At 67.3% G+C, this 228,592-nt stretch carries 215 protein-coding genes and 2 pseudogenes (2 of these 217 only partly in view); 120 read left to right on the top strand and 97 right to left on the bottom strand.

All coding sequences use genetic code 11. The features are described from left to right. A protein-coding gene (locus ABZ789_RS09030; protein WP_358422078.1) for a class II fumarate hydratase crosses the window boundary here: on the bottom strand, positions 1 to 1,103 show its 5' portion. Its footprint begins 313 nt before the window's first position; the window shows 1,103 of its 1,416 coding nt (coding positions 1–1,103); it begins with the start codon at positions 1,101 to 1,103; the stop codon falls past the left edge of the window. Positions 1,104 to 1,190: 87 nt separating this feature from the next. After that, positions 1,191 to 2,225 carry a class II fructose-bisphosphatase gene (gene glpX / locus ABZ789_RS09025; RefSeq protein ID WP_358422075.1) on the bottom strand — a complete coding sequence of 345 codons (1,035 nt, stop codon included), beginning with the start codon at positions 2,223 to 2,225 and terminating at the stop codon, positions 1,191 to 1,193. Between the two features lie 180 nt (positions 2,226 to 2,405). Between glpX and ABZ789_RS09020 the strand changes: the two genes are divergently transcribed. After that, positions 2,406 to 2,975: a DUF4245 domain-containing protein gene (locus ABZ789_RS09020; protein ID WP_358422072.1), complete on the top strand. Its 570-nt coding sequence runs from the start codon at positions 2,406 to 2,408 to the stop codon at positions 2,973 to 2,975. 27 nt (positions 2,976 to 3,002) lie between these two features. On the opposite strand, the gene ABZ789_RS09015 is transcribed toward ABZ789_RS09020, so the two are convergent. From ABZ789_RS09015 to ABZ789_RS09005, 3 genes are read right to left on the bottom strand one after another with little or no spacing between them, the layout of a single operon-like run. Further along, on the bottom strand, positions 3,003 to 3,254 hold the full coding sequence (locus ABZ789_RS09015; protein WP_358422069.1) for an exodeoxyribonuclease VII small subunit: 252 nt from the start codon (positions 3,252 to 3,254) through the stop codon (positions 3,003 to 3,005). 12 nt (positions 3,255 to 3,266) lie between these two features. Continuing rightward, positions 3,267 to 4,514 (bottom strand): exodeoxyribonuclease VII large subunit, encoded by a 1,248-nt coding sequence (xseA, locus tag ABZ789_RS09010; RefSeq protein WP_358422066.1) that lies wholly within the window; start codon positions 4,512 to 4,514, stop codon positions 3,267 to 3,269. After that, positions 4,511 to 5,143, bottom strand: coding sequence for a lipid droplet-associated protein (locus ABZ789_RS09005; protein ID WP_358422063.1), 633 nt, complete (start codon positions 5,141 to 5,143; stop codon positions 4,511 to 4,513). Before ABZ789_RS09005 ends, xseA begins: the two co-directional genes overlap by 4 nt. A gap of 99 nt (positions 5,144 to 5,242) precedes the next feature. On the opposite strand from ABZ789_RS09005, the gene ABZ789_RS09000 reads away from it, so the two are divergent. Beyond that, on the top strand, positions 5,243 to 6,244 hold the full coding sequence (locus ABZ789_RS09000; protein WP_358422060.1) for a 4-hydroxy-3-methylbut-2-enyl diphosphate reductase: 1,002 nt from the start codon (positions 5,243 to 5,245) through the stop codon (positions 6,242 to 6,244). A 39-nt stretch (positions 6,245 to 6,283) separates the two neighbouring features. Here ABZ789_RS09000 and ABZ789_RS08995 read toward each other — a convergent pair whose 3' ends face one another. Next, positions 6,284 to 7,153 carry a DUF6542 domain-containing protein gene (locus ABZ789_RS08995; RefSeq protein WP_358422057.1) on the bottom strand — a complete coding sequence of 290 codons (870 nt, stop codon included), beginning with the start codon at positions 7,151 to 7,153 and terminating at the stop codon, positions 6,284 to 6,286. A gap of 24 nt (positions 7,154 to 7,177) precedes the next feature. After that, positions 7,178 to 8,341 carry a DNA recombination protein RmuC gene (locus tag ABZ789_RS08990; RefSeq protein WP_358422054.1) on the bottom strand — a complete coding sequence of 388 codons (1,164 nt, stop codon included), beginning with the start codon at positions 8,339 to 8,341 and terminating at the stop codon, positions 7,178 to 7,180. A 77-nt stretch (positions 8,342 to 8,418) separates the two neighbouring features. On the opposite strand from ABZ789_RS08990, the gene ABZ789_RS08985 reads away from it, so the two are divergent. Both ABZ789_RS08985 and ABZ789_RS08980 read left to right on the top strand, forming a co-directional pair. Beyond that, a complete protein-coding gene (locus tag ABZ789_RS08985; RefSeq protein ID WP_358422051.1) occupies positions 8,419 to 9,603 on the top strand; it encodes an exonuclease SbcCD subunit D in 1,185 nt (394 codons plus the stop codon). After that, on the top strand, positions 9,600 to 12,578 hold the full coding sequence (locus tag ABZ789_RS08980) for an SMC family ATPase (protein WP_358422048.1): 2,979 nt from the start codon (positions 9,600 to 9,602) through the stop codon (positions 12,576 to 12,578). Before ABZ789_RS08985 ends, ABZ789_RS08980 begins: the two co-directional genes overlap by 4 nt. Before the next feature lie 7 nt (positions 12,579 to 12,585). On the opposite strand, the gene ABZ789_RS08975 is transcribed toward ABZ789_RS08980, so the two are convergent. Then, positions 12,586 to 13,830 (bottom strand): AI-2E family transporter, encoded by a 1,245-nt coding sequence (locus tag ABZ789_RS08975; protein ID WP_358422045.1) that lies wholly within the window; start codon positions 13,828 to 13,830, stop codon positions 12,586 to 12,588. A gap of 147 nt (positions 13,831 to 13,977) precedes the next feature. Here ABZ789_RS08975 and ABZ789_RS08970 point away from each other — a divergent pair, with 147 nt between their 5' ends. The 6 genes and pseudogenes from ABZ789_RS08970 to ABZ789_RS08945 all read left to right on the top strand — a co-directional run bounded on the left by ABZ789_RS08970 (position 13,978) and on the right by ABZ789_RS08945 (position 18,282). Next, positions 13,978 to 14,421 carry a hypothetical protein gene (locus tag ABZ789_RS08970; RefSeq protein WP_358422176.1) on the top strand — a complete coding sequence of 148 codons (444 nt, stop codon included), beginning with the start codon at positions 13,978 to 13,980 and terminating at the stop codon, positions 14,419 to 14,421. Between the two features lie 36 nt (positions 14,422 to 14,457). Beyond that, positions 14,458 to 15,537 (top strand): redox-regulated ATPase YchF, encoded by a 1,080-nt coding sequence (gene ychF / locus ABZ789_RS08965; RefSeq protein ID WP_358422042.1) that lies wholly within the window; start codon positions 14,458 to 14,460, stop codon positions 15,535 to 15,537. 161 nt (positions 15,538 to 15,698) lie between these two features. Next, a pseudogene (locus tag ABZ789_RS08960) lies at positions 15,699 to 16,087 on the top strand (hypothetical protein); the annotation flags it as partial. 168 nt (positions 16,088 to 16,255) lie between these two features. After that, positions 16,256 to 16,735 carry a hypothetical protein gene (locus tag ABZ789_RS08955; RefSeq protein WP_358422039.1) on the top strand — a complete coding sequence of 160 codons (480 nt, stop codon included), beginning with the start codon at positions 16,256 to 16,258 and terminating at the stop codon, positions 16,733 to 16,735. Positions 16,736 to 16,918: 183 nt separating this feature from the next. Beyond that, a pseudogene (locus tag ABZ789_RS08950) lies at positions 16,919 to 17,291 on the top strand (excalibur calcium-binding domain-containing protein). Between the two features lie 637 nt (positions 17,292 to 17,928). After that, a complete protein-coding gene (locus ABZ789_RS08945) occupies positions 17,929 to 18,282 on the top strand; it encodes a DUF1801 domain-containing protein (protein ID WP_358422036.1) in 354 nt (117 codons plus the stop codon). A gap of 392 nt (positions 18,283 to 18,674) precedes the next feature. Here ABZ789_RS08945 and ABZ789_RS08940 read toward each other — a convergent pair whose 3' ends face one another. Together ABZ789_RS08940 and ABZ789_RS08935 are read right to left on the bottom strand one after the other, a co-directional pair. After that, positions 18,675 to 19,064, bottom strand: a complete 390-nt coding sequence (locus ABZ789_RS08940) for a hypothetical protein (protein ID WP_358422033.1) — start codon at positions 19,062 to 19,064, stop codon at positions 18,675 to 18,677. Positions 19,065 to 19,112: 48 nt separating this feature from the next. After that, positions 19,113 to 19,670: a helix-turn-helix domain-containing protein gene (locus tag ABZ789_RS08935; RefSeq protein ID WP_358422030.1), complete on the bottom strand. Its 558-nt coding sequence runs from the start codon at positions 19,668 to 19,670 to the stop codon at positions 19,113 to 19,115. A gap of 134 nt (positions 19,671 to 19,804) precedes the next feature. On the opposite strand from ABZ789_RS08935, the gene ABZ789_RS08930 reads away from it, so the two are divergent. Further along, positions 19,805 to 20,833, top strand: coding sequence for an ABC transporter permease (locus ABZ789_RS08930; RefSeq protein ID WP_358422027.1), 1,029 nt, complete (start codon positions 19,805 to 19,807; stop codon positions 20,831 to 20,833). Positions 20,834 to 20,884: 51 nt separating this feature from the next. Here ABZ789_RS08930 and ABZ789_RS08925 read toward each other — a convergent pair whose 3' ends face one another. Both ABZ789_RS08925 and ABZ789_RS08920 read right to left on the bottom strand, forming a co-directional pair. Further along, a complete protein-coding gene (locus ABZ789_RS08925; RefSeq protein ID WP_358422024.1) occupies positions 20,885 to 21,673 on the bottom strand; it encodes a hypothetical protein in 789 nt (262 codons plus the stop codon). A gap of 84 nt (positions 21,674 to 21,757) precedes the next feature. Next, positions 21,758 to 22,732 (bottom strand): pseudouridine synthase, encoded by a 975-nt coding sequence (locus tag ABZ789_RS08920; RefSeq protein WP_358422173.1) that lies wholly within the window; start codon positions 22,730 to 22,732, stop codon positions 21,758 to 21,760. A 64-nt stretch (positions 22,733 to 22,796) separates the two neighbouring features. On the opposite strand from ABZ789_RS08920, the gene ABZ789_RS08915 reads away from it, so the two are divergent. Further along, entirely contained in the window at positions 22,797 to 24,059 is a 1,263-nt protein-coding gene (locus ABZ789_RS08915; RefSeq protein WP_358422021.1) for an MFS transporter, read from the top strand. A 4-nt stretch (positions 24,060 to 24,063) separates the two neighbouring features. Here the strand turns inward: ABZ789_RS08915 and ABZ789_RS08910 are convergent, their stop codons facing one another. Next, positions 24,064 to 24,945, bottom strand: a complete 882-nt coding sequence (locus ABZ789_RS08910) for a hypothetical protein (RefSeq protein ID WP_358422018.1) — start codon at positions 24,943 to 24,945, stop codon at positions 24,064 to 24,066. Between the two features lie 81 nt (positions 24,946 to 25,026). Then, a complete protein-coding gene (locus ABZ789_RS08905) occupies positions 25,027 to 25,293 on the bottom strand; it encodes a helix-turn-helix transcriptional regulator (protein ID WP_358422015.1) in 267 nt (88 codons plus the stop codon). Positions 25,294 to 25,387: 94 nt separating this feature from the next. Here ABZ789_RS08905 and map point away from each other — a divergent pair, with 94 nt between their 5' ends. The 4 genes from map to ABZ789_RS08885 all read left to right on the top strand — a co-directional run bounded on the left by map (position 25,388) and on the right by ABZ789_RS08885 (position 28,378). Then, positions 25,388 to 26,167, top strand: a complete 780-nt coding sequence (gene map, locus ABZ789_RS08900) for a type I methionyl aminopeptidase (RefSeq protein ID WP_358422012.1) — start codon at positions 25,388 to 25,390, stop codon at positions 26,165 to 26,167. Between the two features lie 59 nt (positions 26,168 to 26,226). Beyond that, positions 26,227 to 26,523 (top strand): zinc ribbon domain-containing protein, encoded by a 297-nt coding sequence (locus ABZ789_RS08895; protein WP_358422009.1) that lies wholly within the window; start codon positions 26,227 to 26,229, stop codon positions 26,521 to 26,523. A 23-nt stretch (positions 26,524 to 26,546) separates the two neighbouring features. After that, positions 26,547 to 27,800, top strand: coding sequence for a formamidase (gene fmdA, locus ABZ789_RS08890; RefSeq protein ID WP_358422006.1), 1,254 nt, complete (start codon positions 26,547 to 26,549; stop codon positions 27,798 to 27,800). A gap of 89 nt (positions 27,801 to 27,889) precedes the next feature. Further along, positions 27,890 to 28,378: an FBP domain-containing protein gene (locus ABZ789_RS08885; protein ID WP_358422003.1), complete on the top strand. Its 489-nt coding sequence runs from the start codon at positions 27,890 to 27,892 to the stop codon at positions 28,376 to 28,378. A gap of 15 nt (positions 28,379 to 28,393) precedes the next feature. Here the strand turns inward: ABZ789_RS08885 and ABZ789_RS08880 are convergent, their stop codons facing one another. Further along, entirely contained in the window at positions 28,394 to 28,978 is a 585-nt protein-coding gene (locus ABZ789_RS08880) for a helix-turn-helix transcriptional regulator (RefSeq protein WP_358422000.1), read from the bottom strand. A 48-nt stretch (positions 28,979 to 29,026) separates the two neighbouring features. Between ABZ789_RS08880 and ABZ789_RS08875 the strand changes: the two genes are divergently transcribed. After that, complete coding sequence (locus ABZ789_RS08875; protein ID WP_358421997.1) at positions 29,027 to 29,872, top strand: class I SAM-dependent methyltransferase; 846 nt, start codon at positions 29,027 to 29,029, stop codon at positions 29,870 to 29,872. Between the two features lie 73 nt (positions 29,873 to 29,945). Continuing rightward, positions 29,946 to 30,188: a hypothetical protein gene (locus tag ABZ789_RS08870; protein ID WP_358421995.1), complete on the top strand. Its 243-nt coding sequence runs from the start codon at positions 29,946 to 29,948 to the stop codon at positions 30,186 to 30,188. A gap of 44 nt (positions 30,189 to 30,232) precedes the next feature. On the opposite strand, the gene ABZ789_RS08865 is transcribed toward ABZ789_RS08870, so the two are convergent. Beyond that, positions 30,233 to 31,690 carry a benzaldehyde dehydrogenase gene (locus tag ABZ789_RS08865; RefSeq protein ID WP_358421992.1) on the bottom strand — a complete coding sequence of 486 codons (1,458 nt, stop codon included), beginning with the start codon at positions 31,688 to 31,690 and terminating at the stop codon, positions 30,233 to 30,235. A 248-nt stretch (positions 31,691 to 31,938) separates the two neighbouring features. On the opposite strand from ABZ789_RS08865, the gene ABZ789_RS08860 reads away from it, so the two are divergent. Continuing rightward, positions 31,939 to 32,781, top strand: a complete 843-nt coding sequence (locus ABZ789_RS08860; RefSeq protein WP_358421990.1) for an alpha/beta hydrolase — start codon at positions 31,939 to 31,941, stop codon at positions 32,779 to 32,781. Between the two features lie 34 nt (positions 32,782 to 32,815). Here the strand turns inward: ABZ789_RS08860 and ABZ789_RS08855 are convergent, their stop codons facing one another. Together ABZ789_RS08855 and ABZ789_RS08850 are read right to left on the bottom strand one after the other, a co-directional pair. Then, entirely contained in the window at positions 32,816 to 33,529 is a 714-nt protein-coding gene (locus ABZ789_RS08855; RefSeq protein ID WP_358421987.1) for a type 1 glutamine amidotransferase domain-containing protein, read from the bottom strand. Between the two features lie 141 nt (positions 33,530 to 33,670). Then, the gene (locus tag ABZ789_RS08850) at positions 33,671 to 34,630 is read right to left on the bottom strand and encodes a ferritin-like domain-containing protein (protein ID WP_358421984.1); all 960 of its coding nucleotides are present in this window, start codon (positions 34,628 to 34,630) and stop codon (positions 33,671 to 33,673) included. 337 nt (positions 34,631 to 34,967) lie between these two features. On the opposite strand from ABZ789_RS08850, the gene ABZ789_RS08845 reads away from it, so the two are divergent. From ABZ789_RS08845 to ABZ789_RS08820, 6 genes are all read left to right on the top strand, one after another. Further along, positions 34,968 to 35,255: a hypothetical protein gene (locus ABZ789_RS08845; RefSeq protein WP_358421981.1), complete on the top strand. Its 288-nt coding sequence runs from the start codon at positions 34,968 to 34,970 to the stop codon at positions 35,253 to 35,255. 98 nt (positions 35,256 to 35,353) lie between these two features. Further along, entirely contained in the window at positions 35,354 to 35,551 is a 198-nt protein-coding gene (locus ABZ789_RS08840) for a hypothetical protein (RefSeq protein WP_358421978.1), read from the top strand. Between the two features lie 134 nt (positions 35,552 to 35,685). Then, positions 35,686 to 38,979 (top strand): exodeoxyribonuclease V subunit gamma, encoded by a 3,294-nt coding sequence (recC, locus tag ABZ789_RS08835; RefSeq protein ID WP_358421975.1) that lies wholly within the window; start codon positions 35,686 to 35,688, stop codon positions 38,977 to 38,979. 14 nt (positions 38,980 to 38,993) lie between these two features. Next, the gene (locus ABZ789_RS08830) at positions 38,994 to 42,326 is read left to right on the top strand and encodes a UvrD-helicase domain-containing protein (RefSeq protein WP_358421972.1); all 3,333 of its coding nucleotides are present in this window, start codon (positions 38,994 to 38,996) and stop codon (positions 42,324 to 42,326) included. Further along, positions 42,323 to 44,212 (top strand): exodeoxyribonuclease V subunit alpha, encoded by a 1,890-nt coding sequence (gene recD / locus ABZ789_RS08825; protein ID WP_358421969.1) that lies wholly within the window; start codon positions 42,323 to 42,325, stop codon positions 44,210 to 44,212. The genes ABZ789_RS08830 and recD overlap by 4 nt, the downstream gene beginning before the upstream one ends. Before the next feature lie 81 nt (positions 44,213 to 44,293). Further along, entirely contained in the window at positions 44,294 to 45,721 is a 1,428-nt protein-coding gene (locus ABZ789_RS08820) for a lipase maturation factor family protein (protein WP_358421966.1), read from the top strand. Positions 45,722 to 45,740: 19 nt separating this feature from the next. On the opposite strand, the gene ABZ789_RS08815 is transcribed toward ABZ789_RS08820, so the two are convergent. The 7 genes from ABZ789_RS08815 to ABZ789_RS08785 are packed head-to-tail and all read right to left on the bottom strand — an operon-like array spanning position 45,741 to position 52,340. After that, on the bottom strand, positions 45,741 to 46,325 hold the full coding sequence (locus tag ABZ789_RS08815; protein WP_358421963.1) for a hypothetical protein: 585 nt from the start codon (positions 46,323 to 46,325) through the stop codon (positions 45,741 to 45,743). A gap of 47 nt (positions 46,326 to 46,372) precedes the next feature. Then, positions 46,373 to 46,927 (bottom strand): sugar O-acetyltransferase, encoded by a 555-nt coding sequence (locus tag ABZ789_RS08810; RefSeq protein WP_358421961.1) that lies wholly within the window; start codon positions 46,925 to 46,927, stop codon positions 46,373 to 46,375. Positions 46,928 to 46,953: 26 nt separating this feature from the next. Further along, on the bottom strand, positions 46,954 to 48,033 hold the full coding sequence (locus tag ABZ789_RS08805; RefSeq protein WP_358421958.1) for an ABC transporter ATP-binding protein: 1,080 nt from the start codon (positions 48,031 to 48,033) through the stop codon (positions 46,954 to 46,956). Positions 48,034 to 48,080: 47 nt separating this feature from the next. After that, the gene (locus ABZ789_RS08800) at positions 48,081 to 48,971 is read right to left on the bottom strand and encodes a carbohydrate ABC transporter permease (protein WP_358421955.1); all 891 of its coding nucleotides are present in this window, start codon (positions 48,969 to 48,971) and stop codon (positions 48,081 to 48,083) included. Next, positions 48,968 to 49,930: a sugar ABC transporter permease gene (locus ABZ789_RS08795; protein ID WP_358421952.1), complete on the bottom strand. Its 963-nt coding sequence runs from the start codon at positions 49,928 to 49,930 to the stop codon at positions 48,968 to 48,970. The genes ABZ789_RS08800 and ABZ789_RS08795 overlap by 4 nt, the downstream gene beginning before the upstream one ends. Further along, complete coding sequence (locus tag ABZ789_RS08790; RefSeq protein ID WP_358422170.1) at positions 49,927 to 51,237, bottom strand: sugar ABC transporter substrate-binding protein; 1,311 nt, start codon at positions 51,235 to 51,237, stop codon at positions 49,927 to 49,929. Before ABZ789_RS08790 ends, ABZ789_RS08795 begins: the two co-directional genes overlap by 4 nt. Before the next feature lie 56 nt (positions 51,238 to 51,293). Beyond that, a complete protein-coding gene (locus ABZ789_RS08785) occupies positions 51,294 to 52,340 on the bottom strand; it encodes a sugar-binding domain-containing protein (protein ID WP_358421949.1) in 1,047 nt (348 codons plus the stop codon). A 132-nt stretch (positions 52,341 to 52,472) separates the two neighbouring features. Between ABZ789_RS08785 and ABZ789_RS08780 the strand changes: the two genes are divergently transcribed. From ABZ789_RS08780 to ABZ789_RS08760, 5 genes are all read left to right on the top strand, one after another. Then, positions 52,473 to 53,492 (top strand): NAD(P)-dependent alcohol dehydrogenase, encoded by a 1,020-nt coding sequence (locus ABZ789_RS08780; protein ID WP_358422168.1) that lies wholly within the window; start codon positions 52,473 to 52,475, stop codon positions 53,490 to 53,492. A 4-nt stretch (positions 53,493 to 53,496) separates the two neighbouring features. Continuing rightward, positions 53,497 to 54,969, top strand: coding sequence for a mannitol dehydrogenase family protein (locus ABZ789_RS08775; RefSeq protein WP_358421946.1), 1,473 nt, complete (start codon positions 53,497 to 53,499; stop codon positions 54,967 to 54,969). Then, complete coding sequence (locus ABZ789_RS08770) at positions 54,966 to 55,898, top strand: carbohydrate kinase (protein WP_358421943.1); 933 nt, start codon at positions 54,966 to 54,968, stop codon at positions 55,896 to 55,898. Before ABZ789_RS08775 ends, ABZ789_RS08770 begins: the two co-directional genes overlap by 4 nt. After that, a complete protein-coding gene (locus tag ABZ789_RS08765) occupies positions 55,895 to 57,322 on the top strand; it encodes an FGGY-family carbohydrate kinase (RefSeq protein ID WP_358421940.1) in 1,428 nt (475 codons plus the stop codon). The genes ABZ789_RS08770 and ABZ789_RS08765 overlap by 4 nt, the downstream gene beginning before the upstream one ends. Before the next feature lie 132 nt (positions 57,323 to 57,454). Further along, positions 57,455 to 58,318, top strand: a complete 864-nt coding sequence (locus ABZ789_RS08760; protein ID WP_358421937.1) for an MFS transporter — start codon at positions 57,455 to 57,457, stop codon at positions 58,316 to 58,318. 88 nt (positions 58,319 to 58,406) lie between these two features. Here ABZ789_RS08760 and ABZ789_RS08755 read toward each other — a convergent pair whose 3' ends face one another. From ABZ789_RS08755 to ABZ789_RS08745, 3 genes are all read right to left on the bottom strand, one after another. After that, the gene (locus tag ABZ789_RS08755) at positions 58,407 to 59,075 is read right to left on the bottom strand and encodes a pentapeptide repeat-containing protein (RefSeq protein ID WP_358421934.1); all 669 of its coding nucleotides are present in this window, start codon (positions 59,073 to 59,075) and stop codon (positions 58,407 to 58,409) included. A 105-nt stretch (positions 59,076 to 59,180) separates the two neighbouring features. Next, entirely contained in the window at positions 59,181 to 59,756 is a 576-nt protein-coding gene (locus ABZ789_RS08750; protein WP_358421931.1) for a CGNR zinc finger domain-containing protein, read from the bottom strand. Positions 59,757 to 60,031: 275 nt separating this feature from the next. Continuing rightward, a complete protein-coding gene (locus ABZ789_RS08745; RefSeq protein WP_358421928.1) occupies positions 60,032 to 60,559 on the bottom strand; it encodes a polynucleotide kinase in 528 nt (175 codons plus the stop codon). A gap of 89 nt (positions 60,560 to 60,648) precedes the next feature. On the opposite strand from ABZ789_RS08745, the gene ABZ789_RS08740 reads away from it, so the two are divergent. Together ABZ789_RS08740 and ABZ789_RS08735 are read left to right on the top strand one after the other, a co-directional pair. After that, a complete protein-coding gene (locus tag ABZ789_RS08740; RefSeq protein ID WP_358421925.1) occupies positions 60,649 to 61,122 on the top strand; it encodes a VOC family protein in 474 nt (157 codons plus the stop codon). Between the two features lie 34 nt (positions 61,123 to 61,156). Continuing rightward, positions 61,157 to 62,497, top strand: a complete 1,341-nt coding sequence (locus ABZ789_RS08735; protein ID WP_358421922.1) for an MFS transporter — start codon at positions 61,157 to 61,159, stop codon at positions 62,495 to 62,497. A 26-nt stretch (positions 62,498 to 62,523) separates the two neighbouring features. Here ABZ789_RS08735 and ABZ789_RS08730 read toward each other — a convergent pair whose 3' ends face one another. Continuing rightward, positions 62,524 to 64,050 (bottom strand): acyl--CoA ligase family protein, encoded by a 1,527-nt coding sequence (locus ABZ789_RS08730; protein WP_358421919.1) that lies wholly within the window; start codon positions 64,048 to 64,050, stop codon positions 62,524 to 62,526. Positions 64,051 to 64,727: 677 nt separating this feature from the next. On the opposite strand from ABZ789_RS08730, the gene ABZ789_RS08725 reads away from it, so the two are divergent. From ABZ789_RS08725 to ABZ789_RS08715, 3 genes are all read left to right on the top strand, one after another. Continuing rightward, positions 64,728 to 64,991, top strand: a complete 264-nt coding sequence (locus ABZ789_RS08725; RefSeq protein WP_358421916.1) for a hypothetical protein — start codon at positions 64,728 to 64,730, stop codon at positions 64,989 to 64,991. Positions 64,992 to 65,069: 78 nt separating this feature from the next. Next, on the top strand, positions 65,070 to 65,681 hold the full coding sequence (locus tag ABZ789_RS08720; RefSeq protein WP_358421913.1) for an ATP-dependent Clp protease proteolytic subunit: 612 nt from the start codon (positions 65,070 to 65,072) through the stop codon (positions 65,679 to 65,681). After that, a complete protein-coding gene (locus tag ABZ789_RS08715; protein WP_358421910.1) occupies positions 65,678 to 66,271 on the top strand; it encodes an ATP-dependent Clp protease proteolytic subunit in 594 nt (197 codons plus the stop codon). Before ABZ789_RS08720 ends, ABZ789_RS08715 begins: the two co-directional genes overlap by 4 nt. A gap of 6 nt (positions 66,272 to 66,277) precedes the next feature. On the opposite strand, the gene ABZ789_RS08710 is transcribed toward ABZ789_RS08715, so the two are convergent. Then, positions 66,278 to 66,652, bottom strand: coding sequence for a helix-turn-helix transcriptional regulator (locus ABZ789_RS08710; RefSeq protein ID WP_358421907.1), 375 nt, complete (start codon positions 66,650 to 66,652; stop codon positions 66,278 to 66,280). A 166-nt stretch (positions 66,653 to 66,818) separates the two neighbouring features. On the opposite strand from ABZ789_RS08710, the gene ABZ789_RS08705 reads away from it, so the two are divergent. The 6 genes from ABZ789_RS08705 to ABZ789_RS08680 all read left to right on the top strand — a co-directional run bounded on the left by ABZ789_RS08705 (position 66,819) and on the right by ABZ789_RS08680 (position 73,689). Then, the gene (locus ABZ789_RS08705) at positions 66,819 to 68,087 is read left to right on the top strand and encodes an aldolase (RefSeq protein WP_358421904.1); all 1,269 of its coding nucleotides are present in this window, start codon (positions 66,819 to 66,821) and stop codon (positions 68,085 to 68,087) included. Continuing rightward, a complete protein-coding gene (gene allB / locus ABZ789_RS08700) occupies positions 68,084 to 69,439 on the top strand; it encodes an allantoinase AllB (protein ID WP_358421901.1) in 1,356 nt (451 codons plus the stop codon). The genes ABZ789_RS08705 and allB overlap by 4 nt, the downstream gene beginning before the upstream one ends. Beyond that, a complete protein-coding gene (alc, locus tag ABZ789_RS08695; protein WP_358421898.1) occupies positions 69,436 to 70,404 on the top strand; it encodes an allantoicase in 969 nt (322 codons plus the stop codon). The genes allB and alc overlap by 4 nt, the downstream gene beginning before the upstream one ends. Before the next feature lie 126 nt (positions 70,405 to 70,530). Beyond that, positions 70,531 to 71,925, top strand: a complete 1,395-nt coding sequence (locus ABZ789_RS08690) for a nucleobase:cation symporter-2 family protein (RefSeq protein WP_358421895.1) — start codon at positions 70,531 to 70,533, stop codon at positions 71,923 to 71,925. After that, complete coding sequence (locus ABZ789_RS08685) at positions 71,906 to 72,961, top strand: 2-oxoglutarate and iron-dependent oxygenase domain-containing protein (RefSeq protein WP_358421892.1); 1,056 nt, start codon at positions 71,906 to 71,908, stop codon at positions 72,959 to 72,961. The genes ABZ789_RS08690 and ABZ789_RS08685 overlap by 20 nt, the downstream gene beginning before the upstream one ends. Next, a complete protein-coding gene (locus ABZ789_RS08680; RefSeq protein ID WP_358421889.1) occupies positions 72,958 to 73,689 on the top strand; it encodes an alpha/beta fold hydrolase in 732 nt (243 codons plus the stop codon). Before ABZ789_RS08685 ends, ABZ789_RS08680 begins: the two co-directional genes overlap by 4 nt. Here ABZ789_RS08680 and ABZ789_RS08675 read toward each other — a convergent pair. Beyond that, positions 73,682 to 74,296: a TetR/AcrR family transcriptional regulator gene (locus ABZ789_RS08675; protein WP_358421886.1), complete on the bottom strand. Its 615-nt coding sequence runs from the start codon at positions 74,294 to 74,296 to the stop codon at positions 73,682 to 73,684. The genes ABZ789_RS08680 and ABZ789_RS08675 overlap by 8 nt on opposite strands. A 134-nt stretch (positions 74,297 to 74,430) precedes the next feature. Here ABZ789_RS08675 and ABZ789_RS08670 point away from each other — a divergent pair, with 134 nt between their 5' ends. Continuing rightward, positions 74,431 to 75,120 (top strand): SGNH/GDSL hydrolase family protein, encoded by a 690-nt coding sequence (locus ABZ789_RS08670; RefSeq protein WP_358421883.1) that lies wholly within the window; start codon positions 74,431 to 74,433, stop codon positions 75,118 to 75,120. A gap of 87 nt (positions 75,121 to 75,207) precedes the next feature. On the opposite strand, the gene ABZ789_RS08665 is transcribed toward ABZ789_RS08670, so the two are convergent. The 4 genes from ABZ789_RS08665 to ABZ789_RS08650 are packed head-to-tail and all read right to left on the bottom strand — an operon-like array spanning position 75,208 to position 79,905. Beyond that, the gene (locus ABZ789_RS08665; RefSeq protein WP_358421880.1) at positions 75,208 to 76,230 is read right to left on the bottom strand and encodes a BMP family protein; all 1,023 of its coding nucleotides are present in this window, start codon (positions 76,228 to 76,230) and stop codon (positions 75,208 to 75,210) included. 59 nt (positions 76,231 to 76,289) lie between these two features. Next, complete coding sequence (locus ABZ789_RS08660) at positions 76,290 to 77,252, bottom strand: ABC transporter permease (RefSeq protein ID WP_358421877.1); 963 nt, start codon at positions 77,250 to 77,252, stop codon at positions 76,290 to 76,292. Continuing rightward, positions 77,249 to 78,322 (bottom strand): ABC transporter permease, encoded by a 1,074-nt coding sequence (locus ABZ789_RS08655; RefSeq protein ID WP_358421874.1) that lies wholly within the window; start codon positions 78,320 to 78,322, stop codon positions 77,249 to 77,251. Before ABZ789_RS08655 ends, ABZ789_RS08660 begins: the two co-directional genes overlap by 4 nt. Beyond that, entirely contained in the window at positions 78,319 to 79,905 is a 1,587-nt protein-coding gene (locus tag ABZ789_RS08650) for an ABC transporter ATP-binding protein (RefSeq protein WP_358421871.1), read from the bottom strand. The genes ABZ789_RS08655 and ABZ789_RS08650 overlap by 4 nt, the downstream gene beginning before the upstream one ends. A gap of 129 nt (positions 79,906 to 80,034) precedes the next feature. On the opposite strand from ABZ789_RS08650, the gene ABZ789_RS08645 reads away from it, so the two are divergent. Then, positions 80,035 to 80,616 carry a helix-turn-helix domain-containing protein gene (locus tag ABZ789_RS08645; protein WP_358421868.1) on the top strand — a complete coding sequence of 194 codons (582 nt, stop codon included), beginning with the start codon at positions 80,035 to 80,037 and terminating at the stop codon, positions 80,614 to 80,616. A gap of 88 nt (positions 80,617 to 80,704) precedes the next feature. Further along, positions 80,705 to 81,697, top strand: coding sequence for a 2-oxoglutarate and iron-dependent oxygenase domain-containing protein (locus ABZ789_RS08640; RefSeq protein WP_358421865.1), 993 nt, complete (start codon positions 80,705 to 80,707; stop codon positions 81,695 to 81,697). Here the strand turns inward: ABZ789_RS08640 and ABZ789_RS08635 are convergent. From ABZ789_RS08635 to ABZ789_RS08585, 11 genes are all read right to left on the bottom strand, one after another. After that, positions 81,661 to 83,151, bottom strand: coding sequence for an aldehyde dehydrogenase family protein (locus ABZ789_RS08635; protein WP_358421862.1), 1,491 nt, complete (start codon positions 83,149 to 83,151; stop codon positions 81,661 to 81,663). The genes ABZ789_RS08640 and ABZ789_RS08635 overlap by 37 nt on opposite strands. Beyond that, positions 83,151 to 84,038, bottom strand: coding sequence for an aromatic ring-hydroxylating dioxygenase subunit alpha (locus ABZ789_RS08630; RefSeq protein WP_358421859.1), 888 nt, complete (start codon positions 84,036 to 84,038; stop codon positions 83,151 to 83,153). The genes ABZ789_RS08635 and ABZ789_RS08630 overlap by 1 nt, the downstream gene beginning before the upstream one ends. Continuing rightward, a complete protein-coding gene (locus ABZ789_RS08625; protein WP_358421856.1) occupies positions 84,035 to 85,585 on the bottom strand; it encodes an FAD-dependent oxidoreductase in 1,551 nt (516 codons plus the stop codon). Before ABZ789_RS08625 ends, ABZ789_RS08630 begins: the two co-directional genes overlap by 4 nt. Further along, positions 85,572 to 86,195 carry a thiamine pyrophosphate-dependent enzyme gene (locus ABZ789_RS08620; protein WP_358421853.1) on the bottom strand — a complete coding sequence of 208 codons (624 nt, stop codon included), beginning with the start codon at positions 86,193 to 86,195 and terminating at the stop codon, positions 85,572 to 85,574. Before ABZ789_RS08620 ends, ABZ789_RS08625 begins: the two co-directional genes overlap by 14 nt. Then, a complete protein-coding gene (locus ABZ789_RS08615) occupies positions 86,192 to 86,692 on the bottom strand; it encodes a thiamine pyrophosphate-binding protein (protein ID WP_358421850.1) in 501 nt (166 codons plus the stop codon). The genes ABZ789_RS08620 and ABZ789_RS08615 overlap by 4 nt, the downstream gene beginning before the upstream one ends. A 35-nt stretch (positions 86,693 to 86,727) precedes the next feature. Then, entirely contained in the window at positions 86,728 to 87,315 is a 588-nt protein-coding gene (locus tag ABZ789_RS08610) for a glutathione S-transferase family protein (RefSeq protein ID WP_358421847.1), read from the bottom strand. Further along, a complete protein-coding gene (locus ABZ789_RS08605; protein ID WP_358421844.1) occupies positions 87,312 to 87,953 on the bottom strand; it encodes a Rieske (2Fe-2S) protein in 642 nt (213 codons plus the stop codon). Before ABZ789_RS08605 ends, ABZ789_RS08610 begins: the two co-directional genes overlap by 4 nt. After that, complete coding sequence (locus tag ABZ789_RS08600; RefSeq protein ID WP_358421842.1) at positions 87,950 to 88,204, bottom strand: hypothetical protein; 255 nt, start codon at positions 88,202 to 88,204, stop codon at positions 87,950 to 87,952. Before ABZ789_RS08600 ends, ABZ789_RS08605 begins: the two co-directional genes overlap by 4 nt. Before the next feature lie 348 nt (positions 88,205 to 88,552). Further along, a complete protein-coding gene (locus tag ABZ789_RS08595; RefSeq protein WP_358421839.1) occupies positions 88,553 to 91,249 on the bottom strand; it encodes a molybdopterin cofactor-binding domain-containing protein in 2,697 nt (898 codons plus the stop codon). Beyond that, positions 91,246 to 92,073, bottom strand: a complete 828-nt coding sequence (locus ABZ789_RS08590; RefSeq protein ID WP_358421836.1) for an FAD binding domain-containing protein — start codon at positions 92,071 to 92,073, stop codon at positions 91,246 to 91,248. The genes ABZ789_RS08595 and ABZ789_RS08590 overlap by 4 nt, the downstream gene beginning before the upstream one ends. Positions 92,074 to 92,077: 4 nt before the next feature. Next, a complete protein-coding gene (locus ABZ789_RS08585) occupies positions 92,078 to 93,451 on the bottom strand; it encodes an 8-oxoguanine deaminase (RefSeq protein WP_358421833.1) in 1,374 nt (457 codons plus the stop codon). 141 nt (positions 93,452 to 93,592) lie between these two features. Here ABZ789_RS08585 and ABZ789_RS08580 point away from each other — a divergent pair, with 141 nt between their 5' ends. Beyond that, positions 93,593 to 95,059 (top strand): helix-turn-helix domain-containing protein, encoded by a 1,467-nt coding sequence (locus ABZ789_RS08580; RefSeq protein ID WP_358421830.1) that lies wholly within the window; start codon positions 93,593 to 93,595, stop codon positions 95,057 to 95,059. Between the two features lie 28 nt (positions 95,060 to 95,087). Here ABZ789_RS08580 and pucL read toward each other — a convergent pair whose 3' ends face one another. The 3 genes from pucL to uraD are packed head-to-tail and all read right to left on the bottom strand — an operon-like array spanning position 95,088 to position 96,839. Beyond that, the gene (gene pucL, locus ABZ789_RS08575) at positions 95,088 to 96,008 is read right to left on the bottom strand and encodes a factor-independent urate hydroxylase (RefSeq protein ID WP_358421827.1); all 921 of its coding nucleotides are present in this window, start codon (positions 96,006 to 96,008) and stop codon (positions 95,088 to 95,090) included. Between the two features lie 4 nt (positions 96,009 to 96,012). Next, the gene (gene uraH / locus ABZ789_RS08570; RefSeq protein ID WP_358421824.1) at positions 96,013 to 96,336 is read right to left on the bottom strand and encodes a hydroxyisourate hydrolase; all 324 of its coding nucleotides are present in this window, start codon (positions 96,334 to 96,336) and stop codon (positions 96,013 to 96,015) included. Next, positions 96,333 to 96,839 carry a 2-oxo-4-hydroxy-4-carboxy-5-ureidoimidazoline decarboxylase gene (uraD, locus tag ABZ789_RS08565; RefSeq protein WP_358421821.1) on the bottom strand — a complete coding sequence of 169 codons (507 nt, stop codon included), beginning with the start codon at positions 96,837 to 96,839 and terminating at the stop codon, positions 96,333 to 96,335. The genes uraH and uraD overlap by 4 nt, the downstream gene beginning before the upstream one ends. A gap of 227 nt (positions 96,840 to 97,066) precedes the next feature. Between uraD and ABZ789_RS08560 the strand changes: the two genes are divergently transcribed. Beyond that, positions 97,067 to 97,459, top strand: a complete 393-nt coding sequence (locus ABZ789_RS08560) for a hypothetical protein (protein ID WP_358421818.1) — start codon at positions 97,067 to 97,069, stop codon at positions 97,457 to 97,459. Positions 97,460 to 97,522: 63 nt separating this feature from the next. Here the strand turns inward: ABZ789_RS08560 and ABZ789_RS08555 are convergent, their stop codons facing one another. After that, the gene (locus tag ABZ789_RS08555) at positions 97,523 to 99,220 is read right to left on the bottom strand and encodes a fumarate hydratase (RefSeq protein ID WP_358421815.1); all 1,698 of its coding nucleotides are present in this window, start codon (positions 99,218 to 99,220) and stop codon (positions 97,523 to 97,525) included. 302 nt (positions 99,221 to 99,522) lie between these two features. On the opposite strand from ABZ789_RS08555, the gene ABZ789_RS08550 reads away from it, so the two are divergent. Together ABZ789_RS08550 and ABZ789_RS08545 are read left to right on the top strand one after the other, a co-directional pair. Further along, positions 99,523 to 100,248, top strand: a complete 726-nt coding sequence (locus ABZ789_RS08550; protein WP_358422165.1) for a CPBP family intramembrane glutamic endopeptidase — start codon at positions 99,523 to 99,525, stop codon at positions 100,246 to 100,248. Beyond that, complete coding sequence (locus ABZ789_RS08545) at positions 100,248 to 100,772, top strand: 2'-5' RNA ligase family protein (protein WP_358421812.1); 525 nt, start codon at positions 100,248 to 100,250, stop codon at positions 100,770 to 100,772. Before ABZ789_RS08550 ends, ABZ789_RS08545 begins: the two co-directional genes overlap by 1 nt. Before the next feature lie 16 nt (positions 100,773 to 100,788). Here ABZ789_RS08545 and ABZ789_RS08540 read toward each other — a convergent pair whose 3' ends face one another. Further along, positions 100,789 to 101,004 carry a maltose regulon activator MalT gene (locus ABZ789_RS08540; protein WP_358421809.1) on the bottom strand — a complete coding sequence of 72 codons (216 nt, stop codon included), beginning with the start codon at positions 101,002 to 101,004 and terminating at the stop codon, positions 100,789 to 100,791. Positions 101,005 to 101,049: 45 nt separating this feature from the next. After that, on the bottom strand, positions 101,050 to 101,868 hold the full coding sequence (locus tag ABZ789_RS08535; RefSeq protein WP_358421806.1) for a helix-turn-helix domain-containing protein: 819 nt from the start codon (positions 101,866 to 101,868) through the stop codon (positions 101,050 to 101,052). 85 nt (positions 101,869 to 101,953) lie between these two features. Between ABZ789_RS08535 and ABZ789_RS08530 the strand changes: the two genes are divergently transcribed. Next, complete coding sequence (locus tag ABZ789_RS08530) at positions 101,954 to 102,295, top strand: DUF1330 domain-containing protein (RefSeq protein ID WP_358421803.1); 342 nt, start codon at positions 101,954 to 101,956, stop codon at positions 102,293 to 102,295. A gap of 8 nt (positions 102,296 to 102,303) precedes the next feature. On the opposite strand, the gene mug is transcribed toward ABZ789_RS08530, so the two are convergent. Continuing rightward, complete coding sequence (gene mug / locus ABZ789_RS08525; RefSeq protein WP_358421800.1) at positions 102,304 to 102,870, bottom strand: G/U mismatch-specific DNA glycosylase; 567 nt, start codon at positions 102,868 to 102,870, stop codon at positions 102,304 to 102,306. A gap of 25 nt (positions 102,871 to 102,895) precedes the next feature. Continuing rightward, positions 102,896 to 104,281 carry a carotenoid oxygenase family protein gene (locus ABZ789_RS08520; RefSeq protein ID WP_358421797.1) on the bottom strand — a complete coding sequence of 462 codons (1,386 nt, stop codon included), beginning with the start codon at positions 104,279 to 104,281 and terminating at the stop codon, positions 102,896 to 102,898. Between the two features lie 189 nt (positions 104,282 to 104,470). Between ABZ789_RS08520 and ABZ789_RS08515 the strand changes: the two genes are divergently transcribed. Beyond that, positions 104,471 to 105,400 (top strand): winged helix-turn-helix domain-containing protein, encoded by a 930-nt coding sequence (locus ABZ789_RS08515; protein WP_358421794.1) that lies wholly within the window; start codon positions 104,471 to 104,473, stop codon positions 105,398 to 105,400. Between the two features lie 112 nt (positions 105,401 to 105,512). Next, a complete protein-coding gene (locus tag ABZ789_RS08510; protein ID WP_358421791.1) occupies positions 105,513 to 106,235 on the top strand; it encodes a DUF1906 domain-containing protein in 723 nt (240 codons plus the stop codon). Here ABZ789_RS08510 and ABZ789_RS08505 read toward each other — a convergent pair. The 3 genes from ABZ789_RS08505 to ABZ789_RS08495 all read right to left on the bottom strand — a co-directional run bounded on the left by ABZ789_RS08505 (position 106,232) and on the right by ABZ789_RS08495 (position 109,086). Beyond that, positions 106,232 to 107,662 (bottom strand): MFS transporter, encoded by a 1,431-nt coding sequence (locus ABZ789_RS08505; protein WP_358421788.1) that lies wholly within the window; start codon positions 107,660 to 107,662, stop codon positions 106,232 to 106,234. The two genes, ABZ789_RS08510 and ABZ789_RS08505, sit on opposite strands and share 4 nt — an antisense overlap. 155 nt (positions 107,663 to 107,817) lie before the next feature. Further along, entirely contained in the window at positions 107,818 to 108,150 is a 333-nt protein-coding gene (locus tag ABZ789_RS08500; protein ID WP_358421785.1) for a hypothetical protein, read from the bottom strand. A gap of 102 nt (positions 108,151 to 108,252) precedes the next feature. Further along, positions 108,253 to 109,086, bottom strand: coding sequence for a hypothetical protein (locus ABZ789_RS08495; RefSeq protein ID WP_358422162.1), 834 nt, complete (start codon positions 109,084 to 109,086; stop codon positions 108,253 to 108,255). Positions 109,087 to 109,464: 378 nt separating this feature from the next. Between ABZ789_RS08495 and ABZ789_RS08490 the strand changes: the two genes are divergently transcribed. Further along, complete coding sequence (locus ABZ789_RS08490; protein ID WP_358422159.1) at positions 109,465 to 110,712, top strand: mannosyltransferase; 1,248 nt, start codon at positions 109,465 to 109,467, stop codon at positions 110,710 to 110,712. Here ABZ789_RS08490 and ABZ789_RS08485 read toward each other — a convergent pair. Continuing rightward, on the bottom strand, positions 110,648 to 110,944 hold the full coding sequence (locus ABZ789_RS08485; RefSeq protein WP_358421783.1) for a 4a-hydroxytetrahydrobiopterin dehydratase: 297 nt from the start codon (positions 110,942 to 110,944) through the stop codon (positions 110,648 to 110,650). The two genes, ABZ789_RS08490 and ABZ789_RS08485, sit on opposite strands and share 65 nt — an antisense overlap. A 25-nt stretch (positions 110,945 to 110,969) precedes the next feature. Between ABZ789_RS08485 and ABZ789_RS08480 the strand changes: the two genes are divergently transcribed. Continuing rightward, positions 110,970 to 111,392, top strand: coding sequence for a (deoxy)nucleoside triphosphate pyrophosphohydrolase (locus ABZ789_RS08480; protein ID WP_358421780.1), 423 nt, complete (start codon positions 110,970 to 110,972; stop codon positions 111,390 to 111,392). 10 nt (positions 111,393 to 111,402) lie between these two features. On the opposite strand, the gene ABZ789_RS08475 is transcribed toward ABZ789_RS08480, so the two are convergent. Beyond that, positions 111,403 to 111,579, bottom strand: coding sequence for a hypothetical protein (locus ABZ789_RS08475; protein ID WP_006550584.1), 177 nt, complete (start codon positions 111,577 to 111,579; stop codon positions 111,403 to 111,405). Positions 111,580 to 111,939: 360 nt separating this feature from the next. On the opposite strand from ABZ789_RS08475, the gene typA reads away from it, so the two are divergent. The 5 genes from typA (at position 111,940) to ABZ789_RS08450 (ending at position 117,510) form a co-directional block, all read left to right on the top strand. Next, positions 111,940 to 113,826 (top strand): translational GTPase TypA, encoded by a 1,887-nt coding sequence (typA, locus tag ABZ789_RS08470; protein WP_358421776.1) that lies wholly within the window; start codon positions 111,940 to 111,942, stop codon positions 113,824 to 113,826. 79 nt (positions 113,827 to 113,905) lie between these two features. Then, positions 113,906 to 115,876, top strand: a complete 1,971-nt coding sequence (locus ABZ789_RS08465) for an ABC transporter family substrate-binding protein (protein WP_358421773.1) — start codon at positions 113,906 to 113,908, stop codon at positions 115,874 to 115,876. Beyond that, positions 115,855 to 116,778: an N-acetyl-1-D-myo-inositol-2-amino-2-deoxy-alpha-D-glucopyranoside deacetylase gene (gene mshB, locus ABZ789_RS08460; protein WP_358421770.1), complete on the top strand. Its 924-nt coding sequence runs from the start codon at positions 115,855 to 115,857 to the stop codon at positions 116,776 to 116,778. The genes ABZ789_RS08465 and mshB overlap by 22 nt, the downstream gene beginning before the upstream one ends. A gap of 55 nt (positions 116,779 to 116,833) precedes the next feature. Then, positions 116,834 to 116,992: a hypothetical protein gene (locus ABZ789_RS08455; protein WP_016933234.1), complete on the top strand. Its 159-nt coding sequence runs from the start codon at positions 116,834 to 116,836 to the stop codon at positions 116,990 to 116,992. A 77-nt stretch (positions 116,993 to 117,069) separates the two neighbouring features. Beyond that, positions 117,070 to 117,510 carry a hypothetical protein gene (locus ABZ789_RS08450; RefSeq protein WP_358421766.1) on the top strand — a complete coding sequence of 147 codons (441 nt, stop codon included), beginning with the start codon at positions 117,070 to 117,072 and terminating at the stop codon, positions 117,508 to 117,510. Here the strand turns inward: ABZ789_RS08450 and ABZ789_RS08445 are convergent. The 3 genes from ABZ789_RS08445 to ABZ789_RS08435 are packed head-to-tail and all read right to left on the bottom strand — an operon-like array spanning position 117,467 to position 120,203. Further along, complete coding sequence (locus ABZ789_RS08445; RefSeq protein WP_358421763.1) at positions 117,467 to 118,234, bottom strand: uracil-DNA glycosylase; 768 nt, start codon at positions 118,232 to 118,234, stop codon at positions 117,467 to 117,469. The two genes, ABZ789_RS08450 and ABZ789_RS08445, sit on opposite strands and share 44 nt — an antisense overlap. After that, positions 118,219 to 119,730, bottom strand: coding sequence for a PH domain-containing protein (locus ABZ789_RS08440; RefSeq protein WP_358421760.1), 1,512 nt, complete (start codon positions 119,728 to 119,730; stop codon positions 118,219 to 118,221). Before ABZ789_RS08440 ends, ABZ789_RS08445 begins: the two co-directional genes overlap by 16 nt. Beyond that, a complete protein-coding gene (locus ABZ789_RS08435; RefSeq protein ID WP_358422156.1) occupies positions 119,727 to 120,203 on the bottom strand; it encodes a PH domain-containing protein in 477 nt (158 codons plus the stop codon). The genes ABZ789_RS08440 and ABZ789_RS08435 overlap by 4 nt, the downstream gene beginning before the upstream one ends. A 161-nt stretch (positions 120,204 to 120,364) precedes the next feature. On the opposite strand from ABZ789_RS08435, the gene ABZ789_RS08430 reads away from it, so the two are divergent. From ABZ789_RS08430 to ABZ789_RS08395, 8 genes are all read left to right on the top strand, one after another. Beyond that, entirely contained in the window at positions 120,365 to 120,562 is a 198-nt protein-coding gene (locus tag ABZ789_RS08430; protein WP_358421757.1) for a hypothetical protein, read from the top strand. Between the two features lie 45 nt (positions 120,563 to 120,607). Then, entirely contained in the window at positions 120,608 to 123,208 is a 2,601-nt protein-coding gene (locus ABZ789_RS08425) for a bifunctional FO biosynthesis protein CofGH (RefSeq protein ID WP_358421754.1), read from the top strand. A gap of 153 nt (positions 123,209 to 123,361) precedes the next feature. Continuing rightward, on the top strand, positions 123,362 to 123,685 hold the full coding sequence (gene fdxA / locus ABZ789_RS08420) for a ferredoxin (RefSeq protein ID WP_006550573.1): 324 nt from the start codon (positions 123,362 to 123,364) through the stop codon (positions 123,683 to 123,685). Between the two features lie 32 nt (positions 123,686 to 123,717). Then, a complete protein-coding gene (gene dapC, locus ABZ789_RS08415; protein WP_358421749.1) occupies positions 123,718 to 124,827 on the top strand; it encodes a succinyldiaminopimelate transaminase in 1,110 nt (369 codons plus the stop codon). A 68-nt stretch (positions 124,828 to 124,895) separates the two neighbouring features. After that, a complete protein-coding gene (locus tag ABZ789_RS08410; protein ID WP_358421746.1) occupies positions 124,896 to 125,600 on the top strand; it encodes a rhomboid family intramembrane serine protease in 705 nt (234 codons plus the stop codon). Between the two features lie 44 nt (positions 125,601 to 125,644). Further along, on the top strand, positions 125,645 to 127,075 hold the full coding sequence (locus ABZ789_RS08405) for an acyl-CoA synthetase (RefSeq protein WP_358421743.1): 1,431 nt from the start codon (positions 125,645 to 125,647) through the stop codon (positions 127,073 to 127,075). A gap of 212 nt (positions 127,076 to 127,287) precedes the next feature. Then, positions 127,288 to 128,499, top strand: coding sequence for a helix-turn-helix domain-containing protein (locus ABZ789_RS08400; RefSeq protein WP_358422154.1), 1,212 nt, complete (start codon positions 127,288 to 127,290; stop codon positions 128,497 to 128,499). Between the two features lie 99 nt (positions 128,500 to 128,598). Continuing rightward, the gene (locus ABZ789_RS08395) at positions 128,599 to 130,242 is read left to right on the top strand and encodes a substrate-binding and VWA domain-containing protein (protein WP_358421740.1); all 1,644 of its coding nucleotides are present in this window, start codon (positions 128,599 to 128,601) and stop codon (positions 130,240 to 130,242) included. Here ABZ789_RS08395 and ABZ789_RS08390 read toward each other — a convergent pair. Next, complete coding sequence (locus tag ABZ789_RS08390) at positions 130,211 to 131,542, bottom strand: amino acid permease (RefSeq protein ID WP_358422152.1); 1,332 nt, start codon at positions 131,540 to 131,542, stop codon at positions 130,211 to 130,213. The two genes, ABZ789_RS08395 and ABZ789_RS08390, sit on opposite strands and share 32 nt — an antisense overlap. Positions 131,543 to 131,637: 95 nt before the next feature. After that, positions 131,638 to 132,591, bottom strand: a complete 954-nt coding sequence (dapD, locus tag ABZ789_RS08385) for a 2,3,4,5-tetrahydropyridine-2,6-dicarboxylate N-succinyltransferase (protein WP_358421737.1) — start codon at positions 132,589 to 132,591, stop codon at positions 131,638 to 131,640. Positions 132,592 to 132,689: 98 nt separating this feature from the next. Between dapD and dapE the strand changes: the two genes are divergently transcribed. The 10 genes from dapE to ABZ789_RS08335 all read left to right on the top strand — a co-directional run bounded on the left by dapE (position 132,690) and on the right by ABZ789_RS08335 (position 141,265). Continuing rightward, on the top strand, positions 132,690 to 133,766 hold the full coding sequence (gene dapE, locus ABZ789_RS08380; RefSeq protein ID WP_358421734.1) for a succinyl-diaminopimelate desuccinylase: 1,077 nt from the start codon (positions 132,690 to 132,692) through the stop codon (positions 133,764 to 133,766). A 10-nt stretch (positions 133,767 to 133,776) separates the two neighbouring features. Beyond that, on the top strand, positions 133,777 to 134,577 hold the full coding sequence (locus ABZ789_RS08375; RefSeq protein WP_358421731.1) for a TIGR00730 family Rossman fold protein: 801 nt from the start codon (positions 133,777 to 133,779) through the stop codon (positions 134,575 to 134,577). Next, positions 134,571 to 135,131, top strand: coding sequence for a TIGR00730 family Rossman fold protein (locus tag ABZ789_RS08370; RefSeq protein ID WP_358421728.1), 561 nt, complete (start codon positions 134,571 to 134,573; stop codon positions 135,129 to 135,131). Before ABZ789_RS08375 ends, ABZ789_RS08370 begins: the two co-directional genes overlap by 7 nt. Before the next feature lie 146 nt (positions 135,132 to 135,277). Then, positions 135,278 to 137,029: a long-chain-acyl-CoA synthetase gene (locus ABZ789_RS08365; protein WP_358422149.1), complete on the top strand. Its 1,752-nt coding sequence runs from the start codon at positions 135,278 to 135,280 to the stop codon at positions 137,027 to 137,029. Positions 137,030 to 137,047: 18 nt separating this feature from the next. Then, positions 137,048 to 137,968: a dihydropteroate synthase gene (gene folP / locus ABZ789_RS08360; protein ID WP_358421725.1), complete on the top strand. Its 921-nt coding sequence runs from the start codon at positions 137,048 to 137,050 to the stop codon at positions 137,966 to 137,968. Beyond that, a complete protein-coding gene (locus tag ABZ789_RS08355) occupies positions 137,965 to 138,882 on the top strand; it encodes a glucosyl-3-phosphoglycerate synthase (protein WP_358421722.1) in 918 nt (305 codons plus the stop codon). Before folP ends, ABZ789_RS08355 begins: the two co-directional genes overlap by 4 nt. A 94-nt stretch (positions 138,883 to 138,976) precedes the next feature. Next, the gene (locus ABZ789_RS08350) at positions 138,977 to 139,384 is read left to right on the top strand and encodes a DivIVA domain-containing protein (RefSeq protein ID WP_358421719.1); all 408 of its coding nucleotides are present in this window, start codon (positions 138,977 to 138,979) and stop codon (positions 139,382 to 139,384) included. Then, positions 139,381 to 139,995 (top strand): DNA-3-methyladenine glycosylase I, encoded by a 615-nt coding sequence (locus ABZ789_RS08345; RefSeq protein ID WP_358421717.1) that lies wholly within the window; start codon positions 139,381 to 139,383, stop codon positions 139,993 to 139,995. The genes ABZ789_RS08350 and ABZ789_RS08345 overlap by 4 nt, the downstream gene beginning before the upstream one ends. Before the next feature lie 106 nt (positions 139,996 to 140,101). Continuing rightward, entirely contained in the window at positions 140,102 to 140,269 is a 168-nt protein-coding gene (locus tag ABZ789_RS08340; protein ID WP_006554284.1) for a DUF3117 domain-containing protein, read from the top strand. 129 nt (positions 140,270 to 140,398) lie between these two features. Next, positions 140,399 to 141,265, top strand: a complete 867-nt coding sequence (locus ABZ789_RS08335) for a putative RNA methyltransferase (protein ID WP_358421711.1) — start codon at positions 140,399 to 140,401, stop codon at positions 141,263 to 141,265. On the opposite strand, the gene glgA is transcribed toward ABZ789_RS08335, so the two are convergent. Beyond that, complete coding sequence (glgA, locus tag ABZ789_RS08330; RefSeq protein WP_358421708.1) at positions 141,252 to 142,424, bottom strand: glycogen synthase; 1,173 nt, start codon at positions 142,422 to 142,424, stop codon at positions 141,252 to 141,254. The genes ABZ789_RS08335 and glgA overlap by 14 nt on opposite strands. A gap of 113 nt (positions 142,425 to 142,537) precedes the next feature. Here glgA and glgC point away from each other — a divergent pair, with 113 nt between their 5' ends. After that, positions 142,538 to 143,752: a glucose-1-phosphate adenylyltransferase gene (glgC, locus tag ABZ789_RS08325; protein ID WP_358421705.1), complete on the top strand. Its 1,215-nt coding sequence runs from the start codon at positions 142,538 to 142,540 to the stop codon at positions 143,750 to 143,752. A 27-nt stretch (positions 143,753 to 143,779) separates the two neighbouring features. Here glgC and ABZ789_RS08320 read toward each other — a convergent pair whose 3' ends face one another. Then, a complete protein-coding gene (locus ABZ789_RS08320) occupies positions 143,780 to 144,415 on the bottom strand; it encodes an O-methyltransferase (protein ID WP_358421702.1) in 636 nt (211 codons plus the stop codon). Positions 144,416 to 144,732: 317 nt separating this feature from the next. Between ABZ789_RS08320 and sigE the strand changes: the two genes are divergently transcribed. From sigE to tatB, 4 genes are all read left to right on the top strand, one after another. Beyond that, positions 144,733 to 145,368: an RNA polymerase sigma factor SigE gene (gene sigE, locus ABZ789_RS08315; RefSeq protein WP_358422146.1), complete on the top strand. Its 636-nt coding sequence runs from the start codon at positions 144,733 to 144,735 to the stop codon at positions 145,366 to 145,368. A gap of 16 nt (positions 145,369 to 145,384) precedes the next feature. After that, positions 145,385 to 145,717: a zf-HC2 domain-containing protein gene (locus ABZ789_RS08310; protein WP_358421699.1), complete on the top strand. Its 333-nt coding sequence runs from the start codon at positions 145,385 to 145,387 to the stop codon at positions 145,715 to 145,717. A gap of 189 nt (positions 145,718 to 145,906) precedes the next feature. Continuing rightward, positions 145,907 to 147,361 carry a trypsin-like peptidase domain-containing protein gene (locus ABZ789_RS08305; protein ID WP_358422143.1) on the top strand — a complete coding sequence of 485 codons (1,455 nt, stop codon included), beginning with the start codon at positions 145,907 to 145,909 and terminating at the stop codon, positions 147,359 to 147,361. Positions 147,362 to 147,475: 114 nt separating this feature from the next. Further along, complete coding sequence (gene tatB, locus ABZ789_RS08300) at positions 147,476 to 147,880, top strand: Sec-independent protein translocase protein TatB (protein WP_358421695.1); 405 nt, start codon at positions 147,476 to 147,478, stop codon at positions 147,878 to 147,880. Positions 147,881 to 147,958: 78 nt separating this feature from the next. Here the strand turns inward: tatB and ABZ789_RS08295 are convergent, their stop codons facing one another. The 5 genes from ABZ789_RS08295 to ABZ789_RS08275 all read right to left on the bottom strand — a co-directional run bounded on the left by ABZ789_RS08295 (position 147,959) and on the right by ABZ789_RS08275 (position 153,079). Next, positions 147,959 to 149,092 carry an Mrp/NBP35 family ATP-binding protein gene (locus ABZ789_RS08295; protein WP_358421692.1) on the bottom strand — a complete coding sequence of 378 codons (1,134 nt, stop codon included), beginning with the start codon at positions 149,090 to 149,092 and terminating at the stop codon, positions 147,959 to 147,961. A 72-nt stretch (positions 149,093 to 149,164) separates the two neighbouring features. Continuing rightward, complete coding sequence (locus tag ABZ789_RS08290) at positions 149,165 to 150,031, bottom strand: lytic murein transglycosylase (protein ID WP_358421690.1); 867 nt, start codon at positions 150,029 to 150,031, stop codon at positions 149,165 to 149,167. 223 nt (positions 150,032 to 150,254) lie between these two features. Continuing rightward, positions 150,255 to 151,184 carry a hypothetical protein gene (locus tag ABZ789_RS08285; RefSeq protein ID WP_358421687.1) on the bottom strand — a complete coding sequence of 310 codons (930 nt, stop codon included), beginning with the start codon at positions 151,182 to 151,184 and terminating at the stop codon, positions 150,255 to 150,257. Positions 151,185 to 151,290: 106 nt separating this feature from the next. Beyond that, positions 151,291 to 151,812 carry a DUF1003 domain-containing protein gene (locus tag ABZ789_RS08280; protein ID WP_358421684.1) on the bottom strand — a complete coding sequence of 174 codons (522 nt, stop codon included), beginning with the start codon at positions 151,810 to 151,812 and terminating at the stop codon, positions 151,291 to 151,293. Beyond that, positions 151,805 to 153,079, bottom strand: coding sequence for a CBS domain-containing protein (locus ABZ789_RS08275; protein ID WP_358421681.1), 1,275 nt, complete (start codon positions 153,077 to 153,079; stop codon positions 151,805 to 151,807). Before ABZ789_RS08275 ends, ABZ789_RS08280 begins: the two co-directional genes overlap by 8 nt. Before the next feature lie 58 nt (positions 153,080 to 153,137). Here ABZ789_RS08275 and ABZ789_RS08270 point away from each other — a divergent pair, with 58 nt between their 5' ends. The 3 genes from ABZ789_RS08270 to ABZ789_RS08260 all read left to right on the top strand — a co-directional run bounded on the left by ABZ789_RS08270 (position 153,138) and on the right by ABZ789_RS08260 (position 155,626). Further along, positions 153,138 to 154,097, top strand: coding sequence for a CoA ester lyase (locus ABZ789_RS08270; RefSeq protein WP_358421678.1), 960 nt, complete (start codon positions 153,138 to 153,140; stop codon positions 154,095 to 154,097). Positions 154,098 to 154,216: 119 nt separating this feature from the next. Then, complete coding sequence (locus ABZ789_RS08265; RefSeq protein WP_241385214.1) at positions 154,217 to 154,702, top strand: general stress protein; 486 nt, start codon at positions 154,217 to 154,219, stop codon at positions 154,700 to 154,702. Between the two features lie 72 nt (positions 154,703 to 154,774). Beyond that, positions 154,775 to 155,626 carry a hypothetical protein gene (locus ABZ789_RS08260; RefSeq protein WP_358421674.1) on the top strand — a complete coding sequence of 284 codons (852 nt, stop codon included), beginning with the start codon at positions 154,775 to 154,777 and terminating at the stop codon, positions 155,624 to 155,626. 4 nt (positions 155,627 to 155,630) lie between these two features. Here the strand turns inward: ABZ789_RS08260 and ABZ789_RS08255 are convergent, their stop codons facing one another. Then, positions 155,631 to 156,062 carry a protein-tyrosine phosphatase family protein gene (locus ABZ789_RS08255; RefSeq protein ID WP_358421671.1) on the bottom strand — a complete coding sequence of 144 codons (432 nt, stop codon included), beginning with the start codon at positions 156,060 to 156,062 and terminating at the stop codon, positions 155,631 to 155,633. An 88-nt stretch (positions 156,063 to 156,150) separates the two neighbouring features. On the opposite strand from ABZ789_RS08255, the gene ABZ789_RS08250 reads away from it, so the two are divergent. The 5 genes from ABZ789_RS08250 (at position 156,151) to ugpC (ending at position 161,773) form a co-directional block, all read left to right on the top strand. After that, a complete protein-coding gene (locus ABZ789_RS08250) occupies positions 156,151 to 157,380 on the top strand; it encodes a GNAT family N-acetyltransferase (RefSeq protein WP_358421668.1) in 1,230 nt (409 codons plus the stop codon). Between the two features lie 100 nt (positions 157,381 to 157,480). Continuing rightward, on the top strand, positions 157,481 to 158,824 hold the full coding sequence (locus ABZ789_RS08245; protein WP_358421665.1) for an ABC transporter substrate-binding protein: 1,344 nt from the start codon (positions 157,481 to 157,483) through the stop codon (positions 158,822 to 158,824). 65 nt (positions 158,825 to 158,889) lie between these two features. Next, positions 158,890 to 159,771 (top strand): sugar ABC transporter permease, encoded by an 882-nt coding sequence (locus tag ABZ789_RS08240; protein ID WP_358422140.1) that lies wholly within the window; start codon positions 158,890 to 158,892, stop codon positions 159,769 to 159,771. Next, positions 159,771 to 160,601, top strand: a complete 831-nt coding sequence (locus tag ABZ789_RS08235) for a carbohydrate ABC transporter permease (RefSeq protein ID WP_358421663.1) — start codon at positions 159,771 to 159,773, stop codon at positions 160,599 to 160,601. Before ABZ789_RS08240 ends, ABZ789_RS08235 begins: the two co-directional genes overlap by 1 nt. 5 nt (positions 160,602 to 160,606) lie before the next feature. Further along, a complete protein-coding gene (ugpC, locus tag ABZ789_RS08230; protein ID WP_358421660.1) occupies positions 160,607 to 161,773 on the top strand; it encodes a sn-glycerol-3-phosphate ABC transporter ATP-binding protein UgpC in 1,167 nt (388 codons plus the stop codon). 18 nt (positions 161,774 to 161,791) lie between these two features. Here ugpC and ABZ789_RS08225 read toward each other — a convergent pair whose 3' ends face one another. Beyond that, positions 161,792 to 162,637, bottom strand: a complete 846-nt coding sequence (locus tag ABZ789_RS08225; protein WP_358421657.1) for a chromosome partitioning protein ParB — start codon at positions 162,635 to 162,637, stop codon at positions 161,792 to 161,794. Positions 162,638 to 162,710: 73 nt separating this feature from the next. On the opposite strand from ABZ789_RS08225, the gene ABZ789_RS08220 reads away from it, so the two are divergent. Then, the gene (locus tag ABZ789_RS08220; RefSeq protein WP_358421654.1) at positions 162,711 to 163,301 is read left to right on the top strand and encodes a suppressor of fused domain protein; all 591 of its coding nucleotides are present in this window, start codon (positions 162,711 to 162,713) and stop codon (positions 163,299 to 163,301) included. Positions 163,302 to 163,321: 20 nt separating this feature from the next. Here the strand turns inward: ABZ789_RS08220 and ABZ789_RS08215 are convergent, their stop codons facing one another. Further along, positions 163,322 to 165,130: a hypothetical protein gene (locus ABZ789_RS08215; RefSeq protein ID WP_358421652.1), complete on the bottom strand. Its 1,809-nt coding sequence runs from the start codon at positions 165,128 to 165,130 to the stop codon at positions 163,322 to 163,324. Next, entirely contained in the window at positions 165,127 to 166,194 is a 1,068-nt protein-coding gene (locus ABZ789_RS08210) for a magnesium and cobalt transport protein CorA (protein ID WP_358421649.1), read from the bottom strand. The genes ABZ789_RS08215 and ABZ789_RS08210 overlap by 4 nt, the downstream gene beginning before the upstream one ends. Positions 166,195 to 166,297: 103 nt before the next feature. On the opposite strand from ABZ789_RS08210, the gene ABZ789_RS08205 reads away from it, so the two are divergent. From ABZ789_RS08205 to ABZ789_RS08190, 4 genes are all read left to right on the top strand, one after another. Continuing rightward, positions 166,298 to 167,152, top strand: coding sequence for a PHP domain-containing protein (locus ABZ789_RS08205; protein ID WP_358421646.1), 855 nt, complete (start codon positions 166,298 to 166,300; stop codon positions 167,150 to 167,152). Continuing rightward, positions 167,149 to 167,574, top strand: a complete 426-nt coding sequence (locus tag ABZ789_RS08200) for a hypothetical protein (protein ID WP_358421643.1) — start codon at positions 167,149 to 167,151, stop codon at positions 167,572 to 167,574. Before ABZ789_RS08205 ends, ABZ789_RS08200 begins: the two co-directional genes overlap by 4 nt. Positions 167,575 to 168,043: 469 nt before the next feature. Continuing rightward, on the top strand, positions 168,044 to 169,237 hold the full coding sequence (locus ABZ789_RS08195; protein WP_358421640.1) for a malic enzyme-like NAD(P)-binding protein: 1,194 nt from the start codon (positions 168,044 to 168,046) through the stop codon (positions 169,235 to 169,237). Between the two features lie 120 nt (positions 169,238 to 169,357). Beyond that, on the top strand, positions 169,358 to 170,308 hold the full coding sequence (locus ABZ789_RS08190) for a glycine betaine ABC transporter substrate-binding protein (RefSeq protein WP_358421637.1): 951 nt from the start codon (positions 169,358 to 169,360) through the stop codon (positions 170,306 to 170,308). Positions 170,309 to 170,318: 10 nt separating this feature from the next. Here ABZ789_RS08190 and ABZ789_RS08185 read toward each other — a convergent pair whose 3' ends face one another. The 3 genes from ABZ789_RS08185 to ABZ789_RS08175 are packed head-to-tail and all read right to left on the bottom strand — an operon-like array spanning position 170,319 to position 173,625. After that, positions 170,319 to 171,230 carry an alpha/beta hydrolase gene (locus tag ABZ789_RS08185; RefSeq protein WP_358421634.1) on the bottom strand — a complete coding sequence of 304 codons (912 nt, stop codon included), beginning with the start codon at positions 171,228 to 171,230 and terminating at the stop codon, positions 170,319 to 170,321. 8 nt (positions 171,231 to 171,238) lie between these two features. Further along, entirely contained in the window at positions 171,239 to 172,066 is an 828-nt protein-coding gene (locus ABZ789_RS08180) for an SDR family NAD(P)-dependent oxidoreductase (protein ID WP_358421631.1), read from the bottom strand. Then, complete coding sequence (locus ABZ789_RS08175) at positions 172,063 to 173,625, bottom strand: NAD(P)/FAD-dependent oxidoreductase (protein WP_358421628.1); 1,563 nt, start codon at positions 173,623 to 173,625, stop codon at positions 172,063 to 172,065. Before ABZ789_RS08175 ends, ABZ789_RS08180 begins: the two co-directional genes overlap by 4 nt. Before the next feature lie 70 nt (positions 173,626 to 173,695). Between ABZ789_RS08175 and ABZ789_RS08170 the strand changes: the two genes are divergently transcribed. Then, positions 173,696 to 174,334 carry a TetR/AcrR family transcriptional regulator gene (locus ABZ789_RS08170; protein WP_358421625.1) on the top strand — a complete coding sequence of 213 codons (639 nt, stop codon included), beginning with the start codon at positions 173,696 to 173,698 and terminating at the stop codon, positions 174,332 to 174,334. A gap of 69 nt (positions 174,335 to 174,403) precedes the next feature. Here ABZ789_RS08170 and ABZ789_RS08165 read toward each other — a convergent pair whose 3' ends face one another. From ABZ789_RS08165 to ABZ789_RS08135, 7 genes are all read right to left on the bottom strand, one after another. Further along, on the bottom strand, positions 174,404 to 176,197 hold the full coding sequence (locus ABZ789_RS08165; protein ID WP_358421622.1) for a thiamine pyrophosphate-requiring protein: 1,794 nt from the start codon (positions 176,195 to 176,197) through the stop codon (positions 174,404 to 174,406). Between the two features lie 178 nt (positions 176,198 to 176,375). Beyond that, on the bottom strand, positions 176,376 to 180,140 hold the full coding sequence (locus tag ABZ789_RS08160) for a multifunctional oxoglutarate decarboxylase/oxoglutarate dehydrogenase thiamine pyrophosphate-binding subunit/dihydrolipoyllysine-residue succinyltransferase subunit (RefSeq protein WP_358421619.1): 3,765 nt from the start codon (positions 180,138 to 180,140) through the stop codon (positions 176,376 to 176,378). Positions 180,141 to 180,343: 203 nt separating this feature from the next. Next, positions 180,344 to 184,165, bottom strand: coding sequence for an ABC transporter ATP-binding protein (locus ABZ789_RS08155; protein ID WP_358421616.1), 3,822 nt, complete (start codon positions 184,163 to 184,165; stop codon positions 180,344 to 180,346). A gap of 54 nt (positions 184,166 to 184,219) precedes the next feature. Further along, positions 184,220 to 184,999 carry an ABC transporter permease gene (locus ABZ789_RS08150; RefSeq protein ID WP_358421613.1) on the bottom strand — a complete coding sequence of 260 codons (780 nt, stop codon included), beginning with the start codon at positions 184,997 to 184,999 and terminating at the stop codon, positions 184,220 to 184,222. Continuing rightward, positions 184,996 to 186,054, bottom strand: coding sequence for an ATP-binding cassette domain-containing protein (locus ABZ789_RS08145; protein WP_358422137.1), 1,059 nt, complete (start codon positions 186,052 to 186,054; stop codon positions 184,996 to 184,998). Before ABZ789_RS08145 ends, ABZ789_RS08150 begins: the two co-directional genes overlap by 4 nt. Before the next feature lie 150 nt (positions 186,055 to 186,204). After that, positions 186,205 to 187,011, bottom strand: coding sequence for an alpha/beta hydrolase (locus ABZ789_RS08140; RefSeq protein ID WP_358421610.1), 807 nt, complete (start codon positions 187,009 to 187,011; stop codon positions 186,205 to 186,207). Positions 187,012 to 187,013: 2 nt separating this feature from the next. Then, positions 187,014 to 187,748, bottom strand: a complete 735-nt coding sequence (locus tag ABZ789_RS08135) for a hypothetical protein (RefSeq protein ID WP_358421607.1) — start codon at positions 187,746 to 187,748, stop codon at positions 187,014 to 187,016. 57 nt (positions 187,749 to 187,805) lie between these two features. Here ABZ789_RS08135 and ABZ789_RS08130 point away from each other — a divergent pair, with 57 nt between their 5' ends. Together ABZ789_RS08130 and ABZ789_RS08125 are read left to right on the top strand one after the other, a co-directional pair. Continuing rightward, a complete protein-coding gene (locus ABZ789_RS08130; RefSeq protein ID WP_358421604.1) occupies positions 187,806 to 188,636 on the top strand; it encodes a helix-turn-helix domain-containing protein in 831 nt (276 codons plus the stop codon). A 25-nt stretch (positions 188,637 to 188,661) separates the two neighbouring features. Continuing rightward, a complete protein-coding gene (locus ABZ789_RS08125; protein WP_358421601.1) occupies positions 188,662 to 189,126 on the top strand; it encodes a VOC family protein in 465 nt (154 codons plus the stop codon). 3 nt (positions 189,127 to 189,129) lie between these two features. Here ABZ789_RS08125 and ABZ789_RS08120 read toward each other — a convergent pair whose 3' ends face one another. Together ABZ789_RS08120 and ABZ789_RS08115 are read right to left on the bottom strand one after the other, a co-directional pair. Further along, complete coding sequence (locus ABZ789_RS08120; RefSeq protein ID WP_358421598.1) at positions 189,130 to 190,155, bottom strand: glutathione S-transferase family protein; 1,026 nt, start codon at positions 190,153 to 190,155, stop codon at positions 189,130 to 189,132. Positions 190,156 to 190,177: 22 nt separating this feature from the next. Continuing rightward, positions 190,178 to 190,873 (bottom strand): GNAT family N-acetyltransferase, encoded by a 696-nt coding sequence (locus ABZ789_RS08115; protein ID WP_358421595.1) that lies wholly within the window; start codon positions 190,871 to 190,873, stop codon positions 190,178 to 190,180. Positions 190,874 to 190,967: 94 nt separating this feature from the next. Between ABZ789_RS08115 and ABZ789_RS08110 the strand changes: the two genes are divergently transcribed. The 4 genes from ABZ789_RS08110 (at position 190,968) to ABZ789_RS08095 (ending at position 195,420) form a co-directional block, all read left to right on the top strand. Next, entirely contained in the window at positions 190,968 to 192,434 is a 1,467-nt protein-coding gene (locus ABZ789_RS08110) for a DHA2 family efflux MFS transporter permease subunit (RefSeq protein ID WP_358422134.1), read from the top strand. A 118-nt stretch (positions 192,435 to 192,552) separates the two neighbouring features. Then, positions 192,553 to 193,596, top strand: a complete 1,044-nt coding sequence (locus ABZ789_RS08105) for an AMP-binding protein (protein ID WP_358422131.1) — start codon at positions 192,553 to 192,555, stop codon at positions 193,594 to 193,596. A 74-nt stretch (positions 193,597 to 193,670) separates the two neighbouring features. Next, the gene (locus ABZ789_RS08100) at positions 193,671 to 194,432 is read left to right on the top strand and encodes a crotonase/enoyl-CoA hydratase family protein (RefSeq protein WP_358421592.1); all 762 of its coding nucleotides are present in this window, start codon (positions 193,671 to 193,673) and stop codon (positions 194,430 to 194,432) included. Between the two features lie 55 nt (positions 194,433 to 194,487). After that, on the top strand, positions 194,488 to 195,420 hold the full coding sequence (locus ABZ789_RS08095; protein WP_358421589.1) for an adenosine deaminase: 933 nt from the start codon (positions 194,488 to 194,490) through the stop codon (positions 195,418 to 195,420). A 12-nt stretch (positions 195,421 to 195,432) separates the two neighbouring features. On the opposite strand, the gene ABZ789_RS08090 is transcribed toward ABZ789_RS08095, so the two are convergent. Beyond that, positions 195,433 to 196,740 (bottom strand): D-arabinono-1,4-lactone oxidase, encoded by a 1,308-nt coding sequence (locus ABZ789_RS08090; protein ID WP_358421586.1) that lies wholly within the window; start codon positions 196,738 to 196,740, stop codon positions 195,433 to 195,435. A gap of 75 nt (positions 196,741 to 196,815) precedes the next feature. Between ABZ789_RS08090 and ABZ789_RS08085 the strand changes: the two genes are divergently transcribed. The 3 genes from ABZ789_RS08085 to ABZ789_RS08075 are packed head-to-tail and all read left to right on the top strand — an operon-like array spanning position 196,816 to position 199,346. Then, positions 196,816 to 197,460: a TetR/AcrR family transcriptional regulator gene (locus ABZ789_RS08085; protein WP_358421583.1), complete on the top strand. Its 645-nt coding sequence runs from the start codon at positions 196,816 to 196,818 to the stop codon at positions 197,458 to 197,460. Between the two features lie 11 nt (positions 197,461 to 197,471). Further along, the gene (locus tag ABZ789_RS08080; protein WP_358421580.1) at positions 197,472 to 198,680 is read left to right on the top strand and encodes an amino acid deaminase/aldolase; all 1,209 of its coding nucleotides are present in this window, start codon (positions 197,472 to 197,474) and stop codon (positions 198,678 to 198,680) included. A 27-nt stretch (positions 198,681 to 198,707) separates the two neighbouring features. After that, positions 198,708 to 199,346: an alpha/beta fold hydrolase gene (locus ABZ789_RS08075; RefSeq protein ID WP_358421577.1), complete on the top strand. Its 639-nt coding sequence runs from the start codon at positions 198,708 to 198,710 to the stop codon at positions 199,344 to 199,346. A 78-nt stretch (positions 199,347 to 199,424) separates the two neighbouring features. Here ABZ789_RS08075 and ABZ789_RS08070 read toward each other — a convergent pair whose 3' ends face one another. From ABZ789_RS08070 to ABZ789_RS08060, 3 genes are all read right to left on the bottom strand, one after another. Next, a complete protein-coding gene (locus ABZ789_RS08070; RefSeq protein WP_358421574.1) occupies positions 199,425 to 201,227 on the bottom strand; it encodes a long-chain fatty acid--CoA ligase in 1,803 nt (600 codons plus the stop codon). Between the two features lie 176 nt (positions 201,228 to 201,403). Continuing rightward, on the bottom strand, positions 201,404 to 202,087 hold the full coding sequence (locus tag ABZ789_RS08065; protein ID WP_358421571.1) for a phosphoribosyltransferase family protein: 684 nt from the start codon (positions 202,085 to 202,087) through the stop codon (positions 201,404 to 201,406). 66 nt (positions 202,088 to 202,153) lie between these two features. Then, on the bottom strand, positions 202,154 to 203,470 hold the full coding sequence (locus ABZ789_RS08060; RefSeq protein ID WP_358421568.1) for a TrpB-like pyridoxal phosphate-dependent enzyme: 1,317 nt from the start codon (positions 203,468 to 203,470) through the stop codon (positions 202,154 to 202,156). A 157-nt stretch (positions 203,471 to 203,627) separates the two neighbouring features. Between ABZ789_RS08060 and ABZ789_RS08055 the strand changes: the two genes are divergently transcribed. Continuing rightward, a complete protein-coding gene (locus ABZ789_RS08055; protein WP_358421565.1) occupies positions 203,628 to 205,496 on the top strand; it encodes a DEAD/DEAH box helicase in 1,869 nt (622 codons plus the stop codon). Between the two features lie 6 nt (positions 205,497 to 205,502). Here ABZ789_RS08055 and ABZ789_RS08050 read toward each other — a convergent pair whose 3' ends face one another. The 3 genes from ABZ789_RS08050 to ABZ789_RS08040 all read right to left on the bottom strand — a co-directional run bounded on the left by ABZ789_RS08050 (position 205,503) and on the right by ABZ789_RS08040 (position 208,615). Beyond that, positions 205,503 to 206,018 carry a DUF664 domain-containing protein gene (locus ABZ789_RS08050; RefSeq protein WP_358421563.1) on the bottom strand — a complete coding sequence of 172 codons (516 nt, stop codon included), beginning with the start codon at positions 206,016 to 206,018 and terminating at the stop codon, positions 205,503 to 205,505. Beyond that, positions 206,015 to 207,916, bottom strand: coding sequence for an ABC transporter ATP-binding protein (locus ABZ789_RS08045; RefSeq protein ID WP_358421560.1), 1,902 nt, complete (start codon positions 207,914 to 207,916; stop codon positions 206,015 to 206,017). Before ABZ789_RS08045 ends, ABZ789_RS08050 begins: the two co-directional genes overlap by 4 nt. A gap of 111 nt (positions 207,917 to 208,027) precedes the next feature. Then, positions 208,028 to 208,615, bottom strand: coding sequence for a hypothetical protein (locus tag ABZ789_RS08040; protein WP_358421557.1), 588 nt, complete (start codon positions 208,613 to 208,615; stop codon positions 208,028 to 208,030). A 121-nt stretch (positions 208,616 to 208,736) separates the two neighbouring features. Between ABZ789_RS08040 and ABZ789_RS08035 the strand changes: the two genes are divergently transcribed. From ABZ789_RS08035 to ABZ789_RS08025, 3 genes are read left to right on the top strand one after another with little or no spacing between them, the layout of a single operon-like run. Beyond that, positions 208,737 to 209,474: an ABC transporter ATP-binding protein gene (locus tag ABZ789_RS08035; RefSeq protein WP_358421554.1), complete on the top strand. Its 738-nt coding sequence runs from the start codon at positions 208,737 to 208,739 to the stop codon at positions 209,472 to 209,474. Continuing rightward, the gene (locus ABZ789_RS08030) at positions 209,471 to 210,226 is read left to right on the top strand and encodes an ABC transporter permease (RefSeq protein WP_358421551.1); all 756 of its coding nucleotides are present in this window, start codon (positions 209,471 to 209,473) and stop codon (positions 210,224 to 210,226) included. Before ABZ789_RS08035 ends, ABZ789_RS08030 begins: the two co-directional genes overlap by 4 nt. Then, positions 210,223 to 210,834, top strand: a complete 612-nt coding sequence (locus ABZ789_RS08025) for a TetR family transcriptional regulator (RefSeq protein WP_358421548.1) — start codon at positions 210,223 to 210,225, stop codon at positions 210,832 to 210,834. Before ABZ789_RS08030 ends, ABZ789_RS08025 begins: the two co-directional genes overlap by 4 nt. 46 nt (positions 210,835 to 210,880) lie before the next feature. Here the strand turns inward: ABZ789_RS08025 and ABZ789_RS08020 are convergent, their stop codons facing one another. Further along, positions 210,881 to 211,651 (bottom strand): deoxyribonuclease IV, encoded by a 771-nt coding sequence (locus ABZ789_RS08020; protein ID WP_358421545.1) that lies wholly within the window; start codon positions 211,649 to 211,651, stop codon positions 210,881 to 210,883. A 119-nt stretch (positions 211,652 to 211,770) separates the two neighbouring features. Between ABZ789_RS08020 and ABZ789_RS08015 the strand changes: the two genes are divergently transcribed. From ABZ789_RS08015 to ABZ789_RS07990, 6 genes are all read left to right on the top strand, one after another. Then, a complete protein-coding gene (locus ABZ789_RS08015; RefSeq protein WP_358421542.1) occupies positions 211,771 to 212,532 on the top strand; it encodes an SDR family oxidoreductase in 762 nt (253 codons plus the stop codon). A gap of 90 nt (positions 212,533 to 212,622) precedes the next feature. Then, positions 212,623 to 213,384, top strand: coding sequence for an ABC transporter ATP-binding protein (locus ABZ789_RS08010; RefSeq protein ID WP_358421539.1), 762 nt, complete (start codon positions 212,623 to 212,625; stop codon positions 213,382 to 213,384). 11 nt (positions 213,385 to 213,395) lie between these two features. Then, positions 213,396 to 215,915 carry an FtsX-like permease family protein gene (locus tag ABZ789_RS08005; protein WP_358421536.1) on the top strand — a complete coding sequence of 840 codons (2,520 nt, stop codon included), beginning with the start codon at positions 213,396 to 213,398 and terminating at the stop codon, positions 215,913 to 215,915. Between the two features lie 113 nt (positions 215,916 to 216,028). Next, positions 216,029 to 217,624 (top strand): alpha/beta hydrolase, encoded by a 1,596-nt coding sequence (locus ABZ789_RS08000; RefSeq protein ID WP_358421533.1) that lies wholly within the window; start codon positions 216,029 to 216,031, stop codon positions 217,622 to 217,624. After that, complete coding sequence (locus tag ABZ789_RS07995; RefSeq protein WP_358421530.1) at positions 217,621 to 218,115, top strand: LppA family lipoprotein; 495 nt, start codon at positions 217,621 to 217,623, stop codon at positions 218,113 to 218,115. The genes ABZ789_RS08000 and ABZ789_RS07995 overlap by 4 nt, the downstream gene beginning before the upstream one ends. Before the next feature lie 67 nt (positions 218,116 to 218,182). Next, positions 218,183 to 219,205: a hypothetical protein gene (locus ABZ789_RS07990; protein ID WP_358421527.1), complete on the top strand. Its 1,023-nt coding sequence runs from the start codon at positions 218,183 to 218,185 to the stop codon at positions 219,203 to 219,205. A 54-nt stretch (positions 219,206 to 219,259) separates the two neighbouring features. On the opposite strand, the gene ABZ789_RS07985 is transcribed toward ABZ789_RS07990, so the two are convergent. Together ABZ789_RS07985 and ABZ789_RS07980 are read right to left on the bottom strand one after the other, a co-directional pair. Beyond that, positions 219,260 to 220,219, bottom strand: coding sequence for a glycerate kinase (locus ABZ789_RS07985; protein ID WP_358421524.1), 960 nt, complete (start codon positions 220,217 to 220,219; stop codon positions 219,260 to 219,262). Further along, complete coding sequence (locus ABZ789_RS07980) at positions 220,216 to 221,121, bottom strand: hydroxymethylglutaryl-CoA lyase (RefSeq protein ID WP_358422128.1); 906 nt, start codon at positions 221,119 to 221,121, stop codon at positions 220,216 to 220,218. The genes ABZ789_RS07985 and ABZ789_RS07980 overlap by 4 nt, the downstream gene beginning before the upstream one ends. A 229-nt stretch (positions 221,122 to 221,350) precedes the next feature. Here ABZ789_RS07980 and ABZ789_RS07975 point away from each other — a divergent pair, with 229 nt between their 5' ends. The 6 genes from ABZ789_RS07975 to ABZ789_RS07950 form a co-directional block, all read left to right on the top strand. Next, positions 221,351 to 221,548: a hypothetical protein gene (locus ABZ789_RS07975; protein ID WP_358421521.1), complete on the top strand. Its 198-nt coding sequence runs from the start codon at positions 221,351 to 221,353 to the stop codon at positions 221,546 to 221,548. Positions 221,549 to 221,694: 146 nt separating this feature from the next. Continuing rightward, entirely contained in the window at positions 221,695 to 223,770 is a 2,076-nt protein-coding gene (locus ABZ789_RS07970; protein ID WP_358421518.1) for a hypothetical protein, read from the top strand. Positions 223,771 to 223,828: 58 nt separating this feature from the next. Next, positions 223,829 to 224,722 carry a hypothetical protein gene (locus ABZ789_RS07965; RefSeq protein WP_358421515.1) on the top strand — a complete coding sequence of 298 codons (894 nt, stop codon included), beginning with the start codon at positions 223,829 to 223,831 and terminating at the stop codon, positions 224,720 to 224,722. Positions 224,723 to 224,726: 4 nt separating this feature from the next. Continuing rightward, positions 224,727 to 225,659: a LysR family transcriptional regulator gene (locus ABZ789_RS07960; RefSeq protein ID WP_358421512.1), complete on the top strand. Its 933-nt coding sequence runs from the start codon at positions 224,727 to 224,729 to the stop codon at positions 225,657 to 225,659. 152 nt (positions 225,660 to 225,811) lie between these two features. Next, positions 225,812 to 227,152 (top strand): MFS transporter, encoded by a 1,341-nt coding sequence (locus ABZ789_RS07955; RefSeq protein ID WP_358421509.1) that lies wholly within the window; start codon positions 225,812 to 225,814, stop codon positions 227,150 to 227,152. Positions 227,153 to 227,154: 2 nt separating this feature from the next. Further along, positions 227,155 to 228,592 carry the 5' portion of an FAD-dependent monooxygenase gene (locus ABZ789_RS07950; RefSeq protein WP_358421506.1) on the top strand. The gene runs 461 nt beyond the window's last position, so the window shows 1,438 of its 1,899 coding nt (coding positions 1–1,438); the start codon lies at positions 227,155 to 227,157; its stop codon lies beyond the right edge, outside the window.

Genomic DNA, 228,592 nt, shown 5'->3' with positions numbered 1-228,592 from the left:
CGTGCCATCACCGGGATGTAGACGTTGAGCTCGAAGGCTCCGGCCGCACCACTCCACGCCACCGTCGCATCGTTGCCCACGACCTGCGCGGCGACCTGTGTAACAGCTTCCGGGAGAACGGGATTGACCTTGCCCGGCATGATGGAGCTGCCGGGTTGCAGATCCGGGAGCTGGATCTCGGCCAGGCCGGTGAGCGGACCGGACCCCATCCAGCGGATGTCGTTGGCGATCTTCGTCAACGACACGGCGACGGTGCGCAGCGCACCGGAGACCTCGACGAGGGCGTCACGTGCGGCCTGCGCCTCGAAGCTGTCGCGGGCCCGTTGCAGATCCTCGAGTCCTGTGGTCTCGACGAGGACGGCCACCACGCGCGGACCGAAATCCGCAGGCGCGTTGAGTCCCGTGCCGACCGCCGTACCACCGATCGGGAGCTCACCCAGCCGGGGGAGTGTCGCGCGGAGACGCTCGATTCCGGCCTCGATCTGGCGCGCATAGCCACCGAACTCCTGACCGAGGGTCACCGGAACGGCGTCCATCAGGTGCGTGCGACCGGACTTGACGACGGTGCGCCATTCCCGCGCTTTCGCGGCGAGTGCCTCGTGCAGATGTTCGAGGGCGGGAATCAGGTCCTTGACCGTGGCTTCGGTCGCAGCGACATGGGTCGCGGTGGGAAAAGTGTCGTTCGACGATTGCGACATGTTCACATCGTCGTTGGGGTGGACCGTGACGCCGGCCTTCGTGGCGAGCGAGGCGATGACCTCGTTGGTGTTCATATTCGAGCTCGTTCCCGAACCGGTCTGGAAGACGTCGATCGGGAACTGGTCGTCGTATTCGCCTGCGGCAATGGCATCTGCGGCAGCGATGATCGCGTCGGCCTTGCCGGGGTCGAGCAGGCCGAGATCCTTGTTCACCCGTGCGCAGGCGCTCTTGAGCAGACCGAGCGCGCGGATCTGCGCGCGTTCGAGTCCTCGGCCCGAGATCGGGAAGTTCTCGACCGCGCGTTGCGTCTGGGCGCGCCACAAAGCGTCGACCGGAACCCGGACCTCGCCCATCGTGTCGCGTTCGATACGGAACTGCTGAGAAGACTGTTCGGTGTCGGTCATGCCCTCCACGTTATGCCGGAAGAGCGCCGACGCGGGGCGTCGCCACGAGAACTCGTGACAGCGCCCCGCGTCGGGACTGCGACGAGATCAGGGCATGGGAGGGTGCGCGCCCGCGACACCGTGGAAGTCGATCGACGAGAACTCGCTCAGCTTCTGCAGGCGGTGGAATGCCTCGACCATGCGGACGGTTCCCGACTTGCTGCGCATCACGATCGACTGCGTCTCGGCGCCACCGGCCGAGTACCGCACACCGCGCAGCAGTTCACCGTCGGTGACCCCGGTGGCACAGAAGAAGATGTTCTCGCCCGTGACGAGATCGGTCGTGGTGAGCACCCGGTCGAGATCGTGTCCGGCGTCGATGGCCTTCTGACGCTCCGCGTCGTCGGTGGGGGCGAGGCGGCCCTGGAGCGCACCGCCCATGCAGCGCATCGCGGCCGCGGCGATGATGCCTTCGGGGGTGCCGCCGATGCCGAGCAGCATGTCGACACCCGAACCCGGCCGCGCCGCGGCGATCGCACCGGCGACGTCGCCGTCGGAGATCAGGCGGATGCGGGCACCGGCCTCACGCACGTCCTTGATGATCTGCTCGTGGCGGGCACGGTCGAGGATCGTCACGGTCAGGTCGGAGATCGCGACGTTCTTCGCCTTTGCGACCCGACGGATGTTCTCCGCGATCGGTGCCGTGATGTCGATGACGTCTGCGGCCTCGGGACCCACCGCGATCTTCTCCATGTAGAACACGGCGGACGGATCGAACATCGCTCCTCGCTCGGCCACCGCGAGCACCGCGATCGCACCCGGAGCGCCCTTCGACATGAGCGTCGTACCGTCGATCGGGTCGACCGCGACGTCGCAGAGCGGGCCGTCGCCGTTGCCGACCTCCTCGCCGTTGTACAGCATCGGCGCCTCGTCCTTCTCGCCTTCGCCGATCACGACGACACCCCGCATCGACACGGAGCTGACCATGTGCCGCATCGCGTCGACCGCGGCGCCGTCGCCCCCCTCCTTGTCGCCGCGCCCGACCCACCGGCCGGCCGCCATCGCCGCGGCTTCGGTGACGCGGACCAGTTCGAGTGCGAGGTTGCGGTCCGGAGCTTCGCGGCGTGGGGTGCTGGCCGTCATGGGCTACTGCCTCCTGAAGATTTTCGGTCGGCGCGGCTGCGCCGGCAGAGGAGCGGTCGCCGACGGCGCCCGCACGATCCGTGTGTGTCGCCTGGCTATTGTGTCATCACGGCCGACCACGTGGGCTGCCGGACCCGCCCGGCCTGAACCCGCTCGGTCCGTAGCTGTCAAACTGGACGTGTGGCATCCAAGAAACCTCGCATCCTGCAGGACTCTCGCGATATGGCGTGGTCGCTGATCCCGCTCGTCGTGCTGTGCCTGTTCATCGCTGCGATCGCCAGCCAGTGCGAGTTCAAGCCCGGTGGACCCACTGCGGGACCGGTGCCGAGCTTCGACATCGATGCCGGTCTGAAATACGACGCCTCCGAACTGGGATTCCCCATCCGCCACCCCGAGGTACCCGAGGACTGGCAGCCCAACTCCGGGAGTCGAGGCGTCGTGTCCGGGAACCAGGGCGGCGATTCGAGCACCGTGGGTTTCATCACTCCGGCGGGCCGCTATGTGCGCTTCACCCAGTCGGATGCCGGTGAGGACGAACTGGTGCGATTCGTCGCCGGTGGAGCTCGCACAGCCACCGACGTCCGGTCGATCGACGGCCGCGACTGGGTGGTCTACGGCGGTGAAGGGGTCGAACCGCTCTGGGTGTCCGATTTCGGTGACGTGCGCATCCTGATCGGCGGTTCCGGCGACGAGGCGGAGTTCATCACCCTGGCGACCGCCGCGGACGAAGCGGAGCCGATCGAGCCCTGACCGGCTCCGGTCGAGCCCCGGCCGCGGTCAGTCCTCGAACTCGTCCTCGTCGTCTTCCGCGTACGAGAGCGCTTGCTCGACACGCTCGCGTGCACCGGCCAGATGTTCCTCGCACCGTTTCGCGAGTGCTTCGCCGCGTTCCCACAGCTGCAGGGAATCGTCGAGGTCGAGTCCGCCCTGTTCGAGCATCTTCACCACGTTGACGAGTTCGTCCCGGGCTCGCTCGTAGCCGAACTCCCGCACATCGGCGTTGGGGTCGTCGGTTCCCGCGTTCGTCACAGTTCTGTCTTCCTATCGTTCGTGTCCCATGACGGCCGCGCGAGCTGCGCCGTCCGCCACCCGCACCCGCAACTGGGTGCCGATGGGCATCTCGTCGAGTGCGCGCACCACTTCCGGATCGCTGCCCGGCACGACCCGTTGCACCACGGCGTAACCACGCGCCAGGGTCGCCGCCGGGCCGAGGGTCGCCAGTCGCGCACGCAGATGCTCGAGCGTCGACGTCTCCGCCGCGATCAGTCGTGTGACGTCACGCCGTGCTGCCTGCTGCAGTCGTTCGACCTCCTCGTATCGCCGGTCGAGATCACGGAACGGATCGGCAAGGACGGGACGGTCGCGCAACTGGGCGATGACATGTTGCTCCCGGCGTACCCAATTACGCAGGGCAGCCGCCGACCGTGCCCGAAGTTCCTCGACCAGATCGAGTTCGGCGACCGCATCCGGCACGACATGCTTCGCGGCGTCGGTGGGGGTAGCAGCCCGCAGGTCGGCGACGTGGTCGCACAGGGGACTGTCGGGTTCGTGGCCGATTGCGCTGACCACGGGCGTCGTGCATGTGGCGATCGCACGGCACAGCGCTTCGTCGGAGAACGGGAGCAGGTCCTCGACGCTACCGCCGCCGCGGGCGAGGACGATCACATCGACGTCGGGGTCGCTGTCGAGCGCTTCGAGGGCCTCGATGAGCTGCGTCACCGCGGTAGGTCCCTGCACTGTCGCGTGGCGGACGTCGAACCGCACGGCCGGCCACCGCCGCTTAGCTACCGAGAGCACGTCGCGTTCGGCGGCGCTACCGCGGCTGGTGACCAGGCCGATGCGGCGCGGAAGGAAAGGCAGGGGACGTTTCAATCGTGGATCGAACAGTCCCTCGGCCGCGAGCAATGCGCGCAGGCGCTCGAGGCGCGCCAGCAGTTCCCCGATTCCGACGGCCCGGATCTCGGTGACCCGAAGTGCGAGGCTGCCGCGTCCGGGCCAGAAGGTCATCTTCCCGAACATGATCACGTGGCTGCCTTCGGTGAGCGGCACCGCGGCCTGCTGCAGTAGCTGCGGCGAACAGGTCACCTGCAGGGACATGTCCACCGACGGGTCGCGCAGCGTCAGAAACGCCGTTCGTGTCCCGGGACGGGCATTGATCTGCGTGATCTGCCCTTCGACCCAGATGGTGCCGAGCTTGTCGATCCAGCCCGCCACCTTCTGCGCCACGGTGCGGACGGGCCAGGGATGATCCGCGGAGTTCGGCCGTCCCGCGTTCTGTCCGGCCGTCACTTGCTACGCGCGCTCGTGATCCGGTTCGACAGCATCGTCACGAACGGTGTGCGGGCAGCGTGAGCGTTCTCGTAGTCCAGCAGTGCGGTCAGTTCGTCCACCGAGAGCGCGCGCAGACGGGCACGCAACTGGGCGAGGGTCAGCGAGTCGTAGTCCAGATACTCGACTATCGCGGACCGGTCGCCGCCGCTGTCGGCGACCTTCACGGCCGCGAACTCTGCCTCGGCGGACGTCTCTTCACTCGGAGCGGTGGGCGCCTGGCCCTCCGCGCTCGCGGTCGGGTCGCCCTCGGTCGCCGGAGGGATCGAGTACAGGGCGAAACGGCCGGGAGCACCTGCCGAGTCGGTTTCCGGCGACGCGCCGGCACCGTTCGGCGGTGGTGCATCGTCTTCGTCGAAGGTCGCCCACTGCGCAGTTTCCTGGGTCTCCGTACCGAAGACCTCGAAGAGCTGGTCGCCCTTGATAGCCAGCGAGGTCATCACCTGCTGCACCCGCATGGTCGTCTGCAGAATCTGGCTCACCGTCGTCATCGGCAACGAAACAGCCGTGCTCGGCAGCTTGAGGGTCTCTTCGTACGCGGTGACAGCAACGCCGGCAGCCACCCGTGCCAGGAACGGTGGACGGATCATGCCCCAAGCCTGCCCGATGACCGGCGTGATTGGTAGCCGATAGGCGCGTCTCGTGCGCGCTGGAAGACCCCTCGGCGCCGCGCCCCGTAGTCTGGAGGCATGTCTGCGCCTGTTCCTCTCGAAGTCGGGATCGCACGATCCGCCGGTCCCTCCAACTCCGGAAAGCGCGTTCTCCTCGCCGAGCCCCGCGGTTACTGCGCCGGCGTCGACCGGGCGGTCGAGACGGTCGAGAAGGCGCTCGACAAGTACGGTGCGCCGATCTATGTCCGCAAGGAGATCGTGCACAACCGCCACGTGGTCGACACTCTCGCCGAACGCGGCGTGGTATTCGTCGACGAGACCGACGAGGTGCCCGAAGGCGCCGTTCTCGTGTTCTCCGCGCACGGGGTGTCGCCCGCGGTCCACCAGTCCGCAGCCGAAAGGCAATTGCGCACCATCGACGCGACCTGTCCGCTGGTGACGAAGGTCCACCAGGAAGCGAAGCGATTCGCACGCGACGACTACGACATCCTGCTCATCGGTCACGAAGGACATGAGGAGGTCGAGGGAACCGCTGGGGAGGCCCCCGACCACGTGCAGCTCGTCGACGGTCCCGACGCCGTCGACTCGGTGACCGTGCGCGATCCCTCGAAGGTGATCTGGTTGTCCCAGACCACCCTCAGCGTCGACGAGACGATGCAGACGGTGCAGCGGCTCCGCCAGAAGTTCCCGCAACTGCAGGATCCGCCGAGCGACGACATCTGCTACGCGACGCAGAACCGTCAGGTCGCGGTGAAGGCGATGGCACCGGAGTGCGACCTGGTGATCGTCGTGGGTTCGCGGAACTCGTCGAACTCCGTGCGGCTCGTCGAGGTGGCCCTCGGGGCGGGCGCCAAGGCAGCACACCTCGTGGACTTCGCCCGAGAGATCGACCCGGCCTGGCTCGAGGGTGTCGAGACCGTTGGCATCACCTCGGGCGCGTCGGTCCCCGAGATCCTCGTACAGGGCGTCGTGCAGTTCCTCGCCGAACACGGCTTCCACGATGTCCGGCCGGTGACGACCGCCAACGAGACGCTGGTGTTCGCACTGCCGCGCGAACTGCGCGGGTCGCGTCGTTCCTGAGCCCGGCCACGCAGCCCGGACTCCGGCCGTGACGCCGCGTCAGTCCTCGTAGCGATCGCGGTACCGCACGCGCGGTGCCTCGTACGCCTGCGTCGGCACCGATGTCGGTGCGGCGGCGGGTCGGCCCGGATCTGCCGCCGGTGGCGCCGGACGGCGGCGCGGCTCGCGGTCCTCGACCCGCGGAGGCTCCGGGGTACGAGGAGCCCGCGCACGTCGGGGAACAGGCTGCTCGGTGTCCGGTCGTGCGGCGCGGGCACGGCGGCGCGGACGGGTGTCCTCGACCTCTCGAACCGAGGCCTTCGCGCTCGGTGTCCTCCGGCCCGCGGTGGTGCCGCCGCGAGCAGCATCGGAGGTCGCCGCCGTCGACGGTCGCCCCCGGGTCGGACGCCGCGTCGGGCGGCCGGAGGCGGCAGTGCGGGTCGCCGCTTCACGCGGCTTCGTCCGCTCGCGCGGTGCCCGGGCGCGTACGCCCGTGTTCTGGCGGGTCACGTAGATCCGGAAGCCACCGATCGCCAACGCCAGTACCGTCGCCACCAGCATCGCGGGGAATCGGTTCACCAGCGGATAAGCGACGTTGAGTGCGAGATCCTTCAGTCCGTCCGTGCTCGTGGCGGATACGAACTCCTGACCGATCGGCACTGCGGCGAGCAACAGCAGAGGCGGTTGGGCCATGGCGGCGAACAGTCCGCGATAGCGCACTGCTACTGCGGCCACCACACAGCCGAGCACGTAGAACACGGTGAACGCAGAAGTCAGTTCGTTCCCTCGTGCGCTGTCGAGCAGCACCCCGAGAATCGTTGCCCCCGCTGCGATCGCCACAGCGGCCCATGAGGGCACACCGGGCACCGTAGGAACCAACGACCGCATGTCGAGCGGTACCGCCGAGCGTGCACGTTGGGTTGCAGACACACTGTAGACATTAGCGTGACGACGTCAGCCGGCCTCGTCGACAGGACCGTCGGCGACCACTCTTTCTGCCAGAGTGCTCCGCCGCGGCCAGACGTCGACAGGCTGTATTTCGGGTAGCTCACCGTCGAAGATCTCCAGGTCGTGGAGCTTGCGGGCCGTCACGCCCACCCGGCTGTCCATCGACGAGACGGTGAGATTGAACGAATCGACGGCCTTGCCGAGCTGGCTGCCGAGCCGGTCGAGATGCGAACCGACCACGCCGAGCCGCTGGTACAGCTCACGGCCGAGCCGATGGATGGTCGCCGCGTCGCGTGAGAGCGCTTCCTGACGCCAGGTGTGGGCGATCGTGCGCAAGAGAGCGACGAGCGTGGTCGGGGTGGCGAGGATGACGTTCCGGGCGAAGGCGTGCTCGAGCAGATCGGGGTCGGCGCCCAGAGCCGCGTCGAGGAACGGATCTCCCGGCACGAACAACACGACGAACTCGGGTGTCGGGTCGAAGGACTCCCAGTAGGCCTTCGCAGACAGCTGGTCGATGTGGGTACGAAGCTGCCGCGCGTGGCGCGTCAGATGCCGCCCGCGTTCGTCGGGGTCCTCGGCCTCGGCGGCGTCCAGATAGGCGGCGAAGGGTACTTTCGCGTCGACGACGATCTGTTTTCCGCCGGCGAGATAGACCAGCAGGTCGGGTCGCGTGCCATCCTTGCTCACCTGGGTGTCGAAATCGCAGTGCCGCACCATGCCGGCGAGCTCGACGACCCGCTCGAGCTGGATCTCGCCCCAGCGTCCGCGGACCTGCGGCGCTCGCAGGGCCGTGACCAGCTGCTGTGTGCGGTCGGAGAGCAGCCGGGATGCGCGGTGCATGCCCTCGACCTGTTCGCTCAGTCCGGCGTAGGCGTGCACGCGACTGCGTTCGACGTCCTCGACCTGCCGTGCGAGGGCCCCCACCGCCTCGTTCAACGGGCCGACGAGCCGCGACACCTGGTCGCCGATGGCACCGGACTGCCGTCTGGCGGCATCCTCGCTCACGGCTGCGAGCGACTGGCGCAGTTGCTCCTCGCTGTCGCGCAGGGCCGCCAGCCGGGCCTCGGCACCGGCTGCGCGCTCACCGTCGCGGGAGGCTCGCAGCAGCCATCCGAGCACCACTCCGAGACCGAGCGCGACGAGCAGGCCGAGTGCCGTGAGTGCTGTCATGTGGCGGATGATGCCTCATCCCGACGACATCCACCCGCGATCCGGAGGTGTCGGCCCTCTCCTCTACCGTCTGTCACATGCGGATACTGCACACATCCGACTGGCACATCGGTCGCACCTTCCACGGGGTCGACCTGCTCGCCGACCAGACGCGTGCGCTGCGCGCGATCGCGGAACTGGTGGCTGAACGCAGCATCGACGTGGTGGTGGTGCCGGGCGATGTGTACGACCGGTCCATTCCGAGTTCGGAGGCGGTCGCCGTGTGCAATGCCGGTCTCGAGGCCATCCGCGAGGCCGGTGCGGTCATCGTCGCCACCTCCGGAAACCACGATTCTCCGGTTCGCCTGGGTGCGGGCGCAGCCTTCGCCGCCCACGGCGGTCTGCATCTGATCACCCGCGTGTCGCAGATCGACAGCCCGGTCGTCCTGCACGACGATCACGGACCGGTCTGCTTCTACGGCATCCCCTATCTCGAACCCGAGATCACGCGAGCCGAACTCGGCGTCCCCGAAGCCCGGTCGCATCAGCAGATCGTCGACGCCGCGATGGACCGGGTGCGCGCCGACGCCGCATCTCGCGACGGCCGCACCGTTGTCCTCGCCCACGCCTTCGTCGTCGGAGGAGAGGCCAGCGACTCCGAGCGGTCCATCTCCGTCGGGGGAGTCGAGACGGTGGCCGCGTCGTCCTTCGACGGTGCCGACTATGTCGCGCTCGGCCATCTGCACTCCCCGCAGACGGTGAGCGAGACGGTCCGCTACTCGGGGTCGCCGTTGCCGTATTCGTTCGGTGAGCGCACCCACCGCAAGGCGGTCTTCGTCGTCGATCTCGACGGCTCCGGCGCAGCCTCCGTCGAGCGCGTCGATCTCCCCGTGATCCGCGAACTCACCCGCCTCGAAGGTGAACTCGAGGAACTGCTGGCCGATCCGGCGTACACCGCCGTCGAGGAGCATTACGTCTCCGCCGTGCTGACCGACACAACTCGCCCGCTCGACGCCATGCGTCGCCTGCAGGAGCGTTTCCGCTTCGCCGTGCACGTCGAGTGGCAGCGACCCGCCGGGACGACGGAGGGCAGCTATCGCGACAAGGTGCGCGGGCGCAGCGACCGCGACATCGCCTCGGCGTTCCTCACCGACGTGCGTTCCGAACCAACCGAGCGTGAACGTCGCTGGATCGACGAAGCCCTGCGAGAGGTCGACCGTCGCCGGGGGATCGGGGAGGCACCGGAGGCCGACGCGCCGTGGCGAACGGACGTGCCGGCATGAGATTGCACCACCTCGAGATCACCGCCTTCGGTCCGTTCGCCGACACCGTCGAGATCGACTTCGACGAACTCGGGGCCGACGGGCTGTTCCTGCTGCACGGACAGACGGGAGCGGGCAAGACCTCGATCCTCGACGCGGTCGCATTCGCGCTCTACGGCACCGTGCCCGGTGCACGCGCCGACGGTCGCCGGTTGCTGTCCGACCACGCGCCGGCGGGTGCGGTGCCGAAGGTCCGGCTCGAGGCGACCATCGCGGGTCGCCGGTTGCGCATCGAACGCAGCCCCGAATTCGAGCGAGCGAAATTGCGTGGCACGGGCACCGTCAAGCAACAGGCCAAAGCCAATCTCACGTGGCTCGACGGGTCGGGGGAGAATCTGTCGCGCATCCCGGACATCGGCGATGTCGTCAAGTCGCTGCTCGGGATGAGTGCCGAACAGTTCTTCCAGGTGGTTCTTCTTCCGCAAGGCGATTTCGCCCGGTTCCTGCGGGCCGGCAGCGACGAGCGCGGCAAACTGCTCGAGCGGCTGTTCGACACCACCCGCTTCGGCGACGTCGAGCAGTGGTTCCGGGATCGCCGTGGAGCCGGCACCAAACTTCTTGCCGAGCAACAGAAGAAGGTCGAGGTACTCGCAGCGAAGGTCGCCGCGTCCGCCGGGATCGAGGCCGGTGCCGACGCCGACCCCGTGGAGTGGGCACATCGACTGCTCGCCGATGCCGCGGAGAACCGCGACGTCGCCGCCACGGCACTGCGACGCGCCCGCGCGGCCGACGAAGCCAACCGGCGCGCGTTCGACGAGACACTCGCTCTCGCCGACCGACTTCGCAGGCGCCACGACGCACAGCGTGTCCTGGCCGAACTCGAGCAGACGCAACCACAGCGTGTCGCGATGATCGCCGAACGCGATGCCGCACATCGAGCCGTGAGCGTCGCCGTCCTCGACAAGGAGGCCGAGCGACTCGCGCACGACGCCGAAACTGCCCTCGCACGCGCCGCTGCAGCCGCGGCTCCGCTCGAGGACGACGACGAGGGGCGCAGGCTGCTCGCCGACATCGGTCCGACGCCGGCCATAACCGATCGCGACATCATTCGCCCTCGATGCGAGGAATGGTCTTCGGAGGCAGCGCGTCTCGACGTCCTGCTCGACCGGCGACGCCGGCTGGGCGAGATCGAGGCCGAACAAGAGAAGCTCGCTGCGCGCGGCAGTGCTCTCGCCGACGAGCGACAACAGGTGATCGACGAACGCGCCGCACTACCCGAACGGTCGGCCGCCGCAGCCGCTGCGGTCGCCGAAGCCGAACGAGCGGCAGCGATGCTCCCCGGATTGTCGGCCGCGCGCGATCGTGCCGCCGACGCGCTCGATGCCGCGGCCGAACTCGATTCGCGCCGAACCGAACTCGAACGCCTCGAAACCCGGGTGCTGAAGCTCCATTCCGAGTTCAACGACGCTCGCGCCACACACCTCGACATCCGGCAACGGCGGATCGACGGAATGGCCGCCGAACTTGCGGCGCGTCTGGCCGACGGAGATCCCTGTGCGGTGTGCGGATCCACCGAGCACCCCGCACCTGCCCGCCCTGCCCCCGACACCGCGACCAAGGCCGACGAAGAACGCGCGCACCTCGCCGAACAACGCGCCGCCACCGCGTTGTCCGAGGCGCGCGAGGCCGTCACCGAGTTGTCCGGTACCGTCGCCGTTCTCCGGCAGCGTTGCGGCAACGCCGAACTCGCCGAACTCACTGCGGCCCATGACGAGGCGATCCGGGTCCACGGCGAGACCGCGACCACTGCCGGACGCCTCGACCACCTGCGCGCGGAGGTGGAGGATCTCCGCAAGCTCGATGCCGTGCTGGCGGAGCAGGAGAAGCGGCTCGACGTCGAACTGTCCGAACTCGCACGCGAAGAGGCAGTGCGAACGGCCGAGAGTGCTGAGATCCGGGAGCGAATCGTCGAAGCCGTCGGCGACCTCGACCTGCTGGAACCGCGCCGCGCTCGGGTCGCCGGGCTCTCCTCTGCCGCAACCGCACTGCTCGACGCCCGCTCGTCCGCCCTTCACGCTCGAGCGGTCGCCGAGAAGCGTGCCGCCGACGCTCGTGCCGAGGCTGTGGAGGCGGGCTTCGCCGACCTCGACAGTGCGCGCGCCGCAATCCGCTCGTCCGAGCGACTCGCCGAGATCGACCGCGTGCTGCGCGCGGCCGACGACGAACGCGCCGTGGCCACCTCCGCGCTGAACGATCCGGCGATCGCGGCCCTCACCGGCCACGAGGTCGCCGACCTGCCGGCGGCCCGCGCCGTGGTGGACGAGGGTGCCGTCGCAGTCGAGGCTGCGCTGGGTGCGGCAACCGAGGCCGAACGTCGGCACCTCGATATCGAGACCTACACGAAGCGACTCGAGCGTGCCTGCGCCGAACTCGCTCCGCTCCTCGACGAGCACGCCGAGTTGTCCGCGCTCGCCGACATCGTGGCCGGGATGGGCGCGAACGCCAAGAAGATGACGCTCCGCTCGTACGTGCTCGCGGCGCGACTCGAGGAAGTCGCCGACGCTGCGTCCGAACGGCTCCGCAGGATGTCGGGTGGCCGTTACGAGTTCGTGCACTCCGATGCCGTGGAGACGAGGGGGCGCCGCGGCGGACTCGGACTCGACATCCACGACGAGTACACAGGCGCCGTGCGTTCGACGAAAACCCTCTCGGGAGGGGAGTCCTTCCAGGCATCCCTCGCGCTCGCTCTCGGACTGGCCGACGTCGTTGCCGCCGAGGCCGGTGGTCTCGTGCTCGACACGATGTTCATCGACGAGGGATTCGGCAGTCTCGACGCCGATTCGCTCGAGGCCGTCATGGGCGTGCTCGACGAACTGCGCGCCGGTGGCCGCGTGGTCGGCGTGGTCAGTCACGTCGACGAGATGCGGCAGCGAATCCCGAGCAGGCTGCACGTGATCCGTGGCCGCTCGGGATCCACCGTTCGCATGGCGAGCTGAGCCACACTCACTCCTCCGGGGTAGAAGCCTCCGGCGAGGAGGGCTGCGGCGAGGAGGTCTTCGGGTCGGGGACCGAGGTGTCGCCCGGGGCAGGTAGCGCCTTCGTCTCCTCCTGTCCCTCGTCGGCGCGCTCGTCGATCTGCTCGCCGATGTAGCGGATGACCACCGCGGCCACCGCCGCGACGGGCACGGCCAGGAACGCACCGACGATGCCGAACAACGACGACCCCGCGGTGACGGCGAGCAGCACGACCGCCGCATGCAGGTTCATCGACCGCGACTGCAGCACGGGCTGCAGCACATTCCCCTCGATCTGCTGAACCGCGATGATGAGGACCAGCACGATGAGGGCGGTGGTGAAGCCGTTGGCGACCAGCGCCACGAGGACGGCCAACGCGCCCGCGACGAACGCGCCGACGATGGGAATGAATCCGCCGATGAAGGTGAGGATCGCCAGCACGGGCGCGAGCGGGACCCCGAGGATCAGCAGGCCGATACCGATGAAGAGGGCGTCGATGAAGCTCACCAGGGCCTGCGTGCGGATGAACCCGCCCAGCGTGTCCCACATGCGGCCGAGCACCTCTTCGAGGTGACGTCCGGCGCGGCCACCGCCGACACGGTGCAGCCACGGAAGGAATCGCGGGCCGTCCTTGATGAAGAAGAACGTCAGCACGAGCACCAGACCGAGTGTCACGAGCAGCGAACCTGCGGTGCTCACGCCGGTGAAGACACCTCCGGCGATGGTCGCGGCACTGCCCTGCACCCGTTCGACGACAGCGTTGACCGCGTTGTCGAGTTGCTCGTCGCGCAGATTGATGGGCGGCCCCTTCACCCAGTCCTGCACGGTGTTGATGCCCTGGGTCGCCTTGTTGGCCAGATCGGGTACCTGATCGATCACCGACGGCACGATTCCGGCGATGATGCCACCGACGACGGCGAAGAACATGACCAGGGTGAGTCCGGCTGCGGCTGCCGGCGGCACCCCGCGTTTGGTCATGCCTCGGGTCGGCGGCCACAGGATGGTCGAGACCACGATCGCGAGGGCCACCGGGAGGACGATCACCCACATTTTCGCGATGATCCAGCCGAGCACCACGGCGCCGGCGGCGATGACGACGAGGCAGGCCGACCACTTGGCGAGCCATATCCCGCCGGCTCCGAGCAGGCTCGCCCGATCGGGTTTCACCGGCTTGCCACTGCTGCTCTCACCGGGCGCGGTCTTCGATTCGGTCAACGACGGTCCTTCCGACATGTATCGAGCTCGATACCGATCGACAGTCGCCAATCTACGGTGACCGAGCGCCGCGCGGGCTCCGGACGCGCACCGGAAACGGCGGTGAAGAGTCCCCTGTCGTGGCATTCTCGAAACGTGACGAATCGAACGAGTGCGACGCGGTGGATGCGTTTTCCTGTGGCGGTGACGGCGATGGTCGCAGTATTCGCGCTCAGCGCGTGTAGCTCCGAGGACACCCCCGGCGAAGAAGACGTGCGTTCGTCGGCGAGCGTCGCTGTCACGAGCGTGCAGGACCAGGCAGAGGGAGCGATCTCGTCGGTTCAGAGCGTCGCGTCGAGTGCTGCGGACCGGGCGGGGGACATCTTCGACGAGGCGAAGCTCGACGTCTTCGTCGCGGCCTTCCGTGCGGGCTTCCCGGCACTCTCGGCCGACCGGGAGACGCAGTCGATCGAGTCCATCGTCACAGAGGCATGTCCGTTGATCGACGCGGGCGCTAGCGACCAGGAAGTCAACGCGAAGGTCGGTGAACTGGCGACGAACGGATCGACCGTGCCCGACGAGGATCAGGCGGCGCGCATCGCGCAACTGGTGCGCGTGGCGTGCGGGTGAAGTAGGCCGAGAGCGGCCGCGTAGAATACCGATTCCGTGAGCCTTACCCTCGGAATCGTCGGTCTTCCCAATGTCGGCAAGTCGACGCTGTTCAATGCGCTGACCAAGAACGACGTGCTGGCAGCGAACTACCCGTTCGCCACCATCGAGCCCAACGTCGGCGTCGTCGAACTGCCCGATCCGCGGTTGAACCGGCTTGCCGAGATCTTCGGCTCCGAACGCATTCTCCCGGCTACCGTGTCGTTCGTCGACATCGCCGGCATCGTGAAGGGCGCGTCCGCCGGTGAGGGCATGGGCAACAAGTTCCTCGCCAACATCCGTGAGGCCGACGCCATCTGTCAGGTGGTGCGGGTGTTCGACGATCCGGACGTCGTCCACGTCGAGGGCAAGGTCGACCCGATGGCCGACATCGAGGTCATCGCCACCGAGCTGATCCTCGCCGATCTGGAGACGATCGAGCGGGCCCTGCCGCGACTCGAGAAGGAGTCCCGGAAGAACAAGGAACTCGTCGCGCAGCTCGACGAGACGAAGAAGGCGCAGGCGATCCTCGAAGACGGCCGCACCATCTTCTCCGCCCAGACCGAGGTCAAGACCGAACTGCTGCGTGATCTGCACCTGCTCACCGCCAAGCCGTTCCTCTACGTGTTCAACGCCGACGAGGCGGTGCTCACGAACGAGGAGCGCAAGGAGGAACTGCGTCAGGCCGTCGCACCGGCGGACGCCGTCTTCCTCGACGCCAAGGTCGAATCCGAGCTCCTCGAACTCGACGAGGACGAGGCGATGGAACTCCTCGAATCCATCGGCCAGACCGAAGCCGGTCTGAAGCAGCTTGCGCGTGCCGGCTTCCACACCCTCGGACTGCAGACCTACCTGACGGCGGGGCCGAAGGAATCGCGTGCCTGGACGATCCGCAAGGGCGACACCGCTCCCAAGGCCGCCGGCGTGATCCACACCGATTTCGAGCGGGGCTTCATCAAGGCCGAGATCGTCTCGTTCGCAGACCTCGACGCGGCCGGTTCGATGGCCGAGGCGAAGGCCAAGGGCAAGGTCCGCATGGAAGGCAAGGACTACGTCATGGCCGACGGCGATGTCGTGGAGTTCCGCTTCAACGTGTAGTCGGGCTGCGTCGCCCCAGGTGGACGGCAATGTACTCCGAAGTAACCGCAGGTGAGACCACCTTCTGAGCAGCAGTGGTGGCGCACCTGCGGATCGGTGGCTGATCACCCCGCGCTGGGGCTGAGACGGGGCTGGGTAGAGCACGTTCTCCGACCCTGGACATGCGCAACTTGCAGTTCGAGTACGGCGCCGAAAGCGGCTGCGCCATCGTCAATTTCGACGGTCCGATCGTGTTCTTCGTGGTATCTCGCTGTCGCCTTCAGCTGCGGTGTCGACAAGCGCACCGCCGCTGATGTCCGTCTCGTCGAACTCGAGGCGCGGTTCGCGGCGGCGGAAGACGGCGAGAAGTCCGGCCTCGGTGTGGAACTCGCAGCGTTGCGCATCGCAGTGCGTTCCGAGAAGCTGGGCGAGATCGCTGCCGAGTTCGGGGCCATCCACAACATCCAGCGCTCAGCGCGTCGGCTCGGTGCACCGGATCGTTCCCGCAGCCCAACTGCGGCCCCGGATCATCGCGGCGATGCAGCGCGGGATGGCCAGGTCGCTCGCGTAGTCCTCGTCTCGTGTGACCCCGGACACAATGTGGCGCAGGGCACAGATATGTTGCAGTGCAACCGATCCGAGCCGAAGGCTCGCGGAACCCTCAATCATTTCTCAGGAATGTTTCATCTCCGGCTCCTACCTTGGGTATTGCGGACCAGGAAGGAAAGGGGTGCGGACAATGCGCATCGACAAGCGATGGCTCATCGCAGGTGTCGCGGCAGCGGCCGTGGCGGCCGGATCGGTGGGGGTCGCAACCGCAGTGGCCACCGACGAGCCCACAGGTCCGGGTGAGGTGGTCGCGCAGACGCAGGAAGACACACAGCAAGCAGACGACGGCCGGAAGACCGACGACTTCAGCGAGCGCAGGCACGACCGTCCCGACTCGGCAACGGCACCGGACGTTCAGCGCGACGGCGACCGCGGACCGGTTGACCGTGGCGGCGACACGGAGCAACCGCGTGGACCGCGAGCGGACGGTGATACCGACGAAGGTGACCGTCCGGCCCGGCCCGAACGCGGACCCCGCGACGAGGCCCGTGACAACCAGACCCGTGACGAACGCGGACCCGGCGCGCATCATCGTGACCACGACGGAGACCACCACGCTCCGCAGGACGCCGATGAGGATGCCGAGCAACAGGACGGAGCCGGCATCTAGTCCGCTGCCTCTCTCCGGCAAGGGCCTCTCCCGCACCGCGGGAGGGGCCCTTCGGCGTGCGAGGACCTTTACGACGGTTGCCTCACGACAAGCTCACCGGGCCGTGTAACGGGGGCGGACGCTGTGCCGACACCCAAGCGAGTCCGGACATTTCGGGCGATCGGATCGACTCGAAAGGCAACCATGAAGATGAAGCGTCTCGCTGCCGCTGCACTGAGCTGTGCGGCATTGACCGTGGCGGCTCCGGCTACGGCCAGCGCATTCACTCTGACCGAGCTGCTCCCGGTGGGGATCGCGGATCTCGTCCCGAGCGGTTCCTGGAACCCGCTGGCGCCTCCCGCCCAGCCTGCACCGGCGCCCGCACCTGCACCTGCACCCCCGCAGTCGGCACCCGCGCCGGCGCCGCGTCCCGGTCCCGCACCGAGCGGAGGGTTCAAGAACTGCACAGAGGCGTGGAACGCCGGGGCCGCACCCGTGTACCGGGACGACCCGGGCTACGCGCCGCGACTGGACAGCGACAAACGACGGGATCGGCTGCGAGAAGGATCCGCGCTAGTCCCCGAAACGACGAGAGGGCCTTCCATCGACGATGGAAGGCCCTCTCGTCGTTCGATGTCAGAGCCAGCCGGAATCGTATTCGAGCGAGTCATTCACGAACTGGGTTTCGTCGCCCAAAGTTGCGTGTCCCGGATGATTCCGAGGAGGCCGACCGTGTCGGTGCGGTGATGAACTTCGCCGGTGTCGGGCTCCCAATGGATATATATAGGGCTGACCGGCTTCGAACGGGCGTGACACCGATGAATCGTCGTGAAGGCAGCTTGTGAAATCAGTGCTGTGTCCCACTGAAACTGGCACCTGTGGAATCGGATTCGCTACTCGGCGGAAAGCAATTCTGTGAAGTGATGTGCCTGCTGGTACGCGGGGAGTATGCAGTACTGCGTTGTTCCGTGCCGGAAGCCGGGTCGGGTTCTGGTCGACCGTGAGGCGGAATCCGTCGTATCGGGGGGTATTCGTCTGCATGACCGCTATCCTGATCCCGGTGGGATGTTCCACCGATTGCGCTTCCACGTGACGACCACGTGAATCATCGCGGAGAGGCCTGAGCAGTCAGGACATGTCCGGATGGAGTGCGGCGTATCGATACGCCAACTTCATACGCCGACACTCGGCGTCGGCTGACGAAAGGATGTGCCATGTCGTCGAAGGACGAGAAGAACCTGGCGCAGGTGCTCGACAAGATCTCGAAGATGGAAGAACCGCGGCGGGCGGTCATGCAGCGTGTGCACGACATCATCGTGGCCACGGCGCCCACCCTGAAGCCGCGGATCTGGTACGGAATGCCTGCCTACGCGAAAACGGCCGGCACCCCCGCGCTCGTGACGTTGCGCAATGACGAACGCTTGAACCTCGCGATCACCGAGAAGGCTGCGTTTCGGCCTGCAGGCGGGGTGGACGGGGCGCTGATGCCCGCCGCGTGGTACTTCGAGACCGTCGACGAGGACACCGAGAAGCGCATCGCCGAGATCGTTCGTTCGGTGGTCGAGTGATCTGGGGCGTGAAAACTGCTTCCCGAATGCTGCTGGATGACAAGGCTTCACACGGCTGTTCGGCATTCGAGATGCGGTGAGGTTTCCACTTCGACCTGTAGTGGGGTGCGTCGGATCGGCCCCGCTACAGGTCGACACCCAGTTGCGGTTGCAGGTAGATCGAGCGCTGCCTCGTGTAGGTGGTAATAGCCCGCTGGGAGGATAGAAGATTGGAAAGGTGCGTCCGAAGAGAGTCGGCGCGCTGGGATCCCATCCCGGTGCCTGGGCCGAGACCATCGCAGCACGTAAGGTCGAGTGGGGGACGCTTCCGCCTACATGGACGATCACCGCTCGGTGTGATGGCAGCGGAAGATGCTGTTTCGTGTGCCCGACGATCGCGCTGGCGTTCCGCTTCAACGTCTGGTGCGATCCTGTCGAGGATGCGACCGGCCCAGCCCGTACCGGGCACTCGTGGCCAGTGCGAGAGACCAAGCACTCCAAACCTTTTCGGGTCGTGATGGAGAGAGCGCATTGGTTGCCGTCCCGATCAGGCCGATCACGACACAGCCGCGACGGAGTACGCCTTTCACCTTCGGTCGGGTGCGAGGTGAGGCGAGCGTGACTGCGCCGGCGGCATAGACGAACGACGCGACCCCACTCGCGACACGCAACCCGACGGGAAGCGTGCCGCTGTGCTTGCCTCCGTACGAAGCGCGTCCCCACGGCGCCCCGGCGGCCAGGGCTGCCTGGAACGCCGACATCGTCACAAGCAGGACCTGGGTAAGGCGCACGCTGCTGTTCACGCGCCGATTCGAACACTTCCCGGGTGTGTGCGCAAGATCGTGTTCGACTCAGGCAGGTCGCATACCCGCCAGGAGGATCGACACCAAACGTGGGACCAGGTTCGGAGTGGCCGCGCAAATCGCGTCGGGCAAGGGACGAGTGATCAATCCGATCGCCAGGACCAGTTCCAGCGCATCCAGATCGCTGCGCACGAGTCCGGCGGGCCGGACCGCGTCGAGCAACGCTTCGACTCCGGCGAGCGTCTCGGCCTGAGCCTGTCTCACCGTTCCGGAAATCTGGTCCGTCACGAACTCGGCGAGTGTGGCGGAGAGAGCGCCCAGGTCGAGTTCGATCAGGCGCTGCACGTAAGCCGTCCACGCCGACTCGGGGGACGAGCCGACCGACTTCAGGGCATCGGCGCCGGCGGCTCGCATGTCGCCGAGGATGGCCAGCGCGACCTCATCTGCCAGTGCGGCCCGAGACTCGAAGTTCCGGTAGAGGGTGGCGATTCCCACTCCGGCGGCGTCGGCGATCGCTTCGAGTGCGACGTCACTCCCGTGAGCTGCGAAAAGCCGGCGTGCTTCCTGCACGATCAGCCGACGGCGCTTCGCGGCATCGGAACGCAACGGCTCCCTCTCTTCTTCCGTCTGCGGGGCTGTGAGGAACTTCGCTTGACACCTCGATGCTAGCCGGAGGATTATTCTCCGGTACAAGTGGAGGAATATTCTCCACTTTCTCTCCATCGGACAGGAAAGCATCAATGGCAGGCGCCGACACGACAGCTCCCGAGGCGGGTACACCCGCCCCACGCAAGCCTCACCCGGCGCTCTCGCTGGTGGGCATGACGTGCGGGCTGGGGGTGATCCTCCTTCTGTTGCTGCTGGTCTTCATCATGCCGTCGCTGAAGAGCGGGCCGCAGGGCCTGCCGGTGGGAATCGTCGGAACGAACTCCGGCGCAGACGATTTCGCGAATTCCCTCGCGATCTCCGAGGCGGACGCCTATGCGCCGCAACGGTTCGATTCGGAGCAGGAACTGCGGGAGGCGATCCTCGACCGTAGCGTCGTGGGTGGTTTCGTCGTCGACCATTCCGGCGTTCGCGCATTGGTTGCAGGAGCGGGTTCGACCGCGATCTCCGGCGCGCTCACCGGGACTGCCGAGGCGCTCGGTGCGTTGGGTGAGGCAGAGGTATCCGTCGAGGACGTCGTTCCGCTCCCCGATTCCGACCCCACGGGCGTCGGTATCGGAGGACTGGCCTTCCCGCTGGTCTTCGGCGGCATCGTCCCCGTCGTTGCGTTCCGGAAGATCCTCCCGCGCAGCAACGGTTGGTACCTGACGGGATTGCTCGGCTTCGCGGTGGTCGGTGGCATCGTGGTCGCCTCCGTTCTCATGTTCGCCTTCGGAAGTATCGAATCGGCGTTCTGGCCGGTGGCTGCATCGATGGCGATCGGTATCGCGGCGCTGGCTCTTCCTCTCGCCGGTCTCCAGGCAGCCTTCGGCGCCAAGGGGTTCACCATCGGCGCGATGGTCATGATGTTCCTGGGGAATCCGCTTGCGGGCATCGCCACGACCTCGGCGTGGCTCCCCTCCGGCCTCGGCGTGTTCGGTCAGGTGCTGCCTCCGGGCGCGACCGGAACCCTGGTGCGTTCGGCTGCGTACTTCGACGGTGCCGGCGGACTGGTCGCACTCCTGACTCTCGTCACGTGGATCGTCGTGGGGTCCCTGCTGTTCGCGGTGGGTACGCGCCGCGCAACGGTGAAGGAAGATGCCGAGCTTCCCTCGGCACCATAGCGCCAGGGAACACCGAGTGCCGACAGTCACGGCACCACCGGATCGGCGCGCTCACGTCGGCATCCTCTCGGTCTTCGGTGAGAGTCTGCCGATCACCGCACTTCCGATGATGCCGAGGATGATCATCGCGACTCCCAGGGCGTCGGGTAGCGAATCGGTGACCCATCCGAAGATCCCCGCGACCAGCACGAACGTCGGCAACCAGTCGACGAGCTCCAGAAGCGGCGGGGCCGGTTCGGGAGCGCCCCGTGCTGCCGCATCCTTCGCGCCGGCATAGTCGGGGTAGAACTCGGTGAAAGCGATTGCGAAGAAGATCGCCGCCAGCTGGAGTGCCCATCCGGTCCAGAAGTTGCCGGGGTCGTCCATCACTGCATCGCCGATGCCCCCGACGATTGCCGAGAAGATGAACGCACCGGCCCAGACCGCCGAGATCACGTAATTGATCTTCAAGAAGAGTGGTGACGTCCAGTACTCCTGCGGCACTTCCTCTTTCGCATAGGGCAAGGTGAACGGTCTGCGCGCGATCAGGGTGGTGACCACGAACACCGCGAGCGCGAGATTGGTGATTTCACCTGCCCAGATCTCCATCCAGTCGATGACACCCTCCGATGCCACCAGACCCACCACTGCGAACACGGCGAAGAACGAGGCGCCGAACACGTCCAGGGCATAGATCTTGATGCCGCGCCGCGACCCCACCCACATCGTCAGCAGGACGAGACCGAGGGCGAAACACACCGCTTCCTCGAACCGCCCGGGCGACGACAGGACCGACATCACTATCCACGGCACGATCCCCGACAGCGGTGATCGGAGGTAGCCGTCGACGGCCTTGGTCATATCCACCAGCGTATTTCGTGGATCCGGCCGTGTCGGAAGTTTCGGAGGATCACCCGAGCAGAAGTCCGAGGGAGGACGACACGCTCACCCTCTGGGATTCGGCGCTTCGTCCAAAATGCGACGGGTGACGAACCGGCGCGGCAGCCCCGAGAGCGGATCGACGAACTCCAGTTCCCGCGCGAGCAACTGGAGTGGGAGGCGGTGGTCGTCTGGTGTCTCGGGCAGCAACTCGGGGTACCAACGGTCACCGAGGATGCCGATGCCCAGCGCCGCCAGATGCACGCGCAGCTGGTGCATCCGGCCGGTGTGGGGACGCAGGAGCGTGTGCAGCACGCTGCGCCCGGACCTGCTCACGCCCGTCCCGAGCATCTCGATCAGGGTCTCGGAATTGGGTTCGCAGGTGTCGTCGACGACCACACGCAGTTCGCCGCGCCGTGCCTCGATGTGGTTGCGGTAGAGCACGGGAAGAGCACGGCCGGCGAGTGCCGGCGTCGCCGGATCCCACTCTGCCGGTCGTGCCGACACCGCCTCGTACACCTTGGTGACCTGCCGTTTCTCGAATAAAGACTGGTATGCGCCGCGCGTCGCGGGACGGGCCGAGAACATCACCAGGCCGGCGGTTGCCCGGTCGAGGCGGTGGATCGGTGTGAGATCGGGGTTGTCGAGGCGGGTCCGCAACCGGACGAGCGCGGATTCCCGCAGGTACCGGCCGCCGGGAGTCGTCGGGAGGAAGTGGGGCTTGTCGATGACGACGAGATCGTCGTCGACGTGCAGGATCTCCTCCTGGAACGGCACCGGCTCCTCGGCGGGTAGATCTCGGTAGTACCAGACGAACGTGTGCTCCCCGAGGGCTGCGCCACGTCCGACCGGCCGGCCGTCGATGCCCACGATCTCTCCGATGTCGAATCGACGGTAGAGGTCGTCGGCATCCATATGGTCGAACCGCTCGACGACATACTCGGCGACCGTCGCCCACGGCCCGGAGGTCGGAACCCGCAGTCGCGTGGGACCGACCCCGTTCTTGACGGGCAACGGTGAGGGCATCGGCACGCGCACCATCATCCCATCGGTCCAGGAGAGCGCTCGCCGGGGCGGCGGGGAACCCTTCTGCGACCATGTCCGCATGACCTCACCGGCCCGGCTGGGCATACCGACCGGCACATTTGCCCTGCTGGCGGCTCTGTACTTCGCGCAGGGTCTGCCCTACGGATTCTTCACCCAGGCACTTCCGGTGGTGCTCCGTGAGTCGGGTTTCTCGCTGATTGCGATCAGCGCGACAGGTGTGCTGTTCGCGCCGTGGGCGCTGAAGTTCCTGTGGGCGCCGTACGTCGACCATTACGGGACGCGGCGGCAATGGCTCCTCTCGCTCCAACTCGCGGCCTCGGCGGTGTCGTTGGTCCTGGCGTGTCTGGATCTGTCCTCCACATTGCGGTGGTTGCTCGTCGGAATCGCGGTGGTCAACGCAGTGTCGGCCACACAGGACGTCGCGACCGACGGCCTGGCCGTGCAACTCCTCGGCCCGACACAACGTGGGCTGGGCAACGGCATCCAGGTCGGCGCGTACCGCATCGGGATGATCGTCGGAGGGGGAGCGCTGCTGTGGGTGTTCTCCCTTGCCGGCTGGCGCAGCCTGTTCCTCGCGATGGCGCTGCTGCTGGTGCTGACGACCATTCCCGTGTGGCGACTGCCTCGAACGGAGCAACGTGAGGAACCGGCGCCGCGGAGCGCGCGACGAATGACGGTGGCATGGTGGGCCCGGTTGCGCCGCCCCGGCATGCTCGCGTTCATCCTTCTCATCGGAGGGTTCAAGTTCGGCGATTCGATGGGCTCGGCGATGGTGGGCCCCTTCATGTCCGATTCGGGCTTGACCCTGGGGCAGATCGCGCTGGTCAAGGGTGTTCTGTCGTCGGCGGGTGCACTCGGGGGAGCGGCGCTCGGTGGATGGTTGTGCTTCCGGCGCGGCCGGCGGCAGGCGCTGCTGATCGGCGGTGTCACCCAGACCGCGAGCCTCGTGCTGTATGTGATCGCAGCACTCGGATACGGCGGATTCGGGCTCATCGTCTCGGCGAGTCTTGCCGAACACGTCCTCGGCGGGGCCGCGACGGTCGCGGTGTTCACACTCATGATGGATGCGGCGGACAGGGACCACGCCGGCAGCGACTACACGCTGCTCGCGTGCGCGATCGTCGTCGTACAGGGCATAGCGGGCTTCACCGCGGGTGCGGTCGGTGACCTGTTCGGTTATCCCGCCCTGTTCGGTACGAGCGTTGTCCTGTCGGGAATCGGATGCGTCGTCCTGCTGATCTCGGTCGACCGGGGAGTCGGACCGAGCGGGCTCCACAGTGCGTGGAAGATCAGCGCGCGGCAACCGGTCGTTCGCCCCTAGGGAATCACCGCGACCAGTACTGCAGCATGGGTTCCTCGGCGAGGATCGTCGAGCCTTCCGAGATGACGAGCGAACGCGGCGAAATGCTGTATTGCACGCCGGCGTTCGTCACGGTGAACCCGTCTCCCGAAGGCACGGGGTCGTCGATTTCGATTGCCGATCCGTCGTCCGTACGCACACCCTTGTAGTAGAAGCGTCCCGTCCCGGTCTCGCACACCACGACGAGCGACTCGCTCGTCTGCCCGATGGCGACCGCGGGATTCGTGTGGTTGCAGCGCGCCCCGGGTGCGCCGACGAAACCTTGCCCATCGGTGTTGCCGAAGGCAGGCGCGGGAGATGTAGGACGCACAGGTGGTGCCGGCGCCGGTGCGGGAGCACCGGTCGCCGTCAACTCGAGATCCTCGATCCGCAACGCCGCATCGGACGGGAGGACCGTGACGTAGCTGTTGCCCTGCACGATGCTGTTGGCCGTGACGCACGCGAAGTCACCCGTCAGGCATGACAGCCGCTCCCAGTAACCACCGAGCGCGTTCGTCGGACGTATCGCGTATTCGCCGGGCTCGATGTCCACACCGACCTTCAGGGTGCCGTTGGTCGGGAAGCTGCTCGGGGCTGCGGGCGGGTTCGTCTGCGGTTGCGGTGCAGCCGAGGCGGACGGCGACAGGCTGACGGTCACGGTGGGTACGGATGCGCTCGCGCCGGCATCCCCGGGTTCCGGATCGGACGAGCGGGTCAGGGTGAGGATGAGCGCGGCGACGGCGGCGCCGACCGCCACGAGCAGTGCGCCTCCCATCAGCCACGGCCACTTCGGCTGTCGAGGCGGAGGGTCGGTGGGCCACGGGGGAGGGGGAGCGCCGTATCCGTCCGGCGGAGGCTGCATCGACATCCGGGTCCCTTCGCTGTCGCGGCATCTCGACTCGTGATATCGCTGCAGGTGCCGGTCGCTGTTACGGCCCGTGGTTCGCGGCTACCCGGTCCGTTGCAGGTCTGTGCGGGAGAGGGACAGTTCGGCGAGCTCGTCGAGAGAAACTGGCAGAACACGTGCGAGTGCTGCGATCGTGGTGAACGCGGGCGTCGCCAGTCGTCCGGTCTCGATCTTCCGGAGAGTTTCCGGTGAGATCTCAGCAGCCCGGGCCACTTCGGCGAGCGTCCTGCTGCCCCGGGCATCTCGCAGCCGCCCGCCCAGACGTTTGCCGGCAGCCAATTGTTCCTGGGTCAGAGGGAGTCGCACCATGGCAGGCAGTCTAGCCAGTATCGGTATGAAAATACCGATCACCGCGTAAGGTCGGTACTCGAATGTCGTTCGACGGGCTCGAAGGAGCAGGCCGGTGCTGGAACTGAAGACATCCCCCGAGATCGCGGCGATGGACGTGACCGGCTCGTTCATCGCCGAGTTGCTCGACGACCTGACCGACCGCGCCAGGCCCGGGGTCAACCTGCTCGATCTCGAGCAGCGCGCGCGGGATCTGATCGACGAGCGCGGTGCGGTGTCGTGCTACTGGGACTACGCTCCCTCGTTCGGCCGCGGGCCGTTCCGGAACGTCATCTGCCTCTCGGTCAACGACGCCGTCCTGCACGGACTCCCGCACGATTACGTGCTTCGCGACGGCGACCTGCTGAGCATGGACATCGCCGTCTCGATCGACGGATGGGTCGCCGATTCGGCGCGTAGCCTCATCGTCGGTGCAGAACGACCAGAGGACAGGCGCCTCGTCGAAGCGACCGAAGTGGCGCTGGCCGAGGGCATCGCCGCCGCCCTACCCGGTAATCACCTGGGTGATATCTCCGCGGCGATCGGTGCGGTGGCGGCCGAGTACGGCTATCCCGTCAATACCGCGTTCGGCGGGCACGGCCTCGGCCGCACCATGCACGAGGATCCGCACGTGTCGAACACCGGGCGTCCGGGTCGTGGGCTCGTGCTGCGTCCCGGTCTGACGCTCGCGCTCGAGCCGTGGTTCGCAGCCGGAACGGACAAGATCGTCTACGACCCGGACGGTTGGACGATCCGCTCGGCGGACGGCTCGCGCACCGCACACAGTGAGCACACGATCGCGATCACCGAGGACGCACCGCTCGTGCTGACGAGACGCGAGCGCGTCACCGAGTAAGTCACCCCGCGGATCGGCGGATCTTCGGTTACCGTCATGGGACCGACGTGCGAGAGGCGATGCCGATGCCGCTGTACGAGTTCCGATGTGCGGAGTGCGGTCCGTTCGACCTCTCCGTTCCCATGAGTGAGGTCTCCGCGTCGACCAGGTGCCCGCAGTGCGGCGGGCACGCTCGTCGATTGCTCACCCCGCCCCGTCTCGGTCGCGGCGGGTCGACGGCGATGCGATTGCACGACGCGACCGCACGCACCGCCTCCGAACCCGACGTCGTCTCGGGTGCCCTGCCCGGCACATCGCGACGTCCGTCTCGGTCGGTTACGACCGATCCCCGACACCGATCGTTACCCCGACCCTGATCCACTGTTTCCCAGGAGGTCTCGTGCCCGACGTCGTCTTCCCTCTCGATTCGACCCGCCGGTTCACCGATCAGGAGAAGATCGGTCACAACCGCTGGCATCCGGACATCCCTCCCGTCGCGACAGTGAAACCGGGTGACTCGTTCCGGGTGCACTGTCGCGAATGGTTCGACGGTGAGATCCACAACGACGATTCTGCCGACGACATCCGCAATGCCCCGCTGCACATCGTGCACGCGTTGTCGGGACCGTTCGCCGTGGAAGGCGCCAAGCCCGGCGACCTGCTGATCGTCGACATCCTCGACATCGGGCCGATTCCGCAGGAGGATTCCGGCCCGCTCGCGGGGCAGGGATGGGGATACACCGGCATCTTCGCGAAGACGAACGGCGGGGGATTCCTCACCGATCAGTTCCCCGACGCCTACAAGGCGATCTGGGATTTCACCGGGCAGAAGGCGACGAGCCGGCATGTTCCGCATGTGTCGTTCACCGGCATCGTGCATCCCGGTCTCATGGGGACGGCCCCGTCGCACGACTTGCTGTCGACGTGGAACACCCGGGAAGCCGCCCTGATCGCAACGGATCCCGACCGGGAGCCGGCCCTCGCGCTGCCGCCCGAACCGAACGGAGCCATTCTCGGCAGCCTGTCGGGCGCCGACTTCGATCGGGTCGCGGCCGAAGGTGCCCGGACTGCGCCGCCTCGCGAGAACGGCGGTAATCAGGACATCAAGAACCTCACCAAGGGCAGCCGGATCTTCTACCCGGTCTTCGTCGACGGGGCGAACCTGTCGGTGGGCGACCTGCACTTCTCACAGGGTGACGGTGAGATCACCTTCTGCGGTGCCATCGAGATGGGCGGGTTCATCGACCTGCGTGTCGATTTGATCCCGGGCGGCATGGAGACCTACGGCGTCAGCGAGAACGCGATCTTCATGCCGGGCAACACCGACCCGCAGTACTCGGAATGGCTCGCCTTCTCCGGTACCTCCGTGACGCTCGACGGTGAACAGCGTTATCTCGATTCGCAACTGGCGTATCAGCGGGCGTGCCTGCATGCCATCGACTACCTGACCAAGTTCGGGTACAGCCCGGAGCAGGCGTACCTACTGCTCGGCGCCGCGCCGATCGAGGGGCGGTTGTCGGGCGTCGTGGACATCCCGAATTCCTGTGCCACGGTGTATCTTCCGACGGCGATCTTCGACTTCCCGGTCGGTCCTTCGGCCTCGGGCCCGGTGCAGATCGACCCCGGTTCGGGGGCGCCGCGCTCACCGGCGTGAGCGCCGGTGAAATTCGATTGTCCGGTGCAGCACCTTGTGGGTACCGTTCACGGGTCTGTACGTATGCGAACGAAAAAGGTTGCCCGGACATGGACCCGCTCACCGAGCGAGATATCAGAGCATCATTCGTCAACTGTTCCAAGGGGGAGGCAAAGCGGTTACCGGCTCCGCGTGACCTCGAAGGCCGGCCGTGGGAAGATCTCGATTTCCTGGGCTGGACCGATCCGTCGTTTCCAGGTCGCGGTTACATCGTCGTCCCGCGCGACGACGAGGTCGTGGGTGTCGCCATGCGGTTCGAACAGCAGGGTTCCGGGAAGACGCAGATGTGCACGATCTGCCTCACCACGCACACCAGGGGTGGCGTCGCGCTGATGACGGCGAGCAAGGTCGGCGACTCCGGGCGAGCGGGTAACGCCGTCGGGACGTACATGTGCATCGACCTGGCGTGTTCGTTGTATGCGCGCGGCAAGAAGAAGCCCGCACTGGGAAGCCGATATCGCGAGGATCTCGACGCGGACGAGAAGGCCGAGCGCGTTCGCGACAATCTCCGCGCGTTCGTGGACCGGCTGTACGTCTGAGCGGAACTCGCCGAGTCAGCGCCCACCTGTGTTACGCAGGTGGGCGCGTTCCCCGTTGTGATCGAAGATCGTGAGAATCTCCAGCGGTCCGTCATGCGCGCTGACCGCGTGCGGTGTCATCGTCGAGAACTCGGCGGCATTGCCCTCGTGTATGAGGATCTTCCGCTCACCGAGTTGGAGGCGCGCCGTTCCGGAGAGGACGGTGAACCACTCGTGTCCAGGATGGACGGGAAGTGCGTCCGACGGCATCGGTTCCTGTCGGGTGATCCGCATCTTGGCGACGGTGACGCCGCCCATCGAGCGCTCCCGTGACAACAGCCAGGTCGTATAGCCAGGGGTGTCGCACGGTTGGGGTCTGATCACGACGTCCTGATCGTCACCGGACTCGACGAGTTGATCGATCGTGGTGTCGAGTGCCCGGGCGATCGGGACCAGTTGGTCGAGAGCGATTCTGCGGCGGCCGGTCTCGATCCGGCTCAGATTGGACGGGCTGATGTGGCACCGGGCTGCGAGGGCCTCGAGCGTCCAGCCCTGCGCGAGTCGCAGACTGCGGATGCGCTGCCGGATCAGCTGGTCCAGATCGGGCGGTTCTTGCTCCATAGGCAAGAGTGTATGCCGAAATCGAATGAGCCGCTCTAACGTGGAGACATGCACGACCACACGCACCACCACCCACCACACGGCCACCGGCATGACGATTCGATGGCAGATCTGCTCGACCTCGACGCGGAGATCCATCGGACCTACTTCGAGGAGTTGCTGGACCGGGTTGCCGGTGGGCTCACACGCCGACCAGGCACCGTCGTCGATATCGGGGCCGGAACGGGTGCGGGCACACTCGCTTTGGCACGCCGATTTCCCGACGCGCAACTCGTCGCGCTCGACCTGTCCACCGACATGCTGGGTCGTCTTCGGCGGGCCGCCGACCACAACGGCTTCGCCGACCGCGTACGAACCGTCGAGGTCGACCTCGACGCTGGGTTGCCGGACGTCGGTTCGGTCGACCTGGCCTGGGCAGCACTGTCCTTGCACCACATCGAGGATCCCGACACGCTGCTGCGGCAGTTGTTCGAGGCGATGGAACCAGGCGGAACGGTGGTGGTGACCGAAATGGAGTCGCAGCCGCGATTCCTGCCGGACGACATCGGAATCGGCACGCCCGGCCTCGAGGCGAGATGTCACGAGGCTGCCGCTTCACGAGGGTGGAACACCTACCCGGACTGGAGTGACAACCTTCACCGGGCCGGTTTCGAGGTGATGGAGAAGCGACACGACGAACTCGGAGTCGAAGTCGACGAGACGGCCCGGCGATACGCCCACGCGATGCTGAGCCGGACCCGGAGCGGGCTCGCAGACGTCTTGGCCACGGAAGACCTCGACACCCTCGACCGGCTGGTCGCGCACGGCCCCGAATCGGTGCTGCACCGAACGGATCTGTCGGTCCGTGGATCTCGAACCGTGTGGATCGCAAGGGCGGCGAAGGAGGACTCCTGACGAGCGCGAAGAGACAGCCGCAGCGGTGACGGAACGAGCCGCCCGTGAGGGTGTGCGGCTCTAGCATCGGTACATGGTCCCCTCACGCTCGGCGCCCGCCGATCTGCCTGCGTCCATCGGCCGACCCGCGATGCGAGCCCTGCTCGCCGAAGGGATCGAGAACCTCGACCACCTCGCTCGTCGAACAGAACGGGAGGTGGCGGCGTTGCACGGTGTCGGACCGAAGGCGATACGCATCCTGGGGGAGGCGCTCGCCGGACGCGGACTCACCTTCGCTGAACAGGCCCGCGGGGAAGCACCCAAAACGGTCGGGTGAGCGCGAGAACGCGCTCACCCGACCGTTCGTCGTCGAGGTGCGTGTCAGAAGGGGTAGCGCGCGATCTCGGGACGCACCGTGATCCACTGGGTCTCGGTGAACGCCTCGATGTTCGCGGCCGGACCGCCGAAGCGAGAACCGGTGCCGGAGGCTCCGACACCACCGAAGGGAGCGTTGGCCTCGTCCGCGACCGTCATCTCGTTGATGTGGACCTTGCCGGAGTTGATGCGGTCGGCGATCTTCATGGCCGTACCGACCTCGCCCACGATGCTCACCGACAGGCCGTACTCGGACGCGTTCGCCAGTTCGACGGCCTCGTCGAGGTCGGAGAACTTCAGAACCGGTGCGACGGGACCGAAGATCTCCTGATTCCAGGCGGGCATATCGACGGTCAAATCGCTCAGCACGGTGGGCCGGTAGAACAGGCCCTCGTGTGTGCCGCCGGCCGCGAGAGTTGCCCCTGCCGCGACGGTGTCCTGCACGATCGTGTCGATGTTCGTGAGTTGCCGCTCGTCGATGATCGGCCCGAGATGTACGGGACCGGCCGCGGGATCACCGACGACGAGCCCGTCCGCCTTCGCGGCGAGAGCACGCACGTAATCGTCGAAGACGGATTCGTGCACCAGATGGCGACCGGTCGTCATGCAGATCTGACCTTGATGGAAGAACGAACCCATCGCCCCCACACCGGCGGCGAGATCGACGTCTGCGCCCGGGAGAACGATCATCGCGTTGTTGCCACCGAGTTCGAGGTGCGTGCGCTTGAGGTGCTCGGCTCCGGCCTTGCCGACGTGACGTCCGGCGGCGGTCGACCCGGTGAACGAGACCACCCGGACCTCGGGAGCGTCGACGGTGGCAGCGCCGACGTCACCGCCACCGGGCAGCATCTGCAGCAGACCGGTGGGAAGCCCGGCTTCCTCGAAGATCCGGGCCACCACGACGCCGCCGATGACACTCGTACGCGGGTCCGGTTTGAGCAGCACTGCGTTGCCGAGCGCCAGGGCCGGAGCGACCGAGCGCATCGCGAGCAGCAGCGGGAAGTTGAACGGTGCGATGACCGATACGACGCCGGCGGGCAGACGGCGAGCGATCGACCAGTGACCGTTGTCCGACGGCAGATATTCGCCGTGCGGATGAGTGGGCAGGGCGGCGGCCTCGAAGCACTCGGTAGCGGAACCGAACACCTCCATCGCGGCCTTGTCCGGGATGGAACCCGCTTCACGAATGCCCCAGCCGATCAATTCGTCGGCGTGCTCGCGAAACTTCTCACCGGCGCGGCGCAGGACGGCCGCGCGTTCGGACGGGGGAGTGGCGGCCCAGGACTTCTGCGCGGCAGCGGCAGCGCGGGCGGCGGTATGGACGTCGTCAGGGTCGGCCAGCCCGATCTCTGCGATCTGTTCCCCGGTCGAGGGACTGGTGACCTTGGTGGTACCGCCACTGCCGCGGCGCCAACCGTCGAGGTGGATCATTCCCGTCCACACGGATTCGGGGAGCAGAGCCATGTTTTCTCCTCAGCGCGTTCGTCTCCGTCCCCGCCTGCGCGGGTGCGTGACGCCGATGTGTCCCACGAGTGTGGGAGCGATTGCACAAGGCGGGACAATCGTTCTCATTCAACGATAAAAGTCCGCGACGACCGGCAGGTCGCTACGGACAGAGCACCCGCATTCGGATGTTCCGCATGTAGAGCTCGGGGCATATACATTCGAAAAGTCCCGGCTCCGAGACACCGTCCGAAGGAAAAGGTGCTGCGATGCCCACCGTCGACCTCACTGCCGGACCGATCCATTACGTCGACCGCGGCGAAGGTCCGCCTGTCGTGCTCCTGCACGGATTGTTGATGAATCACTCCGTCTGGGACCGGGTGCTCGAACGGCTGCCGGACGGATTCCGCTACGTGCTGCCCGATCTCCCGCTCGGTGCGCATTCCGACCCGATGCGGCCCGACGCGGATCTGAGCCTGCACGGTCTCAACCTCCTGGTGGCGGAGTTCCTCGCCGCGCTCGATCTGCACGAGGTGACCCTCGTACACAGCGACTGGGGAGGAGCCCTGTTCCTCACGGCCTACGGGCTCGACGACCGGGTCGGGCGATTGATCCTGTTGCCGTGTGAGGCATTCGACAACTTCCCACCGGGGTTGCCGGGCAAGTCCGTTTCGCTCACCGCGCGCATACCGGGCGGAGTGGCCCTCGCGCTACGGCTGCTGCGCATCCGCTGGTTGCGGAACACACCGATGTTCGTCGGCTGGATGGCGCGAAAACCGATACCGGACAATCTGGTTCGATCCTGGACCGAAGCAGGCCTGCAGAACGGCGGCGTGCGCCGAGATCTTCGCAAGTATGCGACGTCGAAATTCGTGAAGAGCGACCTCGTCGCCGACACCGAGGCCCTGAGGAATTTCACCGGACCGGCGGCGGTGCTGTGGTCTTCGGACGGCAAGGTCATGCCCCGCGAGCACGGGCGTCGACTCGCCGAATTGTTGCCGGACGCAGTCCTGACGGAGATCGACGACGCGTACGTGCTGTCGATGCTCGACCGGCCGGATGCGGTGGCCGACGAGATGTCGAATTTCCTGCTCGACGCCCGTCAGCGGTGACGACCGGAGTCGTACGAGTGTCGGATCTCGCGTGTCACGATGCAGCGCGGGCCGGTACCTCGGCGACCACACGCTCGGCCAGTGGCCGGGAGGAGGCGGGGTTCTGGCCCGTGTACAGGACGCGGTCGACCACCACGTGCGGCTCCCAGGCGTCGGCGGACGAGAAGATCGCGCCGGCCTCCTGGAGACGATCCTGCAGTAGCCAGGGTGCCTTGTCGGCGAGGCCCGCCTGCACCTCCTCGACGTTCGTGAACGACGTCAACCGGTAACCCTCGAACAGCCAGCGGCCACCGGATCCGAAGGCCGGAAGCAGAGCTGCCGGTGCGTGGCACACCATCGCGACCACCTTGTCGGCCTCGACGAAATGCCGTACGAGTTCGCCGAACCGCTCGTCGACGGCAAGGTCTTCCATCGGACCGTGACCGCCGGGAGCGAACAGCAGGTCGAAATCCTCGGCACGCTGATCCTCGAGAATCGCGGCGTCGGCCAGAACCGGCTGCAACTTCTCGAGTGACGCCTTCAGGGCAGTCACGCGGTCTTCGCCGCCCGCGGCACCGGGTTCGAGGCTGGCTTCGTCCACCACGGGAGTGCCACCCCCGGGAGTGGCGACGGTAATGTCGTATCCGGCCTGCTCGAAAACTGTGTAGGGCTCGACGAGTTCCTCCGCCCAGAATCCGGTGGGGTGGCGGGTGCCATCCTGCAACGTCCAGTGATCGGCAGCACTGACGGCGAACAGGACACGAGTCATGTTGTCTCCTTCGAAAGAACGTACGGTTCGCGTACCCGCTTCGAGTGGGATCGACACGGGGGGTCACGGCACGACGATCGCCGGGCCCGTGCGGACCCGGCGATCGTGTTACGGACTACTTACCGGTGAGAGCGTGGGGGATCAGACGCCGACCACGTCCTGTGCGATGGAGGCCAATCGGGTCTGAGCTGCGGAGACGACGCCGTGTCGCGCCTTGTGGGCTTCCTCGTACGCGACGATCGCGCGGATGTCTGCCGGCTCTGTCAGTTCCTTGACCGCCGCCACGGCCTTCGGGACTGTGAGGTCGTCGTAATTCCGGATCGGCAGCTCCTCCTCCGTGAGAACACCGGAGGCACTGCGGGCCCTGTGCAGAACGTCGGCGGCGCTGTCGGCGCCTTCCCTGCGGCTCACGCGTTCCGCCGTCTCGAGGGCGGCATCGCGACTCGCGCCGATCGTCTTGGCTGCGACGTCACCGGCATGAGCACCGCGGGAGAGCAGCGATCCGATGCGCGGCCGCGTGGAGCGGGCGACGTCGATCGCACGATCGATTCCGCGCGCCGACCAGGTGACAGGCGTGTTGACCAGACGCACCGCAGCACCGGCCGCAGCCTGCAACGGTGTACGGCGCAGAGCAGCGGGGCCACCGAGGGCCTCCTCTGCGATGACAGTGGTCAACCATTCGACCGTGGCCGAGTGAGCGGTGATCAGACGGTCCGCCAGGGACACGACCGACTTGTGACCGCCCGCGGTGGCCAGCGCCTTCACGTAGCGAGCACGATCGAGGAGCTGATGCTCGAGGGCGAGATCGGACAGCAGTGCTTCGTCGAACGGCTGAGCCTGTTCGGTGAGAGTCTTCACCATGATTGCGGCGCGACCGAGGAACGGACCCACCACATCGGGCAGACCACCCAGATCACGAATAGCTTCTTCGATGGCTACCGCACGGATACGGCAGTTTTCGGCATTTTCGGTCAGTTCCTTGCGTACCGCTTCGGTACGTGCCTGAGCCACGCGGGTTTCCGCCACCTGCGTTTCCGCATGAGTCAGTTCGTGGAGTGTGCGCAACTGGGTGAGCAACGCCGGAGTTCGGTTCTCGGTCATTGTGCGTTCGCCTCCTTCGCACTGGAGAGTCGGTGATCTACCGACAAATTCACATCGATCAGGAAATGACGTGACAACTGTTGGCTACCCGACACCCATAACTGCTAACGTCTATGTGATCCATAACACACCCATCGGTCGAGTTCGGTGCCTTAGTGACCACTCGACACACGTGAGGCGAATTGGCCGGTTTGGGCCGATCGCTCGCGGGGAAACATTCGGAGCACGCCTTGACGTGAGATATCGCGGCCGAATCGGCACGCGGCCCTGCCGGGCACCCCGGCGGGCCGCCACCGTGAAACGGCACAATCAGCAAAGGGAAAGCGGGGACGACACGATGACCACGGCAGTACCTGTCATGGCCCCGGAAGTGATCACCGCGCCGACGACGGCCGCTCCATCCCGGCCGGTCGACGCTCCGTCGGAGGGTGTGGACGCAAGTCCCCCGGCGGTGACCGAAATGCCCACTCTCCTAGAACATCCGATCGCCGGCTCCCTGATGTTCGTCATCCTGGCCGTGTGCGGCTGTGCGGCCGCAGTGGCAATTGCGGGGTCCTTCGCCGGCGGGCTCGCTCTGGCCGGTGTGGTTGGAGGAGCGGCAGCGCTTCTCGTCGCGGTTCTCTAGGGACCGGAGAGTGCGGGCAGGCAGTTCTCGATGAATTCGCAGGCGACACACCGAGGTGGGTCGTTGCAGCGGAGTGTGGCCCAGCGCACCATCGGACCATGTCGATGCCGTGGTACGAGGACGGCGGCTTCGCGTGGGAGCGCCGCGAAGCCGGTTATACCTGGGAGCAGATCGGCAACGAACTCGGTTGTCCTGCACACGTCGCGCAGAATCTGGGGGAGCGTTACCACGCCGACGTGAGTGCCGAGATCGCGAGGAATCAGCTCTCACTGTTCGATATCTCGACGGAAACGTGACAGTCGGCATGTCTCGACGGTGACGTAGTCGTCTACATCTCCGTCAGCACGCGCGACCTGCGGCGCAGTCGTCTGTCCGAGCGGTGTGATAAGCCGTACCGGACGGAACGAGCGACGACGAGGGAGATCGACGCGTGCTGACCCTGCACCGTGCCGAGCGCACCGGCATCCTGGCGGACGCGCTTGCCGCAGTGCTTGCCGAACCCCTTGCCGATCCGTTCGCGCGCGAGGTCGTCGCGGTGCCCGCGCGCGGTGTCGAAAGATGGCTCACCCAGCGGTTGTCGGGAATGCTCGGTTCCTCCGGTGGCGACGGGGTGGCAGCGAACATCGACTTTCCGTCCCCGGCCCGCCTCGTGGACGAAGCCCTCGCCGCGGCATCCGGGATCTCCGCCGCCGACGATCCCTGGCATCCGTCCCGCATGTTGTGGACGTTGCTCGGCGTGATCGACGAATCCGTCGGGGAACCCTGGTGCGCCACCCTGGCGCGACATCTCGGACACGGAGCCGACGACCACCGCATCGGACGGAGATATGCCACTGCTGCCCATCTCGCCGAACTGTTTCGCAGCTACGGGCTCCAGCGACCGGGGATGATCGCTCAGTGGGCGTCGGGCCACGACACCGACGGCACGGGTGCTCCGCTCGACGATCATCTGCGCTGGCAGGCCGAGTTGTGGCGGCGCTTGCGAGCTCGTATCGGGGTCGACAGCCCGTCGCAACGACTCGACGAACTGTGCGCCCGGTTACGGAACGATCCCGACGTCGTCGATCTGCCCGAACGGTTCTCGGTCTTCGGCCCCACCCGGCTCGACACCGTTCTCCTGGAGGTGCTGTCCGCGCTCGGGCATCACCGCGACGTACACGTCTGGCTTCCGCACCCGAGTCCGGCGATGTGGGACGGACTGACCGCACGCCCGCCGTCCATGCGCCGCGTCGACGACCACAGCGCCCTCGGTGTGCAGCACCCCTTGTCGGCGGCACTGGGCCGCGATGTCCGCGAACTCCAGATCCGGCTCTCCGGCCTCGACTGTGCGGACGTCCTCCATCCGTCCCCACCCACACCTACGACTCTCCTCGGTCGGCTGCAGAGCGATATCCGGGACGATCGGATCCCCGAAACCGGATCGGCAGAACCCGACGGGACCGTGATGATCCACGCATGCCACGGCCCCACCCGGCAGGTCGAGGTGCTCCGCGAGTGCCTGCTGCATCTGTTTCGCGACGATCCGGCTCTCGAGCCGCGCGATGTCATCGTCCTGTGCCCGGACGTCGAGACGTACGCTCCGCTCGTCCACGCCGCCTTCGGTGCGGGAGTGGGGGAGCATCCCGGCCACACCCTGCGGGTCCGCCTCGCCGACCGCGGACTGCGTCGCACCGACCCGGTGTTGTCGGTGGTGTCGGAGCTGCTCGCGCTGGCCGACGGCCGGGTCACCGCCAGCGAGGTTCTCGACCTCGCCGCTTCCGCACCGGTGCGCCGGAAGTTCGGATTCGACGACGACGAACTCGAGCGCCTGCAGGAATGGACTACCGAGACCGGTGCGCGCTGGGGCCTCGGTCCGTGGCAGCGGAAGAACTTCGGCCTCGGCGATTTCATGCAGAACACCTTCGGCGCGGCGCTCGACCGGATCCTGCTCGGTGTGGTCGCCGACGGATCGGACGGGGAGTGGTTGTCGCTGTCCCTGCCTCTCGACGACGTCGACAGCAACGACATCGATCTCGCGGGCAGGTTCGCCGAATACATCGACCGCTTGACGGTCGTACTGCTCAGACTGCGCGGGCCACTGCCCGCGGCACGATGGTCCGACGAACTCGCCTACGGAATCGACCTGCTCACCGACGTCCCCCGAGCCGATGCCTGGCAACTCGCCCGCGCACGTCGCGTGATCGGTGAGGCCGTGGAGCATGCCGGCGACATACAGTTGTCCCTGAGCGATGTGAGATCCATGCTCGGCTCCCGGCTGGACGGGCACCCGACGCGTTCGAACTTCCGGACGGGCGAGCTGACGGTGTGCACCATGGTTCCGATGCGTTCGGTGCCGCACCGCGTGGTGGTGCTCCTCGGATTGGACGACGACATCTTCCCGCGCTCGGCACATGCCGACGGCGACGACGTCCTGACCCAGAATCCTTGTGTGGGAGAACGTGATCCGCGCAGTGAGGACCGCCAGCTGCTCCTCGACGCGCTGATGGCGGCCGAGGAGCGGCTGCTGTTGTTCTATACCGGCGCCGATGCCGTCACCGGAGCGGTACGTCCGCCGGCGATCCCGCTCACGGAAGTGCGCGATGTGGTGGCGACGATGACCGGAGTCGAAGTGGACGACGAGCGGATCGTGCGGCGGCATCCGCTGCAACCCTTCGATCCCCGCAACTTCCGAGCGGAGGACCCGTTCGGTTTCGGGGTCACCGCACTTGCGGCGGCCCGTGCCGGACAAGGGAGTTCGCCTGCTCGAGCACGATCGGGATCGCTGCTCGTCGATGATCTTCCGGCACCGGTACGTACGGATGTGGATCTCGACGAACTCGTCACCTTCCTGACACACCCGACACAGGGATTCCTCAGGCAGCGACTCGGATTGCGCATCCCCGACACCGACGAGGGCATCGCCGACGCACTCGACATCGAACTCGACGGCCTCGCCCAATGGCAGCTGGGCGATCGCATGCTCGAAGCACGTCTGGCCGGGATGTCCGCGGGCGCGTTCAAGGATGCGGAGTGGCGTCGCGGCACGCTGCCCCCCTTCGCCCTCGGCAGGAAGACGCTCGACGCCGTGAGCGACAATGTCGAACGCCTCGTGCGTGCCTGTGCCGGTGTGCACTCCGGACCGGCTCGCACCGTCGACATCCGCGTGGACCTCGGAGACGGGCGGCGGCTGACCGGCACCGTGGGCGGGGTGCACGGGGAGGTGCTGGCCCGCAGCACGTACTCGAAGCTGTCCCCGAAGCACCGGCTCGAAGCGTGGATCCGACTGCTCGCCGTCGTCGCGTCGGGACATCCGGGACAATGGCGCGCCGTGACGACCGGGCGCAGCCGTTCGCGGTCGTATCCCGCCTGGCGCTCGACCCTGCAGGCGCCGGCCGACCCGGTCGCGGTCCTCGCCGCACTCGTCGATCTGCGCGACCGCGGGCTGTGCCGTCCGTTGCCGGTGGTGACGGGCGCCTCGGCCGAATACGCCGAGCGGCGGCACCGTGGCGACTCCGTCGAGATGGCGCTGTCGGCCGCCGGAAAAGCATTCGGTGGCACGTTCGGCGACGGAAAGGATCGGCACGTGGCGTATCTGTACGGGCCGGACGTCACGCTCGCGCGGCTCACCGCCGATTCTCCGGAGGGCGCCGAAGCCGCGTGGTTCGACGATCCGAGTCGTTTCGGCGTGCTCGCCCGACGGTTGTGGGAACCCCTGCTCGCTTCCGAGAACCAGGGACGACCATGAGGAAAGGACACAGCGTGCCCGACGCCGCGACCACCGATCCGCGGGCCGTCGGCGGCCCCCCGCCGGCAGGTTTCGATCTGCTCGGGCCGCTTCCGAGCGGCACGACCGTTCTCGAAGCCAGCGCGGGCACGGGGAAGACGTACGCGATCGTCGGGCTCGCCACCCGGTTCGTCGCCGAAGGGCATGCCCGCCTGTCGGATCTGTTGCTCGTTACGTTCAGCCGGGCCGCCACGCAGGAACTCCGCGAACGCACCAGGAACCGGTTCGCGCAGGTCGCCGCGGCTCTCGCCGATCCCGCAAGCGCACGGCTGAGCAGCGACACTCTGATCCGCCATCTCGCGAGCGACGACGTCGACGCGCGGCGGGCACGACTGCGACAAGCACTGTCGGACTTCGATTCCGGGACCATCTCCACCACGCACGGCTTCTGCCGTCGCATGCTCGACGAACTCGGCATCGCCGGCGAACGAGAACCGGACGTGACCGTCGTGGAGGACGTCGACGACCTGCGCGACGAGGTGGTCGACGATCTCTACCTGCGGCGGTACGGCAGGAGCGAGGCCCCCATCACGTACGCCGAGGCGGCCGTTGCGGCCAAGGAAGCGATCTTCGATCCGCAGGCCGAACTTGCACCGACCGACGCCGACGGCACCGCGGCCGGCGAGCGCGTCGAGTTCGCGCGGGCGGTCAGAGCCGAGGTCGAACGACGCAAACGGAGGCTCGGCCTGCGCGATTTCGACGATCAGCTATCGCTGCTGCACGCTGTGCTCAGCGATCAGGAGCACGGTGACGACGCGTGCCGGCGGATGCGTGCGCGTTTCTCAGTCGTTCTCGTCGACGAGTTCCAGGACACCGACCCGAAGCAGTGGGAGATCCTGCGCCGGGCATTCCACGGGCACAGCACGCTCGTGCTCGTCGGCGATCCGAAGCAGGCCATCTACGCGTTCCGGGGCGCGGAGGTGCTCAGTTACCTCGATGCCGTCTCCGAATCCGACACCTACTGCGAACTGACCACCAACTGGCGCAGCGACGGCGACCTGGTCCGGGCGCTCGAACACGTCTATCTCGGCGCCGCTCTCGGTGATCCGCGCATCGTCGTGAACCCGGTGACGGCGGCCGCAGCCGACTCCCGGCTCTCGGGCATCGCGCCGCTGCGGGTGCGTCATCTGCCGCGCGCCGGAGCCGGACCCCTCAACGACTGGGGTTTCCCGCAGAACCTCGACGGTCTGCGTGCCCGGGTTGCACGCGACGTCGCCGCCGACGTCGTGCGCATGCTCGAAGACGAGAACGTGACGGTCGATCTCGGGGCCGGCCCCGAACGCGTACGACCCGGACACATCGCCGTACTCGTCCGCAAGCACAAGCAGGTGGCGCTCGTCCACGATGCGCTGACGAGGGCGAACGTGCCGTGCGTGGTCGCCGGCGGCACGAGTGTGTTCGCAACGCCGTCCGCGCAGCACTGGCTCTGGGTGCTCTACGCGCTCGAACAACCTCATCGCGCCGACCGCGTCCGGCTCGCAGCGCTCACCCCGCTGCTCGGCCGCACGACGGCCGATATCGACGCGGAAGGCGAAACGCTCGTCGTGGAGATCGGAGGATTGCTTCGTGAGCTGAACGACGTCTACGCGCGTACGGGTTTCGCTGCCGTTTTCGAACGGCTCGCCTCGTACGGCTCGGTCGAAGCCAGGCTCCTCGACGAACCGTCCGGTGAGCGCACCCTGACCGACATCCGGCACGTCGCGCAGTTGCTCGAGGACGCTGCATCGGCGCAGTCGCTCGGCCTGACCGCGCTCACGCGTTGGCTCGAAGATCACATCAACGACCCCGACCGCGGTGGGGCCGAACGGATCCGACGACTCGACAGCGACGCCGCAGCGGTTCAGATCCTCACCGTGCACGGCAGCAAGGGGCTGGAGTTCCCCGTCGTACACGTCCCGTACGGATGGGACGCCGCGAAGAATCCCGAACCGGACAAACTGTTGTTGCACGAGGACGGCCGACGGATCCTCGATGTGGGGGGCAAGAGCGGACCGGGTTACGTCGCGAGAAGGCGCCGGCACGAGCTCGAGGAAGCCGGGGAGGAACTGCGCCTGCTGTACGTGGCGGTGACGCGCGCACAGTGCGCACTCGCCCTCTGGTGGGCACCATCCACCCCCACCTCGCGTTCGCCGCTGCACCGGTTGCTGTTCGCCCGGGAGCCCGGATCGGCGGACGTCGCAGCGGAAGGACGGATCGGACACGACGAGGCCATGGCCGAAGAGTTCGAACGATGGGCTACGCGCGCCGGCGGCATCATCGCTGTCGAAGCCGTCGGGCCGCACCCCGTTCCGGTACGTCGCTGGGATCGCCCCCGGGTGGGGTCCGGTCCGCTCGCAGCCGCGCAATTCGATCGAATCGTCGACGAAAGCTGGCGCAGGACATCCTATTCCGCTCTGACCGCGTCGGTTCACGAAACGCCGGGGGTCGGGAACGAGGTGGAGGACCCCGTGAAGACCGACGAGCCGGACGAACCACCGCTCATCACACCGGATCCGGTGCGCGCCGGCGTGCCGTCACCGATGAACGGACTGCCCGGTGGCGCGGTTTTCGGCACGCTGGTGCATGCCGTCCTCGAAGTCGTGGACACCTCGGCGTCCGATCTCGAGGCCGAACTGCTCGACTGCTGCCGCGAGGTGGTGCGGCGGCAGCTGTCGCCGATCGACCCCGCGCAACTGGCCGCTGCTCTGCTGCCGGTGCTACACACTCGGCTCGGACCGCTCGGCCGGAGCCTTGCCGACTTCGCTCCGTCCGACAGGCTTTCCGAGCTCGATTTCGAATTGCCGCTGACAGGCGGCGACAATCCGGTGCCCGTCACGGTCACCCTCGATGCGGTCGGGGCGCTGCTCCGCCGGCACCTGCCTGCCGACGACCTGATGGCGCCCTATGCCGATCTGGTCCGCACCCTCGAGCCGGTGCCCCTGCGGGGTTACCTCACCGGCAGCATCGATGCCGTGCTGCGCACCGAGGAGCCGAGATTCGTCGTCGTCGACTACAAGACCAATCGGCTCGCCCCCGGCGACGAGCTGACCACGGCCCACTACACGCGGGAGGCGATGGCAGCCGAGATGCTCCGGGCTCACTATCCGATGCAGGCACTGCTCTATTCGGTTGCGCTGCACCGCTATCTGCGGTGGCGAATGCGCGGCTACGACCCGCACATCCATCTCGGCGGCGTGCAGTACCTGTTCGTCCGCGGGATGGCCGGACCGGACAGCCCGCCCGGTAGCGGCGTGTTCGACTGGCACCCTCCGGCGGATCTCGTCACCGACCTGTCCGACCTTCTCGCCGGAAAGGCCGTGGTCTCGTGATCGAGTCGAGAACGGACGTCCGAATCGCCCAGCGCGGCAAGGGAGCGCTCCGTGAGTTCAACGAAGTCGGAGCACTGACCGCGGCCGACGTGCACGTCGCGTTGCGGCTCGCCGCACTCGGCGGTGAGGACGACCCCCACGTGCATCTGGCCACCGCACTCGCGGTGCGTGCCGTGCGGTCCGGATCGGTGTGTCTCGACCTCACGCGGCTTCGCGAGATCACCGTCGAAGAGGACGAGGACGGGCATCCCGTCGTCGATCCTGGGGATCTTCCCTGGCCGCGCGACGAGGATGTGCTCGCGGCCTTGCGGCGCAGCCCTCTCGTGATCGGCGGCGACCGCGGACCGTTGCGTCCGCTGCGTCTCGTCGACACCGAGGAAGGTCCGCTGCTGTATCTGGACCGATACTTCCGGCAGGAGCAGACGATCCGCCGAGTGCTGGCCGAGCGGACGGCGACTTTCCCCGGGCTCGACGAGCAGCTGCTCGCAACCACCCTCGACGAGCTGTTCCCGCATCCGGAAGATCCGTCACGACCCTCCCCGGCACCCGACCGTCAGCGGGTGGCGGCAGCGCTCGCGGTCACCCGGCCCACCACGGTGATCGCAGGCGGACCGGGCACCGGCAAGACCCACACGGTCGCACGAATCATCGCGTTGCTCACCCGCTTGTACGGTCACGACCTGCGCATCGGTCTGGCTGCACCCACCGGCAAGGCCGCTGCGCGCCTGCAGGAGTCCGTGCGCGAGCAGGAAGCCGCGCTCGGACTGCCGGCGAACCTCGTCGCCATGACGCTGCACCGGATGCTCGGCTGGCAACGGGGACGCACCCGCTTCCGGTACCACGGCGGCAACCACCTGCCCTACGACGTGATCGTCGTCGACGAGACCTCGATGGTGTCGCTGACGATGATGTGTCGTCTGCTCGAGGCGCTCCGGCCCGACACTCGACTGGTGCTCGTGGGTGATCCCGATCAGCTCGCGTCCGTCGACGCGGGTGCGGTACTGGCAGACCTGGTCGGCCGGCCGGTGACCGGCGCCGTCGACCCCGTTCTCGAGCGGGTCGTCGCCCGCGATCTCGCGCCTGCCGGCGACCCCGCCGACGCGGCGTTCAGCGACGCCGAACGGGCCCGTCTGGGCGGTGGTGTCGTCCGGCTCAGCCGCGGTCGACGTTTCGGCGGTGCCATCGCAGATCTGGCGGTGGCGGTTCGTAAGGGCGACGGTGACGCGGTGCTCGACATCCTGCGCAGCGACGACCCGCACGTCTCGTTCGTGAGGCCGACCGAACTCGACGCGTTGCGCGACGAGGTCGTCCGCTCCGCGGAGGAGGTCACCAAGGCTGCGGAGGCGGGTGAGGTCGAGGTCGCACTGAAGCGGTTCGAGGAACACAGGTTGCTGTGCGCGCACCGTGACGGCCCGGCCGGGGTGCAGTGGTGGGCGCGGCAGGCCGCCGAATGGATCGGTGAGGCCGCAGGGCAGCGTCTCGACCCCGAGCGGTGGTATCCGGGCCGGCCGCTGATGGTGACGGCGAACGACCACGACATGCAGATCTACAACGGCGACACCGGAGTGGTCGTGCGCCGCGGAGACGAACTCGTCGCCGCGTTCGCGCGTGGCGAGACGCCGTTCGAGCTGCGCCCGAGCCAGCTACCCGCAGTGAGCACCGTGTACGCGATGACGATCCACCGCAGCCAGGGCAGTCAGTACAACACCGTGTCCGTGGTGCTTCCCGATGCGGGGTCAGCACTGCTCACCCGAGAGTTGCTGTACACCGCGATCACCCGCGCGAGGTCGCATGTGCGCATCATCGGCACCGAGGACGCGGTGCGCGCGGGCGTGGCACGGCAGGTGCTCCGAGCGAGCGGCCTGCGGCGGAACATCCGATCCTGACCGAACCGGCGGACCTGTCGGGTCCCGACGTGTCATGCTCGAGTCCGGGACGAAGGGACCACGGAACCGGTCGGCGGTGGCATGAGCTGGTGGGACGCGGACGGATACACGATCGGGCGACTGCTCGTCACCCGAGGGCTCGCCGCGCTGTACCTCGTCGCCTTTCTCGCTGCCCTGCTGCAGTTCCGGGCGCTGATCGGTGAGCGCGGGATCCTGCCCGCCCCCCGGTTCCTCGCACGAACCTCGTTCAGGCAGTCGCCGAGCCTGTTCCACCGGCGTTACTCCGACCGCCTGTTCGCGATCGTCGCTGTTGTGGGCGTGGCACTGTCGGTACTGACCCTTGCCGGTATCACCGAACAGTTGCCACTCGTGGCCTGCATGTTCGTCTGGTTTCTGATGTGGGGGCTGTACCTGTCGATCGTCAATGTGGGACAGGTCTGGTACTCCTTCGGCTGGGAGTCGCTGCTGCTCGAGGCCGGTGTGCTCGCGATCTTCCTGGGCAACGAAGACACCGCTCCGCCGCTGCTCGTGTTGATACTGCTGCGCTGGTTGCTGTTCCGGCTCGAGTTCGGGGCCGGGCTGATCAAGATGCGCGGTGACCGGTGCTGGCGCGACCTGACGTGCCTGTACTACCACCACGAGACCCAGCCGATGCCCGGACCGCTCAGCCGGTACTTCCATCTGCTACCGAGGCCGCTTCACCGAGTGGAGGTCGCAGGTAATCACTTCACCCAGCTCGTCGTACCGTTCGGGTTGTTCCTTCCACAACCGGTCGCGGGCATCGCCGCACTGATCATGATCGTGACGCAGCTGTGGCTCGTGATCAGCGGCAACTTCGCGTGGCTCAACTGGATCACCATCGTCATCGCGGTGTCGGTGGTGCCCGACAGTTTCTACGGTCCGTCGATCGACCCGGCAGCAGCCTACGGGCCGACACCGGTCGCGTTCTCCGTCGCGGTTGTGGCGCTGACCGTGCTCGTCGCGGTGCTCAGCTATTGGCCGGTGGCGAACATGATGTCGCATCGGCAGGCCATGAACGCCTCGTTCAACAAGTGGCATTTCGTGAACACCTACGGCGCGTTCGGCTCCGTCACCCGCACACGACGGGAAGTGATCGTCGAAGGCACCACCGACTCGGTCGCGACACCGGCGACGGTGTGGTGCGAGTACGAGTTCAAGGGCAAACCGGGTGATGTGCGCCGGCGTCCACGCCAGTACGCGCCGTATCACCTGCGCCTGGACTGGTTGATGTGGTTCGCGGGCATCTCCCGCGACTACGCGGCGGGGTGGTTTCCCCGTTTCGTGGGAAAGCTGCTCGAGAACGACCCGGCCACCGTGAACCTGCTCCGGCACAACCCTTTTCCGGACGAACCACCTCGGCTGGTGCGGGCGCGGCTGTTCCGCTACCGCTTCGCGACCCGCGCACAACGTCGCGAGACGGGACAGTGGTGGGTGCGGGAGGAGATCGGCGACTACATGATGCCGATGTCCCGAGCCGATCTACCCTGACGGCGGACGCCGAGTGTGCTCACCAGACCTCGCCGCCGGTGTCCGAGACGGTGAATCCGTGGCCGCCCGCTTCGCAGGTGATCCCCGTCTTCTCGTCGACGGCGCAGGTGAACGGATCGACCGTGAGGCTGCGGCCAGGGGGCAACGGCTTCGGAGCTCCACCGAAATCCATGAACGAGATGTCGCCGATGCTGACCCACTCGCCGGGGCCGTCCGCCTCGAGCATCAGGGCGTTCGCAGGAACCAGCACGTCCGGCCCACCGTTGCCGGGGACCTGCGGGGCGTTCGCCGGCATGGTCCCCTGACACCCCGCGAGCGGCTCGGTGTGCACGAGGATCGCGCATCCGAACTCTCCGCCGGCCGATGCGAAGTAGTACACACCCTCCGTATTGGCGGCATAGTCGTCGGGGTCGACGGGGGATGGTGCGGCAGTGGTGGTGGTCGTCGTGCTGGGCGTGGTCGTCTGCGCCGTGGAGGACACCGAAGTTGCCGGGGCCTCGGATGCGGTGGCCTCACCTTCCACCGTGCTGGAGCACCCGGCGGTGAACAGGGCTGCACATGTGGCGACGACGAAGGGGGCGAGAGGTGCCCGACGACTGCTCATGCCGGGCAGCATAGCGACCATCAAGATCGACGCAAGCTCCGCTCGGCTCAGAGCCGGCGCGTCACGCGCGCGGGGACGCCCACCGCCACGACGTTCGACGGCAGGTCGCGGGTGACCACCGCCCCGGCACCGACGACGGTGTTCTCACCGATCGTCACCCCGGGCCCGACGATCACGCCGCCACCGAGCCAGACGTTGTCGCCGATGATGATCGGCACTGCCGACTCCCACTTTGCGCGTCGCAGCTCGGGATCGAGGGGGTGGGTGGGTGTCAGGAGCTGGACGTTCGGACCCATCTGCACGTCGGCGCCGATCGTGACCGGTGCGACGTCGAGCATCACCGCGCCGAAGTTCACGAACGTCCCCGCGCCCACGGTGATCCGGTAACCGTAGTCCACCTGCAGCGGCGGCCGGATCTCCACGTCGGCGCCGACCGCACCGAGCAACTCGTGCAGGATCGCCCGCCGGGTCCCGGGATCGGCCGCGGTGGACGTGTTGTACCGCTCCGTCAGCAATGCAGCCCTGAGTGCGTCGGCGGCGATTTCGGGATCGTCGGCGATGTAGAGCTCACCGGCCAGCATCCGTTCCTTCTGCTCACCCACGCAGGTCCCTTCCCTCGTCCGATCGGTCAGTCGCCCACCCGCTCGCCGGTTTCGGTGTCGAACAGGTGCACCGTACCGTCGCGCTTGCGCAGGTGCACGGTGTCGGCGAGGCGTGCAGGTGTGCGCACCAGCGCTCGCGCGACCACCTGAGCAGCGGCGCCCGGGACACGTGTGTACAGATACGATTCGCTGCCGAGCTCCTCGACGAGTTCGACGACCGCCTCGACACCCTCGTCGGCCACTTCGAAATCCTCCGGCCGGATCCCCGCAGTGACCTCCTCGATGCCGGCAGAGTGCAGGCGCGTTATCCGTTCTCGTTCGACGGGAACGACGGTGTCGCCGACGACCACACCGTCGTCGACGACTCGCGCCCTCAGCAGGTTCATGGAGGGGGAACCGATGAACCCTGCGACGAATGCGTTGGCGGGACGGTCGTAGAGTTCGGTGGGACTCGAGAACTGCTGCAGCACTCCGTTCTTCAGCACTGCGACACGATCGCCCATGGTCATCGCCTCGACCTGGTCGTGGGTGACGTAGACCGTGGTGGTGCCGAGCCGTCGTTGCAGCGCCGCAATCTCGGTACGGGTCTGCACGCGCAGTTTCGCGTCGAGATTCGACAACGGCTCGTCCATGCAGAACACCTGTGGTTCACGCACGATCGCACGGCCCATCGCGACCCGTTGGCGCTGGCCACCGGAGAGCTTGGCAGGTTTACGGTCGAGATAGTCGGTGAGATCGAGGATTCTCGCTGCCTCCTCGACCTTGCGGCGACGCTCGTCCGCGCTCACACCGCGCATCTTCAGGGCGAAGCCCATGTTCTCGGCGACGGTCTTGTTCGGATACAGGGCGTAATTCTGGAAGACCATCGCGATGTCGCGGTCCTTCGACGGAACTCCGGTCATGTCCTTACCGCCGATCGAGATCGAACCCTCGTCGATGTCTTCGAGTCCGGCGAGCATGCGCAACGCGGTGCTCTTGCCGGAGCCGGACGGTCCGACGAGCACCACGAACTCGCCGTCCTCGATGTCGAGGTTCAACGAGTCGACGGCGAAGGTGTCGGAGTTCTCGTAGATACACGAGGCGTTGCTGTAGGTGATGTCGGCCATGGGGAAGTCCTTGCTGGTGAAGGTGATCCGGTAACGGAGACGGGGAGCTACTTGATCGCGCCGAACGACAGTCCGCGCACGAGCTTGTTCTGGGCGAGCCAGCCTGCGAGGACGACGGGCAGCGCCGCCATCGTCGCTGCCGCCGACAAGCGGGCCCAGTACAACCCCTCGCCGGTGATGAAGCCGACCAGGAACACGGGGATGGTCTGCGCCTGTACAGCAGTGAGATTGACAGCGAAGAAGAACTCGTTCCACGAGAAGATGACGCAGATGAGAGCGGTGGCGGCGATACCCGGGGAAACCAGCGGAAGGATCAGCTCCCGCACCGTCGTCCACAGGCTCGCTCCGTCCATGCTTGCCGCCTCGAGCAGCTCACCCGGAACCTCGAGGAAGAACGAACGCATCATCCACACCGCGATCGGCAGATTCATCGCGGTGTACAGGATGACGAGCGCCCAGATGTTGTCGAGCAGACCGATATCGGCCACGATCACATACAGCGGGATGATCGCAGCGACGACGGGCAGCATCTTGGTGCTGATGAAGAAGAACAACACGTCCTTGGTCTTGCGTACCGGTCGCAGCGACAGGGCGAAGGCCGCGGGCACACCGAGGAGTAGCACCAGGACGGTCGAGACGATCGTGGCGAACGCGGAGTTGAGCAGACTCGTACCGACGCCGGTCTCGAAGACCGCACGGAACTGGTCGAGAGTGGGGGAGAAGAAGAACTTCGGCGGATCGGAATAGGCATCGGCCTCCTGCTTGAACGCGGTGAGCACCATCCAGAAGACCGGGAAGAAGAAGCCGATGGCCGCGATCCATGCCACCACCCCCCACGGATTCGTTCTGCGGTTCTTCCGTTTCCGGGCCGTGCGCACGACCCGATCGGCCGGTGCCGTCGGGTCCGAAGCCTGCGGCTTCGTGGCCGTGGTGCTCATGCCGCCTCCTCCTTGCCGGTGAACGATGTGAAGATCAGGCGCAGTGCGAAGGTGGCGACGACGATCGTGCCGATCACGACCACGACCCCCATCGCCGCGGCCTGACCGATGTCGAAGCCGAGGAATGCCCGCTGGTAGATGTAGAACGGCAGATTGGCGCTGGCCGTACCGGGACCTCCTTGGGTCATCATGTAGATCGTGTCGAAGGTGTTCACCAGATAGATCGCACCGAGAACCGTGCCGAGTTCGATGAACCGGCGTAGATGCGGCAGCGTGAGTTCGCGGAACAGGGCCAGTGCGCCGGCGCCGTCGACCCGACCGGCCTCGAGGATGTCGCGAGGCATCGACTGCAGGCCCGCGAGGATCAACAGCATCATGAACGGCGTCCACTGCCACACGAGCGCGACCATCACCGCCGGGAGCGGAAACCGGCTCACCCAGTCCATCTCTCCCAGTCCGAAGGGGGAAAGTACGAAATTGACGATGCCGAAGACCGGATCGAGCATCGACGTCTTCCAGATCAGGGCGCTCGCGACCGGCGTGACGAGGAACGGCGTGATCAGCAGGGTTCGCGCGATACCCCTGCCGAGGAACGCCCGGTCGAGCAGGAGTGCGAGCAGTAGTCCGAGGACCACCGAGATCAGCACCGTGCCGACGATGAGGATGACAGTGTTGAGCGCGACCTGCCAGAACTGGCTGTCCTGGAAGACGTCGACATAGTTCTGGAGTCCGACGAACCGGCGGGATCCGGGGCTGACGAGGTTCCACGATTGGGTCGAGTAGTACAGCGTGAACACGAACGGGATCTGGGTGACCACGATCGTGAAGATCAGGGCCGGCAGCAGGGGTCCGCGCCGACGCCATCCCTCGGCGCGGGAGACTCCTTCCTCCTTCTGCCGTACGGCGCGGACTCGTTCGGCGATGTCCGGTGCGGGACGTCGCGTTGCAGGTGCGGTCATGACGTCTTCTCCCGATAGGTCGCGCCGACGGCTTCGGCGTACTTCTGTGCCTGATCGAGTGCTTCCTCGACGGTCTGCCGTCCGGCGATGGCGGCGCTGATCTGCTGGCTGACCCGGGTGCCGAGATCCTGGAACTCGGGGATCGCCAGGAACTGGATGCCCGTGTAGGGGACCGGGTCGACCGTGGGATTCGACTGGTCGGCTCGTTCGATGGACGCGAGGGTGATCGGACCGTAGGCCGCGGCGGCCTCGGCGTACTCGGGGATCTCGTAGGTCGACGACCGACTGCCCGGCGGCACCCGTTCCCAGCCGAGTTGCTCGCCGACCGTGCGCAGATACTGCTGATCGGTCATCCACGCGATGAACTTCCAAGCGTCCTCGGTGTGGTCGCTGCCGGCAGGAATGCCCAACGACCACGTGTAGAGCCAGCCGGACGGGTCCTTGTCCGCGACCGGTGCAGCCGCGTAACCGATCTTCCCGACGACGTTGCTCGACGCGGGATCCTCGAGTGTCGAGACGGCCGAGGTCGAGTCGTACCACATGGCGACGCGGCCCTGCGCGAGTTGTGTCGCACATTCGCTGAATCCGCTCGTAGCGGCACCGGGCTGGCCGTATTTGCGGACGAGATCGACGTAGAACTGCACAGCTTCGCGAACCTCGGGACTGTTCAGCTGCGCGTTCCAGTTCTCGTCGAACCAACGTCCGCCGAAAGTGTTGATGACGGTGTCGAGCGGTGCGAGCAGTTCGCCCCAGCCCGGCTTACCGCGCAAGCAGATTCCGTTCACGTCCGGGCCGTCGAGTTGTGCTGCAGCGTCGGCGACCTCGCGCCAGGTCGGTGGATCGGACAGCGTGATTCCGGCCTGCTCGAACATATCCTTGCGGTACATCAGAAACGACGACTCACCGTAGAAGGGCACCGAGTACATATCTCCCTCGTACGAGAGCGCTTCCCGGAGAGAAGGAATGATGTCGTCGGCCTCGTAACCCTCGGTCTGCTCGATGTACGGAGACAGATTCGTCAACCACCCGTACTCCGCCCACTGGGGTGTCTCGTAGTTGCTGATCATCACGACATCGAATTCGCCACCGCCCATCGCCGTGGAGGCGGTGATCTTCGCACGCGCCTGATTTTCGGAGAGGGTGACGAATTTCAGGTCGATATCGGGATTCTCGTCCTCGAACTGTGACGCGAGCTGTTGGGCGTCCTGCATCTGAGAGTTCGACACCATCGCGATGGTGACGGTCCGGCCGGAGGTACCGATCGATCCTGCGCCAGCACAACCGGTCGATGCGAGGCAGAGGGCTATAGCTCCTGTTGCGATCGCGCGGATGGATCTTGTTGCTGTAGGCACTGTGGTCTACCTCATTTCGGTGCTGCCTCGTCCTCGGGGTCGTGATCAGGGTGGTCGAGCAGGTAACGAGCGCAGGAGATGTCGCACACGAGCATCTTGGCGAGGCCGCCTCGCAGAACGCCGAGTGCAGCGCGATGCTTCGACTGCCCTCCGGTGATGAGGAGCGTCCCGGGGCAGCTGCGGACGTCGTCGAGGGGTACCGACATCGTGCGCGATTCGAGATCGCTGTGGACAGAGGTGCCGTCGGAATGGAAGAACCGGCCGCCGATCTCGCCGACCGCGCCGAGGCGCTCGAGTTCGTGAAGCATTGTCGTGTCGAGGAAACTGCCCTCGAACAAGGTGGTCGACGTCGATACCGCACCGACACCGAAGATCATCAGGTCTGCGCGGCGACCGGCTTCCAGTGTCCGGGAGATGAGTGAGTCCGCACGCATGGACGCGACCGTGGACGGATCGGCATACAGTGGTGTGGGAAGTCGAAGAGGCTGCGCACGAAGCTGTTCCGCACACCTGCCGAGGACGAACTCGGTGCCGGTCTGGTAGGTGCTCGTGGAGACCGAGCCGTCGAGCTGCACGATCGTCGCGCACGTCGCGACACCGGGCGGGAGGGCCTGCGCCACGGCAACGGTCTCCGGTCCCCAGGTGAATCCGAGAATGTCGGAGGGGCGGAGACGGCGGACGAGCAGGCCGGCCGCGGCACGCCCGAGCGCCGCGAAACTCGTTGATTCCTCGACCGGTCCGGCGTCGTCGACGCGGCGTCCCACCACGACGGCCTCCAAGAGTCCGTAGCGCTCCTCGAGGGCTCGTTCGGTCTCGGCGTGGACGTGGTCGCGCAGAGCCGGCGGCACGGCGACCTCGATGCGTACCAGTCCCTGGGCTCGAGCGCGTGCCAGTAGTCGACCCGCGGTGGGGCGTGAGACCCCGAGGCGCTGCGCGACTTCCGCCTGGGTGAGGCCGTCGAGGTAATAGAGCGTCGCGGCCCGCACGGCGAGGCGTAGATCCTCGGTGGACGCCGAGGTTCCCGCGTCCGTGGCGTGGATCGGGCCGGGCGCGGTCACGTGCTCTCCTTGCTGCGAAGTGAGCCTCGACGGGCGACCCGTGAGCATCTGCTCGAGGGTGCCTTCATATGCTCAGTACGTTAACATCGCAGTGTGACCCACACAACAGTCCGGGCGATGCTCCCGGACACGATGCGTGCGGCCGTGCTTCTCGAACCGGGCCGCGTCGAGATGCGGGACAGGCCTGTCCCGACCCCCGCGCCCGGCGATGTCCTGGTACGCGTTACCACCGTGGGAGTGTGCGGATCGGACGCCCATTACTACCGCGAGGGACGAATCGGAGAGTTCGTCGTGACCGATCCGATCGTGCTCGGCCACGAGGCAGCGGGGGTCGTGGCTGGAGTGGGGGACGGCGTCCCCGAAGTCCGGATCGGCGAGCGGGTCTCGATCGAACCGCAACGGCCGGACCCGCTCACCGAGGAGACACGCCGCGGCGATTACAACCTGTGTCCGCACATGCGGTTCTACGCCACGCCGCCCGTCGACGGCGCGCTGTGCGACTACGTCACCATCGGTGCGGCCTTCGCGCACACCGTTCCGGCGCGCGTATCCGACGACGCCGCCGCCCTGTGCGAACCGTTGTCGGTCGGCATCGCCGCCGTGCGCAAGGCCCGGGTCGCGGCCGGATCGCGCGTCCTGATCACCGGGGCCGGCCCGATCGGCATCGTCATCGCCCAGGTCGCCCGAGCATTCGGCGCGGTGGAAGTCGTCGTCACCGATCTCGATGAACGACGTCGTGAAGCAGCCCTGTCGTTCGGGGCATCCGATGCGCTCGACCCGCGCGTCGACGACCCGACGGCGCTGCGCGTGGACAGCTACATCGATGCCTCCGGTGCACCTGCTGCTGTCGATTCCGGAATCCGGGCAGTCCGCCCCGGTGGCACCGTGGTGCTCGTCGGCGCCGGCGCGGACACGATGACCCTGCCGGTGCACATCATCCGGAATCGCGAATTGAATCTGACCGGTGTGTTCCGCTACGCGAACACCTGGCCGACCGCGCTCGCTCTCGTCGAATCCGGACGGATCGATCTGGATTCGATGGTCACCGCGCGCTTCCCGCTCGACGAGACGGCCGAAGCGCTCGAATCCGACCGTATACCGGGAAGTATCAAGGCAGTCGTCGACGTGACCGAGCCGGCCCGAAAGGGGTAGACCCATGCGCGTGAGTGAGCAGGCACTTCCGGACATGAGAGTGCCCGTCCCGACCTACCGCCGCAGCGACGTCACCGTCGGTATCGTGCATTTCGGTGTGGGTGGATTCCACCGCGCACATCAGGCGATGTACGTCGACCGACTCCTCGAACAGGGATCGGCGAAGGAATGGGGTATCTGCGGGGTAGGCGTGCTGCCCGGCGACCGTCGCATGCAGGAGGCGCTCGCCGCTCAGGACCACCTGTACACCCTCGTACTCATGCACCCCGACGGCACCTGGGAGCCGCGGGTGATCGGGTCCATCGTCGATTATCACTACGCCCCCGACGATCCCGAGGCAGTCATCGAACTCCTCGCCGCTCCGGCCACGCGGATCATCTCGCTGACGGTCACCGAGGGCGGGTACAACATCCGCCACGACACGGGTGAGTTCGATGTCGACGACCCGGCCGTCCGGCACGATCTGCATTCCGGCGAACCACCTGCCACCGTCTTCGGTCTCGTCACCGAGGCTCTCGCGAGACGCCGAGCGCGGGGGCTTCGCGCCCCGACCGTGATGTCGTGCGACAACATCGAAGGCAACGGGACGGTCGCCCGTCGTGCCTTCACAGCGTACGCAAGTCTCGTCGACAGTGAACTCGCGCAGTGGATCTCCGAACATGTCCGCTTCCCGAACTCGATGGTCGACCGGATCACACCCGCCACCACCGACGAGGTCGTCGCGGCACTGTCCGAACGCTTCGACGTGCAGGATCGCTGGCCGGTCGTCGCCGAACCCTTCACCACCTGGGTGCTCGAGGAGTCCTTCGCCGACGGCAGGCCCGCCTTCGAGGACGCAGGAGTGCAGATCGTCGACGACGTCGCCCCCTACGAACTGATGAAGCTGCGTCTGCTCAACGCGAGCCACCAGGGACTCTGTTATTTCGCGTATCTGATGGGCTATCGCCTCGTCCACGAGGCTGCACAGGATCCGCTCCTCGCCGGGTTTCTGCGCGCCTATATGGACACCGAAGCGACTCCCACTTTGCGGCCGGTGCCCGGCATCGACCTCGACGACTACAAGAGCACCCTCGTCGACCGCTTCGCCAACCCCGAGATCCGCGACACCATCGCAAGATTGTGCGCCGAATCATCGGATCGCATACCGAAATGGCTTCTACCGGTGATCCGGGAGAATCTCGACACCGGCGGGCATGTGCGCCTGTCCGCGGCGATCGTCGCGTCGTGGGCGCGCTATGCGGAAGGCGCCGATGAGGACGGGCGACCGATCGAAGTGGTCGACCGACTCGCCGACACACTCGTCCCACTCGCGCGACGGCAACTCGCTCATCCCACCGCCTTCATCGAGAACGTCGACGTCTTCGGCGATCTCGCGCGGCATTCCCGCTTCGTCGATGCCTACACGTGGGCACTGAACGCCCTGCACAGCGACGGCGCGCGCGCCACCCTGAAAGAGCTTCCGGGAGAGCCGGAATGAACGGTCACGCACTCGTCGTCGGGGAAGCACTCGTCGACATCGTCCGCCGGGCGGGTTCGGAGCCTGTCGAACATGTGGGCGGCAGTCCGCTCAACGTCGCGCTGGGGCTCGGCCGGCTGGGCCGTGCCGTGCAATTCGTGACGCGGGTCGGTGCCGACGAGCGCGGCACTCGCATCGTCGAGCACCTCACCGCTGCCGGGGTCGCCTTGACGCCCGGGAGTACATCCGCGGATCGCACGGCGACCGCGCAGGCCGAACTCGACGAGAAAGGCTCCGCGAGATACGAGTTCGACATCACCTGGGATCCGGTCGAGCCGCCGATGACGGCGGACGTTGTGCTCGTGCACACAGGTTCCATCGCCACTGTGCTGGAGCCCGGCTGCGACGTCGTCGCCGAACTCGTTGCACTGCAGTCGAGGACATCCACCGTGAGCTTCGACCCGAACATCAGGCCGGCATTGATCGCAGACCCCGCGCGTGGACGGGCACGGATCGAACGGCTCGTCACGCTCGCCGACGTGGTCAAGGCCAGTGACGAGGACCTGGAGTGGTTCGCACCTGGGCGTGATCCCCTCGACACCGCACGCGAGTGGCTTTCGCGCGGGCCTGCGGTCGTCGCCGTGACGAGGGGAGGTGCAGGTGCGGTGGCAGTATGTGCTGCCGGGACCGTCGAGGTGCCCGCCGTGCAGGTCGAGGTGGTCGACACGGTCGGGGCCGGGGATGCGTTCACGGCCGGTCTGCTGGACGGATTGTGGAGTTTCGGATTCGTCGGGATCGAGCGGCAGGAACGTTTGCGGGACATCGGCACAGCCGAACTGCGGGCGGCGCTGGAAACGGCTGCGTGGACGTCCGCACTGACAGTCGCGCGCGCCGGCGCCGACCTGCCCACCCTTGCCGAACGCGTGGCAGCCCGGAAGGTGACGCGGTGACGCTCGTTGCCGGGATCGACTCCTCCACCCAGTCGTGCAAGATAGTCGTGTGCGACGCCACTACCGGCCGCATCGTTCGCGAAGGTCGTGCCCTTCACCCGTCCGGTACCGAAGTCGCGCCGGCCGCCTGGCGTGCTGCCTACGAATCGGCGTACTCCGAGGCCGGGGGACTCGACGACGTCGCGGCGATCTCGGTGGGCGCTCAGCAGCACGGCATGGTGTGCCTGGACGATCGCGGCGAGGTCGTCCGCGACGCGCTGTTGTGGAACGACACGAGATCTGCGGCGGCGGCTGTCGATCTGGTCGCCGAGGCGGGCGGTCCGGCTGTATGGTCCGACGCCGTCGGCGTGGTCCCACTCGCGGCGATCACGGTCGCGAAGGCCAGGTGGCTCGCCGACCACGAACCCCGCAACGCCGAACGCACCGCAGCGCTGTGCCTCCCGCACGACTGGCTGACGTGGACGATGCGGAGCGACCGTGATCTCGGCAGCCTCGCAACCGACCGCAGCGACGCGAGCGGCACCGGCTATTTCGATGCATGCACGAATGCCTATCGGCAGGACCTGCTCGAACTGGCCCTGCGCCGACCGAGTCCGATTCTTCCTCGGGTGGCCGGGCCGGCCGACTGTATCGGCGAGACCGTCTCCGGTGCTCTCCTCGGGCCCGGTGCCGGGGACAACGCCGCAGGCGCCCTCGCCCTCGAGGTGGGCGAGGGAGACGTGATCGTCTCGATCGGCACTTCCGGCGTGGTGTGTGCGGTGTCCTCCACTCCTGCTCGCGACGCGGCCGGTTACGTTGCGGGATTCGCGGACGCGACCGGCCGGCATCTGCCGCTGGTGTGCACGCTCAACGGGGCTCGCGTGCTGGACGCCACCGCGAGGATGCTCGGTGTCGACCACACCGAGCTCGCCAGGCTCGCTCTCACAGCACCACCGGGAAGCGACGGACTCGTCCTGATCCCGTATCTCGAGGGTGAGCGCACCCCGAACCGCCCCGGTGCGACCGGAGCCCTGCACGGACTCCGGCTCACAACCGCGACCCCCGCGCATCTGGCGCGCGCGGCGTTCGAAGGTCTGCTGTGCTCACTCGCCGACGGCGTCGATCACATCGAAGCGCAGGGCACCGAGGTACGCCGGGTTCTGCTCGTCGGCGGAGGAGCGCGCTCGAGTGCGCTGTGCGAGCTGGCGCCGACCGTGCTCGGAATGCCCGTCGACGTTCCGGAACCGGGGGAGTACGTCGCGCGCGGCGCGGCCCGGCAGGCGGCCTGGGTCCTGCGCGGCGGCGCCGAGCCCCCGCAGTGGGAGCCCGGAGCAACACGTCACTACGAGGCCGACCCGACCCCGCACGTGAGGGAGCGTTATGCGGAGGTGCGGGACCTGACGGACGGTTCGGAGATCGTCGGGGAATCACTTTCGGCAGGGTGAGAACGCTCCGCTCGGTACCAGCGTGATGCGCATTCGAGGGTGGCGCCCGACGGGAGTCAGGTGTGCTTTCTCGGTCAGTTGGTCAGCATGAATTCCGTGTGATGAGACCCTCCAGCAGACTCGGGGCGCAACATGCTGGTGCCTTTCGCGGCGACCCTCGCCCGCGACGACGAACGCGGGCGTGTGATCGGCAACGTGATGACCGGACTGTTGCTGGGCATCCTGTTGTCCCGCGTGGTGGCAGGACTGATCGCCGAGGTGGCGGGTTGGCGAGCGGTGTTCGTCTGTGCGGCGGCGCTGATGCTGCTCACCGTGCTGTTGATTCGCACCTTGCCGGAGTCGGCCCCCACCACCGATGCCGGGTACCGTGCGGTGCTGGCTTCGGTGATCCGACTGATGTCCACCGAACCCGTTCTGCGGCAAAGGATCATGTACGGTGCACTGACGTATGCATCATTCGGGGTGTTCTGGACGAGTGTGGGATTCCTCCTCGCCGGCCCGGGATACGGATGGTCCGATGCGCGCATCGGGATCTTCACTCTCTTCGGTGTGGCGGGTGCGTTGGCTGCTCGTGTGGCGGGTGTTCTCGCCGACCGGGGATATGCGCGTCGCCAAACCGGTTTCTTCGTCGCCGTCACCGCGGTGAGCTTCGCCCTGCTCGCCGTGGGGGAGAGGCACGTCGTCGCGCTGGCGATCGGGGTCGCACTGCTGGATCTGGGAATCCAGGGAACGCACATCAGTAATCAGAGCCTGATCTACCCACTTCGGTCCGATGCTCGTAGCCGGCTCAACACCGCTTACATGACTTGCTACTTCCTTGCAGGGTCGCTCGGGAGCGTGCTGTCCACCATCGCGTACTTCGCTGGGGGCTGGCAGGCGGTGTGCGTGCTGGGGGCCGTCTTCCCCGCATGCGGCGTCGGACTCTGGATCCGCGAGATGCGAGGCGTGATGCGTGCGCGGAAACGCCGTGCCGTCGAGCAGTCGGAGAACGCCTGAAATGCTTTTTTACCAAGAGATTCCGGCTTCGCGATCGAGGTGACCGTGGCTGGCGATATGACGTTTCAACCCGATACGGCAGAGCTCGTCATGCCGGGTCCTCGATGCGGAGACCGAGATGGGCGGCGAACTGCCCTGCCAATTCGACGGCCTGGTGGGCGCTGATCGTCGCACCCTTCATCCCGCCTGGTTTGCGGATCGTGCCGATCCGCAAACCACGGAGATCGACCTGGTCGAGGGACGCGCGGTCGACGTCGAGGACACCGACGGAACAGTCTTCGAAGGCGACGCGGGTGAACGTGCCGCCGCCCATATCCAATTCGTCGATGATGCAGCCGCGGAAGAGCACGTCGCGTCCCGTGGCGGCCCGCAGATTGACCAGTCCGAGCTTGGAATCCGTGACGGAGACGCTGCGCAGGTCCGCGTCGAAGAGGTCCATCGCACCGATCCGGCTGTCCTGGATGCGGACACGGTGCAGGCTGCTGCGCGGTGCGAACAGGTTCGGTGCCTGCATTCGCTCGAACAGAGTGTCGCGCAGCCGTGCGCTCGTGAGGTCGCTGCCGGCGACGATCGGCGCGGAGAGGGCGCATTGGGACAGGATGATCCCCGTCAGATCCCGTTGCGACAGTTCGATGTTCGTGTACCGGTTGTTCTCGAAGGTTTCGTGCGCGAGCAATTCGTCACCGTCGGCGTCGATGAGGACACCGAGGTCCGGAGCGTCGATTCTCGGTGGGCGGGTGGTGGGACGAGGGGCCATGAGTGTCGAAGCCTCCGGAGCGGTCGGGTGTCTGCGGTCGAGCTTCCCCGATCCGGCCGGATCGTGGAGAGGCGGGGACGGGGCACCCGCGCGCGGCGTGATGTGCTAATCGGCCGAGTGTGTCGACGGATGTGCGGGTCGGCGGCCCGGCGCCACCCTCGCTCGGTGTCGGCGTACCGCGGCGCGATTCGCGCATCGCACGGAGCAGTACTGCTGGCGACCGTTGCGGGTGACATCGACGACCACGGCCGTGCACGGGTTCCTCGGTATCTCCGCTGCGGCACACCGGTGGAGGCGGTGCATTCCGCGAGTGGTGAGGTGCAGTGCCGTGCCGACGCTGATCACCGCGCGTAGTACGTCGGGGAGCGGCTGGACCTCGTCGCGGTAGTGCAGGTGCCATCCCTCACCGTCGTGATCGGTCAGTCGGGGATAGGCCGCCGCGGCGGCCATCTGCGCGTTGAGCAGTCGAGCACGTTCCCGGGGGTCGGACGCGTCGACGATGGCCAGCCAGTCGTCGATGACCATGCGGGTGCGCCGGTGGTCGTCGGTCGCGGTCGGAAAGTCCATGGTCATCCCGACCTCGCGCGTGCGGGCCACGATGCCGGATCGGTCGTCGGGCCAGTCGTCGGCCAGCGACGCCGCGAGAAGAACCGCATACTCTCCGTAAGGGTTGAGATGCATAAGGGCATTACATCATGGTGGTGGACATGACAGCCATCGAAGCGCGGAACCCTCGCGAGTGCCCCGTTCGGGCGTCCACCCACGAACATGCATGGAGTGTGGAATCGAGCCATGCCACCTCGATCGGACAGGTGCATTACGTGCGCTGCGTCGGATGCGGGACGCGGCGTGTGGACATCGGAGTGGCGCCGTTCGTTCCCCCGACGGCGCTGAGTTCCGAAGTACACCTGGATAATTGATCCGCATTCGGATCAGTCCGGGTGCGCGGAGGGCGATCAGAAATCGCCCTCGGCGACCTGGAAGCACACCAGCCCCATCTGCCGCCACATGCGCACCACCTGATCGCGATCGTCGAGCACCGCGATGATGCGGTAGCGGTGCCGGACGTGACGGTCGAACAATTCGGCCTTGACGATCGAATCCTTGCGGTTGTCGCCGGCCGCCCGCATGTAGAGCTCGTCGTACGGGATCGCGTGCCGGGCGAGCCACTCCTCGGTTTCCGGCCGGCAGACGCCGTCGCGGCCCGAGAGCAGAACGATCGCAGCCCGGTCAGGTGCAGCGGCGAACGCTCGCACCGCGGCCTCGACCGCAGGGGAGACGGTGTCCTCACCCACGCGATGCCAGTGGTAGGGACTCCGGTCGCTCATGTGCGCGAGCGTGCCGTCGATGTCGACGAGCCATGCCGGAGGAAGTGTCGGATCCTCGACGTACGGCGTCGGTGGTGCGGGCGCACTGCTGGGCGGCCGGTGCCGCTGTTTCGGACGTCCGTTGCGATCGCGTGCCTTCTTCGTCACGGAGGTCATATACCCGAGGCGCGGTGTCGCGATGAGTGTTCCGCCCGATCGGGGTCTGTATGTACGACCGTGGCTACGCGACAGAAGGAGAACGACCGATGCCCGAGATCACCCCGTCCCTGTGGTTCGACATGAACGCGCAGGATGCAGCGGAGTTCTATACGAAGACATTCCCGAACTCGAAGATCCTCGACACCACCTACTATCCCGAGGGCGCGCCGGTGCCGGCAGGGACGGTGCTGACCGTCGAATTCGAACTCGACGGGCGCCGTTTCTCCGCCCTCAACGGCGGGCCCCACTTCACGTTCACCGAAGCGGTGTCGTTCGTGATCGACTGCGCCGATCAGAACGAGGTGGACTACTACTGGGCGGCACTTCTCGCCGACGGTGGGGAAGAGTCCCAGTGCGGCTGGCTGAAGGACCGGTTCGGCCTGTCGTGGCAGGTCGTGCCGCGAAGGCTCTACGAACTGCTCGAAGACCCCGATCGCGAGGCTGCGAGCCGGGTGAGCGATGCGCTGATGACCATGCGGAAGATCGACACGGCTGCACTCGAGGCTGCCGCACGCGGCTGATCGGCGCCCGAGAGCTGCGGGTACGTTTCGGTGCATGACCACTCGCACCCAGCGGCTCGACGACCTGCCGTTCACCGGCAGACACCGCCGCCTGCTGACCGGCTCCGGTGTGGGCTGGGCCCTCGACGCCATGGACGTCGGGTTGATCTCGTTCGTCATGGCGGCGCTGGCCGTGCAATGGGATCTGTCGTCCACGCAGTTGTCGTGGATCGGATCGATCGGCTTCGTCGGTATGGCGATCGGTGCGTCGCTCGGTGGTCTGCTCGCCGACCGCATCGGGCGTCGGCAGGTGTTCGCCGCGACGCTGCTCGTCTACGGGCTCGCGACCGGCGCCGCCGCGCTGTCCACCTCGGTCGCAGTGCTCATCGTTCTGCGATTCGTCGTCGGGCTCGGACTGGGCGCCGAACTGCCGGTCGCGTCGACACTGGTCAGTGAGTTCGCACCGCGAAAGGTGCGCGGGCGAGTGGTCGTCGCGCTCGAAGCGTTCTGGGCGGTGGGCTGGCTGCTCGCCGCCCTGATCGGCTATTTCGTCGTGTCGACGAGCGACGACGGCTGGCGGTGGGCGCTCGCCGTCGGACTCGTTCCCGCGGCCTACGCCCTCGTGGTGCGGTTCGGCCTGCCCGAATCGGTGCGCTACCTCGAGAGCCGCGGACGGTACGCGGAAGCGGAAGCGATCGTGCGCGACTACGAGCGATCGGCGAATGTCGCCTATGTGCCGGGCCGCGACGACGGCCCCGAGACCGGCGAGGACGACGGCACCGTAGCCGAAGCCGAACCTGCACCCCGAAGATCGGTGTGGGCGCCGCACCTGCGCCGGCGCACCGCCGCGCTGTGGATCGTATGGTTCGGCATCAACTTCTCGTACTACGGGGCGTTCATCTGGTTGCCGAGCCTGCTCGTCGCCCAGGGCTTCGACCTGGTGACCTCGTTCGGATACACCCTGGTCATCACGCTTGCTCAGCTGCCGGGTTACGGCGTCGCGGCGTGGTTGATCGAGGTGTGGGGACGCCGCCTGACCCTGGGCGTATTCCTCGCCGGCTCGGCGGTCTCGGCGGGCTTGTTCGGTCTTGCCGACACGCCGGGAACGATCGTCGCCGCTGGTATGGCCCTGTCGTTCTTCAACCTCGGGGCCTGGGGAGCCCTGTACGCGATCGGCCCCGAGCTGTATCCCACGCCGGTCCGCGGTGCCGGCACCGGTTCGGCGGCAGCCTTCGGCCGACTGGCGTCCATCATCGCGCCGCTGCTGGTGCCGGTTCTCCTCGACGGTGGCGGCAACGGCCTCGTCTTCGGCGCGTTCTCGGCGGCGTTCGTGGTCGCCGCGCTCGCAGCATTCACACTCCCCGAGCGGGCCGGGACGGTTCTCGACGAGAAGTAGAGGTCGGGAACCGTCCCGGCGAGCACTCAGAGACGCTCGCGCAGCTCGACCTTGCGGATCTTGCCGGAGGCCGTCTTCGGCAGTGCGCCGAAGACGATGCTGTCGGGGACCTTGAAGCCTGCGAGTTGCGAACGTACGTGCGCGCGCAGTTCTGCCTCGTCGGCACTCGCACCGTTGCGCAGTGTCACGTAGGCGACGGGGCGTTCGCCCCACTTCTCGCTCGGCGCCGCGACGACGGCTGCCTCGAGGACGGCCGGGTGGCTGATCAACACTGCCTCGACCTCGACGGACGAGATGTTCTCGCCGCCGGAGATGATGACGTCCTTCGCGCGGTCGCGGATCTCGATGTAGCCGTCCGGGTGCATGACGCCGATGTCGCCCGTGCGGAACCAGCCGTCGGGCACCGCGCGTGCGGTCGCGTCCGGGTTGTTGTAGTAGCCGAGCATCACGTTGTTGCCGCGCAGGGCGATCTCGCCGGTCGTCTCACCGTCGGCCGGAACGTCGGATCCCAGGGCATCGACGATGCGGAGTTCCCCGGCCACGACGTTCCCCACGCCCTGCCGGGAGCGCAGTCGTGCCTTTTCGTCGTCGGCGAGGGCATCCCATTCGGAACGCCACTCGCAGATCGCGGCGGGACCGTACGTCTCCGTCAGTCCGTACAGGTGGGTGATGTCGAGTCCGAGCGCGGTGCACCGCTCGATCAGGGCGGGCGCCGGCGGTGCGCCGCCGATCGCGGCGACGACACGGTGGTCGATGCCGCCCGCGTTGGGGGCGTCGACCAGGGATGCGAGTACGGTCGGTGCGCCACACAAGTGTGTGACGTTCTCGGTACGCACCAGATCCCAGATCCGTTCGGGGTCGACCTTCGGAAGGCACACGTGGGTTCCACCGGCGGCGGTGACCGCCCAGGTGAACGTCCAGCCGTTGCAATGGAACATCGGCAGTGTCCACAGATAGGTGGACCCGCTGTCCAGCCCGAAGTGCGCGACCATCGCCAGTGCCTGCAGGTAGGCGCCCCGCGCGTGGTACATCACGCCCTTCGGATCACCTGTGGTGCCCGAGGTGTAGTTCAGGGCGATCATGCTGCGCTCGTCGGCGAGCGGAACGTAGCGGTGGCGGGCGGCCGCAAGCTTGTCCTCGTAGTCGTCGCCCACGACGGTGATCGAAGGCAGGTCGGCCGTCGCCTCACGGGCCAGGTCTGCCAGCGACTCCTCGACGAGCAGGACCCGGCTGCCCGAGTGCTCGAGGATGAACCGCAGCTCCGGCGCGGTGAGGCGGGTGTTGAGCGAGACGAGAACGGCTCCCGCATAGAGCACGCCGTAGTGCGCCTCGAGCATCAACGAGGTGTTCGGCGAGAGCACCGCGACACGGTCGCCGGGTTCGATGCCGAGAGCGTGCAGCATGCCGGACTGTCGCAGGCACCGGTCACGCAGTTCGGCGTAGGTGCGCCGGACATCTCCGTCCACCACTGCGAGGTCGTTGCTGAAGACCCGAGCCGAACGATCGAGAAATGCGGTAGGCGTAAGTGTTTCGTAACTGAATTGCTCGGTCACGGTTGTCGGTGCTCCTTCGGATTACGGCGCGCGCGCACTCCAGAACGCAAACGATGAAGCGCACACCGCCCAGCGTGCTGCGACGGCGACTACCATTCTTTCAAGGGCAATTGCCGATCTTGAACAGGGTCCACCCTCGCAGTGAAGTCGGGGCCGGACCATCGACGTTGACCTCGGGCGTAATCCGGCGTTGACTGAGGGACATCCTGCCCCGTCCACGAGAGAAGGCGAGCGGCATGAGTGCTTCGCAGAACGGCACCCGCCGAACCGCTCGCCCGGTGAGGCGCTCAACAGCTACGGGGACGAGGGCGCAAACCTCCGCCGAACCTTCGCGTACACGCCGTCGGCGACCTGTGGAGGCGGAGGCCGCACCCCGACGTGCGCGGAGTCGGTCCACCGCGCGGAGTGGGTCCACAACGCGGAGTCGGTCCACCGCCCGGACATCGAGTCGGGCGGACGCGACGCCCCGCAGGGATGCGAGGGCTGCGCCGCAGAAGGGCACACGTCGACCCCGGCCTGCGAACGAACCCCGGGACGAGAGACCGGCCGGCCCGCCACGTGAGCAGTCGCAGTCTCTCCTCGATGCCGTCGAGGATTTGCTGAAAGCGTGCGTTCGCCGCGGCCTCGACGCTCTCGACGGTCCAGGAGAGAAGCTGACTCGTCGGATCAGGGGCTGGGTGGACTCGCTCCTCGGCGAAGTCACCGGAGGTGGGGCGGGACCGCAAGCGGTACTCGCCGGCATCCGAGCCGCGGTGGCGGGCCGGAATCCCGCACTGGCCGCACTCGGCGGTCTGATCTCCGGCCTGAGCACGAAGGCCAAGATCGGCTTCACCGTGCTGATCGCGCTGGTGCTTCTGCTCGGACCGGTCCTGCTCGTGGTCGTGGTGTTGTCACTCCTGGTCGCTGCGGTGGTCAGCGCCATCCGATCTGCCGGCGACTGACCCTTCGCGACGACGCGGTCCGTCTGCCGTGAGCGGACGGACCGCTGTTCGGTGTCCGGTCGGAGGCAGGCTTGACCCATGACGACCACAGAATCTCCTCTCTCGTTTCGAGACCAATTGGCCGACAGGCTGTTTCGCCAACGTATTCTGCGACTGACCGGTGAAGTGGACGACGAGATGGCCGAGCGCGTCTGCTCGGAACTCGTCCTTCTCGCCTCGGCAGACGACCGACGCGACATCGTCCTGCACATCAACTCGCCCGGAGGTTCGGTGCTCGCCGGCCTCGCGATCTACGACACGATGCAACTCGTTCCGAACGACATCGCAACCGTGGCATTCGGATTCGCTGCGAGCATGGGTCAGGTTCTGCTCGCGGCAGGAACCAAGGGCAAGCGGACGAGTCTTCCGCACAGCCGGATCATGATGCATCAACCGTCGGCCGGCTTCGCCGGAACGGCGGTCGACATCGCTATCCAGGCCGAGAATCTCGAGTACATGAAGCGCCAGTCGCAGCAGATCCTCTCGGACGCCACCGGGCATTCGGTCGAGGAGATCGAACGCGACAGCGACCGCGACCGCTGGTTCACCCCCGAGCAAGCCCTGGAATACGGCATCGTCGATGCCGTGGTGGGGTCGCTGGCCGAGGTGGCGCCGTTCGCCTCGGGACGACAGATGGGATTGGGACGTTGACGAGCACCTATACGATCCCGAACGTTATCGAGCGCACACCCGCGGGGGAGCGGTCGTTCGACATCTTCAGCCGGTTGCTGAACGAACGCATCATCTTTCTCGGAACCGAGATCGACGACGGGGTGGCCAACGTCGTGATGGCCCAGATGTTGCACCTCGAGGCCGAATCCCCCGATCGAGAGATCGGTCTCTACATCAACTCGCCCGGTGGATCGGCCACCGCGATGCTCGCGGTCTACGACACCATGCAGTTTCTGCGCTCGAAGGTAGCCACCTACTGCATGGGGCAGGCGGCCTCGGCGGCCGCCGTACTACTCGCAGGCGGGGCACCCGGTCGCCGGCACGTACTCGCGCATTCGCGGGTGTTGCTGCACCAGCCGTCGGCGCAGGGCCAGGGGACTATCTCCGATCTGGCGTTGCAGGCGGCGGAAGTGATGAGGCTGCGTGCGCAGACCGAGGAAATCCTCTCGGCGCACACCGGACGCGACATCGAGCAACTGCGCCGCGATACCGACCGGGACAGGATCTTCTCGCCCGCCGAAGCCGTGTCCTACGGCCTCGCCGACCAGGTCATCGTCGACCGGGACTGACGACCGTTACGCCGCGCACAACTCGATGCCGACGTCGGAACGGGTGCGGAGTGCGCGGTGCGCGGTCATCCGGCGGATCCCACGAGCCAGTAGGCGCTCCATCGGAAGGTCCAGCGCATCGCACACGGACCGCAGCATCTCGGACGACGCTTCCTTGCGTCCACGTTCGACCTCGGACAGATACTGCTTCGACATCCCGACCGTGCGGGCGACGTCCCCGAGACTGCGATCCTGATCGAGACGCTCGTCGCGCAGGATCTCCCCGTAGATCTGACGGAGCAAGCGGGGCTCGTCCCGCTCGGCCCGGCGGGACGAGGCCCGCGCCGCTGCGACTGCGGCGAGATCGACCACGCGGCCGTGCTTCGGCTCCATACCGGTCATTGTGCCTTCGCCTCGACGGAGCCGGGCCGAGTTCAGCTCAGGACGAACACCACCCCGCGCATGTGTAACGGGGTCGTAACCGCAGTTAACCGAGCGCATGACCTGGCGCCGATAACGTCGGCGCAGCCACGCCGTATACAGCCGTGGATACAGAACAGGAGTACGAGTGCCGACAGGACCGCTTGCGGCTGCGCTCGATGCGCGGCTCGCAGACATCGACGCTGCCTACGCCGCGACCTATCCCGGGAACGACGGTGCTCGGCAACCGGTGCACACCGTGTACGTTGCGGCAGACCGGTACGACGCCGACACCGTGTCGAACTGGGGAGTTCAGGCACTCGACGTCTTCGATACCCACATCGACGGCCCCGCCGATCTGGCCGCGGTCACCGGCATCGAACCCGAACTGGCCGAAGCAGTCATGCCGCTCGTGTACGACAAACTGCGACGGGAGCCCATCGAGGATCTCCGCATCGACTTCGAGGACGGATTCACCCGTCCCGGCATTGCGCAGCACGATCGTGACGCCGACGAGGACGCTCACGTCGCGCGCGCTGCTGCCGCTCTCGCCGCCGACCCGGCTGCGACGCCCTTCGTCGGTATCCGGTTCAAGTCGTTCGAGGCCGCGACCCGGCGACGTGGTCTGCGCACACTCGACGCCTTCGTCGCGGCTCTCACCGAAAACTGTTCTCTTCCCGACGGATTCGTGGTCACCCTGCCGAAGGTGACCGCACCCGAGCAGGTCGCCGCCATGGTTTCCGTCTGTGAATATCTCGAATCGACCTATCGCCTGGAAGCCCCCTTGCGGTTCGAGATCCAGGTCGAGACGCCGCAGGCGATCTGCGGGCCCGACGGCACCGCTGCCGTGGCCACCATGATCCGGGCAGCGCACGGGCGCTGCACGGGATTGCACTACGGCACCTACGACTATTCGGCCGCGTGCGACATCGCCGCGGAATATCAGGCCATGGATCACCCTGTCGCCGATCACGCCAAGGCCACGATGCAGGTGGCTGCGGCCGGTACCGGGGTTCGGCTGTCCGACGGATCCACCAATCGCCTGCCGGTCGGGTCGCCCAGCGAGATACGCGAGGCCTGGGGCCTGCACGCGCGTCTGGTCGACCGGTCGTTGCGCCGGGGCTTCTACCAGGGCTGGGATCTGCATCCCGCCCAGTTGCCCACTCGCTATGCCGCGACCTTCGCCTTCTACCGACGTTCGCTGCCCACTGCCGCGGCGCGGGTCGCGGCCTACATCGACCCTGCCCTGTCCTCCGGATATCTCGACGAGCCCGCCACCGCCCGCGCTCTCGCCGCATTCCTCCTGAGGGGAACGAGCTGCGGAGCCGTCACCGAGAGGGAAGTATGCGACCGCACCGGCACGAACCTCGAGCACCTGGCCCGGCTCGCCGGTCGTCCGACGGTGGTGAACCGATGAGTACCGTGATCCGGGCGCGCCGCGCGGTGGTCGGCGACGAGGAGCGCAGCTGCGCGGTCCGGGTGCGCGACGGCCGCATCGTGGCAGTCGACGACTTCGGCAGTCCGGCTCCCGCCGGTGCACGCGAGATCGTCCTCACCGACGACGAGGTGCTGCTTCCCGGCCTCGTGGACACACACGTCCACGTGAACGAGCCCGGCCGCACCGCGTGGGAGGGCTTTGCGACCGCCACGCGCGCTGCCGCTGCCGGGGGAGTCACCACGATCGTCGACATGCCGCTGAACTCCATCCCGTCCACCGTCGACGTCGCAGCGCTGGACGTCAAACGGAAGGTCGCGGCCGAGCAGGTCACCGTCGACGTCGGATTCTGGGGCGGAGCGATCCCCGGAAACCTCGCCGACCTGGAACCGCTCTGGGACGCAGGGGTGTACGGCTTCAAGTGTTTCCTCGCGTATTCGGGCCTCGACGAGTATCCGCCGCTGGACCGCGAACAGATGATCGAGGCGATGCGTGTGATCGCCGGATTCGGCGGCCTCCTGATCGTGCACGCCGAGGACGGGCCGACCCTCGATACGCAGGATCCTCCGGCGGGCCCGCGATACGACGACTTCCTGTACTCGCGACCGCCTGTGGCCGAATCTCGCGCCGTCGCCCAGGTGATCGACGGTGCGCGGCAGACCGGATGCCGCGTGCACATCCTGCACCTGTCGGACGCGGGAAGCCTTCCGCTCGTCGCTGCCGCCAAGGCCGAGGGCCTGCCTGTCACCGCGGAGACCTGCCCGCACTATCTGTCGTTGTTCAGCGAGGAGATCCTCGACGGCTCCACCCATTTCAAGTGCTGTCCACCGATCCGCGAGGCCCGTAACAGGGAAGCCCTGTGGCGTGGACTCGCCGACGGAGTTCTCGACTGCGTCGTCTCCGACCACTCACCGTGCCTGCCGGAGCTGAAGAAGTTCACCACCGGTGACTTCGGCGAGGCATGGGGTGGCATCTCGTCGCTGCAACTCGGACTGCCCATCGTGTGGTCGGAGGCCCGCAAACGCGGTCACACTCTCGTCGATGTGGTGCGCTGGATGGCCGGTCGCACAGCCGAACTGGTGGGGTTGACGGATCGCGGTGCGATCGCCGTGGGCAGTAGCGCCGATCTGTGTGTCTTCGCTCCCGACGACGCCTTCGTCGTCTTCCCCGACCGGTTGCATCACCGTAACGCCGTGACGCCCTATGCCGAACGCGCACTGGCCGGTGTCGTTCGGCAGACCTGGCTCGCGGGTGAACCACTCACCCTCACACTCGATGCCGCCGGCGATCCTGCGCCGCGAGGTGTCCTGCTCTCCCGAAAGGAAAACTCTTGAGCGAAGCCGATTTCCTGCAGTTACCCGACCTCGCGGCGCGATCGCTGGGCGGGTCCGTCGTATACGCGAACGACGAATTCTTCGCGAGCCGGGAGAACCTGATCTCGCCCGGTGCGCCCGCCTTCGATCCAGCGGAGTTCGGGCACAAGGGGAAGGTCTACGACGGGTGGGAGACCCGGCGTCGCCGTGAGTCCGGACACGACTTCGCGGTGGTCCGCTTGGGAGTTCCCGGCGTCGTCGAAGGGGTCGTGATCGACACAGCCTGGTTCACCGGCAATTTCCCGCCGTTCGCTTCCGTCGACGGAGTGAACATCGAGGGCTATCCGTCGGAGCAGGATCTCCTGGATGCGCCGTGGGAAACGGTCCTGGACCGGGTTGCGCTGAAAGGCGACACCGCGAACGTCTTCACCGTGGACGACGACAGGCGCTGGACACACCTGCGCCTGAACATCTTTCCGGATGGGGGTGTGGCCCGGTTCCGTGTGCATGGGCACGCACGACCGGACCCGGCTTTTCTCACCGGCACGATCGATCTCGCGGCCCTCGAGAACGGCGGCGACGTCGTCGCGTGTTCGAACAGATTCTATTCGTCGCCTCGCAACATCATCGGTCTCGGCCGTTCACGGCACATGGGTGAGGGGTGGGAGAACGCTCGCCGACGCGACGACGGCAACGACTACGTCGTGATCCGCCTGGCAGGGCAGGGTTGCGTCGACCATGTCGAGATCGACACCTCCTACTTCGTCGGCAACGCGCCGGGATCGGCGCGGCTGAGCGGAATAGCCACCGAGGAGGATCTTTCCGACGAATCGAAGTGGATCGAGCTCGTGCCGCGCACAGGTCTTCTCCCGGACTGCCGGCACCGCTTCCGCGTCGATTCGCCGACACCGGTGGAGTTGGTGCGGCTCGATGTCTACCCCGACGGGGGTATCGCCCGCCTACGGGTACACGGACAGCTGAGCTAGCGTCGCCGCGGGTGCGGTGAGTTGTTCCTTACGCGTTGGAAACCTGATGACTCGAGTCCGAAAACTTCGGACCCCAAGCTGTATCCAGCACCGTATACAGCCTGTATCCGAATTGGGAGAGCTCATATGACCTCACCGCACCCCGTCGACACGCGACTGCCGTTCGTCCGGCAGTTCGCTTTCGGCCTCCAGCACGTCCTCATCATGTACACCGGGTGCATCACCGTGCCCCTGGTGTTCGGGGCGGCAGTTGGGCTCGACCGCGATACCATCGCGATGCTGATCAGCGCCGACCTGCTGATCGCCGGCCTGATCACCATCATTCAGAGCCTCGGGGTCGGCAAACTCGCGGGTGTGCGCCTGCCCATCGTCTGCGGTGCGACCTTCGCCGGCCTCACCCCGATGATCCTCATCGCGAAGGAATACGGGCTGCAGGCCGTCTACGGGTCCATGCTGGTGGGCGGCATCATCGGCCTCGCACTGGCCTGGCCGTTCGCCAAGATCATCCGATTCTTCCCGCCGCTCGTCACGGGTGCCGTGCTCACCGTCGTCGGCATCTCCCTCATCGGGGTGGCCGGAGGACTGATCGTCGGCACCGACCCGTCGTCGCCCTCGTTCGCTTCACCCACCAACATCGCACTCGCAGTGCTGGTGATCGCTGTTGCGATCGGGTTCCTGTGCCTCGGCCGTGGCATCTGGGCGCAGCTGGGTGTGCTGCTCGCCCTCGTCGTCGGTACGGTCGTCGCGATTCCGCTGGGCCTGATCGACCTCGGTGGCGTGGCCGGCTCCTCGTGGGTGGGTCTGCCCACACCGTTCCACTTCGGTGCACCCGAATTTCCGATCACCGCAGTCGTCGCCATGAGCATCGTCATGGCGGTGGTCTTCGCCGAATCCACCGCGAGCATGCTCGCCGTCTCCGAGATCACCGGCAAGCGGGTCACGAAGGGGGACATCGCCCGTGGTCTCGCCGGCGACGGCGCATCCGCCGTGTTCGGCGGCATCTTCAACGCCTTCGTCGACACGGTCTTCACCCAGAACGTCGGGGCAGTCGCCACCACCCGCGTGTACAGCCGGTACGTCACCGCCACGTCGGGCGCGATCCTCGTGGTCCTCGGTGCTCTGCCGAAGGTGAGTTCGGTGGTCGCGGCGCTGCCGAAGCCGGTGGTCGGCGGCGTGGGTCTGATCCTGTTCGCTACCGTTGCGCTGGTAGGCATCAACACGCTGCGCTCGGTCGACCTGTCCGACCGCATCAATTCCACGATCGCAGCCGTGGCGGTGGGTGTGGGCCTGCTCCCCGAACTCGCCGAGGGCATGTTCGAGCGGTTCCCCTCTGCCGCGCAGATCCTGCTCGGCAGCGGGATCACGCTCGCTGCGATCGCAGCGTTCTCGCTGAATCTGCTGTTCAACCACACTCGGCTCGGGACGCTGGCCCGCGCGGCATCTCGTCCCGCCGCTCCCGCCGCTCCCGCCGCGACCACCCCGTCTCTTGCAGGAGTTGAACGTGAACCTGCCACCGTCTGATTCCTTCGTCGTTCCCGCGATCGACATCGGCCCCTATGTACGGGAAGGTGACGACGACGAGCGCGCCCGTGTGGCCCGCGAGATCGACGAGGCGTGCAGCCGAGTGGGCTTCGTCCAGATTCTCGGCCACGGTATTCCCGATCCCGTGGTCGACGGCCTGGCCTCCGCGGTCGACGACTTCTTCGGTCTGCCGATGGAGAACAAGCAGCGGTACCGCGTGGTCGGAGCGAACCGGGGCTACAGTCCGCCGAAGAGCGAGTCGCTGAGCCTGAGTCTCGGGGTGGAATCCGCGAGTCGCATGAACGACTTCTTCGAAGCATTCAACGTGGGCGTGGAGGCTCGGTCCTTCACGCACCTGGATCTGTCCGAGGACGATTACGGGCTCAATGTCTGGCCCGACGTTCCCGGCTTCGAGGAGCGCGTGCAGAGTTACTTCGCGGAGGCGGCGCGCGTGGCGCGGACGCTCACCCGGATCTTCGCCGACGCGCTCGGCCAGGACCCGGACTACTTCGAGCGACTCACCGATCATTCGATCGACGTGTTGCGCATGAACAACTACGCACTGCCCGAGGGCGCCGTGGATCTCGACGGGGATCTCACCGGGATGGGGGAGCACACCGACTTCGGTATCGTCACCGTGCTCTGGGCAGATCGGGTCGCGGGCCTGCAGGTACTCGGTTCCGACGGGCTCTGGCACGACGTCGAACCACTGCCCGGCGCATTGCTGGTCAATCTCGGCGATCTGACCGCCCGCATCACCGACGACCGGTGGATGTCGACCCTGCACCGCGTCAAGCCGCCGATCGTCGACGGCCACATCAAGCGTCGTCGCTCGGTCGCCTTCTTCCACGACGGCAATGTCGACGCGGTGGTCTCCACGCTGCCCGAGTACGCGGGCCCGGAGCCCTACGAACCCATCCTGATCCGCGACCACATCAAGGCGAAGCTCGCCGGTTCGCGGCACGGCAAAGTCAATACGGCCGCTGTGCGCGAAGCCGCCCGTGTGCTGGCGGCGACGGGGGAGAGCCGCGCGTGAGTCATGTCGTGCTCGTGCACGGCGCGTGGGCCGGTGGCTGGGTGTGGGACACGCTGCTCGAACCGCTCCGTCGGGCCGGGCACGTCCCGCACCCGCTCGCGCTTCCCGGTGTCGGATCGTGGGGCGCCGACGACGTGACGCTCGACGACGTCGCCGCGGTCGTGGCCGACCGGGTGACCGGACTCGACGGTCCGGTGATCCTCGTCGGCCATTCCGGTGGCGGCATCGTCGTCACGCAGGTCGCGGAGATACTGCCGGAGCGTGTCGCCGGGGTCGTCTACGTGGCGGGGATGATGCTCCCGTCCGGTGTAGATTTCGGGATGCTCTGCGATGGACTCGGTCTCGAAGCACCGGTGGGTATCTCGCGCTGGCTCGAACCCACCGACGACGGTCGCGGCACGGTCGTGCCCCCGGAGGCCGGCTCCGCGGTGTTCTTCCACGAGGCGGACGCGGCCGACGCGATCGGTTCCGCGCGCCGACTCGTGCCGCAACTCGAAACTGCCCGGCTGATGGCGCCCATCTGGACACCGGAACGGTTCGGAAGCCTGCCGCGCCTGTACATCGAAGCGACACTGGACCGTTCGGTTCCGATCGTCACCCAGCGCGAGATGCAACGGCTCACCCCGGGTGCGCAGGTCGTCACGTTGGAATCCGACCACGCACCCCAGCTCTCCGCCCGCGACGTTCTCGCGGCGGCGCTGGTGGAGTGGTGCGACTCCCTCAGGTAGACGGGCCGAGCAGCCGGTCGACGATCGATCGGGCGGTCGGGATCGCGCTGTCGTCACCCATGCGGGCTCCGGTGTTGGCTGTGGCGACGAGGGCGTCGAGTTCGAACGCGAGGGCGTGGGCATCGTGCCCGTCGAGATGTCCGTCTGCCTGCGCCTTCGCGATCTCCTTCTCGAGGAGGGCGAACCACTCGTCGCGATCGTCGCGGAGTGCGTCGTGGACCGGACCGACACGGCTGTCGAACTCCGCGGCGGTGGCCACACGAAAGCACCCGCCGGGCAGGACCGGTTCGCTGATGTAGTCGAACCAGTTGTCGACGAGTGCCTGCAGCCGCGGCATGCCTGCGGGTTCTGTCAGTGCCGGCCGTACGACGTGTTCGATGAACACCTCACGGGCGGACTGCACGGCCGCCAGCTGCAGATTCTCCTTCGTGCCGAACAGGGTGGCCACGCCGCTCTTGCTCAGTCCCAGATCGCCGGCGAGCCTGCCGAGGCTCAATCCGGTGAGGCCTTCGACGGAGGCCACGTCGGTGGCGTGGCGTGCGATCGCCGCCCGGGCCCGCGCGCCCTTGACCAGTCGCTGATCTGAAGTGTTCCTCAGGTCGGTCATACCCATATGTTGTCACTCGGGCCTTGCAAAGTCGAACGAACGGTCGTACGTTTAAACAATACGTACGACCGTTCGTGTTTTTGTGCGGGGCAGGTGGCGTGGCGATCTCCACTCGTTCCGAGGAGGAACTGAAAATGAATCGCGATACATTGCAAGACAAGGAGTTCCAATCGGAACTCGACGATCCGATGGTGCTGACGCCTGATGCGGCGAGCCAGATGATGAACGACATGCCGTGGTCCCGCTTCGCGGTGATCGGCGATTCGATCGCCGCGGGTATCGGTGACCCGTGGCCCGGATACGCCGACCTGCCGTGGGCCGACAGAGTGGCCGCAACCCTGAGATCCGTGCGCCCGGATCTCACCTACCTCAACACCGGCAGGATCGGTGCCACCATCGACGAGGTCCGGTCCCGGCAGGTGAAGCCCGTCCTCGACTGGGGGCCGGATCTCGTGCACGTCAACTGTGGTGGCAATGATCTCTTCCTGCACGATGCCGGGATCGTGGCGGTGGAACGCGGCCTCGACGAACTCTGTGCAGCAGTGACGGCCGGCGGGGCAAGGCTGTCGATGTTCACGCTGGCCGATGCATTCACCGGCCCCTTCCTTCCGCTGAGACCCCGATTCGCCGAGTTCGCAGATGTTGTCCGCCGGGTGGCCGGCCGCTACGACGCGATCCTCACCGAGTTCTGGGACCACCCGGCCCGGCTCAGGCGAAACTGGTTGAGCAAGGACCGTATTCATCTCACGATGGCCGGCCATGCGGTGGTGGCGACCGAGGTCACCAGGTCGCTGGCCCGCTTCGGCGACCGCGCTGCGGCCTGAACCGCGGTGAACGGCCGAGACCGGTGTCGTTCGCGAGATCAATTCGGAAATCGCAGACGACACCGGTCTCGGGGAGGCGGATCAGGGCTACACGCCGCCCTTGTAATCGACCTCGAACTCACCGGACTTGATCTTCTCTTTGTACTCTTCGAACAGTGCCATCGCCTCGGGTGAGATCTTGTCGGCGAAGGCAGGGTTCACCACGACGTCCAGCCCACCCTCGGTGATGTCCACCTCGTAGTACTTCGCAGGATCGACGTTGCCGGCCTCCACGTCGGCGACCATGGCCCGAAGTACCTCGTCGAGGTTCCACACGACGGAGGAAACGACATTCTCGGGTGCCAGTGGACTCTGGTCCATGGTGTAGCCGGCGACGCCTACGCCGCGCTGCTTGGCGCCTTCGATGGTGGCTGCGTCGACGCCACACGTGGAGAACTGGTCGGCACCCTGGTCGACGAGTGCGTTGACCGCCTCGAGGGTCTGCGCCGCAGCGTCGGACCAGCCGCCGATGTAGGCGGGGCGCAGCTGGATCTCGCCGGGTCCCTTGTAGGTCAGGCGTGCGCCGTCGGCGAAGGCCTCGATCTGGGCCTTGCACACCGGGATCTCGAAGCCGGCCGTGCCGGCGAGGATTCCGGTCTCGGTGAGGTCGCCGGCGAGGATTCCGGTGAGGAACGAACCCTGGTAGAACGGCTGGCTGTAGTCGGCGAGGTTCGCGGTGATGTCACCGAAGCCTCCGGCGTACGCGAACAGGACGTCGGGGTAGTCCGCGATGACGCCCTTGATGGGTTCGCCGTAGTTGAACGAGTGACCGACGATGAGCTGGTTACCGTCCTCCGCAAGATCCGTGACGATCTGTGCGATCTGCTCCGAGGTGGCGCCCGAATCCTGCTGCACCACTGTCAGATCGATGAGGCCCTCGGCCTCGAGCTTCTCGGCTCCCTGCACCATGCCCTGATTCCAGCCGAGGTCGTTGGCCGGACCGGAGGTGACGATCGCGGCCTTGACGACCCCGTCGCCTCCACTCTCTGCCGGAGTGTCGGAACTCGAACAACCTGTCACCGCGACTCCGACGACAGCTGCGGCGGCCACAGCGGTACCCAATTTCTTCACGTGATTCTCCTGAGGGGAAGGGAGGGCTCGCACTTACGAGCCCCTGACTGGCGGGAGACTTATTTCGCCGCGACGAACGGAACGCCGAGGGCTTTCGGGGAGTTGCTCCGGGCGAACCACACGGTGGTGGCGATGACGGCGAGGAGTGTCACCGCGTACGGCATGGCCTGGAACAATTCGTAGGGAACGGAGGTGGCCTGCCCGCCCGAGGCCGCCTGAACTCGCAGCTGGAAGGCGTCCACGAGACCGAACATGAAGCCACCGGCCATGGCGCCGAGCGGATTCCACCGCGCGAGAATGACGACACCGAGAGCAATCCAGCCGCGACCACCGGTGATGCCGTCCTGGAAGAAGCCCAGCCCGTCGATGACGAGAGCGCCTGCCATACCCGCTGCGGCGCCGGAGATCAGCAGTGTGATCCACCGGGTGCGCGGAACGGAAACTCCCACCGAGTGGGCGGCTTCGGGGCTTTCACCGGCGGCGCGGATCGACAGGCCGAAGGCCGTTCGCGACAACACCCACCACAGTGCGACGACCAGTGCCACGGCGAGGTAGACGAGCGGCGACTGGGAGAACACGATCGGGCCGACAACCGGCAGGTCGGACAGAACCGGAAGGTCGAGCGGTGTGGTGCCCTGGATGCGAGGAGGGGTGCCGGTGATGCCGAATACCTGCAGGTACAGGAACGACGCGAGGCCGGTACCGAGGATCACCACCGAGATGCCGGTGATGATCTGGTCGACCGCCATCGTGATCGTCAGACCACCGACGATCGCAGCGGTGAGCAGACCGGCGAGCGCGCCGGTGACGGCGCCGAGCATCGGCTGTCCGGTGTAGTAGACCGTCACGAAGGCCGTGACCGCGCCGACCATCATCTGGCCCTCGATACCGAGGTTCATCAGGCCGGACCGTTCGGCAAGGCAGGCTCCGGCTGCGACGAGGACGATCGGTACGGCAAGCCGCAGGGCCGCGGTGAGCAGGGGGACGAGGGCGCCGGCGCCCAGGACGTCGGACCAGTTCAACGGGCACGCTCCACGATTCGGTTGGCGAGCAGCACCGTCAGGATCATGACGGCCTGGATGACGGTGCCGATGGACGCAGGGATCTCCTGGGTGCGCTGTACGGCCTGACTACCGAGAGTGAGGCCGGAGACCAAGGCGGCGGCGAGCACGATCCCGAACGGGTTGCGGCGGCCGAGCAGCGCGACCACGATCGCGGTGAATCCGATCCCCGACGAGATAGCGAGTGAGAGCCGGAACTCGCTGCCCAGCAGCATGATCGCACCGGCGATACCGCCGAGTGCGCCGCTGACGAGGGCAGACGTGACGATGGTACGTGCGACGGAGATGCCGTTGGCCTCGGCGACGCTGGGACTCTCACCGACGATCTGCGAAGAGAACCCGAAGCGGGTGGACCGCATGAGCCACCACACGAGGGGTACAGCTGCGATCGCCACGAACACGCCGATGTGGATGCGGGTGCCGGGAATCGTCGCGAGTGCTGCCCAGTCGGGAATCCGCTCGGACTCGGGAGTGAACCCGTTCGGGTTGGCGAGGGGTTTGCGCACCGCCCACGCCAATATGTAGAAGACGAGGTAATTGAGCATGAGCGACGAGATGATCTCGTTCACTCCGTATCGTGCCTTCAGTACCCCGGCGATGCCACCGATGCACGCACCCGCGGCTGCCGCGGTGACTGCGACGACCGGGATCGCGACCCAACTCGTCCCCAGCGGCATGCTGAGCACCACCGCGGTGGCGGTGATCGCGCCCACATCGTAGTGGCCCTGAGCTCCGATGGTGATGAACCCGGTCCGGTACGCGATCGCGTAGCCGAGACCCATGAGTACCAGCGGGGTCATCCCGGTGAGGAGCCGCCCGAGCTGGGTGTCGCCGCCGAGTGCGGCGGTGAGCATGGTCGCATAGGCCTCGCCGGGGTTGCCTCCGGCGACGACGATGAGGATCGCGCCTGCGGCGAGGCCCACGGCGACGGCCAGCAGGGGCACGCCGAGGGTGGTCGCGAGGGCACGCACCCGAGAGGCGGCAGCCGGTTCCTCCGCCGTGGTCGTCGGGGTGAGAGTTTCTGTGCTCACGCCGCGGCCTCCTGGAATCCGCCCATGGCCGAACCGATCGCTTCCCTGTCGAAGGGGCCCTCGTCGAACTCGGCGACGATACGCCCGCGGTAGAGCACCACCACGCGATCGGCGAGGCTGCAGATCTCGTCGAGATCCGAGGACACCAGCAGAATCGCGGCACCGCGGGACCTGTGCTCGACGAGGGTGTCCCACACGAACTCGGTGGCGCCGATATCCAGGCCCCGGGTGGGCTGCGCGACCACGAGGACATCGGGTGCCCCGTCGAGTACCCGGCCGAGGACCACACGCTGTGCGTGCCCCCCGGACAGGGTGCCGGCGAGGGTGCGCGGACTCTGGGCCTTGACCGACAACGCGGCGATGATGCGCTCGGCCCGTTCGCGAACGGCTGTGCGCGACAGGCGGCCCCAGCGACGCGCGAGCGGGGGGCTGGTGTAGCTGTCGACGGCGAGGTTGGTGTCGATGCCGAGCGCCTTGATCAGGCCGCGGGTGTAACGGTCGGACGGCACGATGCCGACGCCGGCTTCGCGAATCGCCCGTGGGGACGAGGCATCGATCTCCCGTTCGGCGACGCACACCGCTCCGGAGGCGTCAGGGGCCAGCCCGGACAGCACATCTTCGAGCGCGGACTGGCCGTTGCCCTCGACTCCGGCGACGGCGACGAGTTGCCCGGAGGCGACCCGCAGGGTCACGTCGTGAAGCTGCCCCGGGACGGACACGCCTACGAGTTCGAGCATCCGTCCCCCGGGCGGTTCGGTAGCGGCGCGGCGGATGTCGAGTCCGACATCTCGGCCGACCATGTCGCGTGCGAGCTCGGCGGTCGTGACCTCCGCAGCTTCGCCCGTGGCCGTATCGTCCCCGCGGACAGGCTTCTCGGAGACGAGTTGTCCTCCTCGAAGCACGCCGACCCGGTCGGCGGCTTCGAGGACCTCTTCGAGATGGTGTGTGATGAGCACGATCCCGACACCCCGCTCGGTCGCGAGTCGCCGGATCTGCATGAGCAGCGAATGAACTTCGGTAGGAGCAAGATTCGCGGTGGGCTCGTCGAGCAGCAGATACCTCGCGCCCAGGTGCAGTGCACGCAGGATCTCGACCCGCTGCTGTTCACCGACCGAGAGGTTCTCGACGCGCGCTGCCGGGTCGCAGGCGAGACCCGTGTCGGACGCGAGCGCTGCGATCTCCGATTCCGTGCGACGCAAACGCTTTCGCCCGACGACGCCGTGTGATCGGCCCAGCAGGAAGTTCTCGGCGACCGTCATGCTCGGTACGAGCATGAAGTGCTGATGGACCATGGCGATCCGGTCGTTTCCCCCGTCCGCGAGTGAGTTGCCGTCCACCTCGATGGAACCGGAGTTCGGCGGAAGCAACCCGGTGAGGATGCGCATCAGTGTCGACTTGCCTGCGCCGTTCTCCCCGAGCAGCGCGTAGACCTCGCCGGGTCGCACATGCAACGAGACGTCGCGGAGGACGGTGTTGTCTCCGAAGGACCGGTGGATACCGCGCATCACGACGCCCTCGACCGGGCCGGATGCGGCGGCTGCCGCAGAGGCGCCGATGCCTGCGGACGAAATTGCTGTCACCATTCGGAGGGACCTTCCAAGTAATCGCTGTTTGTTAAGCCGAGACGATCCAGGTTGATAATTGAGCTACCGTGTCCGATCCGTGACGATCATGTTTCGGGGACCCGGAGAAAGGTGAAATCCGAGGTGCCGATGGAGACAGCGGGAGAACAGGATCGGGTCGCGCGCGTGGGCAGTGTCATTCGCGAGGTCCGCCGGCAGGAGGGGCTGACCGCGCGGACGTTGGCGTCGCGTGCCGGAGTCAGCCAGGCGTTTCTCAGCCAGGTCGAACGCGGCCTCAACGCCCCGTCGCTCGCGACCCTTTACAAGATCGCCGATGCGCTGGGCCGGTCGCCCTCCGACTTCCTGGATCCGGCCCCCGCCGACGACGTGCTGGTGGTACGGGCCGCAGGCCGCGTCGCCCGAGCGGTGACGGGAACGCCTGCGGCGCCGGTGACGTGGATGGCGCGCGGCAACGGGGCGATCGCCGAGGTGTACCAGTACGAGATCGGACCGGGCGACGACATCGGCGGATGGTTCCGGCGCTCCGACGATCTCGTAGTGGTGATGACCGGTGGACGGCTCGAGGTGGAGGTGCGCGGACGCCCGGCGGTCGAGCTCGCGGAGGGGGATTGCCTGTTCGCCGCCGCGGGAGCCGAGATGCAGTGGCGCCACCGGGGTGCGGAGCCGGCACGTCTGGTGCTGTGTGTCGGAGCGCGAGCCGAGAACCTGTAACACGGTCCTCACCGGCACGAGACGGACCGGCAGTATCGGGGAAATTAACTCATAGCGATCACCCGTCCGTCGTCTTCAGGAGTCACCCATGGAATCCCTGCCCCTCATCGATCTTCGTCCGCTACGTGACGGAAGCGATCCGCGTGCGGTCGCCGACGCGCTCGACGCCGCCTGCACAGACCTCGGCTTCTTCGTCGTCACCGGACACGGACTCGACCCCGATCTACGCGCCGCGACGATGGAACAAGCACGCCGCTTCTTCGCGCTGCCGTTCGAGGAGAAGATGGAGATCGCCATCGCGAAATCTTCCTGCCACAGCGGATACGTGCCTCCCAAGACGGAAATCCTCGACCGCACCGCCGGTGCGGACGGCAAAGAGGCCCTCGACATCACCTTCGACCGGGCTGCCGACCACCCCGAGGTCGTCGTGGGCACGCCGCTGCACGGTCCGGCGCAGTGGCCCGCCTCGCTCATGCCCGACTTCAAGAGCGTCACCGACGAATACGCGAGGGCATGCCTCGACATCAACGCCCACATCATGCGCGGGCTCGCGCTCGCGCTCGGCCTCGACGCCGAGGCTTTCGTACCGATGTTCACCGATCCACTCGCTTCGCTGCGGATGCTGCACTACCCGCCCGTTCCCGTCGGCGACACCACGCCCGGCGCCGCGGCTCACACCGACTACGGCTCGTTGACGCTGCTCGCACAGGACGACATCGGTGGGCTGCAGGTCGCCGCGCGGGGCGGCGGGTGGATCGACGTCGTGACCCCTCCCGACGCCCTGATCGTAAATCTCGGCGACATGATCGCCCGGTGGACCAACCACCGGTACGTCTCCACCAGGCACCGCGTACTCAATCCCACGACCGGGCACCGCTATTCGCTGCCCTACTTCGTCACCCCGAACTTCCATGCGGTCATCGAGGCGATCCCCACCTGTGTCGAACCGGGAGTGGATCCGATCTACCCGCCGATCAGGGCCGGCGAGTACATGCTCTCGCGGTTCAATGCGACGCACGCCTACCTCGGGGCCCCCACGGACGGTCAGACCGACAAGCACACCGTCTTGGTCTCGAGGTAGTTCTCCAGGCCGGCCGCGCCGTTCTCGTATCCCCACCCGGATTGCTTGTGGCCACCCTTGACCAGTTCCGGTGAGAAATAGGAGTGACAGTTGATCCACACGGTGCCGGCGCGGATCGCGCCGGCCACCCTGTGGGCCCGCGACAGATCCGACGTCCACACGCTCGCCGCGAGGCCGTAGTCGGTGTCGTTGGCCCATGCGATCACTTCGTCGGGATCGTCGAAGGGCGTCACGGTCACGACCGGGCCGAAGATCTCCTCCCGCATCATCGGCAGATCCGGGGCGGCGTCGACCACCACGGTCGGCTCGTAGAAGCTGCCGGTCTCTCCCACCATGCGACCACCGGTCACGACCGTGGCCCCCGCCCGTACGCCGTCGTCGACGTAGGACGCCACCGTCTCGCGGTGCCGCAGGCTCACCAGCGGACCGAGATCGGTGTCGTCGTCGAGACCGTGGCCGAGCCGCAGGGCACCCGCCGCCGCGGCGAGACCGTCGACCACCTGTTCGTAGACGCGACGCTCGGCGTAGATCCGGGAACCGGCGACGCACACCTGACCGCAGTTGGCGAAGATGCCGCGTGCGAGGCCGGGGATGGTGAGCGGCAGATCGGTGTCGCCGAAGACGACCGCCGGGGACTTGCCGCCGAGTTCGAGGGTGAGCCGCGAGAGATTGGCCGCCCCGGCCGAGGCGACAAGCTTCTTCCCGACGTCCGTGGACCCGGTGAAGGTCACCTTGTCCACACCGGAATGCTCCGCCAGCATGCGCCCGACCTCCCCGCCACCCGTGAGGATGTTGACGACTCCGTCGGGAATCCCGCTCTCCGCGAGTAGTTCCCCGAACCGCAGGGCGGTCAGCGAGGTGTCCTCGGCGGGCTTGAGTACGACGGTGCATCCCGCTGCGAGCGCCGGCGCCAGCTTCATCGCCGCCATGAGCAGCGGCGAGTTCCACGGCACGATCGCGGCGACCACTCCGACCGGTTCGCGCACGGTGTGCGCGACGACCTTCCGGCCCGGCGGTGCGTAGGTGATCGAAGGGGTGACGGTCGTCCCCGTGATCTTCGTGGCCCATCCGGCGTAGTAGCGGAACTGCTCGGCCGCGGAGGGGATCTCCGCGAACCGGGAGGTCGCCCACGCCTTGCCCTGGTCGAGGGTCTCGAGTTCGGCGAGTTCGTCGGCGTGGGCGTCGATCGTCTCGGCGATACGCCACAACACGCGTGCGCGGGCCGCAGGGGTGCACGAGGCCCACTCGTGCTGCAGGGAACGCCGTGCGGCGGCGACCGCGGTATCCACCTCGTCCGCCCCCGCAGACGCGATCGTCGCGAGCGGCACACCCGTGGCCGGATCGACCGTCTCGAATGGTGCGCCGGAACCGGCGACCCACCGTCCGTCGACGAGCAGCGATTTGGTGCCGTCGCGGAGGAAGTCGGCACAGTATCGGGGGAGGGCGGCGGTCATCACGTGTGTGCTCCTCGGGTGTCGGCGGGACGGAACGGCAGGGCGCCCCAGCGAAGTCCCTTGGCCTTGAGCCAGCGCCGGTAGGTGACCGACGAGGCGTCGGCGCGGGTGGGGATCTCGTCGCGCGGATCGAGCGGCAGCAGCAGGGGACGCTGGTTCTCGACGATGATGCGGTCCTGCAGGAAGATCACCTGCTCGAACTGCACCAGCTCGGTGTGCGACGAGTCCGGATCGACGAGATACATCACCGGTTGTGCGCGACACAGGGTTTCGTCGATCGGCTGGATGAACAAGGCGATCGCGTCGAGGCGGGAGGGGTCCGAAGGCGAGATCCGGTAGAGCATCACCTGATAAGGAGCGGGAACCCGGTAAGTGAGTTGTGCGAACGAGCCCTCCGAGGCAGCGGACATCTGCGGCTGGAAGAACGTGCAGTCGGTCGCCCACACCTCGTCGGTCTCCCGACGGATCTCCCACTTGTACCGCGCGACCTCCGTGGCGGCCTCACCGCCGAGGATGCCGGTGTGCACGAACGGAAAGTGCGCCATGTCCAGGAAGTTCTCCACAACCCGGCCAGGAGAGGACCGGAGCGTGACCCACCCGCACGGCACGTACCGCCGGTCGTCTTCGTCGGCCTCGTCGATGGGGAACACGTCCTTCTCGGGGGTGCCGAGGGTGGTCCACACGAAACCGTATCGGCGCCGGACCGGAAGCGCGGTGTCGCCGTCGTGCACCGTCGGTTCTCCGTCGGCGCCGACAATGCACTCGACGTCGGCGCCGAGCAGTCGGGTGCGCACGACGGCCTCGGCCACCTCGTGTTCGGAACAGACCGGATACCACTGGTTCAGCACGACGGGGTCGTCGCAGCGTGTGGTGATGCTGGTCGTCACGACAGTCTCCTCTCGGTTCCGGTGATCAACGCGGCCGCACGCTCGGCCAGAGCGATCACGGGGGCGTTGGTGTTGCACGACGGGAGCACGGGGATGACGGACGCGTCCACCACGCGGAGTCCGTCGACCCCGTGGACACGCAGGTCCGGATCGACGACCGAGTCGAGCCCCACGCCCATCGCGCACGTGCCGCCGGTGTGGAAGAAAGTTGCGCAACTCGCGCGGACGAAGGCTTCGGCGTCGGCGCGGCCGAGTCGGCGTTCCGGTGCCACGGGCGTTTCCACGAGTCCCTGTAGGGCGTAGGTCCCGGCCAGATCGAAGACGCGGTCGAGGCCGGCGACGAGGGCATCGAGGTCGCGGGGATCGGACAGATATCGCGGGTCGATTATCGGTGGCGTGCTCGGGTCCGCGGAGCGCAGTGCCAGTTGCCCGACGCTGTAGGAGCGCATGAGACCGGGAGAGATCGCGAAGACGTCGCCGGTGACGTCGTAACGTGCGGCGATCTCCGGGGTGGCGTGCGAACCCTGGACGACGAATGCGTGCAGGTCGGGCAGGTCGAGCGATGGGTCCGACCGCCAGTTCAGGATCGCGCCGCCACCATTGTCGCGCGCCGGGCCGAGCGCGCTGCGGGACCGGAAGTTCACGCCCATGAGCAGCGGATGGTCCTGGAGGTTGCGTCCGACACCGGGCAGTGCGGTGTGTACGGGGATCCCGTGTTCACGCAGGTGCGTGGGGTCGCCGATACCGGAGAGCAACAGTAGATGCGGGCTCGAGATCGCCCCGGCGCACAGCAGGACCTCGGCGTCGGCACGGACCACGCTGTCCGTGTCTGCGCTGCGGTACCGCACGCCCGTGCACCGGTCGCCCTCGAACACCAACTCCGACACCGTGACGTCGGTGCGGACGGTGAGATTGGGCCGGGTCCGCGCCGGATCGAGATAGGCGCGTGCCGTGCTGACGCGGTGTCCGTCGTCGATCGTGAGGTTCGCCAGGGCGGCGCCCTCGATGTCCGGCCCGTTGCAGTCGTCGAGTACCGGCATGCCGAGTTCGGCTGCGGCGTCGAGCAATCCGATGGCGATAGGGTGCGGGTCGGCGGGACGGGTGATGCGCACCGGCCCCCCAGCGCCGCGGAAGGCGGTGGCGCCGCCCTCCCAGTCCTCGGCGCGGCGGAAATAGGGGAGCAGCGACGCGAAATTCCAGCCCTTGGCGCCGGCGGCCTCCCACGCGTCGTAGTCCGACGGGTGTCCGCGATACCAGAGCATCGCGTTGATGCTGCTCGATCCGCCGAGGACCCGGCCTCGTGGGATCGGCACGGCGCGACCGTCGATCAACGGGTTGGGAGCATAGCTGTGCCCCCAGTCGTAGTCGCCGCCGAGCAGTCCGGCCCAGGTCGCAGGCGCGGCGATCGAAGAGAGACCGGCGTGGTCCGGTCCTGCCTCGAGGAGAAGCACGGAGGTGTCGGGATTCTCGCTGAGACGGGCGGCCAGGACGCACCCCGCCGACCCGCCACCGACGACGACGTAGTCGAAACCGTCAGTTGTGTTCACTGGGACCCATGATGGTGATGCCCTCCGTCGCCTCCACGTGGCGGACGAAGATGTACTTGTCCTCCCGGCCGTCGCTGTGCTTGCGCTTGATGCCCGGCTGCACGACGCTCGAGACCTTCGCGACGAGCACGTACGGTTCGTCTGCGGACAGCCCTGCGACGCAATGTTTGTCGAACTCCTCGAGTGTCTCGGCGGTATACGCCTTCTCGATTCCGGCGCCGCGTGCGATCGCCGCGATGTCGACCTTGCCCTTGGCGGTGTGGGTCGGCGGGCCGCCGATCGACTGGTAGCACTCGTTGTCCCACACCACCGTGAACAGGTTGCGGGGTTGCTCGTTGGCGAGGGTCGCGAGGATGCCGAGGTTGAACAGCATGCCGCCGTCCGTGTCGAGCGAGATGATGCGCCGGTGCGGCAGGCCCACCGCGAGACCGAACGCCTGTGGGGTCACACAGCCGAGCTGCTGCTGGAACAGACTCGCCTCACGCATGTGCGGGGCGGCGTTGTACCACTCGTCCACGCTCGCGCCGAGGGAGAGGATGACGAGTTCGTTCTCGAGCCGGGCGGCGAGTGCCTGCATGCACTCGAATCGGGTCATGCGCATGGTGGTCATCGGACGAGTCCTCCCCCGAGGGCGATGGCGGAATGGTGGTAGGCGGAATAGGACCACTCGAAGGCGTCGTGAATGGCGCGTTCGATCGCGTCCTCCTCCCGCACGATGCGGTACGGGATACGCAGTGCGTCGAGGATCGGTTCCATGGTGATGCCGTGCGGCACGGCCCACCAGTTGTTCTCGCCGAGCTCGCCGCGGTAGCTCATGAGCATGATCACCGGGATGCCGGCGCCCAGACCCATGCGTGCGAGAGGCTCGACGGAGGCACGCAGGCCGGAGTTCTCCATGATGAGCGCGGCACGCTTGCCGGACAGGAAGATCCCACCGCAGATCGCGGCGCCCTCGCCCTCGTTGGTGACCTGGATGGTGCGGATGGTGGGGTGCTCGTCGAGAGCGGGATAGAGCTCCTTGAACAAGGAGTCGGGCAGGTAGCACACGGTGGTGACGCCGGCCTTCTCGAGGCCGCGGATCACCGCGTCGACGGTGGACTGTTGCATGTGGCGTCCTTTCGGAATCCGGGAAGTCGGAGAACTCAGGGGAAGACGGGGATACCGGGCATCTCCACGAAGCCGGGAAGCTGCTTGATACGACGGATCCAGCTGCGCAGAGCGGGGTAGCGGTCGTGGTCGATCCCGATGTCCCGGCTCAGGGCGGCCGCGGGAAACAGGGCGAGATCGGCAACCGTCGGCCGGTCGGCAGCCACCCATGCTTCGTTCGTCGTGTGGGAGGCGAGCAGGTCGTCGAGCGACTGCACTACAGCACGAGCGGCCGTGGTGTCGACGGCGTCCGTCGTGTACAACGATGTCTCCCTGCCGGAGTAGAACTCTTCGAGCGGCCCGGTCGCGAAGTCGATCCACTCGTCGGACGGTGCGGCCCAAGAGGTTCCGTCGGTGAGGTGGCCGAGAACGTCGACCGGTCCGACGAGTGTCGCCGTTCCGGTCTCGAACACCGGAAGCAGGCCGGTGGGCGTGATCTCGCGGTAGGGGGATTCGAGGTGAGCGCCACCGGGGAACACGTCGACGGGTCGTACCCGATGTTCGATCCCGAGCAACGCCAGCGCCAGGCGCACCGAGTAGCACCGCGGATCGAGTGGAAAGTCGTGCAGGACAGGGATACTCACGAGTCCATGACCTCTCGCGCGGGCGACGCGGAGTCGCGGAGTTCGTGCAGTCGGAGGACGAGGGTGTTCACCGTGGCGGCCGGCACGACGTCGGCCGCCACGACGTGCACGGCCGTGGTCTTCGCATCGATCTTCTGGACGCCGGCGAGTACGTCGGTTCCGTCGAGGGTGCCCGTGGCGAGTGCGGCCGCGTCGGGTCCGTTCAGGCCGAGACGAGAGAGGGCGGTGTCCCGATCGCCGTCGATCCATACCGACCGCACCGGGGTGATCGCCGTGCCGGGAAGATCGGGCGTGCCGGTGGTGTCGACAGGTGCCACCCACACGAGGCCGGCGCTTTCGACGGCCCGGTACCGTTGTGGCCTCACTGTTTTCGGCGGTTCCATCCGGGGGTGGGCGGGGACGTGCCGGCACGCGCCGGCGCCGTCGAACTGCCAACCGTGATAGAGGCATACGAGGCGGTCTTCGCGGACGAAGCCGAAGGACAGGCGCATGCCGCGGTGCGGGCAACGGTCGGCCCACGCGTGTACCGCGCCGTCCGTCCCGCGCCACAACGCGACGGATTCTCCGTCGACGGTGGTGCCGGTCGCGGTGCCCGGCTCGATGTCTCGGGCGAGGGCGACGGGAGTCCATACGGTCATCGGGTCGGGTTCCTCTCGGTCGAAGTGAGATCGAGGACGACGTTGGTGCCGGGTGCGAGGGCACAGGCAGTCTCGAGCGCGTCGACGAGGTCGGGATCGCCCTCTGTACACAGCTCGATGCGGTGCCGGGTCGCCGAGGCTACGGTGGCACGCACCTGCAGCAGATCGGCGCGGGCCGCGATGAAGTGCGCCATGGCTCCAGGGTCGAATCGTCCTACCAGCGTGAGGGTGGACGAGATCGTGCCGCACATGTCAGCAGTGGGTGCGCCGGCCGCGGAAGGGGCTCGGTATCGGGGAACATCGCATGGGAACCTCCGGGACGTGGGGTGCTTCGTCTGCGACGGCCCTCGCGCCCGTCACCGGAGAGTCCTCTTCCGGAGGGGAGCTCCGGATCGTTCACCGGCAGGGCCGGGCGGACATCATCGGATCGATTACCGATGTGGTTCAGTACTTTACACAGTTCGACGGGCCGAATCGACCCTGCTGCATCAACTTCGTGTTACAGCTGCGTTGCTCACGGCCCGTACACCGAACGAGACCGATGCCGTGTGCGAAATCCGGCCGGAAATCCACACGACACCGGTCTCGATCGGACGGTCTCACTGCAGCAGGCGCCAGATGCGATCGCGGGAGAGCGGCAACTCGTGCGGTCGCACCCCGATCGCGTCGCGGACGGCGTTCGCGAGTGCCGGGGCGACGGGATTGAACGGCGCCTCGCTCATGGACTTGGCGCCCATCGGGCCGAGTTCGTCGTAGGTGTCGGCGAAGTAGACCTCGGTGCGCGGCACGTCCGCGAACTGCGGAATGTGATAGTTGCGCAACGCATCCGTCGTCACCCGACCTTCGTCGTCGGTGAGGATCTCCTCGAACATCGACGCCCCGAGCGCTTGCGCGGCACCACCTTCGATCTGTCCGCGGCACTGTTCCGGATTGAGGACGGTACCGGCGTCCGCGGACTGGATCGACCGGAGGATCTGTACCTCGCCGGTGCGGACGTCCACGGCGACGCGGAAGGCCTGCACATTGAACGACAGCGACCTCGGCAGGCCACCGTGCCGGCCTTCTGCTCGCAGCGGTTCCCCGGTGGCGTCGAGAAGTTCGGCGGGGGTGACGAGACGATCGCCGCATCGGACGCCGTCCGGGCACAGTTCCGCCTGCTCGGGGTCGGTGCCGGTGAGTTCGGCGGCCGCCTTCGCCATTCGGCGACGCAGTTCACGCGACGCATTGAGCAGGGCCTTCGATGCGACGACGGTGCCCGAGGATCCGAAGGCGCCGGTGTCGTGTGTGGTGACGTCGGTGTCGGATTGGTGGACGACGATGCGGTCGGGCCGGGTACCGAGTGCGGTGGCCGCGATCTGGGTGTGCACGGTCGTGGTGCCGTTCCCGAACTCCGCGGTCCCTACGCGAGCGAGATAGCGGCCGTCCCGGCACAATTCGATCGACGTATCGGCGATGTGACCGTTGGGGGGATTGGTCGCGATCATGGCCAGCGCCATCCCGTCACCGATACGCCAGTATTCTCCCGTCGGCGCGGGTCGGCCACCGCTGCGGGACATCGCCCGCTGTGCGAGATCGAGGCACTGGTCGAGCCCGTAGCTGCCGTACATCAGATCGGCGCCCTCGGGGTGCGCGGCGACCAGCGGATCTCCCGGGACGACGACGTTGCGACGCCGGAAATCGTACGGATCGATGTCGAGTTTTCGGGCCAGTTCGTCCATCGCGGACTCGACCGCGAAGATGACCTGACCGAGGCCGTAGCCGCGGAAGGCGCCCGACGGCCGGTTGTTGGTGTACACCGATTCGGCATCGACGCGCTTGTTCGCGCACCGGTACACCGCGATCGATTCGCTGCAACCGTGGAACATCACGCCGGGGCTGTGATTTCCGTAGGCGCCCGCATCGGCGAGCACGTCGATCGCGAGCGCGGTGAGGATCCCGCTCGAGTCGGCGGCGGCAGTCACGTCGACGCGCATGGGATGCCGGCACGGTGCGATGGTCAGTTGATCGGAGCGGCTGAACTCCCACTGGACGGGTCGGCCGGTCTTCAGGACGGCTGCGGCGACGACGTCCTCGACCAGCATCTCCTGCTTGGCTCCGAAGCCCCCGCCCAGCCGGGCGGTGTGCACACGCACGCGGTCCTGGTCGAGTCCGAAGATGTGACACAGTTCGTCGCGCACCAGGAAGGGCACCTGTGTGGAATTGCGGATGACGAGGCGACCCGTGTCGTCGAGATACCCGATGGCACCGTGGGTTTCGAGGTGGGTGTGCTGCACGCGCTGCGTCTGCCAGCGTCCCCGGACCACCGCGGCTGCCGACGCCAGGGCGGCGTCGACATCGCCGGTGCTGCCGTGGATCTCGGCGACGACGTTGCGGCCGGGATCGGCGATGCGTGCATCGGCCGTCTTGTCGGCGTGCAGTAGTGGAGCTCCCGGCTGCCGGGCCCTGTCGGGATCGAGCACGAAGGGGAGTTCCTCGTATTCGACGCGGATCGATCCGAGTGCCTCCTGCGCACGGGCGGGACTGTCGGCGACGACCGCGGCGACCCGTTGCCCGCGAAACCGCACCACCCGGTCGAACAGATAGGTGTCGTCCGGATCGTCGGTCCGGTTCTCGTGGCGCGCGGTCGAGTATGCGGTAGCGGGAGCATCGCGGTGGTACAGCACCGCATGTACGCCGGGCAGTGCCTCCGCGGCGGAGGCGTCGACGGAGACGATTCGTGCATGGGTGTACGGGCTGCCGAGGACGGCGATGTGCAGCAGGCCGTCGACGGCAGTATCGAGGGTGTAGGGCTCGGTGCCGGTGACGACACGCGTCGCGGCGGGTGCGCGCTGCGAACGCCCGCACGACGGCCCGTCCGTCTCCTCCACGTTCGTCCGCCCGCGCAGAGCGTCCTCGATCGAGCGGTAACCGGTGCACCGGCAAAGGTTCCCCTTCAACCGGTTCGGCAGGTCGTCGAGATCCTCCTCCGCGAAGGTGGAGGCGGTGACGATCATGCCTGCGGTGCAGAACCCGCATTGGAAGCCGGCGGCGTCCACGAATCGCTCCTGCACGGGGTGCAGGTGGTCGGGGGTTCCCAGTCCTGTCACGGTGGTCACTTCGTGTCCGTCGACTCGTGCGGCCGGGACCAGGCACGAGTGAACCGGTTCGCCGTCGAGCAGGACCGAGCAGGCGCCGCAGTCTCCGGCGTCACAGCCCTTCTTCACCTCGAAGTGGTCGGTCTCGCGCAGGAGAGTACGCAGACACTGGCCGGGATGGGGTTCGACGTTGTGTTCGCGGCCGTTGACGGTGAGTTTCACGGCAGGACCTCCTCGGCGGACAGTTCGGTGCGGACCTCTTCGGCGAGGACGGCGGTGACGGCGCGTCGCCAGTCGGCTGCGCCGTGTGCATCGGTGTGGAAGTCCTCCGCCAGGATGAGCCGAGACAGGTTGTGGGACAACTCCTGTGCCGACGGGATGTCGGCGAAGCGCAGAAGGAACGGGCGCACGGTGGCTGCGGTGATCGAGATGGTGACCCTGCCGTCGTCGTCCCGGCGTCCGATGACCACGCTCCCCGAACGTCCCAGAGGCGACAGAGCGATCTTCCGGAACGCGGTGCGGGAGTTCAAGGTCTGCGTCGGGATACGGATGCTCCGCAGGATCTCACCCGGTGTGAGCACGTTCGAGCCGACACCGCGCACGAAGTCGGCCACCGGCACGTGCCGCTCGCCGCCGTCGATCGTCCAGATCTCCGCAGTCGCGTCGAGCGCGGAAGCGAGGGAGATCATGGCTCCGGCGGGGAACGACAGGCAGATGTTGCCGCCGACGGTGGCGCGCTTCCAGATCTTCCACGATGCGAGCAACGCCTCGGCGCACTGCCGGAACAGCGGCGCCGCCTGCCACTCGTGATTGCCGGACAACGCGGCCAGTTGTTCGACGGTGCAGGTCGCGGCGACCTCGAGGGTGTCGGAGTGCAGCGTGATCGGGGGCCAGCGGAGACCGGAGAGGTCCACGAGCCGGCGCAGGTGCGGTTGCGGTTCGGAGAACAACCAGGTGCCGCCACCGACCGGGGCATCACCTGCATCGAGCATCAGTTCCGAGCGGTCACGGGCGATGTCGTAGGCGATCACATTGTGCAGATCCACCGGTTCACCCCGCTTTCGCGACGAGTTCGGCGTGTTCCGCGGCGACCTGCCGCGCTACTGCGTGCTCGTCGACGGTGCGGACCTCGTCGCGGACGAGGACTTCGCGACCGTTGATCAACAGCAGTTCGAGGGGCGGTGTACTGCCGAGGACCAGTGCCGCGACGGGATCGGCGATGCCGGAGTGGGCAAGACCGTCGATCCGCCACAAGGCCAGATCGGCGAGCTTGCCGACCTCGATCGATCCGATCTCGTTCTCGCGACCGAGGACCCGGGCGCCGCCGATGGTGGCGAGTTCGAGGCTCTGCCGCACCGTCATGGCCCGCGGCCCGCTCCGGGCCCGGGCGAACAGTGCGGCGTGGTGCGCCTCCTCGAGCATGCAGCACGACTCGTTGCTGGCCGCGCCGTCGACACCGAGGCCGAGCGGCACTCCCGCGGCGTACATGTCGGCGGCGCGGGCGATACCGGCACCGAGCCGGGCGTTGGAGGTGGGGCAGTGCGCCGCGCCCGTGCCCGACGCGGCGAGAACTCCGATGTCGCGATCGTCGAGGTGCACGGCGTGCGCGTACCACACGTCCGGGCCGGTCCAGCCGAGAGATTCCATGTACTGCACCGGTTTGCAGCCGAACTTCTCGAGGCAGAAGTCTTCCTCGTCGAGTGTCTCGGCGAGGTGGGTGTGCATCCGCACCCCGAGATCGCGGGCGAGCAGGGCGGATTGCTTCAGGAGGTCACCGGTCACCGAGAACGGCGAGCACGGTGCGAGCGCGATGCGCAACATCGAATCGAAGGACGGGTCGTGCCAGCGGTCGACGGCTTCGCGGCTGCCCTCGAGGATCGCGTCGATGTTCTCGACGATGTGGTCGGGCGGCAGGCCCCCCGCGCTCGCACCGAGGTCCATCGACCCGCGGCACGGATGGAAGCGGATACCGACCTCGGCGGCGGCGGCGATCTCGGCGCCGAAGACGTCACCGCCGTCACGAGGAACGACGTAGTGGTGGTCTGTGCTGGTCGTGCAGCCGGTACGGACGAGGTGGGCGAGTGCGCCCTTGGCTGCGACGTGGACGGCGTCGGCGTCGATGCCGCCCCAGACGGGGTAGAGAGTAGTGAGCCATTCGAACAGGGTGTGGTCGGCGGCAAGCCCTCGCGTGATCCATTGGTACAGGTGGTGATGGGTGTTGATCAGACCCGGTGTGAGCACGCAGCCGGTGCCGTCGACGCTCTGCGCGTCGTCGAAGCCGGTGGGCTCACCCGCTCCGATCGCGACGATCCGGTTGCCGGAGACGACGACGTACCCGTTGCGGTGTTCGGTACGGGCGCTGTCCATGCTCACCACGTGTGCGCCGCGGATGACGAGCGGCCGGTCGGTGGGGTGCGAGTTCATCGTCGACTCCTCGGATCGTCGGGAGTCTTCAGTCAACTGCGCCGGACAGATGTACCTCTGCGGCAGCACGCACGAAACACCGCGGAAATCCGCGGCTCCTACTGTGCGATCGTCCAACACGATAAACGGGAGGTGAACACCGTGCTTCTTCGAGATGTGGTCGACGCTCCGGAGCTCGGAATCCGTGTGCTGCACGGCGCCGAGGAGGTTCTGAACCGACCGGTGCTGCGAGCGTGCACCACCGACATGCCCGACCCCACGCGCTATGTGTCTGCCGGCTCGCTGGTGTTCACCGGACTGGTGTGGCGGCGCTCCGCCGAGGACTCCGATCTGTTCGTCAAACGGCTCGTCGGCGCCGGAGTGGCGGCGATGGCAGCGGGCGAGGCCCTGTACGGTCGGGTGCCCGACGACGTGATCGACGCGTGCGTACGGCACCGTCTGCCCCTGCTCGTGGTGCCCGACGACGTGCCCTTCAGCCGAGTGATCGAGTACATGACCGGGCAGATGGCCGGAGCCCGCATGGATCGCTTGCAGACGGGGTTGGCAAGGCAACGGCAGTGGCTCGCTGCCGTCGCCGACGGGCGCAGCGTCGACGAACTGCTCGAGGGGCTCGCGCAGCAACTCGGCGTGGAGGCGTCGCTGATCACCTCGACCGGGGTGACTGTGGCGGGGGGACTCGAACTCGACGAGCCCGCACTCGACCGGGTCACCGCGGCCGCGTTGACCACCGACCGGTTTCCCCTCCGTCTTCCCGGTGGCATCACGGTGCTGCCGGTGGGCAGGGGACTGACGGACCGGATCGATGCGTGGTTCCTGGTGATCCGGCACGAGGAGATCGTTTCGGAGTGCGTCGATGCGTTCTCCGAGTTCGCGGCGGTGGTCGCGCTCGACCGAGTGCGCCGCGACGAGCGACGCCGGGTGGCATGGGAGATCACCGACCGGACGCCGGCGACCTTCGCCGGAACGAACTCGCGGGTGGCGGTGGTCGCCGCGGCCGAGGGCCGGATCCCGGCGGCCGTCCTGCGGGGTCTGCTCGAGGACGTCCTCGACGGAGCGATCACCTCGTTGGACAGTACGGGCCGGGTGGTCGTGCCGGTTGCCGGGACGGAAGCGGAGGTGACCCGGACCCTGCGCAGGCGGCTCGGGCGTCTGGTGCCGACGCTGCGCGACGACCGGCTGTTCGTCGGTGTCGGCGGCGAATGCAATGACGGTGACCCGGCCGGAGCGGTCCGTGCGGCGGCGTCGGCCTGCGCTGCGGCGCACAATGATCCGGGACCGGTGTCGGTGCGACGCGCCGAACTCGATTCGGCGCTCGGGCTGCTCTCGACGCTTCCCGACGAGTTGCGCCGAGCCTACGCGGATCGATTGCTCGGCGACGTCGTCGAACACGACAGACGTACCGATGCGGGTCTGCTCGCGACGCTCGAGGCCTTCCTGGATTGCGACGGATCCTGGCGCCGCGCGGCCGAACAATTGCACGTGCACCTGAACACGGTTCGCTACCGCATCGGGCGGGTCGAAGCGCTCACCGGGCGGAGCCTCTCGCGCACCGGTGACCGCTTCGACCTGTACCTCGCGTTGCGATCCCTGGATCCGATCGTCGTGTGAGTGACACCCCGCCCTGGCGGGGGAGCGATCACATCGCGCCGGTGTACGGCTCCCATGCGATCCCGGCATCCGGTGCGTCCTCACGCAGCACACTCGCCTGGATCAATCCGTAGGGCCGATCGTCGGCGTGGAAGACCTCACCCGCGTTCTCCACGCCGAACCGCTCGAGATCGTAGAGGAAGTGGTGCTTGTTCGGCGCGGACAACCGGATCTCGGCGATGGAGGGATACCGCTCGAGGACGGCACGGCCCATCTCGAACAGGCTCTGCTGCAGAGCTTTCGAGTGCAGATTCGCGAAGACCTCGAGCATCGTGGCGCGCACGCCCGCGTACACGGTGTCCCAGTCCACTGTGGTCGAGGCGAACCGCCACCGCGCCTGAAGGCTCGTGGCCATGATGCGGTCTTCCGCGGGTTCGAGCACGGTGTACGGGTCGGTGAGGAATCCCCGGAACTCGGACCCCGTGGACTTGAGCACGACGAGATCCTTCAGCCCACCGATCACCCATTCCTTCCGGTCGGCGCCGCTACCGGAGACGGTGATCGCTGCGGTGCGGATCTCGGAACCCTTACGCGTCCAGGTGTGGTCGTGGCCGGCGCCGTCGACGACGACTCGTTCCCACGCGTACTCCTCGATCTCGATTCGGGCCGATCGCACGGGTTCGATGTCGTCGACGAAATGCCGTGCGAGGGCGAGTCCGTACTCTTCGACGAACTCGACGCCCTTCTCCTTGGCGTAGGAGTAGATGGTCTGTTTCTGGGTGTCGGTGGGCAACACCGTGCCCTGGTCGCCCTCGAGATGAGCAGCGTCGAAATCGCCGTGCAGGCAGGACGATACGTTCAGGTCGCGGATCTCGTGCCGCTCGGTGTCGCGTACGATGCGCACCACCCGGTTCTCGGCCTTTCCGTAGCGGTGAGGTCCGAGGACGATCTTGCCGGTCAGTTCGGTCACGGGGTCAGCTCCCTCGATAGGTGGAATACGAGTAGGGGGACAGGAGCAGCGGCACGTGGAAGTGGCCGCTCCCCTCCGGGATACGGAAGGTGACGGTCACCTCCGGGTAGAAGGACGAGATTCCGCGCTGCGAGAACCAGTCGCCGGTGGCGAAGGTCAGGTGGTAGGTGCCCTCGGTCAGCGGGCCGGCGAAACCCGACAGGCGTCCGTCGTCGTCCGTGATACCGGTGCCCGACGAGTTGCCGTCGGCATCGGTGAGGGAGACGTGCAGCCCCACGGCGGGGGTGCCCGCGGTGGCGTCGAGGACGTGCGTGCTCAGGGTGTTCATGCACGACTCCCGGCGGTGTCGGTGACGAGACGCTCGAGTCTCAGGCGGGTGATCTCGGCGAGTGCGGTGCGCATCTCGGTTTTCTCCGTATCCGGATCGTTTCCGAGGCGCCGTTCGAGGATCTCGAGGAGCTCCGGCGCTGTTCGGCCGGCGGCGCGGACGAGGTAGACGTGCCCGAATCGCTCCTCGTACGCCCGGTTGCCGGCAGCGAGCCGGTTCAGGATGTCGGTATCGGCCCCGGTGACCGCGGATTGCTCGCGTCGTGAGGTGGCGTCTTCGGTGCGTTCGCCGATGCGGGGATGGCCGGCGAGGGCCTCGTCGAGATCGTCGCCGTCGAGGTTCTCGGCCGCTGCCGCCGCTGTGGCGAGCAGGACGGTTCGTGAACCGAACGGACGTGCCGCGGCGACGGAGTGTGCCCACGTCCGGCTCGAACAGCATTCGAGCAACAGTGCGACGGCCTCGCCCTCGGGCATCGCGTCGAATCGTGCCGTTGTGAGCTGCACGTACCCTCCTTCGGTCGGTGCACTCGATCCTGTCCTGTGATTCGCGGGTGGGGGAGACTCAACCGCTACAGACTTCGGTGCTCGGTGAGTGGGCCGATTGGACGATCGGCCAATCGGAGCGGCCCGGCGGTTGCGGCTGCGGAGTTTTTCTGGAATAGTTCCAGTTACTAGACTGATTCCAGAAAAGTGCGCGGCCGGTGAGGTCGCGGGGTTGAAGGAGTGATCATATGTTCACCGCCGACCGTCCTCGGACAGTGACGCTTCCGCCGGTCGTGCTCGGCGGACTGCGGCCGCTCTACCGGCAGATGGTCCGTAACAACGTATCTTCGGCGTCGTTCGAGCACACCGCCGGACGCGCGGTTTTCGAGGTCTGCCTGATCGCGGGGGAGCACGGCCCGGAACTGCAGGTCCGTGCCCGCGACTTCGGGATCGGCTTCACTCTCGGGATGACCACTCACTTCCGGATCGCGCCGGTGATGAGCGACGCCCAGTACCGCGCACTGTGTGCGGTACTCGCGCCGGGCGCGGAACCGGCGCCGGGCATCGTCCTCGAGTTCCTGCAGCAGGTCGTCGTGCAGTCGCCCGCAGTGCTCGCGCGAACGCACGCCTGCGCTGCCTGACGCACGGCCGAAAGATCGAGCCCGGCGGGATCATTCCCGCCGGGCTCGACTCGTGCCGGATGTCTACAGTCCGGGGCGTTTGCCGACCGTGAGGGTGACCTCGCCGGTGTGGGCGAAGAAATCGTTGCCCTTGTCGTCGACGACGATGAAGGCGGGGAAGTCCTCGACCTCGATCTTCCACACCGCTTCCATGCCGAGTTCTTCGTACTCGACGACCTCGACGTTCTTGATGCAGTCGAGCGCCAGGCGGGCGGCGGGGCCGCCGATCGAACCGAGATAGAAGCCGCCGTACTTGTGGCACGCATCGGTGACCTGCTTGGAGCGGTTGCCCTTCGCGAGCATCACCATCGAGCCACCTGCCGCCTGGAACTGGTCCACGTAGGAATCCATGCGGCCGGCGGTCGTCGGGCCGAACGACCCGGACGCGAGACCCTCGGGGGTCTTCGCCGGACCGGCGTAGTACACCGGGTGATCCTTCAGGTACTGAGGCATCTCCTCGCCGGCGTCGAGGCGCTCCTTGATCTTGGCGTGCGCGATGTCGCGAGCGACGACCAGCGGGCCGGTGAGCGACAGGCGTGTCTTGACCGGGTGCTTGGACAGCTCGGCGAGGATCTCCGGCATCGGCCGGGTGAGGTCGATCTTGACCGCGGCACCCTTGCCGGTGGCCGAGACGCCCGAGGTCTCGGAGTCGAGCTGGCTGTCGGTGACCTCGGGCAGGAACTGTCCGGGGTTGAACTCGAGCTGCTCCAGGAAGACGCCCTCGGGAGTGATCTTGGCCTTGGCCTGGCGGTCGGCCGAGCACGACACGGCGATCGCGACGGGCAGCGACGCGCCGTGGCGCGGCAGGCGGACGACGCGGACGTCGTGGCAGAAGTACTTTCCGCCGAACTGCGCGCCGATGCCGATCTTCTGGGTGAGTTCGAAGACCTTCTTCTCGAGCTCGAGGTCGCGGAAACCGCGGCCGGTGATGGCGCCCTCGGTGGGCAGCTCGTCCAGATAGTGCGCCGACGCGTACTTGGCAGTCTTGAGCGCGAACTCGGCAGACGTGCCGCCCACCACGATCGCGAGGTGATAGGGCGGGCATGCGGCGGTACCCAGCGACCGGATCTTCGCCTCGAGGAACTGCATCATCGAGTCCGGGTTCAGGATGGCCTTCGTCTCCTGGTACAGATACGACTTGTTGGCCGATCCGCCACCCTTGGCCATGAACAGGAACTTGTAGGCGTTCTCGTGGCCCTTCGCGGTGTCCGCGTACAACTCGATCTGCGCGGGGAGATTGTTTCCCGTGTTCTTCTCGTCCCACATCGTCAGGGGAGCGTTCTGCGAGTACCGCAGGTTCAGCTTCGTGTACGCGTCGTACACACCGCGTGCGATGGACTCCTCGTCGTCGCCCGGGGTGAGCACCTGCTGGCCGCGCTTGCCCATGACGATGGCGGTGCCGGTGTCCTGGCACATCGGGAGCACCCCGCCGGCGGCGATGTTCGCGTTCTTCAGGAGATCGAGGGCAACGAACTTGTCGTTGTTCGACGCCTCGGGATCCTCGAGGATGCTCGCGAGCTGCTTCAGGTGATCCGTGCGCAGGTAATGAGAGATGTCGTGCAGCGCGGTCTCGGTGAGCAGGCGCAGGGCCTCGGGCTCCACCTTCAGGAAGGTGCGGCCGTCGGGGCCTTCGACGGTGGACACCCCCTCGGTGGTCAGCAGCCGGTACTCGGTGGTGTCTTCACCGATCGGCAGCAGGTCCTCGTAGAGGAAGTCGGCCATTGTTTCTCCTGAAAGAGGGCTGGTGATCGCCATACACGTTAGCTGCGTGGGCGCAAGGGCTTGACAACGGGGCATGTGACGGACTCGACGTGCAACACGAATGTGACCTGCATCTCCCGACATTCGGTGGTGTGTTTCACGCCGGTGATGTCCGGAAATCCGAAGGACGCGGAGGGGGCGTGTGCGGCGTCACGGCGCCGAAACGGCCGAATCCGTACACTTGACCGGATGCTCGAGAGTTGCCGGAGGGAACGCACGTGACCGTAGAAATCGGACGGTTGCCGTCGCAGGACGCCGGACACCTGCCGTCGCTGGCGTGGTTGTCCCGATTCCACGCCTGGATCGATCTCGCCGTGGTGATCACGGTGCTCGTCACCACCAATCTCATCGCCCACTTCACCACGACCTGGGCGTCGATCGCGACCGTGCCGGTCGCGGCGTGTGTGCTGGTCGCGATGATGCGCCGACGCGGCATGCGCTGGTCGGAACTCGGGCTGTCGCCACGGCACTGGAAGCGGGGGACGCTCTACTCCGTCGCAGCGGTCGCCCTCGTACTTCTCGTCGTGGCGATCGGCATCGCACTGCCGTTCACCAGGCAATTCTTCTTGTCCGAGCGCTACGCCACGATTTCCGGCGCCCTCGTCGCATCGATGATCATCATCCCCCTCCAGACGGTCATCCCCGAAGAACTGGCCTTCCGGGGAGTCCTCCACGGAACCCTCGAGCGAGTGTGGGGTGCGCGCGGTGTCTTCGCTGCAGGATCGCTGTTGTTCGGCCTGTGGCACATCGCCTCGTCGTTCGGGCTCACAGCGGGCAACGCCGGCCTCAGTGCCTTCCTCGGCGCCGGACTGCTCGCGCAGATTGCCGGCATCGTCGGTGCGGTGATCGCGACCGCCGCGGCGGGTTTCGTCTTCACGTGGCTGCGCCGACGCAGCGGAAGCATCCTCGCGCCGATCGCCCTGCACTGGTCGATCAACGGGGCAGGTGCGCTCGCGGCGGCGCTCGTCTGGCACGTGACCGTCAACTGATGGCGCTGGCCGTCTGTCTCCTGTTCGACACCGAGACCGACCGCGCGATACGCCGGCTGTGGGGCCGACTCGAGGAGAGCGGCATCCCCACTCTGCTGACACACACGCACCGCAGGCACGTACCGCACCTGTCGTACGTTGTGCTGCGGACCTACGACCTGCCCGCCGTCGAATCGGCGCTCGAGGACGTGCCCGACTCGGGGCCGGTTCACATCTACATCGACACGCTCGGATTGTTCCGTCGCGGCCGCGCCTCGCTCGTTCCGGCCCCGTCGCCCGATCTCGTGCAGCGCCAGGACCGCGTCGTGAGGGTCGTCGAGGAGACGGGAGCGGACCTGCACCGCTACTACACCCCCGGACGCTGGACCCCGCACTGTTCTCTGAGCCCCCGCGCCCGACGCGACGAACTCGACCGCCTCGGCGCCGTGGTGTACGACGTGCTTCCGATGGAGGCGGCGCTCACCCGCGCTGTGCTGATCGATACCGCGACCGGTGAGCACACGCCCTTGCGAACGATCCCCTGAGACGGAGGCCGGGAGTTCAGTCCTCCGGGTTCTCGACCCACGGACCGTACGGCGGTGGGCCCTCGCTCTGGATCTGCAGGCCGAAGTGCGGACAGTGCTTCCACACGTAACCATGCAGGACGTGCTCTTCCGAGGTTCCGTTGTTCATCAGGACGACGTCGCCGCTCGGGCGATGTTCGAGGGTGAAGCCGGACTCCCGCTCGTCGAGAACCCACCATTTCGCAGTGCTCATGTCGGTGTCCTCCGCATGATCCGCTCGGCAGAAGCATCTTCCACGTTAGCGCGCAACATCCTCGCGCGAGGACGGATCGAGGTGGGAACCGCGAACGAGCGCGCGCGCCGTCTCGGCATCGACCGGGTAGAACGCTTCGATCGCGAGTTCCGAGACGGTCACGTCCAGGGGAGTGCCGAACAAGGTGGTCGTACTCAGGAAGGACAGTTCGCCGCGCTCGGTGCGAAGCCGGAACGGAACGACGAGGGCGTGCGGAGTGTCCGGGGGTGCCGGATCGTCGCAGGGATAACCGATCAGTTCGTCGTGCAGCCGCTTCAATTCCGGATCGCCGGTCGCACCGATCTGGTGCTGCAGTCGTGCGAGGAGGTGAGCACGCCACTGTCCCGCATCTGCTATCCGTGGTGCGAGTCCGCGCGGGTGCAGCGTCAATCGCAGGACGTTCACGGGCGGCTCGAGCAGTTCGGGAGCGCATCCCTCCACGAGGGCGACGACAGCGTCGTTCGCATCGACCATCGTCCAGTGCCGGTCGACGACGAGTGCGGGAAAAGGATTGTGCAAGGTGAGGATTCGGGTGATCGCGTCCGATACGGCGGCCATCGGCAGGTCGCCGAGCCGATGTTCGGGATAGACCGGCGCCAGGCCTGCCGCCATGAGGATCGTATTGCGTTCCCGCAGCGGTACCTCCAGGTGCTCGCACAACCCGAGCACAGTTCTGCGCGACGGTCGCGACCGGCCGGTCTCCACGAAGCTCAGGTGTCGCGCGGAGATTCCGGCGGTGTGCGCCAGTGCGAGTTGGCTCCATCCGCGTCGCTCTCGCCAGGTCCGCAGCAACGCACCCGCATGGGGAACGTCGAGTGTGGTCATATCCCGAACGTAGAGGGGAAGTGGAGCGGCCACCATTACTTCCCGGGTAATCGATCCCGCGCGCGGCAGGATGCACCGTAGTCGCATGAACGCATACGCAGTGGCTCATCTTCGCAACATCGACCTCAACGACGAGATCGTCCGGTACATCGAGACCATCGACGACACCCTCGCCCCCTATGACGGACGTTTCCTCGTCCACGGCGTCGATCCCGAAGGGATGGAAGGACCCTTCGAGGGGAGCCTCGTGATCATCGAATTCCCCGACGTCGAACGCGCCCGGTCCTGGTACGAATCCCCGGAGTACCAGGCGATCCTCCCGCTCCGCACCGAGAACTCCGAGGGGTGGGCGGTCGTCGTGCAGGGCACACCGACCGGCTACCGCGCCACGCACTTCCTCGACAAGGTGTTCGGCGCTCAGCGGTAGGCGGCAGTTCAGGACAGGATGCCCGCCGCCCGCGCGGGTTCGGCATAGGCGTGCGCCAGCGACTCGACGGTTTCGTGGGCGTTCAATCCGCTCGGGTTGGGCACCACCCACACCGGCACGTCGCCGATCATGTCCTCCTGCAATCCGGCCTTCGCCCTGCGGCGACCGAAGGCCGTGCGGTAGGCCGTGACGCCGGCAACCGCAATGGCACGTGGGCGGTACTCGGCCACCACCTTCGAGAGGTGGCGTCCGCCATCGCGGAGTTCCTCGTCGGTGAGTTCGTCGGCGCGCGCTGTCGCCCGCGGCGCCAGATTCGTGATGCCGACACCCCGTTCGAGCAGGTGGTCGCGGTCGACGTCGCTGATACCGGAGGAGGCATCGATGAGCCGGTCGACGATGCCGGCGCGGAACAGTGCGGGATAGAAGCGATTCCCGGGACGTGCGAAATGGGCTCCTGTCGCTGCGGTCCACAGACCGGGGTTGATCCCGACGAAGAGCAGGCGACAGCCCGGTGCGACGAGATCGGGGATCACCGCATCGCGGAAGGATTCGAGTTCGGCTCGTGTGAAACCCATTCCCTCAAACTAGCGGGAGCGGCGCTCACGCCGAGTCGAGCCACGCTCCGTGCAGGCCGGCCGGCACCCGGATCGGCAGACGCACCTGCGCGATCGGGCCCGAGGCCGGGTCGGTTTCGGGAAAGACGAGGAACCAACTGGTCGAATCGGCGCGGTCGGTGGCGATCGTCCCCCAGTACCCGCCCGCCTCGGCCGTCAGATAGACCGGTTCGCCCGGAGTGAGCGTCTCGTGGGCCCACACCGATTCCGTCCCGGACACGACATCGAACCAGAACAGCGAATCCGCAGCGCCAGTCGGGAGTTTCTGCGAACCGCTGCGTCCGATCGTTGCGACGACACGGTGATCGAGGGTCGCCGACCTGTCGTCGATGCGGGGGAACTCGATATCGCGTTCGTGCAGGGTCGTCCGGGTCACGCCGTTCCGGCCGATCACGGCGCGACGGAGGACCGACCGATTCGGTCCCGTCTTCGTGGTCAAAGCACCCGGATAGTTCCATTCCACGTAGTCGAGTGCGACGTCGCCGTCGGGCAGGTCGAAGGCGTTCGCCGTGTGCCACATCCAGAAGGTGCCGGTCGAGAACCAGTTCACCGAGCCGCCGTCCCGACGGATGAGCGCGACGCGTACGCCCAGATCCGGTTTCCAGTCGAGAGGTGATCCACCGGAGAAGATCTGCGAGAGATCGAATACGAGCGGAGCCAGGACCAGCACGATGTAGGTCGGTGTCAACGCCATGTCGTGGATCATCAACGGCATGTCCGCGCCGTCGACGGGCGTCGCTGCGCGGGTGACCGTCCCGTCCGGTGCGATAACCGACCAGGTCAGATACGGCGGGTCGAGCACATAGCAGAACGCGATCATCTCCCCTGTATCCGGATCGATCTTCGGGTGCGCGGTGAGACCTGCGGGGAGGGTCCCGCCGAAGGTCTCACGGCCGAGCGTCTCCAATTCGGAGCCCAGTGCATACGGCGGTGCCGCCTCGGCCATGGCCAGCAACCGTCCACCGTGACGGATGATGTTGATGTCGGGCAGTTCGCGGATGGTGTTCGCAAGATCCGGCCCCACCTCCTCCTCCGGAGGAAAGTACGGATCGGTGATTCCGGCCCACAGGGCACGACCTGCCTTCTCTTCCGCCACGACCTGCGGTGTCCTGACGAACCGGTTCGTGTAGCGGGCGGTGCCGTCGGCGATCTGTACCCGATGAACCATCCCGTCACCGTCGATGGGATAGACGTAGTGGCCGATCGGGTCGAATCGGGGATTGGGACCGTTGCGGAGATAGCTTCCGTGCAGGTCGGTGGGCAATTTTCCGCGGACCTCGAGATTGTGGATGTCCACCTCCTCGCGCTGCGGCGCGAACAGGCCGCTGAGATGCGGGTGATGGGCCGGATCGACAGGTGGAGGGCGGTGCATGGCGACTCGCTTCGGTGGACGCGAAAGAGCTCCCTGAAGAAATCGTAGAACTCCGGCGGACACCCCGGTCCGTAGTTCGGACGCGCCCGGGTCCGGCACCCGCGGGCGGAGCCGCCACATCCGATAGGGTTGTCACCTACGTGCAGGACCGATGGTGCGGCCTTCCGCGCCGCGAGGTTAGGGGAAGGTGTGCAGCGCCGGAACGCGATCGAAAACTCCGTCCGGAACACCGGAGGCGGCGAGGCCACGTTGCCCCCGTACACGGATCTTCTCTGGCCGACGGTGCAGGCGGTCATCGAGCTCGGTGGGTCCGGCGTCATCGAGGAGATCGATTCCGCCGTGATCGCCCGGACGGGATTGACCGAGGCCGCGCAGGCCGTACTCCACGGCGACGGTCCGGGGACGGAGATCGAATACCGCCTCGCGTGGGCACGTACCTACCTCAAGGGCATGGGTCTGCTGTCGAACACCCGCAGGGGCGTGTGGAGTGTGACCGAGCGCGGGCGCGCCGTGCGCGAGTCGGAGATCAAACCCATGCAGGTCGCGTATACGGCCGAGAAGCGCCGCAAGCGGCTGGTTCGCAACGTCTCGCAGGGTGCCCAGGTCGTATCGCTCGCGGCTGCACCCGAGGATCCCGAATTGTGGCGTGAGCCGGTCCTCGGTGCCGTTGCCGATCTGTCGAAGGACGGCTTCGAACGCCTCGTCACCACAGTTCTGCGCGCGGCCGGATTCACAACGCTGACCATCCCTGCCCCGGGCGGATCCCACCCGGCCGGTCACGTCGAGGGCACGGGCGTGCTGCGTGTGTCGCTGCTGAGCTTCTCTGTCTTCTTCCGCTTCGTGCGCGCACCGGAGCAGGCGGGCGCCGAGGTGGTCCGCGAGTTCCGTGCGGCGATGGTGGGGCGGGGCGAGAAGGGCCTGCTCGTCTCCACCGGATCGTTCACCGACGACGCCCGGGCCGAAGCTCATCGGAACGGAGCCCCGCCGATCGATCTGGTCGACGGCGACGGCTTGTGCGACCTGCTCAAGGAACACGGTCTCGGTGTCCGCTCCACCGTGCGCACCGTGGAGGACGTCGCTCTCGTTCCTGCATTCTTCACCGAGTTGTCCGGCCGCTGAACACTCGCCGGGGCGTGAGGAGGACGTCGAATTTCTCCGTTGTGGCCTGTGGGGCACCTGTGGGTGTGGTGCAATACGGCAGGTACACGCACGGTGACACGGAGGAGACTCGATGACCCTCTCGCGGCGGGACATGTTGAGGTACGCGACGCTCGGATCGGGCGTCGCGTTGATCTCTGCGCTCGGCGCACCCGGCCTGGCACAGGGACGCGAGGTGCTCGGCACCATCGTCGACTACTCGGCCGCAGTGCCGTCGCCCGCCTCGATCCGTGCCGCCGGGCACATCGGTGCCATCCGGTACGTCTCCGATCCGCGACCCGAAGCCGCGTGGATGCGAGCCAAACCGCTCACGGGGTCGGAGGCAGACGCGCTGATCGACAGCGGTCTCGAGGTCGTCTCCTGCTATCAGTTCGGCAGAGCAGAGACGGCCGACTGGCTCGGCGGCTACGAAGCAGGCCTGAAGCATGCCCGGCGTGGCCTCGAACTCCACCGGGCGGCGGGCGGGCCGGAGAACAGGCCCATCTACGCCTCGATCGACGACAATCCGAACTTCGCGCAGTTCACGACCCAGATCGTGCCGTATCTGCTGGGATGGCAGGAAGTGGTGGGGCCGGCGAACCTGGGGGTGTACGCCAATTCGCCGACCATCGAGTGGGCATCGGCGATCTCGCTGGGGGCCTTCTACTGGCAGCACAACTGGGGCACGCCCAAGGGCTACGTGCACCCGCGGGCGAATCTGCACCAGGTGAGCGGCGGCGAGATCGACGGCATCGGTATCGACGTCAACCATGTGCTCACGGCGGACTACGGCCAGTGGTCGCTCGCTGAAGGCTAAGCGTCGCCGACGCGGCGGTTGACCGGTCCCGGCCGCGGGATGAGTGCGGTGAACACCAATGCCACCACGGCCGCGCCGACGGCGAGCAGGAAGCTCGCGCGAAAGCCTTCGAGGGCGGGCACGACGGAGTCGCCGATGCGCTGGGTCATCGCGGCGAGCATGACTCCCACCACTGCGGCTGCGCTCGTGGTGCCGATCGAGCGCATCAAGGTGTTCAGGCTGTTGGCCGCAGCCGACTCGCGCAGCGGCACCGCGGCCATGATGAGCGCGGGCATCGCGGCATAGGCGAGGCCGACACCCGCACCGATGAGCATCGATGCGCCGATGATGTGCCAGAGCTCCTGGTACAGCACATATACCGTCAGATAACCGAGTCCCACGAGGGCGGCGCCGCAGGCCAGGGTCACGCGCGCACCGAAGCGCGTCGTGATGCGCGCGGAGACGGGTGACAGCGCCATCATCACCAGTCCCGACGGGGCGAGCGCCACCCCGGCTGCGACCATCGTCTGCCCGAAGCCGTAGCCCGTCTCCGGCGGTGCCATCAGCAACTGAGGGAAGGCGAGCACGTTCGAGTACATCGCGAAGCCCAGCGCCACCGAGGCCAGGTTCGTCGTGAGCACCGGACGGCGCGCGGACACCCGAAGATCCACGAGGGGCCGTTCCACGCGTAGTTCGTAGAGTCCCCAGCCGAGGAACACCACGACCGCTCCGGCGAACATGCCGAGGGTGATCGGCGACGTCCAGCCCCACTCGTTGCCTTTCGTCACCGGTAACAGCAGCAGCACGAGAGCGGCGGAGAGCATGAGGGCACCCGCGAAGTCGAAGCGTCCCGGACTCCGGCGCGGCGATTCCGGAACGATCAGCAGGACGGCGGCGATGCAGACACACCCGAGTAGGAGGGATGCGACGAACAGCATGTGCCAGTCGGTCATCTGTGCGACGAAGGCTGCGACGGGCAGGCCGATCGCTCCTCCCACCCCCATGGTCGCGCTGATCGTGGCCATCGCGCTCGGTAGTTGCCGCGGCGGCAACTCGTCGCGCAGTATCGCGATGCCGAGTGGGATGGCGCCGACCGCTGCACCTTGGAGAGTGCGGCCGAGCACGAGCGGGACGAGGGTCGACGAGAGCGCACACACCGCCGAGCCGAGCACCATCATCGAGAGCGAGACGAGCAGCATCCGGCGTTTGCCGAACATGTCGCCGAGACGGCCGCTGATCGGGGTGACGACTGCGCCGGCAAGGAGTGTGGCAGTTACTGCCCACGAGGTGTTGTCCGGTGTTGCGCCGACGAGCACAGGAAGGCGAGGCAGGATCGGGACGATCAGCGTCTGCATCAGTGCGACGCCGATACCGACGGTCGCGAGTACCGGCACGATGCCGCGTGGAGCAGGAACCTCGCGGGTGGATAGCGGTGTCTCGACGGCCATGCGGCTCCTGGGTCCGGGGCCGGGGTGACGCGGCCGACGACAATTTGTGTGCGGTACGAACGACGCTGCCCATCGTGTGTAACACGGGAAGGCCGTTGACCCCTAATGCTTTCCGGCGGGCCGGACTCGCCTCATCCTTCGCGTGGCATCCCGCGTCAGCATTGACAATGCCGGTCGGGTTCGGATTCGTCGACGGTGATGGAGAACCGCGGGTGCTCGTCGGGAGCGGAGCGAACGCCGCGCCACGACAGCAGCGACCACCGCGACAGGCCGGAAAGCGCAGAACCGAGACTTGCGAACGAGAGCGAGGACAGCGCGGAGCCGACCGATCCCACGGAGCCGATCGCCAGGATCGATCCGCAGCTACCGATCGAGAGGATGGAATACGAGGAACCGATGGAGAGAATCGACCGCTCGGATGCGATCGAGAGTATCGACCGGTGGGAGAGCACGGACTTCGACGAGGTGCGAGAAGCGGTGAAGGCCATGATCCGGTCTATCACGCGCGGTAGGCGCGAGGGAAGAAACGACCGAGGCCGCCGGGAGGTGTTCCCGACGGCCTCGGTGCAGGCTCCGAAACTTTTCGAAGATCAGGGAACCGCCACCAGACCCACGGTAGGCAGGAAGCTGCACGAGCGTGCATCCTCGCCCTCCTCCTGGGTGGTAATGCCGCCGGAGATCACGGCGAGGACCTGTCCGGACCCCGTGTCGGCGATCGCGCTCAACGTGGTCGGGCCGTCGGGATTGATCTGCGCGTCGTTGGTGAGCGGCTGCGTCCCCGTACGCCCGTTGGACACGTTGATCCAGCTGAGCGTGAGCGGCTGGGCCTGGGTCGAGGCTGCAGGTGCGGTACCAAGCGCGGTGAACACGAAGCCGGTCTGCCCTGCGGCCGGGCCGGGCGGCGGAAGCTTGGACGGGCCCGCGACCGCGAGGGCGGTGCCCACCGAGTCCTGACCGTCGCCGATGCAGTCCTGGCCGATGGTCGGGTACAGGAACTGGGAAATCGCCACGGTGCCGGGATCTGGGATCTCGGGTCCGCCGCCACCGCTGCCGTCGAGGAAGGTGATGACCCGCTCGAGTGTGCTCTTCACCGACTCGGGGAGTTCGGAGTTCGCCAGTAGCTCCTTGGCCTGCGCCAGCAGATCGTTCTTGCCGTCGGCAACGTCGGCGGGACCCGCCGCGGCACCGAGGATCGCAGGGGCGAGGGAAGCCAGGGCCTCGACCTCCTCGGAGTCGGCCCGGACTCCGGCGAGCAGGTCGGTCAACGACTCGACGGACAGATCGGCGGGAACCTCGAACTGGGGCAGCTCGACGAGCCCTGCCAGATCCGGCAACGCGGGCGGCGCCGGTTGCGCGAGGGCCTGCGTAGGCACGGCCAATCCCGCGGCGGCGGTGAGTGCACACAGCGTGAGCGCCCGTCGCATTCCTCGAGTACGAAGCACTGTTCCCCATCCTTGTCGTTGAAGCATCCGGACGTTCGGGACGAACGGTCGGGTGCTGACGGCTCGAGGAGACACTCTATGGACCCCCCGCATACGGGACAAGCCTGCCGTTTCGGAATTGGCGCGCCCGTCGGTCGTTCGGGATTGTAGCCAGCGGACGTTCCGTTCTTCGGGACGTGTCGACGATAACGCGCCCGAGCTGAGAAGATTGTGACTGTAGATGAAATCGTTACGGGAGTGAACTCCGGTTCGATCTGATCCCATCCGACCGGTAACCTCGTTCGCCGGGTCCGGTTCACCGGACGGACGTTCGACGGGAGAGGCCGCACCGCAGTGCCACGAGGGTTTCCTTCGCACCGGATGTGGTGGTGCGCGGCGTTCCTGACGCTGTCCGTCGTCATCCGGATGGCCTGGAATCTCCTTACGCCCAATGGGATGAATCTCGTCGACCTGCACGTCTACGTCGAGGGATCCGCCGCACTGCTGCAGGGGAATCTCTACGGCTTCACGTACTCGGAGGAGACTCCGGACTTTCCCCTTCCGTTCACCTATCCGCCCTTCGCTGCGCTCGTCTTCCTCCCGTTGCACCTGCTCCCGTTCGGTGTCGTGGGGGTGGCGTGGCAGTTGCTCACCATTGCTGCACTGTTCGCCGTGGTGTGGATCGGCCTCGAACTCCTGATGGGGGCGCGGGCCCGCAGTCGGTCGTGGGCAGGTATCGCGATGGTGTGGACAGCGGTGGGCATCTGGACGGAGCCAGTACGCACCACCCTCGACTACGGGCAGATCAACGTCTTCCTCGTCCTCGGCGTCATGCTCGCGGTGCGCAGCACCCGCTGGTGGTGGTCGGGCGGTCTCGTCGGCATGCTCGCGGGCATCAAGCTGACGCCGGCGATCACCGGGCTGTACTTCCTGGCGCAACGGCGGTGGCGGGAGGCGGTGTTCTCAGCGGTCGTGTTCGTCGCGACCGTCCTGGTGAGCCTGCTCGTACTCGGTTCGCAAGCGGGCACCTATTTCGGTTCGCTCTTCGGCGACGCAGATCGCATCGGTCCGGTCGTCTCGGTGTGGAACCAGTCGCTGCGCGGAGCGCTGAGCCGCATTGCCGGTGAGGACGTGGGACTCGGCCCGGTGTGGATGCTCGGTGCCGCCGTCTGCGCCGCGCTCGCGTTCGTGGCGTGGCGGTCGCTCCGACCGCTGCCGGACGGAACGAGCGACCGCCTCGGCACGCTGCTGATCGTGCAGTTGTTCGGTCTGCTCGTATCGCCGATCTCGTGGGTTCACCACTGGGTGTGGGTGGTTCCGCTGCTGTTGTGGCTGGTCTACGGCCCGATCTCCCGGATGCGCGCAGCCCGGGTCGTCGCCGGATGCTGGGCTGTCGTCACGTTGGTCGGTGTGCCGTGGGTGCTCAGCACTGCGCAGGACTCGATCTGGGATGTCGAACGTCCCGCTCCGCTCGCCTGGCTGGGCGCGGTCAACCTGGTCGGGGTCCTCGCCGTGTATGCAGTCGTGATCGTCGCCGGACGCCGGGAACGCGTCGAGTGGCCTGCTACAGACCCGAGCGTCGAGCCTCCTCGTCGATCCGACGCGCAAGCGCCGGATCCGACTCCGTGATTCCACCGGCGGAATGCGTGCTCAAGGCGAAGGTCACCTTCCGCCACCTGATGTCGATATCCGGATGATGGTTCGCGTCCTCGGCGACGACGGCGACTCTGTCCACGAGGGCGATGGCGTCGGGGAAGGTCGGTGCCTCGATCGTGCGGACCAGGGATCCTCCCGCGCGACGCCAGTGCGGCAACTCGGCCAGCACGGCGTCGATCTCCCCGTCCGTCAGCAGCTGTGACATGCCTCATTCTGAGACGATGCAGGCCATGTCTGCAAGCACACCGTCTGCGAGTACACCCGCGCCCGAGGGCCACGTCGTGGCGGGCGCCGTCATCCGGGACGGGCGCGTGTTGCTCGCTCGGCGCACCAGGCCCACCCACCTCGCGGGCCTGTGGGAACTGCCCGGCGGCAAAGCCGAACCGGGAGAGAGCGTGGAGGCTGCTCTGGCGCGGGAGCTGCGGGAAGAACTCGGCGTCGAGGTTCGTGGGGCGGAACGCCTCGGGCCGGCGGTGCCGCTGGCCGGGGGTCGCGAGTTGTGTGCGTACCGGGTCGAACTCGTCTCCGGTGTTCCCGAGCCGCTGGATCACTCGGCTTTACGATGGGTCGACGCGGACGAACTCGACCGCATGGATCTGGTACCCGCGGACCGTGCGTGGATTCCCGATCTGCGGCGGCATCTGGAGCGGTGACGGAGGGTGGTCAGGCGGCGCGGGCCTTGTCGAGATACTTGCGCAGTTCCTTCTTGCTCAGGCCGTCGTTCTCGACCTTCTTCATACGCATGACGACGACCGGACATTTCAGGCACCGCGTCTTCTTGCGGCAGCACTTCTTCTTCGGCTTCAGGCCGGCGACCTTGCTCGCCTTCACCTTCCCCATGTGTCCCGCCTGCCTTCCGACCAGCTGCGCGGCCGAGGCACCGGCGCGCGACGAAGCTTAGCGTGCCCTTACTTCTTCGCCAAGGGGCGAGGCGGTCCCGGATTCGGCGACTGCTCTCTCCGCAGGAGTGTCGAACGTCACCCCGATCGGCGCCGACCTGCGGCGATCGTATGAGGCAGCCGCAGCGCCCCACGGCCGACCTGTAAAGTACTTGTGGCCGCAGTGCCTGCGCGGGCCGATTCCGGTCATGGCAGGTAGCTCGCAATCTCGCGTCGCGGCCATCGAGACGAACGCCGTACGGGCGAGGTGCCGACCGGGTCCAGTGCCGTGTGGCCGGACTACAGCCAGGAGAGCTATCGCGTGAGCACCGCTGATTTTCGGAACGTCGCCATCGTGGCGCACGTCGACCACGGAAAGACCACTCTCGTCGACGCCATGTTGCGCCAGTCGGGCGCGTTCGCCGAACGTGCGGAACTCGTCGACCGTGTCATGGACTCGGGGGACCTCGAACGCGAGAAGGGCATCACCATTCTCGCGAAGAACACCGCTGTCCACCGTCATCACTCCGACGGCACCGTCACGGTCATCAACGTCATCGACACCCCGGGCCACGCCGACTTCGGCGGTGAGGTCGAGCGCGGCCTGTCCATGGTCGACGGTGTCGTGCTGCTCGTCGACTCCTCCGAGGGGCCGCTGCCGCAGACCCGATTCGTGCTGCGCAAGGCGCTTGCCGCATCGCTGCCCGTGATCCTCGTGGTCAACAAGACCGACCGGCCCGACGCGCGTATCGCCGAGGTCGTGGAGGAGAGCCAGACGCTGCTGCTCGACCTGGCTTCCGATCTCGACGACGAAGCCGCCGAGGCCGCCGAACTCGCACTCGAACTGCCTGTCCTCTACGCCTCGGGCCGCGAGGGCAAGGCGTCGAAGAAGCAGCCCGAGAACGGCCAGGTCCCCGACGCGGAGAACCTCGACGAACTCTTCGACGTGCTGATGGAGTGCATCCCCGCACCCAAGGGTGATCCGTCGGCGCCGTTGCAGGCCCACGTCACCAACCTCGACGCGTCCGAGTTCCTCGGTCGCCTCGCCCTGCTGCGCATCCATCAGGGTGAGCTGCGCAAGGGCCAGACCGTCGCATGGATGCACGCGGACGGCGTCAAGAACGTCAAGATCACCGAGCTGCTCAAGACCGTCGGTGTCGACCGGCAGCCGGGCGATGTCGCGGTGGCCGGTGACATCGTCGCCGTGGCAGGTATCCCCGAGATCATGATCGGCGACACGCTCGCCGATCCGGAGAACCCCGTCGCGCTTCCGCGCATCACCGTCGACGAGCCGGCGATCTCGGTGACCATCGGCACCAACACGTCGCCGCTGGTCGGTCGCGTGCAGGGGCACAAGCTCACCGCCCGCATGGTCAAGTCACGCCTCGATTCCGAGCTCATCGGCAACGTGTCGCTGCGCGTGCTCGACATCGGCCGACCCGACGCGTGGGAGGTCCAGGGCCGAGGGGAACTCGCCCTGGCGATCCTCGTCGAGCAGATGCGCCGCGAGGGCTTCGAGCTCACCGTGGGCAAGCCGCAGGTGGTCACCAAGCAGGTCGACGGCAAGGTGCACGAGCCCTACGAGGAGCTCACCGTCGACACCCCCGAGGAGTACCTCGGTGCGATCACCCAGCTGCTCGCAGCCCGCAAGGGCAAGATGGTGCAGATGACCAACCACGGCACCGGGTGGGTCCGTATGGAGTTCATCGTGCCGTCGCGCGGTCTGATCGGCTTCCGGACGGACTTCCTCACCGAGACTCGCGGCACCGGCATCGCCAACGCCGTCTTCCACGGTTACGCCCCGTGGGCCGGCGAGATCCGTGCCCGCCACACCGGTTCGCTCGTGTCCGACCGCTCGGGCACGGTCACCCCGTTCGCGATGATCCAGCTCGCCGACCGCGGCACCTTCTTCGTCGAGCCGGGCAGCGACACCTACGAGGGCCACGTCGTCGGGATCAACCCGCGCGCCGAGGACCTCGACATCAACGTCACCCGCGAGAAGAAGCTCACGAACATGCGCTCCTCCACCGCGGACGTGATGGAGACCCTCGCCAAGCCGATCGAGCTGACCCTCGAAGGCGCGATGGAGTTCTGCGCGGCCGACGAGTGCGTCGAGGTCACGCCCGAGATCGTGCGGGTGCGCAAGCTGCACCTGTCGCAGACCGACCGTGCGCGAGCGCGGTCGCGGGAGAAGGCCCGTAACAAGTAGTCCAGGTGTGGGGTGGCCCCGGCGAGCACGTGCTGGCCGGGGCCACCCACATACCACCTGCCTTACGGAAGGAGCCCGAGTGCCGCGTACGCCCGCTCGTCGTCGACTGACCGGGGCGGCAGCCGGCCTGGCTGTGGCTGCGCTGGTCCTCACCGCTTGCACCGCGGACCCCCCTCCGCCCATCGAGCAGGCAGAGCCGACCACCACTCCCGCGCCGACGCCGGAACGCAGCACGGTGGTCGTCGCGATCGACGAGGTCGGTTCCGGGTTCAACCCGCACCTGCTGGCAGACCAGTCGCCGGTTGCCGGCGCGGTAGCCGGGCTGGTGCTCCCCAGCGCGTTCCGGGCCGTTCCCGACCCCGAGAATCCGGCGCGCACCCTGTGGCTGCCCGACGACGCGCTGTTGCTGTCCGCCGAGGTCACCGACGAGAGCCCGTTCACGATCACCTACCGACTGCGCGACGAGGCCCAGTGGTCGGACGGAGCCCCGATCGCCGCGGAGGACTTCCGGTATCTGTGGCGCCAGATGGTCACCCAGCCCGGTGTGGTCGACCCCGCCGGGTACCGGCTCATCGACGACATCCGATCGTCGGGCGGAGGCAAGACCGTCACCGTCAGGTTGCGGGAGCCGTATCCGGCGTGGCGAGAACTGTTCACCAATCTGCTCCCGGCGCACCTGGTCAAGGACACTCCGGGCGGATTCTCGACAGGGCTGTCGGAGACGATCCCCGTCTCCGGCGGACATTTCAGCGTCGACAACGTCGACCGTGGGCGTGCGGAGGTTCTGCTCGAACGCAACGACCGGTTCTGGGGCACCCCGGCCGGACCCGACGAATTGCTGATGCGCCGCGGCGGCACGGAGGCGCAGGTGGCCGAGTCGATGCGCAGCGACGACGCCCAGGTGGTCCAGAGCGCGCGCGGATTCGCACTCGAAGCGCAGCTCGCTGCGGTCCCGGGGGTGCGCGCGGGTGTCCAGCTCCAGCCCCGCACGCTCGATCTGACCCTCAACACCCGCACGGCCGAACTCGCCGACCCGCGTGTCCGGCGAGCAGTGCTCGACCTGCTCGATCCCGACCTGCTCGCGCTGGTCGCCACCGGAAACAGCTCGGCTGTCGTGCCGGCGCGTGCCCAGGTGATCGCGCCGTCCGATCCGGGATACACCGCCACGATGCCGCCGCGCCTGCCTCGGGAGGCGGCCTTCGGACTCCTCGCCGAAGCCGGATACACACCGGTCCCGCCCGTCGCGCCTTCCGAGACCACCGACCCGGCTGTGCCCGACTCCCCGTCCGGCACCGAAGTGCCGACGAGCGAAGAGGCTCCGGAACCGGCCACGACGGACGGCGCGGCCCTTCCCGAGGGAACACTGGCCCGTGCCGGGGAGCCGTTGACGCTGGTCCTGGGAGTGCCGGAGGGGGACGAGACGGCCAGAGCCGTCGCACGCACCGCTGTCGACCTGTGGCGCGGAGCCGGGATCGATGCGACGGTCGACGAGCTTGCCCCCGAGGAGCTGTACGGCGAAGCCCTCGTCGAGGGCAGCGTGCACGGGATCGTGGGGTGGATGCGCGCCGGCGGCGATCCGGCCACCGCCGCGCTGTCCCGATTCGGTTGTGTGCCGGTGACCGCAGCACCCGCAGCGACGGGGGAGGAGCTGCCGACGACGTCCGTCCTGGACTCACCCGCGACCACTTCCTCGCAGCCGTCTGCCGACCCGCAGCCGTCGGATTCTGCGACGACCACGCTCGAGCCGCAGGATGTGGACGAACGCGAGGAGGCCGTCGCGGCGCAACTCGAAGCTCCGAGCAATCTGTCGGGCGCATGCGATCCGGGTCTCGAACCCGACCTGCTGGCCGGACTGGTCGGAACGGCCGACTCGACGGACGTTCTCGCCGACGCGCAGGCGAGACTGTGGGATCTCGCGGTGACGCTGCCCATACTGCAGGACCGGGCGGTCGTCGCCGCCGGTCCGGGCGTCGAGAACGTCTCGCTGACAGCCGCTGTCGCTACCGGTATTCTCGGCGACGCCCATCTGTGGGGAAGGACCACACCGTGACAGAGATTCCGGGAGCCGTCCCCAACGTTGCGGATCGCCGTCTTCTGTTCGTCCACGCGCATCCGGACGACGAGACTCTCACCACCGGCGGGACGATCGCCAGGTACGTCGCCGAAGGTGCCGAGGTCACCGTCGTGACCTGCACTCTCGGTGAGGAAGGCGAGGTGATCGGTGAGGAGTGGGCACAGCTCACCGCGGACCGCGCCGATCAGCTCGGCGGCTACCGGATTCTCGAACTCACGCGGGCGCTCCGTGCGCTCGGTGTCGAACGGCCGAGATTCCTCGGTGGTGCGGGGCACTGGCGCGACTCCGGGATGGCGGGCACCCCCTCGGCGGACAATCCGCGAGCCTGGGTCAACGCCGACCGGGACGAGGCAGTGGAGGCACTCGTCGCCGTCATCCGGGAAACGCGCCCCCACGTGGTCGTCACCTACGACCCGTACGGCGGATACGGCCACCCTGATCACATCGCGGTGCACGACCGGGTCACGGCGGCGGTCGAAGCGGCGGGAACCGACGACTTCCCGGCAGCCGGCGCCTCCTGGACGCCTGCGAAGGTGTACTGGACTGTGACCGAACGGTCCGCGCTCGAACGCGGTATCGCTGTGATGGGCGCGCTACCCGAAGGGTGGCGCCGCCCGGAGCCGGGCGAACTGTCGAGCGTCCCGGACGACGAGGTCACCACCGTCATCGACGTCCGTTCGGTTCTCGATGCGAAGCGGACTGCGATGGCGGCGCACGCGACCCAGGTGCTCGTCGCAGCGGACGGAGAACGGTTCGTGTTGTCGAATTTCGTCGCCCAGCCGGTTTTCGACCACGAACATTTCGTGCTCGTTCGTGGCCGGCTCGGTCTCACGGACTCCACGGGACGAGAGGACGATCTGTTCTCCGGAATCGGATAGTGTGATCTGCATCATCCTATCGTCTTCGGGTGGTGCACATCACAGGGGGTTGTCGATGTACAACTGGTCCGTCCAGAACCAGATCGTCGCGTTCGTGGATTCGCTGAGGCCCTACGCCGACGAGATACGCGCCGACTACTGGCATGCGCTGTACGCCTTCGCCGACCAGCAGAGCGCCCTGCTCACCATGCTCGGATACCCGCCCGTTCCCTGACGGCTCGGGCTCGTGCCGCCGGCCCGTCCGCAGACCCCGGTTGCGCTCGCACCGGTCCGGTAGCGCACCATCGAAGTATGACGGTCGATCCAGCAACCGCTGCACCCATCGCGTCGCCGGTCGATGCACAGCCACGCCGGGGCCTCGTCGCGCTGCTCGTGCTCGACGGTGCGCTGTGCGCCCTGCTGTCGGTCTTCTACCTCGGTCTGTACGTCGCCGGGGTGCCGTTCCCGATCACGATCCTCCTGGCCGGAGCCGCCAACCTGCTCCTGGTGATGGCGGTCCGAGCCGAGGCCGGCTCCTTGCGGACAGCGACCTTGCCGCTGCTGGCCTGGGCCGTCACCTTTCTCGTCTGTCTCGTAGGAGGGCCGGGCGGCGACCAGCTCGCGATCGGCGACTGGCGAACCCTCCTGCTACCGATCGCGGCGCTCGCTCCTGCGGGCGGCTATCTGTTCTCGGCGCGTATCAAGGAGATCACCCAGGCGGGAGCAGGGACGCCGCCCGGGCCGCGTCCCTGAGCACCTCGGTCACCATCTCCTGCGTCAGCCTGCCGGTGAAGGTGTTCTGCTGGCTGACGTGATAGCAGCCGAACAGGTGCAGCGGATGCTCGCGCGCAGTGGCCGGAGCCAGCAGCGCGTGCGCACGGTGCCCGAATTTCGGGCGTGGGACGGGAACGGTCCACCCCGAGGCGGACAGGACGGGCAGCAGCGCCTGCCACCCGAAACCGCCGAGCACGACGACCGAACGCAGCGTCGGGGAGAGCAGGTCCAGTTCCTGTTCCAGCCACTTGCGGCAGGCGTCGCGTTCCACGACCGTCGGGCGGTTGGCCGGCGGCGCGCAGTGCACCGGTGAGGTGATGCGTGTGCCGAACAGCTCGAGGCCGTCCCCGATGTGCGTCGCGGTCGGCTGCGACGCCAGACCCGCCTCGTGGAGGGCGGCGTAGAGCACGTCGCCCGACCGGTCGCCGGTGAACATACGTCCTGTGCGGTTCCCGCCGTGCGCGGCGGGGGCCAGCCCGACGATCAGCAGTGCTGCATCGGCCGGACCGAAACCCGGCACGGGCCGGCCCCAGTACTCCTCGTCACGGAAGGCTGCACGCTTCTCCCGTGCGACCTGCTCGCGCCACGCGACCAGCCGCGGACATGCGCGACAGCCGACGAGCGCCTCGTCGAGTTCGGCCAGGGTGGTCGGGGGAGTGCCCTCGAGGGGTCCGGGTCCCGAGGGATTCAATGCTCTGTCCATCCTTCAGCCATACCCGGCGTAACCTCCTGGATCAGACCCCACGCCTGCTCGATCGGGATATCGAGCACCTCGTAGTGCCCCGCCCCTGCCGGAGTCGCCGCGACGACGGTCGCGAGTCCGGCTCGACGCTGGAAGAAGGTCTGCCGCACCGTCCATCCGATCACACCGTCCCAGTCGAGGCAGATGCGTTGCCGGTCGATCGAGCCGCTCCGCGCGACCAGATGCCCCGCTACGACGGCATGGCCGAGACCTCGATAGCGGTCCTGTGCCAGTGCACACGCCGCGGCGACCAGCAGCGCTGTTCCCGTGACGATCACGGGCACCGGCACCTCTCGCCCCGCGACGGCGAATACGGCGACCACCGCGACCACCACGGCAACCACGGGCCCCAGCGTCCGCACATAGCGACGACGACGGGCACGTGGCCCGTGAGACCGGAGCGGCACGTCGAGCGGCAGTCCGTCCGTGAGCACCTCGGCCGCGACACGCCGTACCTCGCGTTCGGGCGCGGACGGCAGGACCAGCGACGAACCGCCCTGCTGTGCAGCGACTCCCGTCATGATCGCGTCCAGACGTGCAGCACCGACCAGACGCAGCGCGAGCGGTTCACGCAGAGAGACCCCGCGTAGCCTCGCACGGTCGAGGGTGGTGTGACGGGTGGTGAGCAGGCCGTGTGCGATTCGCAGCACCCGGTCGTCGTCGCTGACGCGCAGGTCCCCGTAGACCAGCAGGTACCGCACGCACGCCGCCGCACTCGCCACGAGGACGACGACCACGATGACGATGGCGAGGGCCACGATCGGCCCGAGGTCTTCCGCCCTCTCGACGGCACGGCGGAAGGTCTGCGAGTCGGCGATCCACCGGCCGAAGCCGAACTGGAATGCGGCACCGGCGGCGGCCGCGACGCCGAGCAGGCCCGTCGTCGAGAACGGTGCGTATCGCACCCAGCCGAAGTCGAATCGTGCCAGCTCTCGCTCACTGTGGACGGAGGTGGCCGGAGCCGGATCGGACGGCGTGGTGTCCTGTCCCGGAGTCAGGAGAACTGCACGCAGATCGGGGACGGCGGAGATGGGCAGGCCGTCGAGTTCGAATCGATTCGGGTCGCCACTCCGGCTCAGTCCCGTCCCGATCTTCACGACGGCGAGGCCGAGCACTCGGTGCAGCACGCGCTGTTCGACGTCCACCGAGCGGATGCGGCTGCGGGGAATCGACAACTCCCGTCGTTGCAGCAGACCGCGGCGGAGTTCGACGTGAACGGGGCCGACGCGGTAGGTGGTGGTGAACCACCGCGACAGGCCGACCAGCACGAGTACGCCCGTCGCTGCGATCCCCCAGACAGGATTTCCGCTGGTTGTTCCGATGACGAACGAGCCGACGAGTACGGGCAGCAGTCGCAGGATCTCCTCGATCGGGTGGATCACCAGCATCTTGCGGTCCAGGCGCGACCACGGCACCTGTTCGTCCGTGGCGGCCGCGGGGGCGACGGCATCCCTCATGTCGCGTCCGTCTCGATGCCTGCCGCGAGCGCGGTCAGGCGAGCTACGGCCTCGTCCGCGACGCCGCTGTCGAGCCCGACTATCTTCACCGCCCCGGCGGTAGAGGCGGTGGTGACGGTGACGGTCGTCAGGCCGAACCGGCGGTCGAGCGGCCCCCTTTCCGTGTCGACGGTCTGGATCCTCGAAATCGGCGCGATCCGGTCTTCCTGTGTCCACCATCCCGAACGGGTGCAGACCGCGGTGTCGTCCATCTCCCAGCGATGCACGCGGTAACGCCAGGCCGGCACCACCGCGACGTGCAGTCCGCAGAGAACGACGGTGGCCGACGCGGCGGCGATGTGCCACGCGGCGCCCGTGGGTGCGACGAACACCCACACCACCTGCGCGACGATCGGGGGGATCCACATCAGGGCCGCGTTCACCGCCCACAGCACCCGCACCTTCGGGCTCGGGCGCCACGAGGGTGCCCTCATGACCACGCTCGGCCGGACACCGGTCCCTGGCTCGTCCGCCACCGCACCTCCTGCTCCGTTGCGATCCGTGTTCGGTTCCACGCTAGGCTTGATCCGTACCGACAGGCGGACTCGGTCGATCCGGCTTCCGCGGATCGGACCGTTCAGAGGAGGAGATCGCAATGACAGAGTCGAATGCGCTCGGCATCGAGATCCAGTCCGACAACGATTCCGAGGCCGACCGGCTCGAGCAGGCCACGCCCGTCTATGACGATCCCGCCGACGTCCTGCCCTCGAACGTGCCGCTCGAGGCCGACCCGGCCGACACCTACGAGCAGTACCGCGAAGTCCCGGCGGACGACGACTACCCGCACGAATAGACCCCGAGGTGGCATGGGGGTGCGGGTAGGCGCATGATCGGGCGCATGACCGATTCCGCAGACGACACCCCGCAGTCCGCGATGCTCCCGACCCCCGCCGTGCGGCCGGGCGCCGCATCTCGCACCACGGCGACACCATCGGGAATGCGACGTGCGCTGCGCCGGGCTCGCGACGGAGTCGCCCTGAACGTCGACGAGGCAGCGGTACTGCTGCAGGCTCGGGGCGCGGATCTCGAGGATCTCTGTGCGTCGGCGGCCAGGGTGCGCGATGCCGGCCTGCTCGCCGAAGCGCGCCCCGGCACGGTCACCTATTCGCGGAAGGTGTTCGTCCCCATCACCAAGTTGTGCCGGGACCGATGCCACTACTGCACCTTCGTCACGGTGCCCGGCAAGCTCCGGGCCGAGGGACGCGGCATGTATCTCGAACCCGACGAGATCCTCGAGATTGCCCGCCAGGGAGCCGAACTGGGTTGCAAGGAGGCCTTGTTCACGCTGGGCGACCGACCCGAGGACCGCTGGCCCGAAGCGCAGCAGTGGCTCACCGAGCGCGGATACGATTCGACGCTCGCGTACGTGCGGGCGATGGCGATCCGCGTCCTGGAGGAGACCGGACTGTTGCCCCACCTCAATCCCGGGGTGATGAGCTGGGCCGAGATCTCGCGGTTGAAGCCGGTCGCGCCCTCGATGGGCATGATGCTCGAGACCACCTCCGAGCGGTTGTTCACCGAGAAGGGCCAGTGCCATCACGGCAGTCCCGACAAGAACCCGGCCGTGCGTCTGCGGGTGCTCACGGACGCGGGACGCCTCGCGGTGCCGTTCACCACGGGGATCCTCGTCGGGATCGGTGAGAACTTCACCGAGCGCGCCGAATCGATCCATGCGATTCGGAAGTCCCACAAGGCTTTCGGTCACATTCAGGAAGTGATCGTCCAGAACTTCCGTGCCAAGGACGGCACTGCGATGCGCGATGTGGACGACGCGGATCTCGACGAGTTCCTCGCCGCTGTCGCCGTCGCGCGGTTGGTCCTCGGGCCGGACATGCGCATCCAAGCGCCGCCGAACCTGGTCTCGCTCGACGAATGCCGTGCGCTGCTCGGTGCCGGTATCGACGACTGGGGTGGCGTCTCGCCGCTGACGCCCGACCACGTCAACCCAGAACGGCCCTGGCCGAACCTCGACACGCTGGCGCGTCTGAGTGCCGAGGCCGGTTTCGAACTCACCGAGCGAATCGCCGCTCAGCCGAAATACGTGCTGGCCGGGCAACCGTGGATCGACCCGCGCATAACCGCTCACGTGCACGCCCTCGCCGACCCGAGCACGGGTCTCGCGCGTACCGAGGTGATCCCTTCCGGACTGCCCTGGCAGGAACCCGACATCGACTGGGAGTCGTCGGGACGTGTGGACCTGAACTCCGAGATCGACGTCACCGGTCGCAACACCGCACATCGTTCGGATCTCGGAAGTGCGTTCGGCGACTGGGAAACCGTTCGTGAACAGGTGCTCGCGCTGGGCACTTCCGCGCCGGTGCGACTCGACAGCGACGTGCTCTCGGCGTTGCGGTCCGCCGAGCGTGATCCGGGCGGCTGCTCCGACACCGACTACATCACCCTCGCCAATGCGGACGGCGCCGGCCTCGAAGCGCTCGTGGCACTCGCCGATCAACTGCGACGCGACACCGTCGGCGACGACGTCACCTACGTCGTCAACCGGAACATCAACTTCACGAACATCTGCTACACCGGTTGCCGCTTCTGCGCCTTCGCCCAGCGCAAGGGCGACGCCGACGCCTTCACGCTCTCGACGAGCGAGGTGGCCGACCGGGCGTGGGAAGCGCATGTCGCCGGTGCCACGGAAGTGTGCATGCAGGGCGGCATCGATCCGGAATTGCCGGTGACCGGCTACGCCGATCTCGTGCGGGCCGTCAAGGCCCGGGTGCCGTCGATGCACGTCCACGCCTTCTCGCCGATGGAGATCGTCAACGGGGTCGCCCGCAGCGGTACGTCCATCCGGGAGTGGCTGACCGAACTGCGCGCTGCGGGACTCGACACCATTCCCGGTACCGCCGCCGAAATCCTCGACGACGAGGTGCGATGGGTGCTCACCAAGGGGAAACTGCCCACGGCGGAATGGATCGAGGTGGTGACCACTGCGCACGAGGTGGGCCTGCGCTCGAGTTCGACGATGATGTACGGACACGTCGACCAGCCGCACCACTGGGTCGGCCACCTGAACGTGATCCGCGGGATCCAGGACCGCACAGGCGGGTTCACCGAGTTCGTGCTGTTGCCCTTCGTCCACCAGTCGTCGCCGCTGTATCTCGCCGGCGCGTCGCGTCCGGGCCCGACCATGCGCGACAACCGCGCCGCGCACGCTCTCGCCCGGGTGATGCTGCACGGCCGGATCGACAACATCCAGACCAGTTGGGTGAAACTCGGGGTCGCCGGAACCCGGGCGATGCTCGAAGGCGGGGCCAACGACCTCGGAGGCACTCTGATGGAGGAGACCATCTCGCGCATGGCCGGCTCGCAGCACGGCTCGGAGAAAACCGTCGCCGAACTCGTCGCGATCGCTGAGGGTATCGGGCGGCCCGCACGCCAGCGGACCACCGCGTACACGCCCGTAGAGGTCTCGGTCGGCCCGAGCTGACCGCCGGCCGAGGTCGACGGTCGTAGTAGGTGACCCTAACTCTGGGGTGCTGCGGGCGGTCGGGGGATACTGGAGGACCGTGGACGTCGAGAACGTCCGCTCGGGTGAGGCCACGCAGGTCGGCGGGCCGACAGAGAGGCAGGGAGAACAGCAGTGACGTACACGATTGCGGAACCGTGCGTGGATGTGTTGGACAAGGCATGCATCGAGGAGTGCCCCGTCGACTGCATCTACGAGGGTGGTCGCATGCTGTACATCCACCCTGACGAATGCGTCGACTGTGGTGCATGCGAACCCGTGTGCCCCGTCGAAGCGATCTTCTACGAGGACGACGTACCGGACGAGTGGTCCGAGTATGTCAAGGCGAACGTCGACTTCTTCAACGATCTGGGCTCGCCCGGTGGTGCTGCGAAGCTCGGCAAGGTCGACTACGACCCGCCGTTCGTGAAGAACCTCCCTCCCATGGGTGAGGAATAGGTGCCGGTGACGATCGGACCGATGGAACAGTCGTGAGCACACGTGTTCGCCGTTCGGTGGCCAAGAATCTGCCGGACTTCCCCTGGGATTCCCTGACCGATGCCAAGGCCAAGGCCGCAGCTCATCCGGACGGTATCGTCAACCTGTCGGTGGGAACACCCGTCGACCCGGTAGCGCCCGTCATCCGAGAGGCGCTCGCATCGGTCGCCGAGACACCCGGCTATCCCGCCACTCACGGCACCGCCGAGTTGCGGGCCGCCGCTGTCGGTGCGCTCGCGCGTCGCTACGGCGTCACCGGAGTCGAGGAAGCGGCGGTCCTGCCGGCGATCGGCACCAAGGAGATGATCGCCTGGCTGCCGTCGCAGCTCGGCCTCGGGGCCGGCGATCTCGTCGTCATCCCCGAGCTGTCGTACCCGACCTACGAGGTGGGCGGTCTGCTCGCCGGCGCCCGCATCATGCGTGCCGACGGACTGACCCGCCTCGGACCGGAGGGCGCCGACCTCGTCTTCGTGAACTCGCCCTCGAACCCGACCGGAAAGGTGCTCGGACCCGACCACCTGCGCAAGGTCGTCGAGTGGGCGCGCGACCGCGGCTCGATCATCGTGTCCGACGAGTGCTATCTCGGCCTCACCTGGGAGGGTGAGGCACTGTCGATCCTGCACCCGAGCGTGTGCGGTGGTGATCACACCAATCTGCTCGCCGTGCACTCGCTGTCGAAGACCTCGAATCTCGCGAGCTACCGAGCCGGCTTCGTCACCGGCGACGCCGACCTCGTCGCCGACCTGCTCGAGGTCCGCAAGCACGCCGGCATGATGCTGCCGTTGCCGATCCAGGCGGCGATGACCGCGGCTCTGAACGACGACGAGCATGAGAACGCTCAGCGGGAGAAGTACCGCAAACGTCGCGAGGTGCTGCTCGCCGCTGTGCGCGCCGCCGGCTTCACCGTCGACCATTCGGAGGCGGGACTGTATCTGTGGGCGTCGCGTGGCGAAGAGTGCCGGGCGACCGTCGACTGGTTCGCAGAACGTGGAATCCTCGTGGCGCCCGGTGAGTTCTACGGGCCCGGTGGTGTGCTGCACGTCCGGATCGCACTCACCGCGACCGACGACGACATTGCGGCGGCCGCCGAGCGATTGCACTGACCGCTGTCGCAGTCGCCGGATTACGCGCAGCCCCGTCCGAGCAGACCGTTCGCCGGTAGATTGGCACCGTGAGTTCGTCGGGTGAGGATCCACGGCTGTGGGTGCTCTACGTCGCCGTGGTGGCGATCGCCGCGGCGAGTGCGTCGCGCTCCTGGTCCGGTAGCGCTGCGCACTCGACGATCCGATCGTTCTGGTGGCGCCCGCCCGTCGCGGCCACGGTGCTGTGGTCGGTGGTCGCGGCAATGTCGCTGGCCCGCCTGATCTTCCCGGATCTGCTCGACGTCTTCCGTCGGCAGCCGGTGCGCACTCGCGATGTGGGGGAGTGGTGGCGCATCCTCACGGCCGGTCTGGTCGAGGACGGCGGGGTGCTGCTCACGGTGGTGAACCTCGCGCTGTTCGCGGTGGTCGCCCTCGCGATTGTCCGCGTGTGGGGTTGGTACCGGGCGCTCGGGCTGGTGGTGGCCGGACAGGTGCTGTGGGGATTGTTCACCACCTTCGTGTTCCCGTCGGACGGTGCGGGCACTACCGGAGCGACGCTCGCCTCGGCCGCGACCCTGGCGGGGCTGTGGCCGGTGGTCGGAGCACCACGCTCGCTGCTCCTCGCCGCGGCGACGACCTTCGTCCTCGGCGTGCTGCTCGTGCTGGCGGGCGACGCCCACGGCGTGGCGATTCTGATCGGCATGCTGCTCGGGGCGGTACTCGCCACCGTCCTGCCCCCACCGCACCCGGCGCGTGCGTCGATGTCTGCGATGCGCGGTGATGTACACACCTGACCGCCTCGACGGAAGTGCGGTGGCGGTATGGGATCGTGACTGCTGTGTCTGCACTGCTTCGTTCGTTGAACCCGCTGGCCGTCGCACGTGGCGACGATCTTCCGGATGCCGTTCGCATCGACGGCCATACCTTCTCCCGCAGTGATCTGCTCGGCGCGGCCACCGCAGTCGCGGCGCGGGTGGCGCGGGCGGATCGGGTGGCCGTGCTCGCGACTCCGAGCCCCGCAACCGTGGTGGCCGTGACGGGGGCTCTGCTGGCCGGGACGACCGTGGTGCCGGTGCCGCCGGATTCCGGGCCCGCCGAACTCGCGCACATCCTGAGGGATTCGGGTGCGCAGGCCTGGCTCGGTCCGGTGCCGGGCGTGCAGCATCCCGACGTGCCGGAGTTACCGGCTCTGCCTGTCCGGTTGCATGCCCGCGACTGGCACCACCTGCCCGAGCCGAGTCCGTCGCGAATCGCGTTCGTGCTCTACACCTCCGGCACCACAGGTGCACCGAAGGGCGTACTCCTTTCCCGGCGGGCGATCGCTGCGGGTGTCGATGCGCTCGCGCAGGCGTGGGACTGGACGGAACGCGACACCCTGGTGCACGGACTTCCGCTGTTCCACGTGCACGGACTGGTGCTCGGGCTGGTCGGAGCACTGCGGGTGGGTAGCAGACTGGTGCATACCGGCAGGCCGACGCCCCGGGCATACGCGGAAGCGAAGGGCTCCCTGTACTTCGGGGTGCCGACGGTGTGGTCGCGCATCGTCGAGGACGAGGAGGCGGCTCGTGCGCTGAGCGGGGCGAGACTGCTCGTCTCCGGCAGTGCGCCGCTGCCCGTGCCGGTCTTCGAACGACTGAGCGAGTTGACGGGCCTGGTCCCGATCGAGCGCTACGGCATGAGCGAGACGATGCTGACCCTGAGCACCCGGGTGGACGGTGAGCGTCGTCCCGGCTGGGTCGGTACGCCGGTCGCCGGGGTCGAGACACGACTGCGCGACGAGCAGGGCCGCGAGGTGCCGCACGACGGCGAAAGCATCGGTGTGCTGCAGGTCCGCGGTCCGATGCTGTTCGACGGCTACCTGAACAGGCCCGAAGCGACCGCTGCGGCGTGGACGGAGGACGGCTGGTTCGTCACGGGCGACGTGGCGGTGATCGACGAGGGCGGTTTCCATCGCATCGTGGGCCGGGAATCGACCGATCTGATCAAGACCGGTGGCTTCCGGGTGGGAGCGGGAGAGGTCGAGACGGTGTTGCTCGGGCATCCGTCGGTACGGGAGGTGGCGGTGGTGGGGCTTCCGGACGAGGACCTCGGCCAGCGGATCGTGGCGTTCGTGGTGCCCTCGGCCGAAGGTCTCGAGGTCGACGAGGAAGAATTGACCAGTCTTGTCGCGCAACAACTTTCTGTCCACAAGCGACCTCGCGAGGTGCGCGTGGTGAGCGCGCTTCCGCGCAATGCGATGGGTAAGGTGCAGAAGAAACAACTGGGCTGAGGCATCCGGACCCGAGACCGCTCCGAGGCGAGTTCCTGTTTCCGGAACTTCGCGGAAATCGGTCACAGGGGTTGCATGTGTCACACTGCGAGGCGGATTCTCTACTGCACTGTGTAGATCTACTCACTTCGATGGGGGTTCGAGGGATGTCTGTACCGGATCATGTCCGGGTGCCCGGGCGCGACCGCCGGGGGGACGGTGACCACGCGCCGATGTTCCTGGTGGACGGAAAGCCCGCGTCCGTTCCGCTGCGCGATCTGCCGGCAGTGGCCCGCAAACTCGTGGCGCACTTCGCCGACAACGTGGCTCCGTGCTCGCTGCGACCGGGGGAATCGCTGCGCGGTGACGTCACCGAGGTGACGGTGCGCTGCCTGCGCATCGCGGTCCATCTCCTCGATTCGGGAGAACTGCCGTCCGACGCCGAACTCGCCGATCTGCGCAGTAGCGCTGCTCAGTGGGCACGCGCCGGCTTCCGCCTCGAATACATGCTCCGCATCTATCACGAGGGCATCAGGCTCGGCTGGGAGCTCGTCACCGACCGTGCCCGGGAGGGAGATGTCGCCTCCGTCGCCGACGCGTCCCGCTTGTGGATGGCCCTTCTCGAAAAGGTCACCGTCGCCGCAACCACCGGTTTCGTCTCCGAACTGGATGCCATCCGGCGCGAACGCGACGTCGGAGCGCAGGAGCTGGTCACTGCTCTGCTCAGCGGACAGGACGCGGCGACTGTCGCACAGCGTTCGGGCCTCGTACTGGCCGACACCTACACCGTGCTCGCGGTCTCGCTCACCCGTCACCCGGACGAGCGCAATCCGCACGTGCGTCCGGAGGTCGTCGCGCGCCGCACCCTGCGCCGGGTCGAGACCGAACTCGAATCGCTCTGCGAGGGCCGTCACCTCGCGATGCTCGGTCCGGAAGGGGGCACCGTACTGCTGCCCGACTCACCGTTGCCCGAGGCGATCGAGAGCTTCCGGCAACGCATCGAAACCGTCGCAGGCGTGTCGGTCACGCTCGCCCTCGTGCACGCCCCCGTCCGGGAGGTGCCCGCTGCAGCGAAGCAGGCTCACGAACTGCTCGACCTCGTGCGCCGGCTCGGCCGCCCGGTCGGTGCCTACCGCATGCAGGATCTCGCCCTCGAGTACCAGCTCACCCGGCCGGGACCGGCGCGTCGCCACCTCGCACGACTGCTCGATCCGCTCGACGAATCACCCGAACTCGTCGAGACCCTGGAAACGCATATCGCGCACGATCTCAGCCGTCAGCTCACCGCCCGTACCCTGCACGTCCACGCGAACACGGTGGACTATCGGCTCAAGCGGGTCGCGCAGCTGACCGGCTTCGATCCCACCCGGCCCTCCGGACTGCGGCAATTGCAGGCCGCACTCATCGCCCGGCGACTCGAACTGGAGAGCGCCGAACAAAGCTGACATCGCATCGGATTCGCGCTTCCCCGGTCTCGCGGTCGATATCATCGGTGTCGGTGACGAAGGGGCGTCACTCGGGGTGAACGCGAGGGGGGCCGAGGTATGGCCGGGGAGTCCGAGCCGTCCGATCCGGATCCGCCGGGCCGTGGTGGCGCGGCACACGGGGGCGCAGGCTCGGGCGTGCGCCGGGCGAGCCGGACGATCGTCGCGGCGATTCTGGTGCTCGCAGTAGGGGCGCTCGCGTTCCTCGTCGTGGAGGAACGAAGCGACTGTGATGTCGTCGACCGCTACACCGTGTCGGTGTCGTCGGATCTCGCGCCTGTCGTGGAGGAGATCCGGGGCGTCGATTGCGTGGAATTCGAGGTCGTCGAACAGGAACCGGGTGAGGTGTCGGCACGGCTCGCCACGGACGACGTCCCGGACCTGTGGATCCCGGCCGGCGGGTGGTGGGCCTCGTGGGCGGCGAAGACTGCCTCGGGTCCGGTGCGCACCGTCTCCACGCCTCTCGCCACGACGCCGCTGGTACTCGCGGGCCCACCCGGTGCGGTCGGACCGGTACCCCATTGGCAGGCCGCTCTGTCCCTGCCCGATCTCGCCTTCGGTGATCCGTTGCGATCGGGTCCTGCGGTGGGTGCCATCCGCGCCGTGCTGGCCGAGGTGGCCGACGACCCGGTCGCGATCGGGAAGGTACGTCCGGTCATGGCGCCGCTGGCCGAGCGTGAGCTGGTCCGGGGCGAGGCAGCGCCGATAGGTTCGAAAGCGCTCGACGAAGTCCTCTCGAACGGCGGGACGGTGGTGAGCACCGAGCAACAGGTGGACACCTACCGCCGTGTCAACGAACGCGATCTCGCTACCGCCGTACCCGCGAGTGGCACCCTGCTCGTCGATTACCCCATGGTCGTGACCGCACAAGGAGACAGACACGACCAGGCTGCATCGGCTGCGATCGTGCTCGTCGACGCGCTGCACGCACCCGAAGGGCTGGACAGACTGGCTCGGTACGGCTTCCGCGACGGAGGCGGGCGTGCTTTTCCGGACGGTCGTGGCGTCGGTCCCGTTTCCGTGTTGGAACTCCAGGACGAGAGTGTCGCGGAGGAGGCCATGAATGTGTGGGAGTTGCAGGCGCTTCCGGTCCGCACCATCCTGGCGGTGGATGTATCCGCGTCGATGAATCGCAGTCTCGGCGACGAGCGCCGGATCGACCTGGTCCGTCGTGCGGCAACGGCCGCCGGGGACGTCCTGCCGGGGAGCGTCGCGGCCGGGCTGTGGTTCTTCGGCGTGCGAGTCGGCGATGCTCCCGGCGGTGACTACGTCGAGGCCGCGCCGATACGGCGTTTCGATTCGGAGGTCGAGGGCGGGACCCACCGCGACCATCTCACCTCGCTCGTGGCGCAGATGGCCGGCACGGCGGACGAGAACACAGCGCTCTACGACACGATCCTCGCGGCCTTCCGGCACGTGCGGGACAGCTACGATCCGCGAGCAGCCAACAGCGTGGTCGTGGTGACGGACGGCGCCGACGACGGCTCGGACCTGTCGAAGGACGAACTGCTCGACACCCTCGCGGCCGAGAAGGATCCGTCCCGGCCGGTCCGAGTGGTGACGATCGGGCTCGGCGAGGACGTCGACCTCGAGACACTGGACCGGATCGCCGGAGCGACCGGAGGGACGAGTTACCGGACGATCGATCCCCTCGACATCACCGGACTCGTGGTCACAGCACTGGTTGATCGGACGGGGCGTTGACCGTCCGTCCCCGGCTACGCTGCCAGATCACCCCGAGCAAGGTGATGATCACGAACAACACGAAGGTCGATGCGAGCTGGACCCGGGCGTCGGGGTCGGACAGCATCAGCGCGATGAAGCCGATGAGCATCGCCAGGGTGAACCAGCTGAGATAGGGGAACAGCCACATGCGCAGCCGCAGGGTGCCCTCTCGCTCGAACCTGCGCCTTAGGCGCAGATGCGCGACGACGATGAACAGCCAGATGGCGATCAGGGCCGATCCGACCGCGTTGAGGAGGATGCCGAGGATCGTGTCGGGCAACAACCAGTTGAGCCACACGCTGACGAATCCGAAGAACACCGACACGAGCACCGCGTTGCGGGGCACTCCGTGGTGGGTGAGCTTGCTCAGCCAAGCCGGACCATCGCCTCCGCGCGCAAGCGAGAACGCCATCCGGGAGGTGCCGTAGACATTGGCGTTGAACGCCGACAGCAGCGCGACCACCACTACGAGTTCCATGAAGCCGGACACATAGGGGATGCCGGCGATGTCGAGGACGGAGACGAACGGGGAGGTCTCACCACTCGCCGCAGTCCACGGAAGCACGAGCACCATGATCGAGATCGAGCCGAGGTAGAAGAGCGAGATCCGCCAGACGACACTGCGCACGGCGGTGGCGATGGAACGTTCGGGATCCTTCGATTCGGCCGCGGCGATCGTGACGATCTCGATGCCACCGAACGCGAAGGCCACCGCGAGCAGGCCGGCCGCGACGCCGGCGATACCGTTGGGTGCGAATCCGTCCCCGTCACCGAAGAGGTGAGTGGTACCGACGGGTTCGGTTCCGGGGAGCAGTCCGAAGACGAGCAGGACGCCGACCACCAGGAACCCGATGATGACCGCGACCTTCAGAGCCGCGAACCAGAACTCGAACTCGCCGAAATTGGCGACCCGTGCGAGGTTGACGACCGCGAAGAAGGTCACGAACACCAGCGCGACCACCCATTGGGGTACCCCCGGCAGCCAGGACTGCACGATCGCCGAGGCGCCGGTGATCTCGACACCCAGAACCATGATCAGCATGAACCAGTAGAGCCAGCCCATGCTGAACCCGGCCCAGCGTCCGATACCGATCCGCGCGTAGTGCGAGAAAGACCCGCTGACCGGCAGCGCAGCACCCATCTCGCCGAGCATGCGCATCACGAAGATGATCATCACTCCGGCGAGCAGGTACGACACGATGATGGCCGGACCGGCCGCGGAGATACCGACCCCCGAACCGAGGAACAGGCCGGCTCCGATGGCGGATCCGAGCCCCATCATCGTCAGGTGACGGACCTTCAGGCCGCTTCCGAGATGTTCGACCTCTGGGGTGGGCTGGGGGGTTGCACTCACGGCTGCCGGTTCCGAATCGTCTAGTCGTTGGCGTGCAGTGCAGCGTTCAGTTCGACGCCGCTGCCCTTGTTCGGCACGACTTCGACCGCACCGCTCACGGAGTTGCGGCGCAGCAGCAGGTTGGAGGCGCCGCTGAGGGTGGCCGCCTTGACCACCGTGCCGTCCGGGCCGGTGACCTTGGTGCCCGCGGTGACATACAGGCCGGCCTCGACGATGCAGTCGTCGCCGAGCGAGATGCCCACGCCCGCGTTCGCGCCGAGCAGGCAGCGCTTACCGACGGAGATGACCTCCTTGCCGCCACCGGAGAGGGTGCCCATGATCGAGGCGCCACCGCCGATGTCGGAGCCGTCGTCGACGACGACGCCCGCGGAGATCCGGCCCTCGACCATGGAGTTGCCGAGTGTGCCGGCGTTGAAGTTGACGAAGCCCTCGTGCATCACGGTGGTGCCGGATGCGAGGTGCGCACCGAGGCGGACCCGATCGGCGTCGGCGATGCGGACACCGGAGGGAACGACGTAGTCGACCATGCGCGGGAACTTGTCCACGCCGTAGACGGTGACGGGACCGCGGATACGGAGGCGCGAGCGCACGGTTTCGAAGTTGTCGACCGCGCACGGGCCGTAGTTGGTCCACACGACGTTCGCGAGCAGACCGAAGATGCCGTCGAGGTTGAGCCCGTGCGGGCGAACGAGGCGATGCGACAGCAGGTGCAGTCGCAGGTAGGCGTCGTGAGTGTCGACGGGCGGCTTCGAGAGGTCGGCGATGTCGGTCCGGACCACGACCTGCAGGACCTCACGAGCCTCGTCCGTGCCGGCGAGAAGAGCCAGGTCGGACGGGATGTCGGTGCCCTCGAGGCGTGTCGTTCCGCTTTCGCTCGGCTCGCCGAGGGTGGGGGCGGGGTACCACGTGTCGAGGACGGTTCCGTCCTCCGTGATGTTCGCGATGCCTACTGCTGATGCTCCGTGTGCACTCACGGGTGGAAAGCGTACGCGAGGCCATCTCGCGGCTGTGTCCGCCCTGAGGAAATCGTGTGCGGGGCCTGAGCGAGATGCTCGTTTCGTATCGTGCAGGTATGCCTGTACCGCAGCTGGACCTGCATGCCGACCCCGTCGAACTGACCGCCGCACTCGTCGACATACCGAGTGTGTCGCAGGACGAGGCGCTCATCGCCGATGCCGTGGAAGCAGCCTTGCGTGAGCAGACCGACGGCTTCGAGATCGTGCGCAACGGCAATTGTGTCCTGGCGCGCACGAACCGTGGACTCGGCAGCCGCGTACTGCTCGCCGGGCATCTGGACACCGTGCCGATCGCCGACAACCTGCCGTCCCGGCGTGACGGCGACCTGCTGTGGGGATGCGGCACCTCCGACATGAAGGCCGGGGACGCGGTGTTCCTGCACCTCGCCGCAACCGTCACCGATCCTGCTCACGACCTGACCATCGTGATGTACGACTGCGAGGAGATCGCGGCGTCGTTCAACGGGCTCGGCCGGATCGAGACCGACCTGCGCGACTGGCTCGAGGCGGATGTCGCGATCCTGGGCGAACCCACCTCGGGTGAGATCGAGGCCGGATGCCAGGGCACCCTCCGGGTACGGATCACCACCGACGGGGTACGAGCGCATTCGGCGCGGTCCTGGCTCGGCGACAACGCCATCCACAAGCTCGCCCCCGTGCTCGAGCGCCTGGCCCGGTACGAGGCGCGTTCGGTCGACATCGATGGCTGTGTGTATCGGGAAGGGCTGTCCGCCGTGCGCATCGAGGGTGGGGTCGCGGGGAACGTCGTACCGGATGCAGCTGCGCTCGACGTGAACTTCCGGTTCGCTCCGGATCGCAGCCCCGACGACGCACTCGCGCATGTCAGGGAGGTCTTCGACGGTCTCGCGATCTCGATGGAACTCACCGACATGTCGCCGGGAGCACTGCCCGGGCTGTCGAACCCGGCGGCGGCCGCGCTGGTCGAGGCCGCGGGCGGACGGTTCCGGGCCAAGTACGGCTGGACCGACGTATCGCGGTTCGCGGCGCTGGGCATTCCCGCCGTCAACTACGGTCCGGGCGATCCGAACCTCGCGCACAAGCGCGACGAGCACGTCGAGGTCGGACGGATCACGGAGGTGACCTCCGTCCTGCGCACCTATCTCACCCGATAATCTGGCCGCCATGGCCGGTGACAAGTCGCCCGAAGACGGTTCCCGTCGTGAGATCGTGCACCGGGGTCCGGTGCAGCTGCGCGGCGAGCGGGCCCGCGAGGCGACCACGATGGATCAGCGATTGCTCGATCGCCGAGGACCGTCCGACTGGGTGCACACGGATCCGTGGCGCGTGCTCCGGATCCAGAGCGAGTTCGTCGAAGGTTTCGGCGCTCTCGCCGAGGTACCCCGCGCCGTGGCCGTATTCGGTTCGGCCCGCACACCTGCCGGGCATCCGGAATACGAGCTCGGCCGCCGGCTCGGCGCCGCGCTCGTCGACGCCGGGTACGCCGTCGTCACCGGTGGCGGGCCGGGGGCGATGGAGGCGGCCAACCGGGGTGCCAGCGAGGCCGGAGGGTTCTCGATCGGTCTGGGTATCGAGTTGCCTTTCGAACAGACCATCAACGAGTGGGTCGATCTCGGACTCAACTTCCGGTACTTCTTCGCGCGCAAGACGATGTTCGTGAAGTATTCGCAGGCGTTCGTGTGCCTCCCCGGTGGTTTCGGCACCCTCGACGAGCTGTTCGAGGCTCTGACGCTCGTGCAGACTCGCAAGATCACGCAGTTCCCGATCGTGCTGGTCGGCTCGGACTACTGGAGCGGCCTGGTGGGGTGGGTGCGCGACGTCCTGGTCCGTGACGCCAAGATCGCGCCGGCCGATCTGGATCTGCTGCACGTCACCGACAGCGTGGAGGAGACCGTGAACATCATCCTCGAGGCCCATCGGGGCGAGGACGAGAACGAACTGTACGGGCAGGAGGGTGGATGGTGACCGAGCCGTTGTCGGTCTGTGTGTACTGCGCGTCGGGGCCCGTCGACTCGCAGTTCCTCGAACTCGCGGCCGCAGTGGGGACCGCGATCGGCCGACGCGGCTGGCAGTTGGTCTCCGGCGGCGGCAATGTGTCGATGATGGGTGCGGTGGCCGAGGCGGCCCGCGTGGCAGGGGCACACACGATCGGTGTCATCCCCAAGGCGCTCGTGCACCGCGAGGTGGCGGACGTCGACGCCGACGAATTGATCGTGACCGAAACGATGCGCGAGCGTAAACGCATCATGGAAGACCGCGCCGACGCCTTTCTGACCTTGCCCGGTGGAATCGGAACCCTCGAGGAACTGTTCGAGACGTGGACGGCTGGGTATCTAGGTATGCATGACAAGCCGGTGGTGCTGCTCGACCCGATGGGGCACTTCGACGGCCTGCTCACCTGGCTCGAATCGATGGTCGACACCGGATTCGTGGCGCGGCGCGCACTCGACGGCCTCGAGATCACCACCGACCTCGACGACGCGCTCGCTCGCTGCGCAGCGCCGTACGCGGCGGTCTGAAATGTTCCACTCTGCCGCGCTCTTATCTACTCTTCGGTAAGTTCGGGGAACGCTGCGGGTGTTCCCCGGGCGAGTTCTCCAGTCCCCGACGTCGCCGTGAGGATCCTTCAGTGACCACTCAGTCCGATCGAGACAGTGCCCCCGTCGTGTCCCTGCCCGGACTCGTCTCGAAACTGCCCCGGATGGCCGCCGACCTTCCCATCGTATTGCGCGGTGCCGTCGGGATGACCAGGAAGCCGAGCGCCCGAGAAACGATCGGCTCGGTGTTCCAGAACCTCGCCGAACGACATCCGGATCGGCCGTTCCTGCGGTTCGAGGGAGAGACGGTCACCTACGGTGACGCCAACGCTCAGGTCAACCGTTACGCATCGGTGCTCGCCGGTCGTGGTGTCGGGACGGGCGACGTCGTCGGAATCCTCATGGGCAACCGGCCCGAGACGCTCCTGGTTGCTCTGGCCGCGGTCAAACTCGGTGCGGCTGCCGGGATGCTCAACATCAATCAGCGCGGCGAAGTCCTCGACCACAGTCTGGCCCTGCTCGACAGTGCCGTCCTGGTGGTCGGGGAGGAATGCGAGGACGCGGTCGACTCCCTCGAGGGAGAACCGCAGGCCCGAACCGTGCTTCGTTTCGACGAACTCCATACCTCTGCCCGGGATGCCGATGCGTCGAACCCGGCCGTCACGGAAGAACTTCGGGCGTCTGAGACCGCCTACTACATCTTCACCTCCGGTACGACGGGACTGCCGAAGGCGAGCCGGATGACCCACTTCCGGTGGTTGAAGTCGATGTCCGGACTCGGCAGCCTCGGTGTGCGCCTGCGCCGCACCGACGTCCTGTACTCGTGCTTGCCGCTCTACCACAACAACGCCCTCACGGTCGCGTTGTCCTCGGTGCTCGCCGCAGGAGCCACCTTCGGGCTCGGCCGGAAGTTCTCGGCGTCCAATTTCTGGGACGACGCACAACGCAACGGAGCGACGGCCTTCATCTACATCGGTGAGATCTGCCGCTACCTGCTCAACCAGCCGCCGCGCGAGGACGACAGCGCTCACGGGATCCGTCTCGCTGTCGGCAACGGTCTGCGTGCCGAACTCTGGGACGAGTTCACCGAGCGTTTCGGCATCGATCGCGTCGTGGAGTTCTACGGCGCCAGCGAATGCAACATCGCCTTCGTCAACGCGCTCGATCAGAAGCGCACCGCCGGTATCTGCCCGCTGCCCTATGCCGTGGTCGAATACGACCCGGATTCCGGACTGGCCCGCCCCGGAGAAGACGGCCGGTTGCGCAAGGTCGGTCGCGGTGAGGTCGGACTGCTCCTCGCGAAGGTCACCTCCCGTGCTCCCTTCGACGGTTACACCGACGCCGAGGCGACCGAGAAGAAGTTGCTGCGCGACGCGTTCTCCGACGGCGACGTGTGGTTCGACACCGGAGATCTCGTCCGCAACCAGGGCTACATGCACGTCGCCTTCGTGGACCGCCTCGGCGACACCTTCCGCTGGAAGGGTGAGAATGTCGCGACGACGCAGGTCGAGGCAGCGGTGTCGTCGCACGAGACGGTCGACGAGGCCGTCGTCTACGGGGTCGAGGTCGACGGCGCCGACGGCCGTGCCGGTATGGCCGCGATCACACTGAAGGACGGTGCCGAGTTCGACGGCGCCGCACTCGCGAAGACCCTGCAAGACGCGCTGCCCGAGTACGCCGTTCCATTGTTCGTCCGCATCGTCGACGAGCTCGAGTACACGACGACCTTCAAGAGCCGGAAGGTCGAGCTGCGCAAGGAGGGCTACACCGGAAGCGGTGAGGACGACGTGTACGTGCTCGCGAATCGCAGCGAGGGCTATCAGCCGATCTTCGACGGGTACGTCGAAGGCGTCGCGCGAGGTGAATTGCCCGGTCGCTGATCATGTCAGGATGGGAGCATGAGCGGCCCCGCGACCGAAATCCACGAGCCCACCTCCGTGACCCGTCCAGGTCCGGCACCGGACACCCTCTGCGGGCGTCGAGTCGCCACCGACCGGGCACTCGTCATGGCGATCGTCAACCGGACACCGGACTCGTTCTACGACCGGGGAGCGACCTTCGAGGACGAGGCGGCGCTCGCCGCTGTCGATCGTGCGGTGGCCGAAGGGGCCGACCTCGTGGACATCGGGGGAGTCAAAGCCGGTCCCGGTGAGGTCGTCGACAGTGACGAGGAGACACGGCGTGTCGTGCCTTTCGTCGCGGCGATCCGGGAGCGCTATCCGGACGTGCTCATCAGTGTCGACACCTGGCGCAGCGAGGTCGCCCGTCGTGCGGTGGGCGAAGGCGCCGATCTGATCAACGACACGTGGGCAGGTGCCGACCCCGACCTCGTCGCGGTCGCCGCCGAACTCGGTGCGGGCATCGTGTGCTCGCACACCGGCGGTGCCGTTCCGCGTACCCGGCCGCACCGGGTGAGATACCGGGACATCGTCGACGAGGTGGTGACCGAGGTCGTCGCGGCGGCGGATGCCGCCGCCCGCGCCGGTGTGGCGAGCGACTCGATCCTCATCGATCCGACCCATGATTTCGGGAAGAACACCTACCACGGGCTCGCTCTGTTGCGGCACGTGGACGTTCTTGTAAAAACCGGGTGGCCGGTGCTGATGGCGCTGAGCAACAAGGACTTTGTCGGGGAGACTCTGGGTGTCGAACTGGCCGACCGGTTGGAGGGCACATTGGCAGCGACAGCATTGGCCGCAGCGGCCGGCGCACGGATGTTCCGGGTACACGAGGTAGCAGCCACACGTCGGGTGGTCGACATGGTCGCGGCGATCGCGGGCACACGCCCGCCGGCGCGCACGGTGAGGGGGCTGGCATGAGCGCACCTGCACGCACATGGAACGAGGTCAACAGCTGGGATCGCCCGACCTGGGAGATCGACGAACTGGTCGAGGCCAAAGCAGGCCGCACGGTGACCGTGGTGTTGCCCGCACTGAACGAGGAGGAGACCGTCGCGGGGGTGATCGCCACGATCCGCCCGTTGCTCGGTGGGCTCGTGGACGAACTCGTGGTCCTCGATTCCGGATCCACGGACGACACCGCGGTACGGGCGCGGGCGGCGGGCGCCCGGGTCCTGTCCCGCGAGGAGGCGGTACCGGGTATCACGCCCGTGCCGGGTAAGGGTGAGGTGTTGTGGCGGTCGCTCGCCGCGACCTCCGGCGACATCATCGCCTTCGTCGATTCAGACCTGATCGATCCCGACCCGGCCTTCGTGCCGAAACTGCTCGGACCGCTCCTGCTCGGCGACGGTGTCCACCTCGTCAAGGGGTACTACCGGCGTCCGCTGCGCAGCAGCGCAGGAGAGGATGCCCACGGCGGTGGGCGGGTCACCGAACTCGTGGCTCGGCCCCTGCTCGCGGCGCTTCGGCCCGAGCTGACCTGTGTACTGCAACCGCTCGGCGGTGAGTACGCCGGCACGCGCGAACTGCTGGAGTCGGTGCCGTTCGCACCGGGCTACGGGGTGGAAATCGGATTGCTGCTCGACACCTACGACCGATTCGGTCTCCACGCGATCGCGCAGGTCAATCTCGGTGTCCGCAAGCACCGCAACCGGCCGCTGTCCGAACTCGGAGCGATGAGCCGGCAGATCGTGGGCACGATGCTCGCGCGCTGCGGGATCGCCGATTCCGGCGCGCCGCTCACCCAGTTCCTGGTGGAGGGCGAGGCATTCGTGCCGTTCGACACGAACGTCGACCTCGCCGACCGGCCGCCGATGGTGACGGTCACCGGCTGACAGCCTCGTCCGGTCCGAACGGCAGGCTCGTCCGGACCGGACGGGGGCGGCACGTCCCGGAACCGCTGTCGGTGATTCGTGCCAAGATCGGACCATGCTCACGGTTCTGCTGTACGTGCTCGTGATGGCGGGGGTCGCCGCGGTGTTGTTCTTCGTGGCGAGCGCCGTCTTCGGCCGCGGCGAGACCTTGGCGCCGCTACCTCCGGGGACCACGGTCACCGTGTTGCCGGCCGCGGAGATCACCGGTACCGACATCCGCGACCTGCGGTTCCAGCAGGCCTTGCGCGGGTACAAGATGAGCGAGGTCGACTGGGCGCTCGATCGGCTCGCCCGCGAGGTCGACGATCTGCGAGCCCGGCTTGCCGATGCAGAGGAGCGTGCGGGCGGTGCGCCGACCGTGGCGGGCGAGGCCTCGGCCCCACCGGCCGGCGACGTCGGCGTGAACGACGCCCCGGGTGGTGCCGAGGCGGATTCCTCCCCGACCCGCCGGGAGGCGCGATGACCACCGACGAGCGGGTGCGGTGCCCGTGGGCGGTGGACGGCCCCGGTTCGTCGCTCTACCGCGACTATCACGACTACGAGTGGGGCCGCCCGCTGCACGGGCGCGACGAACTGTTCGAGCGGTTGTCGCTCGAAGCGTTCCAGTCGGGTCTGTCGTGGTTGACGATCCTGCGTAAACGGGAGGCCTTCCGCGTTGCCTTCCGCGGATTCGATGTCGATGCGGTCGCCCGTTTCACACAGGCCGACGTCGAACGCTTGCTCGCCGACGCCGGCATCGTGCGCAACCGCCGCAAGATCGAAGCGGTGATCGCGAACGCACAGGCCGTGCTCGGCCTCCCCACCGACCTCGACAGCCTGTTGTGGTCGTTCGCGCCACCGCGACGCGCGCGACGGTGGAACACAGTCGAAGCGATCCCCGCCGTGACGCCGGAGTCCACGGCGATGGCACGTGAGCTCAAGCGTCATGGCTTCCGGTTTGTGGGCCCTACCACTGCATATGCGCTGATGCAGGCTACCGGAATGGTCGACGATCACCTGGAATCGTGCTGGGTGTCACTCGGGTCACGGCACTCGGAGAAGGGTTCTACCCAGGAGTCAGCTACGCGCACGTAATCCGGATAGGGAAGAATGAGAAGGTGCGCGTCGCCGTGACCGGCGATGCAACCACACGGTAACCCACGCGCCCGGCGGTCGGGTGCAGATTTGGAGGGAGCAGAGGATGGCGGCCATGAAGCCCCGGACCGGGGACGGTCCCCTCGAAGCAACCAAAGAGGGACGAGGAATCGTCATGAGGGTTCCACTCGAGGGCGGCGGACGTCTGGTCGTCGAGCTCACGCCCGAGGAAGCTGCGGCACTCGGCGACGAACTCAAGAGTGTCACCAGCTGATCTGCCCTTCTCAGGGCACTCCGGGCCCCGCGCTCTCCGGCGCGCGGGGCCCGGTGTCGTCCTGAGAGGACGATCGGCCGGGCGTGACGGCCGACCGGTACTTCCGTCCGACGATCCGGGAGAAGCGCGATGCTCGCGGACGTGATCGACCTGCTTGCTTGTCCCCACTGCGGGTCCGGTCTCGACCTCGATGAGAACGTCGTGATGTGCGACCGCGGCCACAGCTTCGATGTCGCACGTCAGGGTTACGTGTCGCTGCTCGCCGGCGGGTCGACGCCCTTCACCGGCGACACCGCCGAGATGATCGCGGCCCGCGCCGACTTCCTCGATGCCGGGTACTACGACCCCATCCGCCGCGCCGTCGCGGAGGCCTGCGCCGACACCGCGGCCGACCCGGCCGCACGGATCCTCGAGGTGGGTGCGGGAACGGGTCGATACCTCGCGGCCGTGCTCGACGCTCTGCCGTCGGCGCGCGGCATCGGCCTGGATGTCTCCAAGCCTGCGGTGCGACGCATCGCTCGCAGCCATCCCCGGACGGGAGCGATCCTGGCGGATGCCTGGCAGCGACTGCCCGTGAGATCCGCCTCGCTCACCCATGTGCTGTCGGTGTTCGCGCCCCGCAACGCAGCCGAGAGTCATCGCGTGCTCGCACCCGGTGGCGTGCTCCTCGTCGCCACACCGACCCCCGAGCATCTGCGCGAACTGGTATCGCTGCCCGGCATGGTGAGCGTGGACGATCGGAAGACCGAGCGTCTGTCCTCCGCCCTGTCGGGACGTTTCGAGCGTGCGGACAGAACCGACGTGCGGTTCACGGCAGCGCTCCCGCGCGACGCGCTCGGCCTCGTGGCCGGGATGGGACCGTCTGCCCACCACATGACGTCCGAGCAGCGCGCGCAATTGCTGGCGACATTGCCGGATCCGTTCGAGGTGACGGTCTCGGTCACCGTCACCTCGTGGACTCGGGTCGCGGGGACCGGCGAGCTCAGCGCGCCGTGATCACCTGTTGGTAGACGGCGACGGTCTGCCGGGCGATCTGCGCCCAGGAAAATTCGCTGACCGCACGGACGCGCCCGGCGCGGCCCCATTCAGCCGCTCGCGCACCGTCCTTGGCGACCTCGTCGACGGCCTCGGCGAGGGCGCGTTCGTAGGTCTGTGCGTCGAACGCGTCGTAGTGCACCAGGCGTCCGGTGACTCCGTCCTCCACGACCTCCGGGATACCTCCCACGTCCGAGGCCACCACGGCGGTCTCGCAGGCCATCGCCTCGAGGTTGACGATCCCCAGCGGTTCGTACACCGAAGGGCACACGAAAACCGTGGCAGCCGAGAGCAGTTCTCGCACCGATTCGGTTGGCAACATCTCGCGTACCCAGTGCACGCCGTCGCGTGCATCCTGCAGGGCGGCCACCGCACGTTCGGTCTCGGCGGCGATCTCGGGCGTGTCGGGTGCCCCTGCACACAGAACGAGTTGGATGTCGGGATCGAGGTGATGCGCCGCGGCGATCAGGTGCCCGACACCCTTCTGCCGGGTGATGCGGCCGACGAACACGGCGATGGGACGACTCGTATCGAGACCGATCCGCGCGACCACGGACTCGTGGCCGTCCGCCGCCGGACCCGGATGCCAGGCCGTGGTGTCGATGCCGTTGCGCACCACGTGGACCCGCGCGGGATCGACGAAGGGGTATGCGTCGAGGACGTCGAGTCGCATGCCGTCGCTGACGGCGATGATCGCGTCGGCATACCGGACCGCGTTGCGTTCGGACCAGGAGGAGATGCGGTAGCCGCCTCCGAGCTGCTCGGCCTTCCACGGCCGCCGCGGCTCGAGGGAATGCGCGGTGAGTATGTGTGGCACGTCGTGGAGTTCGGCGGCGAGATGCCCCGCCAGGCCCGTGTACCACGTGTGGGAGTGCACCACGTCCGCACCGGCTGCGGCGTGCGCCATGCGCAAACCGGCGGACAGGGTCGTCAGTGCGGGGTTGGCGTCGCGCAGTCCGGGGTCGGGGGAGTGCACGAACGCGGTATCGCGCGGTGCTCCTGTGCAGTGCACGTCGACCTCGACGAGTCGGCGCAGTTGCTCGACGAGTTCGGTGACATGGACACCGGCCCCGCCGTACACCTCAGGCGGATATTCCCGCGTCATCATTGCCACCCTCACCGCCTCAAACTAGCGGGCCGCCCGAGTTCCGGCCACCTGGCCCCGGGGCTGCGATCCGGCCCCGAGATTCCCCTTCGCTGGCGGTGGCATGGGCGGGGGGATAGGTTGAGCGTGTGAGGAGCCAGCCCCATGTGCTTGGAATCGTTCTCGCCGGCGGCGAGGGCAAACGTCTGTATCCGCTGACCGCGGACAGAGCCAAGCCGGCAGTGCCGTTCGGGGGCGCATACCGCCTCATCGATTTCGTGCTCAGCAATCTCGTCAATGCGGGCTATCTGCGGATCTGCGTTCTCACGCAGTACAAATCGCACTCGTTGGACCGCCATATCTCGCAGACCTGGCGCCTGTCAGGTTTCACGGGCGAATACATCACGCCCGTGCCTGCCCAGCAGCGTCTCGGCCCGCGTTGGTACACCGGCAGCGCCGACGCGATTCTGCAGTCCCTCAATCTCGTCTACGACGAGGACCCGGAGTACATCGTGGTCTTCGGCGCCGATCACGTCTATCGGATGGACCCGGAGCAGATGGTGCGTCAGCACATCGAGTCGGGAGCCGGTGTCACGGTCGCCGGCATCCGTGTCCCGCGCAGCGAGGCATTCGCGTTCGGGTGCATCGACAGCGACGAGAGCGGCAGGATCACCCAGTTCCTCGAGAAACCCGCGCACCCACCGGGGACACCCGACGACCCCAATGTGACCTTCGCTTCCATGGGGAACTACGTCTTCACCACGAAGGTTCTGGTCGAGGCGCTGCGGGCCGACTCGGACAATCCCGACTCCGACCACGACATGGGCGGCGACATCATTCCCGCCCTGGTCGAGCAGGGTGAGGCGCACGTCTACGACTTCAACGACAACGTGGTCCCCGGTGCGACCGAACGCGACCGCGCCTATTGGCGCGACGTCGGCACGCTCGACGCCTTCTACGACGCCCACATGGATCTCGTGTCGGTCCATCCGATCTTCAATCTCTACAACCGGCGGTGGCCGATCCGGGGCGCCGCCGAGAACCTTCCGCCCGCGAAGTTCGTGCAGGGCGGCCTCGCACAGGAGTCGATCGTCGGCGCCGGAAGCATCCTGTCGGCCGCGACCGTCCGCAACTCGGTGCTGAGTTCGAACGTCATGGTCGACGACGGGGCGACCGTGGAGGGCAGTGTCCTGATGCCGGGTGTCCGCATCGGCAAGGGCGCGGTCGTCCGTCGCGCGATCCTCGACAAGAACGTCGTCGTCGGCGACGGCGAGATCATCGGGGTGGACCTCGAGCGGGACCGACAGAGATTCGCGGTCAGCAACGGCGGTGTCGTCGCCATCGGCAAGGGCATCTGGATCTGAGCCGGCGCCCCTGCGGGGAGATCGCTGTCAGGTGAGCCGCACCGCGCAGAGGAGGCCGTCTCCGAGCGGTAGGACCACTGGTGCGAGACGTTCGTCGGAGGACACGGCGCGGGTGGCCTCGCGGACAGCGAGCACCGTCGCGTCACGAGCGGCAGGATCGGCCACACGTCCGTCGAGCAGTGCGTTGTGGAGCACGATCACCCCGCCGGGCCGGAGCAGGCGCACCCCTTCGCGCACGAAGTGCGGATGGTCCTCGGGTGTCGCGTCGACGAACACCATGTCGTATCCGGCGTCGGCGAGTCGCGGCAGGACGTCCAGCGCACGGCCGTTGATGAGCCGGGTACGCGAAGCGACGATGCCCGCTTCGCGGAAGGCGATCTTCGCCGCGCGCTGATGCTCCGGTTCGCTGTCGATCGTGGTGAGGACGCCGTCCTCGCGGAGGCCGTGCAACAACCACAGGCCGCTCACACCCGCACCGGTGCCGATTTCCACGACAGTCCTGGCATCGAGCATCCGGGCGAACATCGCAAGGGTGGCACCGACGGAGGGGGAGACCGGGTCGGCACCCAGATCTTCGGCACGGTCACGCGCCGCGGAGAGGTCGTCGTCTTCGACGACGATGCTCTCGGCGTGGGTCAAAATGCGATCGGCGTTGGTCTGCACCCCACTGAGGCTATCCTCGGGCCTTGGTTCGCGCAGGCAGGCGCGCTCGGAAGAGGTGCCGGGAGTTGCAAGATTCCGGAGTGTGATCCCGGCCGGACACGTTTTCTCAGCGAGGTTTCAGGTTACTCATACGTCGGCCACATCGCCGCGAGGAAAACTTACGCTCGATGAACCAGACGATCGTCACGGTGCGCAGCCTCGAGGACGCGCCGGCTCGTGAACGTTCCTCTCGGAACATTCTGCGCGGGTCGGGTGTTGGAACTCTCGAAACCCGTATCCACCCCAGCGGTCCCGACGAGGAGGATCCAGCGATCCACATGACTCGATCCCACATCGTCCCCGAGAACGCCGTCCCGGCACTCGATGCCGCCCCCGAGGAGGATCTGAGCGGCACGGCGGCCTTCGATGCCACCGGGGACCGCGCGGCCATGCCGTCGTGGGACGAACTCGTCCGTGAACACGGCGACCGCGTCTATCGCCTCGCCTACCGGCTCTCCGGTAACGCCCAGGACGCCGAGGATCTCACGCAGGAGACCTTCATCCGCGTCTTCCGGTCGTTGCAGAACTACCAGCCGGGCACCTTCGAGGGCTGGTTGCACCGCATCACCACCAATCTTTTCCTGGACATGGTGCGCCGACGGAACCGCATCCGTATGGAAGCGCTTCCGGAGGACTACGATCGGGTACCGGCTTCAGGGCCGAACCCCGAGGAGATCTACCACGACGCGCGTCTCGGCGCCGACCTGCAGTCCGCCCTGGACTCGCTCGGACCCGAGTACCGCGCCGCGGTCGTGCTCTGTGACATCGAAGGTCTGTCCTACGAGGAGATCGGTGCCACACTGGGGGTGAAACTCGGTACGGTGCGAAGTCGTATCCACCGAGGCCGCCAGGCACTCCGTGAGTACCTGCGCGAGCATGGAAAGGTCGAGAACAGTCGCGTCGATGCGGGGTAGCCGCCGGGAGGTAGTGATGACGATGGTGCAACCACCTCGCAGGTTCGGCTCTACGGAACATCTCGCCAGCGAGGCAGTTGCCGCTTTCGTCGACGGTGAACTGCGTATGGCGGCCTACATGCGAGCCGCTCAGCACCTGTCGATGTGTCCCGAATGCGCCGCGGAGGTCGAAGCCCAGCAGCAAGCCCGCCACGCACTTCGGTCCGCTGCCGATCATGTGCCCCGGATGCCCAGTTCCCTGCTCGGGATGCTGAACAGCATCCCCTCCCATCTGTGCGATCCGTCCCCTCATCCACATGAGGACGACCGGTTGGGCGCGCGGCGATGGTCGATCCTCCGTCGCCGGTGACGACGGGCGGGTAACGGGTGATCCGATGCCATCGGTGATACTGGGCTGCGTGACGGACCTACACGGGGAAGACGGGCACGCGTGACGGCCGAATCTGCGCAGCACACCGGCCGACAGGCCGGCGACAATCCTCGGCGTGAGGAGCCGGTCGACGCTTCGCCGGGCCGGGCCGACCTGCCGGACGGAGCGATCACACGCCCTGCGGACGCTCCCCGTCTCGAGCCCCGGCCGGTCTACCGGCCGACGGTCGATCCGACATCCGCACGCGTCTTCGGTCGACCCACCGGCATCGAGGGCCCGTTCGGCCCGGCCCCCCATCCGAGCGTCCTCGATCCGCGTATCCGCCAGGATCCCCCGGCCGATGCAGTCCTGGCCGAGGCCTACGGACGTCCGCCGCATGCCGAGGAGACACTCCAGCGACCTCCCTCGGAACCGACCGTCGAGGCGGACGACGAGGTGGAATCCGATCCTTGGCGCGACCCGGACTCCGCCGTGCGGCTCGGCTCGCCGATGCCCGGGCAGACCGAGGAGCAACAGCTCCCTCCGGCGCCCGGACTCACGCTGCGTGAAGTGCTGTTCGATCGCCGCGTCCAACCTCGCGCCCTTGCGACCCTCGCCGCGGTCGCCATCGCGATCGGCATGGTCGGCGGACTCGTCGTCGCACTGGTCACCTCAGACAACGGTTCGCTGACCAGTCGTGGGGTGACGCTGAGCCAGTCCGGACCCGACGAGGAACTTCCGAGCGGTGCGGTCGCACGGGTTGCCGACACCGTGCTGCCCGCGGTCGTGTCCATCCAGGTGACGCTGGGAGGTGACGCCGGTACCGGATCGGGCGTCGTGATCGACGGTGCCGGTTACATCGTCACGAACAATCACGTGATCTCCATGGCTGCCGGCAACCCCGACGCCAAGGTGCAGGTCACCTTCGACGACGGAACGAAGGTTCCCGCCTCGATCGTCGGACGTGACATCAAGACCGACCTGGCGGTGCTGGCGGTGGAGAACGTCGACAATCTGGTTGTCGCCGAACTGGGCCGTTCCGAGGATGTCCGGGTCGGTGAGGATGTCGTCGCGGTCGGTTCTCCACTAGGGCTCAGCAAGACGGTCACCCGCGGCATCGTCAGTGCGCTGAACCGGCCGATGCGGCTCAGCGGGCAGGGCACCGACACCGATGCGGTGATCGACGCCGTGCAGACCGATGCCTCCATCAACCCCGGCAATTCCGGTGGCCCCCTCATCGATATGGAAGGCCGGGTCATCGGCATCAACTCCGCGATCAAGTCGGAGACCGGAGGCTCGGTGGGGTTGGGCTTCGCGATCCCCATCGACGACGTGACCGTGGTGGCGCAGGAACTGATCCGCAGCGGTGAGATGCGGCATCCGGACATCGGCGTGAACGCCCGGTCGGTCGTCAACGACGTCGCAAGCGGCGCGGAAGTCGCCAACGTCCGCCAGGACAGTCCCGCCCAGCGCGCCGGAATCGTCGAGGGCGACGTGATCGTCAAGGTCGGCGACCGCGAGGTCACCAGCGCCGACGAACTCGTCGTGGCGGTCCAGCAGCAGGAGATCGACGAACCCGTCACCGTCCAGCTCGTGCGCAGCGGTCGTCTCGTCGATGTCGAGGTCACTCCCGTCTCGGACTGAAGTGTCCGCCACGCGGCGCCAGGAGCACCGGATCGAGACGAACGGTGTGGCGTCGGTGAATGTGAACTTCGGCGTAGCTGATGCGTTTCGGACGTGACCACGTACCCTGGATGCGTGTTCGGCAACATCGGTTGGGGCGAGTTCCTGGTACTTCTCGTGGCGGCACTCGTGGTGCTCGGCCCGGAGAGGTTGCCCGGTGCCGTCTCCTGGGTGGCCAAGTCGCTGCGGCAGGTCCGCGACTACGCTACCGGTGCGCGCGACCAGCTCAAGCAGGAGCTCGGTCCGGAGTTCGACGACCTGCGCCAACCGCTGTCCGAGCTGAACCAGTTGCGCGGCATGACCCCGCGGGCGGTCATCACCAAACACTTGCTGGACGGTGACGACTCCATCCTCACCGGAGATTTCGACGCCTCGCCCGCAGCGCGCCAGGGCACTCCGACGAACGGTGCGACCCGGCCGAATCTGACGAAGCCGCTTGCACGGGACGAGAAGCCCCCGATAGATCCGGACGCCACCTGACCTCACTTCCGGTCCGCACACTGCTCACGACCGAGCCCCCGCCGTGAACGATCGGCGGGGGCTCGGTCGACGTTCGGGCTACAGGTGACGCGTGGTGTCGATCCCCAGCGACATGCCCGCCAGGCCGCGCTTGCGCACCGCGAGCTTGTCCGAGATCTCCTTCAGGGCCACCGCAGGAGCCGACTCGGGCTGCGCGAGCACGATGGGCGTGCCGGCATCGCCCGCCTCGCGGACGGACGGGTCGAGTGGGATCTGACCGAGCAGGGGCACCGTCGCGCCCACGGCCCGAGTGAGCCGGTCGGCGACCGCCTGGCCGCCACCGGTGCCGAAGACGTCCATACGAGTGCCGTCGGGCAGTTCGAGCCACGACATGTTCTCCACGACACCGGCGATGCGCTGCCTGGTCTGCAGCGCGATCGAACCTGCACGCTCGGCCACCTCCGCCGCTGCCTGCTGCGGCGTCGTCACGACGAGGATCTCCGCGTTGGGGATCAACTGCGCCACGGAGATCGCGACGTCACCGGTTCCGGGCGGCAGGTCGAGCAGCAGGACGTCGAGATCGCCCCAGAAGACATCGGCGAGGAACTGCTGCAGGGCACGGTGCAGCATCGGGCCACGCCACACCACCGGGGTGTTGCCCTCGGTGAACTGGGCGATGGAGATCATCTTCACGTCGTGAGCCACAGGCGGGATGATCATCCGCTCGACCTGCGTCGGCTTGGCCGACGTGCCGAGCATCCGGGGGATCGAATGGCCGTAGATATCGGCGTCGAGGACACCGACGGACAATCCACGCGCGGCCATCGCGGCGGCGAGGTTGACGGTCACCGACGACTTGCCGACCCCGCCCTTGCCGGAGGCGACCGCGTACACACGTGTCAGCGAACCGGGCTGCGCGAACGGGATGACGGGTTCGGTGGAGTCTCCGCGCAGCGACTTGCGGAGTTCGGTGCGCTGCTCGTCGCTCATCACGTCGAGTGTCACGCGCACTTCACCGACTCCGGCGACGTCGGCGACGGCCTTGGTGACGCGCTCGGAGATCTCCGTGCGCATGGGACACCCCGCGGTGGTCAGATAGATCGCGATGTCGACACTGCTGTCGGCGCCGATGTCGATGCTCTTGACCATCCCGAGGTCGGTGATGGGCCTGCGGATCTCCGGGTCCTGTACCCGTGCGAGCGCACTGCGGATGTCGGACTCACTGACTGCCATGACGCCCATGTTAGGTCGCAGGCCGGTCGGCGGCGCATATGGGGCGTCGCCGACTCGGGGAGATGCGCGTGGTCAGTGGATACGGGGCAGGTCGGCCGGGCTGGGATCGATCCCGGTCGAGTAGGCGGTCGACCAGGCGAGCACGTTCGCCACGTACGCCATCGAATTGTTGTAGCGGTGGATCGCCTTCGTCGAGTGCGCGAGGTTACGCATGTCGAGGCCGCCGTCGCACAGGTACTTCGCGGTGGTCAGAGTCGAGTCGTACAGATTCTGGGGATCGGCGACACCGTCACCGTTGCCGTCGCCCGCGTACTGCTGCCATGTGGTGGGGATGAACTGCATCGGGCCCACGGCGCGGTCGAACACGGTGTCGCCGTCGAGTGCGCCGCCGTCGGTGTCGTAGATCGTGGCCTGCCCCGGCAGGCTCCCGTCGAGCGGCAGGCCGATGACGGGATCGAGCAGGTTTCCCTCGTCGTCGGCGCGCCCGCCGTTGGCGTGCCCGGACTCGACACGGCCGATGCCGGCGAGGAGGGTCCAGTGCATGCCGCACGTGGGATTCTCTTCGGCGAGCATGCGCTCGGCGTTGCGGTAGGCCGCGAAGTTGATGCCGGGAATACCGAGGGGGCCCTCGCGGAGAACCTCGGGTTCGGGCTCGGGTTCGGGGGCGGCTTTGAAGGTGCGAACCGGCGCAGGTTCGGGCTCGAGCATGATGGTCTGCACTGCTGCCACCGCTTCCGGGATCGCATCCGCGAGGCCGGCGGTGTCGCTCGAGGACGCGGTCGGGTCGGCCTCGTGCTGGGCTGCTCCCATCAGCGCTCGCGGTGACGCACCTGCGGTGGTCGCCGCTGCGGCGACCAGTCCGACCGGAACGAGTCCGGTCATCGCGATCACGGAGTTTCGCCGAAGCTTGGAATCCGACGGTTTGGCATGGCGGCCCAATGGATAACCCTCCCTCGGGTGTCTTTGGCGAGACACCTTCGTTACGTGCTGGGCCGACGCTACAGCATTCGATGCCGTTCTGTTACTCAACCGTGATGTAACTGGGGAGAGGGCGCGGGTGTCGTTGCCGATTCGTGCTGCTAGGGGCGGGCGGGATCGGCCACCGGAAACGCCGATGACGACACGCCCGCAGCGCGTGTCGTCGTCGGCGGGTTGCCTGGTCTCACTCGCAGAAGGCGGCTACCAAGCAAGGGATTTCGGGTAGAGGCGGCAGCGGAGGCAGAGCCGGAAGCGAGGGAAACGCCGGCTCGGTCGGTGCCTCGCTCGCTCCTTGCTCGCCGCCCTGGGAATCGGCCGGAGCAACAGGCGGGGGCGCGGTGATCGCCGGAGCCGGGGCGGCCACGTCGGCCGCGCCGGGAACCGGGCGTGCCGGGACGGGAGCAAGTTCGGCAGGGGCGACCTCGGCCGTCTTTGCGTATTCACGGGACCAGGTCCGGACATTCGCGAGATAGTCCGGAGACGGATCGAACATGGCCGCCGCCCGCGCTTCGCCGTCGGGCTCGCGCAAGTTCCCACCCTCGGCGCACATCCGAACGCCTGCGGCCAGGGTCGAGTCGAAGATGTTCTGCGGATCGGCGGTGCCGTCCGCATTGCCGTCGGCGGAATATCGCTCCCAGGCTGCCGGGGCCAGGCGCATCGGTCCGAGGAGGCCGTCCGGGGTGACGACCGGAGTCGTCAGCGTTCCCAGGACGTCGGTCCGGCCACCGTCGGCGTGCCCGGAGTTCAGGCGGCCGATCGCGGCGAGCAGGTTCCAAGGTAGCCCGCACTCGGGCGCGTCGATGGCCAATTGCATCTCCGCTGCTCGATAGGCGTAGAAGACGAGTTCGGGAATCGCGAGCTCCCCGTCGCCGAAGACGGTGGGTGTACCCGGGGCGACCGTGGCCGGAGGAGCGCCGGGGGGAAGTGGGGTGCCCGGGCTGCGCGGCGGTTGCGCCTCACGCACTTCCCCCGGAAGCAGGCCGACCGCCGTGACGGCGACCTCGGGCTCGGTGTCGGTGGCCGCTGTCCCGGCGACGACCTGTGCCGACGACGCAGTTGTCACGAGTCCTGCGGCGAGAATCACCGGAATCGTCAGCCCGACCTTCCACCGCACGCGATCACCCTCCCTCGACCACCCATTCGGCTGCTGTGACGAAGGTTACAGAAGGATGCGCGGTTGTGTGCAACCGGCCGTCCCGGACAACCGTATTGTCCGGATCTCAGCGTCGCGGAGCGCGCGAGCGCGGATTGCCGGCGTCGTCCTCGTTCTCGTCGTCGGCGAGCAGCGCGCGCAGGTCGTCGAGTTCGCGGCGCAGATAGTCACGGGTGGCGACCTCGCCCACCGCAAGTCGAAGGGCCGCCAGTTCCCGCGCCAGGAACTCGGTGTCCGCCTTCGTCTGCTCGGCGCGGGCGCGGTCCTCCTCGAGCGACACGCGGTCGCGGTTCTCCTGCCGGTTCTGCGCGAGCAGGATGAGCGGGGCCGCATAGGCCGCCTGGGTCGAGAAGGCAAGGTTGAGCAGGATGAAGGGATAGGGATCCCACTGCAGCCCGACCGCGGTGATGTTGAGCAGGATCCACACGATCACGACGATCGTCTGGATGGCGAGATAGCGACCGGTTCCGAGGAATCGCGCGATCGACTCGCTCACCCGGCCGACCGCTTCGGCGTCGAAGTTGAACCGGAATCTCGACGACTGAGGTGTCTCGAGGCGCGAGCGGCCCTGCGTGCTGCGGTCACTCATCCTCGGTGTCCTCCTCGCGCCAGTCCTCGGGCAGCAGATGGTCGAGCACGTCGTCGACGCTCACCGCGCCGAGTAGGTGCCCTTCGTCGTCCACCACCGGGCCGCACACCAGGTTGTACGTCGCGAAGTACCGCGTGACGGTGGTCAAGGCGTCGTCGGGAGCCAAGCGGGGAAGGTCGTCGTCGACGACCCCACCGACCAGGCTCGCGGGGGGTTCCCGGAGTAATCGTTGCAGATGGACGCAGCCCAGATACTTTCCGGTGGGAGTCGCGGTGGGCGGGCGGACGACGAAGACCATCGACGCCAGCGCCGGGGTCAGATCCGGATTGCGCGCGCGTGCCAGAGCTTCGGCCACGGTGGTCGCCGGAGTCAGGACCACCGGCTCGGGGGTCATCAGACCGCCCGCTGTGTCGGGGGAGTGCTCGAGCAGGCGGCGCACCGGCTCCGAGTCCTCGGGATCCATCCGTTGCAGAAACGATTCGGCGTCCGTGGCGGGGAGTTCGCCGAGAAGGTCGGCGACGTCGTCGGGATCCATCGCTTCGAGCACCGCAACCGCGCGATCGAGACCGAGCTGGGTGAGCAGCTCCGTCTGATCGTCTGCGGGCAACTCCTGCACGATGTCGGCGAGGCGTTCGTCGTCGAGCGCTGCCGCCACCTCGGTTCGCCTCTTGGTCGGCAGGTCCCGCAGCGCGTTCGCGACGTCCGCCGGCCGCATGTCCTCGAACTGCAACAGCAACTGCGCGACACCTTGGCCGGGCATAGCCAGCGCCTGCTGGGTGAGACCGTGCACGTGCGGCCATTCCACGATGTGCACATGCGAGCGCCGCGCGAGCCGGCCGCGATGGCGACGTACCGCGACCCGGGCGACCACCCAGTCGCGCGTGCGCATGAGTTCGATGCCCAGATCCACCACCACTGCATCGACACCCATCAGGTCCGGCAGTTCCGGGTCGTCGACTCGCACACGGGAATCGAGGACCTGCCCCAGAGCGAGCACCTCCGACGGCCGCTGGTTGAACCGGCGCAGACTCACATTGCCGGTGACGAGGGTGACCGCACCCGGCTCGATCGCGGTCACACGCAGCATCGGCACGAAGATCCGCTTGCGGGTGGGCAGTTCGACGACCAGCCCCAGCGCGCGGGGCGGCTGTCGCCCGACTCGGATGGTCAGCACGACATCGCGGACGCGGCCGATGGATTCGCCGTCGGGGCCGAGAACGACCAGTCCGGCCAGCCGCGCGACGTAGACCTTGCTCACTGCTGCCATGATTGCCAGGCTAGAGCGTGCCCACGCTGTTCCCGGAACCCGGAGGTCTGGTCAGGTCATGTCGTTCTCGTTCAGGCCCCGGCGGTCGGTGCTCGCGGTTCCCGGCAGCAGCCGGAAGATGATCGACAAGGCCAAGGGGCTCCCGGCCGACGAGATCTTCCTCGACCTCGAGGACGCAGTGTCGCCGCTCGCGAAGGAGCAGGCACGGACAACAATCGTCGAAGCCCTGAACGAGGACGGCTGGGGCAATCAGATCAAGGTCGTGCGGGTCAACGACTGGACCACGGACGCCACCTATCTCGACGTTGCGACGGTGGTCGGCGGTGCCGGTGGGAATCTCGACGCGATTCTGCTGCCGAAGGTGCCCGATGCGAGTCATGTGAAGGCGCTCGATCTGCTGCTCACGCAGATCGAGAAGGCGCACGGTCTCGAGGTCGGGCGCATCGGTATCGAACCGCAGATCGAGAACGCGATCGGGCTGACCAACATCGACGAGATCGCGACGGCGAGTCCACGTGTGGAGACACTCGTGTTCGGCCCCGCCGATTTCATGGCCAGCATCAACATGCGCACCCTCGTCGTCGGGGAACAGCCCGAGGGTTACGACCGTGGCGACGCCTACCACCACATCCTCATGACGATCCTCATGGCGGCGCGTGCCCACGGACTGCAGGCCATCGACGGCCCCTACCTCCAGATCCGGGACGTCGATGCCTTCCGCCGGTCGGCGCAGCGGACCGCAGCCCTCGGCTTCGACGGCAAGTGGGTGCTGCACCCCAGCCAGATCGATGCTGCGAACGAGGTGTTCAGCCCGCGCCAGGAGGACTACGACAAGGCCGAACTCATCCTCGATGCCTACGAATGGCATACCTCGGCCGCAGGCGGTGCCCGCGGAGCGGTGATGCTCGGTGACGAGATGATCGACGAGGCGAGCAGGAAGATGGCGCTCGTGATCTCGGCGAAAGGCCGCGCCGCCGGACTGCAGCGGACGCAGACCTTCGAACCACCGACGGGATAGCGGCGCAGAAGAGGACATATCAGGCGAACCGCTGGAGCGGGCGCGTTGCGTTTCGGGGCAGAATGGGGGACGACGCGCCGCGACGGACGGCCTGTTATCGCGAAGGAGTCGAACATCACATGACGAATCCCCTCGGACCCGGTCGTCAGGTCCCCGGCCTGCCGACTCCTCCCACGGGCTGGCCCGTCGGTTCGTATCCCACCTACGCCGAAGCACAGCGCGCTGTGGACCACCTGGCCGATCAGAACTTCGCCGTCGAGGACGTCACGATCGTCGGTGTCGATCTCATGCAGGTAGAGCGGGTCACCGGGCGGCTCACCTGGCCGAAGGTGATCGGCGGAGGAATCGTGTCGGGCGCATGGCTCGGTGTGTTCTTCGGTCTGCTGCTCGGCATCTTCTCGACCGATTTCCTCGGCCCGCTGCTCGTCGGTCTCGTCGGCGGCATCGTCTTCGGCCTCATCTCGGCGACCATCCCCTACGCCGCGACCCGTGGCCAGCGAGACTTCTCCTCCACCATGCAGCTCGTCGCAGGCCGGTACGACGTGCTGTGCCAGCCGCGAAACGCCGAGCAGGCACGCGACATCCTCGCCAAGCTCGCGATCTGACCGTCTCGATGGCCGAGCGGCCGTCGAGACAGGACTCGTCGCGGTGCGGGTCGCGCTACTACTGTCGATCTCATGCCCGATCTCGATTCTGTGGCCGAGGCCCTCTACGGCCTCGACCCAGGCGACTTCGTGGCCGCCCGCTCCGACTTCGCGGCGCAGGCGCGTGAGGCGGGCGACCGCGATCTCACGGCGGCGATCGGCCGGCTGCGCAAGCCGACCGTCGCGGCCTGGATGGTCAATCTCCTCGCACGCGAACGGGCCGAAGAGCTTGCAGCGCTGCTCGACATCGGATCTGCCCTGCGCACCGCACAGCGACGCCTGTCGGGTAGCGACTTGCGGAAGCTGTCCGAGCAGCGCCGCCGGGTGGTCGCAGCGCTCGAACGCGATGCGGGCCGCCTCGCCGCCGAACGCGGCCGTACCGTCTCGGAGACCGCACTGAGGGAAGTGGGCCGCACTCTCAACGCGGCGCTGTCCGACCCCGAGGTCGGTGAGCAGGTCCGGCAGGGCCGCCTCGATGCGATCGTCGAAGCGGACGGATTCGGTGATCTGTCCGCGATGCCGCTCACCGTCGTACGCGACCGGTCCGGGCGGGAGGAAGAGCAGGAGCACCCGAAGTCGCAGGGTGACGACACCATGCGCGCGGAGGCGGAACGCACCGCGCGCGAAGCCGAGATCGACGCGGCCGCCGCCGCGCTCGACACCGCGCACAGCACGGCGGACGAAGCGCGCGCAGCCGCGGCGACAGCGGAACGAGAATTGGCCCGCCACGAATCGGAGGTCGCCGACCTGCGGGCCGGCCTCGAACACGCGGAGCAGCAGCGCACCTTCGCGCGGCGGGCCGCTGCCGAGGCGAAGAAGCGGGTGGTGGCTGCCGAACGTGCGGTCTCGGCCGCAGAGGCGCATCTGGCCCGGACGAAGAACTGAGTGTTCAGGCGCTCGTCCGCGCGACGAACCGGCGCTGCCACGGAGTCTCGACAGCCCGCGGATGATAGTGCCGCCGTACGAATTCGACCGCTTCGTCGGGGGAGAGACCGTCGAGGACGGCAAGGCATGCGAGTGCCGTCCCGGTCCGGCCGCGTCCGCGCCCACAGGCGATCTCCACCCGTTGCCGGCCCGCTCGGACCCACGTCTCGTACAGAACGGCGTGTGCGTCCTCCGGGTCGTGCGGCGTACGGAAGTCCGGCCAGCGGATCCACCGTGACTCCCACTCGAACGGAACGGGTGGACGCGCGAGGAGATACACCCCGAAGTCGGGGAAGGGCTCGTCCGGCGCCGATCGGTACATCCCGCGCCCTCGCACGAGCCGGCCGGACGGCAGTTGCAGCACTCCGGCGTCTGCTGGATCCCACTCGCGTCGCACGGTGGCAACCTACCCGCCCGGCGTCCGTGTACCGAACGTCACGTCCGTTCGTCCGCGGACCGAGTTTCGGTCTCGATAGTGTCGATTCATGGGTGAACGCACTGAGCCGGAGATCAGAATTCTCGAGTCGGAGGACGAACTGCGTCAGGCATCGGCGCTGTTCCGGACGGCAATGGTGGGTCTGCCGTCGTGGCCCGAAGTCCCCGGCGGAACGGTGAATCGGTATCTCGAAGCCGGCCGCACCTGGGGTGCCTTCCTCGACGGCATGCTGGTCGGCACGGTCGACGCCACGAGCGGAAAGCTGACCCTGCCGGGTGGTGTGCGGGTGCCGCACGCGGCAGTCACCCACATCGGTGTCCTGCCGACCCACACGCGTCGCGGAGTGATCTCCGGTCTCGTGCACCGCCAGCTGAGTGACGCGCGGGATCGTGGCGAGATTCTCGCGACGCTGCGTGCCTCCGAAGCGACGATCTACGGGCGGTTCGGTTACGGCGTCGCGTCCACCTCGGTATCCGTCGACGTCGATGTGCGCCGGGCCTCCCTGCGTCCCGGTCTTCCCGAGAGCGGGCCGGTGCGCTTGTCGTCCTATCCCGACGCATGGGACCTGCTGGCGCAGATACATTCCCGGCATCTGCCGTCACGTCCCGGCATGATCGACCGGTCGGAGTACTGGTGGAACTCGCGTAAGTGGCGGGCCGCCTCGCTCACCGACCCGATGTACGTGGCGGTACACGGCGAGCCGGGACACGAGGACGGATTCGTCCGGTACCACCCCGTCGACACACACGAATGGTTCACCAGCCGGAATCGCACCGTCGTCGTAGACGACTTCTTTGCCCCGTCGCCGGAGGCGCATGCCGGCCTGACCCGTTTCCTGCTGGGCCTCGACCTGGTGGACAGGTTGCGATTCACGGCGCTCCCGGAGGACGATCCGCTCCCGCTGATGCTGGGCGACGCGCGCGCCGTGCAGATCCGCTCGGTCTCCGACGAGACGTGGTTGCGCATCCTCGACCTCGATCGCGTACTCGCAGCGCGCACCTATCGGGGGTCCGGTTCGGTGAAGGTGGAGGTGACCGACACCTTGCTCACCGACAACTCCGGTACCTTCGAGATCTCTGCCGCCGGTGCGGCGCGCACCTCGGGGCCGGCCGACCTGTCGTTGGACGTCGCCGATCTCGGGGCGCTCCTGCTCGGTGGGACAGGTTGGCATCGCATGATCGCCGCAGGTCGCGTACGCGTGCACCGGGCCGACGCCCCCGACATCGCCGACCTGCTGTTCTCCTGGCCGTGTGCTCCGTTCGCAGGAACGTCGTTCTGATACCGCTTAGGTAAGCCCCGCTCGTTTCGCAACGGTTAGCCGATACGGGCGTTATCGTCGGGATCGGACGACGAGGTCCACGATGCGAGCGGAGGCGCGCATGAGACGGCGGGTGAGTCGGGCGGTCACGGCCTCCGTGGCTGCGGTCCTGCTGGCGTCGGGGCTGGCCGCATGCAGTAGCGGGAGCAACGGTATCGTCCTGTCCTTCTACACCGCCGCAGACGGCGCCGAGCAGTACGCGCAGGCCGCCCAGGCGTGTACCGTCGCAGCCGGCGGTCGATACACCGTCGAGCAGCGGACGCTTCCGAAGAACGCCGACGACCAGCGACTGCAGTTGGCGCGGCGGCTGACGGGGAACGATCCGGGACTCGACCTCATGACCCTCGACGTCGTGTGGACGGCAGAGTTCGCCGAGGCCGGATGGGCGCTCCCGTTGCCCGACGAGGTTGCCGCGTCGGTGGCCGAGGGGACGCTCGAAGGCCCTCTCGAGTCCGCGACCTGGCAGGACCGGCTCTATGCAGCCCCGCTCAACACCAACACCCAGTTACTTTGGTACCGAAAGGATCTCATGCCGGGCGGGCAGCCTCCGCAGACATGGGACGAGATGATCGAGATCGCGAGCGCACTCGCGGCGGAGGGCCGGCCCTCGTGGATCGGTGTGCAGGGCCGGCAGTACGAGGGCCTGATGGTGTGGTTCAACACTCTCCTCGCGAGTGCCGGCGGCACGATGGTCGGGGAGGACGGTGTCACCGTCACCCTCACCGACAACGACGCGGCGCTGACCGCGCTGGACATCATGAAGCGCGTCGCCACCGCACCCGGTGCCGATCCCTCCCTCAATCAGGCGGACGAGGCGGCCGTCCGTCTCGGTATGGAAAGCGGGCGCACGGCCTTCCAGGTCAATTGGCCGTTCGTACTGCCGGGCATCATCGAGAACCAGGGTGCGCTTCCGTACATCGACGACAACGGAAACGTCACGTCGCAGAACACCGGCAACACCGTCCTCACGGTCGACGGCGAACAGAACTTCCTTCCCGCGCCGTACCCGTCGGTGATCCCCGGCAAGCCGGCCGAGGTCACCATCGGTGGTTTCAACATCGCCGTCGCCCGGACCAGCACCCATCCGGACCTCGCGTTCGAGGCTCTCGAGTGTCTTCGCAACGAAGACAACCAGCGCAACAACGCCATCGGTGGTGGCGTCCCTCCGACGCTGGCCTCGCTGTACGACGACCCGTCTTTCCAGGAAGCCTATCCGGCCTGGCGTGAGGTCCGTGCCGGCCTCGAGAACGCGGCCGTGCGCCCCGTTTCACCGGCCTACCAGAGTATTTCGACACTGGTGACCGCCACCCTCAACCCGGTGGATCGGATCGACCCGCCCCGTACGGTCGAGGAGCTCGCCGAACAGGTGCGCAAGGCGGTCAACTCGGAAGGACTGATCCCGTGACCGCCGTCGAATCCAAGCCCGCCGACGACACCTCCGGAGCTGCCTCGGCCACGACGAAAGTTGCTTTGTCCGAGGGGAAGAAGGCCGAGCGCCGTCTCGGTCTGCTGCTCGTTGCACCCGCCGCGCTCGTGATGCTGGCCGTGACGGCCTATCCGGTCGGCTACGCCATCTGGCTGAGTCTGCAGCGTTACGATCTGCGTTTCCCCGACGAGCGCAGGTTCGTGGGACTGTCCAACTACGTCGCGGTGCTCAGCGACGGATTCTGGTGGCAGGCATTCTTCGTCACCTCCGTCATCACGCTCGTCTCTGTCGCGATCGAGTTCGCACTCGGCCTGGCGATCGCACTCGTCATGCACCGCACGATCGTCGGGAAGGGGATCGTGCGCACAGTCGTGCTGATCCCGTACGGCATCGTCACCGTCGCCGCCGCGTACAGCTGGTACTACGCATGGACTCCGGGCACGGGATATCTCGCGAATCTCCTGCCCGAGGGCAGTGCCCCGCTCACCGACCAGATCCCCTCCCTGGCGATCATCGTGCTTGCCGAGGTGTGGAAGACGACGCCGTTCATGGCGCTGTTGCTGCTCGCCGGTCTCGCGCTCGTCCCCGACGATCTGCTCAAGGCGGCGCAGGTGGACGGGGCGGGAGCATGGACGCGCCTCGTGCGCGTCATCGTGCCGCTGATGAAACCCGCCATTCTGGTCGCTCTGCTCTTCCGCACACTCGACGCGTTCCGCATCTTCGACAACATCTACGTCCTCACCCGCGGCGCCAACGGCACGGGATCGGTGTCGATCCTCGGCTACGACAATCTGTTCCGCGCATTCAATCTCGGCATCGGATCGGCGATCAGCGTCCTGATCTTCCTGTGCGTCGCGATCATCGCGTTCGTGTTCATCAAGTTGTTCGGTGCGTCCGCACCCGGTTCGGACGAAGGGGGCCGATGATGGCCGAGACCAGGAAACGGACCCTGTCGTGGTCGGCGGTGAACCTGCTCGTTCTGATCTACGCACTCGTGCCGGTGCTGTGGATCGCCAGCCTCTCGTTCAAGCCTCCCGGAACGATCCAGGACGGCCGATTCGTCCCACAGCAATGGACGCTGGACAACTACCGCGGGATCTTCCGTACCGACGCGTTCACCAGCGCCCTGATCAACTCCATCGGAATCGGCCTGATCGCCACATTCATCGCAGTGATCCTCGGAACGATGGCTGCCTACGCGATCGCCAGGCTCGACTTTCCCGGAAAGAAGCTGCTGGTGGGCGTGGCGCTGCTCATCGCGATGTTTCCGCAGATCTCGCTCGTCAGCCCGTTGTTCGAGATCATGCGCGGGCTCGGGCTGTTCGACACCTGGGCCGCGCTGATCCTGCCGTACATCACGTTCTCGTTGCCCCTCGCGATCTACACCCTGTCGGCCTTCTTCAAGGAGATCCCCTGGGAGCTCGAGAAGGCCGCGAAGATGGACGGGGCCACCCCGGGACAGGCGTTCCGGAAGGTCGTGGCCCCTCTTGCCGCGCCGGGCATCATCACCGCTGCGATCCTCGTGTTCATCTTCTGCTGGAACGACCTGCTGTTCGCGATCTCGCTGACCTCCACCGAGCGCTCCATCACCGCCCCGGCAGCGATCGCGAACTTCACCGGGTCCTCGCAGTTCGAGGAACCGACCGGGTCGATCGCGGCGGCGGCGGTGGTCATCACCATCCCGATCATCGTCTTCGTCCTGATCTTCCAACGTCGAATCGTGGCCGGACTGACCTCCGGTGCTGTGAAGGGGTGAGTGCCGTGGCCGAGATCGTGCTCGACAAGGTGACGAAGGAATATCCGGACGGAGCAAGGGCCGTCAGCGATGTGGATCTCGAGATCGCCGACGGCGAGTTCATCATTCTCGTCGGCCCGTCGGGTTGCGGAAAATCCACGACGCTCAACATGATCGCCGGCCTCGAGGACATCTCCGACGGAGAACTGCGCATCGGGGGAGAGCGGGTCAACGAGCGGGCACCGAAGGATCGCGACATCGCGATGGTCTTCCAGTCCTACGCGCTGTATCCCCACATGTCCGTGCGCGACAACATCGCGTTTCCGCTGACGCTCGCGAAGCTACCCAAGGACGAAATCGGCCGGAAGGTCGAGGAAGCGGCCCGGATCCTCGACCTCACACAGCATCTCGACCGGAAGCCCGCCAATCTGTCGGGCGGACAACGACAGCGAGTGGCGATGGGGCGCGCGATCGTGCGCAGCCCGAAGGCATTCCTGATGGACGAGCCGCTGTCGAATCTCGATGCCAAACTGAGGGTGCAGATGCGGACGGAGATCGCGCGCCTGCAGAAGCGCCTCGGCACCACGACGGTGTACGTCACCCACGACCAGACCGAGGCGATGACACTCGGCGACCGTGTCGTCGTGATGCGCGGTGGTGTCGTGCAACAGGTCGGTGCCCCTCAGGAACTGTACGACCACCCGAAGAACCTGTTCGTCGCCGGCTTCATCGGATCGCCGTCGATGAACTTCGTTCCCGGGCAGATCGAGAACGGTTCGATACGAACCTCGTTCGGCGAGTTCCGCCTGCCCGACGACCGCTGGGAGGTCGTGCGCCGCAACAATCCCTCGCGGGAGGTGGTCGTCGGTATCCGTCCGGAACACTTCGAGGACGCGGACCTGCTCGACCCGGCGCAACGAGAGGTGGGAGTGACCTTCTCCGCAGACGTCGACGTACTCGAGTCGATGGGATCGGACAAGTTCGCGTACTTCACGGCCGGGGGTCCCGGCGTGCACTCGAAGGATCTCGACGATCTCGCCGCCGACGCGGGTGCCGACCTGTCGGAGGGCTCACTGGTCGCCCGGTTGCCGGTGGAGTCGAAGGCCGCGCAGGGCGGAACCGTTCAGCTGTGGTTCGACCCTGCGAAGGTCGCGCTGTTCGATCAGGAGACAGGCCGGAACGTGACGCTCTGATCCCGGAGCCCGCGCGTCTCAGCGAGGTGCACGGCGTCGTAGTTCGTCGACGATCTCCTCGCTCCAGACGTGCCGGCGCACGAGGCGATACCGTTCGCTCGCGATCCACAGGTACACCTCGGCGTCGGTGCGTGATCGCAGCATCCCGGCGGTTCGGGCCATGGCGACGACCGGCACGAATTCCTCTTCGTACCACCGACGCGCGACGTCCTCGCGAGTGAGATATTCGCCGAGTTCCTGCATCAGCCGGAAGCCCCAGGCCTCGACAGCCTCGGCGAGTTCGGCGTATCCCCACGGGTCGGACACCCGAATCGCATCCTGTGCTGCACCGTGCAGGGGGACACGGCCGAGGAACATCCGGAAGTGGTCCTTGCGAACGAGGTCGGGACGGGCGGTGATGCCTTCCGCAGGCACCTTGGTGACGATTTCGGTGACGTAGGCGTCGATGGTGCTGTCGCCCTGCGCGTAGGCGATCGACACCCTGTGGTGCCCGTCCTGCACGAAGTGCATCGGCCCGATCCGGTACACGGAGATCGGGGGCATGGCCTCTCCTCGGCGCCGCGCGGCTGCGATGCGTTCCCACCGGGCGCGTAAGCGAGCCGAGGTGGGCCGGAACCGGCGGTCGAAATCGTCGCTTCGATCGACGCTGCCGACGATCGAAGCCACCTCGATGATCTGCAGCCCGAGTCGGCGTTCCCCGGCCCGGCCGAGCGCGGCGACCACCTCGTCGAAGGGGAGCACCGTGTTGATGTCGGCGGGTTCCCGGCGTAGCCACGCGATCAACCGGGCGTATTCGGCGCGCCGACGCTGCCGGGCGAAATCGTCACCGGCATCGGAGACCGGAAAACCGGTGTCGCGAGGCACTCTCCGACGGTACCGACCCACGCGGGTGTCCGGGGGCGAACCGCAGGTCCGGGCCGGGCGCTACATTGCAGGGGTGACCGACGCAGTCCTTGCCGCAGTTCGCAGCCACCTCACCGAACATCTCACCGTGCCGGGAGACCCGGAGCCGGAATCGGCCTCGGTGACCTTCCTCGGTCTCGAACCGATCGAGGTTCTCCGCTTCCGCGGCGCGGAACTCCTGCGATACGCGACGCTGGGATGTTCGCGGCATCCGATGGGTGACCCGACGGACATGGTGGCGGACCCGACGCGCGGACCGCGCGCCGAACTGCTGCTGAGCCTGCGCGACCCCGAGGGCATCACAGCCGGAGTGCACCGCACGCTCGCGGTGCTCGCGGCATTGCCTGCGGTGGAGGGGGTGGTCCTCACCGACGATGCGTTGCTCGATCTCGGTGAGCCGCTGTGGAACGGTGCTCCGTTCACCGCGGTGTTGCTCGACGCTGCCGACATCCCGGACCTGGAGTTGCCCGAGCCGAACGATCCGGTCCAGTTCTTCGAGGCCCGCCCGATCACCGGCACGGAAGCGGCGTGGAAACGGCTGAAGGGAACGGAGGCGCTGCGCGAGGCGTGGGAGGAAGCGGGGATCGACCTGAGCGACCCGCGCCGGGCGCAAGCACGGTTGTGAACGTCGGACTGCTCCGGCCGTCAACCCTGTGGCACGACGACTCCGAGTGATCCCCCACCGAGACAGACGGTCGTGCCGGGGGTGGACGAACGGGCCTGCAGCGCCGACCCATTGCCCGAGACGCGGACGTACACCGTGCCGAGTCCTCGTGTGACCGGAGCGGTGACGGCATCGTGTCCGGGAAAACCCAGGTCGATCGTGCCGTCTGCGGAGGCCCGGTAGTTCACCTGCACGGTCCATTCCCAGTCGCCCGCCGGGGAGTCGAGGGGAAGGGTGGTGGCGGTGCCGGTGACGTCGACCCGATGACCGCAGTCGGGTTCCGATCCGGGCAGTACGGACCGCAAGGGGAACAGTTCGGCCGGTGTGCGATGTCCGCGATCGTCGAGAACCCACAACTCGGTTGCGTAGTCGCGGATCTCGGAGCGGTCGGGTAATGCGGAGAAGACGGACCCCACCATGTTGTGTGGATAGGTCACCGGCAGCAGTACCCACACCGACACCGGATGATCGAGCACGGTGTCGTCGGGTCGTTCGGTGAGCGCTACCTTCGACGCTGCGAGGTAGCCGCCGGTGGGGTTGTCCGACCAACTGCGCGTGAACGTCACGGTCGTCCACAGCGAACCGACGGTGAAGACGGCGGCGCAGATCCAGGCTGTCGCCCGCACGAAACGAGGGTGCGAGGACGTACCGCGCCGGGGAGCGCGGAGTATCAGCGCGGCAGCGATCGTGAGGACGACAGCCGAGTCGGCGAAATAGCGCAGGGTCTGGGCGAGTTCGTAGGTGGTTCCCGGCCCGAACCGGGTACTGACCATCGCCGCGAGCGACGCCAGCACGTAGGCGGTCGCCGCGATCCACACCGCGCCGGTACGTGTCCGTCGACGCACACTCCACACCACCGCGAGGATGACGACGAGCCACGAGGCGACCACGAGCACGAGCGGTGGATCGGCCCATGGGGGACTCGGGTTCCAGCGATCCCACTGCCACGGACCACCGACGAGTGACGGGAGCAATCCGTAGGACAGGCCGTGATGTGTCAATCCGGCGACCATCGACCACGGGGGAATCCCGAACCGCGACTCGACCACCGTCGCGTAGCAGACCGCCCATACGAGCAGCACCGCCGCCGAGGCGAGCCACAGCGGACGAGCCTGCGCCCAGGCTTGGCGGATGGGCCGTCCGACCGCGTCGACGTGACAGGCCAGAGCGACCGTTGCGAATGCGACGAACGGAACGAGGACCGACTTCTCGAAGAACAGCAGCGCTGCGCCGGTGACCACGACGGCACCGACGAGGTGGCGCCGCCGCCGTGTCCGGCTGTACTGCAGTGCGTCGCCCGCGACCCAGGCCAGCGCGGCCTGCAGCGGTAGTGCGTTGAGTGCGGCCGCCCACCACGCGAAGGCGGGCAGTGTCAGCGGTGTCAGGAGATAGAAGAGCAACGGCCCCCACAGGGCACGACGCGGACTCAGGAGCAACCACAGCACCCGCAGCACCGCCAGCGATGCGAGCAGTTGGCCCACCACGAGTGAGGCTGCGGCCGGCCACCACTCCAATGGAGCGACTTTCGTGGCGATCCCGGCCAGGACGAAGGCGGCGGGCATGAAGTGCCCGTCGTGGTCGTACCACAGGAAGGTATCCGAGAGCAGTGGGTACGATCCGGCACGGCCGATGAGAATCAGATCGTCCCAGTAGAATTCGCCGGACGCGGCCACCACGGCGCGGAGAACTGCCTGGACCAGGATCAGTGCGGCGGCGACGGTCAGCACACAGCGCCCCGATCGCGCCGACCGGGGGACGGGGGTGGGATGTCGGTCGAGTCCGGTGCTCACAGCCAGTTGTTGCGCCGGAAGGTGACGAACAATCCCACAGTGATCGCGACGATCGCGCCGAGCACGACGTAATAGCCGTACTCCCATTCCAATTCCGGCATGCGATCGAAATTCATGCCGTAGATGCCGGCGATCATCGTCGGGACCGCGGCGATCGCGACCCACGCCGAGATCCGCCGCATGTCGGTGTTCTGCTGCACCGTGACCTTCGCGATCGCCGCGTCGAGTAACGTGCCGAGCGTTTCGTCGAACGCGGCGATGCGATCGGACACGGTGGTGTGGTGATCGGCGACGTCACGGAAGTAGCGCCGGACATCCTTCGGGATCGGATTGCCCGGCGCCCGGATCAGTTGCTGCAGCGGTTCGGCCAGCGGGACGACCGCCCGGCGCAACTGCACGATTTCGCGCTTGAGCAGGTAGATCTGATCGACCGCGAGACGGGTGTCGGGGGTGAACACGAGTTCTTCGATGTCGTCGACGTCCGGCTGCACGGCCGTGGTGACGGCGAGATAGGAGTCGACCACGTGGTCGGCGATCGCGTGGAGCGCGGCCGCCGGTCCGCGAGCCAGCTGCTCGGGATCTTCCTCGAGGCGTTTGCGAACCTGGGACAGTTCCGAATGGTCGCCGTGCCGCACACTCACGATGAAGTCAGGACCGGTGAACAGCATGATCTCCCCGGTCTCGACGATATCCTTGGTCGTCGTGACCGACTCGTGCTCGATGTAGCTGACGGTGCGCAGTACCAGAAACAGCACGTCGTCGTACCGTTCGAGCTTCGGACGCTGATGAGCGTGTACGGCGTCCTCCACCATCAGTTCGTGGAGACCGAAGGTGTGCGCGACGCTCGTCATCTGCTGCTCGTCGGGATGGTGCAGGCCGAGCCACACGAACCCCGTGCCGAGCCGTCGCACCTCTGCGACCGCCTCGGTGTGGGTGAAGTGGCCCGGCAGGCGCCTACCGGCGACGTAGACCGCGCAGTCGACCACTGTCTGTTCCGCCGGTGGGGCGGAATTCCGGGGTATCGCGGGACTGCGACGGCTGACGCGAGAAGGCAGATGCGGCATATTGTCCTTCCTCACGCATGGTGCTGCGGCCCCTCACGCATTCTGCTGCGGCGCGGCCCGGTCGCGTCGCCATGCTAGCCCGCCGACCTGACAGACTGGGGGCGTGCGTATCGATCTCCATACCCATTCGACCGCATCGGACGGTACCGACGGCCCGGCCCGACTCGTCCGGGCAGCCGCCCGCGCAGGGCTGGACGTGGTGGCCCTGACCGATCACGACACGACGTCGGGCTGGGACGAGGCCGCAGCCGCTCTGCCGCCCGGGCTGCGACTCGTGCGCGGCATGGAGATGTCCTGTACCGGACGTGGGGAGGACGGAGCGCCGGTGGCCGTGCACCTGCTGGCCTATCTGTTCGACCCGCAGGATCCGGTGTTCGTCGCCGAACTCGAGCGTCTCCGGGGCGAACGGGTGTCGCGGATCCGGGCGATGGGCACTCGGATGGCCGAGGACGGTCTGCCGATCGATGTCGACGCGGTACTCGTCCAGGCGGGCCCGGCCGCGGGCCGGCCTCATCTGGCACGGGCGCTCGTCGAGGCCGGGGTGGTGCCCACCGTCTCCGACGCGTTCACCGAACTGTTGTCGCCCCGTGGCCGCTACTACGTGCCGAAGGCCGATACGCCGCTCGTGGACGCCGTGAAGTTGGTGACGGCGGCGGGCGGCGTGCCGGTGGTGGCGCATGCCCGGGCGCGTGCACGGGGCCGGCTACTCGCGCTCGATCAGATCGAGGAACTCGCCGAACTCGGACTCGGGGGAGTCGAGGCCGATCATCCCGATCACAGCGAGGAGGATGCGCGCACGATGAAAGATCTCGCTCGGGGGCTCGGACTGATCGTCACGGGGTCCTCCGACTACCACGGCGACAACAAGGACGTGATGCTCGGCCGGTTCACGACCGCACCCGAGGCCTACGAGGCGCTGGTCGACCGAGCGAGCGGTGTGGAGGTGATCGCGGGATGAGGCGGCGAGGCTCACCCTATCCGGACGGGGAGTACGACTCCCGGAACGGCGAAAACTACTACGACACTGAGTACTACGGGGGAGAGTATTACGCGGACGACCGTTATTACTCCGATCCGTACGATCCCGGGACGCCCCGTCGTGCGGGGGTAATCGTGCGGACCGGGCGTGCGATCTCAGGTGTGGTGTGCGGGGCGGTGCTCGTCCTGGCCGTCGTGGTGTGCGTCGCCCAGTATCTGGCCGGCGAGCGCGACTTTCCCGGACCGGGATCGGTCTCGGTGGTGGCGCACGTCGTCGCGGCGCTCGTGGCGGTGGTGGCTCAGGTGACGGCGGATCGCCGGTCCGGTGGCGCGGCCCTCCTCTCGAGTGCTGTGGTGATCTTCACTGCATCGATTCTGATGCTCACGCAGTGGTGGGGATGACGGCTCGCAGTGCCGTCATGGCTACCCGTCGGTAGCCGTCGTGTAACTGCGGAGATTCCCGGACGGCGCTGTCGGCGCCGTATTCCGTGGCACGCAAACTCACAGGTGAGGCAACAAAACGGTGAGACCTTCGCAAAGAGATGCCGATTTGATTGTTCGTCTGCGAAGGTGGCAAACTTGCGGCAATCCGAACGCCGGAATACCCCGGAATCGGACGAAGGATGGCAGACCCACCCAGGGCTAGATCACCCAGGGCTCGACGCCAGGGCCACCCGCCCAGGCTCCATCACGTTCCGGAAAGTCGTACAGCGTTGTACAGCGGTATGCGTGATCGCGCCCGGAAGCTTCAACCCAATGTCCTTGGCGAAGCGCTGCAGGTCGATACGTGCAGAAATGAAATGTATTGAACTGCGGTGTTTTCGCAGCAACCGAGTCCAGAGGTCGACTCGGAACACGCAGGAGTGTCATCGTGTCAATTGTGTCTGATGCACCTACCCCTCAGAAGGTCGAGCTGACGGACGAGGAGATCTTCCGGAGCCACCAGGACGGCAAGCTGTCCGTCGAGCTCACCGCCCCCCTCGAGAACCAGCGCGATCTGTCCATCGCGTACACCCCCGGTGTCGCTCAGGTCTGCCGGGCCATCGCCGCCGACGAGACCCTCGTCGACCGCTACACCTGGACCAACCGGCTGGTCGTCGTCGTGTCCGACGGCACCGCAGTCCTCGGACTCGGCAACATCGGTGCGCGTGCATCGCTGCCGGTGATGGAGGGCAAGTCCGCGCTGTTCAAGAAGTTCGCGGGTCTGAACTCCATTCCGCTGGTGCTCGACACCACCGATCCCGACGAGATCGTCGAGACCCTCATCCGGCTGCGTCCCTCCTTCGGTGCCGTCAACCTCGAGGACATCTCGGCCCCGCGTTGCTTCGAGATCGAGAAGCGCGTCATCGAGGCGCTCGACTGCCCCGTCATGCACGACGACCAGCACGGCACCGCGATCGTCGCACTCGCCGCGCTCAAGGGTGCGCTGAAGGTGCAGGGACGCGACATCGCCGACCTCCGCCTGGTGATCTCCGGTGCCGGCGCTGCCGGCGTGGCATGCACCAACATCCTGCTCGCCGCCGGTGCGCGCGACGTGGTCGTGCTCGATTCAAAGGGCATCATCTCCTCCGATCGTGCCGATCTCGGGGAGATCAAGTCGGATCTGGCGGCGCGCACCAACCCGGCGGGACGCAAGGGCGGTATCGCCGAAGCGCTCGACGGAGCCGATGTCTACCTCGGCGTGTCGTCGGGCACGGTGCCCGAGGAGATCGTCGCGACGATGGCCGACAACGCCATCATCTTCGCGATGTCGAATCCGGATCCGGAGATCCACCCCGACATCGCTCACAAGCACGCCGCGATCGTGGCGACGGGTCGCAGCGACTTCCCGAACCAGATCAACAACGTGCTGGCCTTCCCCGGTGTGTTCAAGGGGGCACTCGATGCGGGTGCCCGCCGGATCACCGAGGGCATGAAGCTCGCCGCCGCCGAGGCCATCCTCTCGGTCGTCGGTGACGAACTGGCCGCGGACAAGATCGTCCCGAGCCCGCTCGATCCGCGCGTCGCACCCGCCGTCGCCGAGGCCGTCGCGGCCGCGGCGAGGGCAGAGGGTGTCACCGACTAGGGATTCGGTCCCCGCGAGATCACCGCACGCTCCGATCCGAACCGCACAAGGGTTCCGGATCGGGGCGTGCGGCGTTCCGGGGGTGGGCAGGTTCCTGCCCTCGCAGGCGGGTGGGCGACAATGACCGCCGTGGCCAACGAATCGAGACGGACCCGACCGGTCGTGGCAGCAGTGCTCACCGCATGCGCGGCGTCGGGTGTCCTTCAGGCGTGCGCGTCACAGGTCCTCGACGAGGCGCCGTCGTCGACGACGGTGATCGTCGCCGCAGGGGAGCGGCCCGGCGAAGAACTGCTGGCGCAGTTGTATGCGGGAGCGTTGCGCAGCAGCGGGATCGACGTGCAGGTCCGCTCCGGTCTCGTCGATCCGCCCGCACTGCTCGATGCCGCCGAGGTCACCCTCGTCCCCGGCTACACCGGCCGGATCCTCTCGTCCTACGATCCGGGCGCCGACCCGACCGACGCCGAGGACGTTTTCGAGGCGCTGGCGCGGGCGCTGCCCGACGAGCTGACCATCTCCGACTACGCCTCCGCGCAGGACCGGGCGGTGCTGCTCGCGAACAGAGGGCAGCTCGGGCAATGGTCGGTGAGTGAGGTCGCCGACCTGGTGGCCGACTGCCCCCGACTGACCTTCGCGGTCACCGCGGACTTCGCCTCGGCGGGCGGACTCGATGCCCTCGAGCGCACCGGTTGCCACCCCCGCGAGATACGTCGGATCGATGATCCGCAGTCCGTCGCTGTCGCCTCGGAGCCCGATACCGTCGTCGGAACGACCACCACATCACCGGCCTTGGCCGAGGTCGACGCGGATTCGCCGGTCGGCACGATTCCCGATGCGGCCGACCGTACCGCGCGAGACGACGCGAACGCGGCCGAAGGGGATTCACCCGTGTTTCCCGCACAGAACGTCGTGCCGGTTTTCCGCAAAGGCACGCTCGGTGAGACACAGCTCGACGCGCTGCGAACGATCGCCGGCGAACTGACCACGGGCGATCTCACCGAATTGCGCGCGCGGCTCGAGGCGGGCGAGGATCCGGAGTCCGTGGCCCGCGAATGGATCGCCGAACACGCCTGAGCCCGGGGGCTCAGCCTGCGCGTGTGTTCATCCGTTCGCGGAGGAACGCACCGAAATCGGCGATCGCCTTCGCGGCTTCCGGGACGAGGGACGCCTGCAGCGGCGCGACGTGCCACAGCTCGGGCTGTTCCACGAGCGTGACGTCCACGCCCGCCGCCCGGAGTTTTTCGGCATAGCGCCGCACCTGCGGATAGAGCATCTCCTGGGTACCGACCTGGATGAGCGTCGGCGGCAGGCCCGTCGGATCGGCCTGCATGGGGGCGTAGCCGGGATCCGAAGGGTCGCCCTCGCCGAGATATGCCTCGGCGGACGAGTACACCCAGCCCTTGTTGATGACGACGTCGTTCACATCGGGCAGGTCGCGCGCAGCCGGGTCGGTCCACGGCGACAACAGTCCGAGCGCAGGTGGTGTGAGCGCGTGCCGCGCGATCAGTCGCTGAGCCGTCGCTGCGGTGAGACCCCCACCGGCCGAATCACCGGCGATCGCGGTGCCGGACACCTCGAATCCGTGCTCACCGACGAGTTCGAGGTAGGCGGCCTCGGCGTCGTCGATCGCTGCGGGACAAGGGTGCTCGGGGGCGAGACGGTAGTCGAGCACGTATACGACGGACTCTGCCGCAGCGGCGAGATAGGCCGCGAGCGAGCGGTGCGTGGCCGGCGACCCGGCTGTATAGGCGCCGCCGTGCAGGTAGAGGATCGCGGTGGACCGCTCGGTGGCTCCCACGGTGATCCGTTCGGCCGGCCGGCCCGCGAGCCGGACATTACGCACCACGGTGTCCTTCGGGACACGTTGCAACGGCGCGACGAGTTCGAGCAGGCGGCGCTGCGTCGTGTACGGCCAGCGTGGGGACAGAATGACGCGGAAGAGAGGACGCAGGGCGGTTCGCGCCACCCGCGGGGACAACTGCGGCGTCGAAGGCATGCCGCAGCCTATCCCTTGGGGACGACGCGTCCGGTCACTGTCGCGACGACACGCTGATAGGCCGGACCGGCGATGCGCACGAAGGCGTCGAGCAGTTTCGCGTCGGCACCGATCAGCACCCTCGGCTTGTTCTTGCGGACGCCCGAGAGGATGGTCTTCGCCGCGTCCTCGGGGGTCGTCCGTGCGAGCTTCCGGTCGAAGAATTCTGCGAAGGTCGCCTGATCATCGCCGTCCGGGACAGCAGCGTTGCGGGCGATCGCGGTCTTGATACCGCCGGGATGGACACACGTGACCTGCACGGGATGCCGGGCGACGAGCATCTCCTGACGCACCGCCTCGGTGAACCCGCGCACGGCGAACTTGGCCGAGTTGTACGCTGCCTGGCCCGGGATGCTCAGCAACCCGAACAGGCTCGAGACGTTGACCAGGTGGCCGTCGCCGGAAGCGATGAGGAGCGGAAGAAATGCCTTGGTGCCGTTGACGACTCCCCAGAAGTCGACGTCCATGACCCGCTCGATGTCCTTGAACTCGGTGCGTTCGAGGTCGCCGTGATAGGCGATGCCCGCGTTGTTGTACACCTGATGGACCGCGCCGAAATGCGCGACGACCTGTTCGGCGTACTCGAGGACCTTCTCCCGCTGGGTGACGTCGAGGTGATCGGCCTTCACCTCGGCTCCGAGATCACGTGCGCGACGCGCGGTTTCCTCGAGGCCGGCGGTGTCGACGTCCGAGATCGCCAAACGGGCACCCTCGGCTGCGAGGGCGAGGACCAGGGCGCGCCCGATTCCGGACCCCGCGCCCGTGACGACGACGACTCGGCCTGCGAAATCACTCATCGGACTGCTGCCTCTCGGGATGTGCGCTCGTGCGCGGTAAGGGCGGTGGGTGCCGGAAGATCCGATTCGGCAACGCTGCGATAGGCGTCCAGATCGAATTTCCGGGTGATACGGCGGAATTCGAACGTGAATCCCGGCCACAGGGTGGTGTTGTTGCCGTGCTTGTCGAGATACCAGCTCGCGCACCCACCGTTGTTCCACACGCTCGAACGCAGAGCGTGCTGCAACTCGCGGTTGTACGCGTCCTGGACGTCCTCACGGACCTCGACCGTGCCGATCCGGTTGCGGTCGATCGTGCGGATCGCGTCGACCACGTACTCGAGCTGCGATTCGATCATGTACACCATCGAGGTGTGGCCGAGCCCGGTGTTCGGTCCGACCAGGAAGAACAGATTCGGAAAACCGGCGACCGTGCTGCCCTTGTAACCCTGCATGCCCGTCTCGTCGAAGACCTCGGCCAGGGAACGGCCGTCCTTGCCGAAGATGCCCGCGAAGGTCGGTGAATCGGTGACGTGGAAGCCGGTCGCGACGACGATTGCGTCGACCTCGCGCTCGGTCCCGTCCTTCGTGACGATGCCGCGCGGCGTGACACGGGCGATGCCGTCGGTGACGAGATCCACGTTCGGCCGGGCGAGCGCAGGATAATAGTTGTTCGAGATCAGCATGCGCTTGCAACCGATCCCGTAGTTCGGGGTGACCTTGCGGCGCAGGGTCTTGTCGGAGATCTGGCGGCGAACCTGGAAGCGGGCCGCGAGTTCGAGGGGCTTCATGAAGACAGGGACCTTGGCCAGGCCGACGACCTGCGTCTCGCGCATCGTGTACTGCAGGGCGCGGGAGAGTCGCTGGAAGCCGGGTACATAGCGGAAGGCGAATTTCTCGGGGGCGGTGTACTCGCGGTCGAAGCGGGGCAGCACCCACGGCGCGGTGCGCTGGTACACGTCGAGGCGGCCGACTGAGCCGGCGATCGCAGGCACGATCTGAATGGCGGAGGCGCCGGTGCCGATCACAGCGACCCGCTTGCCGGCCAGGTCGGCGTCGTGATTCCAGCGTGCCGAGTGGAAGATCTCGCCTTCGAATCCGGCGATTCCCTCGATGTCGGGCAGCGACGGTTCGCACAGTGCGCCGACCGCGGAGATCACGACCTTGGCGCTGTACCGTCCGCGGGTGGTGACCACGTCCCAGCGGTGCGTCGCGGTGTTCCAGCGGGCCGTCTGCACATCGCACCCGAAGACGGTGCGCCTCCGCACGTCGTACTTGTCGGCGACCGAGCGAATGTACTCCTGGATCTCCGGCTGGGGCGAGAACGAGCGCGTCCAGCCTGGATTGAGGGCGAAGGAGTAGGAGTACAGGTTCGACGGCACGTCGCACGCGGCGCCGGGATAGGTGTTGTCGCGCCAGGTGCCGCCGACCTCGGAGGCACGTTCGAGCACGAGAAAGTCCTTGCCCGCCTGCGACAGCCGGATGGCCGCACCGAGCCCGGCGAACCCGCTGCCGATGATCAGCGTGTCGGCGTGACGGATTTCCGTATCGGCGGCGGTATCTGTAACCGGAAGACTCATGTAGTTGAGGCTAGAGCGTTTGCGTGACCTGGTCAACACTTGTTGACCCTAATTCAATAGGAGTGTTTGCATGGTGGTCGTGGCAGAAGACGGTTCCGAAACCCGCCGGACGCGCCTCACTCCCGGGCAGCGCCGCACCCAGCTGATCGAACACGGACTCGATCTGCTCACCGAACGACCCCTCGAGCAGATCTCCGTCGACGAGGTCGCCGAGCGTGCCGGTGTCTCCCGCGGGCTGCTGTTCCACTACTTCGCCTCGAAGCACGACTATCACGTCGAACTCGTGCGGTGCGTCGGCCGAGATCTGGTCGAGTACACGGCGCCGGACGAGGAACTCGAGCCGGTCGAGATGCTTCGGGGGACGCTCGTCGCCTATGTCGACTACGTCACGCGTCGCCGCGACATGTACGTGTCGATCCTTCGCGGCGCGACGAGCGGCGACCCCGACATGCGTGCGGTTTTCGAGGACACTCGCGCGGCGATGGTCGAACGGACCGTCGCACACCTGCCTTCCATCGGCATCGAAGCGACCCCCGCGGTACGCCTCGCGGTGCGCGGCTGGGTGGCGTTCGTCGAGGACACGACCATCGCATGGCTGCGCGAACCCACCCTCGACCGCGACGAATTCATCGAACTGGCGGTCGCGGCGTTGTCCGGACTTGCTCGTGCCGCCGACTCGCTGGGCGCGGCGCACGAAGGAAGCGGATAGCCTCGAGGAAGTCCGGGATTCCGTCTACGAGACGCCGGAAACTGTTCCGGTGATCGCGAAGCGGTGAGACTATCGGCGGTCGCCCGGAAGGTACTCCTGCAGTTTCGTCTTGACGCCCTGTTTCACGAAGTCCCAACGGTTCTCGTCACCTGCGAGCACGGACTTGGCGACATCGGTGAACTGCTCCCATGTCGCGTGCGGCGGTATCGGTGGCATCTCGGGGTCGGTGTACACGTCGAGCACCGTCGGATGGTCCGCGGCCAAGGCGCGCTCCCATGCCGAGTCCAATTCGTCGGTGGCCCTCACTGTTTCGCCGCCCAAACCGAGAGTTCTCGCGAAGGCGGCGTAGTCGACATCGGGAAGTGTCTGCGAATCCGCGAATTTCGGCGCTCCACCCATGGCACGCATCTCCCAGGTCACCTGGTTGAGGTCGTTGTTGTGGAGGATCGCGACCACCAGCCGGGGATCGGCCCATTGCCGCCAGTACCGCTGGATCGTGATGAGTTCGGCCATCCCGTTCATCTGCATCGCACCGTCACCGGCGAAGGCGATCACGGGACGACCCGGATTCCCGAACTTCGCACCGATCCCGTACGGCACGGCCGGTCCCATCGTGGCGAGAGTGCCCGACAGGGAACCGCGCATATCCCCGCGGAAGCGCAGCTGGCGTGCGTACCAGTTGGCAGCCGACCCCGAGTCGGCGGTGACGATCGTGTCGTCGGGAAGACGCGATGAAGCCTCGGCGAACATCCGAAGCGGATTGACGAGCTTCGTCTCGACCTCGGCTTGCTGGTGCATGGTCTGCCACCAGCGCCGGACGTTCTTCTCGATGCCCTCACGCCACGAGCGATCCTCCTTGCGCCGCAACAGCGGGATGAGTGCATCGAGCGCCGAAGCGGCATCCGCGACGAGGTTGACCTCGTTCGGATAGCGCATCCCGATCATCCTCGCGTCGACGTCGATCTGCACGCAACGCGCCTGGTCGTATTCGGGGAGGAACTGGCTGTACGGCATGGACGAACCGACGATCAGCAGCGTGTCGCAGCCGGCCATCATCTCGTACGTGGGCCGGGTGCCCAGCAAGCCGATCGATCCGGTGACCCACGGCAGTTCGTCCGACAGTACGTCCTTGCCCAGCAGGGCCTTCGCCGCCCCGGCGCCGAGCAGATCGGCGACCTGCTCGAGCTGCGCTCGCGCATTTCGAGCCCCGCTGCCGACGAGCATCGCGACCTTGTCCCCGGCGTTGAGAACGTCTGCCGCCCGTGTGATCGCCTCGTCGTCCGGAGCGAGGCGGGGGCGCTCGAAACCGACACTCGACGGCACCATCTTGAACGCGTGGGCGGGCGGGGAGTATTCGAGTTCCTGTACGTCGCCGTGGATTATCACCGCCGTCGGCGTGCGGTACTCGATGGCGGTGCGCATCGCGCGGTCGAGGACGTTCGGCAGCTGCTCGGGCACCGTCACGGTCTCCACGAACGCCGACGCCACATCCTTGTACAGCGTGTGCAGGTCGACTTCCTGCTGGTACGAACCACCCATCGCCGACCTGTCGGTCTGACCCACGATCGCCACCACCGGGACGTGATCGAGTTTCGCGTCGTAGAGACCGTTGAGCAGATGGATCGCACCCGGACCGGAGGTCGCCATGCACACCCCGGGTCTTCCCGTGAACTTCGCGTAGCCCACCGCTTCGAACGCGCTCATCTCCTCGTGCCGGGACTGCACGAACGCCGGAGCATCTCCTGCCCGTGTCCACGCCGCGAGGATTCCGTTGATGCCGTCGCCCGGATAACCGAAGACGTAGTCCACCTCCCACGCACGCAGGCGATGCAACAGGTAGTCGGCCACGGTCGAATTCGCCATCGGAAACTCCTCGCAAGGCGGATCGGGTGTCGTGCGGAGGGTGCCCGCCACGTCCACTCCGAAACACCGCGGCGCGAGGAACCGCCGAAAAGGCGTGAGCCGGGTCGATCGCCCTTCGAGGACGAACCGACCCGGCTCACATGAGAACCGTCAAGGACCGAAGGTCCGAAACGGAGTCCTAACGACCGAACGCCTTCTCGATGATCTCCTGCTGCTCTACAGCGTGGACCTTGCTCGAGCCGGACGACGGTGCCGACATCGCACGACGCGACACGCGCTTGATACCGCTGAGCTTCTCGGGCAGCAGTTCCGGCAGCGCCAGACCGAGGAACGGCCAGGCACCCTGGTTCGCCGGCTCCTCCTGGACCCAGAAGAACTCGGATGCGTTCGGGTACTGCTCGAGGGTCTCCGCGATGCGACGACGCGGCACCGGGTACAGCTGCTCGATGCGCACGATCGCGACGTCGTCACGACCGTCCTTCTGCTTCTTCGCCAGCAGTTCCCAGTAGATCTTGCCGGAGGTCAGCAGCACACGGGTGACCTTCGAGCGGTCGGCCGTGCCCTCCTCGTAGGGGATCTCTTCGAGCAGCGAACGGAACTTGCCCTGGGTGAAGTCCTCGACGTTGCTGACCGCTGCCTTGTTGCGCAGCATCGACTTCGGCGTGAAGACCACCAGCGGGCGGCGGATGCCGTCGAGATGGTGACGACGCAGCAGGTGGAAGTAGCTCGCCGGGGTCGACGGAACCGCGACCGTCATCGAACCCTCGGCGCACAGCTGCAGCCAGCGCTCGATGCGGCCCGAGGTGTGGTCGGGGCCCTGGCCCTCGTGACCGTGCGGCAGCAGCAGCACGACGTCGGAGAGCTGACCCCACTTGGCCTCACCGGACGAGATGAACTCATCGATGATGGACTGCGCACCGTTGACGAAATCGCCGAACTGCGCCTCCCACAGCACCAGCGCGTCGGGGTTGCCCACCGAGTAGCCGTACTCGAAGCCCAGGCCCGCGAACTCGGTCAGTGCCGAGTCGTAGACCATGAAGCGGCCACCGTTGCCGGCCTGCGTGGCCAGTGTCGCGATCGGGTTGTACTCGTCGCCCGTCTTGCGGTCGATGATGACCGAGTGACGCTGCGTGAACGTGCCGCGACGCGAGTCCTGACCGGCCAGGCGCACCAGGGCACCCTCCTCGGCCAGTGACGCGAACGCGAGCAGCTCGGCGAACGCCCAGTCGATCTTGCCGTTGCGCGACATCTCGCGACGCTTCTCGAGCACCGGCTTGACGCGCGGATGAACCGTGAAGCCCTCGGGTGCCTCGGCGAAGGCGTCGCCGATCCGTTCGAGCACCGAACGGTCGACCGACGTGTCGAGACGCTTCGGCGGCGTCTGGTCGAGTTCGACCGACTCCGACGGCTCCGGCGGGTACTTCTCGAGTTCACGGACTTCGTTGAAGACCCGTTCGAGCTGTCCCTGGTAGTCGCGCAGGGCGTCTTCCGCTTCCTTGAGCGAGATGTCGCCGCGACCGATCAGTGCCTCGGTGTAGCTCTTGCGGACGCTGCGCTTGGTGTCGATGACGTCGTACATGGCCGGCTGGGTCATCGACGGGTCGTCGCCCTCGTTGTGACCGCGACGGCGGTAGCAGATCATGTCGATCACGACGTCCTTGTGGAACTTCTCCCGGAAGTCCACAGCGAGCTGCGCGACCCAGACGCACGCCTCGGGGTCGTCGCCGTTGACGTGGAAGATCGGCGCGCCGATCATCTTCGCCACATCGGTGCAGTACTCGGACGAACGTGAGTGCTCCGGCGCGGTGGTGAAGCCCACCTGGTTGTTGACGACGATGTGCACGGTGCCACCGGTGCGGTAGCCGCGCAGCAGCGCGAGGTTGAGGGTCTCGGCCACGACGCCCTGACCGGCGAACGCCGCGTCGCCGTGCAGCAGCAGCGGAAGGACGGTGAAGCCGTCCTCGCCCTTGTCGAGGATGTCCTGCTTCGCGCGAACGAGGCCCTCGAGCACCGGGTTGACCGCCTCGAGGTGCGAGGGGTTCGCGGTGAGCGAGACCTTGATGTCGTTGTCGCCGAACATCTGGATGTAGGTGCCCTCGGCCCCGAGGTGGTACTTCACGTCGCCGGAGCCGTGCGCGGCGGCAGGGTTGAGGTTGCCCTCGAACTCGGAGAAGATCTGCGAGTACGGCTTGCCGACGATGTTGGCGAGCACATTCAGGCGGCCGCGGTGCGGCATTGCGATAGCGACCTCGTCGAGCGCATGCTCGGCGGCCTGATCGATGATCGCGTCCATCATCGGGATGACCGACTCGGCGCCCTCGAGCGAGAAGCGCTTCTGACCGACGTACTTGGTCTGCAGGAACGTCTCGAACGCCTCGGCGGCGTTGAGACGGCTCAGGATGTACTTCTGCTGAGCGACCGTCGGCTTGACGTGGTGGGCCTCGACCCGCTCCTGCAGCCACTGCTGCTGTTCGGGCTCGAGGATGTGGGTGTACTCGACGCCGACGTGGCGGCAGTAGGCATCGCGCAGCACCGACAGGACGTCACGCAGCTTCATCTTCTGCTGGCCGTGGAAGCCGCCGACGTTGAACTCGCGATCGAGATCCCACAGGGTCAGATCGTGGGTGGTCACATCGAGGTCGGGATGCGACCGGAACTTGTCGCGCACGAACTGCAGCGGATCGGTGTCGGCCATGAGGTGGCCGCGGCTGCGGTAGGCGGCGATGAGCTCGAGCACACGGGTGTGCTTGTCGACGAGCCCTTCGGGCACGTCCTTGCGCCAGCGGACCGGCTCGTACGGGATGTGCAGGGTGTGGAAGATGCCGTCGTAGAAGTCGTCGCTGATGAGCAGCTCGTGGATCTTCTTCAGGAACTCACCCGACTCGGCACCCTGGATCACGCGGTGGTCGTAGGTGGAGGTCAGCGTCAGCAGCTTGCCGATGCCCATCTCGGCGATCCGCTCGTCGGACGCACCCTGGAACTCGGCGGGATATTCCATCGCGCCGGCACCGATGATGGCACCCTGTCCCTGCATGAGGCGCGGGACCGAGTGCACGGTGCCGATGCCACCCGGGTTCGTCAGCGAGATGGTGACGCCCGAGAAATCTTCTCCGGTGAGCTTGCCGTCGCGGGCGCGGCGCACGATGTCCTCGTAGGCCGAGTAGAACTGCGCGAAGTTCATCGTCTCGCAGTTCTTGATGGCCGCCACGACCAGCGAGCGCTGGCCGTTCTTGCCCGGCAGGTCGATAGCGAGACCGAGATTGGTGTGCTGCGGCACGACCAGATTCGGCTTGCCGTCGACCTCGGCGAAGTGGTTGTTCATGTTCGGGAACGACTTGATCGCCTGGACGATCGCGTAACCGAGGATGTGGGTGAACGAGACCTTGCCGCCACGGGTGCGGGCGAGATGGTTGTTGATGACGATGCGGTTGTCGAACATCAACTTCGCAGGCACGGCGCGAACACTGGTGGCCGTCGGGATCGACAGCGAGGCGTTCATGTTCTTCGCAACGGCAGCAGCGGCGCCGCGCAGAACCTTCTTCTCCTCGGTGCTCTGGGCTGTCGGTGCGGCTGCGGGCTTGGCTGCCGGCTTCGCGGGCGCGGCCTGGGCCTTGGGCTGGGTTGCAGGCCTGGCATCGGTCTTCGGTGCATCGGTCTTCGGTGCAGGCTTCGACGGTGCGGACTCGGCCTTCGGTGCAGGCTTGGTCGCGGGGGCCGAAGATGCGGAGGAGCTCGGCGCAGGCTTGGTGCTCGGCGCGGGCTTCTCGGTCGTGGCGGTGTCGGAGCCGTTCGAGCCCCCGGCCACCGCGGCTTCCGGCGAATAGTCGGTCAGGAATTCGTGCCAGCTCGCGTCCACGGACGAGGGATCGTCCTGGAAGCGCTGGTACATCTCGTCAACCAACCACTGGTTTTGTCCGAACTGTGATGTAGAGCTGCTGCTCACGGCAGTTGTTCGCCTCGTTTCTTTCTTCGGTACCCGATCGGAGCGCCTGTGCATATGAGGCTAGCCCGTGACATGTGACGATCCGAACTGGCCGCGCATGTCGGTGTGCTACCTCACAATCTGGTGCGATGGGGTCTCCATCGATGACGGTTCTCGAGAGCCGATTATTCCCTCTAAGGTGCATCGGTGCAGTGCGCACCCCGTTACAAACGTGAGGACGATCTCATATTCGGGCCTTTCGGTGCCGGTGTGAGCAGGACTTCGGGTTCTTCCGGAACGAGACTGCCGGTGGCGAGTTGCCACAATGTGGTGTACAGACCCCCGGCCTCCCGCAACTCGTCGTGCGGGCCGCACTCGACGATCCGGCCGTCGTCGATCACCACCACGAGGTCGGCGCGGGCGGCGGTCGCGAGGCGGTGCGCCACGACCACGGCCGTCCGGGAGCGGGTCACCCGGGCACCCGCTTCGAGCACCGCCCGTTCGGTGGCGGGATCGAGGGTGGCAGTGGCCTCGTCGAGTAGCAGCAGGTCGGGGTCCACCAGTTCGGCGCGGGCCAGCGCGATGAGTTGACGTTGACCCGCGGACAGACCCTGACCGCGCTCACCCACCGGATGGTTCATGCCGCCCGGCAGCCCGGCGATCATGTCGAGCGCTCCCACAGCGCGCGCGGCGGCTTCGACGTCCTCTCGGGACGCCGCGGGCCGGCCGTAGGCGATATTGGTCGCCACCGTGCCGGTGAACAGGTGGGCCTCCTGCGGCACGACGCCGAGTCTGCCTCGATAGTCGTGCAGCGGGTACCGGCGCAGATCGGTGTCGTCGACCTGCACCGAACCCGAGGTCGGGTCGTAGAACCGGGCGAGCAACTTGACGACGGTCGATTTCCCGGCGCCGGTCCGGCCCACCAGAGCGACCGTGGAACCGGCCGGGATCGTCAGGTCCACGTCGCTCAGGGCTTCGCGTTCGGCATCGCCGTAGCGGAAACCCACCTCACGTAGTTGCACCTCGCCGCGCAGGTGGCCGGCGATGCCGACCGTGCCCTCGGTAGCCGACTCGAGGGAACTCTCGGTCCGCAGCAGGTCGCCGATCCTGCGCAGACCCACCCTGGCCTGCTGATAGCCGTCGAAGACCTGCGACAACTGCTGAATGGGCGCGAACAACAGATTCAGGTACAGCACGAACGCGATCAGCACACCCGGGCCGATCGCCCCCGACGCCACCTCGCGGGCTCCCACGAAGACGACCGCCGCGAGCGCCAGATCGGACAGGAAGGTGATGAACGGGAAGTACAGCGAGATCGCCCGCTGCGAACGCAACCGACTGCGTCGGTAGGCCTCCGCGCGCTCGGCGAACCGGCGGGCCGCCGTCTCCTCCCGGCGATAGGCCTGCGCCGCGCGCAGCCCCGTGACGTTCTCCTGGAAATCGGCGTTCACCAGCGAGATGCGCTCCCGGGACTGCGCGTACGCCGTCCCGGATATCTTCCGGAACCACAGGGTCGCGGCGACCAGCACGGGCAGCACCCCCAGCACGACCAGCGCCAGCGACAGATCGGTCACGATCAGCGCGATCGAAATGCCGGTCAGGGTCAGCACCGCCACGACGGCGGTGGACAGGCCGGTCTGGATGAACTGGGACAACGCGTCCACGTCGGTCGTCATCCGGGTCATGATCCGGCCCGACAGTTCGCGTTCGTAGTAGTCGAGTCCGAGGCGTTGCAGGTGCGCATACGAGCGCACGCGCAGTCCGAACAGCACCCGCTCGCCCGCGCGTGCGGTCAGCACGGTGAGAATCGCGACCGCGATCCAGCCGAGCAACGCGAGAACCACGCCCGCGGCGGTCGCCTGCCACAGTCGTGACGGATCACCCGGCGTCACACCCCGGTCGACGGCGTAGCGCACCAGAGACGGGAACGCGATGCTCGTCAGCGATTCCACCGCCAGGCACAGCACGACGACCGCGAGCAGCACGCGCACCGGACGCAGTGTCGTCCGCAGCCGGAACTGCGGGTCGGGCAGCCGCAGGGATTCGGACTGCAGAGCCGGATCACGGCCCGGTGTCTCGGTGGCGGGAGGCAGCGCGTCGACAGCGGCACGCAGTTCCGGTGTCGGAGCCACCGCGCCCAGCGCGCCGGACATCGGCCCGCCATGACCCCCATGACCGCCGCCGGACTGCGGCGGGTTCCGGACGGCTCCGGGCGATTCGTCGTCACCTTCCTCCGGCCACAATTCACCGGACGGGATCGGTCGTGCCGGGGCCGGTGCGCTTTCGTCGTCGGTCGACAACATGCGCCGGAAGACGGGACTGCGCGCGTCGAGTTCCTCGACCGTTCCGATATCGATGATGCGACCTTCGTCGAGCACAGCGACCCGGTCGGCGAGCGCGAGCGTCGAGCGTCGATGAGCGAGTACGAGCGTCGTGCGCCTCCGGCCCGCTCGTAACGCGCCGTAGATCGCCGCTTCGGTCTCGGCGTCGACTGCGGAGGTGGCGTCGTCGAGGATCAGCACGCGCGGATCGACGAGCAGAGCCCGGGCGAGGGCGATCCGCTGTCTCTGCCCGCCGGACAGGGTCAGGCCCCTCTCACCGACGACGGTGTCGTAGCCCTCGGGGAGCAATTCGACGAACTCGTCGGCGCGCGCCGCCGCCGCTGCGGCCCTGATCTGCCCGTCCGACGCGTCGGGCCGGCCGAGGGCGATGTTGGCCGCGACCGTGTCCGAGAACAGGAACGGTTCGTCGAAGACGAGTCCGACTGCCCCGCGCAGATCGTCGGCTCGGAGCGAGGCGACGTCGAGGTCGTCACCGTCCGAGGTGAGGCATACCGACCCGGCGCGGGGAGCGTAGAACCGGGGGAGCAGCAGCGACAGCACTGTCTTGCCCGATCCTGCCGGACCGACGATCGCGACCGTCTCACCGGGGGCGATCTCGAGGTCGAGCCCGCGCAGCACGTCCCGGTCGTCGTCGAAACCGAACGTCACGTCCCGGAAGCGGATACCGAGCGGGCCGTCCGGCAGAGCGGCGGGACGGGGAGGATCGGCGACCTCGGGCTCGACGTCGATCACCTCGTACACCCGCTCGACCGCCGCACGGGACAACTGCGCCATGATCACGACCTGCGCCAGGATGCGTGTGGTCGAGGTCATCGTGGCCACATAGGCGGTGAACGCCACGAAGGTTCCCACCGTGATCACGCCGTCGAGCGCGAGCCATCCGCCCAGCGCGATCGTGGCGACGAGCCCGAACTGGGGCACCGCACCCATGGGTGCCGAGAACCACGCATTGATCCGGGCCGCGCGCAGACGCTCGGCGTACAACCTGCGACCGTGCTCCTCGAGTTGATCGACGGCGCGAGATTCCTGACCGAAGCCCTTCACGACGCGCACGCCTGTGACGGTCTCCTCGACATGCTGGGCGAGGTCGGCCGCATGCTGCTGTGCCGACCAGGTCGCGGCGAAGAGTTTCGGCCGGACCACCCGGACGATCACGAAAATGATCGGTACCGCTGCCACCGCCACGAGCGTGAGCAGCGGCGAGAGGGTGGTCATGATCACCAGCGCGAGTACGAACTGCAGCAGCGCCCCCGCGGACATCGGCACCATCGCGAGCAGGCCCTGGACGAGTTGCAGGTCGGTGATCGAACGCGAGACCACCTGGCCGGTGCGGATGCGGTCCTGGCCGTGTCCGTCGAGTCGCTGGAGAGCACCGAGCAGGCGTAAGCGCAGATCGTGTTGCACGTCGAGGGACAGGCGTCCGGCGAGCATGCGACGCCCGTACTGGCAGCCGAACCGGACCACGGCTCCGAGCGCGATCGCCGCCGCGGCGAGACCGATCAGATGCAGATCGTCCGCAGGGACCTCTCCCTGCCCGGTGGCGGTGTCCACCGCCACCTTCGTCAGCAGCGGGAAGGTGATGTCGATCAGCGCGGCGACCACGGTGACTGCGAGAGCTCCCAGCGCAGTTCTCCGATGGTGCAGGCATTCGGCGACGAGCCGGGAAATCCATCCCGGCGAGCGCGGAACCGGTTCATGTGCCATCGAACCGACATTAGCGCTGCCTGACGACACAGGCCGCAGCGCGTCAGGAGTCGATCAGGCCACGTCGCCGGTGCGGGTCCGCCACCAGCCGAGTCCGGCCAGCAGTACCGTCCAGAACACCAAAACGAGCGGTGCCAGCGGCCAGGTCATGTCCAGGGCGGTGTCTTGGGGTATGGACACGGCCGAGAACAGGACGTACCAGGTCGCCTGCACCGGCAGGTACGAGGCGAGCGCACTGATACCGATGCCGTGCAGGACCACCGAGAGGGTCAGCTCGCCGAAGGGCACCCATGCGCAGATCGCGAGGACGCTCACCGCCGTGGACCGTGTGAGCAGGCCGAGACCCGCCCCGATGAGCGACCACGCGAGAGCGCAGAGCAGGCCGATACCCAGCACCTTGGCGATCGAACCGAGATCGGCGCCTTCGAAGCCACCTCCGAACAGTACGAGGGTCGCGGCTGTGGCGACTTCGGTGACTATGCAGTACAGCAACCCGATCGCAGCGACAGTGGCAAGTTTCGTGCCGATGACCCGATCCCGTCCAGGCGTGGTGAGGAAGGTCGTCACGATCGTGCGATGTGCGAACTCGCTACCGGTGGCCACTGCTCCGAAGACCGCGGCGAACAGGAACACCAGCGACAGCGCGAAGGAGATGCCGACTACCGCGCCGACGGCCTCGGCGAAGCCGTCGCCGAAGCCGATCTTGAGTTGGCGCGCGACCGGCAAGGTCAGCGCACCGCAGAACAGGCCCACGAGCAGCGGCGCGATGCCGAGAATCCACCAGTAACGCAGGCTCAGGACCTTGCGGAATTCGGCGGTCAGAAGCGCGGTCATCGGGTCGGTCCTCCGGGTCCGGTCGGCGGTCGGTTCGGCTGCCCCCACTGGGACTGCGGATACTGCCGCTGGGCCGGTGGGTCCTGTTGGGCGGATGGATACTGCTGGGCGGGTGGATACTGCTGGGCGGGTGGATACTGCTGGGCACCGGGGACGTGCGCCGGATACTGCGCAACCGGCGCCGCCGCGTAGCGCCCGGCAGTCATCGCCAGGTACACCTGTTCGAGGTCGACGTGCTCGACGCTCGTCCCGAACAGCGTCACCTCTGCGGATTCGGCGATCTCGGCGATGCGATCGGGAGCAGCACCGACCACCGCGAGGCGTCCGTCCTGCTGCACCTGCGCGTCGGTGTGTCCCGCAGCGGCCAGGGCGATCGCGAGCCGGGCCGGATCGGAGGACGCGACGAAGATCCGCGATCGGTAGGCGTCCCGCAGGCCCGCCATCGTGGTCTCTGCGACCAGTACGCCATTCGAGACGATGACGAGGCGGTCGGCCATCTGTTCGATCTCCCGGAGGATGTGGCTCGAGATCAGCACGGTCCCACCGCGGCCGGCGAAGGCACGCAGAAAGTCACGCAGCCATGCCATGCCCTCGGGATCGAGTCCGTTCGCCGGTTCGTCGAGTACCAGATAACGCGGCTGTCCGAGCAGAGCCGTCGCCAGGGCGAGTCGTTGGCGCATTCCGAGGGAGAACTCTCCGACGCGACGTTTCGCGACGGACCCGAGACCGACGAGTTCGAGCATCTGCACCGCCCGCTCGTCTGGAACTCCGATCGCGGCGCAGTAGATCTGCAGGTGCGTCAGCGCCCGGTGCTTCGGGTGGGCACTTCGGGAGTCGAGTACGGCCCCGACGACCTGTGCAGGCTGCTGCAGGTCCGTGAACGGCACACCGTCGACGAAGGCGCTACCGGCACTCGGGCGGATCAGCCCGAGCATCATGCCGAGCGTGGTGGTCTTGCCAGAACCGTTGGGGCCGAGGAACCCCGTGATCGACCCCGGGGGCACCGAGAACCAGAGATTCGACACGGCGATGTGGTCGCCGAACGCCTTGCTCAGCCCTTGGACGGAGATCCCCGCGCCCCGAGCGTTCTGGGGGTCGGGGCTGCCGTACGGCGGTGGCGCTGACGGTGCTGTCACGGATGCGAACCTCCGCGTCGTCGAGATCGGGGATGCGGCCTCGTGCCGCGGTCGCCGTGAGCTTACGGGTCATTCCAGGAAGGGCAGTACTGCGTCGAGAAACTCGCGGGGTGCGTCGAGTTGGGGACAGTGCCCGGCATCGGGAATGACCACTACTCGTCGTGCGCTGCCGGCGTTCACGCGCCGCGCCGCGTGAGCGGGGGTCAGCCGATCCCGCGCACCCCACAACAGCAGTGCGGGCACGTCGAGGGCATGCACCATCTCCGGGATCGGTAGACGAGCGAGTTCACGGATCGCGTGTCGGCCCACCGTCAGGAGGGTGTCGACCTGGCTGCGCGTCGCGTAGTTCGCCGCGAACGCTGCGCGCACGGCACGGTCGAAGGTGCCGCGCCGATGCACTGCTGCCCGTGCGTACAGCGCACCCATGGCCTGCTGCATCACCGGGGCCGGCAACGGGCGGACAAGTGCGCGCGACAGTTCGACGGGTAGCCGCGCGCCCCGGGTCCACAACCGCGGGATCCCGGCGAGCCCGGGCATGTCGGCGAGCACCACCCGATCGACGAGGGACGAATGGACCGATGCGAACAGCAGTGCCGTCACCGCGCCGAGCGAGTTCCCGACCAGCGACACCGGTCGATCCGTATCGGCGACGAGATCGGCCACGATGTCGACGTAGTGGTCGAGTACCGGTGCTTCCCAGTGCTCCGCACTACGTCCGAAACCCGGGAGGTCGACCGTGAGCACCCGGTGACGTTCGGCCATCGCCGGTGCGACCTTGCACCATGTGCCGCCGTGGTCGGAGAATCCGTGCAGCAGTACGACGGTGCGTGGCCCTGCCCCGGTTTCACGCACGAACACCTTCCCCGGCGCGGACACGATCAGTCCTTCGGCACCGGAACACCGATGTCCAGGGCCGGCACCTCTCCGTTCAGCGGAAGGACGGGCCTTGCATCCGGCCATGCGGGCGGGGGCGGGCCGAAGGCGTCGCGGGCATTCTGGATCGTGCGTTTGCCCAGCGCGCGGTTGCCCACGCCGCCGATCGCCGCGCCGATACCTGCAGGAACCAGCTTGCCGATCAGCAGCGGACTGCGCTTGGCGAGGTACCGGCGGATGAACCGTTTGACCAGCGAGTTGTTCAGACCCTTCAACTGGGCTCCGCTCGCCTGGGTGGTCAGAGACTTCGGCCAGTGGCGCAGGGACGTGCCGGTCGCGGCAGCGACGATCTCCCGCCCGGTGTCACCGAGCGACACCGAGAGGACCAGCGCACGGCGCTGCTCGTGGTCGTGGGGTTCGATTCCGTGTACCGACGCGATGGCCAGGGTGAGCAGTGCGGAAGCTTCGAAGAAGAAGGCCGTCTCGGCGCCCACCGCTCCGATGGCGGCGATGGTCCCGACACCGGGGAAGGCGGCCGTCGCACCTGCTGCCGAACCGCTGCCCGTGACGCTGAGGAGGAACTGCTTCTCGAGGCGCTCGATGATCTGTGCCGGAGTGTCGTGAGGGTTCGCGCGGCGCAGGAGATCGACGTACTTCGCCACGGCAGGACCCTGGAGTTTGGCACCGTTGTCGAGCATCTTGACGATAAAGGTCTCTGCGACGCCTGCATTCCTGCTCATCGTGCCCCTGTTCTCCGGTTCTGTTGTCTTCCGGTCCGCTTTCACTACCCTTGTTGCATGTCCGGGTCCGCAAGCGGTGTGTCCGACGGCGCCCGGCGGCGTCCGCTGCCTGCGCTGACACCCTACGTGCGCTCGTACGAGGGGTATCGGCTCGACGGTTTCCCGCCGGGGACCCATCTGGGTATGCCCTCTCCGGACGTCACCGTAATCCTCACGATTTCCGAACCCATCGAACTCCCTCGCCGCGACGAACGGTCTCCGGATCGTTTCGACACGCTCGCAGGCGGCTTGTCGACGCGGCCCGTGCCCATCGTTCACAACGGGCGTCAGCACGGGATGCAACTTGCGCTGACTCCTGCAGGGGCACGGGCGCTGCTGGGCGTGCCCACCGCAGAACTCGGTCCATGGGTGGTCGACCTGGAGGATGTGATCGGCGGGGACAGTCGCGAGTTGTCCGACCGGATCGCTGAGGCGGGGTCATGGGAAGAGCGTTTCTGCGTCCTCGACCGGGTGCTCGCACGGCGCCTCGTCTCGGCGCGGTCGACCGGACCGGACCGGCACCTCGCGCATGCCTGGCGCCTGCTGGTATCCGATCCGGCTCTGCCCGTGCGTGCAGTCGCAGACGAACTGGGGTGGAGCAGAAGACACCTCGCGAACCGGTTCGCGCGCGAATTCGGTCTCTCACCCAAGGACGTGGCGCGGGTGTCGAGGTTCGACCGGTCGCGGCAGATGCTGCGGGCCGCCCCCGGCCGGCGCCTCGCGGACATCGCCGCCGACTGCGGCTTCTACGACCAGGCACATCTTGCCCGCGAATGGCGCGATCTGGCCGGTGTGCCGCCTTCCCGTTGGCTCGAGGACGAAGTGTTCCCATTCGTCCAAGACGAGTGAGGCGGCGGTCGCGAGACTCGAAGCCATGACGAACACAACGAACTTCACGCAGCAGTCCACGACCGGCACGCCCACCGCGGACACCGTGTGGCCGTGCCTCGCCTATACCGATGCCCGAGCCGCGATCCGCTTCCTCGTAGGCACACTCGGGTTCGTCGAATCGGAGGTCTACGGGGAGGGGGACCGCGTCGACCACGCAGCCCTGCACTGGCCGTACGGGGGTGGTGTCATGCTCGGTTCGACCGGTCGCGAGTCACCGCTCGACCAGCACGCCGACAAGGGCACGGTCTATCTCGTGCTCTCCGACGAGAACGCCGTCGACGCGCTGTACGAGAAGGTCCTCGCGTCCGCCGACGACGAGGATGCGGCCCGCCGCGCGAGCGTGACGGTCGAACTCCGTGACGAGGACTACGGATCCCACGGTTTCACCTGCCGCGACCCGCAGGGCGTGTACTGGAGTATCGGCACCTACCGGCCCGTCCGGCCGTAAGGATCACCGGGACCTGGTCACGGCGCCGTGCGCCTCGGGGACGACCTCGCCGGCGGGCGGTGGGGGCGGTGGTGTGCCGTCCCCGAAAGGCCGCCCGCCGAGCGCCTCGCGACCGTGCGGTTCGAGCCAGTTCGGCAAGCCCGGTCCTTTCGGCACGATTCCCGTCGGGTTGATGTCGGTGTGCACCAGGTAGTAGTGCTGTTTGATCTGGACGAAGTCGACCGTGTCCCCGAAACCGGGGGTCTGGAACAGGTCGCGCGCGTACGCCCACAACGCCGGGAAGTCGGCCAGCCGGTTCCTGTTGCACTTGAAGTGGCCGTAGTAGACGGGATCGAAGCGTACGAGCGTGGTGAACAGGCGCACGTCCGCCTCCGTGATCGTCTCGCCCACGAGATAGCGCTGCGTTCCGAGACGTTCCTCGAGCCAGTCGAGACGGGCGAAGAGGCGGTCGAAGGCCTTCTCGTAGGCCTCCTGTGAGCCGGCGAAACCGCACCGGTACACGCCGTTGTTGACGTCGCGGTAGACGACCTCGGCCACTTCGTCGATCTCGTCCCGCAACCGCTCGGGATACAGATCCGGAGCGCCCTGGCGGTGGAACTGCGTCCACTCGGTGGAGAAGTCCAAGGTGATCTGCGCATAGTCGTTCGTCACGACCTGTCCCGTGGGAACGTCGACGATGGCCGGAACCGTGATTCCCCGGTCGTACCCCGGGAATCGGGCGAAGTATGCATCCTGCAGCCGGGGGATCCCCAGCACGGGGTCGACACCTCCGGGGTCGAGATCGAACGTCCAGCTGCGCTCGTCGTGTGTGGGTCCGCACAATCCCAGCGACAGGGCGTCCTCGAGCCCGAGCAGCCGCCGCACGATCAGGGTCCGGTTCGCCCACGGACAGGCCCGGGCCGCGACGAGTCTGTACCGCCCGGGCTCGACGGGATAGCCGTCGCGTCCGTCGGCGGTGATGCGCGTCGGGATGTAGTTCGTGTCGCGGGTGAACTCCGCACCCGGTTCGACGTACTTGTTCTCGGTCACCTGCGTACCTTTCGGGCAGTCGTCAACGCTCGGGCGGAACCCGCACCGTGACGAGGGTTCCCCAGGTGTCGTAGCCCGACACCGCCGCGACCGTACGTGCCCCCCGGTTGTCGCGGCGCATGCGGGCGAGCGGAACGAGCCCGGCGTCGAGCGCGTCGTGGGTTGCGAGGGTCGCGACAGTCGCGGCCAGACCACGGCGGCGCGTGCCGGGTGCGGTCAGCACTCGCACGTCGGCGAGCAACGACCCGAGTTCGCCGTATGCGGCCCCGGCCAGAGGACGGTGATCGTCGTCGAGCAGAACGAAGACCCGAGACGACCGGCTCGGCGACGTTTCGGCCTCGGTGACGTCGTCAGGCGGGCAGCACCGCTGCAGTTCCGCGAGATCCTCGGGATCGTCCGAGATCAGTGGGCTGTCCACACGGGTCGCATCGATCCAATCGGTACACAGACCGAGAATCTCGGTGCGTCCGGCATGACCTGCGACGACGGCCTCGGCGCGCGGAGCGTCGAGGTCTGCCGGGGCGGGTTCGGCCTCGAGGCGCGAGACCGCCGCGGCCGGCCCGACGATCGCGGTCGCCGTGCCCACGGTCAGCACCCGGACCTCGCGCATCGAATCGTCGACCCGCGTGACGTGGCCGGGTTCGGTCAGCGCGCCGTCGGGTAGTCCCAGGACACGACACCATGCGAGGGCGGCGATGCTCGAGATGTGTGGGTCCACCCCGATACCGTAGACCCCCTACGAGGGGAGATATTCGGTGAGCGACAACAGCGAGGAGGGCACACGCGTGCGCGGGTCCGATGCGGCGAGCGAGATGTCGGACGGTGCCCGTTGGGCGGCACTGGGGGCATTGTGTCTGGGCTTCTTCATGATTCTGGTGGACAGCACGATCGTCGCTGTCGCAAATCCGGCGATCATGCGGACGTTCGAGGCGGACATCGCGGCCGTCGTGTGGGTCACCAGTGCCTATCTCCTCGCGTATGCCGTGCCGCTTCTCGTGACCGGCCGACTCGGCGATCGTTTCGGCCAGCGCCAGATCTATCTCGTCGGACTCGTGCTGTTCACGATCGCGTCGTTGTGGTGCGGATTCTCGTCCACGATCGAGATGCTCATCGTCGCGCGGGTGTTCCAGGGTTTCGGGGCCGCCCTGATGTCCCCGCAGACGATGGCCGTGGTGACGCGGATCTTCCCGCGAGAACGCCGCGGAACCGCGATGGGCCTGTGGGGTGCCGTGGCCGGCGTCGCGACGCTCGTCGGCCCCCTGGCCGGGGGTGTTCTCGTGGACGGCCTGGGCTGGGAGTGGATCTTCTTCGTCAACGTGCCCGTGGGGGTGATCGGGTTCGCTCTCGCGGTGAAGTACGTGCCCGTGCTGCCGACGAGTCCTCACCGGTTCGACGTGCTCGGGATGCTGCTCAGCGGTGCGGGCATGTTCTGCCTCGTGTTCGGGATCCAGGAGGGCAATTCGTTCGACTGGACGGCCCGGGTGTGGGTGCTGATCGTCGTCGGTGTCACGTTGCTCGTCGTGTTCGTCGTGCAGCAGTCGCGTAACCGTGGGGAACCGCTCGTGCCGCTGTCGCTGTTCCGGGACCGCAACTTCGGCCTGGCGAACATCGGGATCGCGACCATGGGTTTCGCCATCACGGGCGTGATGTTGCCCATCATGTTCTACGCCCAGTCGGTGCGCGGGCTGACTCCGACGGGTGCGGCACTGCTCATGGTGCCGATGGCGGTGTTCAGCGGGGTGCTCGCACCGGTGGTCGGCAGGCTCGTCGACCGTGTCCACCCGAGGCTGATCGCGGGGACCGGTTTCACACTGCTGACGATCGGCCTGGGATGGCTTGCGCTGACGATGACTCCGGACGCGCAGATCTGGCAGTTGCTGTTGCCGATCGCGCTGATCGGTGTCGCCAACGCGGGAATCTGGTCTCCGCTGTCGGCCACCGCGACCAACGGGCTGGCGCCGAATCGGGCGGGAGCAGGATCCGGGGTGTACAACACGACGCGCCAGGTCGGCGCCGTGCTGGGCAGTGCCGCTCTCGGAGCCATGATGGCGGGTCGACTGTCGGCGAACGGAGTGGGTGCCGGTGGCTCGCCGGAGATGGAGACTGCCGTGCTGCCGGATGCGTTGCGTGCCCCCTTTGCCGCTGCGATGGCGGAATCGTTGTGGTTGCCCGCCGCCGTCCTCGTGATCGGACTGGTGGCCGTGCTCGCGTTCGAACGACCTGCGAGCCAGAAGGCGGACCCCGAGGTCGAGGTCCGATCGCCTGCGCCGACCGTCTGAGCCGGCGCAGGCGGCTCGTCTTCCGATATCCGTGACCCGCGGTTTCCTCACACGGTTGTGATCCACGCCATATAGTGCAGACACGCGCCGGGTGGGAGGTGTCATGTCGGTGGCCGTAGTGAAAATTCCTGCTGGAACTCGTTGGCTCAGGGACGATCGGGTCATCCGACGTTCCGGCGGCATCCTCCAGTACGACTGTCTGGAACCGTGTCTCGCGGAGTTGCTGGACCGCAGTGCACTGCGCTTCGCGAACCGGGCCGCGGTGGTCGATCGCTGTGGCCGGGTGCTCAGTTACCGCGAGTTGTGGGCGTCCGCCGCCCGCGTCGCCGGTGGGCTCCTCGATCAAGGGGTCGGGCCGGCGGACCGTGTGGTTGTGAACCGACCCAACGGTTTCCGCTGGCTCATCGGCTTTCTCGGGGTGGTCCTCGCCGGGGGTGTGCCGGTGCTTCCCGATCCCACGTGCAGCAGCGAGGAGACCGCGGAGATCGAGGCTCACAGCGGTGCGGTGCTGACTCTGGGTGACGATCTGCCCGACGGAGTCGCCTTCCTCGACGGCGGTGCCACTCCGGAGGAGCTCGCGGTGCTGTACTACGTGCGCGTGGCCGGTGGCGGATTGCGCGGCGTCGAACTGACCAACACGAACGTGCTGTCGACGATCGAAGCCGTGGCGCACGCTATGGATCTGCGCGGTGAGGGAGCCCGTACGGTGCTGACGGCCCCGTTGTCCACAGCCGTCGGGTGCGGGGTCCAGTTGCTGCCCACCCTCGCCGCCGGGGGAACTGTCGTGATCCCGGGATCGCGCGTGATCCGCGCACCGTGGCGCCACCTGCGCGCGGCGTTCCCCACGTCGCGATGCGTCCGGGGCTGGGGCGTCGCGGAAACGGGAGGAATCGGTCTGCTGCTTCCCTCGGAACATCGTCCCCGCCACCCGCGCAGCGTGGGTGTGCCGTTCGGAGGGATCGAGGTTGCGCTGCTCGGCCCGGATGCGGAGCGGGGGATCGGTGAACTGCTGTGCCGCGGACCGAGCGTCGCCCGTCGGTACTGGCACGATCCGTCGGCCACGGCCGACGCGTTCGCCGACGACGGGTGGTTCCGCACCGGAGATCAGGTGCGGATCGACGCCGAGGGGTTCGTCGAGCCTCTCGCTGTGCGGGTGTCGTGATCCTGGAACAGGTTTCCATCCGGTATACAGCCTGTAGCCGGGAGTCCGGCGATCCGAAGTGGAGAGGTATGTCCATGTCCGACGAAGTCCTGCTCGAACGACGCGATCGTATTCTCGTCATCACCATCAACCGCCCCGAGTCGCGCAACGCGGTCAACGCCGCCGTGAGTCACGCACTCGCCGAGGCCGTCGACGAACTCGACGCCGATGATTCGCTGTCGGTGGGGGTGCTCACCGGCGCTGGCGGCACCTTCTGCGCCGGAATGGACCTCAAGGCGTTCGTAGCGGGTGAGAATGTGGTCGTTCCCGGCAAGGGGCTCGGGTTCACGGAAGCGCCTCCTCGCAAGCCCCTGATCTCCGCGGTCGAAGGATTCGCGCTCGCGGGAGGAACCGAGCTCGTACTCGCCACGGATCTCGTCGTCGCGGCGAAGAATGCGAAGTTCGGTATCCCGGAGGTCAAGCGGGGCCTGGTCGCAGGTGCCGGCGGTCTGCTGCGGCTGCCGACGCGGATCCCCTACCAGAAGGCGCTCGAACTCGCTCTCACGGGGGATGCGTTCACCGCCGAGGAAGCGTACGGCTACGGTTTCGTCAATCGTCTCACCGAGCCCGGTGGGGCGCTCGAGGGCGCTTTCGAACTGGCCGAGCGCATCACCGCGAACGGCCCGCTCGCTGTGGCGGTGACCAAGGAGATCGTCGTCCGCTCGGCTGATTGGTCGCGCGAGGAGGCCTTCGCGAAGCAGATGGAACTCATGGCGCCCGTCTTCGTCTCGGAGGACGCGCGCGAAGGGGCCACTGCTTTCGCCGAGAAGCGTCCTCCAGTGTGGAAGGGTCGCTGAGCGACGGTTGAGACCTGCGCCGGAAGAGCGCGCGACGGAAGAGGAAGAGGATCGGATGACCGACGGTTTCGCGGAACTGCACGTGCACATCGAAGGCACGTTCGAACCCGAACTGATACTCACCCTCGCCGAGCGCAACCGCGTGTCTCTTCCCTATCGCGACCTCGACGACCTGCGTGGTCGCTACGAATTCGGCGACCTGCAGTCGTTTCTCGACCTGTACTACGCGAACATGGAAGTGCTGCGTACCGCACAGGACTTCGCCGACCTCGCCCGCGCCTATCTTGCACGCGCGGCGCGGGCGGGTGTCACCCGCGCGGAGTTCTTCTTCGATCCCCAGGCGCACACCTCGCGCGGCGTGGCATTGACCGAGGTGGTGGCCGGGCTCTCCGATGCGGTCGCCGGTGCTCACCGGGAGTTCGGGATCGACGCGGCGACGATCGCCTCGATCGTGCGTGATCGTCCCGTGCCCGAAGCACACGAGGTCTTCGGGGAGTTGTTGCGGCTCGGCGCACCGATCATCGGACTCGGACTGGACTCGGCGGAGGTGGGTTACCCGCCTTCGCTGTTCGAGGACGTCTTCGCCCGGGCGCGGGCCGAGGGACTGCGAATCACGGCACATGCGGGGGAGGAGGGCCCCCCGGAGTATGTGTGGCAGGCACTCGACCTGCTCGGTGCCGAGCGCATCGACCACGGCATCCGCTCACTCGAGGACCCCGACCTCGTCGCGCGTCTGGTCGACGAGCGCATTCCGCTCACCGTGTGCCCGCTGTCGAATGTGCGTTTGCACGTGGTGGATTCGCTCGCCGATCATCCGTTGCGCCGGATGCTCGAGGCCGGTCTCGCGGTGAGTGTGCACTCGGACGATCCCGCCTATTTCGGTGGATACGTCGACGACGCCTTCGTGGCCTTGAAGGACCAGCTCGGCCTCACCGACGCAGAACGGGATGTTCTTCGCCGCAATTCGTGGGACGCCGCCTTCCTCTGAGTCGGTGAATCGTCACTCGCCGAGGACGCGTCGCAGATACGGGTTGGTGAAGGTGCGGCCCGGGTCCACGCGGTCGCGTACGGCGAGGAAGTCGTCGAATCGCGGGTAGATCTCACGCAGTTCGACGGCGGTCATCGAGTGGAGCTTCCCCCAGTGTGGCCGCCCCTGTGCGGCACGAAAGATCGGCTCCACGCCGTCGAAGTACGGACTGTGATCGCGACGGTGGTACTGATGGACCGCCACGTAGGCCGTCTCGCGGCCGTGTGCCGTCGACAGCCAGACGTCGTCGGCCCGCGCGAACCGTACCTCCACCGGAAATCCGATCCGGATATCGTTGCAGCGCAAATACATATCGATCTCCCGGAGTACCTCGGGAAGGTGGTGAGCGGGTATCGCGTACTCCATCTCCCGGAAGCGCACCCGGCGTGTCGACGCGAACACCCGGTGACTGCGGTCGACGAATGTGCGCGGCGACAATGCGCGCGAGGCGACCCGATTGAGAGTCGGAATGGTTGCGGGAACGCGTGTTCCGATTTCCTGGAAGAGCGCGAACGCCCCGTTGGAGAGCAGTTCGTCGTCGAGGAGAGTGCGCATCCGCCCGACGGGCCGGACCGGCGCGGGGCCGAGGAGGCGGGTGTTGCGCTTGACGAGCACCCCGTCCGTGTGCGGAAACCAGTAGAACTCGAAATGATCTACGCTGCTGCGTAATTCGTCGATCTCGTCGAGTGTCGCACGCAATGACGAGGGCGACTCCTCGGCATGCAGGCGGAATGCGGGAACGCACTCGAGGGTCACGGTAGCGAGGACGCCGAGGGCGCCGAGTCCCAGACGTGCGGCTTCGAACAGTTCGGGTTCTCGCTCGGGAGAACATTCCACGATCCGCCCGCCGGCGAGCACGATCGTCGCGCCGCACACCGCGCCGGCCAGCCCGAAGAATGCCGTACCGGTGCCGTGCGTGCCGGTCGAGATCGCGCCGGCGACGGACTGGACATCGATGTCCCCGAGGTTGGGTACGGCGAGACCTCGTGCCCACAACAGCTCGCTCAGATCTCGAAGACGCGTCCCGGCCTGCACCGTGACGAGGGCGCCGGTGGGTATCGGTTCCACCGCGAGGAGACCCGACATGTGGTCGAGTGAGATCAACGTGCCGTCGGTGACGGCGACGCCGGTGAACGAGTGCCCGGCGCCCACTGCTTTGACGTGTTCGCCCTGACCGGAGGCCCGAGCCACGATATGCGCGAGGTCGTCGACCGTTTCGGGTGTCTCGAAATGCCGGGGCGATGCGCCCTCGGTACGCGCCCAGTTGCGCCAGGTGGCCATGCCTCATGATCGATCTGGACGTCCGTCCAAGTCAACACCTGGCCCCGACCTTTTCCCGACCTCTACGATCGGGACATGTCGAATCGGTTGCCTGCCGACGAACGCCGCACCCAACTCGTGGCTGCGGCACTGGAACTGGCCGAAAGCGGGGGAGTCGGAGCTGTCACGGTCCGTGCCGTCGCCGAGAAGGCCGGGGTGTCGCTCGGCGTCGTCCACTACTGTTTCGACAGCAAGGAAGCGCTCGTCGTGGCGATGGCGAACACTTTGATCGAGGAACTCGCCCGGGCGATGCATGCCGCATTCGACGTGCCGGCGGACCTGCAGCGCACCAGTGGCGTCGACTGCCTGCGGTCGATGCTGCACACCGGTCTCCGCGCCATGTGGTCGGCGGTCGAGTCCACACCGGGACTGCAGACACTCACCTACGAGATCACGACCTACTCGCTCCGGCACGGCACGAACGGCAGTCCGGTCAGCGGGAACATCGCCGTGCAGCAGTACCGCCTGATGGACGAGCAGGCCGACCGGTTCCTCGACCGGTGCGCCGACCGGTGCGGTGTCGAGTGGTCGCTGCCCACCGCGACGCTCGCGCGACTGTCGCTCGCGTTGCTCGACGGAGTCGTGCTCCGTTGGCTGGTGGATCGCGACAGCGAAACGGCGGCAACGGAACTGGGAGTGATCGCCGACATCATCGCGACCCGTGCCGTAGAACGTTCCTGACCCGACCGTCCATGAAGGGATCGACCGTGCTCCGTGCCGCTTCCACTCACGACGACGTCCTCGACCGGGTGGAGGCGGCGACGGCCGACCTCGACCCCCCGTTCGCCGCCGTCGATCTGCCCACGCTGTGGCGCAACGCCGATGATCTGGTCCGCCGCGCGGGTGGTGTGCCGGTGCGGGTGGCGAGCAAATCGGTTCGCTGTCGTGCCGTCCTCGAAGAGGTCCTGGGTCCGGACCTGACGGCCCACGGAGGTTTTCGCGGCATCATGGCCTACTCGCTGCGCGAGGCATTGTGGCTCGTGGAGCAGGGCGCGCGCGACATCCTGATGGGTTATCCGACGGTCGACCGTGCAGCTCTCGGTGAGTTCGGGAGGTCCCCGGAAGCGGTCTCGGCGATCACACTCATGGTCGATTCGCCGCAGCACCTCCATATAGTCCGTGAAGCGCTGGGAGATGAGTCCTTTCGACCGAGAATCTGTCTGGACGTCGATGCATCGTTGCGGGTGGGCCCGCTCCACCTCGGTGTACGGCGCTCTCCCGTGCGCGAACCGGACGCCGCAGCCGAACTGGCCCGTCGCGCGGCGACCGCGGGATTCGACGTCGTCGGCCTGATGTTCTACGAAGCCCAGATCGCGGGCCTGCCGGATTCGTCGCTACCGGTCCGGCTCGTCAAACGCGCGTCGGCGCGGGAACTCGTCTCGCGGCGCCGTGCTGTCGTCGAAGCCGTATGCTCCGTCGTGGGTGAACTCCGGCTCGTCAACGGCGGCGGGACCGGCTCGCTCGAAGTGACCACCGCCGATCGCGTCGTCACCGAGGCCACCGCGGGATCGGGACTGTATGTGCCCACCCTGTTCGACGGCTACCGGGCCTTCGCCCCGAACCCGTCGATGTTCTTCGCGTTGCCGGCCGTACGAAAACCGTCACCGTCGATCACGACGCTCTTCGGAGGCGGGTACATCGCGTCCGGTCCCCCCGGCGCTTCGCGGGTGCCACGCCCTGTCCGTCCCACAGGGCTGAAACTGCTCGGAACCGAGGGCGCGGGGGAAGTGCAGACCCCGGTGACCGGTCGTGCAGCGGCGTCCGTACCCATCGGTGGGCGAGTGTGGTTCCGGCACGCGAAGGCGGGGGAGTTGTGCGAGAGATTCGATCGGATCCACCTCGTCGACGAGAACGGACGCACCGAGGTGCCCACCTACCGTGGTGAAGGCGGCTGCTGGTGAAATCGGTACCCCGGTGAGAATTGGTCCATGCCGTTGACGTTCTTCCCCGGATCGGCGGGTCGGGTGCACTGGCGCTGCTGGCCGGTCGACGACGCCGTGGCCGGAGTCGTGTTCGCGCACGGACTCGGGCAGCACACCGGGCACTACCACCGTCTTGCGTCCGGACTCGCTGCTCACGGGATCGCGTTGTGGGGTCTCGACCTGGCCGGACACGGGCTTTCCGAAGGAGAATCCGGCTCGCCGGGGAACGTCGGGTTCCATGCCGAGGATTTCGTGCGACTCGCCGGTATCGCAGCCGAGTCGGGTCTCCCTCTCGCGGCGATGGGGCATTCGTTGGGAGCAGCGACGATTCTGGCGGTGCTCGGGAGCAGCTTCGATTCGGTCGGTGCCCGGTCTTTCAGAGGAGTCGTCCTGTGCGGTACGCCGCGCACCGCGGCTCTGCCGGCTACGGCCGCATCGCTCTGCGAGCGCGACCTGCCGGTTCTGCTGGTCCACGGTGTCGACGACCGGCTCGCCCCGATCGATCCGGTACGCGAGTGGGCGTCGTCGGTGTCGCGGGCGCAGCTCCGTGAGTACCCGGACGCCGGACACGATCTGCTGCACGAACCCGTACATCGCACGGTGACCGCGGAGGTTGCCGCTTTCGTGCGGAGCCTCGCGGGCTGATCGGCGGGTCGCTCCGCAACGACGACGACCGTGCCCCTCGCGTCGGCGAGGGGCACGGTCGTTCGAGCGTCCGGCGAGTCAGTTGTAGATCGCTGCGATCTCTTCGCCGTGCTTCTCGTGGATGACGTTGCGCTTGAGTTTGAGCGTCGGGGTGAGCTCACCGCTCTCGATGCTGAAATCGGTGTCGAGGATGCGGTACTTACGGATCGACTCGGCCTTCGAGACCTTCTTGTTGGTCTCCGCGACGGCCTCGTCGATCTCGGCGATCAGATCGGGGTTCTTGGTCAGTTCCGCGACGGTCGTACCCGCCGGCAGGTTGTGGCGCTCGATCCAGCCCGGCAGTGCCTCCGGGTCGAGGGTGATCAAAGCGCCGATGAACGGCTTGGAATCACCCACCACGATGACCTGGCTGATCAGGGGGTGCGCTCGCAGCGAGTCCTCGAGGATCGCCGGGGCGACGTTCTTGCCGCCCGCGGTGACGATGAGTTCCTTCTTGCGGCCGGTGATCGAGATGAAGCCGTCCTCGTCGATCGCACCGATGTCGCCGGTGTGGAACCAGCCGTCGCGGATGGCTTCCTCGGTGGCCTTGTCGTTCTGCCAGTAACCGTCGAAGACCATCGGACCCTTGAGGAGCAGCTCGCCGTCGGCGGCGATCTTCGCGGCGCAACCGTCGAACGGCTTGCCGACGGTACCGATCTTCTGCGCCTCGGGGGTGTTCATGATGATGCCGCCGGTGGTCTCCGTCAGGCCGTAGCCCTCGTAGATCGTGACGCCGACGCCGCGGAAGAAGTGGCCGAGGCGTGCGCCCAGCGCGGCTCCGCCGGACACGGCCTTGGTCACGTTGCCGCCGAGAGCGGCCTTGAGCTTGCCGTAGACGAGCTTGTCGAATACGAAGTGCCGGATCTTCAGCCCGAGGCCCGGGCCACCGTTCTCGAGCGCCTTGCTGTACTCGATCGCGACATCGGAGGCCTTCTCGAAGATCTTGCCCTTGCCGCCGTCGTACGCCTTCTGCTTCGCCGAGTTGTACACCTTCTCGAACACACGGGGCACCGACAGGATGAAGTTCGGCTTGAAGACGGCGAACTGATCGAGCAGCGTCGTCAGATCGGAGGTATGGCCCACGGTGACCTTGTTGTCGAACGCTGCGAACGAGATCAGGCGCGCGAACACGTGTGCCATAGGGATGAACAGCAGAGTGCGCTGACCCTCGTGCATCGAGTCGGGCAGCGCCAGGGACGCAGCTGCAGACTCGGAGGCGAAGTGGCGGTGCTTGAGCTGGACGCCCTTCGGCCGGCCCGTGGTGCCGGAGGTGTAGATGAGGGTCGCAGCGGACTCGGCCGTCACCTGGTTGCGACGCTCCTCGACCTGCTCGTCGGTCACTGCGGCGCCACGAGCGACGAGCTCGTCGACCGCGCTCTTGACACCCGACGCGGGCTCGATCTGCAGCACCTCACGCACGGTGGGCGCGCCCTCGGCGACCTCGCGGACGGTGTCGGCGTGCCCGGAACTCTCGACGATGAGCAGCTTCGTGCCGGAGTCCTCGAGAATCCACTGCGCCTGGTCTGCCGACGATGTCTCGTAGATCGCGACGGTGGCGCCGCCCGCGGTCCAGATCGCGTAGTCGAGAAGAACCCATTCGTAGCGGGTGCTCGACAGGATCGCCACGCGATCACCGAGCTCGATACCCGAGGCGATCAGGCCTTTCGCCACGGACCGCACCTCGGCGGCGAACTGACGGGCAGTGACGGGAACCCACTTGCCGTCGACCAGTCGCTCGAACGGCACGAACTCCGGCGACTCCTTCTCGTGCCGGAAGACGGTGTCGGCCATCGACGTGTTCTCGGCGATCGAGAACGACTGTGGCACGGCAATCTCACTCACTGTGACCCCTCCATCAGTAGATGCTGTCGATGTGCATTGCATCACATGTCGTTGGGAATTGCATTACCCCGAAGCCTGATTTGCGTAGTTTTTACAGTCCGATAAGTAGTGATGTATATAACAATCCTACCGCCGGTAACGAGGGTCACCACTAGTGGGTAGGGTCGCCGGATCGACTAGTGGGTAGGGTCGCCGGATCGACCGGTACCGGAAGTGCCGGGATCTCGGAGCAGTTGGACCGCCTCGGCATCGCCGAGCTGGTGGAAGTCCTCATAGGCGGCACCGACGCTGTCGGCGTCCGTCGGCACCCATGGGCAGACCACTTCGTCGGCCGTCCGGCCCGCCCGGCGCAGGGCGTCGGGGGATGCCACCGGCACCGCGAGCACCACACGCGCCGCACCGGATGCACGCGCCGCGAGAGCGGCCACCGCCGCCGTCGCGCCCGTCGCCATGCCGTCGTCGACGATGATCGCCGTGCGCCCCTCCAAAGGGACCCGCGCACGACCGGCGCGCAGGAACTCCGCGCGCCGGCCGAGTTCGGCGCGCTCGTACTCCTCGACATTCGCGACCGATTCGGGTGCTATCCGTCCTCGACGGATCACATCGTCGTTGAGAACGCGGAAGACGGAATCGCCTCCTGCTCCTTCCGCGATCGCACCCATCGCGAGTTCGGGATGCCAGGGCACGCCCAGCTTCCGGACGACGAGCACGTCCAGCGGTGCGCCGAGGGCTGCAGCGAGCTCACGGGCGACGGGGATTCCCCCGCGGGGAAGTGCGAGGACCACCGTGTCGGTGCCGCGCAGGTGGCCGGCCGACCGAGCCAGACGCCGGCCGGCATCCTCGCGCGTGGCGTACCGCACGATTCCAGTATGGAACGGTCCGTCCGGGCGGGCGAGAAGTCGCCGCCCGGACGGACCGGTGCGCTCTCAGGCGAGTTCGCCCGACAGGTAGGAGTGGTAGGCGGGCAGATCGAGCTGGCCGTGCCCGGACAGGCCGATCACGATTACCTCGGGCTCGGTCAGTCCCCGTGCGTACTCGGCGGCAGCCGCGATCGCGTGCGACGACTCGGGAGCAGGCACGATCCCCTCGTTCCGGGCGAAGAGCACCGCTGCGGAGAACGCATCCGTCTGTGCGACGGACGTCCCCTGCACGTAACCGAGTTCGACGGTGTGGCTGAGCAGCGGTGCCATCCCGTGGTAGCGCAGTCCGCCGGCATGGATGGGGTCCGGAATGAAGTCCTGACCGAGGGTGTGCATCTTCAGCAGGGGCGTCAGGCCCGCGATGTCACCGTGGTCGTAGCGGTATTCGCCCTTCGTGATGGAGGGGCACGCCGCAGGTTCGACGGCCACGATGCGCGTGCTCGCCCGGTCGTGCAAGACCTCGCGCAGGAACGGGAACGCCAGTCCGGCGAGATTCGAACCGCCGCCTGCACAACCGAAGACCACATCGGCCACGTCCTCACCTGCGGCACGCAACTGCTCCACGGCCTCGAGACCGATGACCGTCTGATGGAGCACCACATGGTTGAGCACGCTGCCGAGCGTGTAACGAGCCGCCGCATCCTTCACCGCGACTTCCACCGCCTCCGACACCGCGATGCCGAGCGAGCCCGGCGTATCAGGCTGTTCGGCGAGTACGGCGCGACCGGCTTCGGTCAGTTCGGACGGGCTCGGGTGGACCGTGCCTCCGTACGTCTCGATGAGGAAGCGGCGGTACGGCTTCGAGTCGTAGGAGGCACGAACCTGCCATACCTCGAGGTCGATCCCGAACTTGGCGCACGCGAACGACAGTGCCGAGCCCCACTGCCCCGCACCCGTTTCGGTCGTGAGGCGGGTGACTCCGTCGAGTGAGTTGTAATAGGCCTGGGCGACGGCCGAATTCACCTTGTGGCTGCCCACCGGACTCACACCCTCGTACTTGACGTAGATGCGGGCCGGAGTGCCGAGCGCCTTCTCGAAGGAGCGGGCGCGGAAGAGGGGAGTGGTGCGATATCCGGCATAGACCTCGCGTACGGCTTCCGGGATCTCGACGTCGGTCTCGGTCGACAGCTCCTGCTCGATCAGTCCCGACGCGAACAGTGGTGCGAGATCGTCGGCGGTGATCGGCTCGCGGGTGCCGGGATGCAGGTGCGGCGGCGGAGCCACCGGGAGGTCGCCGACGATGTTGTACCAGTGCGTCGGAATGCCGGAAGTCGAGTCGGAGGCGGACACTGCGGAAGTGTGCGCGGAAGGGGAGGCCGTCACTGGGAATCCTTGGAGTCGTGGTCAGAGGGCATGCTCAGTGTGACGGCCCCCGGCTGCGGGTGACGGGGTGGGGTGTGTCATCATTCGGGCGCTCGGGCCCAGGTCACAGCCGGGCCGGGCGCGAAGGGATATCTTCATCCGATAAACTGCTGGTCAAATGAGTGAAATTCAAGACGCCCCCGACCAGGAGACCGCAGCTCTCACGTTTGCCGATCTCGACATCGACGCCCGTGTCCTGCAAGCTCTTTCGGACGTGGGTTACGAGTCCCCGTCGCCCATCCAGGCGGCGACCATCCCACCGCTGCTGGAGGGACGGGACGTCGTCGGTCTCGCTCAGACCGGCACCGGTAAGACTGCTGCTTTCGCGGTACCGATTCTCTCGCGTATCGACACTTCCGTGAAGCGGCCCCAGGCGTTGGTCCTGGCGCCCACCCGAGAGCTCGCGCTGCAGGTCGCGGAGGCTTTCGGTAAGTACTCCGTCCACATTCCCGGCCTGAGTGTTCTGCCCATCTACGGTGGCCAGGCCTACGGCGTGCAGCTGTCCGGCCTCCGTCGCGGTGCTCAGGTGATCGTCGGCACCCCCGGACGTGTGATCGATCACCTCGCCAAGGGCACCCTCGACATCTCGGAGCTCGAGTTCCTCGTCCTCGACGAAGCCGACGAGATGCTCACCATGGGCTTCCAGGAGGACGTCGAGCGCATCCTCGCCGACACCCCCGACACCAAGCAGGTCGCCCTGTTCTCGGCCACCATGCCGGGGGCGATCCGCCGGCTGTCGAAGCAGTACCTCAAGAATCCGCAGGAAATCACCGTCAAGTCGAAGACAACCACCTCGGCGAACATCTCGCAGCGGTGGGTGCTCGTCTCCCATCAGCGCAAGCTCGACGCGCTGACCCGCATCCTCGAGGTCGAGACCTTCGAGGCGATGATCATCTTCGTGCGTACGAAGCAGGCCACCGAGGATCTTGCCGAGCGGTTGCGGGCACGTGGTTTCTCCGCGGCTGCGATCAACGGCGACATCGTGCAGGCGCAGCGCGAGCGCACCATCAACCAGCTCAAGAACGGCACGCTCGACATCCTCGTCGCCACCGATGTGGCCGCCCGCGGTCTCGACGTCGAGCGCATCAGCCACGTCGTCAACTACGACATTCCGCACGACACCGAGTCGTATGTGCACCGCATCGGCCGGACCGGCCGCGCCGGGCGCACCGGCGACGCCCTGCTGTTCGTCGCTCCGCGCGAGCGGCACCTGCTCAAGGCGATCGAGCGGGCCACCCGGCAGCCGCTCGCCGAGATGCAGTTGCCCACGGTCGAGGACGTCAACGCCCAGCGCGTGGCGAAGTTCAACGACTCGATCACCGAAGCGCTCGCGTCCGACCACCTGCAGCTGTTCCGCACCTTCATCGAGGACTACGAGCGTGAGCACGACGTACCGCTCGCCGACATCGCCGCCGCACTGGCAGTTCTGTCGCGCGACGGCGAGTCGTTCCTCATGGAGGCCGAACCCGAGCCGGTCGCACAGCCGCGCCGCGAGCGCGAGCCACGTGAGCGTCCCCCGCGTCGCTTCGACGACGGCCCGAAGGTCGGACGCGACGGCCAGGAGATGACCACCTACCGCATCGCGGTGGGCAAGCGTCACCGTGTGCAGCCCGGTGCGATCGTCGGTGCCATCGCCAACGAAGGTGGACTGCGTCGCGGCGACTTCGGCCATATCAGCATCCGCGCCGATCACAGCCTCGTCGAGCTGCCGAAGGATCTGTCGCAGCAGACCCTCGAGGCGCTGCGCTCCACCCGGATCTCCGGCGTGCTGATCCAGCTGCAGCCCGACAGTGGTGCACCCTCCGGTCGTCCCAGCTCGTACCGCGGGCGTGACGATCGCCGTGGTGACGATCGCCGTGGGGGAGACCGGCACGATCATGGCAAGCGCGATCGCGGGGGCAAGCGCGAGTACGGCGACGGCCGCGGCCGTTCCGGCGACTTCACGCACCGCAGCGACCGCAGTGGTCGCGGCGGCTACCGCGACTGACGCACGTCAGGTCGTTCGTTCGGCCAGGACATCGGCGGTAGCGCCGTCGATCGATTCGCGGATGACGTCCGCGTGACCGGCGTGCCGGGCCCATTCCTCGATCTGGTGCAGGATCAGGAACCGGACGGTGAAGGGTTCACCTTGATCGAGCCAGCGTGCGACGTCGGGGGAGAGATCGACGACGCGGCCGAGGTCGGGTTCGGCGCGCACGGTCGCGGCGAACCGCTCGGTCTCGGCGTCGAGCCGGGCGAGCCGGCCGGCGTGGGTTTCGTGCTCGTCCACGCGCCACCCGGCCGTCCACGCGGCGACCGGATCCGCATCGCGACGGTCGTCGCCGCTGATCCGGCCGTCGGTGGCGATCAGGCCGTCGACGAGATGGTTCAGCAACGACGCCAGACTCATCGACGACGCGCTCGGCGTACTGCGTGCCTGTTGCTCGGTCAGCCCCGACATCGCGTTGCGCAGGGCGTCCCATTGATTGGCGAGCAACTTCAGCAGCAGCTCGTGTTCGGGGGTGCTCATGCGCCGAGTATGGGCGTCGCTGCCGACATCCTCGCTCCCGAATCGGAGAACTGGGTGCGGTACAGCTCCGCGTAGCGGCCTCCTGCCGGCAGGAGATCCTCGTGGCTTCCGCGTTCGACGATTCGCCCGCCTTCCACGACCAGGATCTCGTCGGCCGAGCGGATGGTCGAGAGGCGGTGCGCGATGACCACCGACGTGCGTCCCTCGAGGGCCTCGGTCAGTGCTTCCTGCACGGCGGCTTCCGACGTCGAATCGAGGTGGGCGGTGGCCTCGTCCAGGATCACCACGCGCGGGTGCGCGAGCAGGAGCCGGGCGATCGTGAGCCGTTGACGTTCGCCACCCGAGAGCCGGTAGCCGCGTTCTCCGACCACTGTGTCGAGTCCGTTCGGCAGGGATTCGACGAGTGCGTCGAGACGTGCTCGCCGCAAGGCATCCCATAGCTCGTCCTCGGCGGCGTCCGGACGAGCGAGCAGCAGATTGGCGCGGACCGTCTCGTGGAACAGGTGCCCGTCCTGGGTGACGAGACCGACCGTGGCGCGGAGCGAATCGGTGGTCAGTTCGCGCACGTCCACTCCACCGAGCAGCACGGCGCCGGAATCGACGTCGTACAACCTCGGGATCAACTGGGCGATGGTCGATTTCCCGGCGCCGGACGATCCGACCAGCGCGACCATCCGTCCCGGTTCGACGCGGAACGATATGTCGTGCAGAACCGTTTCGCCGCCTCGCGAGTCCAGCACGGCCACCTCCTCGAGAGAGGCGAGCGAGACCTTGTCCGCGGACGGGTACGCGAAACCGACGTCACGGAATTCCACCGACACGGGCCCGTCCGGAACCGGACGCGCGTCCGGTGACTGTGCGATCAGCGGCTCGAGATCGAGAATCTCGAAGACCCGTTCGAAGCTCACCATCGCGCTCATCACGTCCATGCGTGCACTGGCGAGCGCTGTCAGTGGCGAGTACAAGCGCGTCAGAAGCATCGCCATTGCGACCACCGAACCGGGATCCAGCCGGTCGCGCAGGGCGTAGAAGCCACCCAGGCCGTAGACCAGCGCGAGAGCGAGGGCGGACACGAGCGTCAGCGCGGTGACGAACACGCTCTGCAGCATCGCGGTACGGACCCCGATGTCGCGGACGCGCCGGGCGCGGACGGCGAACTCCGCCGATTCCTGCGCCGGACGGCCGAACAGCTTGACCAGCGTGGCGCCCGGAGCCGAGAACCGTTCGGTCATCTGTGTGTTCATCACCGAATTGTGGTTGGCCGCTTCACGGCTGAGCTGGGCGAGCCGGGCTCCCATGTGCCGGGCCGGAATCACGAAGATGGGAAGCAGCAGCAGGGCCAGGAGGGTGATCTGCCAGGAGATCCCGACCATCACCACCAGTGTGATCGCCAGGGTGACGATGTTGCCGACCACACCGGACAGAGTGTCGCTGAATGCGCGCTGCGCGCCGATCACGTCGTTGTTCAATCGCGAGACGAGGGCTCCCGTACGGGTTCTCGTGAAGAACGCGATGGGCATGCGTTGAACGTGATCGAACACCGTGGTGCGCAGGTCCAGGATGAGGTTCTCCCCGATGCTCGCGGACAACCATCGATTGGCGATTGCGAGTCCTGCTTCGAGCAGTGCGATGGCGGCGATGACGGCGGCGAGCACCACCACCACCGAGACCGCGGCGTCGTCGACGATCGCGTCGATCACGCGGCCCGCGAGGACCGGTGTCGCAACACCGAGCGCGGCGATGATCACACTCAGGACGAGATAGAAAGTGATGTTGCGCCGGTGCGGCCGGGCGAACACCGCGATCCGTCGCAGGCTCGCGCGGGAGAACGGCCTACGGTCGCTCTCTGCGTGCATCGCGTTGTACATCGCGTTCCACGCGGTGACTTCCATGCTCATGGGCCTGGCCTCCTCGGGTCGCAGCCGAGGTTAGGACCTCGAGTGCGCTCGAGGTCAACCCTAGGCCCCGTCCCCGACGCCGTGAGGGGCTGCCGGGTTGGGCCCGTACGGTCAGCGCGTCACGTCGATCACGACCCGCGTCGGTCCGGTGAGCGAGTACACCGAGAACGGGGTGCCGGGTTCTGCGATGCCGATGAACGACTGGGTGACGCCCTCGAAGACCCCGGACCCGTTGACCTCGACCACCGATCCGCCGGGCTCGGCGAGTACCGGATTCGGACCGTCGTACGGTTCGACACCACTGTCGAAGGGGTACGCGGAACCGTCGATGAGCACCTGCAGAACGGCGTCGCCCGCGAGGGTGACGGGGTTGCCGCTCCCGTCCTGGATCGCCTCGTCGACGTAGCCGACCCGCCAGCCCGGCGCACCCTCGCCACCGAGTTCGTAGACGACGCGATCGAATCCGTCGTGGCGGCCGGTGCGGATGTCGACGACCGTGAGTTTCGCGTCGGCGCCGGCAGCGGAGACCTTGTCGGCCGCGTCCCGGGGAACGTTCGGGGACACCGTGGGCTCGGCGGACGATGTCGGAGTGTTCACCGAGACCGCGGGGGACGGCGCGGGTTCGTCTGCGCCTGCGGCGCACCCCCCGAGAACCAACGCGGTAGCGGTGACGACCAGGGCAATACGGGTGCGAACCATGGGGCTCATGTTACGTCGCGATTCCAGGCGTTCTTCGCGACGCGCGGGGGGTTGACCGGATCGAGACGTCGGCGCACAATTCAACAGACGATGAGTTTCCACTCGGCGAATCGAGTGCACCATGTCCATCACCCCCTCCGCCATTGCCGTCGACGTCCGGGAACTGCACGTCCGGCGAGGCTCCCATCACGCCCTCGACGGTGTGACCGTCCGGGTTCGGAACGGGTCGATCACCGGCCTGCTCGGACCGTCCGGATGCGGCAAGACCACCTTGATGCGCGCGATCGTGGGCACGCAGCTCGTCACGTCCGGTACCGTCACGGTCCTCGGTGAAGCGGCAGGCTCGGCCTCCCTGCGCCGTCGCATCGGATACGTCACCCAGGCGCCCAGCGTGTACCCCGACCTGACGGTCACCGAGAACGTCTCCTATTTCGCGTCGCTGTACGGAAAGAAGGGGCGGGCGGTCGCCGACACGATCGCGGCCGTCGGCCTCACCGACCACTCCCGCAATCGCGCGAATGCGCTCTCGGGCGGTCAGCTCGGGCGACTGTCACTCGCTTGCGCGCTCGTGAGCGAACCCGAACTGCTCGTCCTCGACGAGCCGACGGTCGGCCTCGATCCCGTTCTGCGCGCCGAACTGTGGGAGCACTTCCGCTCGCTGGCGGCTCGCGGTACCACGCTCCTGGTCTCGAGCCATGTCATGGACGAGGCCGACCACTGCGACGAACTCGTCCTCTTGCGCGAAGGTCGGTTGGTGGCCCAGCTGACCCCGTCCGAACTGCGTGAACGCACCGGAGAAGACGGCCTCGAGGACGCATTCCTCCGCCTGATCCGTCCTCCCGCGGGAGTACCACGATGAACGCCATGGCCTACGCCACCACGACCACCCGCATCCTGCGCCAGTTGCGTGCCGATCACCGCACGGTCGCGATGATCGTGCTGGTACCGAGCCTGCTGATGACGCTGCTGTACTTCATGTACCAGAACTCTCCGGCCGGACCGGACGGCCGGACGCTGTTCGACCGGATCGCCGTCACGATGCTCGGCATCCTCCCCTTCGTCGTGATGTTCCTGGTCACCTCGATCGCCATGCAACGCGAACGCAGTTCGGGCACCCTCGAGCGACTCCTCACCACGCCTCTCACGAAAACGGCCCTGCTCGGTGGCTACGGCAGTGCGTTCTCCCTCGCCGCAGCGGTACAGGCCGGCCTCGCGTGTGCGGTGTCCTTCGGGCTGCTCGGCGTGAGAAGTTCCGGCTCGGTGCTGTGGGTGCTCGTCGTGGCGGTGCTCGTCGCCGTGCTCGGCGTCTCTCTGGGATTGCTGTGCAGTGCCTTCGCGCGCACCGAGTTCCAGGCCGTGCAGTTCATGCCGGTGCTGGTCATTCCGCAGTTCCTGCTGTGCGGCCTGCTCGTCCCGCGGGAGGACCTGCCCGACTGGTTGCGGTGGATCAGCAACGTGCTGCCGCTGAGTTACGCAGTAGAAGCCCTGCAACAGATCACCCGGAATCCCGGGACCACGGCGGTCATGGTGCGGGATCTCGTCGTGGTGGCCGTATTCGCCGCGACGGCCCTCGCGCTCGGAGCGGCGACGCTGCGCCGGCGCACACCGTGACGGCCTCGTCCGGCGCGCGCCGGCCGGGGCGGCGTCCGGGCAACTCCGGTGCCCGTGAACGGATCCTCCGCTGTGCTCGGGAAATGTTCGCCGCCAACGGTTTCGATCGGACCACCATGCGTGCGATCGCGGCCTCCGCCGAGGTGGACCCAGCTCTCGTCCACCACTATTTCGGGAACAAGACGCAGTTGTTCACCGAGGCCATCGCACTGCCTGTCGATCCACGTACCGTCCTTGCCCCCGTTTACGAGGCTCCCGTCGGTGAGTTGGGGGCTGCACTGGCCACCGCTGTGATCGGGGTGTGGGACTCGCCGCACCGGGACGCCGTGATCGCGGTGTTCCGGGCGCGGCTCTCGGGGGACCACAGTGGATTGATCGGAGCCTTCCTGCTCGAGTTCGCACTCGAACCGCTGCTGGAGAAGATCGACCGGCCGGTGGGGACGGGTCGACTCCGTGCCGAATTCGTGGCGGCGCAGATGACCGGAATTCTGGTCACGCGTTACCTTCTCGGCTTCGAACCCCTCGCGTCGCTGCCGACCGAACGGCTCGTCGACATCATCGCCCCCACGTTGCAGCGTTATCTCACCGGCGAGTTGGATGAGATGTGAGCGCAAAGCTCCGCTCGCGCGTCGCGGCCCGAGTGAGAGGACCCGGTCAACTCGACTGCTCGCGTAGGAATGCGATGTCGCCGGCCATACCCTCGGCCGGGGTCTCCAGCACGATCGGCGCATCGGCCTGCCGCGCGATCTCCGCGAGCAACTGCGGATCGATCTGCCCGTCGGTGAGATTGGCGTGCCGGTCGCGCGCCGAACCGAACTCGTCGCGAGAATTGTTCAGGTGCACCAGATCGATTCGCCCGGTGACCGCCCGCACCCGTTCGACCACATCGGCGAGCTCCTCCCCGGCCGCCCAGGCGTGGCAGGTGTCCAGGCAGAAACCGGGCCCGTAGTCGCCGACGGCATCCCACAGACGTCCGATCGCGTCGATGTACCGGGCCATCGCGAAGTCGCCGCCCGCCGTGTTCTCGACGAGGATCGGCACCCCGAATCCGCCCTTTTCCTCCTGCCGTTCGAACAACTTGCGCCAGTTCTCGACTCCGGCGGCCACGTCTTCGCCCTCCCGCACGTGCCCCCCGTGGACGACCAGACCGAGCGCGCCGATGCGCGCGGCCGCGTCGGCATGATCCGCGACGGCCTTGCGTGAAGGCATCCGCACCCGGTTGTTCAGGCTCGCCACGTTGATGACGTAGGGCGAGTGCACCACCACGTCGACGTCCGACGCGAGGATCTGCTCGGTGCGCGGATGCACACCGGGTTTCGTCCATTTCTGCGGGTCCGACAGGAACACCTGCACCAGATCGGCCCCGAGGTGTTCTCCCTGACCGATGGGATCGTCGTCCTGCCGGACGTGCGCGCCTATCCGCATGTGCCACAGGGTAGGGCAGTGTCCCGCCGACCGGGACCGCAACACCCGGACCTGTCCGCGATCTGCTCGACTCGGGGCGTTCGAGCGATACGACGGGTACGGACGAGGACGGATCACCTATGGGAACACTCGAAGGCAGGGTCGCGCTGATCACGGGAGCGGGCCAGGGAATCGGTCAGGGTGTGGCGCTCGCGCTCGCCCGCGAAGGAGCGTCGATCGCGGTCACCGGCCGGACCGAGGGGAAGCTGGTGGACACGGTCGAGCAGATCCGCGCTCTCGGAGGCACAGCGGAACCGGTCGTATGCGACATCGCGGATCCGGAAGAGATCACCTCGGCTGTCGATCGGACGGTCGGCGTGTTCGGAGGCCTGGACATCCTCGTCAACAACGCCAGCTTCAATCCGCTCGGACCGTTGCTCGAACTGAAGCCGGCCGTGCTCGAGAAGGCGTACCGGACCGGCCCACTGTCCGCGCTGCACGCCATGCAACTCGTCCATCCGATCATGAAGGAGCGCGGCGGCGGTGCGATCGTCAACATGGTCACCTCCGCCGCGGTGCGGTGGGACACGAGCGGGTACGGCGGTTACGCCTCGACCAAGGAGGCATTGCGTTCCCTGACTCGCACTGCGGCATCCGAGTGGGGAATCGACGGTATCCGGGTCAACGCCGTCGCTCCGCACGCCCTGTCACCCGGACTGAAGTGGTGGACGGAGACCAACCCGGACGAAGCCGCCGAGTTCGTGAGGTCGATCCCTCTTCGGCGAATCGGGGATCCGGAACAGGACATCGGACGTGCAGTGGCCTGGATCGTCAGTGACGACGCCCGATATCTGACCGGGGCGACGATCCCGCTGGACGGGGGCCAGGCGCGCTGGGCTTGAGGTCCTCCCGTCGCATATGTCGGTATCCCTGATCGAAGATCGGGGACGTCCCCGATGGTGAAGAGGTCCCGCCACCTGGAAGATGGGGACATGCCACTGCACACGGCCCCAGCAGCCCGCGCCCAGGACCTGAAGAAGATCTACGGCACCGGAGAAACCGCGGTACACGCACTCGACGGCGTGACCGCGGACTTCGCCGCCGGTGAGTTCACCGCGATCATGGGTCCCTCCGGATCCGGCAAGTCGACCCTCATGCACTGCCTCGCGGGTCTCGACAGCGCAACCTCCGGAACGGTCTTCATCGGCGACACCGATCTGACGAGCCTTTCCGACAAGGCGATGACGCAATTGCGGCGCGACCGAATCGGCTTCGTCTTCCAGTCGTTCAACCTGGTTCCCACCCTCACCGCGCTCGAGAACATCACACTTCCGGTGGACATCGCGGGCCGCAAGGTCGACCAGGAATGGCTCGACACCGTCGTCACGCGTCTCGGCCTGACCGACCGCCTCGGGCACCGCCCCGGCGAACTCTCCGGCGGCCAGCAGCAGCGCGTCGCGTGTGCGCGTGCGCTCGCGGGGCGGCCCGAGATCATCTTCGGCGACGAACCGACCGGCAACCTCGACTCCCGCTCGTCCGGTGAGGTGATGTCCATCCTCCGCGCGGCCGTCGACGAGTTCGATCAGACCGTCGTGATCGTCACTCACGACCCGCGCGCCGCCGGTTACGCCGACCGTGTCGTGTTCCTCGCCGACGGGCGCATCGTCGACGAGATGCGCGACCCCACGGCCGACCGCGTGCTGGACCGGATGAAGCAGTTCGATCCCGCCTCCGCGGCACCCGTGGCGGAATAGGAGACGCCGCGATGAGTGGAAATCCCATCCGTAGAGTTGCCCTGCGCAACCTCGCCGCCCACAAGGTGCGGCTCGCCCTGACCGTACTTTCGGTCGTACTGGGCACGGCCTTCATCACGGGTTCGTTCGTGTTCACCGACACTTTGCAGCGCACCTTCGACGGAATCTTCGGCGACGTCGCCCAAGGCGTGGACGTCCGTGTCAGCACCGAGCAATCCGGTACCAGTGGCGTACCGGTCGAGGACCTCGACAAGATCGCCGCTCTGCCCGGCGTCGAACGGACCTCCCCGTCGATCAGTGGGTCCATCATCGTCCTCGACTCCGAGGGCGCCGCGATCCAGACCGGAGGCGCACCCGCCGAGGGCTTCGCCTATATTCCACCCGACCAGCTCGTCGGTGTCCCGCAGACCTTCCTCACCGGCGGCCCGCCGCAGGAGAACGGGCAGATCGGACTCAACGAGAGCGCAGCCGAACGCGGTTCGCTGTCCGTCGGCGACACCACGAAGGTGCTCACCATCGCACAGGGCACGGTGCCGGTGACGATCAGTGGCATCTACCAGCTCGAGACGGACACCGGCGGCTATCTCGGCGCGATGTTCACCGAGCAACAGGCATCCCAATTGTTCACCGACGGGCGGCACGTCGCGTTCATCGACGTCGCGGGCGACGGCTCCCTGTCCCCGGAACAACTGCGTGACGAGATCGCGGCGGCCCTACCGGACCTGAAGGTGCAGACAGGCGCCGAGGTGACCGAGGAAACCAAGTCGCAGGTCGCGGAGGCCTTGAACTTCCTCAACTACTTCCTGCTCGCGTTCGGCGCGATCGCACTGCTCGTCGGCACGTTCATCATCTACAACACCTTTTCGATGATCGTCGCCCAGCGACTGCGTGAGCTCGCTCTGCTCCGCGCGATCGGTGCGAGCCGCAAGCAGGTCGGCCGGTCCGTCACCCTCGAGGCCTTCGTCGTCGGCCTGATCGGCAGCATCATCGGCATCGGGGCGGGAGTCGCTCTCGCTTACGGTCTGCGCGCCGCGCTGAACGCTGCAGATCTAGGCCTGCCCTCCGGGCCTTTGCAGTTGTCCCCGCGCACCGTGATCGTCGCACTGCTCGTGGGTGTGGTCGTGACGATGATCAGCGCCTATGCGCCGGCCCGCCGTGCGACCCGCGTCCCGCCGGTCGCCGCGATGCGGGAAGAATCGACTGCGACCGTCGAATCGCTGCGGGTCCGCACGATCATCGGTGTGCTCTGCGCGATCGTCGGAGTCGTCCTCGTCGTGGTGGGGGCACAGGGAGTCGGCGGGGGAGCGGCGGCGTCCGTCGGCGCCGGTGCGTTCCTGCTGATCCTCGCAGTACTGTTCGCGGCTCCGGCGCTCTCCCGGCCCTTCGTGAACGCTCTCGGTGCAGTCTTCGCACGACCTTTCGGGGCGATCGGACGTCTCGCACGCACCAATGCGACCCGCAACCCACGCCGGACCGCCGCGACCGCCTTCGCTCTCACATTGGGCCTGATGCTCGTCTCCGTCATCGGTGTCTTCGGGTCGTCGGCGAAAGCCAGTGTCGACGCGCTCGTCGACAACGGCGTCGAAGCGGACTTCATGCTCACCGGGCCCCAGATGTTCGGTGTTCCCGCTCCCGCTGCGGACGCCGTGCGCAATGTCGCCGGGGTCGAGGAGGTCGTGCCCGTCTACGGCGTGCAGGCGAAGATCGATCAGGACTACGAGTTCGGTGCCGCGGCCGGAGGCCCCCTCCAGGACGTCGTGGACCTGCAGATCACTGCCGGCAGCGTCGACCTGTCCGGCAACGAGATCCTGGTCTCGCAGTCGGCCGCGGCCGACCGTGGCTGGCAGGTCGGTACCACGGTTCCGCTCACCAATCGCGACGGCGACACCGTGGATACGACGATCGGCGGCATCTTCGTCGACAATCAGCTGATCGGTCCGTGGGTGATCTCGCAGCAGTTGTTCGACCAGTTCACACCGCCGACCAACCGTACGGCGCTGGTGGTCCTCATGAACACCGTCGACGAGTCGGATGCCGTGCGCACGTCGATCGAGGACGCCGTCAAGGACTACGTCATCGTGCAGGTGCTCGACCGCGAGCAGTTCAAGGGACAACAGGCGCAGCAGATCGACACGCTCCTCGCGATCCTCTACGGTCTGCTCGCCCTCGCCGTGGTGATCGCCATCCTCGGCATCGTCAACACCCTCGCACTGTCGGTGGTGGAGCGGCGGCGGGAGATCGGCATGCTCCGTGCGGTCGGTATGCTGCGGGCCCAGGTGCGCCGCACGATCTACCTCGAGTCGCTGCTCATCGCGATCTTCGGTGCGGTCGTCGGTGTCGTGCTCGGTATCGCCTTCGGCTGGGCGTTCGTGCGGACGCTCGCAGACCAGGGACTGGACATCATCTCGGTACCGTGGTCGCAGGTCGTGGGCATGCTGGTCGCATCCGGGATCATCGGTGTGCTCGCGGCCCTGTGGCCCGGCCAGCGGGCCGCGAAGACGCCGCCGCTCGAAGCGATCACCGAGGTGTAGACAGAGGTTGTCCACAGGCGGTGGACTTGTCCACAGCTGCCGGCCCGCGGAGTATTCCGCGGGCCGGCAGTCGTTTGCGCACCCATATGCTCCGGCGGCAGGGGGTGGTGGCCGTGCAGTTGCACGATCTGGCGAGATGGGATCCCGATGCGCTCGAATGCCTGGCGGCCGAACTCGGTCGCACCGCCGACGCGGTCGAGGCCGTGTCCGGGGAGGTACTGCGACGGGCAGCTTTCGAGGGCGCCTGGCGCGGTGCGGCGTACAACTCCGCAGAGTCCGAATTATCTGTGCAGGGAAGATATCTCGTAGATCAAGCCGAGTCCTATCGGCGGGTGGGCGGATGCGCGCAGTTCGTCGTTCCGCGCCTGCGGGTGTTGCGCACGGAACTGGCCGATCTGCATGCCCGGGCCACGACGCGAGGTCATGACCTCGAGGACGACGACCGGCTCGCGGTGCCGCTGCGCGCGCTGCTCGCTCGGGCCGAACTTCTCGACCGCGAGGCGAGTGCCCGGCTTGCTGTCGAATCGTTCTCCACGGATGTGGTTGCAGGAGAGCCAGTCCCGATGTTCACGGCATTCCCGCGAACCGTGCCGGTGCTGCTTCCGGATCTGCCGGAACCGGACGCGGACCCTGCGGACGTCGCGCGATGGTGGAGAGGTCTCGACGATGCCACGCGCACCGCGCTGATAGCCGAGCGTCCCGAGCAGATCGGCGCGCTCGACGGGATTCCCGCGGCGGCCCGCGATCTCGCCAATCGCGCCGTGCTCGACGGTGAACGTCGCCGGCTCGAGGCGGTCGCATCGCAACTTCGAGCGCAACTCGACGCCATGTTCCTCGGCGGCACCGTGCTCGCGAGAATCGGCGTCGTCGGTCTGTTCACCGACGCCGACGCGGGGCTCGAACAAACTCTCGAGAAGATCGAGGCTCTCGACGCGATCGAGGCGACACTCGCTCTCGGGGATCGGCAACTTCTCGCCCTCGACATGTCCGGACGCGAAGCGATGGCGGCCGTCGCGGTCGGGGACGTGGACACCGCCGGGCAGGTGGCCGTCTTCGTGCCGGGCGCGGGGTCGACCGTGCAGGGCAATCTGGAGGGCTACGACGCCCAGGTCGCAGCACTGCGTGATGCCGCCGGTCTCCGTCTCGCCGGCGTCACCGGCGCCGAGACCTCGGTTGCGGCTGTGACGTGGATGAACTACCAAGCGCCCCAATGGGGGTGGGGGATGGCGTTCACCGAGCGCAGTCCGGTTTCCGACCTCGCGGCTCGGATCGCGGCGCCTCGGCTGTCCGAGTTCCTCGACGGCATCACGGCTTCGCGGCACGACGACCCTCGTATCACCGCTGTCGGGCATTCGTACGGAGCACTCGTCACCGGCATGGCGCTGAGGGGCACCGACTCGGTCGACGCCGCAGTATTCCTCGGTGCGCCGGGGATCGGGACAGACGACGTGAACGACCTGCGAATCCCTCCGGGATCTGCCTATCTCGTCGAAGCCGACTGCGACCCGGTCGCCGACGCCGGCACTTTCGGTGGCGACCCGAGTTTCCACGACGGCCTCACTCACCTTCCGTCCGGCCCGGGTACGACACCCACGGGTGCCCCGCTCGCCGGCATCACCGGACACAGTTCGTATCTGATTCCAGGAACGTCGAGTTCCCATCACGTCGCGGGTGTCGTCGCCGGCACCGCAGAGCGGAGTACGCCGTGACCTCTTCTCCACGATTCCTCGCCGTGCTGCTCGTCGCCCTGCTCTCACCAGCGGCGGCCGGATGTGCGAGCACAGTGGCGGCAATCGCGAAGCCCGAACCCGTCGCGACCACCAGTGCCGGCGCGGTCGAGTTCTACACGGCCGTGCAGCGCGACGTCCTCACAGCCCTGTCAGCGGAGTTTCCCGGCGTGCGCTTCGAACCGAAGTACGCGGGTACCACTGCCGGATGCACGCTGCCCGACGGCACATCGGGCGTGACGGCACACCTCCCGATCCACGGTTCGGGACGCCCCGTGCCGGTGGACGAACTCGACCGTGCCGCCACGGTGTTCGAGAACACGGCGGCCCGAGCCGGCTTCCACGGCCGGTACGTGCTTCCTCCCGACACCGGCTTCGCCCTCCGGATGTTCGCGGCCGACGGTTCGTACATCACCTTCGGCAGCTACGTCGCCGCGACCGTCGGACTCACCGTCGGTTGTTACCGCGAGTGAGCGACCGTGTCGGTTAGGCTCGTCCGGGCGACGGCCGCACCGGCCGCCGCTATTCGCGCAGGTGGCCGTGGAGGACGAACAGATGCGCCCGATGCTCGGCATCTCCGTCGACGACGGGGAGGTGTGTGCGGTCCTCGTGGACGCCGACGTGCCGAATCTCGGCCCGTTCGACTCCCAGCGGGGTTTCGGCGCTCCGGGTGACACGCCTGCCGAGGTCGCCGCCGCTGCTGCCGCCGCCATGTCGGAACGGGCCGCCGCGGCGTCGTTGACCCTCTCCGCAGCAGCCGTGGTGACAGGTCCGGAGAACGACGAGGACGCGGGGCCGGTCACCGAAGCCGTCCGGGCCGTCCTCGGTATCGACGTGGAATCGGTCCTGCTCGACGACGCGCGCCTGGCGTTCCTCGCCGGTGCGCCCGAACTGGCGGACCTTCTCGTGCTTGCCTTGCACACACGCACCTTCGGAGTGGAATCGGCATCCATCGTCGACGTTCCCTCCCGCGAGGTGCTCTCCACGGTCAGCCCCGACGGTGACGAATTCGGTCCTCACACACAGTCTCTGCCCGAAGCGATGGACGAGGCGATCGCCCGCGCCGGAGTCTCGCCCGATGCCGTGGTCTTCCTCGATCTGCGCCCGCTAGACGCCGGTCCGGCGCGAGAACTCTCGACCGTCCTCGGCGTCCCCTTCGTGACTCCGCACGGTGTGCCCTGGCATCGTGCGACCGGCGCGGCGCTCGTCGCCGCCGACCGTCGTGCTCCGGCGATCGCTGCCGCACCTGCCGGCCGGCATCGCGGAACCGCCCTGCTCGCCGCACTCGTCGCGCTCGTCGCGCTGCTGGGCGGGGGGTTGGCAGTCGCGGTCGGCAGCGGTGCGCAAGCGGAGCGATCCGCACCCGGGGTGCAGACCGCGGTCGCGCCACCACCGTCCCCGGTGCCACAACCCGACCGCCCACGCGCCGCGGACCCGTGTTCCGAAGCCAGGCCCGCCTCATGGCCGGCTCGCGCATCCGATCCGGCTCCCGGGTCGGTGCCGTCGCCCGAGACGACGCCCGCCGCGCCGCCCTGCGGCAGTTCACCGCCCACGGCGCCGTAAGTACGACCGGGCAGGTCGCCGCGATTCAGGCTCGCAGTTCGCGCCGCGCGCGAATCAGGGCCGCAGTTCGCGTCCCGCGCGAAACAGGGCCGCAGCATCGGAGGCCACGACGACGTCCGCGAACCGGGTCCGGTAGTCGCCGAGATCGTCGCCGACCGAACCCACCACCGCGACCACCGGTAAGTCGCCGGTTCGCGCGAGGATCACCGAGACGATCTTGCCCGCCCGCGACTGGCCGTCGAGTCGTCCTTCGCCGACGACGACGAGATCGGCGCTTCGCACGGCGTCGTCGAAACCCACTGCGTCGAGCACGAAGTCGGCACCCGAGCATAGTTCGGCGCCGAAGACCGACCACATGCCACCGGAGAAACCACCGGCCGCACCCGTGCCATCGACTTCCCGCGGATCGCGCGGCAGCGACAGGGCCGTCGCTTCGAGGCGTCGTGTGAGCAGTTCGACGGCAGCGGGATCGGCGCCCTTCTGCGGACCGAAGATCCGTGCCGCATCGGTGTATCGGGTCGTGACGTCCGAGAGTACGGTGACCCGCGCGCCGCCGAGCCCTCCACGCTCCTCGATCGCGGCGATCGCGCCGGCACCGCCGTCGGTCGTCGCAGATCCGCCGGCGGCGACGACGATGTGGCGTGCGCCGCGTCGGACGGCTTCCGCCATGACCATGCCGGTGCCGTAGGTGTCGGCCGCCACGGCGTCACGGGGACCGTCGTGCGGGGTGGTGATGCCGCTCGCGGTCGCGAGTTCGACGACTGCCGTTCCGTCCGGCGACATGCCGAGCAATCCGCGACACGGTGCGCGCCACGGATTCACGGCGTCGACGTCGATGAGGTCGAGACCGAGGGGTGCGGTAAGCGCCTCGAGTGTTCCCTCGCCGCCGTCTGCGACGGGCATCCGGACGGCGGTGTGCCCGACGCTCTCGGCACCGGACGCGATCGCGTCGGCGACCTCGGCGGCGGTGTAGGTGCCCTTGAAACTGTCCGGGGCGATCAGGATCCGTGTCATCGAAGCACCCATTCGAAGGCTTCGGCTTCGGAGCGCGCGCCCTGGCGCGCACGCGACCGGTTCGGTTCGCCCAGTTCGGCGACGATGTCCTCGCCGAGGCGGACCAGGGCGCCGAAGACGTCGGGGTCGAGCCACGACGGACGGGTCGCGAACAACAGATCTTCGCTCGCGGTGTTGCCGCTCGCGCCCGGCGCGAACGGACATCCACCGAGACCGGCGAGCGCGCCGTCGACGACGGTGGCCCCGGCATCGATCGCGGCGAGGCTGTTGGCGACACCCAGGCCCCAGGTGTCGTGCCCGTGGTAGACGATCCGCCGGCCCGGCGACTCGGCGGCCAGTCGCGCGACCAGCGAGGACACCTGCCCGGGCACGGCCTGCCCCAGGGTGTCGGCGACGACGATGTCGGCGGCTCCCTCGGTGCGAGGGTCGCACGCGATCTCCACCACCCGGTCGGGGTCGACCGGTCCGTCGAACGGGCATGTGAACGCCGTGGCCAGACACAACTGGATACTGCCGCCGACGGCGTGGGCGCGTTCGATTGCCGAGGGCATTGCAGCGATGCTGTCCTCGGTGTCGCGGCCGATATTGGCGCGGTTGTGGGCGTCCGACACCGAGAAGCAGTACTGGAACCGACGGGCCCCGGCCGCGATCGCCTTCTCCACGTGTCGCGGGGTGGCGACCCAGATCCAGCACCGGTCGAGTTCTTCCTCGGTCAGTGCCCCGACGAGGTCGAGGGTGTTCGCCATCGGCGGCACGAGATCGGCGCGGGCCAGGGATCCGATCTCGAGTTCGGGTACCCCGGCCGCGAGCAGACTGCGGACGATCTGCACCTTGCGCTCGGTGGGCAACAGCTTGCCGGTGAGCTGCAAGCCGTCGCGCAGCGTCACGTCCCGCAGGACCACATCCGTGGGTGCTCCGTCACTCGGTCCTGTCACTTCTCCGCCTCCCCGGTTCTGTCACTTCCCGCGTCCCGGTCGTTCCCGGCCCGGCCGACCGGCACGAACCGCACCAGTATGCCCCGGTCACCATGCGCACACGATCGGTCGACACACCGCAGGGCTTTCCCGATATCTGTGACAGATGACACTATCCTCACCGTTCGAATCGTGACTTGCCGGAAGGTGCGGAGAAATGGCTTCGGTCCTGGGAAAAGTACTGCTCTGGATCGCTCTGCTGGGGGGACTCGCCGGGGCGGTGATCGCCCTCTGGACGCTGCACGTCAACGGGGTGGTGGCCTCGCTGATCGTCGCGTCGGTGACGGGCCTCGTGCTGCTGCGCCTGCGACCGGAAGCGCACGACGAATCGGACTCCGACGTCGCCCTGACCTGACCGGCGGTCGCGCACTCGGACTGTAGGGTGAGAACCGGCGTCCGAGTCGAGGCGCCTCGCGCGCACGCGCTTCACGAGCGCGGCGTCGAAGCCGGAGAAGGGGGCCCGCGGGCCTCCCGCCGGGCGTGGAAGAGGAGCAACGGTCAGTGTCGCTGTGGTCTCGCGCCTTGTCGGTGGACGAACTCGACAGCCGCCGTTGGCTGGATCTGATGCCGTGGCTCGACCGGTACGGTTCGGCGCGCGCGGTCGCCCTCGGAGCGCTGGTCTCGAGCCCTCGATGGTGGGAGATCGAGTCGCCTGCCGAGACGGCCGGGCATGCCGAGATACCGGAACTGTGCGCCGAACTGGCCCATCTCTACGTCGCCGACCATCCGGAGCTGCGGTTCGCGGACGGTCTGCTGCGTGAGGACGAGGTGCCTGTGGCCGCACTCGACCTCGGGCCGGCAGCGGCGACGCTGGTCACTCGTCTTCCGCACGCACCCACGACGGCGGAATTGTTCAGCCGTAGTCCGGCCGATCTCCTCGGAGTCCGTGGAGCCGACCGCGAGGCCGTGGAGGAGATCGTCTGCGCCGCGCTCGTCGCGACGGTGCTCCGGGAGCCCGGCACTCTGGAAGCCGATCCGCGCGCCCCGCGGGTGCCGGCCGCGGCGCTGTTGCTCGAGGATCTCGCCGTATTGGCGCGTTGGCAGCGGGTGTGTGGACGGGACGACGTCCCGCTGCTCCCGACCGACATCGGCGACGGCGCGCCGGAGGAGATCCAGGACGCAGCAGCCAGGTTACGAGCCCTCACCGCACGCGATCTACCTGTGGCGGCACCATCCGACCCGATTGCCGAACTCGCCGAGTATCTGCAGAGCCTGCCCGATTCGGAGCGTGAGGAACTGCGGCGTCGCGTGCACGACGATGTCGACGACTCGGCCGCTCCGTCGACCTTCCCCTTCGGGACGGCCGTGGGCGATCTGCTTGCAGCGCTGCGCGTCGATGTGCGCCCGGTGGCGGCATTCGACCGGATCGTGCGTGCCCATCCGGTGCTGACCAGGACGGTCCCGGGCTTGGACGTGCCCTTGTGGCGCGTGCTGCATCGACTGGACGATCGCTTCGAGGTGGCGGACGGGTGGATAGCGGTACCCGACCTGGCCGACGCCGAGAAACAAACGCGCGCGCTGCTCTCGGAGTTCGAATCGCCCAACGGTGTGGTCGAACCGGCAGCCGTCGAGGCGGTGTGGTCGCTCCCCGACGGGGAGTTCGAGGCGTGGACCCGATACTGCGGAACGACGACCTTCGAGGGGCGCCTGCTGTCACAGCCGGATGGGCTCGCGGGTCGCGCCGCTCAGGTCCTCGAGGTGCTCGGCGACCCGATGACGGCCGACACGCTCGTCGCCCGGATGGGTGTCAACGCCGACGTCCACACACTCGTCTCCGAACTCGCCGACGACGAGCGCTTCTCGTCCGACGGTGAACAATGGTCGCTGGCCGAGTGGGAGACCGATGTCGTCTCGGCCATCCGTAATCGCATAGCGCGACTGGTCGACGGCCGCGAGGGAGGTGTCGATCCGGATGTGGTGGCCGACGCGCTCGTCGAAAGATTCGGCATATCCGAGGGCTCGGCCCGAACCTTCGCTGCCGGAGGAGATTTCGAGATCGCGGACGGTCGCGTGCGGCGTCGCGCGCGTTCGCACGTACCGATCGCCGTACCGGAACGTACCCGTCGCCTGTACCGCTTGGGTGACGCCTGGCGTCTGCGGCTTCCGGTGACCCGCGACCATCTCCGAGGCGCGGAGTTCACGGTGCCGTCTGCGGTCGCCGGCCTCGCCGGATGTGCGCCGGGCGGGCACGTGGTGCTCCCTTCCCGGCTGGGCGGACAGACCCTGAGGTGGACAGGACCGGTGCCGCGCCTGTCCTCGATCCGCCGGTTCCTCGAGGACATCGGCGTAGAGGAGGACAACGAGCTGCTGCTCGAGGTCCGCGCCGACGGCCGTTTCGACGTCCTGCCCCTGCGCACGGTCGCCGACAACGCCGAACCGTTGCGCAAGGCGCTCTCGCTCATCGGCCACACGGAACCGGAGACCGTGCCCGAGGAACGGATCGCAGCAGCGCTCGCGTCGGCGCTCGGCATCGAGGGGGAGTCCAGACCGCGGCGGATCCTGTCGGCATACCGGGGACGCCGGGAGCCCGAAGTCGTGGCGCTGCTCGAACAGGCGTGGGTTCGCGTTCCGAATTGAGCCGGCCGACTGCCGGGACGCAGATGCATCCGGCTCTCGGACGTAGCACGATTGGGGAATGGCCGACACTCCGAAAACCGCCGCCGCAGTCTCCACCGCACCCGAATCGGTCCTCGAGGCGTTGCAGGGAGCCATCGCTTCGGTGGAGGCCGCGATCGTGCGGCTCGAAGGCGACGATGCGGCACCCGGGACGGTCGACCGGGTGCTCGACCTCGCCGGCGCACCCCGGGCCGGCGACATCGTCGCGACCCACAACGACCTGACCAGGGCAGTGTCTATCGTCGAGCACACCGGCGGACTACCCGACCGGGACTGGTCGCCGATATCCGGGTCGGGGCCGGTCTTCGCCCGGACGGTGACGCGCCTTCGCGACCACGTCTCGTCGTCGCTCGACGATCTGGGGCTCGACGCGACGGTGGGGGAGCATGTCGAACTGCTGCAGAAGGTCGCCGTCGAAGAGGCGCTCGGAGAGACGCTGCAGTTGCTCGTGATCGTCGAGGACTGTCTGTTCCTGTGGCATCGCCTGCACCTGGCGCGGGCACGCGACGACGAGATGAACGACGCGCTGGCGTCGGCCCGGGAGGTCCTCGCCGAACACTTCACACAGGACGCGTCGTTGCTGCGCCGCGCCAGAACCGCGCTCGCCCGGTTCGCGGAGGGCACCCCGATCGAGGTCGTCCGCCGACTGTCCTCGGGGCGTACGACGAAGGTGCTCACGGGGCTGCGACAGGACTTCGACGATTTCCGGTGGGCGTGCCGTGCCGACGAGGCCGGATGGCTCGACGACGAGGATCCGGTGGTCGCCGAGGCTCTGGACTCCATAAACAGTCCGCTCAAGGCGGTCGGAGGCGCTCTCGGCGACGCGTTCGAACGTGGCCGGGCGCGGGTGGCGGAGACGTGGAGTCGCTCGGATGAATCCGGAAGCCGCGGCGAGCCCGAGGAGAAACGGTAGGACCATGGCCAGGACGGACGCGGTGCCCTCCTACACGATCAGGCAACTTGCGGCGTTCGTCGCCGTTTCCGAGTGGGGCTCCATCACCGCAGCGGCCGACGCGACGCACATGTCGCACTCGGCTTTGTCGGCTGCGATCACCGACCTGGAGAAGGCACTCGCGGTGAAGTTGCTCGTCCGTCAGCGGGCGCGTGGGGTCAAGCTGACACCGACCGGGCACGCGGTGCTCGAGCGGGCCAAGATGTTGCTGCATCACGCGAGCGAACTCGAGAGCGATGCGCGTTCGGAGGCGGGCGAAGTCGTAGGCCCGGTGGCCGTGGGATGTTATCTCTCGCTGGCGCCGACGTTGTTGCCCTCCCTCATCGCCGAGTTCACGCGGGCCCATCCGCGCGCTGACGTCGATTTCCGCGAGGACACCCAGAATCGTCTGCGGATGCTGCTCGACTCGCACGAGCTCGACGTTGCCTTCCTCTACGACCTGGACCTAGAACCGGGTCTCGAGACGGTCACCCTGGACGTCCGCGAGCCGATGGTGCTGATCTCGGCAGACCACCCTCTCGCCGGTGCCTCGCAGGTGCGCCTGCGAGATCTCGCGAACGAACCGATGGTTCTGCTCGACGCTCCACCGAGCTCGGGTCATGCCCTCCGCGTGTGCGCCGAGGCCGGTTTCACTCCGTCCATCGCCTATCGAACCCAGACCTTCGAGACGGCGCGATCGTTCGTGGGCCGAGGATTGGGCTGGACTCTTCTCGTGCAGCGACCGGCCGTGGACGTCACCTACGAGGGCCGCAAACTCGTCTTGCTACCCGTGGTCGATCCCTCACCGGAGCCGGTGCGGATCGTGGTGGCATGGCGCAAGGACGCCCTGCCAAGCCGTGTGGCCCAGACTTTCACGGACTTCGTCGTCGATGTTGCGAGGACCTCGCAGGCCCTCTGACGTGGCCGAACGTCCCTATTCGCGGGTTTTCCGTGGATATTCACCGGCTTTGTGCGCTTTCCAAACGAATGTGACCCCTCTCATTATTGGTCCACTGCGTCCGAACGCTCGTTAATCGGACGACCTCAGACCGACCGCCGGAGGGCACGAAAATGACCGTCCTTGACGCGACGCCGCAGTCGTCGGCAAGAGCCGCGCGCAAAGCCGCGCTCGGCAGCTTCGTCGGTACCGCCATCGAGTGGTACGACTTCTTCATCTACGGCACGGCGGCAGCGCTCGTGCTCGGACCTCAGTTCTTCCCCGGTTCGTCGGACGTGGCCGGAACCCTGGCAGCTTTCGCCACCCTCGCGGTCGGGTTCATCGCGCGACCGATCGGCGGCGTGGTGATGGGGCACTTCGGCGACCGGATCGGCCGCAAGTCCATGCTTGTCGTCTCATTGCTGCTGATGGGCTTCGCGACCGTGGCGATCGGTCTGCTCCCGAACTACGCGGCCATCGGCGTCGCGGCTCCGATCCTGCTCGTCGCCCTGCGTTTCGTGCAGGGCCTGGGCGTGGGCGGCGAATGGGGCGGAGCGGTGCTCGTCGCCACCGAGAACGCCCCGGCCGGAAAGCGTGGCCTCTACGGGGCAGCACCGCAGATCGGTGTCCCGGCGGGTGTCCTGCTCGCGAACCTCGTCTACCTGCCGCTGACCGCCTTCCTCAGCGAGGAGTCGTTCAACGCGTGGGGCTGGCGCATCCCGTTCCTGGCTTCGGCGGTGCTCGTCTTCGTCGCCATGTGGATCCGGCTCGGTCTCGAGGAGAGCGAGGAGTTCAAGGCGGCCAAGGACGCGCCCGCGACCGAGGAGAAGATGCCGATCCTCGAGGTTCTCACGCAGCACTGGAAGACCGTGCTGCTCGCCGGCGGAACCTTCATCGCCACCAACGGCATCGCGTACGCCTACATGGTCTACGTCCTCAAGTACGGCGAGGCCACGCTCGGCTTCGACAAGACGACGATGCTCGCGCTGCTCATCGCCTCCTGCCCGTTCTGGATGGCCGGCATGGCCTTCGCCGCGTGGCGCTCCGATCTGGTCGGACGCCGCACCATCTACATCAAGTCGTCGGTAGCACTGGTCGTCGCGGCCGCGGTGTTCTTCCCTCTGATGGACACAGCGATCCTTCCGGTCATGCTCGTCGCGATGATCGGCCTCGGGTTCGTCCTCGGCTGCTGCGCCGGTCCGCAGTCCGCGCTGTTCGCCGAACTCTTCCCCGCGAAGATCCGTTACAGCGGTGCGTCTCTCGGTTACCAGGTGGGCGCAATCCTCGGCGGCGGTCTCGCACCGATGATCGCGACCTCGCTGTTCGCTGCCACCGGCACCTCGATGTCCATCACCGGCTACTTCGTGCTGATCGCACTCGTCAGCCTCATGAGCATCCTGCTGCTGCGCGTGCCCTCCGCCGGGCACATGACGAGCCCCGCCGACTCTCGCCGTTCTTCCGAGGAAGTTGCCTGAACATGTCGACCTACTATCAGCCTCCCAAGTACCCCGCTTCGGAATTCGACTCGATGACTCCCACCGACGAGGCGCTGCCCGTGGTCGTCGTCGGTGCCGGCCCGGTCGGCATGGCCGTCGCCCTCGGCCTGGCCCAGCGCGGGATTCCCGTCACGATTCTCGAAGCGGCCGATCAGGTCTCCTTCGGTTCGCGCGCCATCTGCATCTCCCGCCACAGTCTGGAGGCCGCAGCGCGACTCGGCTTCGGCGAGGAACTCGAGAAGATCGTGCTGCCGTGGGTCGGTGGCCGCAGCTTCTACCGTGACCAGCAGGTCCTGCACTTCGAGATGCCGCAACGGGACTTCGACGTCCGGCCGCCCATGATCAACGTCTCCCAGTCGGAGTTCGAGCAGATCATGGTCGACACCATCGAGCAGAATCCGCTCATCACCCTGCACTGGCAGGCACCGATCGCCGGAATCCTGCGCGGTGACGACGAGGTCACCCTCGAGATCGACACCGCTGCCGGTAAGCGTCACCTGCGGGCGCGGTGGGTCGTCGCCGCCGACGGCGGTCGCAGCCGCATGCGCGAACTGGCAGGACTGCGGTTGCAGGGGACGAGCTACGAGGGCCGGTACGTCATCGCCGACATCCACTGGGAGTCCGACCTTCCCGCGGAGCGCATGGTCTGGTTCGACCCGCCGAGCAATCCCGGTTCGACGATCATCATGCACAAGCAGCCCGGCAACATCTGGCGTATCGACTACCAGCTCGACCCGTCCGAGGACGCCGAGATCGAGACGCAGGAGGAGGCGATCCGTGCCCGCATCGCCAAGCACCTCGACTGGCTGCAGAACGACCTCCCGTGGACCCTGGAATGGAAGGGCTTCTACAGCGCCCGCGCGCTCGCCCTCGACGAGTTCACCCACGGCCGCATCCTCTTCGCCGGCGACGCAGCACATCTCGTGCCGATCTTCGGGGTGCGCGGACTCAACTCGGGTATGGAGGACGCCGAGACGCTCGCGTGGCAGCTCGCCGCCGTCGTCAACGGCAACGCCGATCCCGCGCTTCTGCAGGCATATTCGTTCGAGCGCCACAACGCGTGGGAGCAGAACGTCGCCAACGCCGGAAAGTCCACGCTCATCATGAGCCCCGGCAGCCATGGCTACCGCACCACCCGCGACGCGATTCTCGCGCTCGCGGTGGGACGACCCGAGTTCGGGCACCTGATCAATCCCCGTCAGTCCAGCGCCACGCACGCACGTTTGTCGCCCCTCACCTGGTCGGTCGCGCCAGGAACCGAGGGCGTGCTGTCCGGCGATCCCGTCGACGACCGCCGGATCCGCATCGCCGGTGAGGAGACGTCGCTGAACGAGGCGCGGGGAACCGGATTCGCCGTCCTCGGTGTGGGACTCGACGAAGCAGGCGTCGCCGCCCTCGCCGCCGCCGCGACGGAACTGG

It is taken from the genome of Rhodococcus sp. NPDC047139, from assembly GCF_040643435.1.
Lineage (GTDB): Bacteria > Actinomycetota > Actinomycetes > Mycobacteriales > Mycobacteriaceae > Rhodococcus.
This window is presented reverse-complemented; position numbering and strand designations above follow the sequence as displayed.

What these genes read in the sequence shown, in the direction of transcription:
- ABZ789_RS08355 (WP_358421722.1), top strand. Translation starts at nt 137,965, where the DNA reads ATGAGCGCACCTGCACGCACATGGAACGAGGTCAACAGCTGGGATCGC.
- ABZ789_RS08920 (WP_358422173.1), bottom strand. Translation starts at nt 22,732, where the DNA reads ATGGTGCGCGTGCCGATGCCCTCACCGTTGCCCGTCAAGAACGGGGTC.
- ABZ789_RS08770 (WP_358421943.1), top strand. Translation starts at nt 54,966, where the DNA reads ATGAACGGTCACGCACTCGTCGTCGGGGAAGCACTCGTCGACATCGTC.
- ABZ789_RS08985 (WP_358422051.1), top strand. Translation starts at nt 8,419, where the DNA reads ATGCGGATACTGCACACATCCGACTGGCACATCGGTCGCACCTTCCAC.
- ABZ789_RS08780 (WP_358422168.1), top strand. Translation starts at nt 52,473, where the DNA reads ATGCGTGCGGCCGTGCTTCTCGAACCGGGCCGCGTCGAGATGCGGGAC.
- ABZ789_RS08100 (WP_358421592.1), top strand. Translation starts at nt 193,671, where the DNA reads ATGTCCGACGAAGTCCTGCTCGAACGACGCGATCGTATTCTCGTCATC.
- ABZ789_RS08375 (WP_358421731.1), top strand. Translation starts at nt 133,777, where the DNA reads ATGGCCGGTGACAAGTCGCCCGAAGACGGTTCCCGTCGTGAGATCGTG.
- ABZ789_RS07985 (WP_358421524.1), bottom strand. Translation starts at nt 220,219, where the DNA reads ATGACACGGATCCTGATCGCCCCGGACAGTTTCAAGGGCACCTACACC.
- ABZ789_RS08125 (WP_358421601.1), top strand. Translation starts at nt 188,662, where the DNA reads ATGACGAACACAACGAACTTCACGCAGCAGTCCACGACCGGCACGCCC.
- ABZ789_RS08650 (WP_358421871.1), bottom strand. Translation starts at nt 79,905, where the DNA reads ATGGTGACAGCAATTTCGTCCGCAGGCATCGGCGCCTCTGCGGCAGCC.
- ABZ789_RS08345 (WP_358421717.1), top strand. Translation starts at nt 139,381, where the DNA reads ATGACCACCGACGAGCGGGTGCGGTGCCCGTGGGCGGTGGACGGCCCC.
- ABZ789_RS08495 (WP_358422162.1), bottom strand. Translation starts at nt 109,086, where the DNA reads ATGCGACGGGCGCTCACGCTGTGTGCACTCACCGCCGCCGCGGGATTG.
- ABZ789_RS08820 (WP_358421966.1), top strand. Translation starts at nt 44,294, where the DNA reads ATGAGCTGGTGGGACGCGGACGGATACACGATCGGGCGACTGCTCGTC.
- ABZ789_RS08295 (WP_358421692.1), bottom strand. Translation starts at nt 149,092, where the DNA reads ATGGCAGTCAGTGAGTCCGACATCCGCAGTGCGCTCGCACGGGTACAG.
- ABZ789_RS08085 (WP_358421583.1), top strand. Translation starts at nt 196,816, where the DNA reads ATGTCGAATCGGTTGCCTGCCGACGAACGCCGCACCCAACTCGTGGCT.
- ABZ789_RS08485 (WP_358421783.1), bottom strand. Translation starts at nt 110,944, where the DNA reads ATGTCACAGCTGCTGACGGACGGGGAGATCGACGCCGTGCTGGCCGAG.
- ABZ789_RS08585 (WP_358421833.1), bottom strand. Translation starts at nt 93,451, where the DNA reads ATGAACTCGCACCCCACCGACCGGCCGCTCGTCATCCGCGGCGCACAC.
- ABZ789_RS08450 (WP_358421766.1), top strand. Translation starts at nt 117,070, where the DNA reads ATGACGGTCGATCCAGCAACCGCTGCACCCATCGCGTCGCCGGTCGAT.
- ABZ789_RS08090 (WP_358421586.1), bottom strand. Translation starts at nt 196,740, where the DNA reads ATGGCCACCTGGCGCAACTGGGCGCGTACCGAGGGCGCATCGCCCCGG.
- ABZ789_RS08815 (WP_358421963.1), bottom strand. Translation starts at nt 46,325, where the DNA reads ATGAGCAGTCGTCGGGCACCTCTCGCCCCCTTCGTCGTCGCCACATGT.
- ABZ789_RS08850 (WP_358421984.1), bottom strand. Translation starts at nt 34,630, where the DNA reads ATGACCGAGAACCGAACTCCGGCGTTGCTCACCCAGTTGCGCACACTC.
- ABZ789_RS08535 (WP_358421806.1), bottom strand. Translation starts at nt 101,868, where the DNA reads ATGACCACACTCGACGTTCCCCATGCGGGTGCGTTGCTGCGGACCTGG.
- ABZ789_RS08155 (WP_358421616.1), bottom strand. Translation starts at nt 184,165, where the DNA reads ATGGCACATGAACCGGTTCCGCGCTCGCCGGGATGGATTTCCCGGCTC.
- ABZ789_RS08795 (WP_358421952.1), bottom strand. Translation starts at nt 49,930, where the DNA reads ATGACCGCACCTGCAACGCGACGTCCCGCACCGGACATCGCCGAACGA.
- ABZ789_RS08925 (WP_358422024.1), bottom strand. Translation starts at nt 21,673, where the DNA reads ATGACCAAGGCCGTCGACGGCTACCTCCGATCACCGCTGTCGGGGATC.
- ABZ789_RS08395 (WP_358421740.1), top strand. Translation starts at nt 128,599, where the DNA reads ATGGCCGGGGAGTCCGAGCCGTCCGATCCGGATCCGCCGGGCCGTGGT.
- ABZ789_RS08110 (WP_358422134.1), top strand. Translation starts at nt 190,968, where the DNA reads ATGTCGGACGGTGCCCGTTGGGCGGCACTGGGGGCATTGTGTCTGGGC.
- ABZ789_RS08190 (WP_358421637.1), top strand. Translation starts at nt 169,358, where the DNA reads ATGACCGCCGTGGCCAACGAATCGAGACGGACCCGACCGGTCGTGGCA.
- ABZ789_RS08180 (WP_358421631.1), bottom strand. Translation starts at nt 172,066, where the DNA reads ATGAGTGATTTCGCAGGCCGAGTCGTCGTCGTCACGGGCGCGGGGTCC.
- ABZ789_RS08735 (WP_358421922.1), top strand. Translation starts at nt 61,157, where the DNA reads ATGACCACTCGCACCCAGCGGCTCGACGACCTGCCGTTCACCGGCAGA.
- folP (WP_358421725.1), top strand. Translation starts at nt 137,048, where the DNA reads ATGAGCGGCCCCGCGACCGAAATCCACGAGCCCACCTCCGTGACCCGT.
- ABZ789_RS08530 (WP_358421803.1), top strand. Translation starts at nt 101,954, where the DNA reads ATGAACGCATACGCAGTGGCTCATCTTCGCAACATCGACCTCAACGAC.
- ABZ789_RS08955 (WP_358422039.1), top strand. Translation starts at nt 16,256, where the DNA reads ATGCGCATCGACAAGCGATGGCTCATCGCAGGTGTCGCGGCAGCGGCC.
- dapE (WP_358421734.1), top strand. Translation starts at nt 132,690, where the DNA reads ATGCCTGTACCGCAGCTGGACCTGCATGCCGACCCCGTCGAACTGACC.
- allB (WP_358421901.1), top strand. Translation starts at nt 68,084, where the DNA reads ATGAGTACCGTGATCCGGGCGCGCCGCGCGGTGGTCGGCGACGAGGAG.
- ABZ789_RS08200 (WP_358421643.1), top strand. Translation starts at nt 167,149, where the DNA reads ATGAGGCGGCGAGGCTCACCCTATCCGGACGGGGAGTACGACTCCCGG.
- ABZ789_RS08605 (WP_358421844.1), bottom strand. Translation starts at nt 87,953, where the DNA reads ATGACCGTATGGACTCCCGTCGCCCTCGCCCGAGACATCGAGCCGGGC.
- ABZ789_RS08005 (WP_358421536.1), top strand. Translation starts at nt 213,396, where the DNA reads ATGAGTGGAAATCCCATCCGTAGAGTTGCCCTGCGCAACCTCGCCGCC.
- ABZ789_RS08425 (WP_358421754.1), top strand. Translation starts at nt 120,608, where the DNA reads ATGACCGATTCCGCAGACGACACCCCGCAGTCCGCGATGCTCCCGACC.
- ABZ789_RS08875 (WP_358421997.1), top strand. Translation starts at nt 29,027, where the DNA reads ATGCACGACCACACGCACCACCACCCACCACACGGCCACCGGCATGAC.
- ABZ789_RS08760 (WP_358421937.1), top strand. Translation starts at nt 57,455, where the DNA reads ATGCTGGTGCCTTTCGCGGCGACCCTCGCCCGCGACGACGAACGCGGG.
- ABZ789_RS08210 (WP_358421649.1), bottom strand. Translation starts at nt 166,194, where the DNA reads ATGCCGCATCTGCCTTCTCGCGTCAGCCGTCGCAGTCCCGCGATACCC.
- ABZ789_RS08260 (WP_358421674.1), top strand. Translation starts at nt 154,775, where the DNA reads ATGCCCGATCTCGATTCTGTGGCCGAGGCCCTCTACGGCCTCGACCCA.
- ABZ789_RS08930 (WP_358422027.1), top strand. Translation starts at nt 19,805, where the DNA reads ATGGCAGGCGCCGACACGACAGCTCCCGAGGCGGGTACACCCGCCCCA.
- ABZ789_RS08980 (WP_358422048.1), top strand. Translation starts at nt 9,600, where the DNA reads ATGAGATTGCACCACCTCGAGATCACCGCCTTCGGTCCGTTCGCCGAC.
- ABZ789_RS08675 (WP_358421886.1), bottom strand. Translation starts at nt 74,296, where the DNA reads ATGACCGACCTGAGGAACACTTCAGATCAGCGACTGGTCAAGGGCGCG.
- ABZ789_RS08915 (WP_358422021.1), top strand. Translation starts at nt 22,797, where the DNA reads ATGACCTCACCGGCCCGGCTGGGCATACCGACCGGCACATTTGCCCTG.
- ABZ789_RS08150 (WP_358421613.1), bottom strand. Translation starts at nt 184,999, where the DNA reads ATGACCGCGCTTCTGACCGCCGAATTCCGCAAGGTCCTGAGCCTGCGT.
- ABZ789_RS08010 (WP_358421539.1), top strand. Translation starts at nt 212,623, where the DNA reads ATGCCACTGCACACGGCCCCAGCAGCCCGCGCCCAGGACCTGAAGAAG.
- ABZ789_RS08040 (WP_358421557.1), bottom strand. Translation starts at nt 208,615, where the DNA reads ATGGTTCGCACCCGTATTGCCCTGGTCGTCACCGCTACCGCGTTGGTT.
- ABZ789_RS08620 (WP_358421853.1), bottom strand. Translation starts at nt 86,195, where the DNA reads ATGACCACCATGCGCATGACCCGATTCGAGTGCATGCAGGCACTCGCC.
- ABZ789_RS08350 (WP_358421719.1), top strand. Translation starts at nt 138,977, where the DNA reads ATGCTCACGGTTCTGCTGTACGTGCTCGTGATGGCGGGGGTCGCCGCG.
- glpX (WP_358422075.1), bottom strand. Translation starts at nt 2,225, where the DNA reads ATGACGGCCAGCACCCCACGCCGCGAAGCTCCGGACCGCAACCTCGCA.
- ABZ789_RS08080 (WP_358421580.1), top strand. Translation starts at nt 197,472, where the DNA reads ATGAAGGGATCGACCGTGCTCCGTGCCGCTTCCACTCACGACGACGTC.
- ABZ789_RS08520 (WP_358421797.1), bottom strand. Translation starts at nt 104,281, where the DNA reads ATGCACCGCCCTCCACCTGTCGATCCGGCCCATCACCCGCATCTCAGC.
- ABZ789_RS08185 (WP_358421634.1), bottom strand. Translation starts at nt 171,230, where the DNA reads ATGCCTTCGACGCCGCAGTTGTCCCCGCGGGTGGCGCGAACCGCCCTG.
- ABZ789_RS08030 (WP_358421551.1), top strand. Translation starts at nt 209,471, where the DNA reads ATGAACGCCATGGCCTACGCCACCACGACCACCCGCATCCTGCGCCAG.
- ABZ789_RS07975 (WP_358421521.1), top strand. Translation starts at nt 221,351, where the DNA reads ATGGCTTCGGTCCTGGGAAAAGTACTGCTCTGGATCGCTCTGCTGGGG.
- ABZ789_RS08510 (WP_358421791.1), top strand. Translation starts at nt 105,513, where the DNA reads ATGACCCTCTCGCGGCGGGACATGTTGAGGTACGCGACGCTCGGATCG.
- ABZ789_RS07955 (WP_358421509.1), top strand. Translation starts at nt 225,812, where the DNA reads ATGACCGTCCTTGACGCGACGCCGCAGTCGTCGGCAAGAGCCGCGCGC.
- ABZ789_RS08910 (WP_358422018.1), bottom strand. Translation starts at nt 24,945, where the DNA reads ATGTCGATGCAGCCTCCGCCGGACGGATACGGCGCTCCCCCTCCCCCG.
- ABZ789_RS09005 (WP_358422063.1), bottom strand. Translation starts at nt 5,143, where the DNA reads ATGATCCGTCCACCGTTCCTGGCACGGGTGGCTGCCGGCGTTGCTGTC.
- ABZ789_RS08885 (WP_358422003.1), top strand. Translation starts at nt 27,890, where the DNA reads ATGGACCCGCTCACCGAGCGAGATATCAGAGCATCATTCGTCAACTGT.
- ABZ789_RS08435 (WP_358422156.1), bottom strand. Translation starts at nt 120,203, where the DNA reads ATGAGGGCACCCTCGTGGCGCCCGAGCCCGAAGGTGCGGGTGCTGTGG.
- ABZ789_RS09000 (WP_358422060.1), top strand. Translation starts at nt 5,243, where the DNA reads ATGTCTGCGCCTGTTCCTCTCGAAGTCGGGATCGCACGATCCGCCGGT.
- ABZ789_RS08175 (WP_358421628.1), bottom strand. Translation starts at nt 173,625, where the DNA reads ATGAGTCTTCCGGTTACAGATACCGCCGCCGATACGGAAATCCGTCAC.
- ABZ789_RS08905 (WP_358422015.1), bottom strand. Translation starts at nt 25,293, where the DNA reads ATGGTGCGACTCCCTCTGACCCAGGAACAATTGGCTGCCGGCAAACGT.
- ABZ789_RS08430 (WP_358421757.1), top strand. Translation starts at nt 120,365, where the DNA reads ATGACAGAGTCGAATGCGCTCGGCATCGAGATCCAGTCCGACAACGAT.
- ABZ789_RS08855 (WP_358421987.1), bottom strand. Translation starts at nt 33,529, where the DNA reads ATGACTCGTGTCCTGTTCGCCGTCAGTGCTGCCGATCACTGGACGTTG.
- ABZ789_RS08775 (WP_358421946.1), top strand. Translation starts at nt 53,497, where the DNA reads ATGCGCGTGAGTGAGCAGGCACTTCCGGACATGAGAGTGCCCGTCCCG.
- ABZ789_RS08640 (WP_358421865.1), top strand. Translation starts at nt 80,705, where the DNA reads ATGGAATCCCTGCCCCTCATCGATCTTCGTCCGCTACGTGACGGAAGC.
- ABZ789_RS08975 (WP_358422045.1), bottom strand. Translation starts at nt 13,830, where the DNA reads ATGTCGGAAGGACCGTCGTTGACCGAATCGAAGACCGCGCCCGGTGAG.
- ABZ789_RS08265 (WP_241385214.1), top strand. Translation starts at nt 154,217, where the DNA reads ATGACGAATCCCCTCGGACCCGGTCGTCAGGTCCCCGGCCTGCCGACT.
- ABZ789_RS08645 (WP_358421868.1), top strand. Translation starts at nt 80,035, where the DNA reads ATGGAGACAGCGGGAGAACAGGATCGGGTCGCGCGCGTGGGCAGTGTC.
- ABZ789_RS07960 (WP_358421512.1), top strand. Translation starts at nt 224,727, where the DNA reads ATGGCCAGGACGGACGCGGTGCCCTCCTACACGATCAGGCAACTTGCG.
- ABZ789_RS08865 (WP_358421992.1), bottom strand. Translation starts at nt 31,690, where the DNA reads ATGGCTCTGCTCCCCGAATCCGTGTGGACGGGAATGATCCACCTCGAC.
- ABZ789_RS08445 (WP_358421763.1), bottom strand. Translation starts at nt 118,234, where the DNA reads ATGGACAGAGCATTGAATCCCTCGGGACCCGGACCCCTCGAGGGCACT.
- ABZ789_RS08045 (WP_358421560.1), bottom strand. Translation starts at nt 207,916, where the DNA reads ATGAGCATGGAAGTCACCGCGTGGAACGCGATGTACAACGCGATGCAC.
- ABZ789_RS08165 (WP_358421622.1), bottom strand. Translation starts at nt 176,197, where the DNA reads ATGGCGAATTCGACCGTGGCCGACTACCTGTTGCATCGCCTGCGTGCG.
- ABZ789_RS08880 (WP_358422000.1), bottom strand. Translation starts at nt 28,978, where the DNA reads ATGGAGCAAGAACCGCCCGATCTGGACCAGCTGATCCGGCAGCGCATC.
- ABZ789_RS08540 (WP_358421809.1), bottom strand. Translation starts at nt 101,004, where the DNA reads ATGAGCACTGCGAAATGGTGGGTTCTCGACGAGCGGGAGTCCGGCTTC.
- ABZ789_RS08310 (WP_358421699.1), top strand. Translation starts at nt 145,385, where the DNA reads ATGACGATGGTGCAACCACCTCGCAGGTTCGGCTCTACGGAACATCTC.
- ABZ789_RS08970 (WP_358422176.1), top strand. Translation starts at nt 13,978, where the DNA reads ATGCGTTTTCCTGTGGCGGTGACGGCGATGGTCGCAGTATTCGCGCTC.
- ABZ789_RS08860 (WP_358421990.1), top strand. Translation starts at nt 31,939, where the DNA reads ATGCCCACCGTCGACCTCACTGCCGGACCGATCCATTACGTCGACCGC.
- ABZ789_RS08870 (WP_358421995.1), top strand. Translation starts at nt 29,946, where the DNA reads ATGGTCCCCTCACGCTCGGCGCCCGCCGATCTGCCTGCGTCCATCGGC.
- ABZ789_RS08390 (WP_358422152.1), bottom strand. Translation starts at nt 131,542, where the DNA reads ATGGGGCTCGGATCCGCCATCGGAGCCGGCCTGTTCCTCGGTTCGGGG.
- ABZ789_RS08095 (WP_358421589.1), top strand. Translation starts at nt 194,488, where the DNA reads ATGACCGACGGTTTCGCGGAACTGCACGTGCACATCGAAGGCACGTTC.
- ABZ789_RS08130 (WP_358421604.1), top strand. Translation starts at nt 187,806, where the DNA reads ATGTCCGGGTCCGCAAGCGGTGTGTCCGACGGCGCCCGGCGGCGTCCG.
- ABZ789_RS08840 (WP_358421978.1), top strand. Translation starts at nt 35,354, where the DNA reads ATGTCGATGCCGTGGTACGAGGACGGCGGCTTCGCGTGGGAGCGCCGC.
- ABZ789_RS08480 (WP_358421780.1), top strand. Translation starts at nt 110,970, where the DNA reads ATGTCTGCAAGCACACCGTCTGCGAGTACACCCGCGCCCGAGGGCCAC.
- ABZ789_RS08245 (WP_358421665.1), top strand. Translation starts at nt 157,481, where the DNA reads ATGAGACGGCGGGTGAGTCGGGCGGTCACGGCCTCCGTGGCTGCGGTC.
- ABZ789_RS08500 (WP_358421785.1), bottom strand. Translation starts at nt 108,150, where the DNA reads ATGGCCTTCACCGCTTCTCGCACCTCGTCGAAGTCCGTGCTCTCCCAC.
- ABZ789_RS08020 (WP_358421545.1), bottom strand. Translation starts at nt 211,651, where the DNA reads ATGCGGATAGGCGCGCACGTCCGGCAGGACGACGATCCCATCGGTCAG.
- ABZ789_RS08170 (WP_358421625.1), top strand. Translation starts at nt 173,696, where the DNA reads ATGGTGGTCGTGGCAGAAGACGGTTCCGAAACCCGCCGGACGCGCCTC.
- ABZ789_RS08895 (WP_358422009.1), top strand. Translation starts at nt 26,227, where the DNA reads ATGCCGATGCCGCTGTACGAGTTCCGATGTGCGGAGTGCGGTCCGTTC.
- ABZ789_RS08805 (WP_358421958.1), bottom strand. Translation starts at nt 48,033, where the DNA reads ATGGCCGACATCACCTACAGCAACGCCTCGTGTATCTACGAGAACTCC.
- ABZ789_RS08340 (WP_006554284.1), top strand. Translation starts at nt 140,102, where the DNA reads ATGGCGGCCATGAAGCCCCGGACCGGGGACGGTCCCCTCGAAGCAACC.
- ABZ789_RS08135 (WP_358421607.1), bottom strand. Translation starts at nt 187,748, where the DNA reads ATGAGCAGGAATGCAGGCGTCGCAGAGACCTTTATCGTCAAGATGCTC.
- ABZ789_RS08275 (WP_358421681.1), bottom strand. Translation starts at nt 153,079, where the DNA reads ATGGCAGCAGTGAGCAAGGTCTACGTCGCGCGGCTGGCCGGACTGGTC.
- ABZ789_RS08690 (WP_358421895.1), top strand. Translation starts at nt 70,531, where the DNA reads ATGACCTCACCGCACCCCGTCGACACGCGACTGCCGTTCGTCCGGCAG.
- ABZ789_RS08270 (WP_358421678.1), top strand. Translation starts at nt 153,138, where the DNA reads ATGTCGTTCTCGTTCAGGCCCCGGCGGTCGGTGCTCGCGGTTCCCGGC.
- ABZ789_RS08800 (WP_358421955.1), bottom strand. Translation starts at nt 48,971, where the DNA reads ATGAGCACCACGGCCACGAAGCCGCAGGCTTCGGACCCGACGGCACCG.
- ABZ789_RS08720 (WP_358421913.1), top strand. Translation starts at nt 65,070, where the DNA reads ATGACGACCACAGAATCTCCTCTCTCGTTTCGAGACCAATTGGCCGAC.
- ABZ789_RS08335 (WP_358421711.1), top strand. Translation starts at nt 140,399, where the DNA reads ATGCTCGCGGACGTGATCGACCTGCTTGCTTGTCCCCACTGCGGGTCC.
- ABZ789_RS08710 (WP_358421907.1), bottom strand. Translation starts at nt 66,652, where the DNA reads ATGACCGGTATGGAGCCGAAGCACGGCCGCGTGGTCGATCTCGCCGCA.
- ABZ789_RS08505 (WP_358421788.1), bottom strand. Translation starts at nt 107,662, where the DNA reads ATGGCCGTCGAGACACCGCTATCCACCCGCGAGGTTCCTGCTCCACGC.
- ABZ789_RS08250 (WP_358421668.1), top strand. Translation starts at nt 156,151, where the DNA reads ATGGGTGAACGCACTGAGCCGGAGATCAGAATTCTCGAGTCGGAGGAC.
- uraH (WP_358421824.1), bottom strand. Translation starts at nt 96,336, where the DNA reads ATGAACACCCTGAGCACGCACGTCCTCGACGCCACCGCGGGCACCCCC.
- ABZ789_RS08845 (WP_358421981.1), top strand. Translation starts at nt 34,968, where the DNA reads ATGACCACGGCAGTACCTGTCATGGCCCCGGAAGTGATCACCGCGCCG.
- ABZ789_RS08035 (WP_358421554.1), top strand. Translation starts at nt 208,737, where the DNA reads ATGTCCATCACCCCCTCCGCCATTGCCGTCGACGTCCGGGAACTGCAC.
- ABZ789_RS08755 (WP_358421934.1), bottom strand. Translation starts at nt 59,075, where the DNA reads ATGGCCCCTCGTCCCACCACCCGCCCACCGAGAATCGACGCTCCGGAC.
- ABZ789_RS08015 (WP_358421542.1), top strand. Translation starts at nt 211,771, where the DNA reads ATGGGAACACTCGAAGGCAGGGTCGCGCTGATCACGGGAGCGGGCCAG.
- ABZ789_RS08280 (WP_358421684.1), bottom strand. Translation starts at nt 151,812, where the DNA reads ATGAGTGACCGCAGCACGCAGGGCCGCTCGCGCCTCGAGACACCTCAG.
- ABZ789_RS08400 (WP_358422154.1), top strand. Translation starts at nt 127,288, where the DNA reads ATGTTCCTGGTGGACGGAAAGCCCGCGTCCGTTCCGCTGCGCGATCTG.
- ABZ789_RS08075 (WP_358421577.1), top strand. Translation starts at nt 198,708, where the DNA reads ATGCCGTTGACGTTCTTCCCCGGATCGGCGGGTCGGGTGCACTGGCGC.
- ABZ789_RS08635 (WP_358421862.1), bottom strand. Translation starts at nt 83,151, where the DNA reads ATGACCGCCGCCCTCCCCCGATACTGTGCCGACTTCCTCCGCGACGGC.
- sigE (WP_358422146.1), top strand. Translation starts at nt 144,733, where the DNA reads ATGACTCGATCCCACATCGTCCCCGAGAACGCCGTCCCGGCACTCGAT.
- ABZ789_RS08440 (WP_358421760.1), bottom strand. Translation starts at nt 119,730, where the DNA reads ATGAGGGATGCCGTCGCCCCCGCGGCCGCCACGGACGAACAGGTGCCG.
- ABZ789_RS08750 (WP_358421931.1), bottom strand. Translation starts at nt 59,756, where the DNA reads ATGCATCTCAACCCTTACGGAGAGTATGCGGTTCTTCTCGCGGCGTCG.
- ABZ789_RS08990 (WP_358422054.1), bottom strand. Translation starts at nt 8,341, where the DNA reads ATGACAGCACTCACGGCACTCGGCCTGCTCGTCGCGCTCGGTCTCGGA.
- ABZ789_RS08475 (WP_006550584.1), bottom strand. Translation starts at nt 111,579, where the DNA reads ATGGGGAAGGTGAAGGCGAGCAAGGTCGCCGGCCTGAAGCCGAAGAAG.
- ABZ789_RS08370 (WP_358421728.1), top strand. Translation starts at nt 134,571, where the DNA reads ATGGTGACCGAGCCGTTGTCGGTCTGTGTGTACTGCGCGTCGGGGCCC.
- ABZ789_RS08945 (WP_358422036.1), top strand. Translation starts at nt 17,929, where the DNA reads ATGTCGTCGAAGGACGAGAAGAACCTGGCGCAGGTGCTCGACAAGATC.
- ABZ789_RS08600 (WP_358421842.1), bottom strand. Translation starts at nt 88,204, where the DNA reads ATGTGCGGCACGATCTCGTCCACCCTCACGCTGGTAGGACGATTCGAC.
- ABZ789_RS08740 (WP_358421925.1), top strand. Translation starts at nt 60,649, where the DNA reads ATGCCCGAGATCACCCCGTCCCTGTGGTTCGACATGAACGCGCAGGAT.
- ABZ789_RS08745 (WP_358421928.1), bottom strand. Translation starts at nt 60,559, where the DNA reads ATGACCTCCGTGACGAAGAAGGCACGCGATCGCAACGGACGTCCGAAA.
- ABZ789_RS07965 (WP_358421515.1), top strand. Translation starts at nt 223,829, where the DNA reads ATGGCCGACACTCCGAAAACCGCCGCCGCAGTCTCCACCGCACCCGAA.
- ABZ789_RS08235 (WP_358421663.1), top strand. Translation starts at nt 159,771, where the DNA reads ATGGCCGAGACCAGGAAACGGACCCTGTCGTGGTCGGCGGTGAACCTG.
- ABZ789_RS08560 (WP_358421818.1), top strand. Translation starts at nt 97,067, where the DNA reads ATGTTCACCGCCGACCGTCCTCGGACAGTGACGCTTCCGCCGGTCGTG.
- ABZ789_RS08055 (WP_358421565.1), top strand. Translation starts at nt 203,628, where the DNA reads ATGAGTGAAATTCAAGACGCCCCCGACCAGGAGACCGCAGCTCTCACG.
- ABZ789_RS08490 (WP_358422159.1), top strand. Translation starts at nt 109,465, where the DNA reads ATGTGGTGGTGCGCGGCGTTCCTGACGCTGTCCGTCGTCATCCGGATG.
- ABZ789_RS08555 (WP_358421815.1), bottom strand. Translation starts at nt 99,220, where the DNA reads ATGGCCGACTTCCTCTACGAGGACCTGCTGCCGATCGGTGAAGACACC.
- ABZ789_RS08615 (WP_358421850.1), bottom strand. Translation starts at nt 86,692, where the DNA reads ATGCAACAGTCCACCGTCGACGCGGTGATCCGCGGCCTCGAGAAGGCC.
- mug (WP_358421800.1), bottom strand. Translation starts at nt 102,870, where the DNA reads ATGGGTTTCACACGAGCCGAACTCGAATCCTTCCGCGATGCGGTGATC.
- ABZ789_RS08050 (WP_358421563.1), bottom strand. Translation starts at nt 206,018, where the DNA reads ATGAGCACCCCCGAACACGAGCTGCTGCTGAAGTTGCTCGCCAATCAA.
- ABZ789_RS08455 (WP_016933234.1), top strand. Translation starts at nt 116,834, where the DNA reads ATGTACAACTGGTCCGTCCAGAACCAGATCGTCGCGTTCGTGGATTCG.
- ABZ789_RS08545 (WP_358421812.1), top strand. Translation starts at nt 100,248, where the DNA reads ATGGCGCTGGCCGTCTGTCTCCTGTTCGACACCGAGACCGACCGCGCG.
- ABZ789_RS08670 (WP_358421883.1), top strand. Translation starts at nt 74,431, where the DNA reads ATGAATCGCGATACATTGCAAGACAAGGAGTTCCAATCGGAACTCGAC.